At 41.9% G+C, this 230,686-nt stretch carries 209 protein-coding genes (2 of these 209 only partly in view); 119 read left to right on the top strand and 90 right to left on the bottom strand.

Translation table 11 applies throughout. From position 1 onward, the window contains the following. The 6 genes from RIB15_RS14945 to RIB15_RS14920 form a co-directional block, all read left to right on the top strand. Positions 1–891, top strand: the 3' portion of a protein-coding gene (locus tag RIB15_RS14945) for a pectate lyase (protein WP_350202977.1). It extends 855 nt beyond the left edge of the window; the window shows 891 of its 1,746 coding nt (coding positions 856–1,746); the start codon falls outside the window, past its left edge; it ends in the stop codon at positions 889–891. Between the two features lie 100 nt (positions 892–991). Then, on the top strand, positions 992–1,774 hold the full coding sequence (locus tag RIB15_RS14940; RefSeq protein WP_350202976.1) for an SDR family oxidoreductase: 783 nt from the start codon (positions 992–994) through the stop codon (positions 1,772–1,774). Positions 1,775–1,871: 97 nt separating this feature from the next. After that, on the top strand, positions 1,872–3,281 hold the full coding sequence (gene uxaC, locus RIB15_RS14935; RefSeq protein ID WP_350202975.1) for a glucuronate isomerase: 1,410 nt from the start codon (positions 1,872–1,874) through the stop codon (positions 3,279–3,281). Positions 3,282–3,773: 492 nt separating this feature from the next. Continuing rightward, positions 3,774–6,758 carry a TonB-dependent receptor gene (locus RIB15_RS14930; protein ID WP_350202974.1) on the top strand — a complete coding sequence of 995 codons (2,985 nt, stop codon included), beginning with the start codon at positions 3,774–3,776 and terminating at the stop codon, positions 6,756–6,758. Positions 6,759–6,824: 66 nt separating this feature from the next. Next, complete coding sequence (locus RIB15_RS14925; RefSeq protein ID WP_350202973.1) at positions 6,825–8,540, top strand: T9SS type A sorting domain-containing protein; 1,716 nt, start codon at positions 6,825–6,827, stop codon at positions 8,538–8,540. Positions 8,541–8,779: 239 nt separating this feature from the next. Beyond that, the gene (locus RIB15_RS14920) at positions 8,780–9,772 is read left to right on the top strand and encodes a LacI family DNA-binding transcriptional regulator (RefSeq protein WP_350202972.1); all 993 of its coding nucleotides are present in this window, start codon (positions 8,780–8,782) and stop codon (positions 9,770–9,772) included. 20 nt (positions 9,773–9,792) lie between these two features. On the opposite strand, the gene RIB15_RS14915 is transcribed toward RIB15_RS14920, so the two are convergent. Beyond that, positions 9,793–11,784: an ATP-binding protein gene (locus RIB15_RS14915; RefSeq protein WP_350202971.1), complete on the bottom strand. Its 1,992-nt coding sequence runs from the start codon at positions 11,782–11,784 to the stop codon at positions 9,793–9,795. Between the two features lie 447 nt (positions 11,785–12,231). On the opposite strand from RIB15_RS14915, the gene RIB15_RS14910 reads away from it, so the two are divergent. Next, positions 12,232–13,068, top strand: a complete 837-nt coding sequence (locus RIB15_RS14910; protein WP_350202970.1) for an ATP-binding protein — start codon at positions 12,232–12,234, stop codon at positions 13,066–13,068. Between the two features lie 24 nt (positions 13,069–13,092). Here RIB15_RS14910 and RIB15_RS14905 read toward each other — a convergent pair whose 3' ends face one another. Beyond that, complete coding sequence (locus tag RIB15_RS14905; RefSeq protein ID WP_350202969.1) at positions 13,093–13,470, bottom strand: hypothetical protein; 378 nt, start codon at positions 13,468–13,470, stop codon at positions 13,093–13,095. 332 nt (positions 13,471–13,802) lie between these two features. Between RIB15_RS14905 and RIB15_RS14900 the strand changes: the two genes are divergently transcribed. The 19 genes from RIB15_RS14900 to RIB15_RS14810 all read left to right on the top strand — a co-directional run bounded on the left by RIB15_RS14900 (position 13,803) and on the right by RIB15_RS14810 (position 32,339). Continuing rightward, on the top strand, positions 13,803–14,249 hold the full coding sequence (locus RIB15_RS14900) for a response regulator (RefSeq protein ID WP_350202968.1): 447 nt from the start codon (positions 13,803–13,805) through the stop codon (positions 14,247–14,249). Then, positions 14,249–14,758 (top strand): chemotaxis protein CheX, encoded by a 510-nt coding sequence (locus RIB15_RS14895; protein ID WP_350202967.1) that lies wholly within the window; start codon positions 14,249–14,251, stop codon positions 14,756–14,758. The genes RIB15_RS14900 and RIB15_RS14895 overlap by 1 nt, the downstream gene beginning before the upstream one ends. Before the next feature lie 11 nt (positions 14,759–14,769). After that, the gene (locus RIB15_RS14890; RefSeq protein WP_350202966.1) at positions 14,770–17,304 is read left to right on the top strand and encodes a chemotaxis protein CheW; all 2,535 of its coding nucleotides are present in this window, start codon (positions 14,770–14,772) and stop codon (positions 17,302–17,304) included. Between the two features lie 26 nt (positions 17,305–17,330). Next, the gene (locus RIB15_RS14885) at positions 17,331–18,152 is read left to right on the top strand and encodes a CheR family methyltransferase (RefSeq protein ID WP_350202965.1); all 822 of its coding nucleotides are present in this window, start codon (positions 17,331–17,333) and stop codon (positions 18,150–18,152) included. A 12-nt stretch (positions 18,153–18,164) separates the two neighbouring features. Then, positions 18,165–18,698, top strand: a complete 534-nt coding sequence (locus RIB15_RS14880) for a chemotaxis protein CheD (protein ID WP_350202964.1) — start codon at positions 18,165–18,167, stop codon at positions 18,696–18,698. Positions 18,699–18,709: 11 nt separating this feature from the next. After that, entirely contained in the window at positions 18,710–19,132 is a 423-nt protein-coding gene (locus tag RIB15_RS14875; RefSeq protein ID WP_350202963.1) for a response regulator, read from the top strand. 26 nt (positions 19,133–19,158) lie between these two features. Further along, positions 19,159–19,569 carry a response regulator gene (locus tag RIB15_RS14870; protein ID WP_350202962.1) on the top strand — a complete coding sequence of 137 codons (411 nt, stop codon included), beginning with the start codon at positions 19,159–19,161 and terminating at the stop codon, positions 19,567–19,569. Then, positions 19,547–20,023 (top strand): chemotaxis protein CheX, encoded by a 477-nt coding sequence (locus RIB15_RS14865; protein ID WP_350202961.1) that lies wholly within the window; start codon positions 19,547–19,549, stop codon positions 20,021–20,023. Before RIB15_RS14870 ends, RIB15_RS14865 begins: the two co-directional genes overlap by 23 nt. Next, positions 20,020–21,087: a protein-glutamate methylesterase/protein-glutamine glutaminase gene (locus RIB15_RS14860; protein WP_350202960.1), complete on the top strand. Its 1,068-nt coding sequence runs from the start codon at positions 20,020–20,022 to the stop codon at positions 21,085–21,087. Before RIB15_RS14865 ends, RIB15_RS14860 begins: the two co-directional genes overlap by 4 nt. A 21-nt stretch (positions 21,088–21,108) precedes the next feature. Further along, the gene (locus RIB15_RS14855; protein WP_350202959.1) at positions 21,109–22,182 is read left to right on the top strand and encodes a protein-glutamate methylesterase/protein-glutamine glutaminase; all 1,074 of its coding nucleotides are present in this window, start codon (positions 21,109–21,111) and stop codon (positions 22,180–22,182) included. Positions 22,183–22,198: 16 nt separating this feature from the next. Then, complete coding sequence (locus RIB15_RS14850) at positions 22,199–22,579, top strand: response regulator (RefSeq protein WP_350202958.1); 381 nt, start codon at positions 22,199–22,201, stop codon at positions 22,577–22,579. A 299-nt stretch (positions 22,580–22,878) separates the two neighbouring features. Next, positions 22,879–24,603, top strand: coding sequence for a methyl-accepting chemotaxis protein (locus RIB15_RS14845; protein ID WP_350202957.1), 1,725 nt, complete (start codon positions 22,879–22,881; stop codon positions 24,601–24,603). Positions 24,604–24,897: 294 nt separating this feature from the next. Further along, complete coding sequence (locus RIB15_RS14840) at positions 24,898–26,613, top strand: HAMP domain-containing methyl-accepting chemotaxis protein (protein ID WP_350202956.1); 1,716 nt, start codon at positions 24,898–24,900, stop codon at positions 26,611–26,613. Between the two features lie 225 nt (positions 26,614–26,838). Beyond that, complete coding sequence (locus tag RIB15_RS14835) at positions 26,839–27,270, top strand: energy transducer TonB (RefSeq protein WP_350202955.1); 432 nt, start codon at positions 26,839–26,841, stop codon at positions 27,268–27,270. Between the two features lie 303 nt (positions 27,271–27,573). Beyond that, positions 27,574–28,191 carry a chemotaxis protein CheW gene (locus tag RIB15_RS14830; RefSeq protein WP_350202954.1) on the top strand — a complete coding sequence of 206 codons (618 nt, stop codon included), beginning with the start codon at positions 27,574–27,576 and terminating at the stop codon, positions 28,189–28,191. Between the two features lie 30 nt (positions 28,192–28,221). Then, positions 28,222–29,973 carry a methyl-accepting chemotaxis protein gene (locus RIB15_RS14825; RefSeq protein ID WP_350202953.1) on the top strand — a complete coding sequence of 584 codons (1,752 nt, stop codon included), beginning with the start codon at positions 28,222–28,224 and terminating at the stop codon, positions 29,971–29,973. A 92-nt stretch (positions 29,974–30,065) separates the two neighbouring features. Then, a complete protein-coding gene (locus RIB15_RS14820) occupies positions 30,066–30,470 on the top strand; it encodes a hypothetical protein (RefSeq protein ID WP_350202952.1) in 405 nt (134 codons plus the stop codon). A 54-nt stretch (positions 30,471–30,524) separates the two neighbouring features. Beyond that, positions 30,525–30,926 (top strand): response regulator, encoded by a 402-nt coding sequence (locus RIB15_RS14815; RefSeq protein ID WP_350202951.1) that lies wholly within the window; start codon positions 30,525–30,527, stop codon positions 30,924–30,926. Positions 30,927–31,001: 75 nt separating this feature from the next. Continuing rightward, positions 31,002–32,339 carry a sensor histidine kinase gene (locus tag RIB15_RS14810; RefSeq protein WP_350202950.1) on the top strand — a complete coding sequence of 446 codons (1,338 nt, stop codon included), beginning with the start codon at positions 31,002–31,004 and terminating at the stop codon, positions 32,337–32,339. A 95-nt stretch (positions 32,340–32,434) separates the two neighbouring features. On the opposite strand, the gene RIB15_RS14805 is transcribed toward RIB15_RS14810, so the two are convergent. After that, complete coding sequence (locus RIB15_RS14805) at positions 32,435–33,829, bottom strand: PAS domain-containing protein (protein WP_350202949.1); 1,395 nt, start codon at positions 33,827–33,829, stop codon at positions 32,435–32,437. 176 nt (positions 33,830–34,005) lie between these two features. Further along, positions 34,006–35,040, bottom strand: a complete 1,035-nt coding sequence (locus RIB15_RS14800) for a sensor histidine kinase (protein WP_350202948.1) — start codon at positions 35,038–35,040, stop codon at positions 34,006–34,008. A 237-nt stretch (positions 35,041–35,277) separates the two neighbouring features. Here RIB15_RS14800 and flgB point away from each other — a divergent pair, with 237 nt between their 5' ends. The 22 genes from flgB to fliR all read left to right on the top strand — a co-directional run bounded on the left by flgB (position 35,278) and on the right by fliR (position 53,396). Next, complete coding sequence (gene flgB, locus RIB15_RS14795; RefSeq protein WP_350202947.1) at positions 35,278–35,622, top strand: flagellar basal body rod protein FlgB; 345 nt, start codon at positions 35,278–35,280, stop codon at positions 35,620–35,622. 11 nt (positions 35,623–35,633) lie between these two features. Continuing rightward, entirely contained in the window at positions 35,634–36,134 is a 501-nt protein-coding gene (locus RIB15_RS14790; protein ID WP_350202946.1) for a flagellar basal body rod protein FlgC, read from the top strand. A gap of 4 nt (positions 36,135–36,138) precedes the next feature. Continuing rightward, on the top strand, positions 36,139–36,372 hold the full coding sequence (locus RIB15_RS14785) for a hypothetical protein (protein WP_350202945.1): 234 nt from the start codon (positions 36,139–36,141) through the stop codon (positions 36,370–36,372). Between the two features lie 24 nt (positions 36,373–36,396). After that, a complete protein-coding gene (fliE, locus tag RIB15_RS14780) occupies positions 36,397–36,711 on the top strand; it encodes a flagellar hook-basal body complex protein FliE (protein ID WP_350202944.1) in 315 nt (104 codons plus the stop codon). Positions 36,712–36,723: 12 nt separating this feature from the next. Continuing rightward, a complete protein-coding gene (gene fliF, locus RIB15_RS14775) occupies positions 36,724–38,355 on the top strand; it encodes a flagellar basal-body MS-ring/collar protein FliF (protein WP_350202943.1) in 1,632 nt (543 codons plus the stop codon). 10 nt (positions 38,356–38,365) lie between these two features. Further along, positions 38,366–39,412 (top strand): flagellar motor switch protein FliG, encoded by a 1,047-nt coding sequence (fliG, locus tag RIB15_RS14770; protein ID WP_350202942.1) that lies wholly within the window; start codon positions 38,366–38,368, stop codon positions 39,410–39,412. A 5-nt stretch (positions 39,413–39,417) separates the two neighbouring features. Beyond that, entirely contained in the window at positions 39,418–40,104 is a 687-nt protein-coding gene (locus tag RIB15_RS14765) for a FliH/SctL family protein (protein WP_350202941.1), read from the top strand. Continuing rightward, positions 40,095–41,435, top strand: coding sequence for a FliI/YscN family ATPase (locus RIB15_RS14760; RefSeq protein ID WP_350202940.1), 1,341 nt, complete (start codon positions 40,095–40,097; stop codon positions 41,433–41,435). Before RIB15_RS14765 ends, RIB15_RS14760 begins: the two co-directional genes overlap by 10 nt. An 18-nt stretch (positions 41,436–41,453) precedes the next feature. Continuing rightward, the gene (gene fliJ / locus RIB15_RS14755; protein WP_350202939.1) at positions 41,454–41,882 is read left to right on the top strand and encodes a flagellar export protein FliJ; all 429 of its coding nucleotides are present in this window, start codon (positions 41,454–41,456) and stop codon (positions 41,880–41,882) included. 2 nt (positions 41,883–41,884) lie between these two features. Next, entirely contained in the window at positions 41,885–42,463 is a 579-nt protein-coding gene (locus RIB15_RS14750; protein ID WP_350202938.1) for a hypothetical protein, read from the top strand. Further along, positions 42,460–44,238: a putative sodium/potassium/calcium exchanger gene (locus RIB15_RS14745; RefSeq protein WP_350202937.1), complete on the top strand. Its 1,779-nt coding sequence runs from the start codon at positions 42,460–42,462 to the stop codon at positions 44,236–44,238. Before RIB15_RS14750 ends, RIB15_RS14745 begins: the two co-directional genes overlap by 4 nt. Positions 44,239–44,250: 12 nt before the next feature. Further along, on the top strand, positions 44,251–44,931 hold the full coding sequence (locus RIB15_RS14740) for a flagellar hook assembly protein FlgD (RefSeq protein WP_350202936.1): 681 nt from the start codon (positions 44,251–44,253) through the stop codon (positions 44,929–44,931). 90 nt (positions 44,932–45,021) lie between these two features. Next, positions 45,022–46,644: a flagellar hook protein FlgE gene (locus tag RIB15_RS14735; RefSeq protein WP_350202935.1), complete on the top strand. Its 1,623-nt coding sequence runs from the start codon at positions 45,022–45,024 to the stop codon at positions 46,642–46,644. A 217-nt stretch (positions 46,645–46,861) separates the two neighbouring features. Beyond that, on the top strand, positions 46,862–47,740 hold the full coding sequence (locus RIB15_RS14730; protein WP_350202934.1) for a motility protein A: 879 nt from the start codon (positions 46,862–46,864) through the stop codon (positions 47,738–47,740). Next, positions 47,704–48,459, top strand: coding sequence for an OmpA/MotB family protein (locus tag RIB15_RS14725; RefSeq protein WP_350202933.1), 756 nt, complete (start codon positions 47,704–47,706; stop codon positions 48,457–48,459). The genes RIB15_RS14730 and RIB15_RS14725 overlap by 37 nt, the downstream gene beginning before the upstream one ends. 11 nt (positions 48,460–48,470) lie before the next feature. Then, the gene (locus tag RIB15_RS14720; protein WP_350202932.1) at positions 48,471–48,974 is read left to right on the top strand and encodes a flagellar basal body-associated FliL family protein; all 504 of its coding nucleotides are present in this window, start codon (positions 48,471–48,473) and stop codon (positions 48,972–48,974) included. A gap of 25 nt (positions 48,975–48,999) precedes the next feature. Beyond that, a complete protein-coding gene (locus tag RIB15_RS14715) occupies positions 49,000–49,935 on the top strand; it encodes a flagellar motor switch protein FliM (protein WP_350202931.1) in 936 nt (311 codons plus the stop codon). A 2-nt stretch (positions 49,936–49,937) separates the two neighbouring features. Continuing rightward, positions 49,938–50,879 carry a flagellar motor switch protein FliN gene (gene fliN / locus RIB15_RS14710; protein ID WP_350202930.1) on the top strand — a complete coding sequence of 314 codons (942 nt, stop codon included), beginning with the start codon at positions 49,938–49,940 and terminating at the stop codon, positions 50,877–50,879. After that, positions 50,879–51,460 carry a flagellar biosynthetic protein FliO gene (locus RIB15_RS14705; RefSeq protein ID WP_350202929.1) on the top strand — a complete coding sequence of 194 codons (582 nt, stop codon included), beginning with the start codon at positions 50,879–50,881 and terminating at the stop codon, positions 51,458–51,460. Before fliN ends, RIB15_RS14705 begins: the two co-directional genes overlap by 1 nt. 4 nt (positions 51,461–51,464) lie before the next feature. Next, on the top strand, positions 51,465–52,286 hold the full coding sequence (fliP, locus tag RIB15_RS14700; protein WP_502881375.1) for a flagellar type III secretion system pore protein FliP: 822 nt from the start codon (positions 51,465–51,467) through the stop codon (positions 52,284–52,286). Positions 52,287–52,292: 6 nt separating this feature from the next. Next, complete coding sequence (fliQ, locus tag RIB15_RS14695) at positions 52,293–52,562, top strand: flagellar biosynthesis protein FliQ (protein ID WP_350202928.1); 270 nt, start codon at positions 52,293–52,295, stop codon at positions 52,560–52,562. A 45-nt stretch (positions 52,563–52,607) separates the two neighbouring features. After that, positions 52,608–53,396, top strand: a complete 789-nt coding sequence (gene fliR, locus RIB15_RS14690; RefSeq protein ID WP_350202927.1) for a flagellar biosynthetic protein FliR — start codon at positions 52,608–52,610, stop codon at positions 53,394–53,396. A gap of 191 nt (positions 53,397–53,587) precedes the next feature. Here the strand turns inward: fliR and RIB15_RS14685 are convergent, their stop codons facing one another. From RIB15_RS14685 to flhB, 7 genes are all read right to left on the bottom strand, one after another. Next, positions 53,588–53,848: a hypothetical protein gene (locus RIB15_RS14685; protein ID WP_350202926.1), complete on the bottom strand. Its 261-nt coding sequence runs from the start codon at positions 53,846–53,848 to the stop codon at positions 53,588–53,590. A 307-nt stretch (positions 53,849–54,155) separates the two neighbouring features. Beyond that, entirely contained in the window at positions 54,156–54,926 is a 771-nt protein-coding gene (locus RIB15_RS14680; RefSeq protein ID WP_350202925.1) for a sigma-70 family RNA polymerase sigma factor, read from the bottom strand. Positions 54,927–54,928: 2 nt separating this feature from the next. Then, positions 54,929–55,159, bottom strand: a complete 231-nt coding sequence (locus tag RIB15_RS14675; RefSeq protein WP_350202924.1) for a hypothetical protein — start codon at positions 55,157–55,159, stop codon at positions 54,929–54,931. Between the two features lie 15 nt (positions 55,160–55,174). Further along, positions 55,175–55,972, bottom strand: coding sequence for a P-loop NTPase (locus RIB15_RS14670; protein ID WP_350202923.1), 798 nt, complete (start codon positions 55,970–55,972; stop codon positions 55,175–55,177). A 4-nt stretch (positions 55,973–55,976) separates the two neighbouring features. Beyond that, entirely contained in the window at positions 55,977–57,491 is a 1,515-nt protein-coding gene (locus tag RIB15_RS14665) for a hypothetical protein (protein WP_350202922.1), read from the bottom strand. Further along, positions 57,488–59,638, bottom strand: a complete 2,151-nt coding sequence (gene flhA, locus RIB15_RS14660; protein ID WP_350202921.1) for a flagellar biosynthesis protein FlhA — start codon at positions 59,636–59,638, stop codon at positions 57,488–57,490. Before flhA ends, RIB15_RS14665 begins: the two co-directional genes overlap by 4 nt. Before the next feature lie 5 nt (positions 59,639–59,643). After that, entirely contained in the window at positions 59,644–60,720 is a 1,077-nt protein-coding gene (flhB, locus tag RIB15_RS14655) for a flagellar biosynthesis protein FlhB (protein WP_350202920.1), read from the bottom strand. A 412-nt stretch (positions 60,721–61,132) separates the two neighbouring features. Here flhB and RIB15_RS14650 point away from each other — a divergent pair, with 412 nt between their 5' ends. The 12 genes from RIB15_RS14650 (at position 61,133) to RIB15_RS14595 (ending at position 72,646) form a co-directional block, all read left to right on the top strand. After that, positions 61,133–61,873, top strand: coding sequence for a flagellar hook-basal body protein (locus RIB15_RS14650; protein WP_350202919.1), 741 nt, complete (start codon positions 61,133–61,135; stop codon positions 61,871–61,873). Between the two features lie 30 nt (positions 61,874–61,903). Further along, positions 61,904–62,695 (top strand): flagellar basal-body rod protein FlgG, encoded by a 792-nt coding sequence (gene flgG, locus RIB15_RS14645; RefSeq protein WP_350202918.1) that lies wholly within the window; start codon positions 61,904–61,906, stop codon positions 62,693–62,695. Positions 62,696–62,719: 24 nt separating this feature from the next. Then, positions 62,720–63,424 carry a flagellar basal body P-ring formation chaperone FlgA gene (gene flgA, locus RIB15_RS14640; RefSeq protein ID WP_350202917.1) on the top strand — a complete coding sequence of 235 codons (705 nt, stop codon included), beginning with the start codon at positions 62,720–62,722 and terminating at the stop codon, positions 63,422–63,424. Beyond that, positions 63,406–64,038 (top strand): flagellar basal body L-ring protein FlgH, encoded by a 633-nt coding sequence (locus RIB15_RS14635; protein WP_350202916.1) that lies wholly within the window; start codon positions 63,406–63,408, stop codon positions 64,036–64,038. Before flgA ends, RIB15_RS14635 begins: the two co-directional genes overlap by 19 nt. 20 nt (positions 64,039–64,058) lie before the next feature. Then, on the top strand, positions 64,059–65,186 hold the full coding sequence (gene flgI / locus RIB15_RS14630; RefSeq protein ID WP_350202915.1) for a flagellar basal body P-ring protein FlgI: 1,128 nt from the start codon (positions 64,059–64,061) through the stop codon (positions 65,184–65,186). A 21-nt stretch (positions 65,187–65,207) separates the two neighbouring features. After that, positions 65,208–65,516 (top strand): hypothetical protein, encoded by a 309-nt coding sequence (locus RIB15_RS14625; RefSeq protein ID WP_350202914.1) that lies wholly within the window; start codon positions 65,208–65,210, stop codon positions 65,514–65,516. Between the two features lie 24 nt (positions 65,517–65,540). Then, complete coding sequence (gene flgN, locus RIB15_RS14620; RefSeq protein WP_350202913.1) at positions 65,541–66,050, top strand: flagellar export chaperone FlgN; 510 nt, start codon at positions 65,541–65,543, stop codon at positions 66,048–66,050. 2 nt (positions 66,051–66,052) lie between these two features. Then, positions 66,053–67,411 (top strand): flagellar hook-associated protein FlgK, encoded by a 1,359-nt coding sequence (flgK, locus tag RIB15_RS14615; RefSeq protein WP_350202912.1) that lies wholly within the window; start codon positions 66,053–66,055, stop codon positions 67,409–67,411. A 3-nt stretch (positions 67,412–67,414) separates the two neighbouring features. Continuing rightward, positions 67,415–68,308, top strand: a complete 894-nt coding sequence (gene flgL, locus RIB15_RS14610) for a flagellar hook-associated protein FlgL (protein WP_350202911.1) — start codon at positions 67,415–67,417, stop codon at positions 68,306–68,308. A 36-nt stretch (positions 68,309–68,344) separates the two neighbouring features. Further along, positions 68,345–69,667: a tetratricopeptide repeat protein gene (locus RIB15_RS14605; protein ID WP_350202910.1), complete on the top strand. Its 1,323-nt coding sequence runs from the start codon at positions 68,345–68,347 to the stop codon at positions 69,665–69,667. 103 nt (positions 69,668–69,770) lie between these two features. Further along, complete coding sequence (locus RIB15_RS14600; protein WP_350202909.1) at positions 69,771–70,226, top strand: hypothetical protein; 456 nt, start codon at positions 69,771–69,773, stop codon at positions 70,224–70,226. Positions 70,227–70,336: 110 nt separating this feature from the next. Continuing rightward, on the top strand, positions 70,337–72,646 hold the full coding sequence (locus RIB15_RS14595; protein ID WP_350202908.1) for a multicopper oxidase domain-containing protein: 2,310 nt from the start codon (positions 70,337–70,339) through the stop codon (positions 72,644–72,646). Here RIB15_RS14595 and RIB15_RS14590 read toward each other — a convergent pair. The 5 genes from RIB15_RS14590 to RIB15_RS14570 all read right to left on the bottom strand — a co-directional run bounded on the left by RIB15_RS14590 (position 72,643) and on the right by RIB15_RS14570 (position 76,705). Further along, positions 72,643–74,055 carry a sigma-54-dependent transcriptional regulator gene (locus RIB15_RS14590; RefSeq protein WP_350202907.1) on the bottom strand — a complete coding sequence of 471 codons (1,413 nt, stop codon included), beginning with the start codon at positions 74,053–74,055 and terminating at the stop codon, positions 72,643–72,645. The genes RIB15_RS14595 and RIB15_RS14590 overlap by 4 nt on opposite strands. 131 nt (positions 74,056–74,186) lie before the next feature. After that, entirely contained in the window at positions 74,187–74,543 is a 357-nt protein-coding gene (locus tag RIB15_RS14585) for a hypothetical protein (RefSeq protein ID WP_350202906.1), read from the bottom strand. A gap of 26 nt (positions 74,544–74,569) precedes the next feature. Continuing rightward, positions 74,570–74,944 (bottom strand): flagellar protein FliT, encoded by a 375-nt coding sequence (locus RIB15_RS14580; protein WP_350202905.1) that lies wholly within the window; start codon positions 74,942–74,944, stop codon positions 74,570–74,572. Positions 74,945–74,952: 8 nt separating this feature from the next. Continuing rightward, positions 74,953–76,350 (bottom strand): flagellar filament capping protein FliD, encoded by a 1,398-nt coding sequence (fliD, locus tag RIB15_RS14575; protein ID WP_350202904.1) that lies wholly within the window; start codon positions 76,348–76,350, stop codon positions 74,953–74,955. 28 nt (positions 76,351–76,378) lie between these two features. After that, complete coding sequence (locus tag RIB15_RS14570) at positions 76,379–76,705, bottom strand: flagellar export chaperone FliS (protein WP_350202903.1); 327 nt, start codon at positions 76,703–76,705, stop codon at positions 76,379–76,381. Positions 76,706–77,053: 348 nt separating this feature from the next. On the opposite strand from RIB15_RS14570, the gene RIB15_RS14565 reads away from it, so the two are divergent. The 11 genes from RIB15_RS14565 (at position 77,054) to RIB15_RS14515 (ending at position 90,587) form a co-directional block, all read left to right on the top strand. Then, a complete protein-coding gene (locus tag RIB15_RS14565) occupies positions 77,054–79,978 on the top strand; it encodes an FkbM family methyltransferase (protein ID WP_350202902.1) in 2,925 nt (974 codons plus the stop codon). A gap of 4 nt (positions 79,979–79,982) precedes the next feature. Continuing rightward, the gene (locus tag RIB15_RS14560) at positions 79,983–81,674 is read left to right on the top strand and encodes a TDP-N-acetylfucosamine:lipid II N-acetylfucosaminyltransferase family protein (RefSeq protein ID WP_350202901.1); all 1,692 of its coding nucleotides are present in this window, start codon (positions 79,983–79,985) and stop codon (positions 81,672–81,674) included. A 13-nt stretch (positions 81,675–81,687) separates the two neighbouring features. Next, positions 81,688–82,491, top strand: coding sequence for an acyltransferase (locus tag RIB15_RS14555; RefSeq protein WP_350202900.1), 804 nt, complete (start codon positions 81,688–81,690; stop codon positions 82,489–82,491). Next, the gene (rffA, locus tag RIB15_RS14550; RefSeq protein ID WP_350202899.1) at positions 82,484–83,695 is read left to right on the top strand and encodes a dTDP-4-amino-4,6-dideoxygalactose transaminase; all 1,212 of its coding nucleotides are present in this window, start codon (positions 82,484–82,486) and stop codon (positions 83,693–83,695) included. Before RIB15_RS14555 ends, rffA begins: the two co-directional genes overlap by 8 nt. Positions 83,696–83,909: 214 nt before the next feature. Next, positions 83,910–84,869: a flagellin gene (locus tag RIB15_RS14545; protein WP_350202898.1), complete on the top strand. Its 960-nt coding sequence runs from the start codon at positions 83,910–83,912 to the stop codon at positions 84,867–84,869. 604 nt (positions 84,870–85,473) lie between these two features. Next, a complete protein-coding gene (locus RIB15_RS14540; protein WP_350202897.1) occupies positions 85,474–86,436 on the top strand; it encodes a flagellin in 963 nt (320 codons plus the stop codon). A gap of 134 nt (positions 86,437–86,570) precedes the next feature. Further along, positions 86,571–87,023 (top strand): RrF2 family transcriptional regulator, encoded by a 453-nt coding sequence (locus tag RIB15_RS14535; protein WP_350202896.1) that lies wholly within the window; start codon positions 86,571–86,573, stop codon positions 87,021–87,023. Positions 87,024–87,061: 38 nt separating this feature from the next. Further along, a complete protein-coding gene (gene ric / locus RIB15_RS14530) occupies positions 87,062–87,766 on the top strand; it encodes an iron-sulfur cluster repair di-iron protein (RefSeq protein ID WP_350202895.1) in 705 nt (234 codons plus the stop codon). Between the two features lie 130 nt (positions 87,767–87,896). Further along, positions 87,897–89,717, top strand: a complete 1,821-nt coding sequence (locus tag RIB15_RS14525) for a hypothetical protein (protein ID WP_350202894.1) — start codon at positions 87,897–87,899, stop codon at positions 89,715–89,717. 14 nt (positions 89,718–89,731) lie between these two features. Next, a complete protein-coding gene (locus RIB15_RS14520) occupies positions 89,732–90,169 on the top strand; it encodes a hypothetical protein (protein WP_350202893.1) in 438 nt (145 codons plus the stop codon). 1 nt (position 90,170) lies between these two features. Beyond that, the gene (locus RIB15_RS14515) at positions 90,171–90,587 is read left to right on the top strand and encodes a cbb3-type cytochrome c oxidase subunit I (RefSeq protein ID WP_350202892.1); all 417 of its coding nucleotides are present in this window, start codon (positions 90,171–90,173) and stop codon (positions 90,585–90,587) included. Here the strand turns inward: RIB15_RS14515 and RIB15_RS14510 are convergent. The 6 genes from RIB15_RS14510 to RIB15_RS14485 all read right to left on the bottom strand — a co-directional run bounded on the left by RIB15_RS14510 (position 90,584) and on the right by RIB15_RS14485 (position 92,882). After that, positions 90,584–90,970, bottom strand: coding sequence for a DUF302 domain-containing protein (locus RIB15_RS14510; protein WP_350202891.1), 387 nt, complete (start codon positions 90,968–90,970; stop codon positions 90,584–90,586). The genes RIB15_RS14515 and RIB15_RS14510 overlap by 4 nt on opposite strands. Positions 90,971–90,997: 27 nt before the next feature. Continuing rightward, positions 90,998–91,444, bottom strand: coding sequence for an OsmC family protein (locus RIB15_RS14505; protein ID WP_350202890.1), 447 nt, complete (start codon positions 91,442–91,444; stop codon positions 90,998–91,000). Further along, positions 91,444–91,770, bottom strand: coding sequence for a thioredoxin (trxA, locus tag RIB15_RS14500; RefSeq protein ID WP_350202889.1), 327 nt, complete (start codon positions 91,768–91,770; stop codon positions 91,444–91,446). Before trxA ends, RIB15_RS14505 begins: the two co-directional genes overlap by 1 nt. Before the next feature lie 6 nt (positions 91,771–91,776). Next, positions 91,777–92,025 (bottom strand): hypothetical protein, encoded by a 249-nt coding sequence (locus RIB15_RS14495; protein WP_350202888.1) that lies wholly within the window; start codon positions 92,023–92,025, stop codon positions 91,777–91,779. Between the two features lie 141 nt (positions 92,026–92,166). After that, positions 92,167–92,646, bottom strand: coding sequence for a hypothetical protein (locus tag RIB15_RS14490; protein ID WP_350202887.1), 480 nt, complete (start codon positions 92,644–92,646; stop codon positions 92,167–92,169). Between the two features lie 50 nt (positions 92,647–92,696). Then, the gene (locus tag RIB15_RS14485; protein WP_350202886.1) at positions 92,697–92,882 is read right to left on the bottom strand and encodes a DUF3565 domain-containing protein; all 186 of its coding nucleotides are present in this window, start codon (positions 92,880–92,882) and stop codon (positions 92,697–92,699) included. Between the two features lie 161 nt (positions 92,883–93,043). On the opposite strand from RIB15_RS14485, the gene RIB15_RS14480 reads away from it, so the two are divergent. The 4 genes from RIB15_RS14480 to RIB15_RS14465 all read left to right on the top strand — a co-directional run bounded on the left by RIB15_RS14480 (position 93,044) and on the right by RIB15_RS14465 (position 96,180). Then, positions 93,044–94,171, top strand: coding sequence for a multicopper oxidase domain-containing protein (locus RIB15_RS14480; RefSeq protein WP_350202885.1), 1,128 nt, complete (start codon positions 93,044–93,046; stop codon positions 94,169–94,171). Between the two features lie 112 nt (positions 94,172–94,283). Beyond that, positions 94,284–95,099 (top strand): formylglycine-generating enzyme family protein, encoded by an 816-nt coding sequence (locus RIB15_RS14475; protein ID WP_350202884.1) that lies wholly within the window; start codon positions 94,284–94,286, stop codon positions 95,097–95,099. Further along, entirely contained in the window at positions 95,096–95,704 is a 609-nt protein-coding gene (locus RIB15_RS14470; RefSeq protein WP_350202883.1) for an SCO family protein, read from the top strand. The genes RIB15_RS14475 and RIB15_RS14470 overlap by 4 nt, the downstream gene beginning before the upstream one ends. Then, complete coding sequence (locus tag RIB15_RS14465; RefSeq protein WP_350202882.1) at positions 95,701–96,180, top strand: cupredoxin domain-containing protein; 480 nt, start codon at positions 95,701–95,703, stop codon at positions 96,178–96,180. Before RIB15_RS14470 ends, RIB15_RS14465 begins: the two co-directional genes overlap by 4 nt. A gap of 7 nt (positions 96,181–96,187) precedes the next feature. On the opposite strand, the gene RIB15_RS14460 is transcribed toward RIB15_RS14465, so the two are convergent. The 5 genes from RIB15_RS14460 to RIB15_RS14440 form a co-directional block, all read right to left on the bottom strand. Further along, the gene (locus RIB15_RS14460) at positions 96,188–97,558 is read right to left on the bottom strand and encodes a hypothetical protein (protein WP_350202881.1); all 1,371 of its coding nucleotides are present in this window, start codon (positions 97,556–97,558) and stop codon (positions 96,188–96,190) included. A gap of 72 nt (positions 97,559–97,630) precedes the next feature. Next, positions 97,631–98,989: a tRNA (N6-isopentenyl adenosine(37)-C2)-methylthiotransferase MiaB gene (gene miaB, locus RIB15_RS14455; RefSeq protein ID WP_350202880.1), complete on the bottom strand. Its 1,359-nt coding sequence runs from the start codon at positions 98,987–98,989 to the stop codon at positions 97,631–97,633. Positions 98,990–99,023: 34 nt separating this feature from the next. Next, complete coding sequence (gene pyrE, locus RIB15_RS14450) at positions 99,024–99,680, bottom strand: orotate phosphoribosyltransferase (protein ID WP_350202879.1); 657 nt, start codon at positions 99,678–99,680, stop codon at positions 99,024–99,026. Between the two features lie 45 nt (positions 99,681–99,725). After that, positions 99,726–100,211 carry a phosphatidylglycerophosphatase A family protein gene (locus tag RIB15_RS14445; RefSeq protein WP_350202878.1) on the bottom strand — a complete coding sequence of 162 codons (486 nt, stop codon included), beginning with the start codon at positions 100,209–100,211 and terminating at the stop codon, positions 99,726–99,728. Next, entirely contained in the window at positions 100,208–100,801 is a 594-nt protein-coding gene (locus tag RIB15_RS14440; RefSeq protein WP_350202877.1) for a CDP-alcohol phosphatidyltransferase family protein, read from the bottom strand. Before RIB15_RS14440 ends, RIB15_RS14445 begins: the two co-directional genes overlap by 4 nt. A gap of 197 nt (positions 100,802–100,998) precedes the next feature. On the opposite strand from RIB15_RS14440, the gene RIB15_RS14435 reads away from it, so the two are divergent. From RIB15_RS14435 to RIB15_RS14420, 4 genes are read left to right on the top strand one after another with little or no spacing between them, the layout of a single operon-like run. Continuing rightward, entirely contained in the window at positions 100,999–102,285 is a 1,287-nt protein-coding gene (locus tag RIB15_RS14435; RefSeq protein ID WP_350202876.1) for a competence/damage-inducible protein A, read from the top strand. Continuing rightward, positions 102,282–104,255, top strand: a complete 1,974-nt coding sequence (locus tag RIB15_RS14430) for a putative porin (RefSeq protein ID WP_350202875.1) — start codon at positions 102,282–102,284, stop codon at positions 104,253–104,255. Before RIB15_RS14435 ends, RIB15_RS14430 begins: the two co-directional genes overlap by 4 nt. Before the next feature lies 1 nt (position 104,256). Continuing rightward, the gene (locus RIB15_RS14425; RefSeq protein WP_350202874.1) at positions 104,257–105,141 is read left to right on the top strand and encodes a cell division protein FtsX; all 885 of its coding nucleotides are present in this window, start codon (positions 104,257–104,259) and stop codon (positions 105,139–105,141) included. Between the two features lie 28 nt (positions 105,142–105,169). Continuing rightward, positions 105,170–106,555, top strand: coding sequence for a D-alanyl-D-alanine carboxypeptidase/D-alanyl-D-alanine-endopeptidase (locus RIB15_RS14420; RefSeq protein WP_350202873.1), 1,386 nt, complete (start codon positions 105,170–105,172; stop codon positions 106,553–106,555). Positions 106,556–106,564: 9 nt separating this feature from the next. On the opposite strand, the gene RIB15_RS14415 is transcribed toward RIB15_RS14420, so the two are convergent. Continuing rightward, the gene (locus RIB15_RS14415) at positions 106,565–107,071 is read right to left on the bottom strand and encodes a Fur family transcriptional regulator (RefSeq protein WP_350202872.1); all 507 of its coding nucleotides are present in this window, start codon (positions 107,069–107,071) and stop codon (positions 106,565–106,567) included. A gap of 120 nt (positions 107,072–107,191) precedes the next feature. Here RIB15_RS14415 and RIB15_RS14410 point away from each other — a divergent pair, with 120 nt between their 5' ends. Continuing rightward, positions 107,192–109,075 carry an AMP-dependent synthetase/ligase gene (locus RIB15_RS14410; protein ID WP_350202871.1) on the top strand — a complete coding sequence of 628 codons (1,884 nt, stop codon included), beginning with the start codon at positions 107,192–107,194 and terminating at the stop codon, positions 109,073–109,075. 76 nt (positions 109,076–109,151) lie between these two features. Here RIB15_RS14410 and RIB15_RS14405 read toward each other — a convergent pair whose 3' ends face one another. The 7 genes from RIB15_RS14405 to RIB15_RS14375 all read right to left on the bottom strand — a co-directional run bounded on the left by RIB15_RS14405 (position 109,152) and on the right by RIB15_RS14375 (position 117,453). Then, positions 109,152–111,047 carry a S41 family peptidase gene (locus RIB15_RS14405; protein WP_350202870.1) on the bottom strand — a complete coding sequence of 632 codons (1,896 nt, stop codon included), beginning with the start codon at positions 111,045–111,047 and terminating at the stop codon, positions 109,152–109,154. A gap of 172 nt (positions 111,048–111,219) precedes the next feature. Continuing rightward, positions 111,220–112,629 carry an ATP-dependent protease ATPase subunit HslU gene (gene hslU, locus RIB15_RS14400; RefSeq protein WP_350202869.1) on the bottom strand — a complete coding sequence of 470 codons (1,410 nt, stop codon included), beginning with the start codon at positions 112,627–112,629 and terminating at the stop codon, positions 111,220–111,222. Position 112,630: 1 nt separating this feature from the next. Next, positions 112,631–113,179, bottom strand: coding sequence for an ATP-dependent protease subunit HslV (gene hslV, locus RIB15_RS14395; protein WP_350202868.1), 549 nt, complete (start codon positions 113,177–113,179; stop codon positions 112,631–112,633). Positions 113,180–113,234: 55 nt separating this feature from the next. Beyond that, positions 113,235–114,980, bottom strand: a complete 1,746-nt coding sequence (locus RIB15_RS14390) for an Rne/Rng family ribonuclease (RefSeq protein WP_350202867.1) — start codon at positions 114,978–114,980, stop codon at positions 113,235–113,237. 439 nt (positions 114,981–115,419) lie between these two features. Beyond that, on the bottom strand, positions 115,420–116,688 hold the full coding sequence (murA, locus tag RIB15_RS14385) for a UDP-N-acetylglucosamine 1-carboxyvinyltransferase (protein WP_350202866.1): 1,269 nt from the start codon (positions 116,686–116,688) through the stop codon (positions 115,420–115,422). Continuing rightward, the gene (locus tag RIB15_RS14380; RefSeq protein WP_350202865.1) at positions 116,681–117,187 is read right to left on the bottom strand and encodes an acyl-CoA carboxylase biotin carboxyl carrier protein subunit; all 507 of its coding nucleotides are present in this window, start codon (positions 117,185–117,187) and stop codon (positions 116,681–116,683) included. The genes murA and RIB15_RS14380 overlap by 8 nt, the downstream gene beginning before the upstream one ends. Then, positions 117,184–117,453, bottom strand: coding sequence for a hypothetical protein (locus RIB15_RS14375; RefSeq protein ID WP_350202864.1), 270 nt, complete (start codon positions 117,451–117,453; stop codon positions 117,184–117,186). Before RIB15_RS14375 ends, RIB15_RS14380 begins: the two co-directional genes overlap by 4 nt. 139 nt (positions 117,454–117,592) lie before the next feature. On the opposite strand from RIB15_RS14375, the gene RIB15_RS14370 reads away from it, so the two are divergent. Further along, positions 117,593–118,183 (top strand): DUF3109 family protein, encoded by a 591-nt coding sequence (locus RIB15_RS14370; RefSeq protein ID WP_350202863.1) that lies wholly within the window; start codon positions 117,593–117,595, stop codon positions 118,181–118,183. Next, entirely contained in the window at positions 118,173–119,681 is a 1,509-nt protein-coding gene (rpoN, locus tag RIB15_RS14365) for an RNA polymerase factor sigma-54 (RefSeq protein ID WP_350202862.1), read from the top strand. The genes RIB15_RS14370 and rpoN overlap by 11 nt, the downstream gene beginning before the upstream one ends. 7 nt (positions 119,682–119,688) lie before the next feature. On the opposite strand, the gene RIB15_RS14360 is transcribed toward rpoN, so the two are convergent. From RIB15_RS14360 to RIB15_RS14305, 12 genes are all read right to left on the bottom strand, one after another. Beyond that, positions 119,689–123,204, bottom strand: a complete 3,516-nt coding sequence (locus RIB15_RS14360) for an SPOR domain-containing protein (RefSeq protein WP_350202861.1) — start codon at positions 123,202–123,204, stop codon at positions 119,689–119,691. Position 123,205: 1 nt separating this feature from the next. Then, positions 123,206–124,051 (bottom strand): fimbrial biogenesis chaperone, encoded by an 846-nt coding sequence (locus RIB15_RS14355; protein ID WP_350202860.1) that lies wholly within the window; start codon positions 124,049–124,051, stop codon positions 123,206–123,208. 162 nt (positions 124,052–124,213) lie between these two features. Further along, on the bottom strand, positions 124,214–124,717 hold the full coding sequence (locus RIB15_RS14350) for a hypothetical protein (protein ID WP_350202859.1): 504 nt from the start codon (positions 124,715–124,717) through the stop codon (positions 124,214–124,216). Positions 124,718–125,422: 705 nt separating this feature from the next. Beyond that, positions 125,423–125,944: a hypothetical protein gene (locus RIB15_RS14345; RefSeq protein ID WP_350202858.1), complete on the bottom strand. Its 522-nt coding sequence runs from the start codon at positions 125,942–125,944 to the stop codon at positions 125,423–125,425. Then, positions 125,937–126,521: a hypothetical protein gene (locus RIB15_RS14340; protein WP_350202857.1), complete on the bottom strand. Its 585-nt coding sequence runs from the start codon at positions 126,519–126,521 to the stop codon at positions 125,937–125,939. The genes RIB15_RS14345 and RIB15_RS14340 overlap by 8 nt, the downstream gene beginning before the upstream one ends. Before the next feature lie 65 nt (positions 126,522–126,586). Then, positions 126,587–127,051 (bottom strand): hypothetical protein, encoded by a 465-nt coding sequence (locus RIB15_RS14335; RefSeq protein ID WP_350202856.1) that lies wholly within the window; start codon positions 127,049–127,051, stop codon positions 126,587–126,589. Between the two features lie 242 nt (positions 127,052–127,293). Beyond that, the gene (locus tag RIB15_RS14330) at positions 127,294–127,680 is read right to left on the bottom strand and encodes a hypothetical protein (RefSeq protein ID WP_350202855.1); all 387 of its coding nucleotides are present in this window, start codon (positions 127,678–127,680) and stop codon (positions 127,294–127,296) included. Positions 127,681–127,715: 35 nt separating this feature from the next. Continuing rightward, positions 127,716–129,032: a DUF4900 domain-containing protein gene (locus RIB15_RS14325; protein ID WP_350202854.1), complete on the bottom strand. Its 1,317-nt coding sequence runs from the start codon at positions 129,030–129,032 to the stop codon at positions 127,716–127,718. Positions 129,033–129,044: 12 nt separating this feature from the next. Next, positions 129,045–129,665, bottom strand: a complete 621-nt coding sequence (locus RIB15_RS14320) for a hypothetical protein (RefSeq protein WP_350202853.1) — start codon at positions 129,663–129,665, stop codon at positions 129,045–129,047. A 5-nt stretch (positions 129,666–129,670) separates the two neighbouring features. Continuing rightward, entirely contained in the window at positions 129,671–130,123 is a 453-nt protein-coding gene (locus RIB15_RS14315; RefSeq protein WP_350202852.1) for a hypothetical protein, read from the bottom strand. A gap of 287 nt (positions 130,124–130,410) precedes the next feature. Beyond that, positions 130,411–137,985 carry a DUF2341 domain-containing protein gene (locus RIB15_RS14310; RefSeq protein ID WP_350202851.1) on the bottom strand — a complete coding sequence of 2,525 codons (7,575 nt, stop codon included), beginning with the start codon at positions 137,983–137,985 and terminating at the stop codon, positions 130,411–130,413. A gap of 113 nt (positions 137,986–138,098) precedes the next feature. Beyond that, a complete protein-coding gene (locus tag RIB15_RS14305) occupies positions 138,099–141,791 on the bottom strand; it encodes a DUF8693 domain-containing protein (RefSeq protein WP_350202850.1) in 3,693 nt (1,230 codons plus the stop codon). A 159-nt stretch (positions 141,792–141,950) separates the two neighbouring features. Between RIB15_RS14305 and RIB15_RS14300 the strand changes: the two genes are divergently transcribed. The 5 genes from RIB15_RS14300 (at position 141,951) to RIB15_RS14280 (ending at position 145,624) form a co-directional block, all read left to right on the top strand. Further along, positions 141,951–142,652: a sugar phosphate nucleotidyltransferase gene (locus RIB15_RS14300; RefSeq protein ID WP_350202849.1), complete on the top strand. Its 702-nt coding sequence runs from the start codon at positions 141,951–141,953 to the stop codon at positions 142,650–142,652. 2 nt (positions 142,653–142,654) lie between these two features. Continuing rightward, entirely contained in the window at positions 142,655–143,518 is an 864-nt protein-coding gene (gene rfbD / locus RIB15_RS14295) for a dTDP-4-dehydrorhamnose reductase (RefSeq protein WP_350202848.1), read from the top strand. After that, positions 143,515–144,060: a dTDP-4-dehydrorhamnose 3,5-epimerase gene (rfbC, locus tag RIB15_RS14290; protein ID WP_350202847.1), complete on the top strand. Its 546-nt coding sequence runs from the start codon at positions 143,515–143,517 to the stop codon at positions 144,058–144,060. Before rfbD ends, rfbC begins: the two co-directional genes overlap by 4 nt. A 1-nt stretch (position 144,061) precedes the next feature. Beyond that, positions 144,062–145,069, top strand: a complete 1,008-nt coding sequence (gene rfbB / locus RIB15_RS14285) for a dTDP-glucose 4,6-dehydratase (protein ID WP_350202846.1) — start codon at positions 144,062–144,064, stop codon at positions 145,067–145,069. An 81-nt stretch (positions 145,070–145,150) separates the two neighbouring features. After that, positions 145,151–145,624 (top strand): EVE domain-containing protein, encoded by a 474-nt coding sequence (locus RIB15_RS14280; protein WP_350202845.1) that lies wholly within the window; start codon positions 145,151–145,153, stop codon positions 145,622–145,624. A gap of 29 nt (positions 145,625–145,653) precedes the next feature. On the opposite strand, the gene RIB15_RS14275 is transcribed toward RIB15_RS14280, so the two are convergent. Then, positions 145,654–145,806: a hypothetical protein gene (locus RIB15_RS14275; protein ID WP_350202844.1), complete on the bottom strand. Its 153-nt coding sequence runs from the start codon at positions 145,804–145,806 to the stop codon at positions 145,654–145,656. A 353-nt stretch (positions 145,807–146,159) separates the two neighbouring features. Here RIB15_RS14275 and RIB15_RS14270 point away from each other — a divergent pair, with 353 nt between their 5' ends. The 4 genes from RIB15_RS14270 (at position 146,160) to RIB15_RS14255 (ending at position 151,506) form a co-directional block, all read left to right on the top strand. After that, positions 146,160–146,972: an alpha/beta hydrolase gene (locus tag RIB15_RS14270; RefSeq protein WP_350202843.1), complete on the top strand. Its 813-nt coding sequence runs from the start codon at positions 146,160–146,162 to the stop codon at positions 146,970–146,972. A 108-nt stretch (positions 146,973–147,080) separates the two neighbouring features. Continuing rightward, positions 147,081–148,406: a DNA recombination protein RmuC gene (locus RIB15_RS14265; protein ID WP_350202842.1), complete on the top strand. Its 1,326-nt coding sequence runs from the start codon at positions 147,081–147,083 to the stop codon at positions 148,404–148,406. 300 nt (positions 148,407–148,706) lie between these two features. Then, the gene (gene mtgA / locus RIB15_RS14260) at positions 148,707–149,567 is read left to right on the top strand and encodes a monofunctional biosynthetic peptidoglycan transglycosylase (protein ID WP_350202841.1); all 861 of its coding nucleotides are present in this window, start codon (positions 148,707–148,709) and stop codon (positions 149,565–149,567) included. 79 nt (positions 149,568–149,646) lie between these two features. Further along, positions 149,647–151,506: a histidine kinase dimerization/phosphoacceptor domain -containing protein gene (locus RIB15_RS14255; RefSeq protein WP_350202840.1), complete on the top strand. Its 1,860-nt coding sequence runs from the start codon at positions 149,647–149,649 to the stop codon at positions 151,504–151,506. Positions 151,507–151,516: 10 nt separating this feature from the next. On the opposite strand, the gene RIB15_RS14250 is transcribed toward RIB15_RS14255, so the two are convergent. Then, a complete protein-coding gene (locus RIB15_RS14250; protein ID WP_350202839.1) occupies positions 151,517–152,215 on the bottom strand; it encodes an RluA family pseudouridine synthase in 699 nt (232 codons plus the stop codon). A gap of 120 nt (positions 152,216–152,335) precedes the next feature. Here RIB15_RS14250 and uvrC point away from each other — a divergent pair, with 120 nt between their 5' ends. The 9 genes from uvrC to tkt all read left to right on the top strand — a co-directional run bounded on the left by uvrC (position 152,336) and on the right by tkt (position 162,069). Further along, a complete protein-coding gene (gene uvrC, locus RIB15_RS14245) occupies positions 152,336–154,177 on the top strand; it encodes an excinuclease ABC subunit UvrC (protein ID WP_350202838.1) in 1,842 nt (613 codons plus the stop codon). 203 nt (positions 154,178–154,380) lie between these two features. Further along, a complete protein-coding gene (locus RIB15_RS14240; protein WP_350202837.1) occupies positions 154,381–155,022 on the top strand; it encodes an RNA polymerase sigma factor in 642 nt (213 codons plus the stop codon). Then, the gene (locus tag RIB15_RS14235) at positions 155,009–155,557 is read left to right on the top strand and encodes an anti-sigma factor (RefSeq protein WP_350202836.1); all 549 of its coding nucleotides are present in this window, start codon (positions 155,009–155,011) and stop codon (positions 155,555–155,557) included. The genes RIB15_RS14240 and RIB15_RS14235 overlap by 14 nt, the downstream gene beginning before the upstream one ends. A gap of 140 nt (positions 155,558–155,697) precedes the next feature. Next, positions 155,698–156,495: a ParA family protein gene (locus tag RIB15_RS14230; RefSeq protein WP_255131781.1), complete on the top strand. Its 798-nt coding sequence runs from the start codon at positions 155,698–155,700 to the stop codon at positions 156,493–156,495. Between the two features lie 16 nt (positions 156,496–156,511). Continuing rightward, positions 156,512–157,432 (top strand): ParB/RepB/Spo0J family partition protein, encoded by a 921-nt coding sequence (locus RIB15_RS14225; protein ID WP_350202835.1) that lies wholly within the window; start codon positions 156,512–156,514, stop codon positions 157,430–157,432. Further along, entirely contained in the window at positions 157,416–158,039 is a 624-nt protein-coding gene (locus RIB15_RS14220; RefSeq protein ID WP_350202834.1) for a DUF5683 domain-containing protein, read from the top strand. The genes RIB15_RS14225 and RIB15_RS14220 overlap by 17 nt, the downstream gene beginning before the upstream one ends. An 11-nt stretch (positions 158,040–158,050) precedes the next feature. After that, positions 158,051–158,752, top strand: coding sequence for an LOG family protein (locus tag RIB15_RS14215; RefSeq protein WP_350202833.1), 702 nt, complete (start codon positions 158,051–158,053; stop codon positions 158,750–158,752). Positions 158,753–158,882: 130 nt separating this feature from the next. Then, positions 158,883–159,917 carry a tetratricopeptide repeat protein gene (locus RIB15_RS14210; protein ID WP_350202832.1) on the top strand — a complete coding sequence of 345 codons (1,035 nt, stop codon included), beginning with the start codon at positions 158,883–158,885 and terminating at the stop codon, positions 159,915–159,917. A gap of 157 nt (positions 159,918–160,074) precedes the next feature. Then, complete coding sequence (gene tkt, locus RIB15_RS14205; RefSeq protein WP_350202831.1) at positions 160,075–162,069, top strand: transketolase; 1,995 nt, start codon at positions 160,075–160,077, stop codon at positions 162,067–162,069. A gap of 21 nt (positions 162,070–162,090) precedes the next feature. On the opposite strand, the gene RIB15_RS14200 is transcribed toward tkt, so the two are convergent. The 5 genes from RIB15_RS14200 to deoC form a co-directional block, all read right to left on the bottom strand. Further along, the gene (locus RIB15_RS14200) at positions 162,091–163,233 is read right to left on the bottom strand and encodes a PP2C family protein-serine/threonine phosphatase (RefSeq protein ID WP_350202830.1); all 1,143 of its coding nucleotides are present in this window, start codon (positions 163,231–163,233) and stop codon (positions 162,091–162,093) included. A 103-nt stretch (positions 163,234–163,336) separates the two neighbouring features. Then, on the bottom strand, positions 163,337–163,879 hold the full coding sequence (locus tag RIB15_RS14195) for an SPOR domain-containing protein (protein WP_350202829.1): 543 nt from the start codon (positions 163,877–163,879) through the stop codon (positions 163,337–163,339). Between the two features lie 7 nt (positions 163,880–163,886). After that, the gene (locus tag RIB15_RS14190) at positions 163,887–164,756 is read right to left on the bottom strand and encodes an aldehyde dehydrogenase family protein (protein WP_350202828.1); all 870 of its coding nucleotides are present in this window, start codon (positions 164,754–164,756) and stop codon (positions 163,887–163,889) included. 16 nt (positions 164,757–164,772) lie between these two features. Then, the gene (locus RIB15_RS14185) at positions 164,773–166,275 is read right to left on the bottom strand and encodes an aldehyde dehydrogenase family protein (RefSeq protein WP_350202827.1); all 1,503 of its coding nucleotides are present in this window, start codon (positions 166,273–166,275) and stop codon (positions 164,773–164,775) included. A gap of 48 nt (positions 166,276–166,323) precedes the next feature. Further along, a complete protein-coding gene (deoC, locus tag RIB15_RS14180) occupies positions 166,324–167,223 on the bottom strand; it encodes a deoxyribose-phosphate aldolase (protein WP_350202826.1) in 900 nt (299 codons plus the stop codon). Between the two features lie 217 nt (positions 167,224–167,440). On the opposite strand from deoC, the gene RIB15_RS14175 reads away from it, so the two are divergent. After that, positions 167,441–167,854, top strand: coding sequence for a DUF1761 domain-containing protein (locus tag RIB15_RS14175; RefSeq protein WP_350202825.1), 414 nt, complete (start codon positions 167,441–167,443; stop codon positions 167,852–167,854). A 60-nt stretch (positions 167,855–167,914) separates the two neighbouring features. Here RIB15_RS14175 and RIB15_RS14170 read toward each other — a convergent pair whose 3' ends face one another. From RIB15_RS14170 to RIB15_RS14135, 8 genes are all read right to left on the bottom strand, one after another. Next, positions 167,915–169,942 carry a monovalent cation:proton antiporter family protein gene (locus tag RIB15_RS14170; protein ID WP_350202824.1) on the bottom strand — a complete coding sequence of 676 codons (2,028 nt, stop codon included), beginning with the start codon at positions 169,940–169,942 and terminating at the stop codon, positions 167,915–167,917. Between the two features lie 55 nt (positions 169,943–169,997). Continuing rightward, entirely contained in the window at positions 169,998–172,040 is a 2,043-nt protein-coding gene (locus RIB15_RS14165; protein WP_350202823.1) for a S9 family peptidase, read from the bottom strand. A gap of 71 nt (positions 172,041–172,111) precedes the next feature. Next, a complete protein-coding gene (locus tag RIB15_RS14160) occupies positions 172,112–172,666 on the bottom strand; it encodes a DUF427 domain-containing protein (RefSeq protein WP_350202822.1) in 555 nt (184 codons plus the stop codon). 15 nt (positions 172,667–172,681) lie between these two features. Continuing rightward, on the bottom strand, positions 172,682–173,158 hold the full coding sequence (locus tag RIB15_RS14155) for a TspO/MBR family protein (protein WP_350202821.1): 477 nt from the start codon (positions 173,156–173,158) through the stop codon (positions 172,682–172,684). Positions 173,159–173,416: 258 nt separating this feature from the next. After that, positions 173,417–174,460 carry a WG repeat-containing protein gene (locus RIB15_RS14150; RefSeq protein WP_350202820.1) on the bottom strand — a complete coding sequence of 348 codons (1,044 nt, stop codon included), beginning with the start codon at positions 174,458–174,460 and terminating at the stop codon, positions 173,417–173,419. A gap of 12 nt (positions 174,461–174,472) precedes the next feature. Beyond that, complete coding sequence (locus RIB15_RS14145; protein WP_350202819.1) at positions 174,473–175,540, bottom strand: WG repeat-containing protein; 1,068 nt, start codon at positions 175,538–175,540, stop codon at positions 174,473–174,475. Then, on the bottom strand, positions 175,537–177,183 hold the full coding sequence (locus RIB15_RS14140) for a DUF1501 domain-containing protein (protein ID WP_350202818.1): 1,647 nt from the start codon (positions 177,181–177,183) through the stop codon (positions 175,537–175,539). The genes RIB15_RS14145 and RIB15_RS14140 overlap by 4 nt, the downstream gene beginning before the upstream one ends. Positions 177,184–177,203: 20 nt before the next feature. Further along, the gene (locus RIB15_RS14135; protein WP_350202817.1) at positions 177,204–178,835 is read right to left on the bottom strand and encodes a DUF1800 domain-containing protein; all 1,632 of its coding nucleotides are present in this window, start codon (positions 178,833–178,835) and stop codon (positions 177,204–177,206) included. A 285-nt stretch (positions 178,836–179,120) separates the two neighbouring features. Here RIB15_RS14135 and RIB15_RS14130 point away from each other — a divergent pair, with 285 nt between their 5' ends. The 4 genes from RIB15_RS14130 (at position 179,121) to RIB15_RS14115 (ending at position 183,717) form a co-directional block, all read left to right on the top strand. Continuing rightward, positions 179,121–179,588: a single-stranded DNA-binding protein gene (locus tag RIB15_RS14130; RefSeq protein ID WP_350202816.1), complete on the top strand. Its 468-nt coding sequence runs from the start codon at positions 179,121–179,123 to the stop codon at positions 179,586–179,588. Positions 179,589–179,733: 145 nt separating this feature from the next. Then, positions 179,734–181,116: a hemolysin family protein gene (locus RIB15_RS14125; RefSeq protein WP_350202815.1), complete on the top strand. Its 1,383-nt coding sequence runs from the start codon at positions 179,734–179,736 to the stop codon at positions 181,114–181,116. A gap of 6 nt (positions 181,117–181,122) precedes the next feature. Beyond that, on the top strand, positions 181,123–182,151 hold the full coding sequence (murB, locus tag RIB15_RS14120; protein ID WP_350202814.1) for a UDP-N-acetylmuramate dehydrogenase: 1,029 nt from the start codon (positions 181,123–181,125) through the stop codon (positions 182,149–182,151). A 75-nt stretch (positions 182,152–182,226) separates the two neighbouring features. Further along, positions 182,227–183,717, top strand: coding sequence for a M48 family metalloprotease (locus RIB15_RS14115; RefSeq protein WP_350202813.1), 1,491 nt, complete (start codon positions 182,227–182,229; stop codon positions 183,715–183,717). A gap of 36 nt (positions 183,718–183,753) precedes the next feature. Here RIB15_RS14115 and RIB15_RS14110 read toward each other — a convergent pair whose 3' ends face one another. The 3 genes from RIB15_RS14110 to RIB15_RS14100 all read right to left on the bottom strand — a co-directional run bounded on the left by RIB15_RS14110 (position 183,754) and on the right by RIB15_RS14100 (position 187,798). Next, positions 183,754–185,157 (bottom strand): hypothetical protein, encoded by a 1,404-nt coding sequence (locus RIB15_RS14110; RefSeq protein ID WP_350202812.1) that lies wholly within the window; start codon positions 185,155–185,157, stop codon positions 183,754–183,756. Between the two features lie 339 nt (positions 185,158–185,496). After that, positions 185,497–186,174: a TorF family putative porin gene (locus tag RIB15_RS14105; RefSeq protein WP_350202811.1), complete on the bottom strand. Its 678-nt coding sequence runs from the start codon at positions 186,172–186,174 to the stop codon at positions 185,497–185,499. Positions 186,175–186,373: 199 nt separating this feature from the next. Next, positions 186,374–187,798: an ammonium transporter gene (locus tag RIB15_RS14100; RefSeq protein ID WP_350202810.1), complete on the bottom strand. Its 1,425-nt coding sequence runs from the start codon at positions 187,796–187,798 to the stop codon at positions 186,374–186,376. A gap of 296 nt (positions 187,799–188,094) precedes the next feature. Between RIB15_RS14100 and purB the strand changes: the two genes are divergently transcribed. Next, the gene (gene purB, locus RIB15_RS14095; protein WP_350202809.1) at positions 188,095–189,390 is read left to right on the top strand and encodes an adenylosuccinate lyase; all 1,296 of its coding nucleotides are present in this window, start codon (positions 188,095–188,097) and stop codon (positions 189,388–189,390) included. 67 nt (positions 189,391–189,457) lie between these two features. Here the strand turns inward: purB and RIB15_RS14090 are convergent, their stop codons facing one another. From RIB15_RS14090 to RIB15_RS14050, 9 genes are all read right to left on the bottom strand, one after another. Next, positions 189,458–190,306: an HAD-IIA family hydrolase gene (locus tag RIB15_RS14090; RefSeq protein ID WP_350202808.1), complete on the bottom strand. Its 849-nt coding sequence runs from the start codon at positions 190,304–190,306 to the stop codon at positions 189,458–189,460. Between the two features lie 7 nt (positions 190,307–190,313). Further along, positions 190,314–191,357 carry an aminoglycoside phosphotransferase/kinase family protein gene (locus tag RIB15_RS14085; protein ID WP_350202807.1) on the bottom strand — a complete coding sequence of 348 codons (1,044 nt, stop codon included), beginning with the start codon at positions 191,355–191,357 and terminating at the stop codon, positions 190,314–190,316. Positions 191,358–191,369: 12 nt separating this feature from the next. Further along, a complete protein-coding gene (locus RIB15_RS14080) occupies positions 191,370–192,728 on the bottom strand; it encodes a glutamine synthetase family protein (RefSeq protein ID WP_350202806.1) in 1,359 nt (452 codons plus the stop codon). A gap of 343 nt (positions 192,729–193,071) precedes the next feature. Next, positions 193,072–193,593 (bottom strand): VOC family protein, encoded by a 522-nt coding sequence (locus tag RIB15_RS14075; protein WP_350202805.1) that lies wholly within the window; start codon positions 193,591–193,593, stop codon positions 193,072–193,074. 156 nt (positions 193,594–193,749) lie between these two features. Beyond that, positions 193,750–194,787, bottom strand: coding sequence for a hypothetical protein (locus RIB15_RS14070; RefSeq protein ID WP_350202804.1), 1,038 nt, complete (start codon positions 194,785–194,787; stop codon positions 193,750–193,752). Between the two features lie 156 nt (positions 194,788–194,943). Continuing rightward, positions 194,944–195,513, bottom strand: coding sequence for a hypothetical protein (locus tag RIB15_RS14065; RefSeq protein ID WP_350202803.1), 570 nt, complete (start codon positions 195,511–195,513; stop codon positions 194,944–194,946). A 161-nt stretch (positions 195,514–195,674) separates the two neighbouring features. Then, a complete protein-coding gene (locus tag RIB15_RS14060; protein WP_350202802.1) occupies positions 195,675–196,391 on the bottom strand; it encodes a hypothetical protein in 717 nt (238 codons plus the stop codon). A gap of 148 nt (positions 196,392–196,539) precedes the next feature. Beyond that, positions 196,540–197,085 carry a hypothetical protein gene (locus tag RIB15_RS14055; protein ID WP_350202801.1) on the bottom strand — a complete coding sequence of 182 codons (546 nt, stop codon included), beginning with the start codon at positions 197,083–197,085 and terminating at the stop codon, positions 196,540–196,542. A gap of 141 nt (positions 197,086–197,226) precedes the next feature. Next, on the bottom strand, positions 197,227–197,676 hold the full coding sequence (locus RIB15_RS14050) for a hypothetical protein (RefSeq protein WP_350202800.1): 450 nt from the start codon (positions 197,674–197,676) through the stop codon (positions 197,227–197,229). A gap of 287 nt (positions 197,677–197,963) precedes the next feature. On the opposite strand from RIB15_RS14050, the gene RIB15_RS14045 reads away from it, so the two are divergent. Together RIB15_RS14045 and RIB15_RS14040 are read left to right on the top strand one after the other, a co-directional pair. Next, positions 197,964–198,926 (top strand): integron integrase, encoded by a 963-nt coding sequence (locus tag RIB15_RS14045; RefSeq protein WP_350202799.1) that lies wholly within the window; start codon positions 197,964–197,966, stop codon positions 198,924–198,926. 308 nt (positions 198,927–199,234) lie between these two features. Next, positions 199,235–199,543, top strand: a complete 309-nt coding sequence (locus RIB15_RS14040; protein WP_350202798.1) for a GIY-YIG nuclease family protein — start codon at positions 199,235–199,237, stop codon at positions 199,541–199,543. Between the two features lie 426 nt (positions 199,544–199,969). Here RIB15_RS14040 and RIB15_RS14035 read toward each other — a convergent pair whose 3' ends face one another. Genes RIB15_RS14035 through RIB15_RS14025 form a run of 3 tightly spaced genes read right to left on the bottom strand, consistent with a single transcriptional unit; the run spans position 199,970 to position 203,416 of the window. Beyond that, positions 199,970–201,433 carry an AMP-binding protein gene (locus RIB15_RS14035; protein ID WP_350202797.1) on the bottom strand — a complete coding sequence of 488 codons (1,464 nt, stop codon included), beginning with the start codon at positions 201,431–201,433 and terminating at the stop codon, positions 199,970–199,972. 25 nt (positions 201,434–201,458) lie between these two features. Beyond that, positions 201,459–202,529 carry an o-succinylbenzoate synthase gene (gene menC / locus RIB15_RS14030; protein WP_350202796.1) on the bottom strand — a complete coding sequence of 357 codons (1,071 nt, stop codon included), beginning with the start codon at positions 202,527–202,529 and terminating at the stop codon, positions 201,459–201,461. Continuing rightward, the gene (locus tag RIB15_RS14025) at positions 202,529–203,416 is read right to left on the bottom strand and encodes a 1,4-dihydroxy-2-naphthoate polyprenyltransferase (RefSeq protein WP_350202795.1); all 888 of its coding nucleotides are present in this window, start codon (positions 203,414–203,416) and stop codon (positions 202,529–202,531) included. Before RIB15_RS14025 ends, menC begins: the two co-directional genes overlap by 1 nt. Before the next feature lie 280 nt (positions 203,417–203,696). Between RIB15_RS14025 and RIB15_RS14020 the strand changes: the two genes are divergently transcribed. From RIB15_RS14020 to RIB15_RS13995, 6 genes are all read left to right on the top strand, one after another. Further along, entirely contained in the window at positions 203,697–204,707 is a 1,011-nt protein-coding gene (locus tag RIB15_RS14020; protein WP_350202794.1) for a glutamine synthetase beta-grasp domain-containing protein, read from the top strand. Positions 204,708–204,860: 153 nt separating this feature from the next. After that, the gene (locus tag RIB15_RS14015) at positions 204,861–206,120 is read left to right on the top strand and encodes a T9SS type A sorting domain-containing protein (RefSeq protein WP_350202793.1); all 1,260 of its coding nucleotides are present in this window, start codon (positions 204,861–204,863) and stop codon (positions 206,118–206,120) included. Positions 206,121–206,316: 196 nt separating this feature from the next. Continuing rightward, entirely contained in the window at positions 206,317–206,655 is a 339-nt protein-coding gene (locus RIB15_RS14010; protein WP_350203078.1) for a tRNA-binding protein, read from the top strand. 65 nt (positions 206,656–206,720) lie between these two features. Continuing rightward, on the top strand, positions 206,721–207,173 hold the full coding sequence (locus RIB15_RS14005; protein ID WP_350202792.1) for a DUF2141 domain-containing protein: 453 nt from the start codon (positions 206,721–206,723) through the stop codon (positions 207,171–207,173). Between the two features lie 88 nt (positions 207,174–207,261). Continuing rightward, positions 207,262–207,522, top strand: coding sequence for a hypothetical protein (locus tag RIB15_RS14000; RefSeq protein WP_350202791.1), 261 nt, complete (start codon positions 207,262–207,264; stop codon positions 207,520–207,522). 116 nt (positions 207,523–207,638) lie between these two features. Further along, positions 207,639–208,850 (top strand): ABC transporter permease, encoded by a 1,212-nt coding sequence (locus tag RIB15_RS13995; protein ID WP_350202790.1) that lies wholly within the window; start codon positions 207,639–207,641, stop codon positions 208,848–208,850. Positions 208,851–208,858: 8 nt separating this feature from the next. On the opposite strand, the gene RIB15_RS13990 is transcribed toward RIB15_RS13995, so the two are convergent. From RIB15_RS13990 to RIB15_RS13965, 6 genes are all read right to left on the bottom strand, one after another. Beyond that, positions 208,859–209,137 carry a GNAT family N-acetyltransferase gene (locus RIB15_RS13990; RefSeq protein ID WP_350202789.1) on the bottom strand — a complete coding sequence of 93 codons (279 nt, stop codon included), beginning with the start codon at positions 209,135–209,137 and terminating at the stop codon, positions 208,859–208,861. A 30-nt stretch (positions 209,138–209,167) separates the two neighbouring features. Next, positions 209,168–210,004, bottom strand: a complete 837-nt coding sequence (locus RIB15_RS13985; RefSeq protein WP_350202788.1) for a 1,4-dihydroxy-2-naphthoyl-CoA synthase — start codon at positions 210,002–210,004, stop codon at positions 209,168–209,170. Beyond that, positions 210,001–210,822 carry a 2-succinyl-6-hydroxy-2,4-cyclohexadiene-1-carboxylate synthase gene (gene menH / locus RIB15_RS13980; RefSeq protein WP_350202787.1) on the bottom strand — a complete coding sequence of 274 codons (822 nt, stop codon included), beginning with the start codon at positions 210,820–210,822 and terminating at the stop codon, positions 210,001–210,003. The genes RIB15_RS13985 and menH overlap by 4 nt, the downstream gene beginning before the upstream one ends. Further along, positions 210,819–212,534 carry a 2-succinyl-5-enolpyruvyl-6-hydroxy-3-cyclohexene-1-carboxylic-acid synthase gene (menD, locus tag RIB15_RS13975; RefSeq protein ID WP_350202786.1) on the bottom strand — a complete coding sequence of 572 codons (1,716 nt, stop codon included), beginning with the start codon at positions 212,532–212,534 and terminating at the stop codon, positions 210,819–210,821. The genes menH and menD overlap by 4 nt, the downstream gene beginning before the upstream one ends. Continuing rightward, complete coding sequence (locus tag RIB15_RS13970) at positions 212,521–213,984, bottom strand: isochorismate synthase (protein WP_350202785.1); 1,464 nt, start codon at positions 213,982–213,984, stop codon at positions 212,521–212,523. Before RIB15_RS13970 ends, menD begins: the two co-directional genes overlap by 14 nt. Before the next feature lie 155 nt (positions 213,985–214,139). After that, entirely contained in the window at positions 214,140–214,415 is a 276-nt protein-coding gene (locus RIB15_RS13965) for a DUF4290 domain-containing protein (RefSeq protein ID WP_350202784.1), read from the bottom strand. A gap of 181 nt (positions 214,416–214,596) precedes the next feature. On the opposite strand from RIB15_RS13965, the gene RIB15_RS13960 reads away from it, so the two are divergent. After that, positions 214,597–215,589 (top strand): PLP-dependent cysteine synthase family protein, encoded by a 993-nt coding sequence (locus RIB15_RS13960; RefSeq protein WP_350202783.1) that lies wholly within the window; start codon positions 214,597–214,599, stop codon positions 215,587–215,589. 43 nt (positions 215,590–215,632) lie between these two features. After that, the gene (locus RIB15_RS13955; RefSeq protein WP_350202782.1) at positions 215,633–215,950 is read left to right on the top strand and encodes a DUF3467 domain-containing protein; all 318 of its coding nucleotides are present in this window, start codon (positions 215,633–215,635) and stop codon (positions 215,948–215,950) included. Between the two features lie 110 nt (positions 215,951–216,060). Here RIB15_RS13955 and RIB15_RS13950 read toward each other — a convergent pair whose 3' ends face one another. Both RIB15_RS13950 and RIB15_RS13945 read right to left on the bottom strand, forming a co-directional pair. Continuing rightward, the gene (locus RIB15_RS13950; RefSeq protein ID WP_350202781.1) at positions 216,061–217,143 is read right to left on the bottom strand and encodes an LptF/LptG family permease; all 1,083 of its coding nucleotides are present in this window, start codon (positions 217,141–217,143) and stop codon (positions 216,061–216,063) included. Beyond that, positions 217,136–218,563, bottom strand: coding sequence for an LptF/LptG family permease (locus RIB15_RS13945; protein ID WP_350202780.1), 1,428 nt, complete (start codon positions 218,561–218,563; stop codon positions 217,136–217,138). The genes RIB15_RS13950 and RIB15_RS13945 overlap by 8 nt, the downstream gene beginning before the upstream one ends. Positions 218,564–218,838: 275 nt before the next feature. On the opposite strand from RIB15_RS13945, the gene sov reads away from it, so the two are divergent. After that, positions 218,839–226,083: a T9SS outer membrane translocon Sov/SprA gene (gene sov / locus RIB15_RS13940; RefSeq protein ID WP_350202779.1), complete on the top strand. Its 7,245-nt coding sequence runs from the start codon at positions 218,839–218,841 to the stop codon at positions 226,081–226,083. Between the two features lies 1 nt (position 226,084). Here sov and lnt read toward each other — a convergent pair whose 3' ends face one another. Together lnt and rsmI are read right to left on the bottom strand one after the other, a co-directional pair. Then, positions 226,085–227,638 (bottom strand): apolipoprotein N-acyltransferase, encoded by a 1,554-nt coding sequence (lnt, locus tag RIB15_RS13935; RefSeq protein ID WP_350202778.1) that lies wholly within the window; start codon positions 227,636–227,638, stop codon positions 226,085–226,087. Beyond that, positions 227,635–228,318 carry a 16S rRNA (cytidine(1402)-2'-O)-methyltransferase gene (gene rsmI / locus RIB15_RS13930; RefSeq protein WP_350202777.1) on the bottom strand — a complete coding sequence of 228 codons (684 nt, stop codon included), beginning with the start codon at positions 228,316–228,318 and terminating at the stop codon, positions 227,635–227,637. The genes lnt and rsmI overlap by 4 nt, the downstream gene beginning before the upstream one ends. A gap of 158 nt (positions 228,319–228,476) precedes the next feature. Between rsmI and RIB15_RS13925 the strand changes: the two genes are divergently transcribed. Both RIB15_RS13925 and RIB15_RS13920 read left to right on the top strand, forming a co-directional pair. Beyond that, the gene (locus tag RIB15_RS13925; RefSeq protein WP_350202776.1) at positions 228,477–228,863 is read left to right on the top strand and encodes a VOC family protein; all 387 of its coding nucleotides are present in this window, start codon (positions 228,477–228,479) and stop codon (positions 228,861–228,863) included. Continuing rightward, positions 228,847–229,203, top strand: coding sequence for a hypothetical protein (locus RIB15_RS13920; RefSeq protein WP_350202775.1), 357 nt, complete (start codon positions 228,847–228,849; stop codon positions 229,201–229,203). The genes RIB15_RS13925 and RIB15_RS13920 overlap by 17 nt, the downstream gene beginning before the upstream one ends. Before the next feature lie 10 nt (positions 229,204–229,213). Here RIB15_RS13920 and RIB15_RS13915 read toward each other — a convergent pair whose 3' ends face one another. From RIB15_RS13915 to bioB, 3 genes are all read right to left on the bottom strand, one after another. Next, positions 229,214–229,897 carry a DUF2490 domain-containing protein gene (locus tag RIB15_RS13915; RefSeq protein ID WP_350202774.1) on the bottom strand — a complete coding sequence of 228 codons (684 nt, stop codon included), beginning with the start codon at positions 229,895–229,897 and terminating at the stop codon, positions 229,214–229,216. Positions 229,898–229,900: 3 nt separating this feature from the next. Next, entirely contained in the window at positions 229,901–230,497 is a 597-nt protein-coding gene (locus RIB15_RS13910; protein ID WP_350202773.1) for a hypothetical protein, read from the bottom strand. A gap of 75 nt (positions 230,498–230,572) precedes the next feature. Further along, positions 230,573–230,686: the end of a biotin synthase BioB gene (bioB, locus tag RIB15_RS13905; protein ID WP_350202772.1), read on the bottom strand. Its footprint extends 882 nt past the window's final position; only the last 114 of its 996 coding nucleotides appear in the window; the start codon falls outside the window, past its right edge — the gene reads right to left on this strand; its stop codon occupies positions 230,573–230,575.

The following is a 230,686-nucleotide window of genomic DNA, read 5'->3' as shown; positions in this document are numbered from 1 at the left end:
GTCTATCAATACAGCCAACCCAAACGAACCGAAATTCCACCTAAAACCGGACCGCTTGAAGAAGAGCTAACCTTCTCCCGATATGGAGATCGGGCAAAAAATCAATTTGCAGACAAGTATGGCGATATTGCACTTGAAGGGAATGTACTATGGGGAAGTCGAATGCATACGCTATATGGAAAGAGTCCGGTAATGATGCTTCATCTTGCAGAGCAACTGAAGGGTTCTGAGGCTGGTGAGAAACTTTTAAATTGGACGCTAAGCGGACTTAAGGCCTATGTAAAGTATGCATATTCGCCTGAGCAAAATCACTTTAAACCTATGTGGACGAATGGGGTTGATCTGACAGGGCAGGTTATGCCAAGAACAGGTTATTACGGCAAAAAAGGGACTCCATTTAAACCAGTAAAACCTACAGGAGAAATGATGCTTGCATTAGCAAAAGCAGTTAATCTGAGTGAGGGAAGTCCTGAGCTATGGGAAGTGATGCGATCTATGTTTAAGGCTGAAAAGCTAGGAGAGCTTGGCGAAGATTTGAAAACTGATCCAGAATTGAATTATCAGACTCAAATAAGTGATCCGGGGATGTTGGTAGCTGTGCTGGAAATACATAAGGCAACAAAAAATGAAAAATACTTATGTTTGGCTGAAAAAATTGGAAATAATATTCTAAAGGATAAATTCCACGAAGGATATTTCATTGCTTCAGAAAAACACAAATATGTAAGGTTTGACATTCCTGATCCCCTGGCACTTTTAATGCTAGAAGAAGCTCGGTCAGGATTAGATGGACGAGTTCCTCCGTACTTAACAGGTTATGGCTCAACAGATGGTGAGCCTGGAAAAGATGGACGTCCTTCGGACGAAGAAATCTATGATAAGACCTTTTAAGAGGCGTGTTAGAAGCACAATTATTTTTTCAATTACTTGCCTTCTTTTGTACATTAGGCAGCCTTAACCGGTAAATTATTTTAAACGACGAATCATATACATGAGCTATTTAGAAGAATTATTCTCATTGCAAGGAAAAGTTGCCATTGTTATTGGGGGAAGTGGCGTACTCGGGGGTGAAATGTCATACGCTTTATCACAGGCAGGTGCTAAAACAGCTGTTTTTTACAGTGGAAATAAAGAAGGTGCCGAAGAGCAAGCCAAACGAATTGAAGATGGCGGAGGGGATGCCATGATTTGTCAGGCTGATGCCCGAAGTGAAGATTCTTTAAAAAAGGCTATTTCAACTGTTAAAGATAAATGGGGTCGAATAGATATTCTTGTTAATGCTCCGGGTATTAATTCAACGACCCCTGTCATGGATATTACAGAAGAAGAATGGAATAAAATCCTGGATATCAATTTGAAAGGGGTATTTCTGGCAAGCCGTATTATTGGTGAAATTATGATAGAACAGGGAGAAGGTGGCAGTATCATCAATATATCATCGGCTTCGTCTGATATTCCACTTTCCAAGGTGTTTACATACAGTATCTCCAAAGCAGGTATGAATAATATGACCCGCTTTCTGGCCCGTGAATGGGCTCCCCACAATATTAGGGTAAATGCGATTAAACCAGGTTTTTTCCCCGCAGAACAGAATAGGGATATACTTACAGAGGAACGCACGAATTCAATTTTTAACCATACACCTATGAACCGGTTTGGGGAAGCCGATGAATTATCGGGTGCGGTAGTTTGGCTGGCCTCACAGAAGGCATCCTCTTTTGTGACCGGATCTATGGTTACAGTAGATGGCGGTTTTACCGCTACAACAATTTAGGCGAATTGGATTGTTGAGCATTAAAGAGCGATCTGGAGTAAACCATAATTGACATCCAACTTCGAGAAGTTTAAGCAGCTAAAGAACAGACTGACCAATGAAAAAACCATTTATACACCAGGATTTTTTGCTTCAATCGGAAGCAGCTAAGAAGCTTTACCATAATTATTCTGCCGACCAGCCTATTATCGATTATCACTGCCACTTGCCTCCCCAGGAGATCGCAGAGGATAAAAATTTCAAGAATATTACTAAGATCTGGTTAGACGGAGATCACTATAAATGGAGGGCCATGCGTACATGTGGCGTGGACGAGAAGTTTATCACAGGCTCTGCTTCAGATAAAGAAAAGTTTTTAGCCTGGGCTAAAACGGTTCCAAAAACATTGAAAAACCCACTCTATCATTGGACCCATATGGAGTTGAAGAATCCATTCGGAATAACTGAGCAGTTATTGAATGGAGATTCTGCAGAAAAAATTTGGGACAAATGTAATGAGATGTTGCAATCTCCTGAATTTTCAACCCGTGGTTTATTGAAGCAGAACAATGTCAAAGTTGTAGCTACAACCGATGACCCGACTGATAAACTGGAATTTCATACCCAGTTCAATAGTGAAGACGAAGATGCTTTTAAGATGGTACCCACTTTCCGCCCAGACCGTGGCATGGAAATTGAAAATGGTGATGAATGGAGAGGCTGGGTTGAAAAGTTGGCTGGTGTTTCTGGAGTAAATATTTCATCCTTTAGTGATTTTTTGAAGGCACTGAAACAGCGGCATGATTTCTTTGACGAAATGGGGTGCCGGGCTTCAGATCATGGTACTGACCGGCCATACTCGGATGATTTCAAGAATGAAGAAATAGAAAATATATTTCTAAAAGTATTGTCCGGTAAATCTCCATCTAACGAAGAGACTCGGAAATTTAAATCTGCTTTCCTGTATCATTGCGGCATTATGGATGCAGAAAAAGGGTGGGTATATCAGCTTCACGTTGGAGCGATTCGTAATAATAACTCAAGGATGATGAAAGAATTGGGTCGCGACACTGGCTTTGATTCTATTGGTGATTTTGATCTTGCCCAACCTTTAGCTCATCTTCTAAACAGGTTGGATTCTGAAGATCAGCTACCCAAAGTTATTCTGTATAACAGCAACCCAAGAGACAATGAGTTGATGTCGACAATGATTGGGAATTTCCAGGATGGAACGGTTTCAGGAAAACTGCAGCACGGACCACCATGGTGGTTTCTGGATCAGAAGGATGGTATTGAGGCACATATCACTTCACTTTCGAACATGGGAGTTCTGAGCCAATTGATCGGGATGACTACAGATTCACGCAGTTTTCTTTCATTCCCACGCCACGAATACTACCGACGCGTGCTGTGCAATATCTTGGGTGATGATGTCGAGAATGGCCTGATCCCAGATGATCTTGAGTTGGTGGGAAGTATGGTACAGGATATTTCCTATAACAATGCGGCATCATTCTTTGGATTCTAAGCATCAAATTTATGTGGCTAACTTCATGACAAATACCCATGTAGAAGAGAAATAATTAAAAGAATATTCTCTTTATTTAAGCACAAATGTTGTTCTGATTTATAATTTTTCGGGTTTTTAAAGTTCTTTTCTTTAGAATATTAAGCCTCTTTTTTTGGTACAAAATGCTTTATAAAAAAGCATCAGTATTTAACTTCTGAGTTAAGTGAAAAAAGGTGAAAATATGCCTTGAATCATGTTCAGGCTATATTATCTATATTTGGAGAAAATAATGAGAAAATGATCTGCATTTATTTTTCGCGATATATAATCTCTCATTCTCTGAAAAATAAAGCGATTAAAAATTTCTCTTGACTCATAAAGTTATTTTACCCAATATAAGTTATCGGTTAAGTAAAATGGAATCTAAGTTAGAGTAACCGATTAAGTATTAACTTATAATTCTAAATAACACATATAAATATAAGTGTTTATAGCTAATGTGAGTTTTCTATGCAGCCTGTTCTGAAATACCTTCTACTAGTTTGCTTTTCTTTATCAATTCAATTTGCTCAATTACATGCGCAGAGTACCATAAAAGGGGTTATAACCGATCAGGTTGATGGAGAAACTTTGGTGGGTGCCAGCGTAATTATTGTTGGCACTTCACTTGGAACCGCTTCCGGTTTAGACGGAGATTATATTATCAGAAATGTTCCTGCTGGAAATATTCAGGTTCGTATCTCCTATATCGGGTATCAGTTCCAGGTTTTTGATATCACAATGACTGAAGATACCACCATAACTCTGGATGTTAACCTTGTAGCTGCAGCATATGAGGGAGAAGAAATTAGTATTACAGCACAAGCAAGGGGACAAATAGCTGCAATAAATCAACAACGCGCTTCTGATGTGATCATGAATGTGGTTTCTGAAGAAAAAATACAGGAACTACCAGATGCAAATGCAGCTGAGTCTATCGGAAGATTATCAGGGGTTTCTGTTCAGCGATCAGGTGGCGAGGCGAATAAAGTGATGCTTCGAGGATTAAGCGATAAATACCTGACAGTAACTGTTGATGGCGTGCGGTTGCCAACAACTGATGCTTTGGCCCGTGGAATTGACTTAAGTACCATTTCACAAAGCTCTCTGGCAGGAATTGAGCTTTTTAAATCTGTAACACCCGACAAAGATGGAGATGCTATTGCGGGATCCATCAATCTTGTGACCAGGAAAGCTCCTGAGGATAGAATGTTCCGTTTTATGTCAAGAGGCAGTTACAATGAAATCATGAATTCGGCCCAACAATATGATTTTAGTTTAAAGTATGGGGAGCGCTTTTTTAATAATGTGTTGGGAGTTCAGGTCAATGGGAATTTGGAGCGTAAGATCAGGAGCAATGAGCGTAGTTCTGTTTCCTATTCAACGGATACAGGAAATGAAGACTTATACTTTATTAGTGGACTAAATCTTCGTTTTACTGACGAAATCCGAACGCGTGAAGGAGTTGGTGCTATTTTTGATGTAAATACTCCTGATGAAGGAAATATTAAATTATCCTCGTCTTATAGCTTTACAAAAAGAGATTATATCACACACTCGAGGAACTATCCTGGTTCTGAACGGGATGTTTTCTATTCATATCGAAACACTGAACAGGAAATAGATCTATTCACGAATTCAATAACCGGAGAAAATTATTTTCTTGGCTTTGAAACAGCTTGGGGTGCATCGTATTCTTTTTCCAGTTCAGGAACCCCTTTTGATTATGAGCTAACATTCAAAGAGCCGGGGGGGATGGCTAATACTCCACGGATTGAAAGCAATGCCGGGCAGTTGATTGATTATGCATATAACAATTTCCAGGCAGCCTCCATCGATGAAGGTTTCTATTACGAGCAAGAAAACAATCAGGGAGAGTTATCACTTTATGCAGATTTGAGCAGGAAATACAACATCAATAGTAAGATCTCTGGAACGTTGAAAGGAGGTGTTAAATTCAGGTCTCAAGACCGTGAGAACCAAAATTTTAGATCTTATTCTCCTTATTACCTTGGTTATTGGAGAGCCTATGAATTACATGAAGATGGTACGATAGCTGAAAAGAATTTTGAAGGCTCATACTTCGAAGATTTTTATCAAAGCTTTCAGGAAAATTCTGCTTTCAGGCAGATTTCATTTAGTAGCTTTTTGAATCCTAACCCCAGGTCAAAAGTCATTTTGGGTGACTTCAATATGAATCCCTTAGTGAGCAGAGACCGGTTTCGCCAATGGTACAATTTGAATATCAATGGTGTTAACCAAAACGGAACAGGATTTGAATACTACGACGATCCTTCTGCAAGGGCCAATACTTACGATATTAAGGAAACAGTAAGTGCTGCTTATCTGATGAATACCTTTAATTTTGGTCAGAGGGTTACAGCCATTGCCGGTGCTCGTATCGAACAGGAAAATCATGAGTACCAGAATACCTACTCACCGCGACAAATCGGGGGATTCCCGATTCCTGAAGGCACGACCAGAGATACCTCTTCAACATACTCGGAAACAATTTTACTTCCTCATTTACATGTGAATGTAAAAACTACCGATTTTATGAATGTGAGGCTTGCTGCTTACCGGGCACTGGCCCGTCCCGATTATAATATGCGGCTTCTCTCATTTTTTGCATGGAGAGAAGCTTCTACAGGTGGTGACCGTATTTTTGTAATAGGAAATCCAATTCTGAAAACAGCTAAGGCCTGGAATTTTGAAGTAAGTACAGCTTTTCACGGAAATAAGGTCGGGCTCTTCACTATTTCGGCCTTCTACAAGCAGATTGATGATATGTATCATATGCTTAATGGTATTTCGACCAGGGGAGATGTACTGATCGAGGAACTAGGTCTAGAATACAGTTCACCGCACAGCGCAGGTTACAGATTGTTCGTTCCTTATAATTCACCGGATCCGTCTTATGTGCAGGGAATTGAGATTGACCACCAGATTAACTTCAGCTGGCTTCCCGGTCTGTTAAAGAATATGGTGCTTAATTATAACGTCTCTTTCGTGGACTCAAAGACCACATTGAGAGGCCAGCGCACAGATACTACTTATGTTCAGGATCCTATTCTTGGTCCACTACCGAGATACAATGTGGTGCCCATTATGTATAGCCAGGAGATGGAGGATCAGCCGGAATTGTTTGGGAATATTTCTCTGGGCTATGATATAGGTGGCTTTTCAGGAAGAGTCTCGGTTTTCCATCAGGCAGAGTATTACCGGTCGTTTTCTCCGAGAAGGACGAATGACCCCATTTCCGGAGCATATACCAAAGTGGATATAGCGCTGAATTATAAGTTTTCAAATTACCTGACAGTGATGGCCAATCTGAATAATGTCACAAGCATCAGAGAGGATGATTTCCGTCATAACCGTCGGGCAGGATATACAATACCAACTTCTTCAGAGCAATACGGAATGACATTTGACTTAGGTGTCAGAATTGATCTGTAGATATAACTTTTTCCCTTAGAAAAAATCTAAGGTTAACAAAAACAAACAATAAAAGGAGGTATCATTATGATATCCATAAGATACAAAAGGTATGTTAGTATGTTGTTTCTGGCATGCTTTATATTTGCAGGTCAGGCTTATGCTCAGGACAACGTTCTGGTTTTAGAGCCCTATTCTGCAAATCAACAATCTTTGGCAGATCAGGTTTTTGCTGATACATTAGCTGGTGGGTTAATACCGGAAGGAAGAATCTATGAACTTCAATCCGGAGAAATTTACCTTAACGATGCAGAGATACAATTACGCGGAGGATCTGTTCTTCATTTGAGAGCTAGTGACCCTGCCGAGAAAGCAATTCTCTATCAATTTCCAACCGGTGCTGGAGATAATCCTCAGAACCCGCCAGGACACGTGGCCAGAGTATTTGATGGACATCTTATTGTAGAAGGTCTCGCAATAACAGGGTATTACGAACCGGGTTTTGAAGATGATGAAACTGAATATGATCAGCTGTATACCGTTCAGGGTGGTTTATTCAGAAATGATAGCGAAGGAGCCAACCTTACTCTGAAGAATAATATTTTTTCGAATGTAGCAGGACAGGTTCTTCGGGTAAATGCAGACGCAAATGTTTTACATGTTGAAGATAATGTATTTGCCAATCTTGGAGCACTTTCTACTTCTAATTTTGGAGCGGGAAAAGGAATAGATCTTCGTGAATCAGTAATAGACTCACTTATTCTTGTGAATAATACATTTGTTAATTACCAGGATCGGCCTATTCGGCACTATAACTTTGGTAACCCAACCGAGGGTACTGGTGATATCGTTTATGGTGAGATTTCTCACAATACTTTTGTAAATGGAATGGGCTTTCACGGAGTTCTTTCTCTCGGTAATATGGGAGAGAAAATGATTATAACGAATAACCTATTTGTAGATGCTTTCGCTGCAGGTGAAGATTCAACCGACGAAACCCGAAGTGCGGAATGGGGTAATGTTGGTGAGCAATATGCAAACAGTAACAATAAGATGTCCTGGGTGTTTGGGGCTCCGAATGCAAACGTAGAGTATGTGATAAGCAACAACTTTTACTCAGTAACTTCTGCCGGACAAACCTGGTTAGATAAGCATGATGAGATTACAGTAGGGCAGCCTTTATCCAACTTCCTGCGAGAGCAACTAGGGGACAATGCTGATGCAGCCTTCACCATGGTTGATGATCCTTCTATGACTGATGTGCCTGATCTTATGGTAGGTCTGATGGATTATTATGTTGATGTAGCGGGAAAAACGAAAGATACACCAAATGATGTATGGGATCCTGCTGTTCATGACATGGATCGCAGACCAATCACTTATTATGTGAATGATTTTGATGCTTCTTATTCCACTAGTTCGGATGCCTATACAGGTGGTGAAAACGGATTGCCAGCGGGTGATTTGAACTGGTTCCCTGCCAAGAAAGAAGAGTGGCTATCCACTTCTTCAGAAGAAATTGGTGGAGACTTGCCAAGACAAATTTCTCTGAAGCAAAACTACCCTAATCCATTTAACCCAACAACTAATATCCAGTTTGAGTTGGCTATGGGTGCAAGTGTACAGGTAGAAGTATTTGACATACTTGGACAAAAAGTTGCTACATTGGTAAATGGTAATTACCATCAGGCCGGCACGCATAATGTTACTTTTAATGCGGCTAACCTGAGCAGTGGTGTATATTTTTATTCCCTTAAAGCTAATAACGTTACCCAGATTAAGCGTATGACGCTTATCAAGTAACAGCTTGCTTTTTGTGACCAAATCAAAAATTAAGCCTCAGACTAATGTTTGGGGCTTTTTTTGATTTTATCTCAAAACATTGATTCCGTATACTATTGAAACTTTTAGTAAAAGAATATTGCTAAGAAAAATCATGGCAGTCGTTGGCTCAGGTAAATCAGAATATGCCTTTGAATGCTGTAAATTTGTAAATGTATTTTCGTGGTTTTTGATACGAATACTGATAACAAACAAATAAGATGAAGAACATAACGCTCCAGGACATTGCAGATGAATTAGGGTTAACAAAGGTTAGTATCTCCAAAGCCTTGCGAGATCATCCCGATATTTCAACGAATACGAGGAAGAAGGTAAAAAAGCTTGCTAAGGAGCTGGGTTATCGTCCAAATCTTGTTGCTCGTTCCCTGACATCTTCCCAATCCAAAACCATCGGGCTAATCATCCCAAAAATCGCTCACTTCTTTTTTGCTTCTGTAGTAGAAGCAATCTATAAAACAGCTTTTGAAAATGGATATGAAGTAATTATTGGGGTTTCACTGGAAGATGAAGAGCTTGAGAAAACTCACCTGGAAACAATGATGCAGATGAGAGTTGATGGTCTGTTAGTCTCTGTTACGGAAAACACAACAGACATTAAGCGGTTTGAAGAAGTTAAAGCTATGGGGATTGACCTTGTATTTTTTGACCGCGGCTTTAAAGACTCCGGGTTTAGCTACATAAAATCAGAAGAAAGAAATAGTGCCCGAATAGGGGTAACTCATCTTATTGAGCAAGGATATACGGAGATTGCACATCTTGCCGGATATAGTTCTTTGGATATTAGCCGTAATCGAAGGTTGGGGTATGAAGATGCACTTCAGCAGGCAGGGCTCGAAGTGAATCCTGAAATGATCGTTGAGGGTGGCTATAGTGAAGAAGATGGATATAAAAGCTTCGAAAAATTGATTAATAGCTATGGTGTGCCTAAAGCTATTTTTACGGTTAGCTATCCCGTAGGCTTGGGTGCACTCAAATATATGAGAGAGCATGATATGGACCCTACAAAAATTAAGATATTGAGTTTCGGCAAAAGTGATTTCAATGAATACCTCATTTCACCGTTCATTTGTATAGACCAGCCAACAACCTCCTTAGGCAACAGGGCTATAAAGCAGTTATTAGCAGAAATAGAATCTACAGATGGAGATGAACGCCCGGTGTTAACTGAGCTGGCGTGTGAGATTGTTTATTAGAGTGATGAAAGAGAATTAATTTATTTAACTCTTTCCATTACTTTCTCCAGCAATATTTTATAGCTATTGGCATTTTTCTGAACTACGGCAGCTTTTTTAAGCAACTTCTCTTCTTCTGAACGGGTAAGGCTTTTGCCTGAATAAATGATGACGGGGATATCCTTGTATTTCTTAGTTGATTTAAGAACATCCAGTACCTCTTTTCCATCAGCATCAGGTAGGTACATGTCCAAAATAATACAATCGACTGTTTCCCTGTCAAGTATTTCGTAGGCTTCCTGTGCAGATTCTGCTGTATGGCACACTTCTATGCTGAAGCTCAAAAATTCTTTAAGTGCCATATTATGAATGCTGCTATCATCAATAAGTAATACAGAGCCCTTTGGCTTTCCATTACTCAGCTCTGTTTCAACATCTGAGGGCTGATCAGCAGGTAGAGACTCTGTAGTGATTTTGATTTTACCTTTTTCTGCCTGTCGCTGAAGAATATTGCTGCTGTCGGATGGGAGCAAAAGAGTGAAAGAACTTCCAACTCCGGGGGTGCTTTCCAGCGTAATTTTTCCGCCCAGGATTTGTGCTATTTCCCTTGAAATTGCCAATCCTAATCCAGTACCGCCAAACCTTTTCTCGGTTGATGATCCTTCGGCCTGCACATAACTTTTAAATATTCTCTTTTGCTTTTTTTTAGGTATCCCGATCCCTGTGTCTTCCACACGAAAAGCGATCATGTTTGCGTCATCATTAGTTGCCTCAGAAATTTCCAGATGAACATGCCCTTGCTCCGTAAATTTTATAGCATTGGAAATTAGATTGTTCAGAACCTGGTCTAGCCGGAGACGATCAGTCTTTATGCTATCTTTTCCAATTCCATTTGAGGTGTATTCAAAAGAAAGACCTTTCTCTCGGGCAATAGGTTTGAATAGACGTTCAGCACGGTTTCCTATATCACTTATCTCTACACGTTCAAGAGTGATGTCAATCTTTCCGGATTCTATTTTTGAAAGGTCGAGTACTTCATTCAGCAACTCCAGAACACTGTTATTTGATTGATAAATAGTCTGCAAATATTCCAGCTGATCTCCATAAAGATTCTCAGTACGATTCTCTTTGAGAATCTTAGTAAGCAAAAGGGTAGAATTAAGAATGGTTCGCATTTCATGACTTAAATTGGCAAAAAATTGCGACTTGTACTTACTGTTCAGTTCGAGTTCTTTTGTTTTCTTTTTTTGCTTTTCAATGATTTTCGCGTCTTTTACCTGCCGGGTAATATCAAAACTGATACCCATCAGCAGCTGGCGTGTTTCTTCCTGGGTGACTTCAACATGAATTTCGACCGGGTAGGTTGAGCCGTCTTTTCTTTTACGATCGAATTGAAAGGTAGTAGAACTTTCTTCACCGCGATATAGGGGCTTTACCTTGTCAAATACCTTACGAACATCATAATCTGCTATAACACTCTTTGCTGGCAATGCTGCCAATTCATCTTCGGTATAACCCAGGTTGTTTAGAAGAGTTTCATTGGCATATACCATCTTGAGACTCATCGGATCCATAAGGAAAACTTCGTTGGTACTCTTCCTCAGAATTTGGTCAAGAATTTGATTCTTCGTCGCAGTTTGAGTGAGTTTTCTTTGTTTGCGGAGGTTTCTGATTTCCTTAGCAACAACAGGAATAAGGCTGTCCAGTTTATCTTTTGATACAAAATCCTGAACCCCGGAGGTCATGGCCTGATAAAGAAGATCGTTTGGTATATTTGTCCCAACCAATATTAAAGGGGTAATGAAAAATTGTTGATCTATAATATCAAGGATGTGGCTCAGGTTAAGTTCTTCTTTATCATAGTCAATAAAGACAAGATCCCATTTATGTGCTTTTAGTAAAACATCGAGGTCTTTAGTGTCATTCTGAGAAAAGGGGATGACAGAATAATCTGATTGCTCCAATCTTTTTTTGATCTCTTGATTTGAATGCTCAGAATCCTCAATAAATAAAACCGAAATGAAGTCTTTCATATAATATTAACTGCACGAGTTAGATCTTTCCCTAACAAAATAAATGGTGCGATAAATAACAAAGAATCAAAAAAAAAGGTACCGCATTAGACAATACTCATATTGGGAAATGCTTAGAATCTTTCATCTCGCACAAAAATTGTAAGGACTCATAAATAAGTTATCCACACTTTTTCCACATAAAAAAGTGTGTAATCTTAAGTAGTTGAAAAAAAATATTTTACGATTGTGCAATCGATTGGATTTAGCCGGCTATTCACATAACATTAATTTTTTTTAATAAAAGGAATTGATTAAAATTAAAAAGATTAAAAAATCTTAATAAAAACTGATTTTTTACTCAAGCTGTTTAGGGATGATGTTGGCCATGGGGATGGATATTTTATAACAAATCCGGTACAAATAGCTCAGTTAGAATATGTCATTAACCATACAAGTCTTAGTCGTATGAATTTAGCTGAAAGCTTCGAAGATGTAATTCGGAAGGAAAAAAAAGTAAAAACTGAACTGCGAACTTTTGTTACAGAGGTACTGACAAAAGAAGATGAACCTGATAAGAGTCGATTCCATAAACTTCGGGATGTACATCAATTGCAGAAGAGTATTGTAAAGCAAAATATGCACAATGCTATGTCGCCTATTAGTGCTATATCTGGTTACCTGGAGCTGATCAATATTTCCTTATCGAGTAATCCGGATGTTAAACAAATTGAGCATTACCGGAAGCAGATTGAAGCAGGTATAAATCAGGTAAATGTAATTCTTGAACAGCTGATGGAGATTTATAATGATGAGTCAGAAAGTGCGGTTTCCGGGCAAGAAGACTTATTAGATGTAGATCTGAATTGGGTTGTTAGTGAGGTGTGTGAGCAAATGCATTGTGCGGGACCAAATATCGAATTTACCAGAAGCAAAAATCCACTGCACGTGCGTACAGATTTGTTCGTGGCAAAACTCATTATCTTTAACCTGATTAGTTTTGCTATAAAATGTTCTGGTAAAGATGCGGTTACTAAAATGAATACGCTCAAAGCAGATAACAGAGCTATATTTTCATTGGCATTTAATGTTTCTGAGAAAAAGAAAAATGAGCTTATCGAGATTATGTCGGATAGAGAGAATGAGGACAATAATGATGATCTTGCAAAAAACTCATTTAATGAAGGTTTAACTCAAAGCCGGAAGTTAATCTCTCAGATAGATGGGAGCATTAGCCTGGAATCTGAAAATGAGAATATAGCGGTCCTGAACCTTAGTATTCCTCTTTCATATTCCGATAACTAATAGGTCTGACAAAAGCAGGCAGGATTAGAATTTGTAATCCAGGGTTTGACCTTTTGGGGTAAATCTGGAAAGGGCTTGGTAGGCATGTATCCTTTTGCGGTTCAAGGGATCTAGACCAGAAGCCACCAAATGTTGGGATACATCGTGAGGTTTCATATTTATCCAGGTATCAGGCATTTCTTCGAAGCTTGTATTAAATGTGAAGTCTGGTTCTGCTGTAAAAGAAGTTGCATTAGTGTGGGGCTTTTCTTTCTTCTCCTCAATAACTTCATATTCAGAAAAATCATCCGATGTACGCCCCGCCAAATTTTTGTATGTCAGATATGCTTCTACAAGCCGAAATCCTCTGTTGGTTTTGACTTCAGAATGCACAAATGACTGAAATGTGCCGTTTATACCCATTATGTGTAACCTGTAAACCTAAAAATACCCTTTGAACAAACTAAATAATGGTAACTAAGCCTTGGCATTATTGCTTATTAGAATCCATTAATAAAATCGGGGTTTACTGCTGGCTTTTCATCTCTGTATCAAAGGTAAAGGATTAAGGTATTTCTCATCATTCTGCAAAAAATCCTTTTTGATCTCTTAAGGAATTTTCAAAAGACCCGATAACAGGAGGGGCGGAAATTGTTAGTTCAGCGATGCCTGATCACAACCGCTTTAATGCTAGACTTAAATAAGAGGTAAAACGGTAAGCCTAATTCTGCCTTACCAATATACAGGAGTAAGTAATGAGTAAGATAAAAGCACTTGTTGTTGACGATTCTAAAATTATGAGGAGTCAGGTTAAGCGGGCTCTCGACCAACTATTGATTGCTGATTTTGAATTTGAAGAAGCAATGGATGGTGAGGATGCGCTTGAGAAGTTCAACGATGATATTCAGATGTTGTTTGTAGACTGGAACATGCCAAAAATGACTGGCGTTGAACTTGCCCGGGCTATTCGGGATAAAGGCTATGCCGATATTCCCATAATTATGGTTACTGCAGAAAAGTCGATGGGTAAAGTGGATAAGGCCCTGAACGAAGGTGGTGCAAATGAGTATATCACCAAGCCATTTACGGCCGACAAGATGTCTAAAGCAATCAGTCGTTACATCGATGACGAGGGCAATATCATCAAACAAGAAGCCGAGGAAGAGAAGAAGAGCTTTTTCAGCAGCATCTTAAATGCTTAATGGGAAGAATGATGATTGCAGAAAAACTAAGCAAAGTAGACAAAATACCAGGCGAAATAGTTGAGATTGTACAGGAGTCTGTCATAAACACATTTACATCTATTTGTGGTGGCACTCCCGAGTGCGTGCAACAGGAAGATGAAAGCGGCCCGCTTAATGGTATAATTGGAAATATAGCGGTCTTCAACGCCGATCACACTTTTTCGCTTATGATAGCGATTCCTAAAGCAACTGCCTTAAAAATTTCAGATGCATTTTTGGGCATGGAGCTTCCTTTTGAAAGCCATGATATGGGCGACTTAATTGCTGAGATAGCAAATATCCTTGCCGGCGAAGTAGCGGCTAATATCGAAAAGGTTGGTTTCAGGGGGCAGTCTTCTCTTCCAACAGCAACCCGCGGAAGCGACCTAACTCTCTTTATGCCCAATAAACCCCCATCAGCGAAAATGAAATTTTCCAGTGACTGCGGCGATTTTATGCTGAATATGGCACTGAGTGAATCCAGATAAACTAAAAAGCAATGAGTAACAAAGACCAACTTATCAAAGACCTTGAAACCATTATTCGGTTACTTGCTGATGTATGGCCTGCTGACCGTGAAAATGTAGCGGTTGCCGGTGCCAGGTTTGAAGAGGTAACCAACAATGTTGAGAACAACTTTGGACAGTTTCAAAAGCTGATTGACTTATCATGGCAAGGGATTAAGCACCTCTACGAAAAAGATGACTATTTCATGATGGTAAAAGCCGCTACAATGCAGGCTATAAACACCGTTCGAGAGTATGTGATTGAGGAAGGCGATATCAAAGTGGAAGATTTTGAAAAAGCCTATGATGAGTTGGAAAAGTCTTTGAAAGGCGGTTCTGAATCAGCTGATTCAGTCATAGAATTGGATGAGGAAAAGGTAGAAGAGATTAAAAGTAAAGGAGAGTCAAAAAAAGATGATAAGAAAGAGGACTCTCAAAAAGATTACACGCTGAATGATCTTGCTGGTTTCCTGATCTCAATAGATGAAAGCTCAGTTAAAGGTGAAGACCTGCAGAAGCTGGATGAAATTGTATCTTTTATTGTAAAGCACTCTGATGAAACAGTTGCTGCACCATTAAAAGAGGCTATGGCTGAAGTGGAAGCCAGTGGAGGAGCCAAGGGCTGGCTTAAAATTGTTTCTGATAAAACAGAACAGGCTATAGAGATTGAAGCTCAGGAAGAATGGGATAACTCCATAGACGAAGAAGAAGGTACAGTCTCAGAACAGTCAGCAGAAGAAAAGGCTGTTACGGCTGAAGATGCCAAAGAAGCGGCGGAACCATTTGAAGGTGAGGAAGAGCAGGTGGTTTCTTCAGAGACTTTCTATATTCCAGAAGATATCGAAATTGCACTGGTTGGAGAGTTTATTACAGAGTGTTCTGAACTGATTGAAATGGCAGAAAGTGCACTTCTTGACCTGGAAGAGGCTCCGAATAATGAAGAGCTTATCAACACGGTATTCCGGGCTTTTCATACCATTAAAGGTACCTCTGCTTTTATGGGACTCGATCCTATTTCCGAGTTTACCCACTTTGTCGAGACACTGTTAAGTATGGTTCGTGAAGGTGATTTGCCATTTGATCGCGCATGTGCCGATATTAACTTTGAATCGATAGATATTCTGAATCAGATGCTTAGAGTAGTGGAAGAAGCTGAAGGCGGAGATCCACTCCACAAACCAGCTCAGTATGATAGCATGATTAAAGTACTTCATGCTATTTCTGAAGAAGGTAAAGAACCTGCCAAAGCACTCGAAAAAATTCGGGGCAAAAAAGAAGCAGGTCCAAAGACAAATCCTGTCAAAGATATTATTACAAATTCAGGATCTTCGGAAGAAGAGAGTGCTGTGGCCGACAAAATTAGCAGCAAGTCTGATTCAGAATCCTCGGTCAGGGTAAGTGTAAGCAGGCTCGATCGTCTGATTGATATGGTTGGCGAGTTGGTGATTGCCCATTCTGTGGTGGCTCAGGATAAAGCTATTCCGAATGATTCTGATCTTCAAAAGAAAGTGAATCACACGACCAAAATCCTGCGTGAGCTTCAGGATACCAGTTTGACCCTGCGAATGGTTCCGTTGAAAGCGACCTTCCACAAGATGAATCGCCTGGTGCGTGATCTGTCCAGAAAAGCTGGAAAGCAGGTCAAGTTCTCAACTTTTGGTGAGGATACCGAGATCGACCGAAATATGGTTGATGTGATCAATGAGCCGCTTATTCACATGCTTCGAAACTCGTTAGACCATGGCATTGAAGAGCCTGAAGAACGACTAAAGAGCGGCAAAGAGGCTAATGCTGAGATTTCCTTATCTGCTTCGCAGGAAGGAGGCAAGGTAGTTATCGAAATTAAAGATGATGGTCGTGGTATTAACAAGGACAAAATCCTCAAGAAAGCGATTGAAAAAGGATTGGTTGATCCGGAGAAGAAGCTCACGGAGAAAGAAATTTATAACCTGATCTTTTTGCCCGGGTTTTCATCTGCAGAAAAAGTAACCGACCTATCGGGACGTGGCGTAGGAATGGATGTGGTTCGTCGCTCCATCGAACAGCTGCAAGGAAAAGTAGATGTGACTTCCGAATTAGGAGAAGGTACAACCATAACGATTGAGCTTCCATTTACACTGGCGATTACGGATGGAATGTTAGTGAGGGTTGGAACTCAGAGATTCATCGTTCCGACTATCAATATAGACATGACTTTCCGTGCAAAAGAAAAGGATATGTTTACGATGATGGGTAATTCGGAGCAGGTGAATTTCCGTGGGCATTCTGTTCCGGTAATCAGGTTACATGAGCAATTCGAAATCAATGGAGCTAAAGAAAGCCTGCTGGAAGGCACATTGTTGATTATCAAAAATAACAATCGCCGGTATGCACTTTTAGTTGATGAAGTAATTGGCCAACAACAACTGGTGGGTAAGTCTATACATATGCTCACTAAAATGTCGCATATATCAGGTGGTGCTATTCTTGGAGATGGACGTGTTGGTCTGATCCTGGACACAGCCGCCCTAATGGACTCAGCTGCATAAGTAAGGAAATTATAATGAATACCTTCATGAACACAGCGCCTTCGATTTCATCTCCAAAATTAGGGCCGGATGATTTCCAGCGTGTTAAAGACATTCTCTATAGTTACTGTGGAATTTTTCTGCAGGAAGGAAAAGAGGCATTGGTGCAAAGCCGGCTGATGAAAAGGATGCGTAAGCTAGGTATAGGGAGCTTTTCAGAGTACCTGGATTTTATAGAGCAACCAGCGTCAGGTGGAGAATTTCTTTCTTTTGTAGATGTTCTGACTACCAATAAAACGAATTTTTTCAGGGAAGTTCAGCACTTTGAATTTATTAAAAAGCACATCATCCCAACGATGGGTGGACGAAGTGTTAAATGGTGGTCAGCCGGGTGTTCAACGGGCGAAGAGCCCATCACATGCGCCATAACTCTGAAAGAAGCACAGAAAACGACTCCGTGGTCGTCAGTAAAAATTTTAGCGACAGACATATCAAGAGAGGTTTTGAATGTTGCGAAAAACGGTGTTTACCCATCTTCCCGAATGATGGAAGTTCCTGAATCTATACAGCGGAAGTACTTCAATAGGCTTGAAAATGATCAATTTAAAGTATCTGCCGATGTGCAGAATATGATTACCTACGGTAGATTGAATCTGATGGAAAGGTGGCCTTTGAAGGGTAATTTTCATGTAATCATGTGTCGCAATGTGATGATTTATTTCAACAGACAAACCCAACAGGAAGTAGTAAATAAGTTTTATGAGCAGCTTGCACCCGGAGGGTTTCTTTTTCTGGGACATTCCGAAAGTGTTTCATCAAACAATAAAGGATTCAAAAACATGGCTCCTGCTGTATATCAAAAAGTATAACAGAGTGTGCAAATGAGAAAAGTAGTTGGTGTTAGCGATTTAAAAGTATCCGCCAATGTGCAAGAAGAAATCATAACTCATGCACTCGGCAGTTGTCTTGGCATTACCGTTTACGACCCTGTTGCTAAAGTAGGTGGGTTGGTACATGTGATGCTTCCGTTATCAAAAGCTGATCCTGAAAAAGCCAAAACAAAACCAGCGATGTATGTAGATACCGGCTTTGGGGCTCTCCTGAATGAGGTTTATGAACTGGGAGCTCAGAAAAAGAACCTTGAAATAATAGTGGCTGGTGGTGCCAGTATGAAGAAGAATGAAGATGACGATTACTTCAAAATTGGCAAGCGCAATTTCACGGTTCTGAGAAAACTACTTTGGAAGAATGGATTCATGATTTCCAAACAAGATGTAGGAGGAAGCATTTCCAGAACCATGACACTATCGATTGGAGATGGAATTGTAACCATCAATAAACAAGCTATTAATAGTTCAAATCGTCCTTCCGGCATTTCGGCAGGCTCAGTTTATAACCAACAAGTAACAGTTTAAAGGAGGCACTCATGGGATTAAATGTTTTGATAGTGGATGATTGCCAGGTGATGCGGACGGTTATCCGGAGGACTCTTGAACTATGTGGTTTTGAGATAAACGAAATCATAGAAGCTGAAAATGGAAAGGAAGGCCTGGATTGGATTAGAGAAAAAGAGTTCGGGTTTATTATAGCTGACTTAAATATGCCGGTAATGGGTGGGGCAGAAATGTTGGCTCACATTAAGTTAGATCCCAGAGCTTGTAGAATCCCGGTTCTTACGGTTTCTGCAGAAAGCAATGACATAAAAGTAGAAATCGTCACAGAGCTTGGTACCGAATTTCTTCATAAGCCATTTGCACCAGAAGCACTCAGAGATAAAATGCTAAAGTTGTTGAATAAAGATTCGATAACAAGAAAAGAACCCGGTCTTTTGCTTAACGGTGAAATATAAACCGAAACAGTTATGGGAATACAAAGATGAAATCAGGATCAATAAATAACGTACTCATCGTGGATGATGAACCGGCAATTCGGATTCATCAGCAGGTGCTGCTCCGGAAAAGCAGTTTTAATGTCGGCTATATTTATGAAGCAGCCAATGGTATTGATGCCATTGATATGCTCAGCCGAAACAGGATAGACCTCATCTTGACTGACATTAATATGCCTGTAATGAACGGTATGGAATTTCTGAACATCATACATAATCATCATCAGTTCAGAGATATACCAACAGTTGCTGTTACCACTGAAAGGGATGAGCAGCTTTTAAATATGTTGGCTTTTTGGGGACATGGTTATATCCGTAAGCCGCTAGATCTTGAGCTTCTGGAACTACAATTATCAAAATTTTATGGGATTAAAAATGAGTACTACTTACACGGATAAAATCCACGATATCGCTGTAAATACATTTGAAATAACCTGCTACATGTTTCCACTAGAGGAATGGGAAATGGAGGATGCAGATCTGTTGGAAAAACCAGATGGAACTTCACGCTCGGTTGTACATTTTGATGGTGCCGCCAAAGGTGGAATGGTAATCGATGCTTCCGGTAATCTCTTAGATGCCATTGCAGCAAACATGCTGGGAGTGGAATCGGCTACTCAGGAAGAAAAGGAAGGAGCTCTTTGTGAAATCGCCAATATTATTTGTGGAAACACAGTGCCTCTTTTCGCAAAAGATGAAAACATTTGCTACATCCGTCCGCCCAGGATCGCAAAGCCAGATGAAGATCTGGACATTGTATTCAAAGATATGTGTCAGGAAAAACTGCAGGTGCTTCTGGATGAAGGTGTTGCTGATATTTCAATCTATTACAGCTCAGAGGACCCGGCATGATTAAAGTTCTGATTGTAGATGATTCAGCTGTAGTAAGAAAACTGCTTACCGAAGAATTAAATAAGCAGCAGGATATAGAGGTTGTTGGAACAGCTATGGATCCTTACATAGCAAGAGAAAAAATTGTACAGCTCAAACCCGATGTGCTCACATTAGACCTTGAAATGCCTCGCATGGAGGGTCTTTCATTTTTGGCAAAACTGATGAAGCATTTTCCCATGCCAGTTGTCGTGGTTAGTTCGTTAACACCCAAGAACAGTGCTAATGCTCTTAATGCACTTCGTCTTGGAGCAGTAGATGTAATCTGCAAACCCGGCTCAGCTTATTCTACTCAGAACATCTCTCAGGATATTGTAAAGGCCGTCCGAATCGCATCTATTGCTCGTTTCGATAAACATATGGAGATGATTAAATCGGTTCAAGCCAAACAGAAAACGACGGGCTTAAAGCATTCGGAAGGCCTGCTGCATACCACAAATAAACTTATTGCAATTGGTGCTTCTACCGGAGGAACCCGCGCACTGGAAGCCGTACTTACAGAGCTCCCTGAAAATCTGCCCGGTATTGTCATTACTCAGCATATGCCACCTGTATTCACCAAAAGTTTTGCAGAACGGCTGAATACGATTTGCCGGCTTAAAGTTAAAGAAGCTGAAGATGGAGATTTAATTAAATCCGGTCAGGCTTTGATTGCACCGGGAAACTTCCACATGCTTGTTGAAAAAAGCGGAGCCAAATATTACACCCGAATTAAGTCAGGCCCTCCGGTTCATCATCAGCGGCCAAGTGTGGATGTGATGTTTAATTCAGTTGCACAGGCCGCAGGTTTGAATGCCATGGGCGTGATCTTAACCGGGATGGGAGCCGATGGTGCCCAGGGACTGCTAAACATGAAGGAAAAAGGCGCTTATACAATTGCCCAGGATGAGGCTACCTCGGTAGTATATGGAATGCCTAGAGAGGCTGCAAAACTGGGGGCAGCTGAAGAGATTTTACCTTTACAATCCATACCTGATGCCATAATAAAGCAGATGGCTAAGAAAATGGCAGAACCTGTTTCTTAATACCGAAAAAGGAGGTAAGGCATGATTAAAGTCCTTGTAGTTGACGATTCTCTATTCGATAGAAAACTGATTTCTTTTTTATTGAATAAACAGGAAGGTATTGAAGTTGTGGGAACAGCCGAAGACCCCTATGAAGCTCGTCAGCTTATTGCCGAGCTCCAGCCAGATGTCATTACCCTTGATATGTTAATGCCTCGTATGGACGGCCTGACCTTCCTGAAGAAACTAATGAAACACCTTCCCTTGCCTGTGGTTGTAGTAAGCTCCGTTACCCCGGCAAATAGTAAAAGAGCTCTTCGTGCCCTGGCAGCGGGCGCCATTGAAGTCATTTCAAAACCAAAAGCCGATTATGGCGTCGAAGAAATGGAATACGATTTAGTTAGGGCCATACAGACAGCCTCTGTGGCTAATGTTAAATCTCAAAATATCCGGGGTATTTTAAATAGTCCGGTTGGCAGTGCCGCCAGAGGAGAATTGCATGTAAGAGAAGTGATTGGAAATTCAAAAGAAAAGTTGATTGCCATAGGAGTATCTACCGGAGGTCCTCGTACCCTTGAATATCTGTTGCAGCAATTACCAGAGAATATACCGGGTGTAGTTATAGTACAACATATGCCCCCTGTTTTCACTAACCAGTTTGCAAGCCGTTTAAATACTTTGTGCAGGGTTGAAGTTGTTGAGGCCAAAGATGGAGACAAGGTGCATTCCGGGAAAGTGTTTATTGCGCCTGGCGATAGACATATGATCATCGAAGACTCGACAGATGGTTTTGAGATTAAGATCATAGATTCCGGCAGGGTTAATCACCATCGTCCAAGTGTGGATGTGTTGTTTGATTCAGTTGCGAGAGTGGCTGGAAATAAGGCAATAGGTATAATACTTACTGGAATGGGAGCTGATGGAGCAAAAGGACTTCTTCAGATGAAAGCAAAAGGTTGTTATACCATTGCGCAGGATGAGAGTAGTTCCGTGGTATACGGCATGCCAAAGGAAGCTGCGAAAATTGGTGCGGCTTCAGAAGTCTTGCCGCTTGAAGGAATATCTGAAGCAATCCTGAAGCATTTAGAAACAAAGAAATTAGAACTTATAGCGTAACAAACTGGAGATTAAGATGGCTATTAATATTCTTGTTGTTGATGACAGTGCGGTAATGAGAAGCATGATCATTAAAACAATAAAAAATACCGGCGTTGAAGTAGGAGAAATCCACCAGGCAGGAAATGGTGCAGAAGGTCTGGAGATCGTAGAAAATAACTGGCTTGATTTGCTCTTTATTGATGTAAACATGCCCATTATGGATGGAATAGAAATGCTGGAGCAAATTCGTAAAAACCCAATCACGATGGATATGCCGGTGCTCATCGTTTCCACAGAAAGTAACAGCGAGCGAATTAAAATTATCGATGAGCAATATGCCGGGTTTGTTCATAAACCATTTACACCAGAGATTCTGAGGGAGAAAATTCTTTCTGTTTTAGGGGTAATGCACTAAATATAATCAGAGTTGATTCTTTGTGAACTTAATGAGTCGGGGGAGAGCCGTGAAATATTTTCAATAGAGAATCTTAACATTTTACGTGTTTAGCCGATAAGCCGTTGTACCGGATGCAGTTGGTTTCCGGTTGTTCTTATAAAAGTCTTGATCTAAAGATCAATTAGCCAGTCTTAGCTTTAAGGAATAAGTACTCCGGCAGAATAAATTACACAGTAACCTGTGCTCATCATTACCCCCAAAAAAAAGAATCGTGAATATTGATACGGTTCAAAAAATAAACTCAAAGAGCATTAAAAATGAGTGACATTAACAATACCATTCTCAATAATAAAAACTGGACCGTTGGTAAAAAACTAACCACTATCAACGTTGCCTACCTGATTGTGGCAATCATTATATCAGTGCTATCCATTGTAACATACAATGTGCAAAGCGAACTTAAGGAAGTAAACGACAAGCGATACATTTCGAGCCAGCTTGCTGCAGAGCTGACCTTCAGTTCTGACGAGTTGACTCGTTTGGCCAGAACCTATGTGCTAACGCAAAATCCAAAATATGAGGATGAGTACTGGCATATACTTGATGTGAGGAATGGAAATAAACCAAGACCTGATGGACGTACAATAGCCCTGAAAGACTTGATGAAGGAGGCGGGTTTTACAAAAGCTGAGTTTGCCAAGCTTGATGAAGCAGAGAAAAAGTCTAATGGATTGGTCACCACCGAAACAATAGCAATGAATGCAGTAAAAGGGCTGTTTGATGACGGAAGGGGTAGTTATACCAGAAAAGGCGAGCCAAACCTCGAACTCGCCAGCCGAATCATGTTCGATGATAAGTACCATTCTGATAAGGCTACTATTATGAAACCGATTGCCGAGTTTGAAAAAATGCTGGAAAGCCGGACAAAGGAAGAAGTAGAAGCTGTAATTGCCCGAAGAGATTTTCTCTTTATGCTAAGCCTTTTCGCAGTACCCGCCATTGCAGTATTAGCTGTGATTTCATTCTGGGTAGTTCGCTTTAATGTGATGAAACCCATCCAACGAATTATAGAACAGCTGGGTAATAATGCACAAAACTTATCAGGGGCGGCTGAGCAGTTCTCTGATTCTAGCCAGCAACTGGCGCAAAGCACCAGTGAACAGGCAGCCAGTGTTCAGGAAACCACGTCTTCTCTGGAAGAAATGTCCAGCCAAACCAAAATGAATGCTGAAAACTCCGCAGAGGCTGAACGTGCAATGGAAGATTCCAAGCCATTGGTGAATGATGGTGTGGAAGCGATGAAACGCATGACTCAGGCTATGAAAGAAATCAGTGAATCATCCAAAGAAACCTCCAAAATTATCAAAACGATTGATGATATTGCTTTCCAGACCAACCTGCTGGCATTGAATGCAGCCGTAGAGGCAGCCCGGGCTGGTGAAGCAGGCAAAGGATTTGCTGTGGTAGCTGAAGAAGTAAGAACTTTAGCGCAACGAAGTGCAGAAGCAGCTAAGAATACCTCCGAGCTTATACAGCGCTCACAGGCAAGTTCAGATCGTGGAAACAACGTATCGTCTGAAGTATCAGAAAACTTGAAAAAGATTGAAGATAGTATCAATAGTGTGAGTACCCTTGTTGTGGAAATTTCAGCTGCCTCTAAAGAACAATCGGTTGGAATTCAGCAAATACAAACAGCTATGACAGAAATGGATCATGTTGTTCAGGAAAATGCCTCAACATCGGAAGAATCGGCCAGCGCAGCAGAGGAGCTTTCATCCCAGGCCGAGGAATTGAAGTATATTATTCGGGATCTGAAGGTAATGGTGGGAAGTGACGAGAATAACACTACTTCTGTTGAAATTAGAAAAAACCAGCTAAGCGGACTTGCTCCTGTTGCGTATCCAAATAAGAAACCAATAGGAAATACTAATGGGAAAGCTCATGCACTAAAGCAGAATGCAAACCATAAAAAGCATGGGTATAAAAAGGGATCAATCACCAATGGCTTTCACTTTTCTGATAAAGACCTGAATGGATTCTAATACGATACCCTTAAACTCAAAATATGAAGATTTAATGAAGTATAAGTAATTGTTTTTATTAAATTTTAGTGACAAAAGTATTTAATATTTTTTTCTTTCTACCGATAACCTGTTCTGCCCGAGCAGGTTATTTTTTTGGTCTATAATCTAATAAGACTATTAGATTATTCAATATTAGGTTTGCCTGGGATTACATTAAACCAAAATTGTCAGCGATCAAAGATTGAGTGTCGAGCTAACAAAATACAGAACACCAAAAAAATCTACGTCGAGACAACATTAAAATTTAAGATTATGAAAACAGCGAATCATATTCCAAATAATGGAAAAGAAAAATGGACGATAGGGAAGAAGCTAACGGCAGCTTTTACTGGAATAACTCTCATAACCCTGATACTTGGGGGGATAGGTGAATATGGAGCCCTGACCAATAAAAAAGTGATTGAGGTAATTGGAGAAGCAAGACTTCCAAGTATTCAAGCACTACAGGACATGAATCTGGCTATGGCTGAGATCAGAAGCAAGGAAGAAGCCTTACAGAATGTAGCGCTATCTGATAAAAACCGAAGGGAAGCTATTGAAAGTGTAAATGGATATTGGAAACAGCTAAGAGATGCGAAAGATATATATGAATCTTTGCCACAAACACAGCAGGAAGCGATTAATTGGAAAGCATTTAGTACTTCTTATCAAACCTGGGGAAATCATCAGAATAAATTCATGGAAATTTCGAGTGAGTATCTTCAGATTTCAAATGATTCTGAAAAAGCTGCAAATATCTTGTCTCGATTAAGGGATCAGTTTATGAACTATAACATGGAATCTTACCGTGTAGCCAAAGAACAATTACAGGGATTGGTAGATCTCAATAAAGTAATTGCAGACTCCGAGGTTAAAACTGCAATTGCACAAAATAATGTAATAGGTACGGTAACTATAACAGGTTTAATCTTCGGAGTAGCTTTAGCTGGGTTATTGGGCTTCTTTATCACTCGTTCTGTAAACAATGCGCTCAGATCTATTATTGAGCGACTGAGCAGTGGTTCAGAGCAAGTAAATGCTTCTTCGGTACAACTTTCCGGTGCCAGCCAGGAATTGGCAGAAAGTGCAAGTGAGCAGGCAGCAAGTGTTCAGGAAACCACTTCTTCTCTGGAAGAAATGTCTTCACAGATAAAACTAAATGCTGAAAACTCAGCCGAAGTAGAAGTGGCGATGAAAGAGTCAAAGCCACTGGTTGAAAATGGTGTAGAGGCGATGAAACGTATGACTCAGGCCATGAAAGAGATCAGTGATTCTTCAAAAGAGACGTCCAAGATTATCAAAACGATCGATGACATTGCCTTCCAAACTAACTTACTGGCACTGAATGCGGCTGTTGAAGCAGCCCGTGCCGGAGAAGCTGGAAAGGGATTTGCCGTAGTAGCAGAGGAGGTTCGAAAACTGGCCCAGCGCAGTGCTGAAGCAGCTCAAAATACGTCAGAGTTAATCCAGCGTTCTCAGTCTAGTTCTGACCGGGGTAATGGGGTCTCAAAAGAAGTATCTGAAAACCTTCAGAGAATAGAGGAAAGCATCAACAATGTGAGCACGCTGATTGTGGAGATCTCTGCCGCTTCTAAAGAGCAGGCAGTAGGCATCCAGCAGATGAGCTCTGTTATGACCGAAATGGATAATGTGGTTCAGAGCAATGCTTCTTCATCTGAAGAATCAGCCAGTGCAGCGGAAGAACTTTCTTCCCAGGCGTCGGAGCTCAAGTTTATCGTAAGTGAACTGATGGAAATGGTAGGGGGAAGCGGAGGCCAAATAGTACAGACGCAGGAAAGCATCCTTCAACGCTTTACCAGCAACATTCCGTTAGGGCAAAAACCAAAAAGTCCTAAACCTGTTAACGGATATGGACTAAATGGTTCAGATCAACATGGTGAAAAACCAAAACCAGGTTTAGTAAAAAACGGGTATCACAAAGAACCCGTGCTAAATGGTTTCGATCATGATGACTTCAGTGACTTTTAACGATGACTAAATAATTATAAGAGCAGTGGGAAGGATACTCTCACTGCTTTTTTGGTTAAATGATTTTTTGATCCTTGTTTTTATTAGAGATGAAATAGAATAGCCGCTTATTAAAAAAATTAGAAATAGGCTTAAGAAAAAAGTTAGTACGCCGATAAAGGGTTTATAAATGCTAATACCTGAAATCTGTTTCTACAAAAAGACTAAAAAATTGAGGTAATTTTCATGGTTAAAAAATCAATACTACTTTTTTCTTTTATGGCAGCCTTTTTGGCGATAACGACTCTACCTGCTAAAGCATCATCCGGATTATTAGCAGAGGGGGTTTTTGCAATTACTGCTGAAGACTCGACAAAAATTTATGATGTGGTAGACCAGATGCCCAAGATCAAGGGTGGAATTAAAGAGGTTTACAAGAATATTGATTACCCGAGAGCGGCAATTTCCGGTCGTGTTGAAGGACGCGTTTTCGTTAAATTTGTGGTTGATGAAAATGGAGATGTTAAAGATGCGGAGGTTATTAAAGATATTGGAGCCGGATGCGGTGATGCAGCATTAGAAGGTATTAAAAAAGTGAAGTTTACTCCTGGTCAACTTCAGGGGAAAGCTGTAAAGGTTTATTACACTTTGCCGATAAGCTTCAAGATTGAAAGCTAAAGAACTTTTGACTAAGACATAACATCCCCAATAATTGACTAAAAGCATTACCCTGACCAGGGTAATGCTTTTTTTGGACTTGAATTACCTCTTCCCGGATGGAAAACTACCTCTACTCCGATCTATTATTAAATTAGCGTGTGAATAGAAGAACCTCCAAGCGTCTCATAAGACCTTGGAGCGTTCGCAATGTAATAAGGATCGGTTCCCCCTCAACGCTTGAAGGACCTGCGGACGCTGCAAGGTTGCTCCCTTCAAAAATAGTTGGTCCCGGACATTAAAATCATTTAAGAAAATCTCACCGTGTCCGATAAACCCATTAACAAACCACTAATTATGCTTTTTGGTGAGAGGAACTCAGCTAATGAATCCTGCAAAGCCGGAAAGAAGCAAAACACTAACAACATGGAAGAAACACTGGTTAAAGAAAAAGAGGCCGTAGAAAACGGCCACCTGATAGCTGGCGGAAAATTTCTCAGCTTCTTTTTAGGGAAAGAGGAATACGCAATTGAGATCTTGAAAGTACAGGAAATTATTGGCCTGATGCCTATCACCCCTGTTCCCAAAATGCCAAAGTATATTCGCGGAGTATTAAACCTGCGTGGTAAAATTGTGCCGGTTATGAACCTGCGCCTGCGCTTTGAATTGCCTGCGGTTGAAGACACTGATGAGACCTGCGTAATTGTAGTTCAGGAAGATGATTACCTGATGGGTGTACTGGTCGATAAGGTATCTGAGGTGGCCGACATCAAAGACAATCAAATTGAAGAAGTACCATCATTCGGTGTGAAAGGAAACAGCGAATACCTGGCTGGTATTGGTAAAGTTAAAGAGTCTGTAAAAATGATCGTTGATATCCATAAAGTGCTATTTGATGTGCCTGAAGAAGTTTTGGACGCAAACGAGCCTGCAGCTAAATAGATAAATTCAAACAGTAAAAATGAGGTAAAAATGTCATCGATTAATAAATACATAAACAACATTACGCAAGGAGGGAATGCCGGAGAAAGTAGTTGGACGATAGGGAAAAGGATATCCTTTTTAACCGGATCCGCTGCTGTAGTAACCCTGATTCTTGGCGCCATAGCACTGTTTTCTCTGAATAGAATTCAGGACAATACAACATCTCTGTCCGAGATCTCTTTCAATGAATGGGGAACAGCTGCAGCCTTTGAAACAGCTGTTCGGAAAGCAGGCTACGAGCATCTGCAGTTTACAAATACCAATGATGTTTCTTATATGGAAAATGCACTTTCCAGGTTTGAAAAAATCTATGGTGAATATGGAGAATTTGAAGGTTATGTAGAAGCATATGATCTGCCGGTTCTGGAAGAAAAAATGGATGGGCTTAAAGAGGTAATTGAAAATTACGAAAGTAATCTTCAAGCGTACCTTGATGCAACTTTAGCGTTAGAGAATAACACGGATCCTTCTGAGCTTACAAAGGTAAGTAATACCTTATTTGAAGCAGAGAGAAACGCTGCTGTAAATTATCAGGAACTACTGGATCGTTCGGTTGCTATTAATCAGGCTGCAGAAGATGGAGCAAGGTTACTGGCTGATGATACACAAGCTATTGTAAGTAACTACGTATGGATCATAAGCGTAGTTGCCGTGTTATCGGTTTTAGGTGCTTTAGCATTCGGATTCTTTGTTGGGAGATCTATCAATGCCACACTTCAGAGTATTATTGAAAGGCTGAAGAGCGGTTCGGATCAGGTTAGCGCTTCTTCTGAACAGCTTTCAAGTGCAAGTCAGCAATTGGCTGAAAGTGCCAGCGAACAGGCCGCTAGTCTCCAGGAGACTACTTCTTCACTCGAAGAGATGTCTTCCCAGATTAAGCAAACGGATGATAATTCAAGTCAGGCTGAACTGGCGATGAATGAATCGAAGCCACTGGTGGAAAATGGTGTTAAAGCTATGCAGCGAATGATTCAGGCAATGAATGAGATTAAAAACTCTGCTCAGGAAACATCCAAGATTATAAACACCATTGATGATATTGCTTTCCAAACTAACCTGTTGGCTTTAAATGCAGCGGTAGAAGCAGCCCGTGCCGGAGAAGCTGGAAAGGGATTTGCCGTAGTAGCTGAGGAAGTGCGAAACCTGGCTCAGCGTAGTGCTGAAGCAGCGCAAAATACATCAGAACTTATTCAGAAATCACAAGCGAGTTCTGACAGAGGTTCAAGCGTAGCGGAAGAAGTGTCTGAAAACCTGAAGGCTATCGAGCAAAGTATTGCAAGTGTAAGTACGCTTGTTGTAGAAATTTCGGCAGCTTCCAAAGAACAGGCAGTAGGTATTGAACAAATGACTTCCGTTATGTCTGAAATGGATAATGTTGTTCAGGAAAATGCTTCTTCATCTGAAGAATCAGCCAGTGCTGCAGAGGAGCTTTCTTCTCAAGCCAGTGAACTCAATAACATTATCGGAGAGTTGGTCGGTCTTGTTGGAGGTGGTAGTACTGCAAGTATCGGAAATGGAACTTTCATCCAGCGATACGAGCATCAGCCAGCTATTAAAAATGGTTATGTAAATGGAAATGGCCACAACGGACATAGTAACGGGAAAGGCCAACACCACCACAATGGAAACGGTCATAATGGAAGCCATGCAAAAGCACACGCCAATGGTAATGGTGCATCCAAAAGAGTAGAAGCACATGAGCTGATTCCTTTTGAGGATGATGACTTCAGTGATTTCTAACCGAGCTACTAAATAAATGAATACACACTTGTCATAGAGGATCTGTTATAGCAGATCCTCTATTCAAGTATAAATAAACAGAGAGGTTTACAATGGATCATTTACCTACCGACTTAGAGATCATTGAGGATATTTATTATCGATACTATGATGAGTACAAGAAATATGCTAAGGATGAACCGGATCGGATTGCACGAATACGAGTACCGGTAGATATTAAGGAAATTGCTGAGGCTTGTGGTGTAGAAGAGGATATGATTTTTGGTCGTTTATACTATCACTTCAACAAAAAGTATAGCTATAAGGATGAGAATGGTGACACAACCACTTTTTTTATGTCTGAAAAGTTTGAAGGGTTAAGTGTCAATTATCCATTGGTTTCGGCAGTACTGGCCGATCTAAACTCGGAAAAAAAGCGGACTACTATTTTTATAACTACATCAGCAGTTGCGGTAATGCTGTCGGTCGTAGCTGTTGTACTTGCGCTGGTTCTTTGAGCCAGGATTTAAAATTACAGACGGTTATAAATCCAATAATTGGGAGAAGTTGAGATGAAGATAAATATACTGATTGTTGAAGATGACCCTGCAATGAGGGTCTTGTTAAGAAGCACGGTACTTTCAGCAGATTTAGATGTGGAAGTAGCAGAGATTTTTGAAGCCGAAAATGGTAAAGAAGGTCTTGAAGTACTTGCAAAAGAAAAGATAGACATGATGCTGGTAGATATTTATATGCCGGTTATGGATGGACTGGAAATGCTGGATTATGCACGTGATCATCCTGACTTCTCAAATATTCCGGCTATTGTAGTTTCTTCGGAGAATAACGAAGACCGCATTGATGCCATTTTGCGGCAAGGGCTTGGTTTTGTACACAAGCCGCTAACCCATCTTCTTTTGAAGGACAAAATAAGTGAAATGATAAAGGCGAATAAGCAAGAAGAAACCCGGTAATCTTCCAGCTGATGGCACACTTTTAAAAAGTTTTGTTGATGTCGATGACGAACACAAAAAAAAAGGAGATGTATTATGAATAATTCTTCACCCAAGAAGAAGCTCTTAAAAAAGTTGAACTCAGATTCTGAGTTGGGCCTGGAAGAGACTAGTTGTCGGCTTAATTATCTGGATATAAAATCTTCTGAAACAAAGGAAGAAGATTCGAAAGAAATCGATATAAAAGAAAAACATCTCTGGAGAGTAAATAATAAGGTTCAGGAACAGCCGGAAGAAGCACCTTCGTTGCCAAACCAAAACAATATAATTAAGCTCATCCGGGATCATTCTGCTGAAATGTTTCAACCTTCTTTTGGTAACCCCTCAAACCTGGGAGTAGCTAAAAATCCGTATTACAAGTTTAGTAAAGTGGCGGAATTGAGCCCGGCGCTCATCCTCATTGCAGACAGGCAGGGATTTATTGAATATGCAAATCCAAGTTTTTTAAAGCTCTCACAGTACAAAGAAGAAGAAATTTTGGGCAACGGACTTGAAATGTTTAAAGCAAGTTTGGTTTATCAGCATCAATATTCAGAATTAAGAAGGGCTATTCTAAGAGGAGAGGAATGGAAAGGCGAGTTGGTAAATAGTAAAAAGAATGGAGGCACTTTTGTGTTTTCTGCCACACTTACTCCTGTCCGGAATGAATATGATTTTATTACCAATTTTATCGTCGTTGGACAAGATATAACTCCTTTCAGGGAGACTGAGAAGCAGCTGAAAATGGCTGTTGAAGAGAAAACAGTTTTATTATCTGAATTGCATCATCGTGTAAAGAATAACCTGGCCATTATTTCCGGTTTAATGCAGTTGCAGGCTTTTACGGAAGGTGATTTGAGCGTACAGTCAAAGCTCTATTCAAGTGTAGGCCGGGTGCAGGCAATGGCGTCTATGCATGAGCTTTTGTACGAATCAGGGAGCTTTTGTAAGCTTGAATTTGGGCAAAACCTCAGGAAAATAGTCACCTCCATTTCTAAAATGTATTATGAACTCACACAAAAGATTGATGTGAAAATGGATGTGGAATCAGTTCAGCTTAATATCAATCAGGCTCATCCTTGTTCCTTGATTATGAACGAGGTTATTACCAATGCCTATAAGCACGCGTTTACCAAAGCTGAATCCGGTAAAATTCGTATCCAGCTTTACACCAGAGGTAATGAAGTTTTCATGTCTATAGCCGATAACGGTTCCGGACTTCCGGAAGATTTTAATGTTGACAAAGATAAAACTTTGGGAAATACCTTACTCAAAACCCTGGTTAAACAACTCAACGGTTCTTATCAGTATATTTCTGATGAAGGAGGAACTACCTTTACTCTGTTCTTCACTAAAGAAGATATCAAAGGATCAGCCAGCGCAAATTTTAGCTGAAAGAAAAGTTTCTATCTCTGGAGTGCATAAATAAAAAGAGGAACCAAAGGCTCCTCTTTTCTGGGTGTTACCCTAACAGTAATGACCGAAACTGCTTATCTGCGGTCAATGTTTGCAATTAAATTTGTCAAACGCTCTTTATAAACCGTATAAATTAGTCCGCTTTTCTTGTTATCGTTTACAACTTCATTAAGTTCCCGAAGATGTGAATCAGCAGTTTCGATTTCGTGTACAAGATCCTGAAAAGTTGTAGAAAATGATTTTGCATTATCATTCATTCGTGCAATTTCTACCTTTCCTGTGATGTGGATAAATCGCAATACCAACAAGAATCGCTCAATATCTTTTACTCCATTCATGAGATCCCGGAGGTAAGCAGGAACTTTTCCAATTCCACTGGCAATTAGACCTAACCGTGGCATAAAGGCATCATACAAGAGGGTGATAACTTTGTCAGACTCGATTAAGGAAATGTCATCATTAAACTTTTTATGCTCCAGCTCTTTCAGAAACTCGATGGTCATTTCAACCTGAAGCTTGGCCGAGATAATATTAAAATTAAGTTCCGCAATCAGTTCGCTTAAATGATGAATGTTCTCTTTCATGTTAATCAGCCTTTTTTCACCATCAACGGATTGCTCACCCATCTTCTCAGCTACCACAGAAAGAGACATATCTTCCTGGTCAAGCTTTGAAGAACCTATTTGGGCATTTAATGAAAGCAGAAGAATAGAACGTGCCAGCTTAAGGATGTAATCGGAATGTCCAATCAAGGCACCATGAATTTTTTTCAGGTTCTTTAACTCCAAAACCAATTCGCTTAGAATGCTTTCAGCCTTTACCAAAACGGGAGGCACAATATTCTTGTCCGTATTTTTCTTCTCCGCCAAAATGGTTGTGCTGAGGTTATTTTCTCGATGGGCCATTTCTTTTTGAAGGGCATTCCACATAAACTCTTCGTAGTCTGCAAAACCTTCGGCTTTAAGGAGATTCAACAAGTAGGACTGAGATTCCTCAAGTGCTTGTTTTTTGTTATCCAATTGCTGCTCTTTCTGTTTTTCAAATTGGAGCGTTTTAGCATATAACCCTTTGATCGTCTTAAAAAGATCACTTCCTGGTTTTAATCTGATTGACAGATACCCTCCATTGCAAGGAAAAGCCAGAGCCATTACCCAGTAATAAGACCCATCTTTTGCCAGGTTTTTCACATAAGCAGCTACGGGCTTGTCTGAGTTAAGGTAATCCCAAAAAATATTGAAAACGGCTCGTGGCATATCGGGATGCCGAACTAACTTATGAAGCTGGCCAATTACCTCCTCGTGGTCATATTTACTAATACGAACAAATACATCATTTGCATAAGTAATATTGGACTTGGAATCGGTAACAGAAATGAATAGTTCCTCAAACGAAAACGGACTTTCCTGATTTACAGGAACCGGCTTTTTGAGGTCCTTAATCTTTGTGTTTGGTAATTCTTCAGTTAACATAGTGTTAGCTTAATTTGTTTTCAGGGGATTGGACGAGCCCGGCACATACATACTTATTCAAATATTTTATCGGTTGAATACGACAAAACATTAATTTTCAGGGAATAAAGTGAAAACGTATTCTGATTCATCATAGCCAGAGAAATTCATGCTCTGGCTTACAGGATGGCGGGCAACTATTTGGGGAGACAGATACTGAAAGTAACTCCTTCCGCAGCATTATTTTTAGATAAGAAAATTGTTCCACCCAGTTGGTTGATATAAAGCAAAGCAATGGTTAAACCGATTCCAAGCCCATTAGCCTTATCCGTAATAAAAGGACTAAATATATTTTGGGCTATGTGATCAGGAATGGTTTGACCTTTATTGGATATCTGAATTAAATGTTCAGAAGGAACAGAAACAGACAAATCCCCATCCGGGTTATGCTCTAATCCATTTTGGATTAAAATATTCAGAATGTGTTTTAGGTCAGATGGATTTGTATGAAATTTGACGCCGGGCTTAATGGATTTAAGATTTATTTGCTCCCGTATGTCAGCCGGATAATCCAGTAATAAGTTGTGGAATAGTTTGCCAGCCTCTATCGAAGCGGTCTCGTCTTCCAAATATCCGGGCTCAATATTATAAAGTATTTCCAACTCATCCATCATATCGTAGAGATGGTTTATTCCTTTATTAATAAGAGTGAAATACTTGTCCTTATCCGGGTTTTCATCATATTCCGCCAGCATGTCGACGTAGCCTGCAATTCCTGTAAGAGGTGATCGAAACCGGTGAAGCATAACGGCGATCATATTTTTCCATGATGCCAACGTTTCCTCGTCTGGAACTTCTTGCCTGTTACTAAAAATGATAAGGATATAATTTTCCTCATCAGACTGAAAGGGGCGCTCTTCTACACAGAACCATTGTTTATTGAAGTATGCTACCGGTTCTCTGGATATTTCTTCTTCAACCAGTTCAACGGTATCATCAAACCTTTGTCCGATTAGTTTCTCTTCTGAAGAAGCAGGTAGGTTAGTGAAACATATTTCCCGGTTATCATGATGTAAAACCATAATAGGATGAGGATACCCTTTAAAAAGGTCTTTTATGATTTTCATCAATTTGTGCTCCGAAGTTTCGTAATAGTAACCATCAATTTTGTTAAATGCATTAACGTGGGTTACAGCATTTGTTGTGTAAAGTTCTTGCCGCAAAGTAGTCATTATAGTTCTGCTTTGATTCTATTCTATTTGTTTGGCTGGTTATCAGCAATCCCCTTTACATCTTAAAATAAAAGCGGAAAGACGGAAAAATTTGCCATGAAGCGGTCAATTCTACTCCCGTGTTTTCAGATTGTTCCTCAAAAAAAGAATATGAGGTTATTTAGAAGCAGATTTGATGGGCTGGCACAGCAATTGCATTCATCCGTGCGAGTGATTCACAACCAAAGAAAATTTTCAATGAACTTTATCGACAGTAATCATAGTCAAATGTTAGCCCGGGCCATGGATTCCTATTCACTTCGCCAAAAAGTGACGGCTTCAAATATTGCCAATGCCGATACCCCTAACTACAAAAGGCATGAAGTACTCTTTGAAGAAGAACTTCAGCAGGCGCAGCTGGATGAAGGAGTTCGCGGTATGAAAGGCGTATCACCTTCGATAGTACAAACTGAAGAAAGTGTCACACTGGAAGATGAGATGATTGAGATGGCCGATACTCAGATTCGGGTACAAATGGTAACCCGGTCACTTCGGCATCACTTTAGCCTTCTCAGGTCCGGAATTACAGGTATTAACCGATAAACCTAACTCAGATGCTCCCAGATAGATTATCCTCAACATTTCAAACAGCCGCCCAGGGCCTTGCCTTACAACGCGAGCGGATTTCAGTGGCATCGCAAAACATTGCTAATGCTCAAACTTCTGCACCCGCAGGCTCCGAAAATGTTTATCGGCCAAAGCGTGTGCAATCTTTAGCTCCCGATCAGCAAAAATTTCTGCAGGTTCTTTCCGAAAGTGTTTCTTCTCTGACCAGGACTAATCCAAAGCATATGGCTACGGGTGTTGGAAACCTTCCGAATGGAGATAAAGCAACCGGGTTGGGACCCGAGTTTCATGTTAGTGAGCAGAATAAGTTTCGTTACGAGTACGATCCGAATCACCCCGATGCAGATGAAAACGGAATGGTGAAATATCCGGATATCGACATGGTAAGAGAAATGACTGAAATGGTTAGCGCCAACCGCCTTTATGAGGCCAATCTAAGCAGCATCGAAGCTGAAAAAGAAATTATTAAACGATCATTGGAGATCTGATACGATGAACAGCATTAATTCTATTTACACACAACAAGCCGGACAAATAAACAGAAATACTGCTTTAAGAAGCGCTGCCGGTTCACAAGATTTACCGAAACTGACTCAGGATGAATCTTCTCTGATCAATCAGAAGTTTACCGCTGAAAATGAAAAGGCAATGAGTCTTTACTCGGTTGATGGCAAAATGAATCAACATGAGTTATCACGCGGAAGAAACATTGATACCAGAATTTAACAGAAGCTATTAATAGGAATAATCATGCCGAGCCCAGTTGAACTTAACGGATTACAGTTACCACAGGATTTTGAAATCAGTCCCAGGCATTATGATATCGGGGTTGATGAAATCGAAAAAGATTCCTTCGCCGATATGCTTTCGAAAGCCATAGATGGGGTAGATACGACTATGAAGACTTCAGAAATGAAGATGCAGGATTACGTTGCGGGTAATACCGACAATGTTGCCGATGTAATGATTTCGATGCAGCGGGCTCAGCTCAGTTTTCAGATGATGGTCGAGATTCGAAATAAAGCGATCGAGACCTATAACGAAATAAGCAGAATGCAAATATAAGGACATCCTTAAATGAACAATTATTTAGAAAGTTTTCAGGAGTTTTTTGGTCCGCTGAGTAATGCACAGCGCGCCATGTTTGTGGTACTGATGCTGGTTGTGCTCACCATAATTGGAGGTGTATTTTACTGGTCTCAACAAGAAGAGAATGTTCTTTTATTTGGATCTCTTCAGCCAGAAGTAGCCCAGGAAATAGTAACTGAACTTAATAACCGGGGAATTAGCTACGAGCTTCAGGAAAGTGGACGTGCTATATATGTAGCAAGCGATAAAGTTCACGAGTTACGTCTGGAATTAGCTCCAATGGGAGGTAGTTTTTCGGATGTGAAAGGCTATGAGCTTTTTGATACCAATGCATTGGGCATGACAGACTTTATGCAACAGGTTAACAAAAAGCGAGCCCTTGAAGGTGAACTTGCTCGTTCTATTAACAGTCTGGAACAGGTTGAGTTTTCCAGGATACACCTGGTTTTACCTGAGCGTTCTCCTTTTGAAGAAACGTCAATTGAGGCTTCGGCATCAGTGATTTTGAATCTGAAGAAGGGACAATCCCTCAAAAAAGAGCAGATTGAAGGTATTACATCGCTCATTGCTGGTAGTGTTGAAGGGTTGGAATCAGCAAACGTAACCGTGCTCGATCAGTCTGGGAACAGGCTGACTGATGAAATTGACTATGACTCAGATCTTGCTTTCGGTTCAACCCAGATGCAGCTTCGCCAAAAAACGGAAGCATATCTGACGGAACGCGGCCAATCTATGCTGGATAGAGTTTTGGGTGCCGGTAACAGTATTCTAAGGGTTTCGGTGGAGCACGATTTTGATCGGGTTGTCAGGGAATCGGATTTAATCGATCCCGATAGCCGAACCGTTATTTCTGAAGAGAAAAGAGAGCAGACCAATAACGATGAGGTGATGGAGCCGGTTCCAGGAAACATCACTAATAATAATCAGGCGGGCTCAGTTGTGGTTGCCAGTAACAATAACGGTTCAACGGTTCAAACCAGAAATTATGAAGTGAACCGAACCCGTGAAGTATTTGAAAAAACACAAGGTGAATTAAAGATGGTATCGGCCTCTGTACTGCTGAATTATAAACAGCGTTTTGAAGAGGGAACCGAAGGAGAACAAACACTGGTAAGTGAGCCGTATTCTGAACAAGAAGTAGAAGAATTTAAGGAAGTAGTAAAGGTAGCATTGGGAATTCAGGATGATCGGGGTGATCAATTGACAGTAAAACAGGTAGAGTTTTTTGACAAGCACCCGATCGATAATGGTGATTTCTTCACCGGCCAGCCTACGTTTACAAACAACATTTTACGCTGGTCTCTCATAGGGATCACATTTGTTGTCATCATTCTGCTGATTAACAGCATTAAGAAGAAATCAGGTGTTGATGAGCTCAAGTTTGTAAGCAACTTCGAGGCGGGCGATCAGCTGGAGGGAGCAGAGAAGCAAAACTCTTTAACAGGGGAAAGCTCTGGTACGAACCAGCTGGAAGGAGCAGAAGGTGAATCAGGTGAAAGCCAGACCAAGAAGTTGCCTGAGAAGAAATACAACAAAGATGAAATTGTGAATTTTGTTGAGTTGAAACCTGCGGAAGCTGCCCAGGTGATGAGAGCAATGATGGCATCTGAAGAAAATTAATAGAGGAAATATGTCTACAGCAATTAGTACAAAAAAATCAGGCGTTTTTACCGATATATCTGATTTAAGTGGCACTCAAAAGGCGGCAGTACTCATTATGAGTATTGGTACCCGAACTGCTGCAACTATGATGAAAACGCTTAAAGAGCATGAGATTGAGAAGATTACACTTGAGCTTGCCAAGATTAAAGACGTAAAAGCTGAAATCGTGGACGAGGTTCTTCAGGAATTTTATACCCTGATGGAAGTTAAGGAGTATATGCTGAAGGGAGGGGTTGATGCAGCTGAAGACCTGCTTGCACAACTTGGAGACAGCGCTAATTCCGAGAAGATGCTGAAGCGACTAAAAGCACAATCAGGCAGTACTGTATTTGATGAATTTCAGCAGACTAAGATCACACAAATTGCCTCTTTCATTCAAAATGAACACCCACAGGTGGCGGCTCTCATTTTCTCCCAGCTTCAGGTTGAGAAATCAGCCGAAATTCTGGGGTATCTCGATAAGGAATTACAAGCAGATATAGTTTATCGGCTTGCCAGTATGGATAAGATTTCGATGGAAGTAATTGAGGAAATCGAAGAGGTAATTAAAGAGCATATGGGCGGTATGGATACACTCGGTGACCGCGTGAAAAGCGGAACCAACATTGTGGCTCAGATTCTTAACGGTTCTGATATCACGGTTGAACGCCATGTACTGGATTCTATCAAAGATAGAGATGAACAAATGGCCAGCGATATTAAGGAACAGATGTTCTTGTTCGAGGATATCATTCACTTCGACGACCGTACGGTACAGCTTATCATCAACGAGATGGAAAAAGCCGATATGGTTATGGGACTCAAGGGGGTGGAAGAAGCACTTGCAAACAAATTCCTCAAGAACATGTCGAATCGTGCAGCCGATATGCTGCGTGAAGATATGGATGCTCTTGGTCCGGTAGCACTGAAAGATGTAAAAGAAGCACAGCAGCGCATTATCAAGAAGATTAAAGAACTGGAAGAAGACGGCCAGATTTCTACCCGTAAGATGGATGAAGAAGAGATTGTTGAGTAAGTAAGATGAGAAATCAGAAAGTCTTACAAAAGAATCAAATAAGCTGGTTTAATGAAGGTAGCAAACGCCTGAATTACCAGATGATTTTTAATGAAAGTGAGGTTAAAAACGAAGAAGATGAATACACCGAAGAATCGACAGATATTAATCAGTTACTTGATGAAAGAGATGCCAGATGGAAAAGAAAGCTGGAACAGGTTCGCGCTGAAGCTTACACTCAAGGATTTAATGCAGGCCAAACTGAAGGCTTAAATACCGCCCGGTCCGAAATAGATCAGAAGCTAGCCGTCATCCGACAGGCACTTGATAAGGCTCACGAAGAATGGAAAGCCCGACAGGAAATGCTGGAGCCAGGTCTGTTGGATATGGTATTTGAGATCAGTGAGTCTATTCTTGGAATACCGGTGGAAAATCCGGCTATCAGAGAATCCATAGAAGAAAAATTGACCCCGTTGCTTCAGAAAGTAAATGAGCAATCCAAACCAATTCTCTGGGTTGCAGAAGAAGATCTGGAATTTACTAAGTCGCTGAAAGATGACTTTTCAAAAAGTATGGTATTGAATATCCAGACTTCAGAAGAATGTAATCCCGGCGAGTTCAAGCTTGAAACAAATGAAGAAACGGTAGTACACAATTTCAGGGAAATGCTGCAAGAGTTTAAAAAGACATTAATGCTGCCATCATGGAAGTAGCCGAAAAGTCATCAACATCATTGCAAAAGCACTTCAATGCCATTCGTGTTAAAATCAGCGGAGAGCTAAATCAGGTTAAGCGCTATGGAAAAGTTTCTTCCATTATCGGAACTATTATAGAATGTACCGGACTGGAAGCCTCTGTTGGAGAAGTGTATGGTATTCATACCGTCATGGACACGATAGTGCCAGCTGAAGTGGTTGGTTTGAAAGAAGGAAAAACACTCTTGATGCCTTACGATCGGGTAGTTGGAATGAAAGCTGGCTGTAAAGTTGAAAGCATGGGGCAATCGCTGAACGTGCCAGTTGGTTTTGAGCTGTTAGGTCGGGTGGTGGATACCAATGCCGAGCCTATTGATGGTAAAGGACAGATTCGTGTATCAGGACAGATGCCGGTGCACAACGACCCGCCGGCACCGCTCGATCGTGCTCCTATCGATGATATTATGTTTACCGGAATCCGGGCACTCGATGCATTGAATACAGTCGGAACCGGACAGCGAATCGGACTTTTTGCTGGTTCGGGTGTGGGTAAATCCGTTTTAATGGGAATGATTGCTAAGCATTCTTCGGCAGATATCAATGTAATTGCCCTGATTGGTGAGCGTGGCCGGGAAGTGCAGGAATTTATTCATGACACGCTGGGTGAAGAAGGACTTTCCCGCTCGGTTGTAGTAGCTGCAACATCAGATAGCGCGGCCATGAGTCGGGTAAAAGGAGCATTTACAGCAACAGCGATTGCAGAATATTTCCGCGACCAAGGAAAAAATGTCCTCTTGATGATGGATTCTGTGACCCGGGTTGCCATGGCCCAAAGAGAAATTGGTCTCGCTTCAGGTGAGCCGCCAACAACCAAAGGATACACTCCAAGTGTGTTTACGATCCTTCCAAAATTGCTGGAAAGACCGGGTAAAACACACAAAGGAAGCATCACCGGATTGTACACCGTATTGGTTGATAATGACGATATGAATGAACCCATAGCCGATGCAGTACGGTCCATTTTAGATGGCCATATCGTGCTTTCCCGACGTTTGGCGCATAAAAATCATTATCCGGCCATTGATATCCTCGAAAGTATTTCGCGGGTTATGACCAAGATTGTAACACCTGAACAACGACAAATTGCGATGAAAGCAAGGGAGCTTCTGGCGACTTACCGGGAGGCAGAGGATCTCATAAATATTGGAGCCTATGTAAAAGGCTCAAACCCAAAAATTGATGAATCGATAAAAAAACATCCGGGTTTGGAATCATTTTTGATACAGGATTTAAACGAAACAGATTTCAGTGATGATCTCTGGGAAACGCTAAAGAAAATTCTTGAATAAAAATCACGAGCAGCATTTATGAAATTCAAATTCTCTCTTGCACCGGTTCTTAAAGTTCGCAAACACCAGGAAAAGCTTCAAAAGCAAAAGCTGGCGGAGCAGGTTTCCAAAAAGCAGAAAATAAGTGAGGTGCGTGATGATGTACAAGGGAAATTGAAAACATTTCTGGAGCACTCAGAAGACAACACTGTTGAGAATATCCATATGATCAGAAGACGGTCTGCCCATCTTCAACAGGTACATCAAAAAATGGATAAGCTGAGCCGGGAGTTGGATCAGGCTGAAGTTCGGGTTACCAAAGAACGGGAAAAGTTAGCCGCTGCTCATAAGAACCTTCACATCCTTGAGAAGGTGAGGGAATTTGAACAAAGTCTTTTTTCAGAACAAATGGCAAAAGACGAACAAAAATTTATGGATGAAATTGCAACTCAATCATTTAGCCGTTAATCATGAATAAATCAGTAATAATTAAAATTGCAGGTTTAATTACTGTACCTCTGCTGGTGATGATTGTCGCCATGTATTTCCTGTATCCCTATATCAATAAAGAGGACTATCAGGAATTGGTGCAGGCGCAGGAAGAAAAACTGGATGCTGAATTTGAAGCACTGGGCCTGCCTGCTCAGGAAGATTCGGTAATTGCTATCCTGTCTGATACAGCGCAGGTTATGGATTCTGTAGCAGTGGATACTCTGGTTACCGATGAGCTGAAACTTGCACTGGATGAAAATACCCACCTCACAAAAGTAGTTGACTCATTAGTAGCTGAAATAAAGCTTTTGAAAGCTAACCAACCGAAAGAGATTACCAATGAAAATATTCAGGAACTAAGTAAAGAAGAGTTTGCACAACGTGTTAAAAGCTTGCTGAACCTTGAAGAAGATGATCTTGCTCCAATCCTGGAAAGAATGACCAACGAACAGCTGGTGCGCTTGTATAACGGAGGAGGGACCATTCAACGGGAAAAGATTTTACGCTCCCTGAATTCAGATAAAGCCGCTAAACTTATGACGGAGATTATGCTATGATAAAGCAGTTATTATCATCGGCCGGCAATAATAAAGAAGCCGGATTGGCTACCAACGTCACAAAATCTGCAAATGATACGGCTGGGAGTGGAACCCAGGGGTTATTCAGTTCAATCCTGAAAACCGTACAGGGTTTTGGACAACAGGAAGAATCTCAAAATACAGCGAAGGAAGAGAGTAAGCAGACCGATGAAACAGCGACATGTGAAGAGCATTCTGTAAGCAAAACAGCTTCTCTCGATACGGAGAAGGCCAAAACTGAAAAAAGTGAGCAGGTAATAACCGGTGCCGAAAAAGTAGTACAGGCTGCAATCCAGGAACAGAAGAAAACAGAGGCTGAAGGGTTGACTCAGGGTGACTCAGAGTCTGCAGATGTTAATGAAGAAGCAAATGAGACAAACGGAGAAGTGGCGCTAAAAGGCAGGCAAATAGCAGACCAGGCAGATTCCAACGTTCAGGAAGCAACAAAAACATCGAAAGTAACAAATACCGAAAAAGAGGTCGGCGGTACTGCACAGGCTATAGATCAAGAAGGAGAGGTGGCGGAATCAACAGAACAGAAAATATCCTATGAGGCAGACTCCGATGATACCAATACAACCAAGATTGGCCCCTTTATGGAAGAAAGCTCAGAGACTGTTAAATCAGATGCTGAGAGCACTAAAAAGGGAGTTTCTGTTGAACCAGAAAGTCTAAAATCAGAAGAAAAAACTTTGCTTCATGATAACGAAGCAGAAATCGGAAGCAGGTCTTCTGGCGGTGATGGAACAGCATCTTCTGTGAATGCTGATGGTAATAGCAGTATTTCCACAAAAGTATCACAGAAAGTTGTTGATCATGTATCTCAGCAAGCAACGCAATCAAAACAGGTTGCGGAAAATATGGAAGCAAAGGATGCAGAGTCTGAAGCTGAACCTGAAAAAGTAACTACTGAGCATGCAGTTCGGATGGCTACAGAAAAAACGGCTGCAGGTGCTCCGGAAGTAACTCAGGGTATTCAAAGCCAAAAAATAGAGGAAGTACGTGAAAAGAGATACCGGGAGAATTACTCCTTCTCAGGAAGACACGAATTGAACTCAGAACGGTTAGAAATTATAACACAAAGCAGAGATTCTAAAGCTGCTGTTTCATTCTTATCTCAGTTTGAGGCTCCGGTTCAGCTCCTTCAAAATCAAGCAAATACAAACTCTGTTACAACGATGACTACTGAGCAGGAGTTGATGCTGAAGGAACATTTGAAAGAGTCGCTGGAGGTTACTGAAAAGAAGGATGTTTCAAGTTCAATGTTTGCAAGACTGGGTGAAATACCGGTTTCAAATATGTTGATCCGGCGAACCGTCATGCCATCATTGACTCAGGCTGTTCAGAAGACCATATCGGCCGGGAAGGCAACTCCTGAAACCTGGCAAAAGCACAGTTTTGAACTGGAGGATGGAAACAGTATTCAGCTTTCTACCCGACAGGTAGATGGCGTGCTGCAGGTCAAGCTGGCCACCACAAGTGTGGAACTAAGTCGCTTGATGCAACAGTACGAACAGGAAATTAAACAGCACCTGGAGCAGGAATGTCAACTGGATGTAAACCTTCAGTTTGATGGCGGTGAACAGGGGCAGGAAATGCCGAACTTTTTTGGCAACTCTTCATCATCAAAGAACTCATCATCAATGCGAAGTAATGGTGCAGGAGCAGAACAGACCTCATCAACCAGTACAGATAAAAACTTACAACAATCCGTCCGACGGTTTGGCTACAACCAAATGGAATGGACGGCTTAAAGGAACCGAATTATGGATGTAAATAGTATCACTTCACAAGCTTCAGGAGCTTTTGCTCAACAAGGTCAGACTAAGAAAAGTCAGCTGGGGCAACAGGAATTTTTGCACTTGCTGGTAGCACAGATGCGAAACCAGGATCCCATCAACCCGATGGATGGTGCTGAATTTGCCTCGCAGCTTGCTCAGTTTAACTCGGTTGAACAATTGATCAGCGTCAATAATGGCCTGAAGACATTGCAAAGCAGTCAGGATATGATGAGTGCAAGTCTTACAAACTCGATGGCTGCTTCATTGACCGGAAAACAAGTGAAAGCGCTTAGCAATCAGGTTCATCTTGGTGCTGAAGGTAATACTGACATTCAATTTGAATTGAATAACTCAGCCGACTCGGTTGAGATTATCATCCGTGATGCGAGTGGATCAGAAATTCGCCGGGAAATGATGAACGGATTGTCAACAGGAGATCATGACTGGACATGGGATGGCCTGAATAACGCCGGCGATCGCATGGGAGAAGGAGAATATACTATCGAAGTGAAGGCTGCAAACGGAGATAATCCGGTGGGTTCGCTGGTCTTTATTGAGGGTATAGCCGACAGAGTACGTTATACATCGGAAGGGGTATTCCTCTCGGTGAATGATGTAGAAATACCTATTGGTGATGTAGAAGAAGTAGGTACAGGAATTTTTTAAAAAGTAATTAATCAAAAAAACAAAAGGGGCATTGAGTAGCATCGCCCGGCAGTATTAAAGGCTGCAATTTCAAAAGACAGGAGATAACTTATGTCATTAGTCAAATCTTTAAATTCAGGTGTTAGTGGTTTGAGAGCATTTCAAACCAAAATGGATGTTATAGGTAATAACATTGCAAACGTAGAAACGGCGGGCTACAAATCATCATCAGTTACTTTTGCTGAGATGATGAGTGAGCGTTTGGGCCGTGCCGGCGGAGGTGGAGATTCTTCACCACAGCTTAGTAACCAGGTAGGCTTGGGAGTGCGTGTATCTTCCATCAGTCGTGATTTTAGCCAGGGTGCGATGCAAAGCACAGGCCGATCCACCGATTTAGCTATTGAAGGAGAAGGATTCTTTATGGTTTCTGATGGTGGCGAAAACCTGATGACCCGTGCCGGTAACTTTGTATTTAATAAAGATGGAATGCTGGTTGATCAGGCTGGCCGTTCGGTTCAGGGATACATCGCTGACAGTGCCGGAAATATTCTTGGTGGTGGCGCAGCTGAAGATGTTCGCATCGACTTTGAAAACGTATTGCCTCCAAAGAAAACAGACAACGTAACACTGGCGGGTAACCTGAATGCAGGAACCAGTATAAGTAAAGTACTTCAGGCACAAAGTGGTTTCACTACTTCAGCTGGAGACAATGCAACAGCAACAACTCCAATTAATGATTTAAGCCAAACCCTGACTGATCTCAGTGCTGGCGACGTAATCTCATTTGATGTCACATTAAATGATGGAACTGCAACTACGATCTCTCATACATACGCTGCAGGAGATACTATTGGCGATATGATGGATAGCTTCAATACCGGTTTAACAAATACTGAGGGTCAGCTAACACTGATCGATGGCATGCTGAACCTGCGTTCTGCCACCATGGGGGACAGTGCTCTCGATATTTCTAACGTATCGGTAACCGGCGCTGGTGATATCAACTTCCCGGGCTTACAAACTATTCAGGAAGGCCAAACCAACACCCAGACGATGAGTACCACAGTGTATGATGACCTTGGTCAGGCGCACTCACTAATGCTTGAATTTACCCAGGTTGGAACCAACGAATGGCAATACGACGCCCGTTTCCTTGATGGCGAAACCATTACCAGCGGCGCTACCGGAACTGTGAGTTTTGATGAGCTCGGTCAGCTTTCTTCAGGCGACATGCTGAATATGACATTTGAGCCTGGACGTGGAGCAAGCACTTCAAGTTTTGCTGTAAACCTCGGTGATTCACAAACGGGAACCCGATTCACCCAATATGCAGGATCAAACTCCGCTAAAGTGATAAGCCAGGACGGCTATACTCAGGGACAGCTCATTGATGTTGCCATCGACGGTGCCGGACAGGTTCAGGGAATCTATGACAACGGAAACAGCACGGTTTTGGCTCAGCTCGCTCTAGCGCAGGTTCAAAACCAAAATGGACTTGAAATGGTTGGAAGCGGCTTGTTCAGAGCTACTTCAGCAGCTGGTGAAATGTTCGTAAATACTGCTGATAGCTTTGCGGGAACAGCTATTAACTCCGGTTCTCTGGAAGGATCAAATGTTGACCTGGCCAAAGAATTCACAAATATGATTACATCACAGCGAGCCTATCAGTCAAACGCTCGTGTGATTACAACCTCTGACGAAATGTTGACAGAAGCGGTAAATCTGAAAAGATAATTAGCCTAACGTAGCTAATTTTTTATAGTTAAGGTTGAGCTCTGCTCTCTGGAATTGGTCTTTGGATTAATTCAAGGGGTGGAGCTTTTTTATGCTTATGAACTTTTAAAAAATGCCGATACCCATCCAATGTACCTGCAGAAAGTTTCTCTGTACGGTTTTAGAAAAACAGGGGATATCCTCTTAAGATTTTTATCCATACACCGATAAAGGAAATATGTTAGATCGTTCAACAATCATAGGATTAGTTATTGGGTTCACCCTGATCATCGGTTCCATCATGATGGAAGGAAGTATTCTCATATTCCTGAGTTTGTCTTCTCTTTTTATTGTGGTTGGTGGGGCGATGGCATCAACCATGATCAGCTTCAGCGTCGATGACATCAAAACGAGTTTTAAGACCTTTATGGGATTAATGAAAGTAACCTCCATCGACCTCCGAACAGATATGGAGCTGCTCAGTATGTTTGCCCGGCGTGTTAGAACCGGGGGATTGTTGATTCTGGATAATGATATCAAACATTTAAAAGATGACTATCTGAAGAACGGTCTTCAGCTGGCGGTTGACGGTTTCAAAGAAGAAAGTCTGGATAGCATTCTGGCAGATGAAATTAAAGGAGCAGAGCGGGATTTAGAACTTGCTGCCGGTGTTATGAATTCACTGGCTACCTATGGACCTGCCTTCGGAATGATAGGAACCATTGTAGGTTTGGTGTTGATGCTTCAGAATATTTCGGATCCGGAAGCGCTTGGGGCCGGTATGGCGGTAGCTCTTTTGACAACACTATATGGAAGTATGTTCGCCAATATGATCGTAGGTCCGTTGGCAGCTAAATTAGAGTATTTGAGTGAAATTGATTTGAACCGAAAACGGATGTTCCGGGTGGGTATTTTGTCCATTGTAGCCGGTGAAAATCCACGCATCATGGAAAAGAAAATGCTGATTCATATAGATCCGCACAGCCGGGCCGAGTATGTCAAACACCATGAAGAACTAAAGATTATCAAACAACGAGACGAGAAGTTTTACAAACTTTGGATCGAACAACAGGATAAAGAATGGGAAAATCTAAAGGAGATTCTCAAGGCTGGTTAGTGACCTATAGTGACCTTGTGACGTTGATTCTCACGTTCTTTGTGTTGCTATATACCATGACTTCCGGCGTTGAGAAAACATCGTTTAACAGTTTTATACAATACTTCCAGAAGAATGCGGGATTTCTGCCGGAATCTCAGGCAGCCGTAGAGAGTATAGAAAACAAAATAGAACCCGAGCAGCTTGAACAAATGATGGAAGAGCAAATGGAGCGCTGGGAAGCCTTTGCTGATTTCCTTCACAAGCAGGATTTATCCTCAGAGGTGGATATTCAGCTGCTTCAGGATGGGGTGAAAATTACCCTTAGTGATTCTCTGACTTTTGAAAGTGGTTCTTCTGAATTGTTACCGGTTGCTAAAGTTGTTCTAGAGCAGGTAGCAGAAGTTTTGGGCGACCGGGTGTTAGATATTGAGGTTCAGGGCCATACCGATAATGTCCCTATAAGTAATATGATATATCAATCAAACTGGCATCTCGGAGCTGCACGCTCAGTATCAGTGGTTCAGTATTTACAAAGTCAGGCAGATATGGACCCTTCTCATTTTAAGGCAAGTAGTTTTGGGGAATATCGCCCTGTATCCGAAAATGAAACCATAGATGGAAGACGCAAGAACAGGCGTGTGGAGATATATCTGAGAGATTTGGTAGCCAGGGGAGCTCTTGAAGCTGTTCTGCCATTCGATGAGCCCATTCCGGTCAATAATCCAGCAACAATTTAACATTAACCATTATGGCCACAGAGAATAAAAACGACCAAAAAGATAAGAAGGAAGTAAAAGCCAAGAAGCGCAAAGGCGGGCCAAAATTTCTTAAGCTCGGAAAATATTTCCTGCTTTTACTCATATTGGTTGGGCAGGGATTCCTCGCTTATACCATTGTGGATAAATATTATCCTACCGTTTTTGCAAAAATAAACGAGAAAAGTCCGGCTGATTATGGTACGTATCAGATGGAAGAGATGGTAGTGAATCCTGCCAATACCTATGGAAAAAGATACCTGATGGTGGAAATAAGCCTCGAATTAGACGATAAAGACCATGTTTCACTTCTTGACGAAAACATGATGAAGCTAAAACAAGAGATTATTGATGCCCTTTCTTCACGATCTGTAGACCAGCTTACCAAGGTGTCGGGGCGGGAAGAATTACGGAGAGAACTTTCCGGACTAATTAATTCATCCATTGGGGTCCGTTCGGTACGCAATTTGTATTTCACTAAATATGTAATGCAATGATCGTAAACCAAGAACGGAAACTCTTATGGAATCGAAGCTGCCCAGGCGTACATTGGGAAATGTTAAATATGTAGAATCCTACGATTTCAAACATCCTAAGCTATTTAGTAAGGAAATCATGAGGACGCTGCAGGCTATTCATGAAGTTTTTTCCCGAAATCTTAGCCGCATATTCAGCTCTTCACTTCGCTATAAAGTAGATGCGTATCTGCAAAAGGTAGATCAGCTTTCCTCAACGGAGTTTGCCCGGGAAATAAAAAGCCCGAGTACAATATACTTGCTTTCGGTAGATGAGCTGGGCGGTGAAGTAATTGTCGTACTCCCACCTGAGTTCTGTATTCATCTTATTGAAAGACAGAGTGGGGGGGCTGAAAAACAGTTGAGTGAACGGCGAATTCTCACCGTTATTGAAGAGAAAATCATGTCGCGGGTAATGGGAAGCATCAGTAATGAAATTGTATTGGCCTGGGAGCCGTACATGGACTTCAAAGTTGACCGCGTAAAGTATGAAAGCAAGCCAGAAAACCTTCACCTTGCTACTGTTGACCCCAACATTGTAGTGAAGTTTGAGGTTGATCTTGGTGGTCAAAAAATTGAGATCGGTATCTCTTACTCCTACAGCCTGCTCAAAAAGGCAATGAATGATACCATCATGAAAAAAGGGATGAATTCCCGCAAAGAACGACTTTCCGATGAAGAAATGGAATCGTATAAGCGAACACTCAAAAAAGCTAACATACGTATCCAGTCATTGCTGGGAACAACCCGCCTCACACTAGATGAAATCATGAACCTTAAAGAAGGCGACACCATCCCGCTGAGGCAAAAGTCTGATAAGCCGCTGGAAGTACGGGTAAATGGTGTTAAGAAAATGACAGCATATCCCGGTGTTATTCAGGGGCATAGAGCCGTCAAAATTTTTGAACTCCTCGAAGAAATTAACGAACAGGAACTGGTATAACTATGAATTACTATCAAGAACAACTGCAAAACTACCTTCCGGAAATAGAGAAATATTTAACCTCTGTTCTGCTTGAAGAAACAAACATTGAGATCACTTCTTTTGAAGCTGTGTCATCCGAAGCCTTCCTGGAAAAAATGGTCAAGGAAGACATCTTCATCCATACGCGGGATGAAAATACGCAGATGGATCTGATCTGTATTTTGGATAAAGCCTGGTTTGCTATCCTATCAAGCATTATGCTGGGTGTGGATGAGAGCTCATTCAATGAGGTCACCAAAGACCTGCTGAAGAAATTTTCTTCTGAGCTGTCTGTTACTCTTTCCAAAAAACTAAAAGAAGATGGTCTGGAGTTTGATCTTCAGGAATTAGAAGTACTTACTCTTAAGCAATTGGAAGACAAACTGGGCCACACAGAGTATTTCTATGGAAGCATGGAAGTAGAGGGATTGGCGGATGATAAGATCAAAGCTGCGGCTTTATTCGGAAATCCGGAAGCTCAAATCGTGGAAGAGGAGCCGGAAAAGGAAGTTCAGGAAGAAGTGGAAGCTAAAGACGACGACTTCAACCCATCACATTCTGAAGACCTCGAAAAAATGAGGGCTCCCGAAGAAGTGATTTCCGGCCGTTACATAGAATTTGAAGATTTTGAGGAAACTACGCCCGCTATCAAGAACGGAGATGGAAACAGCATGGATCTGCTCAAAGACGTAGAAATGGATGTTTCCGTTGAGTTGGGACGTATTGAGTTACCGCTTGGTAAAGTACTTCAGCTAGCAAAAGGGTCTGTAATTGAACTGGAGAAACTGGCCGGTGAACCGGTTGATATTCTGGTAAACGGACAACGTATTGCTCATGGGGAAGTGGTGGTTATTGACGAGCATTTTGGTGTTCGTATTTCCAACCTGATTACCACCCGTCAACGTTTAGCCAAGCTCTCGTAATGGACTTTACCAAAATCCTTTCGCAGTCTGAGAAAAAGCCGCAGAACGTACTTAAAATAGTATTGGCTTTTGCGGCGGCTTTATTGGTCATCTGGATGTTCCTGGTTTCCCGAATGGAGTTCTCAGCAACGGAAAGAGCTACTTCAAACCCGGAAGTTATTGAACGTACCGAGGGGTTAAAATCGAGCCTTAATAAGGAAAAAACTGAGGTTCAGGAGGTTTCACCGGAAAAGGCAGAAGCCGAAACGGACGACGCTTTCCAAAATGCCTTCACTACTTTCCTGGTAATGATGGGAATGCTTGGCCTGGTGTGGTTTTGGTCCAGAAAGAAATCCGGTTCCCCCCAAACAAAAAAAGATGGCCGAGATCTAGGCGAGCATATTTTGGGGCAGGGTGTTCAGCTCAAATTTGTAGAAATAAACAATGAGGTTTGGGTTATGGGAATGACCGCAGGTTCGCTGAATCTATTACACCGTATCCCTAAATCGGAATGGAATGAAAACGAAGGACTGGAAGAAATAGCTGAGGTCAAAAACGGTTCCGCTGATTTTAAATCACTTTATAAAATGTTCAGAAATTAGGATGATGTCTAAGTTTAAACTCAAGAGTAGAATTCTTATCAGGATTTTCCTGGTGCTGGCTGGTTTGTTTGTCTTAACACCAGCTGATTCTGAGGCAACGCCAATCAATGTTGCTTCTGTGACCAGCCCGATGTTCATTCAGGCTCTCCCACAAATTGATTTGTCGATAGGCAGTAATGGGGCAACAGCTCAGGATGAAGATTTTACACTGCCTATTCAAGCTCTGATACTGATTACGGTGCTTTCATTTGGATCGGCATTCATCACTATGATGACCAGTTTTACACGCATCATCGTGGTGTTTTTCTTTCTGCGAATGGGTTTGGGTACCCAGCAATCTCCACCAAATCAGGTGCTGGTTGGCTTGGCTTTATTTCTTACCATTTTCATCATGAAGCCGACTTTCGATAAAATGAATGAGCAGGCCATTCAACCGTATATCAACGAAGAAATGACACAGATGGAGGCGTTGAGTGCGGCTTCTGTACCTTTAAAAGAATTTATGATTCGACAGACCTCCGATCAGGATCTGCTGTACTTTATGGATATGGCTGAGATCCAAAGCGTAGATAATGTGGAGACGCTTCCACTTTATGTAGCTGTGCCTGCCTACGTGTTAAGTGAGCTTCGTATTGCATTCCAGATCGGTTTTATGATTTACCTGCCTTTTATGGTGATTGATCTGGTGGTAGCTTCCATTCTGTTGGCTATGGGTATTATGTTCCTGCCTCCGGTAATGGTTTCGTTGCCTTTCAAAATCCTTGTTTTTGTACTTACGGATGGATGGTATCTGCTGGTACAATCGCTGGTTCAAAGTTTTAATTAGGGAAAAATGAATATAGATACCGCACTTTATTGGTTACAGGAAATGCTCACAGCCGTTGTTGTATTATGTTCTCCGGCTATGGTGGGGGCACTAGCCGTAGGTTTGGCCGTTGCTATTTTTCAGGCAGCGACTTCGATCCAGGAAATGACATTGAGTTACATTCCAAAGATGGTTGTAGTTGTAGTTGTACTGTTCTTTTCCTTTGGTTTTATGTTGCAGTTTGCGGTCGATTTTATGCACCGCATCTTCGATTTCATTCCACAGATTACGCAATAATCATATCTGATGAAGCTAACACTCATCAAAAAACAGGGATAGGGTATGGAATCACTGACGATAGATATGATTTTATCGGTCTTCCTTGTTTTTACCAGAGTAGCAGCGCTTATTATGACCGGACCTTTTTTCAGTTCGGCAGCTTTTCCAAAGCAAATCAAGCTTTACTTCGCTATGGCTACCACGATTTTGCTTTTTTTCGCTATACCTGCTGAGGGTGCTTTTGTATCTGCCAGTGACGGTACGTTATTTATTTTCCAGGCCATAATACTCGAAGTTCTGGTAGGCATGGCATTGGGACTGGTGGGGCAGCTGGTTTTTGCAGGCCTGGAAATGGCAGGCATGCTCATCAGTTTAAATACCGGACTCAGCTTTGCCAATATGATTGACAGTTCAACTCAACAGCAAAGTGCTGTGCTGAGTAATCTTTTCAGTATGATTGCCGTGTTGGTCTTTCTGTCGATTGATGGAGATAAAATCTATATCAGTGCGTTGGCAAGAAGCTTCGAAGTCATTCCGGTTAATGAAGCCCAGATCCATCTGGCCGGACCCTATATGCTTGAAATAGCAACCTATCTTTTCACCATTGGTGTGCAAATTGCTTCCCCATTTATCATTGTGCTGTTTTTGCTCGACGTGTCTCTGGCTATCTTTGCCCGGATTATGCCGCAGGCCAATATGATGTTTATCGCCCTTCCTATAAAATTTGGGGTCGGTATTGCGCTGCTGATGTTGGCTATTCCATATCTTCCCACTGCCTTTGATATGATGTTTCAGCATCTCTATGACTTCCTGGTAGAAGTAATGGGTGTGATCTCACCACAGCCGTTTTAGGCAGCACAAACGTTTCTTTAGAATCATCCTGGGGATATTCCGAAAGTTCTTTCCAGAAACATTTGGCAGGCAACTTATGACTCAGGTTCTTCGCTCTGCTCAGAATGACTTTGGAGAGAAGCCAGAGAAACTGCTATAATCTGTTATGGGGTGATAAGGAAGGGAAGGGATTCAGCTTTGAGCAAAAAGCATCAAACCTGCAGGTCAATATGTCCGCCGATGTTTTCGTCTTTAGACTTAGGCTTCTGGGGTTCCCTTGATTGAGCTTTTACTTTAAATTCGGATAGGGATTCGCGACTCAATGCTACTTCATCTTCGATTACGAAAGGAGGGCGGTCTTTTTCATCCTGTCGGTCTTGCCGGCCTTTTTTTTGCTTCTCTTCCGCTTCCTGTTTGTGCTTCAGGAGCTCCGGAAGTTTAGTAAAGCGCGTTATTTTTGGTACAAGTGACATTTTGAAATACCGAAAAGTTTATTCGTTATTTCTTTATCGGATCAAAAAGAGGAGAAATTAAATTAGAATTGCAAGTCGACGTCAGGAAAAGAGCACCTAAGGTATGGTATAGGTTTAGTAAGCAATTAGTGGCATAGATAGATTCTTGGCTGACATCGAATTGGAACGCGGATAACACCGATCTTGTGGATAATCACGGATCAATAATTATCTGCAAATCATAAAAAATTCCGCGCTAATTCACCTCATCCCTGTCATCTGCGTTCTATTTTATAATGTTCGGGGGGCTTGGTGAGTTTTTGCTTAACTAACCATCCGCATAAACTACCTGCCCTTTTCCAAGATCATGTTTGAGCTGGATCAACAGTTTACCTACAATCTGTGAAATCCGGGCTTCGGTAAGCTCCAGAAGCAGGGCAATTTCACTCATCGTCATATCTTCGTAATAGTACAGCATCAGGATGAGACGGTCTCTTTCTTTTAGCTGACCGATTTTCTTTTGCAGGGCTTCCGTACGTTCTTTCTTCTCTAAATTAGTATCCGGTGTTTCCGAGTTTGGGTCTTCATGAAAGTCGTAGAAAGATCCGGAGTCCTCATCATAAGCCGGGGTGTCCAGGGAAAGTACATTTCGCTGCTGCACATTGGAAAGTAACTTATAATAGTCATCCATAGGCATTTCCAGCTCATTGGCAATTTCTTCATCGGAGGGCTGTCGTCCTAAAACTTGGCTGAGGCGTTGAGTAACTTCCTGAACCTGTCCATAGTTTTTGCGTTGTTTGCGGGGAAGTTGGTCAATGCTTCTCAGGTAATCAACGATGCTTCCGCGAATGCGGTAATAAGCAAAAGTATTGAACTGAATATTGCGTTCACAATCGTAAGAATCTAAAGCCTGTAGCAGCCCTATAATACCCGCACTTTCCAGATCTTCGCGGTGGGCGAGAGGCTGATCAGGCCGGTTAATCTTTCCGATGATACTTCGAATTAACGGCGTGGATTTACTGATAATGCAGTTTCTGAGACCATCTGCAGGATTTTTGCAATATATTTCAACCAGTTCCTGTAGTGATTTATTTCCCATGATTAGCCTTCTCCGTTAGCTTTTGAAGTATTTCCGCTGTTTGGCATTGATAGACCATCTGAATCCTGATCTTCCCGAAGCACATTCAACAAAAAGATGGAGATATAAACCACGGCAAACAGAATCATAAAAGCCAGCATACTGCGGTAGAGGGCTACTTCAATGTTCACCCCGGAAATCATCAAAAGCATGAAAAGAATCAGCGATATAACAGTAATAAGTCGTATTAACATGGTTTTCTCCTTCCTTTAGTGTACAGTCTTTAAAAGTGTTTTTTCCCTGTTTTTAGCATATGCCAACACGTTTTCTGCAATAAACTCAAATTCCTTAAGTATGGAGTTTGGTCCTTCCATTTGCAGCAGGGGTTTTTGTCTTTGAACCGATTGCCTTACCAGATCACTTGCAGGAATAAATCCGAAATACTGTGTCTGTTTATTCAGGAAATAGTTCAGAATAGTGTTGAACCGCTGATAGGTACTCTGTGCGGTTTCTTCACTTTCCGCATAGTTTACAATACTTGCAAAATGGTATTCCGGGTCTATATTGAATACATACTTACAAAGACGGTAAACATCGGAAATAGCCGTAGGTTCATCTACCAAAACCAGGATACCAACCTGTGAAATATCCAGTGCCCAAAGCGACATTTCTCCAGCTCCGGCCGGGGTATCAATGATGACAAAGTCATGGTCTTGCTTCAAATAAAGAGTTACCTGGTCAAGGGCGTCCATGAACAGGTCTGGTTTAAATTTATTTTCGCCGGGTTCATTTGCCCCGGTTACCAGCGTGATTCCTGAGGTATAATAAAGCAGGTCTTCAATTCCACACTTACCTTCTATCCAGGTACTTACAGTGGCGCTAACGGGTTCATTTAGCAGGGTTGCACAATTGGCCAAACCCAAATCAGCATCCAGCAATGCGACTTTATAACCAAGTTTGCTCAGCATGGTAGCCGTATTGACGCTGGTCATACTTTTTCCAACGCCGCCTTTTCCGCTAATGACCGTAAATACAAATGGTTGTTCTAATTCGATGGACTGTTTCATAGTTCTAATTTTCCTGTAATACCTTTTGAGCAAACCACTGAGGGTTAAACTCATTCAAGTTATTCAACTTGTTGCCGGTACTGATATACCGGGCGCTGCATCCCATTTTTTGGAGGAATGGAATCACCGGACCCCACTGCGAGATTTCATCAAGATGAGTTATTGCCACATAATCGGGCTGAAGTGGGTGGTGTTTAGCTGATGAGTTCTGGAAGTAAAATCGGCTCAAAGCTGCATTTACCACGTAATGGACTTCTAATGGAGCCAAAGGTGAAAGCAGTTGCCGGATTTTCCAAAACTCACGGAACGAGTTATCCTGTTCAGTACTTAAAGACGGCGTATCGATAAATACATGGTCAAATTCGGTTAGCTCTTCTACTAGTTTCGTTACATCAAGTCCGCTTTGAACTTTGAAGTAAGGAATTTCATACTGCGCACAGAACGGCTCCAGGATCGTGTAATAAGGTGCTTCCTGTTCAGTTTGTGGATAGACAGAAATTACCGCCAGCTTCTTATCAATCATGAAATCAGGATGCTGAGTCAGCTTCATAATCAGTTGAGTTTTACCCGCACCCGATGGCCCTGCAAACAGCATAAATTTCTGTGGTTCTTCGTCAGCTGGTTTTCCCAAAGCCGTTCGGATAATTCTCGCCAGCTTCGACATAAATAGCTCGCCCTGATCATAAGGATCGATTCCTTCTTTAATAATTTCGCTGAACCAGCCCGCAATTACACTGGTGTTAATTCCGGTATGAACCAACTGCTGGAAAGCAGGATGGGAAGCATAATCCAGGTTCGCTGAAATAAGCGCTGAATCAAGCAGTGCCTCCAGCTTATCAAATCGTTTGTGCAGGGCTTTGATCTCTCGTTCATTATGCCGTGTAGAAACTACTTCCTGAACTTCAGGTGCTACAGTAGTTTGTGGCTTTGATGGCTTGAAGTGAGTAATAAAGCCATTACTTTTTCCTTTTTCAGCAGGAGCTTCCTTTTTCTCTGTCTCAGGTTTTTCCGACGCTGAATCCGGTTTTTTAAAATTATTTTCTTTTTTCTTTTCCCGGGCTGGTTTTACCGGACGAATGAAGGAACGGCTGTACAACATATCGGAAGTTTTTTCCGGTCCGTCATCATTTGGTTCCTCTAAAGTGGTTGTTCCATTTTGGTGTCCGTTTAGTTCCGCACCCATTTGTTGCTCTGCAAATTTCCGAAGAGAACCCAATGTATCCTTCTTTGTGCGAAAGCTTTCACTTTCGCTGTTCTGAGGTGCAGGAGCATTATCAGATCGCTCAAATTTTACGCCTTCTTGAGGAGCGGATTTAGGCTGAGCCTGGGCAGGTTTTTTATTCTGATGCCCGTTTGTTTGGCCCTCTTTTTTTCCATCCGAGAAGATGGTGATCCGGGCTTTTCCATCAGCTCCTTCGGCCTCAGAGGACTCAATAACCAGGAAATCATCCCCATACATCTGCTGGGCACTTTTCTTAGCCGCCTCTATTGTTTTCCCAAAAATATTCTTCAATATCATGCCAGTACGTGTTCTTCAGGTTGTTGCGCTGGTTGTTCTGTTTTAGCCATTGATTGATTCATTTTTACGTTGTCTTCAATCTTCAATCGGCCGAATGTTTTAAACTGTACGTCTTGACTAATGTCGTTGTACGACAGCACATTTATATCTGGCAAAATTGGTGCCAAAAATTCGAAAAGGGTGAAGCGGAGAACCGGCGAAGTCAGTAAAATTGGTTCAAAACCCTGCCGGATCATGTTGTCAAAAGTTGCCGAAGCGTTCTTATATAATTTTTCAACAGTTTCTGGGGTTAAGCCAAGGGTATTGCTATTCAAAGTTCCCTGTTGTGCTTGTGAAATGAGATGAGATTCGAGATTTGAATCCATCATTACTACTGTTACTTCATTTTCTGCGTTTGCAAACTGACGGGTGATTGTTTCAGACAAAGCCGCCCGGCAATACTCGGTAAGAACATCGGTGTTGTTGGTTTGATGGCAGTAATCAGCCAGTGTTTCCAATATGGTAACGAGATCTTTAACGGGGACGCGTTCACGCAGTAATCTCTTCAATACTTTCTGGATCTCACCAACTTTCATACCGTCCGGAATGAGCTCCTCAACCAGGGCAGAGTGCTGCTCTTTGATGTTATCAATAAGCTTTTTCACCATCTGGCGGTCAACGAGCTTGTGGGCATTTTTCTTCAGCACTTCCATCAGGTGGGTGGTGATCACCGCTCCGGATTCAATTACTGAAAGCCCATATTTTTCCGCCTGTGATTTATTCTTTCCACTCACCCAAATGGCATCCATCCCAAAGGTCGGGTCTTTGGTCTCAATACCCTGGATATCCGGTTTGAAATCTGCGGGAAGCAACGTGAGGTGATAGCCGGGCAGCAGTTCACCATCGCCCTGCATAATGCCTCTCATCTTAATAGTATAGTGATTGGCATCCAGCTGAACGTTATCCCGGATTCGAATTGAAGGGATAATAATTCCTAATTCTGAAGCAAGCTGTTTTCGGAGTGAAGTCATACGATCCAGTAAATCGCCCCCTTGATTGGCTTCTACCATTGGAATCAGGCTGTAGCCAATTTCCAGTTCCAGAGTATCCATCAATAAGTAATTCTCTACCGGATCTTCTGCTTTACCAGATAATGCTTTTGTTTCGGCTGCTTCCTCTTCGATTCGCTCTTCTTCTTCCCGCTGGAAGTTTTTCAGTCCCATAAACAGGAAGAAACCAGCTATACTCCAGAATGGGATAACCGGCAGTCCGGGCAGCATTCCCATGAAAAAGACAAAAACGGCACCTATGATTACCGTTTTAGGGTTCCCCAGCAGTTGGAATTTAAGTTCATTACCCAGGTTTCCTTCTGAAGCAGCACGAGATACCATGATACCTGCGGCCGTTGAGATCAAAAGGCCGGGAATCTGAGAAACCAGACCGTCACCGATGGTCATCAGGGTATATTTTGCAGCTGCGGCTCCAATCGGCATCCCAAGCTGAACGGTTCCGATAATAAGACCGCCTATAATATTTATAAAGGTGATGAGGAGACCGGCAATTACATCTCCACGGACAAACTTACTCGCACCATCCATGGCACCGTAAAAGTCAGCCTCACGGGCAATTTCTTCTCGTTTCTTTTTGGCTTCTTCGTCTGTGAGTAATCCGGCGGCGAGGTCGGCATCAATCGACATCTGCTTACCGGGCATGGCATCGAGGGTAAATCGGGCTGCTACTTCAGCAATACGGGTAGCACCTTTGGTAATTACCACAAAGTTGATAATCACCAAAACTGCAAAAATGATAATCCCGATTACAAAGTTACCCTGAACAATAAATCCTCCAAACGATTCAATAATAGAACCGGCATATCCCTCACTTAAAATCAGTCGGGTGGTTCCCACGTTAAGCGAAAGCCGGAAAAGGGTGAGGATCAAAAGCATGCCGGGGAAAACGGCAAACTGTAAAGGCTTCAAAGCATAGAAGGCCACCAGCATCACGATGAGGGAAAGGGAGATGTTCAACGCCAGGAAGAAATCCATCAACTGTGTGGGGAACGGTATAATCATAATCAACAGGATCATGATGATACTGGAGGAAATTAAGACGTCCGTCTGGAAAAATGTTCCTTTTAACTTTTCGGTTGTGATTCCGCCAAAGGCCATATGAATTATACTTTGTGTTTGTTTTTCAGTTTATAAACATACGCCAGGATCTCTGCTACGGCGCGATATAGGTCTGCAGGAATGAACTCGTCTTCCTCTGCCGTCGCATAAAGAGCACGGGCTACAGGTACATTCTCTACAATTGGTATGCCATACTGTTTGGCCAGCTCTTTAATTCTCAAAGCCCGAAGTCGTTTTCCCTTCACCATTACAATGGGTGCATTACTTTTTTCGGGATCGTATTTAATGGCTACCGCATAGTGGGTTGGGTTGGTGACGACTACATCGGAAGCAAGTACCGCATGATCCATTCTTTTTTGCTGGCGCAGCTTCATTCCGAATTTTCTACGCTGACCTTTCACGTGAGGATCTCCTTCCATCTGTTTGTACTCGTCTTTTACTTCCTGCTTGGTCATGCGAAGGTCTTTTTTATGCTGGAATCGCTGATAAACTGCATCAGCAATGGAAAGAATAAGCAGGGCCGCCATAATCCTGGTTACAAATAAAAGGATGAATGAACCGGACTGACTCATACTGTAATCAAGAGGGGAGATGATGAATGAAACAAAGTGGTTGACGTCGCTTCGCATAGTGAAGTAAGCCACGATAAGGATGATGAACAGCTTTAGCATTCCTTTTACAAGCTCAACTAATCCTTTTGTGGAAAAAATATTCTTGAGTCCTTTGAGCGGATTCATTTTACTGCCTTTGAATTGCAAGGCTTCAAAGGAAAAGACCCCGCCGGTTTGCACCACATTAACCAAGACAGCCATAACAAGAAGTGCAACCATCATCGGCGCGATCATTTCCATGCCTGCCCAAAGTGCATCCTGAAGATAACGGGTTGCTTCTTCCTGGTCGGCGAAACCGGTACCTGCATTTGAAAAGAATGATTCAAACAGTTTGGTAAGCCGATCTCCGATTAAACCGCTCATAGATACAAACGATATAATAGCCGTAACCATCAGTGCAACGGAGGACACCTCCTTGCTGACACTTACATTCCCTTCCTTCCTCGCATCATCGAGGCGTTTCTGGGAGGGTTCCTCCGTTTTTTCCTGATCTGATTTATTATCTGCCATGTCCCATTAATATCAAAAACAGTACCACGGGTGCCAGCTTTATAATTAGGCTGATTTAACAGGATTGAAGGGGCAGGGAAAGGACAAAAAGTCCAGTAAACGGAAAACATTTCCAGAAAAGGGGAGAGCAAAGAGAGGGTGCAACTTTTCCCGTTGCAGGAAAATCTTTCTGTAATGCAGAAAAAGTAGTAAGACTAAGGCCGGGGCTGCCTCAGAAATATTTAATGACCTCTAAAAGTGTATCAGAATAGTCCTAAAGCCATTTTTTAAAGGTATTCGGGTGAACTAAAAATCGATATTAAACCGACTGGCACAGATTTTGTAATCCAGTTCGTGAAGATCGAAGGAAATGTTCTCCTTAGTTCTCGACAGATTTTTTGAAAGCTTAAATCATGATCACAAACAGTTACCAATGATTGACAGACTATATACCCAAATGCAGGCGATGCAGGTTTTGTCCCGGTCTCAGGAAATGACGGCTGACAACCTTTCGAATATAAACACGCCGGGTTTTAAAGGGACTAAAGTGTTCTACCGCATGTTCCAGGAGAATGTGAATGGGAAAAATATTTCAAAGAGTGTACCCATGCAACAGGTGAATCTGGAGCAAGGCGTTTTGGAGCCCACCGGTAATGAGTTTGATATGGGCATTAACGGGAATGGTTTTTTTGTGGTGGAAGATAACGGAGAACAGTTTTTAACCCGTGACGGCCGCTTTCACCTTGACCCTGATGGATATCTGGTGAACAGTTCCGGTGCTAAAGTAATGGGAGATTCTGGCCCGGTTCAGCTTGCAGAATATATGCAGTCGAACGGCGAAAATGGGGGTAATACTATGCTTGAAATATCCAAAGATGGAACCATTCGCTTAAATAACAAAGCGCAGGACAAGCTTCGAATTATGAATGTGGTAGACCCAGCCATGCTGAACCGGAAAGGAAGTGCATACTTCACCGTAATGGATGAAGACTTGCTTTCTGAAGATGGTACCGGCATGGTGATGCAGGGATATTATGAAAAAGGAAATGTACAGCCCCTGACGGAGATGGTGGATATGATGAGAAACATGCAGGCTTTTGAAAGCCAGCAGCGAGCACTTAAAACCACAGATGAGATGCTTTCTCAGGTAACCACCCGACTGGGCAGGTTTTAATTATTAAACAACAGAATAAACAACAGCATTATGTTTAGAGCATTAAGTACAGCCGCACTTGGAATGAGTGCTCAACAGCGATCGGTAGATAACATAGCCAACAACCTGGCTAACGTGGGAACTACCGGTTTCAAGCGAAGCACCATTGCTTTTCAGGATCTATTCTATGAAAACATTGCCTCTTCCAAGCTTGGTAATTCAGGAAATCAGAATTCAGGTGGACCGTCATTACAGATTGGTCATGGTTCACGAGCCGTCGCCACTATCAGAAACTTTATGCAAGGTTCTGTAGCTGAAACGGGAAATGCACTGGATTTAGCCGTCAGCGGAGCTGGCTTCTTTCAGGTTGAACTACCTGACGGTAACATTGGCTATACCCGCGACGGTAACTTTAGTCGTGATGCCACCGGGATGCTTGTAAACAATTCCGGTTTGCCACTGGCCAGCCAAATTGAAATCCCAACCGATGCTGTGGCTATTGAAGTTTCTCAAAACGGAACGGTAACAGCTCTAATGGCAGGCGATAACACCCAGGTTGAACTCGGCCAAATTGAACTGGCCAAATTCTCTAATGCGGGAGGACTCGAAGCTCTGGGTGATAACTTATTTGCTGAGACTGAGTCTTCAGGAATGCCCTTTTTCGGTGAGCCGGGATCAGAAGGATTTGGTGTGGTCCGCCAGGGATACCTTGAGCAGTCCAACGTAGACATTGTAACCGAAATGGTACGATTGATTGAAGCACAGCGTGCGTATGAAACCAATTCTAAAATGGTTCAAACCGCTGAAGACATGATGTCGGTAACCAATTCTATCAAACGATAAGACCCATAAGCAATCTATAGCATTGTGATACCGATACTCCTCATATTTCTTTCGTGTGTCTTTTCTGTAGCGGAACCGGCGTACCCCGTTTTGAATGATGAAACCAAGCAATTCATCATTGAGAGGGCACAGGAATCAATAGAAGAGAAATATGATCCCAAGGAGTATCGGTTCACTCTTTCTGCCCGGTGGATTCCCGGTAGTCTTTTAAAAACCAGTCCCGAAAATGTACGGTCTGTCAGGCTGAGTGGAGTTGTGGAGCAATACACGAATTTTGAAGTGCTTTACATTGAAGGAAATAAGCCAGAGCAGGTTCAAATCCAGCTAAAAGTTGAAACTGAACAAAAATTACCGGTACCCAATCATAGAATGACCAGCGGTGAAACCATAGAAGCCAAAGATTTAAGCTGGCGATGGGTACCTGTAAGAATGGGAAGGGATAACCCGGTTCGCAAATTGGAAGAGCTGAATGGAAAGACTTTAAGACGAACCCTGAATCCTGGACAACCCATTCAACATTCAGAGATTAGCACACCCTATTTGGTAGAAGCAGGTGAAGATGTTGATCTGGTATTCACGGAGTTTGGTATCCAGATTATTCTAACATGTGAGGCTCGACAAAGCGGAGCCATCAACGAAGACATTCAAATTTACTGTAAAGAAACCCGAAATAAATACCTGGGCAAAGTAAAAGGCCCCGGAGAAGCATTATGGCAAAAAACACATTAACAACCCGATTGTTACCAGCTATTCTCTTTTTATCGCTCCTTTTATCTGGGGTGACTAATGCCCAGAGTTCTCTGTATAGAGATGTGAAGGCAAATCAAGTGGGAGACATTATCACGGTAATTCTTAAGGAAAGCACGTCTGGCAGTTCTACCTCTGATTCTAAACTTTCCACCAGTTCTGATGGGTCAGCTAACGGTGCTATCAGTGGAAACTTTCTTCCTTTCGAACCCACTTTTGGTTCCGGCGTGAATGTGAACTACGGTTCCGATCAGAAAAACCTGTCGAGTCAGCGCCAGTTACTCGAAGGCTATATAAGTGTGCAGATTGTTGAAGTGACTGCGCGAGGAGACCTGATTGTAGAAGGAAACCGGATGACGGAAGTAAACGGCGAAGTTCACAAAATGTCGATTACCGGAACCGTTCGGCAAAATGATGTAGACAGCCGTAATCAGGTTCTTTCCTATCGGATTGCCAATGCCAATATCAGTTATCAGAAAATGGGTGGTATCAAAAAGAAAAAACAAGACCGTGGATTCCTCAAGAAAGTGGTGTTTACTGGTGTAACCCTCGGAATGGGAGCAGCCATGATACTCCGAGAACTCCAACGACGATAATGTTTATCAAAAGAATCGAAATGAAAAAGAAATTATACACTCAACTTATTGTTGCCCTTTCGTTTTTAGCCTTTACAGGTTCAGTACAAGCGCAGTCTAAATTGGCCGACCTGGTTGAAATTCAACATGCCGAAAGAACCGAATTGATTGGATATGGGCTGGTGACTGGTCTGGACAGGACAGGAGATCGATCTTCCAGCAGCCGGGGATCGGTATTTACCGTTCAGTCGATTGCGAATATGCTGGAGAACTTCGGAATTACCGTTGATGCTGAACGCCTCCGAACCCGAAATGTAGCCGCTGTGATGGTTACAGCTACCATCACCCCGTACCATGCTCCCGGTAGTGAAATTGATATCACCATTTCCTCTTTGGGAGATGCAAGTAGTTTGCAAGGAGGGGTACTGCTTCAAACTCCGCTTTTTGATCCGGATAACGATGCCGTTTTTGCCAAAGCTCAGGGTCCGCTAATCGTAGGGGGAATAACGGCTGAAATTCCAGGCGCCCGCCTCAGCCAAAACCAAACATTGACGGCAACCATCCCGAGTGGAGGGACTGTAGAGCGAAACGAGGAATTCAATTTAAGTACGGAAGAACCTTTGGGGTTGGTCCTGAGAGAACCAAACTATGCCAATGCCCGGAATATGGTTGAAATCATCAACGAGACATTTGATGAAGAACTGGCTTCGATGCATCACCCGGGTTTGGTGAAAGTGAATTGGCCGGAAGCCTTCAGAGACCGTGGTACCATGAACGTTTTTACCAGCATTATTCTGGAGCAGGAAATTCAGGTTCAGTCTCCGGCTAAAGTAGTTATTAACGAGCGAACCGGAACCATCGTAGCCGGTGGTGAAGTGGTTATTGACGATGTAATGATTTCGCACGGAAATATTCAGGTGCGAACCCAGGTAACACCATATGTGAGTCAACCACCGGCATTCAGCGGGGGAGAAACCCAGGTGTTGAATGTGCCGGAAGCGGGCATTAGTGAACAGGCAGCTCAAACCATTGTGCTGGAACCGGAGACGAATGTACAGCAATTGGCCGGTTCACTGAACGCGCTGGGACTAAGCCCGAGAGATATCATCTCGATTTTTCAGGCACTGGACAGGGCCGGTGTATTACGTGGCAAACTCATTGTGATGTAGAGGAAAGACAAAAGGAAAAACATGAAAGTAGACGACTCTTTTTTAAACATAGCCCGAAATCAGGTTGATAAGAACAGAAGCCAGGATCTTCAAAAAGAGAAGGCGGCTACTGATTTCGAAGAGATTTTTGCAAAGCATTTGGTGAATGAGCTCACTAAAGATTCATTTAAGATGTCCGATAACGGCGGCATGATGGGACAATCGAACAATATGTACAGAAGCTTTATCACCGATGCTCTGGCGAGTGAACTCGCGGCTCAAAGAAAATTAGGAATGGCAGATTTGGTGTCCAGATACTGGGATCAGTCTTCCGCTTCATCCAAAAAGTAATTCATAAATAAAGATTAAAAAGCAATGTATAACATATCCGAAACCACTTCATTAGAACACATAGCAGAATCGGTTGAGCTGCTTCATAATTGCTCCAAACAGATTATAAAGGTAATGGAGGACCAGATTGATGCTGTCATCGCTTCAAATCCGGTAAGAATTGAAGAACTTTCCGAGGTGCACGGTAATCTGTCTAAACGATTTAAAATTCACGAGCAGGAATTCATCAGTGAACTATCCACACTATTAGCCACTTCAGGAAGTACAGCACCGGTGCGGTTGGTGAGCCTTAAAGAGGTGTTTCCGGAGTCTGTAACTGATATAGAAAATTGGCACAAAACGCTCACCGCTGATACCAAAGAACTGCAGCGTAAGCATAACCAGATTTTACAGCTGCTTGAGTTTGCGATGAGCCAGAATGCCCGCATGATGCAGTCTATGTACAGTGCTCATAATTCCAAAAACACACATTATGCACCTACGGGGCAACAAAAGGGAATTACAACAGGTGTAGCACTCAACCAGGAGATCTGATTATGCGCTCTCTATTTGAAATTTCTAAAAGCGGATTACGAAGTGCCGAACGGTCTCTTTCGGTTACCTCAAATAACATTGTGAATGCCGACACGAAGGGATATTCACGCCAGCGGATCGACAAAACTCCGAATGGTATGAAGATGACCGGTTATAACACCGGGCTTGGGGTAAATATTTCGAATGTAACCCGTCTCCGAAACGAGATGAACGATGTGATGCTGAACGAAAAGCGGCAAAACATGTCGTTCATGCAGAGTAAAGCCCGGGTTTTTGAACAGCTTGAGGCCAGTATGGCTTCCGATTCAGGCAGCGATCTGGATCTGAGTATCAGCAATTTGTTGGATACTTTTTCCGAGCTGTCCACCGACCCGCAGGATATCAGCGTTCGAAACAGCCTGATCAGTGATGCCCGGCAACTGACCACTAAATTTAAGGATGTAAGCAGGAATATAGATCGCACCAGCGATCTGATTCTGGAGTCATCCAACAGCACTATTAATGCAATTAACGGCTTGCTGGGAGAGATTCATTCTCTGAATCAGACCATCGCTCAGGCTGACGCAGCCGGAGCTCCCGATAATACAAGTCTGGATCTCAGGGTGCGAAAGCTGGAGGAGTTATCTGAGCTTACCGACTACGAAATAAGCACCAACGATTCCAATGCTGTTGAATTACGTATTGGTGGGGTGAAGGTGCTGGATGCAGAAAAAGCAGATCACCTGAAAGCTGAAATTAACGATGTGGATAAGGCCTACCAAATCCGGCTTGAAAGCGGGAAAACAGTGGAGCCTCAGGGTGGTCAGCTTGGAGCAGAGCTTGAGATGTATCAAACCGAAATACCCGCATTGAAAGACCGGCTGGATGAACTTGCATCAACAATAGTGACCGAGTTTAATGCCATTCACTCCGGCGGTTATGGACTGAATGACAGCGTAAGCCGAAACTTCTTCAACCCAACCAACACTACAGCTGATACCATCAGCCTGAACCAGGTATTGGTGGATGATCCGACAAATATTGCGGCTTCTGATACTGCCGGTGAAGCCGGGAATGGTGAAACGGCACTTCAGATCGCAGAACTTCGCAGCCAGCAACTGATTGGCGGAAGAAAGCTGATTGATTATTCGGTGGATTTGATTACATCGGCCGGGAATAGCCTGAGTAGTCTGAACTCTCAAATAGAAGCCCGGGATTCCGAAATTCAGATGCTGACCACCCAGCAGGAACGGGAATCGGGAGTGAATATTGATGAAGAGCTAAGCCTGATGATTCAATATCAAAATGCTTATCAGGGAGCGGCCAAGGTAATGTCGGCCGCACAGAATATGTACGACACACTCATCGGAATTTTGAGGTAAATCATGAGAATTACGCAGAAAACTATTTTTGGAAACTTCATGCGCGATATCAACAAGAATCGCGGTGAAATGGCTAAGATTCAGTCTGACCTTTCCAGCGGGAGATCCGTCCGGGTTCCATCTCAGGATCCGGTTTCTTTTCAGCGAAGCCGAATACTGACGGAAGGCATCCGCAAGGAAGAGCAGTTTCAAAGTAATATTGAAAGCGGCCTCCGGCAAAGCCGATTGGCCCAGGATGCTCTTGATGAAACCATCGACCGGCTGATTGAGATTAAGGAAAAGGTTGTGCAGGGAGCATCCAGCTCGTTGGGAGAAAGCAACCGGGCCAGTATGGCTGATTCCATCTCGGGCATCAGAGATAGCCTGATCAGTACCCTGAACCTGAGCTACGGCGACCGTTATTTATTTGCAGGCACAAACAGTGGGGAAAAGCCTTTTGAACTGGACGGTACGGCCGTGGGTGGGGTTTCAAATGGAAGTAACAACAAATCGCCTAAAGTACAGGCAGGAGATGGTGTGAATATCGACATCAGTGTAACCGGTTCGGAAATCAGAAATACTCCGGCGGGTGATCTTTTTGAGGTGATTGGAAATATTGAACAGGCTTTGCGTGATAACGACGTAACTGCTTTAAATAACCTGCTGCCTGATGTGGATGAGTCCATTGAGCATGTGACGGATGTGACTTCCCGCCTGGGGAATAACATCAACCGTATGGATTTCATGTTTGAACAATATGAAGCCACCCGAATTACGAAAGAAGCGGATATCAGTCGCCTGGTAGATACGGATTATGCCGAGGCGTTCTCGGATTTACAGCGAATTGAAGTAGCGTATGAGTCGGCAATGGCGGTTCATACCACTATGTTCAAAAATACTCTGCTGGATTATCTCTAAGCCTGAACCTTGAAAATAGAATCGGAATCAATAGCCATGAAAGAAGAAACTAAATACAAAGAGTGGATTGATTTGGTCGTTTACCTGACCGACATCAAATACCTGAATTCAAACAAGATTGCTGAATGGGATTCTATTTTCAACAGCATCAGGGTTGTTTGCCCGGCCGAACGTCCGGATGAATTGGATGAACACATCGGATGGCGAATTTCTGAGAAAAAAGAACAGCGATCCGACATTTGGAATGAGATGCTGGCACAATCTGACAAAGAGTGGACCCTTTTTGTGGAAGATGATGAAGTCATTCAGTTCAATGATTTTCCCAATGAGGTGGAGGTCAATGAAAAGAAATGGGCTCCGGCGCTGATTGTTCATACTCAGAATGAAAAGCTGTATCAGCATTATCAAATTCGCCTGGTTCAGAAAGGAAAAACACAGGTATTTGATGGCAAGAATCTTCCGGATTGTACACGGTTCATTACCCAGAATGAAATTGGGTTGGCTTCCATGCCAATTATGATTGAAAGGAAAACAAATCCGGTACAGGAAGTAAACCCTTCGGATGAATTAACGCTTCAATCCTACTCTCCACAGTTATACCTGGTTCAGGGAGATCAGTATTTCAAAGAGGGAAAATATGTGCATGCCGCTGCACAATACCGGCAATTACTCAAGAAAAACCGGTTGTTACCCTTTGATCGCTTAGGAGCGGTTAATGGATTGGCAAGCTGTATGGCCGAACAGTATAAATGGCCTCAGGCATTGGCACTGACTGAGAAATCGCTGGAGGCAGAGCCCCTGCAAAGTCTTCCTTACCTGATTCAGTTCAAAATCTTTCAGTTGCAAAAGAAATGGAAGCAAGCCTATCAGTCGCTGAATAGTTATTACGAACGACTCGAGCTTTATTCACTCGCCAACTTTGATGTGAAAATCTCTGAAGAAGAGACCTTGATTAACCTGGCTGATCTTGCATTGAAATCCGGTTTAAGGGAAGAAGCCTCCAAACTTCTGAACGAACTGTTTGCCGTTAAAAACGGAGAGGTGGACCGCGCTTTTCTGCGTCAGCTTTTAGTGCTATCGATTGAGCTTACGGACTTCAAAAAGTCGGAATTTTTCTTCAACAAAATGTTTGAAGATGAGGTAGGATCCGGAACCATGGACGATGAAGTCCGGGAAGAGCTCAACGATTACATGACCATGTTTATGCAAAATGAGTGGCATGAGTTTGTGTATGAGTTGTACTGGAAGCTTTATAACTCTAACCCTCAAATCGATGAATATCGGCGTCGTCTGATTGTCGCCTCAGTCAAAACGAACAGGGTAGAGCAGGCGCAGAAATTAGTTGCAAAGGTAGCATAAGGCTTGCTTCTGATCGAAACCGGGCATTTACAGAATTCGATCTAAAGTGTGCATAATTTTGATCAGGCTTTCAGAGTTCTGCGAAAAGAAGTATCATTGTAACGTGAAAATTTCTGCTACATATCGCTTTATCGCATCGCTATTAAGTTTTAGTATTCTGGTTGGGGTTTCTCTCCCCGCAGGGCTTCATGCAAAATCTATTGAAGAGTGCGATGCCATGGAAACCGTGCATGATGGTCAGGCAATGCCTGTGACTGTAATGGCAGGCCATGATGACTGTCCCATGGAGCAACAGCTCAAAAAAGATGAAGCTAATCCTGTTATATCAACTGCAGGGATGCATGATTTCGGTTTTGCCTGCGCATGTAGTATTGAAGAAGCTCCGGTTAGAACCGAGTCGCCTGTTTTCCAAAAAGCGAAAGCAAAAGTTTTGGCTGTTGTCCAGATAATTGCGGAAGATCATACCACTCAAACCGAATCCGACAACCACGCTATTCTTATTTCGGATTCGTATTCACCACCTCCTATCTTTTTAGTCAACGAGACTTTTTTGAAATAGGATTCCATTACTCTGTTGGATTTCCAAAATCACTTCTACATACCTCATTTAGTGGCGCTGTATGTAATGAGGTGAAATTATTTCATCCTGTTTCACTTAAAGTATTATTCATGAAGACTTATTCAATTTTTATTGCTCTTGTAATCGCACTATTGACTCACCCTCTTTTTGCTCAACAGTTGGCACCTGAAGTTAAAGGTGATAGCCTTATTTACCGGCTTACAATCAGTGAAAAAACAATGACTGTTGCCGGAAAATCGGTAAACGCGATGGCTATAAACGAAACGATACCGGGACCAACATTAAAGTTTAAAGAAGGCAAACATGCCGTCATTCATGTTACCAATACCATGAGTGAAGAGACTTCAGTGCATTGGCATGGTTTGTTACTGCCCAATTTCATGGATGGTGTTCCTTATTTGACTACTCCGCCCATCCGTCCCGGCAAAACGTTGACATATGATTTTCCGCTTACTCATGCAGGTACTTATTGGTACCACTCACATACAGGTTTGCAGGAACAGAAAGGTATTTACGGAAGCATTATTATAGAGCCGGAAGAAAAGAATCTGGATTATGATGAAGACTTAGTGCTCGTTCTCTCAGATTGGACCAATGATAATCCTTCCAGGGTCATGAAAAACTTGAAACGCCACAATGAGTGGTATGGAGTGGAGCTGGGTAACGCCCCATCGGTTTGGAAATCCATTCAAAGTAAAACCTTAGGAGCCCAGCTCAAGCTATGGTCTCAAAAAATGCCGGGCATGCATATTTCGGATATACCCTACGATGCTTTTTTGGTTAATGGCAAAGATGAACAGGTGTACAATCAATATGAGCTGGGTACCAAAGTGAGGGTAAGGGTTATCAATGCAGCCGCCTCCAGTTATTTTTGGTTGAACTACGCTGGTGGAAATCTACGGATTGTATCAGCAGACGGACTGAATGTTCAACCCGTTGAAACAGAAAAAGTACTTATTGGACTGGCAGAGACTTATGATTTTATCGTAACGGTGGAGGAAGGGAAGAGCCTTGAATTCCAGGCGACACCTCAGGATGTGACTGGGTCAGCTTCTGCTTTCATCGGAGCGGGGACAAAGTCGTTTGCCCCGGATATCCCATTTCCGGACTACCAACAAATGGCCGTGGAAATGGCAGATATGCATGGAGGTGGTGGTCATGATATGAGTTTGGAAGGAGAGGAAAGAGGAAGGTTCACTACCTATAAAACGACCATGACCGACCATTCCAAGCATCAAATAGATAGTCATGAAGGGCATGATATGCATCAGAATATGCAGGCTCAGGAAGATCATTCTGCTCATAATATGGATGAGAAAAATGGAATGGAAGCAATGAGTCATTCTATGCATGAAATGGACGACCCGACTCAACCAATGACGATGTGGGAAACGGGTTACAGCAATTCAGTTTTGAAATCACCGGAACCCACTGAGTTTCAAAACGGCGATACCGTCAGAAACCTGACCTTTAATTTAACCGGTAATATGTGGCGCTATACCTGGAGCATAAATGGAAAAACGCTTTCGGCCTCTGATAAAATTAAGATCAAAAAAGGGGAAATCGTCAGAGTTACTTTGAATAATGAAACCATGATGCATCATCCTATGCATTTGCACGGACATTTCTTCCGGGTGTTGAATGGAAATGGGAAATATGCTCCGCTCAAGCATACGGTTGATGTACCTCCAATGAGCAGGATTACCATTGAGTTTGCAGCTAATGAAGAAAAAGACTGGTTTTTTCACTGTCATATTTTGTATCACATGAAAGCAGGAATGGCCCGGGTGTTCAGTTATGAAGGAAGTGAACGTGATGAGCGGCTCGCTCCTTATCCGGTGGGAACACTATACAAACACGATAAGGAATTTTTCACGTGGGGAACCGTGACAGGCGCAAGTCACATGGGAAGTTTGGAGCTCGTTAGCTCGAATACGAACAATCAGTTTAACCTGGAAACAAAATATGCCTGGGATCAAAACTACGAGCTGAAGGTGGATTACGAGCGGTTTGTGGGGGATTATTTCAGGATTTATGGTGGAATTAAAGCAGAAAACAAGATCGATAACTCACTAAATGAACATGAAGTTCATGGCCGGATCGGGATGCGCTATTTACTGCTTTATATTCTCGATACCGATTTGAGCATCGACCACAAATTACGTCCCGAACTTGGATTGAACGCTCACATTCCGCTTATGCAAAGATTAATGGTCACCGGACATTTCGAGTACAAACTGGATACAGGTTTTGCCGAAGAGCTTCCAGCCAATAAAAACCTTGATCAGGATATTTCCTATACCGCTGGAATAGAGTATTTATTGAATGAATATTTTTCAGTTCAGGCCAACTATGACAGTCGCTTTGGCTGGGGAGGAGGATTGACTTTTAGGTTCTAGTCCTCATCATCCAACTGCTTGAGCTTATTTCGGATGGTACGGTCAGAAATACCCAATAACTTAGCCGCTTTTTTCTGGTTGCCCTGCGTGTGTTCAAGAGCTTTCTGAATGAGTTGCAGTTCCATGTCTTCAATCGACATAAGGGGAAGGTCAGTTGAAAGAATTTCCTTATTCAGGTTATCATCCACACTGGAAAACATTTCATTGTTGATATGTTCCATCGTGATATTGTCACTATCCTGAGCTAAAATAATACCACGATGGATTTTATTATTTAGCTCTCTCACATTCCCACGCCAATCTTGCTGAACTAAATGTTCAAGGAGCTCTTCAGAAAGTTCTTTTTTTTCCAACTCGTATTTTTTGGAATAATGCTCAACAAAGTAATTGGCTAAAACCGGGATGTCACCTTTTCGATTACGAAGAGGGGGGATTTCTACAGGAAATACATTCAGGCGATAGTATAAATCTTCCCTGAATTGTTTGTCAGCAATGGCTTCGGCAATATTTCGGTTTGATGTTGCCAGAATGCGAACATCGGCTTTAACGGGTTCCTGACTTCCCACCCGGTAAAATTCATTTTCTTGCAGAACGCGAAGAAGCTTGGCCTGAACATTAAGTTCAATTTCTGTGATTTCATCCAAGAGCAAAGTACCGCCTTCGGCAGCGTCAAAAGCGCCTTTACGGTCTGAGGTAGCACCGGTAAAGGAACCTTCCAGATGCCCAAAAAGTGTACTTTCAACCAGCTCGGAAGGAAGGTTGGCACAATTTATCTTGATATAGGGTCCCTGGGCTCTGTTGCTGTTAACATGAATCTGATGAGCAAAAACTTCTTTTCCGGTTCCGCTTTCACCCTGAATTAGAACTGGGGCTGCGTTGCGGGCAATTTGTGGAATAACCCTCAGAAGCTTTTTTATCTGAGGATCGTTGCCAATAAAATTGTTTTCAGTTTCCTCAGAATTATTCAACGGGCTAACCAGATCGCCTTTTTTATCTTCACGGGGAGAGTGGGCTACCGATTTGGGCTTCTTATCACGCTCTTCGGGATCGGCATCGAAATAGCGGTTTACCCGATAGATAATTTCTTTAGCTTTAAATGGCTTGGTGATATAATCAAAAGCACCTTTATGCAGCGCACGCACAGCGTGGTTGATATTTCCAAAACCAGTGATCATAATAACGCCAGTGTCCGGGTACTTCTTTTTTACAGTGGCAAGGACTTCATCTCCGGTCATCTCATTCATTTTAACGTCGGTTATGACCAGATCGACGGTATTTTTCTCGAGATATTGAGTAGCCTTCACAGGAGATTCAAAAGCATGAATCTCAAATCCTTCTTTTGTTAATATCTCCTCCATGAACCCAAGTAGAAGTTCATCATCATCAACAACAAGAATGGAATGTTTCATATAATTTTAACGGATTAGGTTTTTATGCACCAATGTGCCGGCAATAAAGTTACGGTTTCTTGGACAAAAAAAGAGAGCAATTAATGCTCTCTAACTATTAAAATGATGAAACTAAGAAAAATAAGAGTAGGCTATTTGTCAACTATATTCTGTGCTATTTTTGACCATACTTCCGGGTCGTTCAACATTTTCCCTATTTCAGTGTTTTTAGCTGCTTCTGGCGACTCATTCTTAGCCGCTTCATATGCCTGTAACTTGGCTTTGTAATCTTTCAGCTTACCAAAAGAAGATTGGTTTAGTTTTTCCAGTTCTATTTTTGCAAATAGCTGTTCGCTTTTCTTTGCGCTATAATTCTCCAGAGATACCTTATCGGTAAACTCAGCAGGTTTTTCGGTACGTGTAACTTTAGAAGCACCCTTGCTGCTTTCGGAAGCATCCGTGCTTTTAATTTGACCGTTTACGTGATTTGTTAGCTTGTTAATTTCCATAGTATTATCCCTCTTATTCATCAAGATTAAAAGTACGAAATGTCAGGATTCTTTAAAACACTGTAGCTTTTCTCCACTTTCCGCTGTTTTACTGCAGTGCCTAATTTTTCCTTATGACTGTTTAATTTGTTTTGCAGGTTGTTTTGGATATTGTCGTTTAGTTCTACAAAAGTTTCGAATAGAAACCTCAGCGAAATCCGTTCTTCATCGGAAAGTGACTCCCGCGGGTTCGCTTCTGAAAGGATGCCCAGTTTTTTAACCAGATCTTCACGCTGTCCTAACTGGTGTTTTATAGATTCAAATGAAGGCTCATTTTGATCAATTTCACGTAGGATAGCTTCACTGCTGTCATTCAATTGTCCTAATATGTTATGCAAAGGCGTCATCACTTGGGTATCCATATAAATAATTAATAACCAGACATGAAATTATAAACAGCGTCGAACTGAGCTTGTCCTTCTTCAAGTATCAGGTCAAGCTCATTAAAAATCCGGCGCTGTTCAGCCTCGTATTCTTCCAGGTATTTTCGTTCGTTTGCAATACGACGATCCAGTCTGTCAATTTTTTGATCCAGTCCGCTTTCGATAGCAGATAGGATACCATCCGCTTCAGTATAAGATTCAGCACGAGCCTTCATCATAGCAACGGGAGAGCTTTCACTGGTAAAGAAGTTGGCAATCTGCTCCGGGTTTTGGTTTAACAATTGATCCAGTTTATCGGAATCTTCGATGACCATTTTGCCATTATTTTCGAAGGAAATACCCATGTCAGCAAAACTGGCAACTTCACCTTCCGCTACACCTCCCAGAGACAACATCGCGGTTTGGCGTAAGTTTATTGTGAGATTCCTTACAGATCTCATTCCCTGAAGAGGCCCTTTGTTGCCGGTTTCAGGATTAATGAATGTACGTTCCCTGATGGTTTCGTTCATTTCATTATAGGCATTGATGAAGTCCTGCAGGTTAGATTTTGCGGCTTCGGTATCACGCTCAACCGTCATTTGCTCGGCTACACCGGTGGCTTTCTTCATGGTGAAGGAGAGCCCTTCAATAGCATCATCAACCGTGTTTTCGGCACGGTTAAAAGTCACTCCATCAATAATAAACTGAGCATCTAACTCGGCTTGGGGAGTGAGGTGAGTCATGCCCCCGGTAACGCCTGCTAAAACACCAGAGGCACCGCTAAATTGAATGCGGTTGTCGTAGCCGGTTTCAAGGCTTTTGAGGGAGAACTGTATATTTTCGCCATCCAGGTTAAAAACGCTGGCACTGGCTTCATCGCCAAATAAACTTTCAATTTCAGTTTCAAAAGCTTCCAGAATTTCCTGGTTGGTTCTATCTATCGTGCCGCCACTGCCATCATCTTTAGTGGTTACAATATTTATTGTCTCTGTCTTGTCACCAATAGTCAGTGTTACGGAGCCATCTCCCTGTGCGGCGAGTTCATAGCCGGCACCGGTCATTGTTTCCGAGAGGGCGGTGTCGTTTTTAGCGAGCCTTTCTACGGTGATATTGAAAGCGGATTCATTATCCAAACCGGAAGCGGAGTTTACCTGCACAACCGAATCATCACTGGAAGTAGTTTTAAATGGTTCAAATGACCGGTTGCCGGGAGTTTCAAGCTCCTTAATAATATTCTCAAAATCAGAAATAGATTTACTTACAGTACCTACAGCAGACCTTGACTCTTTTTCATCACGAACCTGTACTTCCATCCGAAGCATTTTCTGGCTTTCAAGGTTGACAAGCTGCGTTACGAACGATTCGTAAGAACTTGTCTGGCTCATAAGGCTTGAAATGGATGCCATATAAAGAAGTATTAAACGTTGGTGTTAATTATTGTTGAATTACAGAAGGAGAGGGCTGCTTTTGATTGGCAACTTCTTCCCAGGTTTCTCTTAAGGGCTCCAGAATTTCACGGATTTCTTCAAACCGCTGCTTCCGGGCCAGGTCCTGACAGTATCTGTAAAGCTCAAAAAGCTGTCCGGCTGGCTCATAATCAAAGTTCAATCCCTGAATCAATTCAGATAAAATGGCTTTTACCTTTGTCTGATCTTCCCGATAAGTAGCCTGAATAACCAGGTCATACATCTTCACCACCAGCTTCAGCGGAGAAGCATTCATGACGGATTGTTTTTGATAAACTAATTGTGGATCTCGCATATTTTTGAAATTGATGAAAGTAACTCCCGGTTCTTATCGGCTAAATAGCCAAAAAACTTAAATTAGGAGTTTTTAATGTTTCTCAATCCATCACAAGCTTACGCCTGTTGCGGACAGATTTACTTTGGCAACTACTATGCCAAAGTGCCCAGGCTTTAAGTGGGGCTTTTTGAAGTGTTATTCTTTAAGGATTACACCAGAAATGCGGAAAAATATTCTGAAACGGAAAATTTAGCCCTCCTTCACTTATAGAAACAGGCAAAAAACAGGATGGAATTGGGTGTTTGGGGGATGGCATCATTTTTGGAAATGAGACGGTGTTGAAAACCAGAAAACTCATTTTCGATCATGAAAGTAGAATTAGCGCGTGCCCAAAAGTTATTAGATCAGAGATATCCGGATCCGGATGAAGCGATTAAATTGCTTCATCCTTTGCTTAGGCGAGAGTCTAAACACTGGCTGGTCTATTACTTCCTGGGGATTGCTCAAATGCAGAAGTCCAATTTTGAGAAAGCAATCGGGTACTTCGAGAAATCCATCGGTGAGCATGATCAAAACTCCCAGACCTATTTGTTGGTAGCTCGCTGTTATTATCAACTGGAGGATTTTGAGAATGCAGAGCGATTTGGGAAAGCGGCTGTACAGTTGAACCAGGAGTTGTTAGATGCCTGGATGTTTATGGGGAAGCTCTACTGGGATCAGGCATTATTAAATAAAGCCATTCAATGCTACACCATTGCCAATAAACTGGACCCAAAGAATTACCTGATTGCTTACAATATCGGGCAAATTTATGCCGACCAGGGTGACTATAAGAAAGCCCTGGAATTGTACGACATTACCCTGCAAATGGAGCCAAAGCTGATTGATGCCGGCATCAAGAAGGCGCAGATTTACCAGTCGATTGGTGAACATGAGCGGGCGGAAGAAGCCATCCAGAAAGTGCTGGAGATTGACAGCGAAAACCTGCTGGCGTTGAGCGTACTCTCTCTGTTATATCGAGCCATGGGTAGATATAGCGAGGCCATTGAATTGAATGAGCGTTTGCTGGATCGTTACCCCAATGACGGAAATGTACGGGTAAATTACGCGCTCTGCCTTGTGGAAACAGGTCAATATGATGAAGCGGAGAAGAATTATCGGAGAGCATTAAAGGATGCCCCGGAAACGCAGCAGTCCCTTTCCAACTATTTGATGGGGATCCATTACAATCCCAAGCGAACCAAAGAAGAGATTTTTGAAGCTCATTCACTTTGGGATCAATATTATGCACCGGAAGAACGGCCGGTGCGTCCGGTTCCCGCCAATAAAGATAAAGACAAGAAACTGCGTGTTGGTTTTATTTCGGGTGGGTTTAAAAAACACCCGGTAGGCTGGATGATAACATCCGCCCTTGAGGAACTTCTCGAAGATGAAATTGCAACCTATATATACACTACCGATACCTATCACGATTCACTCACTAAACGCATTCGGGAAGCCAGTGCGAAGTGGACATCCGTAGTGGGATACAGCGATGAGGTGGTTGCGCAGATTATTAAAGATGACGAAATCGATATTCTGGTCGAACTTTCCGGGCATTCCTCCGGAAATCGTCTTAAGACTGTCGCTCTGGAACCAGCTCCAATTACCATAAAATGGGTGGGAGGTTTGTTCAATACTTCAGGGTTACAGTCTATGGATTACCTGCTGACGGATGCTAAAGAATCTCCGGAAGGCGAAGAGCCATTCTACACCGAAAAATTGGTTCGTATGCCGGACGATTATGTCTGTTATACCCTTCCAAACTATGATATTGAGGTAGCAGAAGCTCCTGTTACCCAAAATGGATACATCACTTTTGGGTGTTTCAATAACCCTACCAAGATTAACACTGAGCTTTTGTCTAAGTGGGCAGAAATTCTGAAGCAAGTTCCTGCTAGCCGTCTTTTTCTCAAGAGCAAGCAGTACGATACGGAATTGGTTAGGGAGCGAATTACCCAACACCTGGCGGAGCGCGATATTGAGGAAGACAGGGTGATTTTTGAGGGATATTCACTCCATAATGAACTGCTTGAATGCTACAACAAAATTGATATCGCGCTGGATCCGTGGCCGTATTCCGGTGGATTAACAACCATCGAGGCTTTATGGATGGGCGTGCCGGTAATTACCAATTCAGGACCTACTTTTGCCGGGCGGCACTCCACTTCTCATTTGACGAATGCGGGTTTTCCGGAATGGGTGACTGACAACTGGGAAGACTATATACAAAAAGCAGTTTCTCTTGCCGGTGATGTTGATCAACTATCAAAGTTAAGAGCTGAACTTCGGGGGCGCTTATTAAGCTCTCCGGTATGCGATGCTCAACGCTTTGCCCGCAACCTGGCGGATGCTTTCCGTAAAATGTGGCTTCAGAGAGTGCAAGGATATGAAAAGCATTTATCCGAAGGAGAATGGCAGGATCATATTTGGGTGTCACAGAAAAAAAAAGAATCTGAAACCCATCCTGAATCACTTCAAAACGGAAAACAAAACAAAGCGTTGAAGAAGGGGATTTATGTAAATAAGTCTCTTGTGAAGTTCAAAGATACTCCCTCAGAGGTGGTAGAGGCCATAGTGAATACTCAGGGTTTGAAGTATGAGGAACCATTGACTTTGGCCATTCCGGAATCTGAGCTTTTCAGGTTAAGGAATATATTTGAAGATCATGAGTATGGACTTCCTTCAGTTTTTAAGCTGAATAAGAACAGTGTGGTTGTTGATATAGGGGGGAATGTTGGGTCTTTTTCATTATATGCCCGGCAGTGGAATCCCGATTGCCAGATCTACAGTTTTGAGCCCAATCCACAGGTATTTCCGCTTTTGGCACACAATACGAAAGACCTTGAAAATATTTCCATTAACCAGGTGGCCCTGAGCGATAAGAACGGTGAAATCAATTTGTTTCAGCACCCGAGGAATACTGGGCAGTCTTCAACTACTTTTCACATGAAAGGCGGACATGAGGTTGCTGTTAAGATGCAGAAAAGCGGAGAAGCCCTTGCTGAGAAAGGAATCAACAAGATTGACGTGCTCAAAATTGACACCGAAGGGGCTGAAGTTTCTATTCTTAAAGGCATGAAAGATCTGCTCATCAACACCGGCTTTATTATGCTGGAATATCATTCGGAAGCAGATCGTCGGGAGATCGACGCCATTCTATCCGGATTCAGCGTGTATGCATCAGGAGTATCAGCTCCTTGTGAAGTTGGGACCATCAAGTACATCAACAACAGGATTCTAAACAAATAATATTGTGAAATCAGAATTAGAAAAGGTCCGGCTTTTATTGGATCGGGCACAACCCGATGCTGATGAAGCGATAAAGGTGCTTAACTTCTTGGCAGAACAGGGCAATGAGCATTGGCTGATCGATCACTTTCTGGGAATTGCCCACATGGTTAAAGCCAGCTATGAGAAGGCAGTAGTTTACTTTGAAACTTCTCTTACCAGGCATGCTGAAAATCCCCATGCCTACTTACAAATCGCCAAATGTTTTAACGCTCTTTCAGATTTTGAACAGGCAGAGCGTTATGGAAAAGCGGCCATTCAATTAGATCAGCATTTGCTGGAGGCCTGGATGTTTATGGGTGAAATTTACCGGGGGCAGTCTGATTCAGAAAAAGCCATTCAGTGTTTTACCATCGCTAATAAACTGGACCCAAAGAATCATGTTATTGCCTATAAATTAGCCAGAATTTATTCCGAAAAAGGGGATCTCAAGAAAGCAATGGAGCTGCACGATATCACCCTCCATATGAAGCCTGACTTAGAAGAAGCAAGGGCAGAGAAAGATAAGCTCTATACATCATTTGGAAGAAAGTGCAGGCCCGGAGAGGGAAAATACATTCACCTTTGCTTCAACCATTTGTATGCGAAGTCACAGTCGGATATGCTGGCTTTTGTGAACGAGGAATATGAACAGCAGCATCTTTTATTTGTAGAATCACACTGGGCTATTGAAGACTATAAACCTGATTTAAGCAGTAATGAACACGCTGCCTGGTTTAATCATGAGTACGATTTTCCAGCCATTATTAACCGATGCCTGGATACTGATGTGGACGCATTATTTGTTCATGGACTGTTTTTTAGCTGGCAGAAAAAACTGATCAAAGAAATCGGTTCAAAAAAACATATTGGATGGATTATCTGGGGTGGTGATCTCTACAATCCCATCAAAGTAAATGAGCCGATAGTAGATATTGTTGAACATATCGACAGTATCCACTCATTGGTTGAAGGCGATGTTGAAGTGTTTAAGAAACATTACGGAAACTGCCCGACTTTCCGATTTGGTTATCCTTATCCGGGGCTTTACGGGGATATTATGGAGGAAACCGAAAGTAATGATCGTCCCAGAATTATTGTGGGGAACTCAGGTGACTATTCAAATAATCATATCGAGATTTTGGAGGCACTAAGGACGAAGAAAGATGTGAGAGACTATGATATCCTGCTTCCGGTGTCCTATAACTTAATTCCGGAATATGAGAATGCGATCCTGAAATGGTTGAATGCAGCCGGAATGACTGATTTTGTGAAGCTCATCAAGAATTTTATAGAACCGGATGAGTACCGGACTTTTGTAGGGTCTTCAGATATGTTGATCACTGCTCATAATCGCCAACAGGCCATTGGGAATATGCTTTTGTCGTTATACAGCGGGAATACCACTGTTCTGAAAAAGAAGATTACGGTGGGTGAAAAAGAGCAGATGAACCCAACCTGGGAAATGTTGAGAAAATATGGCTTGGGTGTATCGGGTTTTGAAGAATTTAAAAAAGCTACATCTATACGATCTTTTCTGAGAAAGTCTCAACCTCAGAAAACCCGAAATCAACAAATTATCATTAATGAATTTGGCTTAAAGACCCGGGCAAAAGATCTGGTAACCTCCTGCAGCACAATCAGAGAAAGGATAACTGAACATGCGCTGGTGAATTAGGATGGATTCAATAGTGCAAGCAACTGCAACCTACCCGAATATCGATGCCGTTGAAATCGAAGTTGGAGAAGGCACAGTTATAGAAGAGTCGGCAGTGATTATGGGATTGAACGGACCAGCCACAACCATCAAAATTGGAGATAACTGTTACATTGGGAAGAATGTGCAGATTATCTGTGACCACTTTGAGCTGGGGGATTACTCCAAAATTCATCACAACACCAATGTGCATGGCTACAAACCCTGTGTTATAGGGCATAACGCCTGGGTCGGGCAATACTCTATCATCGACAGTATTGGTGGGACGACCATTGGAAATAACTGCGGGATAGGGGCACACTCTCAGCTGTGGTCGCACATCAAGTATGGAGATACCCTGGAAGGCTGCCGGTTTTTGAGCGAAAACTCATTGACGGTAGGCAACGACGTATGGTTTGTGGGCCACTGTATTGTTTCCCCCATTACAGCAGAAGATAAATCGATGGCGATGGTTGGCTCCGTGGTGACTAAAAACATGGAGTACAACCAAATTTATGCGGGCTCTCCGGCTCGTTCTCTTTCAGAAAAAATCGGCCCACAGTTTGAGAATGTGAGTCTCGATGAAAAGATGGAGAGAATGAACATATACGTGAAAGAGGCAGGAATTTCAGAAGAGAAGGTAAAGGTGGTAAGCAATATTACGGAATTCAATTTCGATGACGAGGTCAGCTACTTCGATGTGGCTTCCAGAACTTATACCAAAAAGCGCTCCACGGAAGAAGTGAAATTCATGAAGTATTTGCTTCCCGAAAAAGGAAAATTTGTGCCCTATGAGTAATTACAAAATTCCTTTCAACAAACCATTTATAACCGGCAACGAGCTCGAGTTCATTCAGGATGCGGTAGATTTTGGGAAGATTTCCGGGAATGGAAAGTACACTCAGAAGATTCATCGGTTTTTTGAGCGACAGTTTGGTTTTGAAAAGTGTTTGCTTACAACATCCTGCACGGATGCTCTCGAAATGGCGGCTATATTGCTGGATGTGGAACCCGGTGATGAGATCATCATGCCGTCCTATACTTTTGTTTCCACAGCTAATGCTTTTGTTTTGCGTGGTGCTGTTATTCGGTTTGTGGATTCGAGAAAAGATCACCCGGGAATGGATGAGGATAAGATTGAAGAGCTTATCAATAAAAAAACGAAGGCAATTGTGGTAGTTCACTATGCCGGTGTAGCTTGTGATATGGATAAGGTGATGGATATCGCAGATCGACATAACTTGTTTGTGGTTGAAGATGCTGCCCAGGCCATTAACAGCTATTATGAGCATGCGGATGGAATTAGCAGTCCGCTGGGCTCGATTGGACATTTGGGAACATTCTCATTCCACGAAACCAAAAATATTATGGCCGGCGAAGGAGGGATGCTGACTATAAATGATGCCCGCTTTGCCGAACGAGCTGAAATTATCTGGGAAAAGGGCACCAACCGAACGGCATTCTTTCGCGGAGAAGTAGATAAGTACGGTTGGGTGGATATCGGTTCTTCATTTCTACCTTCCGAATTAAATGCAGCTTTTCTATATGCACAACTGATGAACCTGATTCGTATTCAACAAAAGAGAATGTGTATCTGGAACCGATATCAAAAAGGATTGGAGGGTGTGTGCAAGAGACTGGGAATTCGTCAGCCGGGTATTCCTGATTATGCCACCAATAACGGACATATGTATTACCTGGTTTGCAGAAATCCCCGGCAGCGGGATGAACTGATCGCTTATTTAAAAGAGCGGAATGTTTTGAGCGTTTTTCACTATCAGTCTCTACATACATCAAAGTTCTTTCAGGATAGACACGACGGACGAACGTTGCCTTACACAGATCTTTATTCCCATAACCTTGTACGGCTTCCTTTTTATTACGAATTAACCGTTGAAGAGCAGGACTATATTATAGATGCTATAAACGACTTCCGTAAAATGGAAATCCGACCGTCTTTGCAAGTCCCCGTTGTCCGGGCTATTGCTGATCAGGCAATGTAGATTCTGACGCGCACAAGAACGGGTATTCAGGAAAATTACATTTCCGATTAATCCAACTTATTCTCTGTTATCTGTCATAAAGGGTCCGTGAGGGCTCTTTTTTTGTTTAAGGAATTTATTTAAGGAATAATTTAAGAAGGCTATTTCACCTACGATAACTTGAGTAACCAAAGCAACTCATAAGAAACTTTAATTAATCAAAAGGTGAAATATCATGGCAAGTTTTGGAGATTTAAACAGAGTAAATACTAACGTTCAGTCGTTAGACTCACAGTTATCACTGAACCGAGTAAACCGTGACCTGGCTGACAGCCGTATGCGTATGTCAACCGGTCTTAAAATCAACAAAGCAGAAGACAATGCTGCCGGGTACTCGATTGCAACCAAATTGAAAAGTAGAACAGCCGGACTGGAGCAAGCCCTTCAGAACGTAGGTGATGCCAAGTCTGTACTCGACATTGCCGAGTCCAGCTTCGATACCATCATGGATAGTCTTGTTGAGATGAAAGGTCTGGCTACCCAGGCTGCCAACGATACGTTAGGCGACACCGAGCGTGGCTACATCGGCGACCAGATCAAAGCTCTTGGCGACGACATCAACGAAATCGCTAACCAGACTGTATTCCAGGACTTCGACCTCCTGAACGGTGCTTCTGACGACATGTCCGGATCACTTGACCTTACCTTCCAGGTAGGTGAGCGTGCTTCTGATACCATCAGCACATCCATCGACGCTGTAAACGTGGGTGAGCTGTTTGCTGCTTCCGGAGATGCTTCTCTGGGTGCTACAACAACCGCCGGTGGTGGTGTTGCTGCAGGTGCTGCGATTTCAGCTACTGCGGCTACAACCAGTGGACAAGGTGCTCTTTCTTTCAACGCATCTGCTACAGCTACTGACTTCCGTACCTTCCTGAGCTCTGTTGACAGTGCAATTGACGAAATGTCGAACCGAGTGAGCGACATTGGTATTACTCAGTCTTCTCTTTCTGTACGTGAAGAGACTCTTTCTGAGTCGATCAGCGCGAACGAATCTGCCAAGTCACGTATCATGGATACTGACTTCGCGAAAGAACAAAGTAAGTCTGTAAAACTTCAGATCTTACAACAAACTGCGACTTCATCCCTGGCGCAAGCTAACATGGGACCACAGTCCGTACTTGGATTCCTTGGTTAATAATCAATAATCCAGCGAATCTATTGATTCCAGCCCACTCTGGCTTAGTTGCCGGGGTGGGTTTTTTGTTTTTGTCAATTTCCTGAATCAGGGCATCCCGGCAGGACCCTATCTCTGTCTCTTTCCCTCCGGCGAGCCCATACTGTATTTATCCCTTAGCAAAGCTGCAGGGAAAGAGGACTCGTTGGTAAGAGCTGGACCAGTGAAAAGAGTTTGATCTATGTGAACAACCTTTGATTAGATGCTCCCTCCATATAAGCGCAGCGTAATAGGGAGGGCTGGGGTGGGTCGGTTTGCGAGGGGTTAGTATAACTTACAACCCGAAATCACACGATTCTCAAGAGCCAACGGTGAATGCTTTCACACTCCCTGATCATTCACAAATTCCTGACTTGTAGTACCAAAATTTTGTGTTGGATGAAATAAAATTGAAATAATTTCCCATCAAAAAACATCGTTTATGATTGATTAAAGCTGTTTTTTGAGATTAATTCAAAAAATTTCAAAAAAATTTAAACTCAAATTTAAGAACGCTATTTCGGCTACGATAACTGCAGTAACCAAAACAACGGAATCAATAACTAAACTAAAAAGGTGAAATATCATGGCAAGTTTTGGAGATTTAAACAGAGTAAATACTAACGTTCAGTCGTTAGACTCACAGTTATCACTGAACCGAGTAAACCGTGACCTGGCCGACAGCCGTATGCGTATGTCAACCGGTCTTAAAATCAACAAAGCAGAAGACAATGCTGCCGGGTACTCGATTGCAACCAAATTAAAAAGTAGAACAGCCGGTCTGGAGCAAGCCCTTCAGAACGTAGGTGATGCCAAGTCTGTACTCGACATTGCCGAGTCCAGCTTCGACACCATCATGGATAGTCTTGTTGAGATGAAAGGTCTGGCTACCCAGGCTGCCAACGACACGTTAGGCGACACCGAGCGTGGCTACATCGGCGACCAGATCAAAGCTCTTGGCGACGACATCAACGAAATTGCTAACCAGACTGTATTCCAGGACTTCGACCTCCTGAACGGTGACGCTGCTGGCGATATGTCCGGATCACTTGATCTTACCTTCCAGGTAGGTGAGCGTGCTTCTGACACCATCAGCACTTCTATCGACGCTGTAAACGTGGGTGAGCTGTTTGCTGCTTCCGGAGATGCTTCTCTGGGTGCTACAACAACCGCCGGTGGTGGAGCTGCTGCAGGTGGAGCTATCTCAGCTACTGCGGCTACAACCAGTGGACAAGGTGCATTGACTTTTGCTGCTACAGCAACTTCATCTGACTTCCGTAGCTTCCTAAGCTCAGTTGACAGTGCAATTGACGAAATGTCGAACCGAGTGAACGACATTGGTATTACTCAGTCTTCTCTTTCTGTACGTGAAGAAACCCTTTCTGAGTCAATCAGTGCGAACGAATCTGCCAAGTCACGTATCATGGATACCGACTTCGCGAAAGAACAAAGTAAGTCTGTTAAGCTTCAGATTCTGCAGCAGACTGCAACATCATCGCTGGCGCAAGCTAACATGGGACCACAGTCTGTACTTGGATTCCTCGGATAATATTCAGAAATCCAGCGAACAACATAGTAAATCCATATCGCTTGAAAGGGCGGTATGGATTTTTTTATTGATATAAGATGGAAGGCTCAGTTTTTTTACCTATATTTAAGACAATTAACTCTTAAATAGATTTTATGTTGTTATCCAAGTCTTGCGTGTATGGGTTGAGAGCCAGTTTGTACCTTGCTTCCAGAAGGGAGGGGGACTATACTTCTATCCGCGAGATGAGTGATGAACTGGAAATTTCCTTCCATTTTCTTACCAAGATACTACAACAGCTTACCGCAGATTCTTTAATGGAATCCTATAAAGGGCCTAATGGTGGAATACGTCTATCGGAAAAAGGAAAGAAGGCAACGCTGTTAGATGTAGTTATAGCGATTGACGGACCGGGGCTTTTCACACAATGCGCACTTGGCTTGCCGGGATGCGGATCATCGGCTCCCTGTCCATTGCACGATAGCTGGTTGACTGTTCGCGAATCGATTAAGGAAATGTTGGAACGCACAGACTTGAAGCATTTAGCCCGTGAAGGGAGAGCGAATAAGTTTCGCATCACTGCTGATGGATCATTTGCCTGGCAGTAAAAAAATTTAAACTAATAAAAGATAAAATACTCTTAAATATGGTTAATTCAGAAACACTATCACAGAAAACAGTAGGGCAGATTGTTGCCGAAGATTACAGAGCTGCACAGGTATTCAGATCTTATGGTCTTGATTTTTGCTGTGGCGGAAAAGTATCACTAGAGAAAGCCTGTACTAAAAAGGGCTTGGATTTAAATAAAATTGAAACCGATCTGAATGCACTTGATTTAGATACCGGTGAGAATCATAATTACAATGACTGGTCGCTGGACTTTCTGGTGGATTATATTGTTAACAACCACCATAGTTTTGTGCGGAAAATGTTGCCGGAAATTGATTTTTATGCAGAAAAAGTAGCACGGGTTCATGGCCAAAGAGATCCTGAATTGCTTGATATTCTTCAGAATGTACGGTTGCTGAGGAGTGAGATGCTCGGACACCTTCAAAAAGAAGAGGAGGAACTGTTTCCCCAGATTAAAGAGCTGGTTCAGGAACAGAAAAAGGGATCGGTAAAAGAGGCTATCGTTGAAGCCCTGGAAGACGAGCATGATAAGGCCGGTGATTTAATGGCCAAGATCGAAGAACTAACCCAAGGCTTTAACCCGCCGGAAAATGCTTGCGCTTCATACCGCGTACTGTTCCAGAACTTGGCAGGCTTCCAGCAGGATTTACACAAGCATGTACATCTGGAAAATAACATTCTGTTTCCAAAAGCTTTGGAACTTGAGCAACGGTTAAATTGATAGCTAAGGGTGGTTGGTTTATAAACCACCCTTTTTTATTTCGCTTCATTCGCTCTTCACAAATGTAGTGTATTGTAGATTGAGGTTGATCGTTTTACCCCCTCCGCTAACAAGCAATAAACTAATTCCTATGCAAAATTCTCTACACACTTTTTCTATTCCTGTAATGGGGACGGGCCATTCAATCGATTCACCTATCAGAGTTGCTCCGTATGGCATCAATTCTGTTATTTCAATAGTGGATGATCTGCTGATTGAACGTATCCGAAAGCATTATGCTACTCTTTTTGAGCTTCCCTATGAGAATATTCCTCGGAATGCCGAAGATGGCAGGGCTCGCCGTATTACCGCATACCTCGATCTGGTTCATGAGATTATGAATCAAAAATTTGAGGATATAAAAAAGCAGCCTTTTTTCTGGAAGAATGAAAAGTCCAGGTATTTCGAAATGCTCCCCGATTCTTCTGATCTCAAGAAAAAGTATCAGAAATTGGTAGAAATGGCTTCAGGATCTATACGCGATTCTTTCGCATCAGAGCTTACCAATGAGATGAGGCCGGGCTCAATAGATGTAAATATTATGTCGAAAGTGGATGGCTTTAGTTTCCCAAAAAGCGGCCAGCCGATGACAGCAGAATACAGCGATGGCAGTGCTGCACTTCGGGGATATGCAAACAGCCAACTTTCCTCCAGTCTTATTCTCTCAGCCGGTTTCAATCCCCGTCTATATAACTACCTGGCGGAGTTCGAAGACTTCTATCGGGACGTAAAAGGACAGATCAAAAAGAAAATTATTCTGAAGGTGAGTGATTTTCGGTCCGCATTGATACAGGGAAAATACCTGGCAAAAAAGGGGTTGGAAATATTTGAATATCGTATTGAGTCTGGCTTAAACTGTGGGGGACACGCATTCGCCTCCGATGGGTATTTATTGCCGTCCTTACTCAAAGAATTCCGTGAGAAGAAAGAGATGTTGAGTTCTTCCATTCAGCCATTGATTGAAAAATTTTATGAAGAAGAACGAGGCCGGGGGTTTAACAGTGAATGGGCCGATAATCACCCCAGAATTACCGTACAGGGTGGAATTGGTACCAGCGGTGAAGCAAGGCGTTTACTGGAAGATTTTGAAATGGATGCCACCGGATGGGGGAGTCCGTTTCTGATGGTTCCTGAAGCTACAACGGTTGACGAGCCAACTATGCAACTTCTGCAAGAGGCCAAAGAAGAGGACCTGTATCTGTCGGGAGTTTCACCTCTGGGTGTTCCTTTCAACAATGTGAAAAATACGGGTTCGGCAAAATGGCATCAAAAGCGAATAGAAAAAGGCAAACCCGGCTCGCAGTGCCCAAAAGGCTTTTTGGAGTCCAATACGGAATTTACTGAGAACCCGATTTGTACAGCCTCAACGCAATACCAATTGCTGAAGATTGACCAGATTAATCAAAGTGAAGTATCTGACGATTTAAAAGCAGAGCAACGGGAGAAAGTGCTTGATAAAGCTTGCCTTTGTGACCACCTGGGAAATGGAGCTTTAATTACGTTGGGAATTTTGAAGCCGGGTCGGGCACCACAAGCAATTTGTCCCGGCCCGAACATTGCATGGTTTAATCGGCAATACAGCCTTCAGGAGATGGTTGCTCATATCTATGGCAAAATTGACTCGTTGGTGCCGGCAGAACGCCCTCATATGTTTGCTAAAGAATTGGTGATGTATGTGGATTATTTTGAGGAGTTGATCAACCAGAGCGAAAGTCCCGCCGACGATCTTAGAAAACTGACTCGCTTTAAGAAAAACCTGGAAGATGGAATGGCATACTGCCTTGAGATTTCAAAGGGGCAGGCTTATGAGTATGAGAATCTTGAATCGATTACCAGGACAGTGGAAGAACAGAGTAAGCGGTTAGCAGAACTCTTTGAGTCTTTTCAGTCTTCTGCGTTAGTTTTTGCTTAAAGAAACATCCCCCTATGCCTTTAATAACTCGTTTGTTTCTAAAAACCGGGATGGTTTACTTTTTAGGAGCGTTATTGGTTGGGGTAATCCTTCAGGTTGATTCCCTGGGGATTCCCAACCTGGTTCCCACGTTCTGGCACATGTTAATGGTGGGGTGGATAACCCAAATTATTATGGGCGTTTCGTTGTGGATGTTTCCGGGCCGGATCAAAGAAGAGAGCTTTCAAAATCAAAAATGGGCGTGGCTTACTTATGCATTTCTAAACCTGGGATTGATTTTGAGGTTCATCTCTGAACCGATGATTATTCTCTCTGAAGGATATCATTGGAAGATTCTGCTCGTTATTTCAGCTATTCTTCAGTTTGGGGCTGTACTTTGCTACGTAACTGAAATCTGGCCCCGGGTACTTTCAAAAGCACAACGTCGCAAAAAGAAGAAAAGCTCAAGGTGATATGACATTCCCATCGCGCTTGCTGATTAAGAGTTCACTCATTTGTCTGCTATTTGGTGCATTTCTTGGTGCGCTGATGTTAATCAATAAAGCGTTGAATATTGATCCTGAAATTTGGGCACTTCTTCCGGCTCACATCGAGCTGATGATATTCGGCTGGATCATCCAGTTTACTCTGGGAGTGGCTTACTGGATTTTGCCCCGATATCTTAAGGGGGAAGCGAGGGGTAATCGCTTTGTTGCTTACCTTATGGTAGCGGCTTTAAACCTTGGAATCTGGTTAATGGTTTTTGCAGAATTAACCACAGCCGGTGATTATATACACATTGTTGCACGAGGGCTTGAGTTTTTAGCTGTAGTATTGTTTATCAGCCTGCACTGGAAAAGAATTGTAAGCTTTAACAAAAATAGGCATTAAAGCTTATCGATAACCTGCTTCAGCATATTCTGTACATCCTTAGCAACATCACCTAAGTCTGCGTTTTCAATAGCCTGCATGGAGGCAATAGGGTCAACGGCAGAAACTTCTACCTCTCCGTTTTCGTGTTCCTGAACGATGACATTACAGGGGAGCATTAATCCAATATGACCTTCAGCTTGCAAAGCTTTATAAGCATTTGGAGGATTACATGCGCCGAGGATTTTGTATTTCCGAAAATCTACATCGAGCTTCTTTTTAAGTGTTTCCTTAATGTCGATTTCAGTGAGAACACCAAAGCCTTCTTCTTTTAAAACGGCCGTAGTTTTCTCAATTGCATCGTCAAAAGAAAGATTGAGTTTCTTGCTGAAATGATAAGACATTGTATCTAAGATTTGAGTTTGGATTTATTAATTCAACACGACTATTGTCACCTTTGGTTCCAGTATAATTTCTGTTTTTACAGACCGGGATATAAGACATGCTTCTTCAGCCTTTTCCAGAATTCGATAAGCCTTATCTCTGGCTTTTTCATCCGTAATAACCAGGTTTGGCTTCAAGTAAACCTCTTTCATCACATACCTGCCATCTACTTTTGCCATAACGCCTGTTGATTTAACATCCAGAGAATCGTAATCGAGTTTGGAATATTCCGCTATAGCTGCAAAAGTAGTCATAAAACAACTGCTTATAGAGGAAATAAAAAGATGTTCAGGAGACCAGATTCCTTCAACCCCTCCCGGGAACTCGGGTGGTGTGGCTACTTCAATTTGGTCATCTAGTTTGTCAGAACTCAATACTCCAATACGACCGTGTTCCCATTTCAGATCCACGTCATATAAATGCTTATCGGCCATCATGATTGCTCCAGTTTTTGTTCAATAATTTGTTTCAGCTGCGGCATTTGTACCACACCCGCTTGTTGCCAGAGTATTTGTCCTTTATGAAAAAGGATAAGGTTTGGTATGCCCCGAACCTGGTATCGAATAGCCACATCCGGATTTCGCTCAGTATCAATTTTGATGATTTTGATAGCGTCACCCATTTCTGATTTCAGTTGTTTTAGAATAGGAGGCATCATCTTACAGGGAGCACACCAGTCGGCATAGAAGTCAACCAATACGGGTGTATCTTCTTTAATCAGTTCAGAAAATGGTTTCTTTTGTGTGTTGTTGCTTTCCATAACGTTCTATTTAATCTCGGTGAAACCCGGTTCTTCGGTTTTTTCCAATGATGGGTTTTCATCAAAGGGTATTGCACAGGATTGGGAAACCATACAGCCTTTATTGGTTAATGCTTGAAAGAGAAAAAAAGCCGATAACATCCCGGTTATAATTTCCTGATCAATAATGGCAAGGGTGATAAAAAACAAACCAATACCAAGAGCCACCCAGCGCATAGTATGCCAGTTCGTGAATAATGTAATTTTGCTGTTCATAGTTATATATAGTCTTTTTTTATGAAGACTATGTTAACCTGAATCCGGAAAGAAGAGGAAGTTGTTATAACAAGTAGGCGAGTGTATCCTGCTAAGATCCACACACATTATTTAACTAAAAAATATGTTGAAAGAAGAGGGTTATTCTTTTATACCCTTTACGCCAGCTACCTTCAGGCAGAGAGTTAGTGTTATTCCGTAGGCAAGGTGCATAAATAGTCCGGCCATAATCATCAATCCGGGGAACCAGGTGTTTGTATAAAAAACTCCGAAATTTTCTCCGGCGGCCATGGAAACAAAAGGTGAAATTACAACACCAGCAACTACAGAAATAAGAACACCATAAATTAAGCCCTGAACAATCCATTTTCCCGGAATTCGCTGCTGGAGAAAAGACACCCAGATTAGAGCCAGTAAAATTCCCCCAACATTGTATGCCAGGTTTCCAAAAATGATATGATAAGGATCACCCGGCAAGGAATGGTTAAAACTCTCTGTTAAGATGAATCCAATGTCTATAGCCGGAAAACCAATACCTCCTAAAAGAAAAGCAATCATAGCCATCACAAAAGTGGCAATAAACCCGGAAATTACGGTGCGAAAAAAGATGGAAGAGCTCATAATAATTCAGATTATTTATTTTTGAACCAACGTCGGATTATACTAAAGTTTTATCTCTCACACTTCTTACAATTTAGTTCGGTGCCTAGCCTGGATTTTCGTCCTTGTTTTGTTATTACCCAGGGCCTTAGCTGCCAGGGCGGGTTGTGGCGTACATGCTGATTATGACCGCATTTTAATTCTGCCACCCAGTCATTATTCTCATCTTTATGAAATCCTGTAATTGGCTGCTTCATCAGTAGGTTAGTGAACTTTAGATGGGTTACAAGTATAAAAAAACTATTTAAGACATCTTCATCTTAAATTCACAATACTCGGTTATCATAAGTGAAAAGGTTTTTTACGAATAAATAAAAGACAAAATAGTCTTAAAACTTTAATTCAAATATACAATACTATGAAAGTCTCAAAATTAATGCTGTCCACATTGTTTGGTTTATTATTTACCGGTTTGGCATTAGCTCAAACAGCCGAGTATACACTGGATGGAATGACATTCGGTATGCCAGAAGCAGAAGTATTCACGGAAGATTACGACGGTCCTCCAGTAGTTGGAGAATACGTAACCATGTTACCCAACTTAAAGCCTCTTGACTATGAAGGTAACAAGCATCACGAGGTACGAATCGATATCATAGTTCAGGAAATTGAAGTGGCTGAAGGAGTCCGCTACAGAGCCTGGACTTTTGGAGGAACGGTTCCCGGGCCCGTATTACATGTGAAAGAAGGGGATCGCATCACTTTCTACATGAAAAACCGCTCCGATGAGGAAGTGACAATCACTGAGCCTTCAAAAGGTGGATCACCGTTCATGCAGCAGGTGGCAGAGAATAACTACCAGAAGAACAAGCCGGGCATTATGCCTATGCCACATTCCATGGATTTCCATGCTGGTACCGTAGCTAAAGATGACAAATGGAGAACCATAGGGCCGGGCGAAACCATCAAGTTTGACTGGATTGCTAACTATGCGGGTTCTTATATCTACCATTGTGGTACTCCTAGTGTTCTCATGCACACAGCGATGGGGCAACATGGTGTGGTAGTCGTTTCACCTAAAGACGGATACCCAACTGATTATGAAGTTGACCGTGAGTATGTAGTGGTTCAATCCGAGTACTACCTGGAAAAAGGTCCCGGCGAATTGTATCAGTATGACTTTGAAGGTGCTTCAAATCGACAGCCTTCCCACGTTGTATTTAATGGACACCAAACCATTATGCACGACCAGCCACTGAAAGCCAATGCCGGCGAACGAGTACGTTTCCACTTCTCCAATAACGGACCAAGCGGAACCTCCAGCTTCCACGTAATTGGTGGCATCTTTGACCGGGTTTGGATTGAAGGACATCCATTCAACGAAATGCGTGGAATGCAGACTGTACTAGTAGGAGCTTCCGGCTCAGCAACTTTGGACATGATTGTACCTGAAGAAGGCAAGTACATCCTGATTGACCACGAGTTTGCCGATGCAGAATTAGGCGCAACCGGAACATTGAAAGCAGGCCCTAAACAGGAAAAGTAAAACGGAGAAACCGGTGTAGCTGAAAAGCTCACTGATTTGAAAATCTGAATAGTAGATACTGTAAGGGCGAATTCAGTTCGTCCTTACAATTTTTCAAAAAAGAAAGAAAACGATGAGATCCCAAAAGAACATACACCGCTTAAAAAATTGGGCCCTGACCGGTATAGTTGGCTTATTGGTTAGTTTGTTGAATCCGGTGATGGCACAACAAGAGCGGGTATTGATTCCGGCGGGATCTTTTCATTCTATCCTACCCGAAGTTAAGGGTGAGCCCATTTCAGTCGATTCTTTTTATATAGACAAAACAGCCGTTACAAACGAAGATTTTTTGGCCTTTATTCAAGAAAATGAGAATTGGCAAAGGGAGAAAGTACCAGCTGTATTTACAGCTCAAAACTACCTTCAGCACTGGCAGGAAAGTCTCAATCCCGGTTTTGATAAAATCGGTGAAAATCGTCCGGTTACTCATGTATCCTGGTTTGCGGCTAATGCTTATTGCTCTGACAAAGGAGGAAGATTACCTACCCTTAACGAGTGGGAATACTCGGCTCAGCTCATGGATTTTGAATCGATACAGGAGATGAATCGGTTCAGTACAGAACTAATTGGCTGGTATTCCAGTGTAGATGCGAAGAATACCAAGGCGGTTGGTTCAACACAGATCCAAAACAGACACGGCGTGCAGGATCAGTTTGGGCTGATCATGGAGTGGGTTGAAGATTACAAGCCCATTATTGCTGATGAACTTTCCCTGGATTGCGGGACCGTTGGCAGATTACAGCAACTAGGCAATATATATAGTTATGCAGCTTCTATTCGATATATCACCCGAATGAGTTTTAACCCCAAAACAACAACCGGTATGGTAGGTTTTAGATGTGCGTACAATATCGATCATCCCGAATCCTCTTCAAATACACAGCTATGAAAACGTTATTAATTTTATCTGCTTTATTATTGAGCTCGTTGAACCTGGTTGCTCAGCATCATCACGGAAAAGATGCCACGCTGAAGGCTGAAAAAGTTTCTGAGCATTCACTTTATCATTTAGATGCAGAATGGGTTACGCACCGGAATGAGTCTATTTCACTGAGTCAGTTTAAGGGTGAGCCGGTTGTAATCGTCATGTTTTATGGCAACTGCACCCAGGTTTGTCCCATCTTGATCAGAGATACCTGGCGTTTGTACAGTGCGTTAGATAAATCAATGAGGACTTCAGTTAATGTATTAGCCGTTTCATTTGATACAGAAAACGATACGCCGGAAGTACTAAAAAAATATGCTGAGTACGAACAGCTTGATATCGAAGGCTGGCATTTTGTAACAACTAAAGATGTGGATATACGAAGTCTGGCTATGATGTTAGGCGTTCAATACGTTAAAAAGAGTGATGGTGAATTCGCACATTCCAATCTGGTAACGGTCCTTGATCCGGAAGGGAAAGTGGCGGTCAGAGTGGAAGGGTTGAATCAGCCAATGGCATCTGCAGCGCAGAGCATAGAAGAAATGATCAAGAGTATTTCAATACAATGAAGACTCTGATTTTCATAGTGATTCCGCTTATTCTCTATAGTGGTGAAACTTTACATGCACTTCAAATTACCCCTTCCGATACGTTGGTAGTGGAAGTAACGGGAACCGGCACAGATGCGAAGTTTGTGCCGGCTCTTATTCAGGTTAATGCCGGTGATGTAATTCGGTTTGAAGTACTTGAAGGAATGCACACAGTTACAGCTTATCACCCGGATAACCGCCGACCATTGCGTATTCCTGATGCTGCATCTTCTTTTGATTCGGGAATGCTCAATAAAGGTGATGTTTGGCTTCTCAAAATAGATGAGAAAGGAGTTTATGATTACTTTTGTATGCCTCATGAGCGACTGGGACATGTGGGGAGAATCCTTGTCGGAACTAAAGAAGCCTCAGCTGAATATGACAATTCATTGATACCCAAAGAAGCTGCGCGGATATTCAGTATGTATTGGAAAAAAAAGCAGCAGAAGAAATAGAATTGGGTTAAAGATTAATTGCCAATTCTAGGATTTGTACCAAAGGTTGATTAACGAAAAATAGAATCAGCAGACCAACAGATAGTATAGTGTGCAATCCAATAGTAAGGAGAAGGTAAATTGCAGTGCCTTGCCCCATGCCCCGGGAAATATCAAAAGCTGAAATGTTGAAAGCTCCAAACCAAATCAGCACAAATAAAGCACCAAAAGTCAGGATATAGGTAAGCCCAAATCCTGTAACAAAAAGCGTAACCAAAATTGTTGCAGTAAGGAAATCGAGAAAGAAAGTTCCTGCATAAAGATTCACAGCCTGGCTAAAGTGTTCGAGGTTTTTAGCTGGCAGGTAAAGCCAAAGCAGGGCAATTGACTGAACTACCAGAGTCAATAATACCCCAAAAACAAAGAATGAAGCATAATTAGCGCCCACGATTGCAAGTGATGGCATGTGGTGGTAAAAAGCATCAAGCCCTGCATCACTTATTGATGAGTTGGCCAGAATGTAGAATACTATTCCAGAAAAAACAGCATGCATCGCCATTAGAGAAATTCCTCCTGTTATCGCTCTCTCTCTGTAATGAAGGATGTCATCCACAAAAAACCGATGTGCAAGAAAGTACCGTAAAAGCATAGGCCTTAGGTAGGGCAGGGTTTTAAACAAGATAGCTAAAGTAACCCAAAGTAGTACTAACAGTAGAATCATCCAACTCTGTGACTCGCCGGATTCATCGGATTCAGGCAATGGTACTTGCCACTGATTGTTCTCACTATACAATAAAAGGCTTTCTGAGAATTCAGGATAAGAAACCAAAGCTTCATCCAGCCACTTTGAGTTTACAAAGAAGACAAGCCCGGAATTTTGGTTTACTTCTTTACTAAAAATGGTGTTAAAAGAAACAATGTCACTAAAATGGAAAGCAGAGTCTGAATACAGTGTAGCAAAAGGCTTTGTCGGGGCGTTTAAATAGTACCAGTTTTCATTGGCGTAAAAATAAAACTCTTTATTGGACCTGATTGAAAGTGAGTCGAGAATGGGAGAAAAAGAATCCGCAAAATCAGGATGGAAAGTTTGGCTGTTTTTAAGTAGCCCAATTGCTGCTACATTAAGGTATGACCGGTAATAATCGGCAGTTTCGCCAAATTGCTGAAGCAGATTTGTTTGTTTTTGCTGGATCTCGCTTATCGTAAGAAAAGGCTTGTCCAGTTGAACCAGGATTGTAAAAGGCGTATCCCTGAGTAAAGATAAAGTTTCAGTATTAACCGGATGATTCAGCTGTATATAATCGATACCATGAGCCGCATAGATATCCAGTTTGGCTTTTGCTTCTGATGTATCAACTGGATTATCCCATAAAATGCCAAGAGAGGGCTGCTGTGCCACACTTTTCACTGAAATCCCCACAAAGAGGAATATGAAGCTTAACAGAAAAAGATATGTGGCCTTTGCGTTCACTCAGGCTGCAACTTCAGCTCCGTAATACTCAGTCAGCGTAGTTTTCTGGATAGGACGTGCAATTAATGTGGCTGAAGTAGCATCCATGACTTCTACTTCTACATAATCACCTGGTTCAAAATCCTTACGATCGAAAACACACATTTTATTGGTGTCGGTACGTCCGCTCATCTGATCATCAGATCGCTTGCTGGTTCCTTCTACTAATACAACATGCCGGCGTCCGATTTCATCCTGGTTTCTTCTTTCCTGAATGTTCATTTGCTGATTTATAATTTCCGTCAGACGACGCTTTTTGACCTTTTCCGGTACGTTATCTTCATATTTTCGGTAGGCCAGGGTCCGCTCGCGTTCCGAGTAAGCGAACATGTAAGCGAGGTCGTATTCAACTTCAGCCATCAGGGATAGTGTTTGCTGATGTTCCTCCTCAGTTTCATCACAGAAACCTGCAATGATATCCGTGGAAAGTGAAACACCTGGTATGATGGACTTCATGTTGCTGATAAGCTCCAAATACCCCTCTCTCGTATAAGGTCTGCGCATACGCTCCAGCATGCTGTCACTGCCAGCCTGAGCTGGAATATGAATGTAGTTGCATAGATTCGGTCGTTCTGCAATTAAATGCAGCAGATCGTCCGGGAAGTCTTTCGGATGGGGAGAAGAGAAGCGGAACCGCATTTCCGAATCTACTTTACTTGCTTTGTCCATCAATTTTGTGAACGTGTTTTCTCCATCCAGGTAGGAGTTCACATTCTGCCCTAACAGAGTTACTTCTTTATATCCTTCGTCGCTAAGCTGTTTAATTTCTTTAAGGATGGATTCCATCGGACGACTGCGTTCACGTCCACGGGTAAACGGTACCACACAGAATGAACACATGTTGTCACAACCACGCATGATAGAAACAAAGGCATTCACTCCATTACCAGTGGTTCTGACAGGAGCAATGTCGGCATAGGTCTCTTCCAGTGAGAGCAACACATTTACGGCCTTACGTCCGTCTTCTACTTCCTGCAGGAGGCGGGGGATATCACGGTAGGCATCAGGACCAACAACAATATCTACCAGATGCTCCTGCTCGATGATTCTGTCCTTGATGCGCTCGGCCATACATCCCAACACGCCCACTGTGAGCTCACCATTCTCTTTTTTTATGGATCGGAGTTCTTTGAGTCGGTTCCAGACTTTGGTTTCTGCATTTTCACGGATAGAGCAGGTATTTACCAGAACTACGTCTGCACTTTCTGCTTCATGAACAGGCTGCATGCCTTCTTCAAGTAAAATGGAATTCACGATCTCAGAATCCGCAAAATTCATCTGACAACCGTAAGTCTCTATATAAAATTTCTTGTCTTTCACTGCGCTAGAATTTTATGAATTCAAAATATACAAATTATTCATCCGAAGGACTATCAGGCCAAACTTCCGGGTGATCTCTCCAGCTTGAAAGCAGATCCAGATCATCTCCATCAATAACACCCTTTTCAACGGCTACGTTAACCAGTGTTTTGTAGTCGGTGAGAGTATAGACCGGAACGTTGACATCACTGAATTTTTTAGAAGCTTTATCGAAGTCATATGTAAAAATCGAAAGTACAGCATCCACTTTTGCCCCCACAAACTTCAGAGCTTCAACTACTGAAATTGCCGATCCGCCAGTTGAAATCAAATCTTCAATTACTACGGTAGACTCTCCTTTTTTAACGCCACCTTCAATTTGGTTACCCATGCCATGTGCTTTCGCCTTGGCCCGTACATACGCCATCGGTTTATTGAGGTTTGAGGCCACCCAGGCTGCATGTGGAATCCCGGCTGTTGCTGTACCGGTAATAACGTCTACATCAGAAAATTTTTCCTGGATGATTGATGTGAATTCATTTTCAATTTCATTTCGTATTTCCGGATATCGCAAGGTAAGCCGGTTATCGCAGTAGATAGGAGAGTTCCATCCTGATGTCCACGTGAATGGATCATTGGGGCGAAGAACTACGGCGTTAATTTCAAGCAAATGAGCTGCCAGCTCACGTGCAAATGAGTTATTGAGTATCATAAGTCTTTTAAATTCTGTTATTGGTACCGCTGCGATGAGTGAATTTTATACCATCCCAAATATATTTGGCCAGACAAAAATAAGGGTTTTTAAGCACAGAAGCGCATACAATCCTGCTAATAAATCATCAACAAAAATTCCCCACCCTCCGGGCATATCCTGCATCTTTTTTACTCCTAATGGCTTTAAAAGGTCAAAAAAGCGAAAGAGCACAAAACCCGTTAACAGAATGATAATATGATCTTCCGGATTACCCGTTAATCCTATAGTTAGAAACGTGAGCGATTGACCGGCCCATTCATCCATCACCAGCAAGCCCGGGTCTTTGTCATATTTTTCTTCAAAGTAGCCAGCTACCCATATGCAGATCAGGCAACTCACCGTTACGATAAGTAAAATCAGCCAGGTTGAGTTAAGCTGAAGAATAAAATAAAGGGGAAATAGCATCACAAAACTACCTGCTGTTCCGGGTGTTTTAGGGAATAAACCCGAATAGCATCCGGTTCCAAGAAAAAACTTTAAGGCATTCACGAGTGTTGGTCTTGTGCTTTAAATAATTGGCTGTTGCTCCAAATGTATTCAACACCAGAGTAAACTGTTAGTGCCGTTACGAACATCATGGCATAGAAAAGTACGCCGGAATTAAAGAATTGAGCGGCTAAATCAGCAAACTCAATGTCTGCTTGCTTGAATACTCCCAATAACAAAACGGTGTATAGAAACAGCATTTGCACCATTGTTTTAGCTTTAGCTGTAAACCGGGTTTTCATGGTAATTTTCTTACGTCCTGCATATAACCTGAGTGCAGTTACAAACACATCCCTCACCACAATTACAATAACGGCCCACCAGGGGAATTGGGATACATCCAGAAAAGGAAGGCAAAAGAAGCCTGCAAAAGTGAGAAATTTATCAGCCAGAGGATCGATAAAAACCCCAAAATCACTTTCCAATTCATAATAACGGGCAATTTTGCCGTCAAAATAATCGGTTACAGCTGCGGTGGCAAAAACAGCAACACTGAGCGAGCGCCAGATTAGTTCGTCTTGTATATACATGAACAGGAAAATAGGAGCCAGTACCATCCGGATGGTACTTAATATGTTGGGGATGTTTTTCATCTGCGATAATTCAGTCTTTCAGTGACCGCCAAACTTACTAAGTAATTCAGACGATAACATCATAGATTTTTGAGAGCTGGGCTTAGTTACAAGGTGTTAGATTTAGTATGTATTCTATTCACTAAATCTAACACCTAAAACCTTGTCCCTTTAAATAACTGTGGAAATTGGGTTGGCTAATACGGAATTTACGCCCCATGAAAGCACAGATCATCTCCATCGGCAACGAGCTTCTTATTGGCGATACGGTAAACACCAACGCATCCTGGCTGGGTGAATTTTTGACCGGACTTGGATTTGAAGTTGCTCAGGTTCTGACGATATCTGACGACCTCGATCTTATCAAAAAGTCTATAAAAACATCTATGCAGGAATCAGAGGTTGTTATATGTACAGGAGGGTTAGGGCCTACACATGACGATATGACCAAAAAGGCTGTTGCAGAGTTATTTGAAGTAGGTTATAAGCTTGATCAGAAAACACTGGACTATATTAAATCCATTTTTAAAAAAAGAAATATTCCATTTTCAAAGTCGAATTATAGTCAGGCGGAAGTGCCTGAAAATGCTGAAGTCCTTTTCAATAAGGCGGGCACGGCTCCGGGCATGTGGTTTGAAGCGGGAAGTTATCTCGCTGTTCTTCCCGGTGTACCTTATGAGATGGAGCACCTGATGAAAAAGTGTGTAGCTCCTAAACTAAGAGAGGTTTTTGGGAATATTGGCTTTCTATACTCTCATTATATTAAAACAGCAGGTGTTGGTGAAAGTACACTAAGTGATCAGGTTCTGGGCGATTTATCAGGATATTTTGAGAATGGTGTGAGCCTGGCCTTTTTACCTTCTCCAGGAGGTGTTACACTTAGACTGAACGGGAGCGGTTCAACCAAAGAAGAGGCACAGGAAAACCTTAAAAAACTTACAGAAGTTATTTACCAAAAAGCGGGTAAGTATATTTACGGTGAAGGAAAAGACTTCTCAATCAGTGAAGCCGTTGGGAAATTATTGAAAGAAAGAGGATTAAAAATAGCTGTAGCTGAAAGTTGTACTGGTGGACTTATTGCAAACACATTTACGGATGTGGCCGGAAGCAGTGATTATTTCGATGGTGGTATAGTCTCATATGCAAATCATGTGAAGGTAAAGCAAGTGGGTGTTTCTCAGCAGAGTTTGGACTCTGTAGGTGCGGTAAGTAAAGAAGTTGCACTGCAAATGGCCAAAGGTGTTGCCAAAACTTTAGGTACAGAAATTGGGATTTCAACTACAGGAATTGCCGGCCCCGGCGGAGGGACAGAGGAAAAACCAGTGGGTACCGTTTGGATGGGTTTCTATCAAAACGAAGGTGAACATTTTGCGATAAAAGCTATGTTTACCAAAGATCGACTCATTAACAAAGAAAGAACTAAAATGGTACTTCTGGAAATTACCCGCAGAGTGCTCAAAGGCATTGAAACCATGCCGTATGATCTAAAAAAGCAATTTTCTTGAAGAAACTGACAGGCCTCCATATTATTTTTCTGATGCTTTGGTTTCCTGTGCTGGGACAAGTTTCTGATTCTACGGCCGTAGATTCATCTCAAGTTCAGGTTAGTAACCCAGATTCGCTGAGAACTACCCCCCGGGATACAACCCTGCAGAAAAAGGAAAAGAAACCAGAGCCAGGTCAGATAACCCCGTGGATAGAACATAACACACTTGGTTCCACTCAGATTACCAACGACAGCCTTATGCGCTGGCAAATATGGCCAAATTGGGGAGATTATCAGGCGTATAGGCGCGATGTGATTTCATACAGGCAAGGTACTAATGGTCGTGTTGATGCTTTTCATATAAATGGATATCAGCCTTATGAGCAGCGGCTTGAGATGGAAGGCCTCTCGCTGAATAACCCAATTACCGGACTGCCAAATTACAACCTGATACCCCATCGTAAAATTGGAGTTGCTACAGAGTCATTTGAAGGAAATTACTATTCTGATATTCGGCTACGGGATTATTACATCATTAAACCCATTAGCTATCTGAACTATGATGAAGCGAGTGGTGCTTACCGAAACCTGGAATTTTTGGTAGCCCAGAATTTTTCTGAACAAACCAATTTGGAGCTTTCATATTGGGATCGCAGGGGAGGAGGATATTATCCAAACAGTAATATAGAAGGGAGTCAGGTAGTAGGGCGTGTTTATCATCACCTGAATGACCGCTTTCTGATTAGAGGGATGTACCTGCGAAATCAACTTAATAATGACGAACCATTCGGATATAACGTAGGGAACCCATCAACTTTTCCTTTTGATGAATTTACTTCTGCCCCGAATAGCTTTAATGGTAATTCAGAGTATACAAGATGGGATTTGATTGGAGGAATTTATCACCGAAAAGACACGGCTTCTGCTGAGGATGGCGGATTTGAACTTTCTATAACCAACAACAAAAAAGATCTTCGTTTTACAGGAGATACTCTTGGATGGGAGCTAAGAGCTGTAGGAGGTAATATTTTTAAAGAATTTATCTTTAATGACCTGACAATACGTGGAGAAATAGAGGCGCAAAATTATTCTATAGAAAATAACTCTGCACTCTCAGAAAACTCCTGGAATGAAGTAAATGGAGAAGCTTCCATTGGATATCAAGTTATTACTAACCTCGAGTTATACAGTAAAGCTAGATTCAAAAAACGTAGTGATGGGTATTCAGGTCATGATCTCAGTATAGGAGTGAATTCACTAATTTCGAATAAGCTTAGGGTTAATGTTAGTGCTGCAAGTTATAGCCAAATACCTACCATGCAGGCTTTATACTGGCAATCAAAAAGCTATACAGGAAACGTAGATCTTGAAAATGAGAGCGGGATTTCTACAGCTGGAAGTGTTGACTTTAATCTTATTCCAGGCCTTACATTTGGTGTTTCAGGCAGATTTAAATCTTCCGATAAAGCTACTTTTTTAAATCCTGATAGTTCATTCTCAAATAGTGATAAGATTGAACAGTTGAGCGGAATGGTGTTTGGCCGTTTTGAGAATCATCGGTTTGAAATTGAGAGCTCAGCTGCATTACAGCAGTTTAGATATGAGAATCCTGAAAGTAATCTGGCCGGGCTTAATCATCAAAGTCAGGTTTTATGGCTTAGGAACTCAGCATTTGTGAAAGGATATGTATTTGATCGGGCCGCCTATCTTAAAATTGGCATAAAAACCTTATTATCACCTCTGTTTTATTCAGCCCGAACATACAATACCGAATTAAGCTATTGGCAGGGAAATAGTACCTATCAGGAGCTCCCACCGTTCTTTCGACTGGATGGGGAACTTTCGGCCAGGGTTAGAGGAATAATGGTTGTACTAAGGTGGGAAAATGCGCTTGACGGATTAGGTCAGTCGGGCTACTTTGAAGCAGCCGGATTTCCGATGCCGCCACGACGTTTAATTGTAGGAATAAGAGCACAATTCAGAAATTAATATGAGTCTAAAATACATTGTTAAAGAAGGATTTACAGGAATAAAAAGAGCCAAGCTTGCGGCTACAACATCTATACTTTCCCTGTTTATCGCGGTGCTTTTATTGGGTGTTCTAACAAGGATTGGATTTAATATCTATAGTCAGGCTATGTCTATCAAAGATATGATAGAAGTGGAAGTCTTTTTATTTGATGTAGACGAACGAACTACCAACCAAATCAGGCAGGAGTTAGAAAGTGAGGAATTGGTTAGGGAAGTTATGTATATCTCAAAAGACAGTGCATCAGCTATAATGCGAAGAGAATTTGGAACGGGTGTGGAAGAACTTGCTGAGCTCAATTTTCTTCCGGCTTCATTTCGTCTGAGTGTGGATACAGATGTCGGGGCAGATAAGATAGAAACGATGGTATCTCAGTTAAGAAATTTACGTGGGGTTGATGAAATTGAATACAACGCAGCTTTGCTCAGAGTGATGGAATCTAATCTGAATACATTCACTTTAATTGGCGGAGGTATTGGATTCCTGATTCTTTTGGCAGCCTTGATTCTCGTTTATAATACCATCCGGCTCACCATATATGCTAAACGTGATTTGATACGAGCCATGAAATTGGTTGGGGCCACAAACAAGTTTATCCGAAGTCCATTTATTGTAGAAGGTATTTTGCAAGGGTTGATTGCGGGTACAATGGCAGTTGTCTGTGTATTTTTTATCTTCGAATTTGCCATTCCATTTTATCTCGCTGACTTAGGAACACTTAGCTGGCCATTTGGAAGATGGTACTTTTTAGTAAGTGCTATGGTCGTACTTTCGTTACTAATGGGCTGGTGGGGTAGTCGTTGGGCGGCACGCCGGTTTATACAAGAGACTTATATCTCAGGCTGATCAGATTTAATTTATATAAAACTCATTTATGCAATTTTTAGAACACAAGCCCCTTTTCCTTGTCTTTACTTTCTTATTTATAATCAGTTGTAAGACAACGGAGCCTGTAAGTGAAGTTACTCCCTCTAGCAAGGAAAGCACGTCTCCTTTGGCAGCTGCATTCGATTCCTCAGCAGTCTTTAAAAGTAACTTTACCGGATTTGTTTTATATGACCCGGAAGAGGATACCACGCTTTTTCACAGGAATTCTGATAAGTATTTCACCCCGGCATCCAACACAAAACTGTATACTTTTTTTGCTTCTCTTAAACAATTGCCCGACTCGTTACCAGCTCTTGATTATATCATAAGCGGAGACTCTCTCATTTTTTGGGGAACCGGTGACCCAACTTTTCTTCACCCGGATTTTAATGATTCTACGGCATTTAATTTTCTAAAAGAGAGCCTATATGATCTGTACTACTCGGATAATCACTATGAAGATGAATTACTTGGTCCCGGTTGGGCATGGGGCGACTATCAGTACTATTATTCTACAGAGAAGAGTCCCTTTCCAATGTATGGTAATGTGGCGGAGATTGAAGTTCAGGAAATAAATCAAATAAAGATCGCTGAGAATGAAGATGGATATGTAATAAAGCCTGCATTTTTCAAGTCCCGGATAGAACTTGCTCAGCAAAGACCGGGGAAAGAAACGCCATTTCTGTTCAGAGACTTTAACAGTAATACATTTGAGTATAGCCGAAAGTCGGATACAGTACAGTACACCAGTTACCGGCCATTTCATTATACTCCTGAACTAATCACAAATCTGCTTTCAGATACTTTAAATAAGGATGTGACTTATGTTGACCGTGTCAAGCCAGGTTACACAAACCGGCTGTATGGAATCAATAAAGACACGGTTTTAACAAGAATGCTACAGCCCAGTGATAACTTTTTGGCTGAACAGTTACTGCTAAGTATTGCGGCAGAAAAAAACCTGCCAATGAATTCCAGCAGGGTAATAGCTAAAGTCTCGGAAGAGTATTTCAGTAACTTTTCAAAAGACCCGGTTTGGAGGGATGGGTCCGGGCTTTCCCGTTATAATTTGTTTACGCCTCAGAATATGGTTGAGCTTTTATCTCTGATAGATGCTGAGTTTGCTGATGACTCATTAATGTTCAGGCATTTTCCAGCGGGGGGAGAATCAGGTACAATAAGAAATTGGTATGCACACAGAGAAGGAGGAGAGCCATACATTTTCGCAAAAACGGGTACGCTGAGTAATAATCACTGCCTGAGTGGTTACCTCGTTACAAAAAGCGGAAAGAAGTTGATCTTCTCATTCATGAATAACCATTACGTCAGCTCTTCAAGTGTTGTTAAGGTAGAAATGGAAAAGATACTCTGGTTTATTCACCAAAACTATTAAGCAGTCTGCTTAAGACTCTTTTAGATCAGCTAGTTTGTTGCCGGATTTCTGGCGCTTTTGGCACGCCTCTTTATCGCTGCAGGTTCCAAAGAAGTGTAAGGAATGGCCATCAATGTCCATATCGTGAATTTCGGACAGCATGCGTTGGATTTCACCTACCCGGGGATCACAGAACTCCAGGACATGGCCACATTCCCGGCATATAATGTGATCATGCTGCTGATAAGCATATGCACGCTCGTAATAATACTGACTTTTCCCAAATTGCTGGCGCTGAACCAATCCACACTCAACTAACAAATCGAGAGTATTGTAGACGGTTGCCCGGGATACACGGGTGCCGGCTTCCTTCATACGAAAGAAGATATCATCTGCGTCAAAGTGACCATCGGCAGTATATATCTCTTCCAAAACCATGAAACGTTCAGGTGTTTGACGTTGATTTCGTTCTTTAAGGTAAGAGCGAAATATCTCCTTTACTAAATTTACAGTATCTTCGTGCGCTGGATGTGCCATATTATCAATTAAGTTTCTGCTCTAATATACGATTTGTAAACTTGCTTTTGAAACCCGTGCTTTTGATTTCAAGAGTATTATATTTCGGGTGGAGTTACATACGGAATAAATTAAAACAATATGCCTACAATAGTCCCTTTTGAAACACTGACTGAATTGTTCTTAAATCTTTCCCGGAAGTATGACGGGGCCGATAAAGCCCAGTTTTATTATAAGCCGGATCCCGACTCTGAATATCAACCTATTTACTGGGAACAGGTTACCGATGATGTTTATTCAATTGCAGCCTATCTGGTAGAGAAAGGCATTGAGAAAGGAGATAGAGTAGGAATTTTAAGTGAAAACAGGTACGAGTGGGCCGCTGTTGACCTGGCTATTCAGCTTGTTGGAGGGATTAATGTTTCGTTGTACACAACACTTCCTCCGGGGCAGTGTGAATATATTTTGCAGGATTCCGGAGCAAAAATATTTTTTGTTTCTACAGGACTTCAACTCAAAAAGGCAGTAGAGATTTTCGATAATTGTGACGATTTGGATGAAGTTATTGCCTTCGATGTTCCCAAACTTGAGCACTTGATGGAAGAAAATTATGTCAAAATGTTCGAGGATATGTTAATCGAGGGCGGCAAAAATCTGGAAGAACATAAAGAAGTTATAAAGAAAAGAACGATGGAGGTGGAGCCGGAAGACGTGGCTACGCTTATTTACACTTCCGGAACAACCGGTAAGCCAAAGGGTGCAATGTTGACCCATCATAATATCGTAAGCAATGTTAAGGCTGCTACCCAACATATTTACTGGGACGATAAAGACCGGCTGCTTTCCTTTTTGCCACTTTGCCATTCCTTTGAACGAACAGCGGGCTATTATGCAATGATCTCGTCTGGTGTTGAAGTTTATTATGCTGAAAGTGTGGACACTGTTTCCAAGAATATGCCCGAAGCCAAACCTACAATCATGATAAGCGTGCCGCGTCTTTTCGAGAAGATGTATAATCTGATTGTAAAAAGTGTGGAAGAGGGGAGTGAAACCAAAAAGAAAATATTTAACTGGGCAGTTGAAACAGGCCGCAAATATTCTGAAGGAAAGCGGGGGTTGGTCACTCTGCAAAAGAAAATTGCCGACAAACTCGTTTTTGATAAACTGAAAGAGCGAACAGGCGGACATGTTCGGTTATTTGTTTCAGGTGGAGCGGCACTTCCGCCAGAGATCGATACTTTTTTCCAGTGTGCGGGTATGAATATTCTACAGGGGTATGGGCTTACGGAGACATCTCCTGTAATGGCCGCCAACAAACCGGGCCAGGAGAAGGTTGGTGCTGTAGGAACAATTATTCCCGGGGTAACGGTAGGTATTCAAAGTCTTCAGGATGGACGGATGCTTGCACAAATTAGCGGAGAAGACTATCCAAGTGAAACCAGTTCCGAGGCTGGAGAAATTCTTTGTAAAGGTCCTAATGTAATGAAGGGATACTGGAATAATGAAGAAGCGACCAGGGAAATGATTGACGACGATGGCTGGCTGCATACGGGTGACGTTGGTAAGTTCGATGAAGGTTTCCTCAAGATAACAGATCGCATTAAGCATATGATTGTAAATGCCGGAGGTAAGAATATCTATCCGGGACCTATTGAGGATCTTTTTAAAACCAGTAAGTGGATAGATCAGATTGTAGTTGTGGGAGAAGCACAAAATTATATGGCAGCTATCATTGTGCCCGATTTTGAGGTATTGGGAAAGTTTGCCAGGGAGCAGGGACTTTCATTTTCAAACAATGAAGAGCTTATTGAGCTGGACGAAGTGAAGGATATCTACAAGAAAGAAATCCGGTCTTTTTCCAAAGAGCTTGCTTCTCATGAAAAAATCAGAGACTTCCGGTTAGTTCCTAATGAGTTCACGGTAGAGACTGGAGAAATTACACCAACCCTCAAAGTTAAACGCCGGGTTATTTCAGATAAATATGGTCATTTGATAGACGATATTTTCAAAGATGACAATGATTAATTGAATTTGTCTAACCAAAAAAGGCCTCCAGTTGGAGGCCTTTTTTGTGTATGAGAAAATCTGAAAGAAACAGAAATCAATTCTGATTTTGGAGATTCCCAATGCTGGCATCTGCTTTACCACTGGCAAGTGCTTCAAGCCGGGCAACAGCATCCCAAAGCGTCATAGCTTCTTTGAGTGTTTTATCAAAAATGTCATTGACGATAGGGTAGAAGTACTGCATACCCCAAATTTGTCGGGCTAGTTCAGCTTTCATTCTACCCTCAACTAAATAAGAAACTTCTTCGAAATGACCATTAGGAATAAATAGTGAGTCGTTCTGAAATTTCGGTGAATTTACGGTGTCAGTAATAACCATGCCTCTTTCCTCAAGTAATGATTTTACACCTTCAATATGGTTCTGATTCCACTCAAAGGTGTTCCTGAAACCCTCAAAGTCATTTTTCCATTTTTCTCGAAATGAATCTCCCTGCTCATCAAGGAAAGAACGCACATAGTCAAAAGAAGCTCTCTCACGAATAGAAAAGTTGAACACATAAGCAGAAGTAGTAGTGTCTGAGGGGACAATATAATCTGGCACGATACCACCGCCGCCATATACGGTACGGCCTGCATCGGTTGAGTATTTCAGCGAATCAGGTACGTGGTTAATAAACTCAGAAGCATCATTCATAGCTTCATCACGACGATAAATTTCATATGCATACTGTTCGCCACCTTCTACAAAAGGCTTTTGAATCAAACGCCCTGAAGGTGTGTAGTACCGGGAAATGGTAACTCTGACACTACTTTTATCAACCAGTTCATACTGTTGCTGTACCAAGCCTTTACCGAATGTTCTTTTGCCGACAATCAACCCGCGATCATGATCTTGAACGGCACCGCTTACAATTTCACTTGCTGATGCTGCACCTTCGTCAACTAAAATTATGACTGGCTGCTCTTTAAGCTCACCATCTTTCCTGGAGAAATATTCTCCATTAAAGCGGCTGTTCTTGCTCTTGGTAGAAACCAGTTCGGTTCCCTGGGGAAAGAACTCTTCAGCAATAGCAATAGCCTGGCTCAGGTATCCACCCGGGTTTCCACGAAGGTCTAACACAATTCTTTCCATACCTTCTTTTTCGAGGTCTTTTACGGCTTGCATAAACTCATCATGAGTGGTAGCAGCAAAACGATTTATTTTGATATATCCTGTTTTTTCATCCAGCATGTACGAAGTATCAACAGTATAAAGGGGAATATCATCACGGGTGATAATAAAATTGATGGGTTGATCTGCGTTAGGTCTCTTAATAGTAACCTTAACTTTAGAACCCTTTTCACCCCTTAGCCTATTCACAACCATTTCATTGGTAAATCCAACAGCGGATGAATCTTCAATGGCTATGATCCGGTCTCCGGAGCGAATTCCTAGCTGGTCGCTTGGTCCGCCAGAAATTGCTGTAATAACGGTTATAGTATCTTCAATAACCTGAAACTGTACGCCTATACCTTGAAACTTGCCCGCAAACTCAGTTTGGATCTGCTCATTATCTTCTGGCTCAATGTAAATGGAGTGAGGATCTAGTGTGGAAAACATACCTTTTATGGCTGCTTCGGTGAGCTTAGTCATGTTTTCATCAGGACTGTTATTTGAGATGTATAAGTAAGCTTTTTCGAAATTAGAAAAAGAATCTCTGATACTGTTTATTTGAATTCCCTGGAAAGTAGTATCAATTGGAGTACCATCAATAAGAAGGGTAGAGTCTTTGATAGCCTCAACCATTCGCTTGATACTTGTTTTATACATCTTACTTAAGTCCGGCTCCCGAAAATAATTGGCAATAATACTACGCTGAGCCTGATGATATTTTGTCAAATTCTTGGTGTCGTCAGTTCCAGACTGAAGAACAGGGTCGACTCCGGTAAAGCGGAGAGCCGCAAGAATAAATAATATGAGAAGATTGGGGTAAAGTATTTTCTTTAAGTGCATAAATATCATCTTACATCCATGTGTGGTAATAGAAAACCAAAGTTTTGGTAAAAAGTTTCAATTCCAACGATTGTACTAAATAATGTAGTATTCTACAATTACAAAGAAGGCGTTAAAACAAGTTAACGCCTTCATAAGCTTAATACGAAATTAAAGACGGCTTTGGATTTCCTTATAGTATATAATGGCTTAAATCCTTGTCCTTCACAATGCCTGCCAGCTGTTTATCAACATAGGCGCGATCAATCGTAATTTTGCCTGAATTGATATCATCCGGAACAGCGAATAAAAGCTCATCAAACAGAGAAGACATAATAGTATGTAATCTTCTGGCGCCAATATTCTCAACAGATGCATTCACCTCGGCTGCGATACGAGCTATTTCCCGAATAGCTTCATCTCTAAATTCAATTTCTACACCCTCAGTATTAAGCATTGCTATATACTGCTTGGTTAGTGCATTTTTAGGTTTTGAAAGAATATCGACGAAATCATCTTCTGTGAGAGAATTAAGCTCAACCCGGATCGGGAATCGCCCCTGTAGTTCGGGGATTAAATCCGAGGGTTTGGAAACGTGAAAAGCTCCTGAGCCGATAAATAAAATATGGTCTGTTTTTACGATGCCGTGTTTGGTGTTTACGGCGCTGCCTTCAACGATAGGAAGGAGATCACGCTGCACACCCTGTCGGCTTACATCCGGCCCGCCTTTGCCACCGCTTCCGGTTGAGGATTCAGCGATTTTATCAATCTCATCTATAAATACGATGCCTTGTTTTTGAACACGCTCAAGTGCTTCCTGTACAGCAGATTCATGGTCGATCAGTTTTTCGGCTTCTTCCTCTGTAAGAATCTCACGTGCTTCTTTAATGGGAAGCTTACGCTTGGTCTTTTTATTTCCTTTGCCGAGGTTGCCGAGCATATCCTGCAGATTAATGCCCATTTCTTCCATCCCCTGAGGACCAAATACTTTCATCATTGGGTTTTTGGAAGAATTCACCTCTATTTCAATCTCACGATCTTCGAGTTCTCCGTTTCTGAGTTTCTCCCGGAAGCGTTCACGTGTACGTTCGTTCAGCTCTGAATCGCTGGCATTCTGAGGGTCAAAATCCTCACTGCTTGAACTACTGTTAAACCCAACACCGGATTTTTTAACAGGAGGTATAAGGATATCAAGGATACGTTCCTCTGCTTTGTGCTCCGCTTTCTCTTTTACACGATCCTGCATTTCCTGCTTCACCATGCTAATGGCAACATCGGTCAGGTCGCGAATCATGGATTCTACATCACGCCCAACATAACCTACTTCCGTAAATTTGGAGGCCTCCACTTTCATAAAAGGAGCATGTGCTAATTTAGCAAGTCGGCGCGCAATCTCTGTTTTACCCACACCGGTGGGGCCAATCAGTAGAATATTATTAGGAATAATTTCATCCCGGATTTCTTCTTCAGAATTCAATCGTCTCCATCGGTTTCGGAGTGCGATAGAAACAGATCTTTTGGCTGACTTTTGCCCTACAATGTACTTGTCTAACTCAGCTACAATTTGCTGAGGCGTTAAATTCTTTTCCTGAATAGTTAGCATATCAATCTTCTATTTCTAAAATCGTAATGTTGTGATTGGTGTAAATATCGATGTCGGCTGCAATATGCAGTGACTCTTTAACGATTTCGGCGGCCGATAATTCTGAAGCGTGTTTTTTCATCGCTCTGGCCGCTGAAAGGGCATATGATCCGCCGCTTCCAATGGCAGCTACCTCATCATCGGGTTCAATTACATCACCCTGACCGGATATCAATAATCCTTTCTCGTTGTTCATTACCACCAACAAAGCCTGTAGCTTTTGCAGGAACTTGTCTTTTCGCCATTCTTTGGCAAGCTCAACGGCGGCTCGTTCCATGTTGCCGTTATACTCGTTCAGCTTTTCCTCATATTTCTCAAAAAGGGTGAAAGCATCGGCGGTAGAACCGGCAAATCCGGCCAGTATTTTGCCTTCGTGCAGCTTGCGTACTTTCTTGACGGTGCTTTTCATCACGGTTTTATCCATGGTAGCCTGTCCGTCACTCCCGATAGCGGCTTTCCCATTATGGATAACACCGACTACCGTAGTTGCGTGTAGTTCAGATAAACTCATGTATTCAATTTTTTAATGATAGTTGAACCGATAAAAACAAAAACCAAGCCAAGCCTTAGTTAGAAGACTTATAGTACTTAGAATTGTCTCTTCCGTTCGAATTGTCATTACGGCCTGACGATCTGCTTGAGTTGCTTCTCTCTTTTTTAGAGATATCCAGGTTCTCTTTATCTCCTTTACCGCTCTCAAGCTCAATGAGTTCGCCTTCACGATCAAGCACTTCCTCAATCGATTCATCTCTCATTACGATATCAGTAATATCAATGTCTGAGCCTACGAGGGTGGCACGGAATTCATTCATAGAAACCGTTTCATCACCAATCAAAGAAATCTTGATGCGGTATTTGGCCATCCATTTCCAGTGTGTACTCATCAGACCTTTTGTCAGAACCGACTTCAGGAATGGATTTACATACAGATCAACAGCACGATAGCTGGTGTTGTGCTTGAACTTACTCAACCAGGTTTCGAGGTCGGTGAGAATGGTATCTTGTGTTACTACATTTCCGGAGCCGCCACAAACCGGGCAGACTTTTGATACCGAGTTTACAACGCTTGGGCGAATTCTTTGCCGTGTAATCTGAACCAGACCAAAATCACTCATCCCAATTACATTGGTTTTGGCAGGATCTTTAACGAATTCCTTCTTTAGCTCATCATAGATTTTCTTACGGTTTTTGTCATCCCGCAGGTCAATGAAGTCAACAACGATAATACCACCGATATCTCTAAGCCTGAGCTGCTTAGCAACCTCTCTGGCAGCTTCAAGATTGGTTTTAAGGGAATTGTCCTCTTGTTTCTTTTTAGCAGCGTATGGGCCGGAATTCACATCCACCACATACATGGCCTCGGTCTGCTCAAAGATCAGGTAACCGCCCGATTTCATTCTCACACGCGGGCTGAAAATGGAATTCACATCGTGGGCAATCTTCATGAAGTCGAAGATGTGCTCTTTGCCTTTATACAATTCCACATTGGGAACCATTTGAGGAGCAATCTGACCTACGTAGGATTTAATCTGACGATACATTTCAGGATCATCAATCAAAACCCGGTCGTAGTTTTTGGCGAACAGATCACGGATCAGGCTCTCCGTCATATTCAGGTCACGATAGAGCAGGGAAGGGGGCTTGGCATCTTCAAGCTTGTCAACAATCTGCTCCCACTTCTTCAACACATTTCGAAGGTCATCTTCAAGAGCTTCTTTATCCTGACCCTGGGCAACGGTTCGTACAATCACGCCAAAACCATCGGGAACCATGTTGTTGAGAATGCCTTTCAGGCGTCGTCGTTCTTTGTAATGGCCGATTTTTTTCGATACCGCGATGTAATCACCCATTGGAATAAGTACGAGGAAACGACCGGCAATGGTAATATCGGTAGAAATTCGGGGTCCTTTAGAGCCAATCGGTTCCTTAACAATCTGTACCAAAAGCTTTTGTCCGGTTCGGAGCATTTTACCGGCTAAAATTTGTTTTTCGACATTCGAGAGATTGTCTTTATTCTCAATGTCTTTCTTGGCGTGGCCGGGAATTGCATTTTGGCCATTAAGCTTGGTGATATATTCATCGAGATGATCGCCTGCATCCGAAAAGTGCAAAAAAGCATCTTTAGGGGTGCCCATATCTATAAAGGCGGCACGGATACCACTCAGCACTTTGTGGACGCGTGCTACATAAATATTACCAACCGTACGCTGGTTTTCTTCCGTTTCGATGAATAGCTGCGCTAACTCGCTGTTTTCTAAAAGCGCAATACGGGTCTGATTGCCCGAAGAGTGTATAATAATTTGATTCTTCATTAGTAAAATTCTTCCTTTCCCGGAAGCCGCTGAAACCCCTGCAAACGAACCATCGCATTAATTTACGGTGCAAATTGATTACGGTCTCATTAAAGAGATTGGGGTTGGAAGCAAACGGTCGAGCGGCTGCTTCGGGAGTAAATTCTGTTAAAATTGTTTTATTTGGGGATTCCTTGTCGGAATCAGAAAAGAGAGTCTGCGTTAAGGCTGTAAATAGTAATCCGCAGAAAAAGAAAAAATCGATAGAGGCATCCTTCAAAGTGTGAGACAGTGATGCCACCAAAGTTTGTTTTTGGTATGTATTTTGTGCGTTATGCAATCGAAAATAAGTTTAAAAAAGCTTGTTCAGGTCGATTTTTCCTACGATTAATATAACTCTGAAAGCGCACTAATGTAAATGGTTTTTTAAGGAGTGATCACTTTAATTTCAGAGCCCGGATCAATTCTCATCAACCCGTTTAATACTTGCTCCAACTGCACTCAGCTTATCTTCCAGTGACTCATACCCACGATCGAGATGGTAGATACGGAGCACTTCGGTGTGGTTCTCGGCAACCATCGCTGCAAGAACAAGGCTCACACTAGCGCGCAGATCCGTACTCATAACGGAAGCGCCCTTGAGAAGGGTTTTCCCGGATATATGAACCGTATTTTTTTCTACGTCCATCTCAGCACCTAAGCGGGTGAGTTCTGGTACATAGCTGAAACGGTCAAAGTAAACGGTGTCGGTGACTTTAGAGTCGCCCTCTGCCTGGGTCATCATGGTTGCCCACTGCGCCTGAAGGTCGGTAGGGAAGCCGGGGTAAATTTCAGTTTTTATGGAAACGGGCTTCAGTTTATCAGGGGCTTTAACGTGAATAGTTGTGCCATCCACTTCTACAGAGGTACCGGTTTTCCGGAGTTTGTCGGTGAATCCTCCAAGCTGATCCGGGTTGCAGCCTGTAAGGGTAAGTTCTGAACCGGGGAACATAGCTCCGGCTATCATAAAGGTCCCGAGTTCGATGCGATCCGGGTCGTTGGAAACTTCTATTCCTTCTAAAGAATCAACGGCTTTTATGGTAAGTGTATCGGATCCAATTCCCTCAATATCAGCACCCATCTTAACCAGGAAATTACAAAGCTGAACAACATCAGGTTCTTTGGCTGCATTGTGAATGGTGAATTTTCTTGCCTTCAACACAGAAGCGAGTAGTAAATTAACGGTGGCTCCAACCGAACTTGGCTCAAGACGAAAGGAACCTCCTTCGATTTTATTATCGGCTTTGGCAATTACATATCCCTTATCCAGTTCAATCTTGATTCCCATAGCTTCCATCCCTTTCAGGTGTAAATCTACGGGTCGGGGCCCCCAGGCACATCCTCCCGGCATAGATACTTTTGCATATCCATGTTTACCAACCAAAGCCCCAAGCATATAGAATGATGCCCGCATTTTGCGAACCAGGTCATAAGGTGCTTCCAAATGGTTTATATTGGATGGATCGATGATAAGCGTATTTTCTTCTTCCTTAAAATCTACCTGAGCACCTACAACACGAATCACATTATTGAAAGTATAAATATCTTTCAGGCGGGGGATATTGTGAATAGTCGATGTTGAGTTTCCAAGCAATGAGGCGGCCATGAGTGGTAATGCGGCATTTTTTGATCCGCTGATGGGAATGGTTCCTTTTAATGGGGTACCGCCTTCAATAATAAATTTATCCAATGGTTTCGATCTCCAGTATAGGTGAATTTTTTTCTAGTGATTGTCCGACTTCTGCCGAAATACTCGCGATGGTTCCGCTGATGGGAGCTTTGAGCTCGTTCTCCATTTTCATGGCTTCCAGGATCACAAGAGGCTGATCTTTTTCAACTTCATCGCCTTCAGATACCATTATTTCGAGAATTTTACCCGGCATTGGGGCATTCAGGATTCCTTCACCTGCAGCAGCTGCCGTTTTAAAGCCGAGCCGGTCGAGTAACAATTCTTGTTCATCTTTAACTTCTACCGAATGCCAGATACCATTCATAGAAAACTCAATAGCTGAACCTTCATAACTTACATTATCAATGTTGTAGGTTTTTGTTCCCGTGCGCAGAATGTGGCGCCCGTTCACAAACTCAAAAGTGTAATTACCTTCGCTATTGCCCGATTTAAAAGATCCATCTTTAGGAGAAAGTTCTACATCGTGGCTGTTTTCGCCTATGGTTGCCTGGAATTTCATTTCTGACTCTTTTTTATGTGATTAATGCCTGATTTTGTGATCCGGAACGTTGAGTCCTGAACATTATCTGAATCGAAATAATAGGTTCCGTTTTGTTCAGGTTGGTCTGGATTTACAACTTGAATAAGCCTTGAATTCATAAGGTTGATCAGATCGTCACGAAGTTCGCCATATTGCAGTTTTGTTTCTTCCTGTAGAACATCAAATGGTTCAGGAAAAATAAGACGATCTAAAATTTTGTGTTCTGATGGGGTCAGTTTTCTCATATGTAGAGAAGATAGAACCGATGCAAAATTATCACAAATAATTAAAAGCAGAATTTAATGAATTATGAGAGAATGAACTGAATTTAAAAAACAGGAAGTTGAACATCGAAAAGTGTCGAACTGATTCTTATCTTGAATTATGTTCAAAGTAAAAAATACTATTCTTTCAGACGATATAGCTACAGCACAATTTGCATGTGATTTACCTCGATGCAAAGGGGCGTGCTGTGTTGTAGGTGATGCCGGAGCGCCCGTAGCCAAGGAGGAAATCCCTGCCTTACATAAGGCTTATGATAAACTAAAAGGCGAGCTGAGAAAAGAAGCTGTAGAAGTTGCTGAAAGGGATGGGGTCGTCATAGGCACACAAAAAACCGGCTATGAGATATCAACTATTGAAAGTGAAGATTGCATTTTTGTGAAGTATGATGAGAACGAAGTGGCTTATTGTGCTATTCAACAAGCTTATTTTGAGGGCAGATTGGGTTGGGAAAAGCCCATCAGTTGTCATCTGTTTCCGGTTCGCCTCAAAAAAATAGCTGGTTTTGATTATGCTAATTACGAGTATGTGCCGAAACTATGCTCAGCTGCATGCGAAAGAGGTAAAGATGAGAATATATATTTGGCAGAATTTCTTGAAAAACCTTTAGTTCGACGATATGGAGAAAAGTGGTTTTCGAGTTTTATAGAAGCTTGTAAAGAGATTCGCCAAAAGGAAAAGCATGCTACGTAATCAACAAAATTTAAGTCAAAAGCAGCAGCAAAGCTTACAGCAAAAGCTTTCTCCACAACAGTTGCAGTATATCAAACTGTTGCAGCTACCTACCATTGCCCTGGAGCAACGGATAAAGGAAGAGATGGAAGCCAATCCAGTGCTCGAAGAGATAAACCCGGGAGAAGCTGAAACGGTAAGCTTATCAGAGCCAGAAGAAGCTCCGAAGGAAGAAAAAGAAGAAGCCCTGGAAAGCCTGGAAGAACACGAGGTAGATTGGGACGAGTATGATTCTAATACTGAATATGACGGAGAAAACTACAGTACTTCCTATAATCCGGATATTGAAGAATGGAAGGAACTGCCCAATCCATATCACGCTTCCTTTTTAGAACAGCTGGAAGAGCAGGTTGTTTTTCTCAATCTATCAGAGGAAGAAGAATTGATCGCCGATCAGATTTTAGGCTCGCTTGATGAAGACGGATATTTCCGGCGTGAGCTGGAAGCGGTGGTCGATAATATTGCTTTTAATCAGGGAGTATTGGTTGATGAAGATATGGTGGAAAGCGTTCGCAAAAAGATACAGCAACTTGATCCTATTGGTATTGCATCCAGAGATTTACAGGATTGTTTATTAGTACAATTAAAAGACTCAGAAAAAGATTTACCCGGACTTAATCTGGCTATAAAAATTGTAGAAAAAGCCTGGAAATCTTTTGAAAAAAAGCATTTCTCCAAACTGTTGCAGAAGTTCAATATAGGCCGTGAAGAATTACAGGAAGCCTTTGAGGCGATTCGACAAATGGATCCCCGCCCGGGTTCAGTTGCAAGTGACATGGAAGAAACCCAGAATTATATTGAGCCGGATTTTGAGGTGTATTGGAAGGGGATTGAAGACGGCGAGAATGATCGCGGAGAATTCGTGATTAACCTGAATCAAAGAAATGCACCGTCTCTGCGAATATCTCCTGAGTACAAGCAAATGTGGGAGGAGATCAAAGCTAAAAAGAAAAAGAATACCGATGCTGAAGCTCACTCTTTCATGAAGAGTAAGATTGATTCGGCGCAGTGGTTTATAGAGTCTATTCGTCAGCGACAGAATACGCTGATGAACATTATGAAGACGATTGTGGCTTTGCAGGAAGACTTCTTCAAGTTTGGCGAAGGTTTAAAGCCTATGATCTTAAAAGATGTGGCAGAGCGAATTGGAATGGATATTTCGACGGTTTCCAGAGTTGTTAATGGAAAGTATGTACAAACATATTTCGGGGTTTATGAGCTCAAGTATTTCTTTAATGAAGGCTTGGAGACGGAGAGTGGGGAAGAGGTGTCAAACCGTGAAGTAAAAAATATCCTGGAGAAACTTATTGATAATGAGGACAAGCAAAAGCCATACAGCGATCAGGAGTTGACAAATATGTTAAATGACAAAGGGTATAAAGTAGCCCGGAGAACGGTAAGCAAATATCGGGAACAGCTGAATCAACCTGTTGCCCGGATGCGCAAGCAGGTGATCTAAATCTTGATTACCAGCTAAAGGTAACCTGATTGTCATTTTTTTGTTCCAGGAGATGTATAATCGGAGTTTTAAAAGTACTGTTGTTCATAATTTCTTTTCGAACGGATAGTACTTCCTCCCAATCGGTATAAATATCTTCTACAACCAATACAATTTTTTCACGCTCATCCACCAGTATCTTCGAATTAAGTTCAAATTCTTCTTCAACTCGGATGGCATATAAAACAGCTTTGCGGTCCGTTTCAAATTCACCCAACTGAAGGATAAATTCGAAATCAACATTGATCATAGAAGCAGGTAACTCCTGCTTTGAGATATAGACATCTGAAATGGAAGAGGAATTAAGAATTTTTCGCCGTTCCTGCTCGGCTAATCGAAGTGATGAAAAGGGGCCAAGCCGAACTTTATATAACAATGATTCAGGGTCCCGGTATCTATGCGGATCTAGTTGATATTTTGATTTCAAATCAGCTAAATAAGAATCTGCACGGTAAGGGTTTGTGAAAGCAGCAAATTGAAGATCATATCTAATACCACCCGGCTCGTAGTTGGTGGCAACTGTTTCATAGCATTGATTTAGTACGGCTGCGTCGGGGTAATTAGAAGTCAGGTTCTGCGTAAATTGAGAAGCTCTGCCAAGGTCCTGAAAAAGCCCTGTTCGAACCGCATATAGCTTTCGTGGCTCATTATAGACAACATATGAGTTTGAATCTCTGCTATAGTTTTTCACAATTTTTCGTGCCGCTTCAAAGGTTGAAAAAGCACCCAGCTGAACTCCATACCGACATTTATTCAAGCTAAGGCTATCTACTGCAATGTTGTATTCCAGTGAAATACCCCCGCCATTATTAGCAGTTTGGGCTATATTTGATCCTGCTGTGATGGAAGTTTCATTTGCCTGATAGTCTTTCGGAACCAACAGAATTTCCAGTCCTTCTACGAAGTCACCTTCCGGAATGGCTTGAACTTCAAATTCAATTTTTTCGGGGATTGATTTTGAACCAAGCAGGTCTAACTGTGAAGGATCAATTTCAAGTACATATTCACCCGGGGGAACCTCATAATCATAAAAACTGCCATCAGAGAATGTTCTAAGTTCTTTACTAAAATCTCCGTTTTCTTGAGTTAGAAGTACTTTTAAACCTGCAACTCCCATTTTCTGACCATTCAATGACTGCCTTCGAACTATTCCTTCAATAACTCCAGACATGTAAAAAGGGACCTCTACTTTTTTGAAACGGTTGGGATCAGTAATCAAACCAAACTTTTCAAATTCTGGGATTAGCATTGGGTTCTGTATAGCTCCCTTATTCATCTCCATGTTATAATAAAAATAGGGCTGCATTTGGGTGTAGTAGAGAACACCGTTTTTTGATTGACTGATGGCTCCTGAGCGCTGAACCCGAACGGCATTACCACGAATGGGGTCATCCCCGTCATCGAAAGATCCATTGTTATTATTGTCCACAAATAGCTGTATTGCAGTTCCAGATCTCCCTACCTGATCACGACTGGTAAAAATAAAATTGTTATAGTTCGTATCGTAACCCACAGAGCCGCGAATATTCTGAGTGAAATTATTGTTGCCCCTGATGTTGCTGAATGTGGTACTTGATCGGGCTTTATCGAGATCTACAACAAGACTAAAGCGGAGGGTGTTATACTCTCCGGCAAAGTTACGTCCCAAAGAAAGTTGCAGACGCCCTTGATCGAATACGTTTTGAGATATAAGGAATTCTGCTGAATCAAATTTGTCAAGTGTTGGCTGATAGCGCATTTGAGCTCTCAGAAATACCCCTCTCAAATATGAGGGAAGGTTTCTATTTCGGGAGATATTATAGGTGGCTGAAGTTTCTAAGTAAGCGGTATTTGTAGGATTGAACAGGTCTATATCGCCAACAAAGCGGTCGCTATAACCAACCCTTAAATTTAACTTTCCAATTCTGGAATTGGCATCAAATCGAATTGTAGTATTATTAGTGGTGGGACGAATTCGGGAAAAAGTGGATGCTCTGACGTTGAATGGCAAACCCCAAAAATTAAATGGGTAGAATACACTGGCAACTAATCTTTTATCGTCATTGGAAGGATTATAAATACTAAAGCCGTTGGTAAAATCAGTATAATCTATATTCAGACTCGCTGAATTTGGATAAATAACATTTATGTAACCTCTGTAATAAGCATCAGTTGCCGCTTCAACTGTCAGGATATAATTAGAAGCAATTCGTGAAGATAAACTTGAGGTGAAAGTAGGGAGTGCATCATGATAACCCTGATAGTATTCCACACCCGTTTTTGCTGTCAGCCAATCCGTGATACCATAGGCTCCATTTCCCTGAGCTGTGAAATCCTGGGAAGTCTCACCAAAAATGGGGTTGTCCAGCCGACCAGCATTAATTGAATAATTAAAAACTCCTTCAGGCTGGAATGTAAAGGGAATCTGGATGCGGTCCGATCGTTCTATAATCTGTCCGGTTGGTCCATATATCTTCAAGTCAAGCTGAGAGGACCCGTAGGTAATAGGAGTGAGGAAGCGATAATTTCCTAACTCGTCAGACTGTTGAAAGTCAATAAGTGCATTGTTCATATACAGTTCAACTTCCGATTGTGGTATGGTATTCCCCTGAACAACAAATTCATCAAAAAGGCGTCGGGGTTCAATCGGTTCATTGGTAATTCTGACTCCTGTATAAGCATTTCTGGCAAACCCGTCCGTAGTAGTTTGCCCGATGGTTAGTTTGGTAAGCCAGGGCTTATCACGAAACATATACCGCCATCTCAAGTTATCCGTAGCAACATTGGTAAAGTTTTCTGAATAGCTGCCAAAAACTGAACCCTGAAGATCTCCGCCGTAAAGCTGTACACCCAGGTTTGTATTTAGGTTATAAACGTTAACCCCGGAATTTACATTGGCAGACAAATTATAATCGATAAATCCGCCATCAAGAAAAGGACGTTGTCGGTCGTATCTGAGCTCATACCGCTGTTCCTGATAGCGATTCTCATTCGCCAGCTGTCTTCTTTGTGAACGAATTGCCTGCTGAACAGCAGGGAGTTCTCGTTGAGTTTCCAGATTTAGAACTAGATTGTTGAAGTCAATAGTGAAATTTAGTGCAAATGCCTCATAAAAAATGTCTGCTCTTAAATAGAAATCAATTTCTTTAACGAGATAGTCATCTGCAGTAAGTTCAGTGACGTGTTCCCCAAACTTGATTTGATTATTATTAAGGTTAATACGATAAGGAATTTGAGATTGGCCAAATTTGCCATCTACTATTAACCCATTTATAGAATGGTCGATATCAAAGAGTGAAAATAGCTCAGAGATTGGAAGGTAAAATTCATCATTTTTGTAGTAGGAGATAACAACTGAATTAATTATACCCCGGTGTCTAAAATCCAGGTAAACCTCGAAATCTTCAGCATTATTGTTTTGCCCCTTAAGGTTTGTTGAAGATAACCCAAGGTAAAAAACAATAATTAATATAGTTGATATTGAGAATCTCCAATGCTTAAGCACCTTAAGGAATTCTTATTGTCGAGGTTTTTTGTACTGGTTCAATTTGGATTAAATCACTACTTGATATGTCACTACGTTCTGATTTGACAGTAACCTCTATTCGATAATTGCCAGGTGCAAGATCTGATATATCGAAGGAGTCTTTAAGTTTCAAATCAAAATAAATGGAAGTAAAGTTTATGTTCTCTCTTACAACCCGGTTGTTTGAGTCATACATTTTTACGCCAATACTGCCTATGAAGGGTGAGTTTCCTGTTCTTTCTAAGCCATAAAAAACATCAATCTGGCCATTATTTTGTTCAGTAGTAATATCTTTTATGTTTATGTCAGTAGAAACCGTCCCATTTTTATAAAAAATACCTGTTATTTGCTGAATTCTTAATCCAATATTTGCAGATATACCCTGATTACTTTGATCTTCTATAGCTGTTGATCGCGGTGTAGCAGTTGTTCTTATTCTAGCCCAGTACGTACCATTTTCAATATCGCTGGGTGGATTAATTCTTAGCCTTACAGTTTGCCTTTGGTTAGGAGCTAAAGTGAGATTTTGGGGAAACGCACGTATCCACTCTACAATAGAATACTTTTCAGCTGTAACAGAATCGTCATAAACAAGATATCTGTTCCCATTTTCATCTGCTTCACTGTAACCAAATAAGAAATCTATAGATATTTCATAAGGTTCACTGGAATTATTTATGATTAAATAGCTACCAAACTTATTCCTTGAATCGATAAACAGATTTGTAGGGGCAATAGTTATTTGGGCCATCAATTCGGCAGATATAACAATTGACAGCACTAAAAAAACAGAGGTAGTGGCTATGTGCTTGAATAAGTTTTTCATAAACTTTTTTTTACTTAGTGGCTTTCTCAATTTAGCATTTAATAGATAAAATAATTAAATCTTTTACACTAAGTTTTTTTCAGGTTATTTCTACGTCGTGGACCGTTATAAAAAAAGCCATGAAGAAAACTTCATGGCTTGAAAAGTTTGATTATCTAAGTCTTAAAGATACTCTACAGTTAGTGTAATTTGAGCATCAGTATATGTTCCAGCACTTGCACCAGTTGCATCTACAGAACCACCGATATAAATATAAAGGTTATCTGTCTCAGTATTTGTTGCGATGTTACCACCAGTTGCATCAGATCCAAGTGTAGGATTAGAATTATTTGGAGCAGCACTTGCACTGAAACTATACTTAACGGTAGAAGATTCTGTAAAAGAAGGTGCAGATCCTCCAGTAAAGTCAGTGTAAGAAAGACCGGCTACAATAGTATTACTTTGAGCGTAGCTGGTAATTTCGAAATAACCTGCAGATGAAGAGTCGGCACTAATTGTTTTAGTATCGCCAGATGCTAAAGTACCAAAAGCAAGATCCTGGTGAGTACCAAAAGCAATAGCATCAACTACAGTAGCAGTAGCATTAATGTTTTGCTGAGCATAAGTGCCTGTTGAAAAAACAGCCGCTATCGCGAATACTGATAAAAGAGTTTTTAAAGTTTTCATAATCGTGAGATTGAGTTTTGTGTTTGTTTAATTTCTGAAAGAAAATTATTGATCTTCTGAAAGCCTTCCTAGTTAGATACTCTTAATTAAAACGTCCTAACTTTTTGAGCTGAAACCATGTAATCATTGTCCTAGATGATAATTTTACGGTACAAAAATAAGTAAGCACACTCAGATTTATATTTAGATTTCTTTAATGTTCAGATCTGAATAACTATACGAAAAGATTAGGAATGCAGATTTAATCGTAATCTACACTTGCATTGCTGTTTAATACCGGTAGAAACGTGAACATTCTCTATGAATCGGATTGAGATTCTAATCAATACTCATTTTCTAGCTTTTCCCATCAATAATGGAATAGTGACCTTTTTTGTGGTTAATGCTTGTAAGGGGCAGGAGAAAATCTGGGTTTCGAACCATGATTTAATTGATTAGTGGATAGTAAGGATGGATTTGGGGTAATCAAGGAAATCCGGTAATCCTATCCATTAAGGTTCAAATGGGATGGTGAATTCGCTGCTAATCTTTGTGCAGCAGCGCCCTTTGTAACTTTAGCATGATTTGTCAGCCAATGATGGGATGTATTAAAGTAAACAGGCGAGTCGTGAACGGCATCGTATTGTTGGTGTATAGGAGAAAGGCAGGTTGCTTCAAGCTGATAAGGTAGTACTATACATTAAGTCCGAGGTATCTCGCAATAAATTAATCGTAATCTACACTTAAGACTACTTCACCGGTATAAACACCATTGGGAATATTTCCTACTTCAATCGCTCCATATACATAGATGTACATTTGTTTCCAGATGTCGTTGCGGTTTTCCAGCTGGGTGTTATCGTGGATCGAGATAAATCCGCTATTTGCAGTAAGTGGGGCAGAATTAATAGCATTATTATTTCCGGTGTTATTATAAGACATGTTTAGTTGAAGAGGGATTTCGTCACTAATTGCCGGGTTTTCATTTCTGAGTACCTCAGGATACTGCAAATTGAGGTATACATTTTGAGTATGAAAAGCCCGAATGCTAAATACCCCCATATTTACATCACCCAACTGAATCTCAGTTCTTCCGGAATTGGTTACTAAGGTTCCAAAATCTAAATCCTGCTCAACAGTTGCACTTAATTCAGGTTCAATCTTAAGTTGAAGATTAATAAACTGGGCTTTTGTGATAGGGGATAGGCTAATAACTAGCAGCAGTATGTAAACAAATCGTTTAGTCATAAGAAATGGTAATTGTAATATTACCTGAATAGCTGCCGGCGTCTATATTTCCAACATTCAGAGAACCATATACATAGATATATGCGGTTTCATTATACAGAGCTGGATTATAGCCTTCATAAACCGGAGTAGGGGGCGGGCCGGGTGGGCGATTACCCCGTGCTTCAATTGGAAACTGGGCACTTGCTACATTTGAAGCAACCTGCATAAGAACTGCTTGATTAGTATCATTATTACCACGATTCGCATAGGCTGCCTGAATAGTAAAAGGGATACAATTTGAGTTGGTACCATTGCAAGCAATATCATCATCAAGATATAAATAGTTATCTGCTGTTATGTCAACGATCACATCCAGGTATTTTACCCCTTCAATAATTAAAACTTTTGAGTCAATCAGGTCGATACTTTTTAGCCCTTCATTTTGTACGACCATCCCAAAGCTCAAATCTTCCGCTGGATTTAATTCAGACAGCGAAACGGCGTATTTGCTACTGAAATCTCCAAAATTAATTTCCTGAGCAGAAAGGGTTATCCAATTGGTTAAACAAAGGATGCCAAATATCACCATGTACATAGAACGCCTAAAACCCTTCTTTTTGAAAGGCTTGAAATCCAATGTTTTTCTATGTGATCTAGGGATCATATGTAGTCTATTTCAATAGTAAAGTCACCTTCATAATTACCGGGTGCAGCATTTTCAAGATTCACTCTACCACCTACCCAGATGTAATATCGGCCTTCACTATTAAATTGTATGTTTCTGTTGTCAAGTTCTAGCAGTTCCGAGGTGGACTGGTTCTCCTCGGGATTACCTGAGATTTCATAAGTGAAAGTAAGAGTAGCATTGCCATCAATTTGAGTTAGTTCTCTTTCAGGTAAATAATTGAGACGGAACTCGGCATCCGGAGTCCCAACAGCAATCATAAACCCGGCATTAAGACTGTTGATCGGATTTACATAAATTTCTCGTTGGCCAGGGTTTGCATTTCCAAAGCGCATAGAGTTTACCGTAATCAGCTCAATGGACTGTATGATTTCTGCACTTACATTTACCTGTGCGGATATACCATTATTATCCTGAGCTGCTATGAAAGGAGATGACACCAATAGAAAGATTGCTAAAAGAAAATATCTCATCGAATGTTTAATTGACTAACCTTAAAGTACAAGGGTAAATTTCTCGGTTAAGTCAGAGTAAAGCCAGTTAATATATTTTAATTAGAGCATCATAACTGGCAGGCTAAACTCTGATCTGATAACAAAGAGCAGACCACTCAATGAAAATACGAAAAGAATGATAAACCGGATTTTAGATCAAAGCTGAAAACCGGAAGGTAAAAAACTAACTACCAGGCAAAAGCATCAAAATAGAGAGGCTGTAATTCAATCTCTCTGCTTCTGAGTGAAACTTTGCGAGGAAGTCTTTCTTTCTTCTTGCTATCAGGGGATACAATCTCAAAATTATATTGTAGTTCTTGATTTGAGTATCGTGAAGAAAAGCGCACTTCCGCTGTGTAAATGCTATCCACTGGATTAGTATCATAAAGACGTACAGGTCTTGTGCTTATAGGACTGAAGCTACCGGTAACCTGAACATAATCCTGACCGGGGATGAAAGTACTATCCTCGAGCATGGGCTTGAGATTGATTTGGAAAGTAACCTTGTGCTGTGCGTACACTGCGATAGTGGAGGTTAATATCAGGGTAGCGGTTACAAATAGTAATTTCTTCATTTTATGAACTTCGTATATAATGTGTTAAATGTTACTTATGAGTCAATTTTGATAACAGGCTTATCTCTCCAGTATACCAATGAGAAGATACTTTCTCTTGGAAAAGAAGGAGGGATTGTTTGCTGAAGTCGGGTGTCATATATATAATTTTTGGTATAGCCCGTTGCAACATTGTTGCCACTAAAAGTACCTACCGGGCCCCTGTTTTTCTGGATAATTCCACCAAGAAGATTTAGGGTTCCTCGTGGGCTTCCACCTCCCCAATTTTCAACTTCAAAAGAAGTTCCGAGTGCCATAATGGAAGCATGGATAGTTAAATGGTAGCTTCCTTCATCATCATGAGCATCTTCGTCAATCATTACGTCTCCTTCACTTACCAACCCTAATAAATCGGTTGAAGTAGAATCAACCAATGGGTTTGTGTCGTATCGGATATCACCCATGATATTTATTTTAGTGGATGAATGCAGGGTAACTCTTCCTTTCACATCTCCCTTTACATTTGCTCTTCCATCAATACTTATAACTACTCCGCCATCAGGGTTTTCATAGTTTGAAAGTTTATAGTGGTCATAGCATAAAAGAATATCATTACAATCTTCATCTTTTACTTTTACATAGCCATCACCTAACAAATCCTCATAGAATTCAACATCACTATGTTCGTCAAAGGTAAGGGTAGCCTCACTTTTCAGAAGGTTAATTTGTTCCGTTCCTGGTAATTCTTTGTCTTTGGTAAGATTGAAATTGGTTCCGCCATTAAAATTAGGTGAATCACTACCATGACGTTCATCCGGGTCACTACTATCTTCATCTCCGGTATATCCAATCCAGTCATTAGGGCTGGAAACAAAACCATTAAAAGTAGGAGAGCCAGACATACTAAATGTTCCATTTGTGTGAACCGGTCCGGTAACCTGGTCATTATTCCACCACCAAATTTTCACATTATCATTTGGTGGAGAGAAAGTTTCTGAGTCTGTGAAGTACGAATATCTTGAAAAAGAATCTCTTTGCATTAAAACTTCTATCTCTGACCGATAACCTCCATATGTTCCAAAACTGGTAAGCAGCACCCGGAACTCATCATCAGGATCAGGTTGACTCATATATAAAGTGCCAGTTGCGCCACTTTCGGTAGACATTGAGATTTCATCAGACCATTCCATATCTACCAGTAAATTCTGGATTGCATTGTCAATAAGACTTGAAGCTACGTTTTTGGCTTGCTGTTCATTAAAGTGAATGGCGGTGCGCTGAGGCAGAACTTCAGTACGATTGGTGTTAGCCATTTGGATAATGCCCGAAATGATAACTAAACCACTAACAAGAAATAGCATTGCTCTTCCCATAATACTCTCCTTTTAATTCCAGGGGTGATTCATAATGTTGGGGATAAATTCTCTGGTCCATGCGGTTCGGTGATATATATATACCCCTTGTGGACTAATACGAATAGGTTCTTCTGATTCGATCATGATCTCAACTCTTATCTTTATTTCTCTTTGAGATAAAAGTGAAGCTGGATTGGCAACCTCATCCCAATCTCCGCTAACAATATTTTTTCGAAAGTAAACCAGTTCAAAATGAGTAACCAGGAAACGGGAGGTTCCATTTTTGTCTTCGCGGTACAAATAAAAGTCATTCGGGTTCGTGGTGGATGTTGCCAGATTAGAAGAGTTGGCGTAAAGTGTTACTAATTCACCAGAAGTATCATTACCTCCGTCAACACAAGCAGGGGAGGTTCTGAATTCAATTTCATCATCCTCGCTTACTTGTATAGGGTCATTATTAAAAACATCATCTGAATAACCTAAGCCATTGAAGTCACAGGAAAGCAACTGTACCAAGTTGTCTCTTTTTTCCTGATTGATAGTAGATATGGTGGTCTCCTGGCTGGTTGTATTTAAGCTGATATTAAATGCAAGAATCGAAATCAGCATAAAACCTCCAATAACATAACTTGTAACAATACCTATATTCATGGCCGTTAGCTGTTAAATGTTAAGGTTCTGATGAGTTTTTGAGTTACTGTAATCGGAGGGTCCAGAGAATTATTCTGAACGGTAATAGTAATTTCATAACAACGCTGCGTGGTAGAATCCAATAAGTCACAATCATCGCTTTCTTCAGCTTTCCTGTAAATGGTGAATGTTTCTGAATACTCCTCGTCTACACCATATTTAAAGGTACGCTGTATAGGATTGTCATCATATAAATATTGACTGTTGGATGATTTGAAAGGATCCTGACTTTTATATCTGGCCTGTACCCAGCGGATAGCGTCAATTTCTTCCTGAGCAGCCGAAATGGCTCTATATTCCAATTCAGACCTTACCATGGTATCTATGGTTACCTGAAAACTTCGGGATGTGTTCATTGTAAGCAATGAAAAAACTACCATTGCAGCACCGAGGTAAATAATATCTGAATAGTCAGTCATAGCTTTTGAAGTTTAGAGTTGTTACACAGTAATGATTTATCTTAACATGATTTGTTACAAAATTTCCTCTATAACCTTGAGTAAAGTAAATCAACATATAATTTCGACCTTATTCGATTAGATATTTTAAATAATATCTCTAATCATTAAATGACCATCATTCGCACCTTCTAATTCGACACACAAATTAATATTAAAAAATTCTAATATTAATATACTGTTTTAAAAGATCAAATCATCGTCTTATTGATACTACGGAAAAGAAGCACCCGTAGATGTTAGCTTATTTATTTAATCAGCACCATTTTATTAGTCAGAACTTTTTGGTTCGTTAGGATACGATATAAATAAACCCCGCTCGCTAGTCTGCCCGCCTGGAAAGGGATGTTATAGTTTCCTGCCGGAAGTGTCTCAGAAACCAGGGTTTGAACTTTTCTTCCCAGAATGTCAAAAACTTCAAGTGTCACATCCGACTCTTCAGTTAGTCCAAATGGAATAGTGGTAGTTGGATTAAACGGGTTCGGATAGTTTTGATATAAGTAAACTTCTTCAGGGATATTAGCCTCAATTTCCTCAGTGGTAATTCTCAAGAGGAATCTTGCGGAAGATTTGTTTTTCTTCAGGGAAGGAGCCCCGTTTGTAGGCTGAGCCTGCTTTAGTTTTTTCTTTGAATTGTAGCTGAAAACATAATTTTCCTGCTCTCTGAGATTAATTTCCTGTCCGGTCTCATGGTCAAACAAGATTAATAACCATTCCTCAGGTACATTTCTAAGTCCGGGCCAGCTAAGGGTGTAACTACCAGCTGCAACTTGTCCATTAATGTAAGACTCGAAATGCAGGGGAACATTTTGGCGGTGGCTGAAATTGGCTGGTCGGTTATTGATCACAAGCTCTGTACCATTACTCAGCGTTGAATAAAATTCAATGTGTGAATCTGAGAAGGGTAGAAGCCGCAATGCATCCTGATCGTCTTTACCTTCTGTACCATTCTGGCTTAGCATAACATGGGTTACTTTTGCCAACCCATTCCCAGTTGCTTTGAGCTCCAAAACAGGAGGTGAACTTTCAAACTCTTGCAGCTGTGCCGGAACTTCTTTGCGGAGGAAGTTACCCCCCGTGGTTTTGGCTGCATTTTTAACTTTCAGTTCGGGACTTGAGGCATTGGCTTTTACCCAAAATCCCTGGAAGGCCGGGATGATACCACTACCCAGAGAGCCTGTTGACCCATTCCAGGTAAGGAATTCTCCATTTCCACTATTGGCAGCCGGATCCCAAATATAAATGGTTGATTCAATATTTGTCTTCGTCCAGTTTGCGGCATTATTCCAGTTAATAGATGCTCCAAACGGATTCCCTACAAAGTTCCATCCAGAATCGGCTTCAGGGGTATAAGTAACACCAAAATCTACTTCAGTTGCACCAGACCCAAATTCCTGTCCGGCTACATCCAGGGTATCCGGAAGCGGATCATTATACAGAGGGTCAGCTGGAATGCTTCCGAAAAAGTAAACCCAGTAACCTCTTCCGGCCACCAGAGAGTTTGTACTATTTGAAGGGGCTCTTAATCGGTCGTTATCAGTGGCTGGTAAGCCTTCTTCATTAATATCATAATCTTCAAGATACCACATTACGTTAGGCTGAAGAGTATCACCGGGATCTGAGCCTGTACTGTACGTTGCACCCGTATAACCCTGGGTAAGGGTGCCGTCAAGGAAGTCACCGACGGTTGAGTTTACCGGCGATGCCAGCATTCTCCAGCCTCTGACTCCTGAAATTTTTCTCTGGAACCGCAGAACACCTGTTCCATATGCTTGTGTATTGGCGATCAGGTTTAGGCCGCTTGGTACGAGTAATTCGCCATCGGTCATAGTGAGAATACCAGTTACAGTGAAATTGTTTGTGATTTCTACTGTTCCGGGATTGTCAACCTCAACGTTTACAAAAGAATGTGGACTTTGAATAGTTTGGTCGCTGCTTCCATTAAATATGATATTACCTAGGGTGAAATTCGGAATATTCAGATCACCACCAATGGTAAGAGAGTCATTATTACTTCCCAGTAGTTCCCCGTTTCCGGTAACATCACCTGAGACGATAAAGTTAACACCACCTGATATGTTGAGTTCAGCGCTAGCCTCGATGGAAAGGGCAGCAATTTCTGTATCGGTTACATTAACAACAGGAAACTCATTACCAACAGCAGGACTCGCAGGAATCAGTACAACTGAGGCTGCATTCGGTACAGAACCAACGTTCCAGTTGTCAGGATCAAAATAATTGGAGGCATCAGCAACAGAACCGAGCTGACTTTCCCAGATATGACTGAAGGAGGCAAACTCTACCAGGGCATTATCACTGATACTATTTCCATTCAAAGTACCGGTTATCGTTGCAACAACTGTTCCCGTGGAGGATGTAAGCGTGGCCGAATAGGTGCCATTCGAATTATCAGTAACACTGCCAATTGAACCCTCATCAGTGTTTAATACTACGGTAGCACCTCCGCTTGTAACGTTATTTCCAAAAGCATCTTTGGCTTGAACCGTAATCGTAGAAGTGCTGGCTCCATCATTTAGAATTACAGTGGGAGAAGCAGAGATAGTGGTTTCGGACTCATCAGCTGCGCCCGCTGATACAGCAAATGAATTACTTACCCCGGTTTCGGAGCCTGAGGAATTGGTTGCCGTAATTGTACAATTACCGACACTGGTAATGTTAACAGTAAGGGAGGACAGAACTCCTAAACTGAAACTGGATGTAGTACCTTGTCCTAACCCCATATCACAAGAAGAAGTTACAACCGTGGTTCCCGAAAAAGTAGTTACAGTTGTCCCAGAACCATCAATGGCAGTAATTTTTATGTTGAAATTTTGTCCGGCTATTTTTGGGCTGATATTTCCGGAAGGCACGCGTTCAACTTTAAATCCTGTAAGTACGCCGGCATTTACAATACTGAAGTTTGAACTTACGGCATTATCAAGGCCAGAACTTGTAGCTGTGAGTTGTTTTGTGCCTACATCATCAATTTCGAGATCTGAAAAATCAGCTATTCCCAAAGAGTTTGTCAAACGACTGGTGGTCCCCGATAATGATCCCGTTCCGGAAGTTAAAGCCATGTTAACCGATACTCCTGCTTGCTTCACACTATTCCCGAACTGGTCGGTAAGTTGTACACGAACGGCTGGTGTGATAGCCGTATTTACATTTGTAGATGATGGCTGCTGAGTAATTACAAGGCTGTCCAAAGCACCTGCAACCATAGATAGCGAACCATAATTAGTTCCTCCACCAAGTCCTGTAGTACCCGTATTGGTGATGTTGCCTGTATTGGGTAATGCTCCGGTGGTAGGGCGAATTTGAAGTCCGCTAATATCAATCTCACCCGGATTTGAAGTTGAAGCAGTATTAACCGTAAAAGTAACTTGAGAAGAAGTAATACTCGTATATGAAACAGCAAGAGTTGTTGTACCTCCGTAAACCGCTGAAGTAGATACGGATGGAGTTGCTCCTGTATTCCATTCAAAACCAGTTGGTGCATTGAGTACAAAAGTTCCGCTTGCGGATAGTTCTCCGGCAAAACCTTCTTTGATAATAGGCCCCGTGAGGGAGGTGTAGGAGGTATTTGCGTCATCAGCAGAAATATTTTCACCGTTTTCTGCCGCCGTAATTTTTCGGATTGAAAGCGTGTATTTCTCTGAGAGGTAATCTTCTACATTTTCCCGCTCGGATGGTGTGAGAAGCCGGCCATAATAAATAAACTCTGCGATCTCACCATCCCAGCTTTGGTTGTTGGTATCGGGATCATCTTTCCCCCCTTTACCTAAAATTGCTGTGGTAGCATTGCTAATAGTACCTGTTGGAGGCGGGCCAATCGAACTGGGGTTATTCAGAATACCATCTATAAAAATATCATAGGTATTGCCACTTTGCCACTGATAGCTGATAATCTGCCCATTAGTTGTCTGGATATCAGTAAAACTCTCAATTTGGTTGTCGGGATCATCTCCCAGTATCCCTGCCTTTACTACATTGGTAAAGGCACCGCCGGTATTAGCTCCGGCTGCATCATAACGAATGGTTAATGTCTTATCTTGAGAAACGGGTGTTTCTGCAATAAACAATCCACGGTCAGTATTGGTCTGATCTGATTTCAAAACCAAAAAGATGGTAAACTCGGTTGATCCATTGATATAATTCTCTCCATCAGTATCAGCAAAGTGATCCCCGTTACCGGCAAAGTTAATAGAGGGCTGATTATTAAGCAGGCTTGAACTGCTTACAAATGTAGGCCGGGTTCCGGCATCTGCGGTTCCGGTATAATCATTTCCATTTCCACTTTGATCCTGCCAGGTCACAACTTCACTGCCGCTGGTTACAATTCCGGCATCTGCGCGCAGCCAAACTTCCAATCCGTTAATAGCTTCTACCGCATTCACTTCAATTGTGCGTTTCACTGTGTCACTGGCTAGTGCTCCGTCGTGAGCTACAAAACTGATTTCTCGTTCGGGTCCGGTAGGTATGGTGGCAAAGTTTTTGTATTCAACGGTTCTCAGGGCTGTCTGATAATCACTTAAAGAAGTAGTTCCTTCCAGTTTTAATCGTCCTGTTTGATCATCGAAATCCCCGGTAATTCCAAAAATCTCCGAATATAAAAGGGAATCTTCGGCGGGTTTGAAATTTTGAGTAATCAACACGAAGGCACTGTCGAGTTGAGTGTCATCCGGGTCAGATACTTGTAGGGTAGACGTTATTTGAATAGCTGCATTATCATAATTCAGAGCCGAGGATTCGATACCGGAAAGCACCGGCGCTGAGTTAGCAGCTACCACATCTAAATCTCTGGATTCGGTATTGCTGTTACTCGCTCCATCATTAACGGTAAATGAAATAGTCCGGGTAATCTCAACCGGATCAGCACTCAGGTTTTCGTAAGTTACAGCCTCAAGTGCCGTCTGATAATCAGCCAGGGATGCAGAACCAGTCAGGGTCAAAATGCCCGTTGTAGAGTTCCAGCTTCCGGTAATTCCAAGCTGATTCGGAAAGCCAAGTTCGTCTTCCCCAAGCGTATAATTATTTGTGATGGCAATGGTGGCACTTTCCATATTGGTGTCATCTGCATCTGAAATAGCCACCGTAAATGCGGCACTACCATTTACAGCCCCGCTTCCTTCATTGTATGTTAAAGCAGGTCCTGAAATACCGGAAAGAGAAGGAGTACTATTTACAGCAATTACATTTATATCACGGGAGGCCGTGTTGCTTACATCATCCCAATCTTCCACTTCAAAATCGATGGTTCTTAATGCTGTGGATGGATTGACGGTGTTCGTATTTTCGTAAGTAACCGAACGAAGAACAGTTTGATAGTTAGCTGGTGAATCAGTTCCTGAAAGTGTTAGTTCACCCGTTGTTGAATTATAGCTTCCGCCAATATTTCCGACAGGAGTGAAATCCAGAACGTCTTCGGAGGTCTCAAAATTTGAAGAAATGGTTACGGTGGCTCCCTCAAGAATAGTATTATCACTATCTGAAACAGTTAGTGAGGAGGAGACAGAAGTTGGTGAATCACCTTCTGTATAATCAAGGTCTGTCATTTCAATTGAAGCCAGGACAGGAGGTTCATTACACCATTTATCGCAGAGGTAGTCGTACACACTGGCCATCTGTCCGCCATTAAGGGCTGTATTCCAGGATAAAAACTCGCCGATGTATCCGTTAAAATTGTTATTGCCTGCTGGGTTGTTTGCTGTTGTCACCGGGTCGCGGGTTCCGTTTTCTTCACCAATGATGGCACCGCCACTATGAGCTTGCTGAACATCAGTATTGGACAAAGTAATGGCAGTACCACCGTTTATGCTTGCTGACCAGGTACGATTGACTAGCGCACCGGCTGTCGCATCATGGCTCGCAATCAATATATAACTCTCATTGGGTTGGACTACTCCTAAATCAATTGATTTGTATTGATTCCCGACGCCCCATTCGTTGTTATTCCATACGAAAGCGTACGCATTACCATCTTTAATACTAATCTGGTACCCCCGGGTACCACCACCTTGTTCGTAAATTACCTGTAACCCTGTAACTGATGCCCCGGTTCTGAAAACAACGGCAAAAGATTTTTCTGTATAACTAGCTGTATTTAAAATAGCGTTGTTTGGCGGATCAAGGTTATCATCGGTTCCATCCCAAAGAATTCCACCCCGTTCACCAAAATAGTTTGAATTGAATAGTGGACGTTGGGCAGCAGTTCCATTTATTGCTGAAAGATCAGTTCCGGAACCCACAGCATTATCTGAACGGTCTCCCCAGGAAGCGACAGAGGTACCATCTCCAGGCTGATTCCCCAGATTTAAATCACCATTTACATCCTGTGCATCAAAATGAAAAACGGGATTGGCTAAATCAGTCGATAGGTCAGTCAGGGTAGTGATTATATTGAGATCTCTTGTGAGGGTGTTGCTGTCGTTTGACCCATCATTGACGGTTACTGATATTGTTCTGGTGCTTTGGTCAGGGGTAGAACCGTTGGTATTCTCATAGGTAACATCCCTTAAAGCAGCTTGGTATTGTGCTAAGGTAGCCGTCCCGGAAAGTGATAGAATACCTGTTCCCGAATTCCAGCTGCCTGTTATTCCATTCTGGTCAGTGAAGTCGAGTACATCCTCAGAAGCATTATAATTTCCGGTGATTTCGATTTCAGCACTTGAGAGATTAGAAGTAAATGGATGGTCAACAGTAATAGCTGAAGTAATAAAAACCTCAGAACCCCCGGCAAAAAAGTTCTGTGGAGAAGATTCAATATCGGCAAGAACAGGCGGATCAGGTATCTCAGAGATAAAACTTCCCGGCGCATTTTGGTTGCTGTATTCCGTAGCAATCCAGTCGGCCGAGCGTGCAACATTCGAAATCCGAACTTCATCCATCATCCCGTCAAACTGAAAATCTCCGCTTGAAAGGGTGAGGTTGTCTCCATTTGGGGTGAAGTTGAACGCGGTTCCGTTAGTTACATCCTGCGCTCCATCAATATAAATAGTACGGCCATTGGTACTGCTGTTTGTGAAAGTGACATAATAATCTTGTCCGTCATTCAAGGCGCTACCATCAAAGGCAGTTCCGTCATCGTTAACGGTGATATTATTAAAGTAATAAACGGCATAAGAACTGTTGTAAGCACCTTTGGTTACCAAGTCGGGGCCTACAGAATTAAGATTGGAACCATTCATCCAGAATGAAATAGTAATATCTCCGGTAATCTCAATGGAAGGGTCATCTGGAATGGTAATTATGTCATTTCCGCTCCCGGCATTGAAATCACGCCCGTCACCAATTATTCCTGGAATTACAGAAGTTCCACTCGTAGAACCATTATTTCCATTAGAAGTTGCGTCACTCAGGTCACTATCCAGGTGCAGAACCATTTGATAACCGGAATTCCAGGTGGTATTTACAGATTGATCGGTAGTTTGGCTGGAATTTCCATAGTAAACGAAGAATTCGGTATCAGACGTGGCATTAAGGGTAGGGAAGCGAACCCAAAATAAGATTTCACCGGTTGAGGCATTGTATGATTCCAGCTCATGATCAAGAACGGTAGAACCATCTGCAGAAGTGAATACAATATCATATCCATTGGGGCTTTCAACACCCCCACCATTACCCGTGGTTCTGAAATCATTTTCTGTGAGTGAGATAAGTACAGGAAAATCAGTCAAATTTGTAGAGCCTGAAACCTGGGCATTATCAACAGCAAATTTTTTACGGAAGGTATACCCCGGAACTTGCGCGGAAATAGTTTCCACACTTATGAGTGCAATCAGCAGGGTCAATAGTCCGATATGTGTGCTTTGGGTGATTTTCACACTTCTGGGTTAGACTGAGTTTATTGGCAAATATAATTATTGGTTTTCTAAACTTGGGAATGATTAGCTATTTCTAACCCGCATGAAAATAATCTATAAGAAGAAAGGAAGCGCTATTTAATCAAGGTCATTTTTTTGGTAAAAACACCATTGTTTGTGACTAATCGATATAAATAAATACCACTTGAAAAGTTAGAGGCGTCCCAGGTAAACGTGTGTATTCCTGCCTGAAGTTCAGAATCAACAATGGTTGTTACTTTTCTACCGAGAATATCAAAAATCGAGAGTTCTGCAACGCCTTGTAGCGGTAGTTCAAATTGAATTTTTGTGGAAGGATTAAAGGGATTAGGATAATTTTGTTTCAGGGTAAAATCGGAAGGGAGGTCGCTGGCATCTGCTCCCGGTTCTATCCGTATTACAAAACGAGCATTTTTGGGATCTGCCTTACTCTGAATTTTTGGTTTCAAAGAGCTACTTTGATTTGCCGCTTGTTTCCCCATAGTACCTTTGTGTGTAAATATATACGAGGGTTGATTTTTGAGGCTGACTTCTGTTGATGTTTTTTTATCAATCAATGTGATCGTCCAACCATCCGGTATATTCGAAAATTTCTGAAGCTTCATGTACATACTTTTAGAAATCGAAAACCCATTTTCATAAGCTTCTACCTGAAGTGGGATTTCGATAGGTGTTCCAAAATTACGAGGCAGGTTATTGATAGAATATTTATCTCCGCTGGAAGAAACAGAGGATAATTCAATGTAATCAGTAATGCCGGAGTACGGATTTAAACGGTATCCATCTAAGGGATCTTTACCAATTTTAGCCGACTCAGTAAACATAAAATGAGCTGAAACTTCCCTGTTCTGATCATCAACCAGCGTCAGAGAAAACATTGGGTGGTTAGCTTTGTTGTTAGCTGAATTTAGTTTGCCAACATAGGTACCGCCCGTTGTTTTAGCATCTTCCTCAACAACAAGAGAAGGAGTGATTGCATTAGCTTTAATCCAAAACCCCTGGAAAGGAGCAATTAATCCACTTCCTAAATCTCCTGTAGATCCATTCCAGGTTAAAAATTGGTTGCTGCTATAATCCCATATGTAGATGGTTTGATCGATATTTGTTTTGGTCCAGGAAGAGGCGTTATCCCAATCGATAGTGGCAGCATAGGGATTGCCTGCTAAATTCCAGCCTGAGTCAGCAGAGGTGGTATAGGTGACACCAAAATCAACAGGTCCTTCATTTTCTTGTCCCTGAACATCCAGTGTTAATGGCAGTGGGAAAACGTCATTATAATTTGGGTCAGCATCGATATCCCCGAAGATATAGGTGAACAACCCAAGTCCTTCTGGAATAGAATTTGAAGCATTGGATGGGGCTCTCCACCGTTGATTATCCGTACCGGGATAGGTTTCATCGTAATAAAGCACATTAGGTTGTAATGTGTCTCCAGGATTTGACCCAGTACTATAATAGGCGCCTGTAAAGCCCTGAGTTACGGTTTTGTCAAGCAGATCATCAAAATCAGTATCTAATGGAGAAGAAAGTAATCGCCAGCCATTGGAACCGGTTATGGTTCGCTCAATTTTGAGATCTCCGCTGCCAATGGATTTTGTGTTTGCGATTAAATTTTTTCCGGACCCAATGTTGAACGTCCCACTGGTTAAAAAGAGGGTACCACTAACCTGAATGTTATTGGTTGATAAAGTTACTCCGGAGCTATTCGAGATCGTTAAATTCTGTACCGTTCCGGGTAAACCATTGCCTGTATTTTGTACTCCGCTTCCATTGTACGTGTAACTGCCTGAAGTACCGAATGTACGGGTTGTGGTTTGAATATTTCCGGTTGACCCGGAAGACGAAATACCTGAAAGTGAACCTATTCTGAGGGTTCCTGTTGTAACTTCAAAAGTACCCGCTCCGGTTATCGTCTTTAATCCGGTGGTTAAGACCCCACCTGAACCTACACGAAGTACCGATCCTGATTTCACCTGAACCGCAGTTTGATTTTCAATGCTTGTGGAACTTGAAATAGTGACTACATCACCATCACCAACAATTACGGTTGCATTATTTGTATTTCCGGGATGGTCAGAAGCAGAAGGAGTACCAGAATGACTGGTTTTGGACCAGGTGCCTGCAGTAGCCCAGTTGCCGGAAGTAACGCTATAAAAAGTAATGGGGCCTACCTTGGTAAACCTCTTGATGTGATTGTCAGATAATTCCCCGTTGTCAGTGCTTTCAAGGTTGTTCATGATGATTCGGTATTCCACATCTTCAAGAATGGTGGATATAGACAATGTAACCTGTTTACTATTGCCTCCCGTATTTAGAGTAGCACTGTTTACGGTTACCGAGTTGGAGTTGCTGACCCTTTCTATGGTATAATTGGAAACATTCTCTGCCAAGGATTCGACCATGGCCTTGTTAAAAGTAACAATGACGGTGTTTACATCGGTTGCTACCGCAGAAACGGCAAATGGGGCCGGGCTCTGTACGTTATCTGAACCATCACCATTTACTTCACCCTGAATATCGAGTTGGTCATCGTCCTGTACATTGACAGAACCACCTTCATTAACGGTAAGGTTACCTTCAACCGTAACTACATTCTCAGAACCCCCGTCAGTTTGGAAAGTAGCTCCGGAATCGACGACGACATTATTGAAAGTGATATTGCTACCATTGGTGGTGATGGTTTGAGTGTTGTCTCCACTAAAGGTTACGGTACTGGAATCGGCATTAAAATTACTGCCACCGGTGACTTCAAAATCTCCGGAAAGCTCCAAATTACCACTCCCAAGCGACATCGAACCCCCACTTGTAACGGAGGCGTCGCCAGCAACATTAATAGTTCCAGTATCAACATATAGATTACCGTTGCTCGAAAAGTCAGCATTACCATTGATGTTCACGGTAGCATCCTGCACATAAAAATATCCGGAGCTTTGAACTTGTACATCGTTGTTAATTTCTACGGTACCCGATCCTAAATAAGCATAGGCATTACCTTGCACATCTAGTGTGGAATTAAATACGAGTGTACCGGAATCGTTTTCTAATGTGCCTCCACTTTGAACATTTGCTGGTCCTTCAAAAGTTGCCATTCCATCTTCACCGTCAAATGTACCGTTAATGGTTGTTGTTCCATCAACAGTCAAAGTTGCTGTGCCTAATTCAAATAATGCACTATTCTGAATGTTCAGGTTACCTTCTACATTTACAACACCAGAACCGGCATCAAACCATTTGCCGCTACCCGAACTGCTGACGGTAAGATTTCCATTAAAAGTAGCTGTTCCGCTGCCAACCGAGAAGCCAGGTTGTGTTGTTTTATTTCCACCATTAATCGAAAAATTTGCATTGGTGGTAAAACTACCGCTGGTCATTTCTACATAACGATTATCATTGGAACCCCAGTCGAGTGAGGTTCCGGTATGATTTACCGTTCCCCCGTCAATGTGTAGAGAGCCTCCATTGCCATTGAATTCAATTTCATTGGTGATCGTTAAATTTCCACCTGATATCACCGTAAGAAAGGTAACTCCCGGACCCGGGTAGTAACTCCCGAGCTGAAGGGTATTTACCGTTGCTGAAGTATTAAGGATTGGCTTATTGGAGTAATTCGTGATAACTGCTCTATATCCCGGGCCGGGAACGCCGTTACTCCAGTTCGAAGCATTATTCCAGTCGCTGTTAACAGAGCCATTCCAATTTGTGGTTTGGGCAGATACATCAATTCCACCCATACAAAAAAGAAATATGGTGATGAACAGAATTTTTATGTGAATCTTGGATTTAATCACTGCCTAAAGCCTGAAGGTCTCTCAAAATTTATCGTATAAAAATATGCTTTTGTAAAGTTCTTAATGAGTTAATTCTCGTTAATTAACAGACTCTAATAATGATTTAGCAGATGTAAATTAACTTTTCTTATTTTGAGCCAAATTGAATCAAAGTTTTTTATGAAAGGAATTATTCTTGCAGGCGGAACCGGATCACGGTTATTTCCTCTAACTAAAGTTACGAACAAACATTTGCTTCCGATTGGTGACAAACCCATGATTTATCATCCCATCGAAAAGCTAACAGAAGTGGGTATTCAGGAGATACTGATCGTGACCGGAACAGAGCACATGGGAGCGGTTGTTAATTTGTTGGGTTCAGGGAAGGATTTTGGTTGTAGGTTCACCTATAAGGTACAGGATGAGGCGGGAGGAATTGCACAAGCTTTGGGACTGGCAGAAAATTTTGCAGGAGATGAACCTGTGGTTGTAATACTGGGTGATAATATTTTTCAGAGTTCACTAAAAAAGGCTGTTGACAACTATGACGGAACCGGCGCTCAGATTCTGATCAAGGAAGTACCCGACCCCAAACGATATGGGGTGGCTGAGCTGGATGGAGAGGAAGTACTTTCGATCGAAGAAAAACCGGAGAAGCCTAAATCAAATTATGCCGTGACCGGCGTTTACTTTTATGACTCAAAAGTCTTTGATTGCATTCAAAACTTAAAGCCATCTGGCCGGGGAGAGTTAGAAATAACAGATGTCAATAACTTCTACATTCAAAAAGGAGAAATGAAAAGCTCGGTAATGGAAGGTTGGTGGACCGATGCCGGAACACCTGAATCATACCGGATCGCCAATGAATTGGTAAGGGGATAATTATGCGGATTTTAATTACGGGTGGCAGTGGTCAGCTTGGAAGGGAATGGGTGAGCTTCCTGAACCGTAAAGAAGTGGAGTTTATATCCTTGCCTTCCGCTGATCTGGATGTAACCGACCATGCGGATACCAATCGTGTGCTGAGCAATCTCCGACCGGATCTTATTATTAATTGTGCAGCCTACACAAAAGTAGATCAGGCCGAAGATGAACCCGAAAAAGCTTTCCAGGTAAATGAAAAGGCGGTTGGAAACCTGGCCAAATATTGTGCCCAAAAAAAAATTAAGATATTGCATTTTTCAACCGATTATGTTTTTCCCGGGACAAAAGAGGATATGGAGAAATTTCCGGAAGGGTACACTGAAGATCATCCCACTAAACCGATTAATGTGTATGGGAGTTCTAAACTTGCCGGAGAAAAAGCTATTCAGGACAGTGGATGCAACTATTTGCTTATCCGGGTTTCATGGCTGTGTGGTAAGTATGGCAGCAACTTTGTGAAAACGATGCTCAAACTGGCTGAAGACCGTGATACACTAAAGGTTGTGAATGATCAATTTGGCTGTCCCACTTTTGCAAAAAATGTGGTTGAAAACTGCTGGCAGCTTATTGAAGGCAATGAAGAGGGAGTTTTCCATCTGACCTCAAAAGGAAAGATAACCTGGTACGATTTTGCATCAGAAATTTTTAAACAAGCTGGAGTAGATATTAATCTTGAGCCGGTAGATAGCTCCGCATTCCCTACCAAAGCCAAACGTCCGGCTTTTTCCCTGTTAAGTACTGAAAAAATTGCTAACATCTCAGGCGTTTCCCTTATTGAATGGGAAGAAGGATTAAAATCAATGTTGGCCGAACTTAAAGTATGAAGATTACAGAAACACGCATTCCTGCTGTAAAAATTATAGAACCCCGGGTTTTTGAAGACGACCGGGGATATTTTTTTGAGGCTTATCGGAAATCGGAGCTCAAAAAATCGGGTATTGATGTAGATTTTGTGCAAGATAACGTCTCAAAATCCTATAAAAACACGGTTCGTGGATTGCATTATCAAATAGAAAATCCCCAGGATAAACTGGTACAGTGCCTGAAGGGATCAATACTGGATGTGGCTGTAGATCTTCGGCAGAATTCTCCTTCTTTTGGAAATTATGTGGCCTTTAAGCTCACGGATGTAAGCAAACGAATGCTTTTCATCCCTAAAGGATTTGCCCATGGCTTTTCGGTGCTTTCTGATGAGGCGGTTGTGGCCTACAAGTGCTCAGATTATTACAATGCCGAAGGGGAGCGGGGGGTGCGCTGGGATGATCCTCTGATTCGAATTCACTGGGATGTGGCCCGTCCAATTCTTTCTGAAAAAGACCGGAAACTGCCTTTATTTTCATCACTCAAAGAAGAAGACTTATTCTGATATGCGAATTATTGTAACGGGAGGAGCCGGTTTCATTGGTTCGAACCTGATTTTAAGACTTACCGAAGACCACCCGGATTGGGAAATATACAACCTGGATAAACTTACATATGCCTCCGATCAATCCTATCTGAAATCACTCAAAGATTCGGGCAGATACTACTTTAAGAAAGTGGATTTGGTTAATAGAAACGAGGTGCACGATATAGTGCAGACGTTCAAGCCGCAGGGGGTTTTTCATCTTGCTGCAGAGTCTCATGTTGATAATTCAATACAGGGGCCCGAACCCTTTATACAGTCTAACATTGTAGGCACATTCAATATTCTGGAAGAGTGTCGGTTGCTTTGGAAGGATGATGAAGAGGAATGGGAAAACAATCGTTTTTTGCATGTTTCTACAGATGAAGTGTATGGCGAGCTACAAGACGAGGATGGCTTTTTTACTGAGGAAACTCCCTATGCTCCTAATTCTCCTTATTCAGCTTCCAAAGCCGGCAGCGATATGATTGTGCGAGCCTATTATCATACCTACGGCATGAATGTGGTCACCACCAATTGTTCCAACAATTACGGGCCACACCAACATGATGAGAAACTAATTCCCGTCGTCATTCGAAGTGCCATCAACCATGAGAAAATACCTGTATATGGGAAAGGGGAGAATGTCCGCGACTGGCTTTTTGTGCATAACCATTGCGATGCTTTGGATGTAGCTTTTGGCAAGGGTAAGGCTGGTGAAACGTATACAATTGGCGGCAATAACGAATGGAAAAACATTGACCTGGTACGGAAAATCTGTGATATCCTGAACGAAGAAGTAGGAAAAGGACCAGAGGGTGACTATAAAAACCTGATCACTTTTGTAACCGACCGGCTGGGACATGATTTCCGGTATGCTATCGATGCCTCAAAAATTAAGAATGAATTGGGCTGGGAACCTTCTCAGGATTTCGACGGAATGCTCCGCCAAACAATTTTGTGGTATGTGGAGAAGTATAATTCAAAATGAATAATTAAAAATTTAAAATTGGCACAAATCAATCCAATTTTAAATTTTTAATTTCTAATTCTTAATTCTAAAGCGAATACAATGAGCGATAGAAACTATTGGTTAATGAAATCAGAACCGGATGACTACAGCATTGACGATTTAAAGAAAGACGGCGAAACTGAGTGGACGGGCGTCAGAAATTATGCTGCACGAAATTATATGCGCGATGACATGAAAAAGGGGGATGGCGTATTATTCTATCATTCCAATATTTCCACCCCGGTAATAGTTGGGACGATGGAAGTCTCCAAAGAATCACATCCCGATCCGCTTCAGTTTGATCCGAATTCTAAATACTTCGATGAAAAGAGTACCGAAAGCGAACCTCGCTGGCAATTGGTGGACGTTAAATTTGTCCAAAAGTTTGAGAATGAGGTAACCCGCGATCAGCTTAAGGAAGACCCGATTCTGCAGGATATGGAATTATTTCGCTTAGCCCGTCACTCAATCACACCGGTAAGAGAGAAAGAGTGGAAAAGACTGCACGAACTAGCTAAAGCTGAGATAAAGTAATCTTCAACCATCCTTTTAAAATGCTGGGATCATTTTTTGATCTCAGCATTACTTTCTTCGGGGAATGAATTGGTTTTACGCTCGTCTTCAAGTTCCCTGAATTCTTTGATTGTCAGGCCATATCCAATCAGAAATAGAACGGTTGCAAAAATTCCGCAAAATAATATAACTGTATTACTCATTGGGACTCCTGTAAATATTTTTGATATAGATTCCGAAGCCTAAAAGAGAAGGGACCCAAAGTCCTACAAAAATTCCTGCTTCAGGATTGGTTGTGTACCATAAGTAGATGGATAACAGCATTGAGAGGAACGCTGAACCCAGGATGAAAACATCTGATAGTTTCATATAAGCGGTTTATTTAACATTCAATTAATAAAGGACTTGCAAGTGAATAACATTCCAGCAAAATTATTCAGAGTATCTATGTGGGTGATTGATGGTATAATTCAGAGACACAAAAGGCTTATCACTTGCTGAGAATCTTGTTATATTTATTAACCTCATTAAGAGACCGCTTTTCAGAAATCATTATATGAACCGGATAAAAAAACTATTCATCACTTTTGGTGCAACGCTGCTGTTCGCCTACATTGGCGTTTGCGGATATTTTTACCTGATCCAAAATTCCATCATTTTCAGGCCTTCCCAACTGAATGAAAATGAACCCTACCGGTATGAATTTTCATTTGAAGAACGCTGGTTTGAGCCAGAAGATGGCGTTCGAATTCATGCCATTCATGCTTTCACTGACTCCGCAAAAGGACTGGCGATCTATTTTCATGGAAACCGGGGTTCAAATCGGACCAATCCCGCAAAAATCGAACTTTTCCTGAATAATGGCTACGATGTGCTTTACCCTGATTACAGGGAGTATGGAAAAAGTACGGGCCAGCTTTGGAATGAAGAGGATTTAGTGGGGGACATGAAGTTCGTTTTTAATGAGATGAAGAAGGAATATGAGGAGGGAAATATTGTTCTGATGGGGTATTCACTTGGAACAGGAGTGGCCGCACAAGTGGCGGCAGCTAATGATCCCGGAATGTTGATCATGTGGACACCCTACTACAGTATGGTGGATATGAAAGATGCACAGTTTGCTTTCCTGCCAGATTTCCTGGTTCGATTTCCCCTGCGAACAGACCTGGCCCTGCAGAAAATTGAGGAACCCGTCTACATTTTTTACGCGGGGGAAGATCAGGTCCTACCCATAGAAAGGTCGTTAAGGCTCACAGAATTTCTGAAAGAAGGTGACGAATATTTTGTGTTGGAAAATCAGGGACACGGCTGGATTTATGGGAATCAGGAGCTGATCAGGGAAATGAATGAAATCTTATCTGTAAATTAATGTTGGGATTGGTGACAAGGGTTGTCACTCAACCTTATTATATTTGCGTGAGATCTTACTTCGGACTTGAACCGGAAATCTTGAACACTCAAAAGATTAAATAGGTACATGGATTATATCTTAGCCATAGCAGGAATTATCATCGGGGGAATGGCAGGGTTTGCTATTGCGCATTTCAGATCAAAGTCAGAGAGTTCGCGGTTGGAGGAACGCAATCAAAACCTGAAAGAGCAGTTGGAAGAGACCGAATCCGAACTGAATCAGCTTCAGCAGCAAAAAGAAGAAGAACTTTCAAAAGAACGAATTCGGGCTAATGAACTTGATAAACAGCTGGCCGAACGGAATGCCGATTACAGGAATTTGCAGGAACGACTCAACGAACAGAAGAAAGAGCTTTCCGAAATGCAGGAACAGCTTACTACACAGTTCGAAAACCTGGCGAATAAAATCCTGGAAGAGAAATCCGAGAAATTCACCAAGCAAAACAAGGAACAGATCGATCAGCTGCTGAACCCGCTGGGAGAGAAATTGGAGGCTTTCAAGAAGAAGGTAGAGGAAACTCACAAAGACGAGGTGGAGGCCCGTGGTTCTCTCAAGCAGGAGCTTAAGCACCTGATGGAGCTGAATCAAAAAATGAGCGACGATGCTAAAAATCTAACCAAAGCTTTAAAGGGAGATTCAAAATCTCAGGGGAATTGGGGCGAAGTAATTCTGGAACGTATTTTGGAAAAATCAGGCCTCACCAAAGGGCGGGAGTATCAGACGCAGTATTCGGTTACGACCGATGAGGGTAAGCGCCTGCAGCCAGATGTGGTTGTGCATCTTCCTGATGAGAAATTCCTGATTATAGATTCTAAAGTATCTTTGACTGCCTATGAAAAATATAGTTCGGCAGATGATCAGGACGAACAAGAACGGTTTATAAAGGAACACGTCAATTCAATCCGAACACACGTGAAAGGATTGAGTGCCAAGGATTACCAACAAATTCATGGGGAGAAAAGCCCTGATTTCGTTCTGTTGTTCATTCCCATTGAACCAGCTTTTGGTGCCGCTTTGCAGTTTGATTCCAACTTGTATTATGAAGCCTTCGACCAAAATATCGTGATTGTAAGTCCTTCTACCTTATTGGCGACTCTGGCTACTATCGACAGCGTGTGGAAGCAGGAATATCAGAATAAGAATGCTATGGAAATTGCTAAGAGAGGCGGAGCACTGTATGATAAATTTGTGCTGTTCGTGGAAAGCATGAATGATATTGGTCAGCGGATTCGTCAAACTCAGGATAGCTATGATGAGGCCATGGGCCGACTTTCAACCGGCGCAGGCAATTTAGTCCGCCAGGCCGAGATGATCCGTAAACTGGGAGCCAAATCATCCAAGCAGCTTCCTGATAACATGACGGTGGAAGACGACGAATTACTTGATGAGTGATATCATTAACTTTTCACTATTGTCATCCTGAGTGCGTAGTAAAAAATATGGATTGGGGTATAAATCACGAAGGATCTCAAAGGTTAAACTATCCCTTACTACAGAATTTGAGATCCTTCGCGGTCTTTAATGTCATTCAATAAGGCTTTTCAGGCGCTCAGGATGACAAGTTCAGGGTGGTTATTAGTTGGCTAGTCGTTTGGACTGTCAGGTCACCAGTATTTTTGGGCTCAGCATCATAAAAAGGAAACAAAATCCTGCCATTGCTGTATCTGTTGTTAAAATTGATACCTTTGGTTTATGGAAGAACAATCATCAAATTCATTTAAAAACTGGCAACGGCACAGCAAGATAATCGGCGGTGTTTTGCTGGGCTGGTCGTTCTGGTTTTGTATGCTGATTTTTATACTGCGTTGGGTAAATCCTCCTTTCACGGCCTTTACTTTACAGGAAAACTGGGAAGACTTTGGCAAAGAGCGATATAACCTTCGACAAAGCTGGGTTCCCGATGAGCAACTACCGGATCACCTGAAATTAGCCGTTATCGCTTCCGAAGATCAGCGATTCAGGGAGCACTGGGGATTGGATCTTGCTGCTATTGACAAAGCTTTGGAAGAAAAAGAACAGAGTGGAAGAGTCCGTGGTGCCAGTACCATTACCCAGCAGGTGGCGAAAAACCTGTTTTTATCTCCGGCTCAAACCTATTTCAGGAAAGGAATAGAAGCCGGTATTGCGGTTCTGATTGAATTCTTCTGGACAAAAGACCGTATTCTGGAAGTGTATCTGAATACAGCGGAGTTTGGGCCGGGCATGTATGGAGTCAACAAGGCTTCTGAATTTTACTATAACAAGCCCGCCTCAGATCTCACTCCAAAGCAATCGGCCCGCATGGCAACCGTGCTTCCAAGTCCCAAGCGTATAGAACCGGAGCCAGCTTCAGAGTATGTTGCACAGCGAAGCCAATGGATACTGAGAAATATGCAGCAGCTCAGCGGCATCAGGTATTTGCCAAAACCAGAACCAAAGCCTGATACGGTTGATACTCTTCAAAGAGAAGACGTTCTGTTAGACTCGGTAGATTTAGCCGCCATTCAGGATTCCATCGGGCTTTATCTTGATTCTATTCTGATGGAGATTAAGCTGGATTCGGTAAATAATTGAAAAACAGTATTAATAAAAAAGTTCTTTTGCCGATAAAATGACCCTACTTGAGCAGTAACATTATCCGGATTATATCATTATGTCGAAGTTTTCTTCTGAAGCAAAAAGGCTGGAAGTTCTCCATTCATACGAAATTTTAGATACAGAGGAGAGTCAGGAATATGACAACCTGGTAAAACTGGCTGCCCAAATTTGCGAGGTTCCCATTGCTAAGATCAACTTTATTGATGAAAAGAGGGCCTGGTCTAAGGCTAACTATGGTAATGACATCAAGGAATCGCCAAGAGAGTTAAATTTCTGTCATACCACCATCACCAAAGATGAATATATGGTGGTGGAAGACGCTTCCGAAGACGATCGTTTCCGCCATTTTGAATTCGTTACAGGCGATCCCAAACTGAGATTCTATGCCGGTGTGAACATCAAAAGAAATCAGCAAAACCTTGGGTCAATTTGTGTATTGGGGCAAGAACCCAAGAAGCTTTCGGATGCCCAGCTTGATGCATTGCGTACCATTGCAAGCGAAATTGAAGCACGGCTCGAACTCAGTAAAAAGAATAAAGAGCTCGAAACCAAAGCGGCTTTTCTGGAAGCTTCCGTAGATTTGATGCTGGTTCTGAATCCCGATACGCTGGAAATTGAGACGTTGAGCAGGAATGGAGGTGATCTTCTGTGCAGATCAGATGAAGAAGCTTGCCCGAAATCTTTAAATGAATTATGCCCTGATCAGGCTTTGATCAATGATTTAAAAAAATGGACTCAGTCTGGAGATCATGCTTTTGAATCTGAGGCCAAATTGGAACTACATAATAAAGAGGTTTTTCTTGAACTGAATGGAGTGTTTAAAGATGAAAAGCTACTGATAACAGCAAAAGATATTACTCAGCGAAAGCAAGCCGAGAAAGAATTGAATAAAGAAAAATTGTTTAGCGAAACGATTATTAAGTCGTTGCCGCTGAATTTCTTCATGTTTGATGAAAACGGAAATCTGATTAAGTGGAGTCGGAACCACGACGACCATGGATATACTGAAGAAGAATATGCAGAGCTTTCTCCGCTGGATTTCTTTGAAGGAGAAGATAAAAGTCTCATTCAGCAATATATTGATCAGTCATTTTCCAGCTCTGAGCCTCTCGGAAGCATTGAGGCAGACCTGATACAGAAAAATGGAAGCAAAAAACCATTTTTATTTAATGCAGTTTCGTTTGAGAAAGACGGCAAGAAATACCTGATCGGAACTAGTCAAAGTATTGAAGCCCAGCGTAGCTATCAGGAGAAGCTGGAGGCACTGCTTGCTGAGAAAGAAGTGCTGTTAGCTGAAGTACATCACCGGGTTAAGAATAACCTTGCTGTTATTTCCGGCTTTCTGCAAATGCAGGAATTTGTCAGTGAAAATGACCAGGTAAAAGCAGCGCTTCTAACTAACCTCATGCGGGTTAAGTCGATGGCTCTGATTCACGAAGATCTGTATAAGGCTAAAGATTTTAACGGAATCCGCTTCGATCACTACCTGATTCAATTGCTTCAGTTTATTGAAATGAAAAGAAGTCCTGAAGACAAACTTATTGAACTGAAATCGTCTGTAGGCAGAATTGAAATGAATGTGAATCAGGCCGTTCCTCTGGCATTAATTGTGAATGAATTAGTTTCTAATGCCTACGAGTTTGCCTTTGAAGGAAAAGAAAAGGGAGTCATAACGGTTGAAATAAAAGCCAACCAGGATGAAGTTATCTTGTCTGTAAAAGACGATGGAATAGGTCTCCCGGAAGGATTTGAATTGGAAAATAGTCCTACGTTGGGCACCACATTAGTGCTTTCGTATTCTGAACAAATTAAGTCTGAGATCGATATTAAAACGGGAGAAAATGGGACTGAGTATCAGCTTAAATTCAACCATTTAAGGAACCATAAAGGCTCAACAGCAAACGTATTGGTTTAAAATCAGGAACCTAGTATTCAAACTTATTCCAGGGTTGTCCTGTGGGTTTTGGAGCTTTGAAGGTCATGATTTCTTTTAGGGTTGGATGCTCCAGCTCCAGCTTTACAGCACGAAGCGCGATATCTTTACCCTGACTTTCCTCAGGATTTCCATATTTATGATCACCCCAAAGCGGGGTGCCTTCTTTCGCAAACTGTACCCTGATCTGATGAGGCCGGCCAGTGATCAAATCTACTTCCACCACGCTGAAATTAGCATTTTGTTTGATGGTGATGAATTTCAGGCGCGACTCTTTTGCCTTTCCTTTTGGCTTTGAATAGGCTTTGACGGTGTTAGTTCGGTTATCTTTGTCTAAAAAGTGCACATGTTCCCCGTAAACCGGAGCCATCCCATGAACCAGTGCCCAATAAGTTTTCTTCATGGTCCGCTTTCTGATTTGATAAGAGAGGCGGGAAGCCGCTTTGGATGTTTTGGCAAGAACCATCACCCCACTTACAGGGCGGTCAAGCCTATGTACCAAACCCAGGTATACATTTCCAGGCTTGTTGTACTCTTTCTTGATGTACTCCTTACAAAGATTCAATACATCAGGATCACCGGTATGGTCTTCCTGGGAAAGAACACCGGCCGGTTTATCAATCACCAGCAGGTGATTGTCTTCAAAAATGATTGGGATGTTGGGCTTTGTCTTGGTGAATTTAGTATTCAAGAAGAAGAAAATTGAATTAAAATAAGATTGATGTAAAGGTACATTGAAATAAATCCTCTTAAAAATATTTGAAAAGCCATGGCTCTATAAATCTGTGTTTAAATCTATTATCTTTGTTCCATGAGCAACGAAGGACAAGTACAACTCTCTGAAAAAGTCGCCAATCTACCCACCTCACCTGGGGTTTATATCTACCGGGATTCTTCCGGAACTGAACTATATGTAGGTAAGGCCAAGAAACTTCGAAACCGGGTTCGGTCTTACTTTCAGGATTCCCGTCCACAAGATGGCCGTATCAAAACGATGGTATCAAAAATTGATGACATCGAGGTTGTAGTTACTGATTCTGAAGCAGAGGCGCTGATTCTCGAAAATAACCTGATCAAACAATACCAGCCCCGGTACAATATTATGTATCGGGATGACAAGTCCTATCCCTACATCTGTATCACTAACCAAGCCAAACCGCGGGTTTATCCAACCCGGACCGTGGTAAAGGATGGAAGTAAATATTACGGTCCCTATGACAGTGTTGGGGCTATGAAGCGAATGCTGGAGACCATCCGGAAAGCATTTGGCCTTTGTACCTGTGCAGTTTCTCAAAAAAATATCGACAAGACCAAAGGCGTACCAAAGTGGCACTCCTGTTTCGATGATTATCTGCAAAACTGTTCAGGCGATTGGGACGATGAAGTTTACCAGGCCACCATTCAAAAAGTAGACCGAATGCTGAACGGACAAACCGATCAGCTGATCAGGGAACTGAAAGATGAAATGCAGATCGCTTCGGATGCTCTGGAGTTTGAGCAAGCCGCCCAGCTCCGTGATAGTCTTGAAGCTGTAAAACGCTACAGTCAGAAGATGAAAATGGTGGTCTCCAAAAAAGTGGACCGCGATGTTTTTGCTATTGGAAAGAATGAAGAAATCGGAGAAGCCTGCGGAGTTTTGTTTAAGATCCGTGAAGGGAAAATGATTGGGAAGTTTCACCGGTTCCTGAAAAATATCGAGGGGTTAAATAAAGGAGAAATGCTGCAATCCTTTGTGGAAGATTATTATACCGGGCAATACACCGCAGCCATTCCGGATGAGGTTTACCTGAGCCATGACATGGAAGATGTGGAACCACTTGAACAGTATCTGCATCAGGAGAGAGGAAAGATTGTTCCTGTACATGTGCCTCAGATCGGAGAGAAAAAACAGTTGATTAAAATGGCACTTGCAAATGCCAAGCTTCACCTGAATGAGCGGGCATTGGAAAAAGAGAAAGCGGAGCGTAACCGGATTCCCCACGCTGTGAAAGAGCTGAAAGAACATTTGAAATTAGACCGGTTGCCCCGCAGAATTGAGTGTTTTGACAACTCAAACCTGCAGGGTACAGATCCGGTTGCCTCCATGGTATGTTTTGTAGATGCGAAACCTCGCAAGAGCGAATACAAGCGGTTCAATATAAAAACAGTGGAAGGCCCGGACGATTTCGCATCCATGAAAGAGATTCTGATCCGGCGCTATTCCCGGGTTCAAAAAGAAGGGCAGCAGATACCTGATCTGATTATTGTGGATGGAGGAAAGGGGCAGCTTAGTTCGGCGGTAGAAGCTCTAAAGGAAATTGATTTCTTCGGAGAATGTGAAATTATAGGTCTGGCAAAGAGATTGGAAGAAGTATTTCTGCCCGGCATGTCTGACCCAATTATGATTCCAAAAAAATCATCCGCGCTGAAATTATTACAGCAAGCCAGAGATGAAGCCCACCGATTTGCAATTACTTTTCACCGCAAAAAAAGAAGCAAACGAACGGTTAAAACAGAACTTTTAGACATAGATGGTGTAGGAGAGAAGACGGCACAAAAACTACTTATAGAGTTTGGTTCAGTAAAAAAAATCAGAAAGGCCAAAAAAGAAGAATTACAGTTTAACCTTGGTAAGGTGTTAGGAGAAAAAGTGTACAACTATTTCCACGAGTGATTCGTCTCACACCTGTAATGTGAGCTTTGAGTAACATCAACATGTTATATGAATACCGTGCTTGGCATATTAAAATAGGCACAGAATCAAAGAATTAGTCTTTGGTACGAAACGCTCTTTTGCATCAGATGGTTATTGAAACAAAAGGTCAGAGTTTCAGTTTATCTGCTGAGGGCATAACCCAAAAAACAGGGTGACTTATTATGAAATTAATTAACAGACACGTTGAGAAAACTAACTACAAAAGTTTAAAGGACAGAGAGCTCGTAAAGAAATTTCGAAACAGCGCAGATGAGTCGGCTTTTAATGAACTGATGAACCGGCATCAGCAGAAGATTTATTCCTATATCTACAGCATGGTGATGAATCCCGAAATCGCTAATGATCTGTTTCAAACTACCTTCACCAAAGTCATCACCAAAATGGATGACACCTACAATGAACAAGGTAAATGGATTGCCTGGGTGATGCGTATTGCACATAATGCAACGATTGATTATCTAAGAAAACAAAAGCGTTATATCGACGTTAGTGGATGGAGCGACGAGGACTCTAACACCGATTATTTTGATCGGATGGAAGATGAAAGTGTTGTGGACGCAGATGAGCAATTGGTTGAAACTGAGACCCGGGCAAGTCTGATGAGACACATTGCTAAACTTCCTGAAGAGCAACGTTCGGTAGTTCTTTTACGGCACTATTATGAAATGCCATTTAAGGAAATTGCAGAACTTACCGATGTATCCATAAATACGGCATTAGGTCGTATGCGATACGCGCTCATAAACCTTCGAAAATATTTTGAAGAAGAACGAGAAGAAGAGCAAAAACATGCACACGGATGAAAATAAAGCTATTCGTTATCTGATGAAGGAAATGGATCCTTCAGAGGAAATGGAGTTTGAAAAATTAATGCGGGAAGATGAAGATCTGTTAATCGAAGTCGAAAGTCTGAGAGCCACTAGACGAAGGCTCTCGGGCCTTCCTAAAAAAACACCTCCCGAACAACTAACTCAAAAAATAACGAATGACGCAAAACAGCTACAATCTGATACCCTAAAAAAATCTAAAAACATTACTTTCTTCGTCAAAAGAGGAATTGCTGCGGCTATCTTATTGGCCGCATTCACCGGCGGTGGATATTATTTTTATACGGATGGTTCTGAAATCACACCTTCAGTGTCTTCCAACTCAAAAACCATTGAACCGTGGGTAGATCGGAATGAAATCCTTCGTTTTTCCGGTGATCAGCCCATTAATCAGTCAGCAGCTCTAAAAAGTGATTTAGATAAAAGCTATGAAAAGCTGGAGTTGGTTAACGATCCGAATGCAAATTCTACTGGTGGCAACGGAATTTTGCTGACCGGTTCATCCAATTAAGTATAAGGCAGCCAACAGGTTGCCTTTTTAATGTGGAAAACTTTCCCTTAATATGTGAATAAGTATTTTTGTATAGCAGTGCACCTCGCTTTATATTAGTTTTTGTCAATAAAGTATATCAAGCATAAAGCAGGTTTTTAATGGGAAAAGTCATTTCAATTGCCAATCAGAAAGGTGGAGTAGGAAAAACAACCACGGCAATTAATTTAGCTGCGAGTTTGGCTGCTGTTGAGCATCCAACGCTGGTTATCGATATTGATCCGCAGAGTAATACCACCAGTGGTCTTGGCATAGATACCAAGACAGTGACCAATTCGGTGTATGAAATAATGATTGGCAGCACTGATATAGAAGATACGATTCGCCAGACAGAATTGGACTTCCTGGATTTAGTGCCCTCTCATATAAATTTGGTCGGCGCTGAAATTGAAATGATTGATCGTGAAGAGCGTGAGAGAATTCTCAAGAAAGCTATTGAAAGTGTGAGGGATAAATATGATTTCGTCATTATTGATTGTCCCCCTTCATTAGGGCTTTTAACAATCAATGCTCTAACCGCATCAAATTCTATCGTAATTCCCGTTCAGTGTGAATATTTTGCCTTAGAAGGATTAGGACAGCTTTTAAATACCATTAAAATTGTACGCCAGCATTTAAATCCTGATTTGGATATTGAGGGTGTACTGCTCACGATGTATGACACCCGTACAAGGCTATCGAATCAGGTCGCAGATGAGGTGAAACGTTATTTTGACGATCGGGTTTTCAAAGCCGTAATCGCCAGAAATATTCGTTTGGCTGAGGCTCCAAGTTTTGGCAAGCCAGCTCTTCTCTATGATTCTACCAGTGTTGGTGCAAAAAATTATCTGGCGTTGGCCCGGGAAATCATCAAGAGAAATAAAAAACTATTTAAGAACAGCCCGGTTCTTACTGATTAAGACAGAAATTTAGATTATGGCTACTAAAAAAGTACTAGGCCGTGGATTAGGCGCTTTTTTTCCTGAATATCAGGAAGAGGGCAAAGAAGCGGAGAAGAAAGAAGGTGTTGAAAAAAGTATCGTAAATCCGGAAGACCGCGTTAATATCGTGTTGTTTGTTCCGGTTGATCATATCCGGAAAAACCCGCATCAGCCCCGAAAAGAGTTTGATGAAGAGAAATTGGATGAACTTGGCGCTTCCATCAAAAAGCATGGTTTAATTCAGCCAATTACGGTTCGGTATATTGGTGAAAAGCGGTTTGAGCTTATTAGTGGGGAGCGGCGCTTAAGAGCTGCAAAATTAGCCGGGCTGAAGGAAATACCCGCTTTCATTCGTGAAGCTGACGACGAGCAAAGTATGGCTTTCGCATTGATCGAAAACATCCAGCGGGAAGAACTAAATCCGTTGGAAGTGGCTTTGGGTTATAAACGACTGCTTGAAGAATTTGATTATACCCAGGCTGAAGTAGCTGAGCGGGTAGGTAAAAACAGGACAACTGTAACCAATATGCTACGTCTCCTGAACCTGCCTGATTTCATTCAATCTGCTTTAAAGTCGAATCAGATTTCGATGGGACATGCGCGTGCCTTAATTACTATCGAAGATGAAGATGTTCAGCAGAAGATCCTCAAGAAAGTTATCGATAAAGGATTATCGGTTCGCCAGATTGAAGAAGCAGTTCGTGACGTCATGAGCTCTTCGAAGGCAAAAAAGAAATCTGCATCAAAGAAAGAGGCGTCAAATCCTTTTTATGATGAAATTTCCGCCCGTTTGCGTCGTACATTTAGTACAAAAGTAAATGTACAACCCAAGAAGGAAGGAGGAGAAATCAGGATTGAATATTATTCCGATGACGACCTTGAACGAATATTGGGAATTTTTGACTCGATCGATTAGTCTTATTCTTTTTTTGGGATTGATTCTTTGCGAACAGGGATTTTCTCAAAACTTTAGTTCCTATCAAAAATTTGTTCCTCAAAACTATTCCCTGAAACAGGCTTTAGCAGATTCAGCTTCTGAAAAGAAAGTTTATCCTGAACCTAAAATGGTTCTAAGGAGATCACTAATCATACCGGGTTGGGGACAAGTGACGAACAAGCAGGCATGGAAAGTACCCATTGTGTATGGATTGTTAGGAGGTCTGACTTATTACAGCATTTATTTGCATAAAAATTATCATGATTACCGGGCCGCTTTCTATAACTTGAATCCTGATACGCCGGATGACAACAGGTTTGGGCCAACACCTGGGTATATACCTGAAAATGCGAATCTTAATTCGCTCAGGGAAACCCGAAACTTTTATCGAAATCGGCGTGATTTGGTATATGTATTTATTGGATTGTCGTATGCACTTAACGCAATAGATGCATATGTTTTTGCACACCTTCGGCCATTTGATGTGTCTGATGATTTGTCGATGAATGCAAAAGTTAGACCCGGGGTTTTGGCTATTGGGAATGCTGAACCGGTTCCTTCTATTTCATTGTCCCTTAATTTTTAGTTGATTTATTTATGAGTGAAGAACAAAGAGAATTTCGAAACAGAAGCCAGTCTAATGGTTATGACCGTGACATTTGGAGTGTATTTAAAATTATGGGAGAGCTTGTTGAAGGATATGATAAGCTTTTTCAGATTGGGCCTTGCATTTCCATTTTTGGTTCAGCCCGAACCAAACCGGAAGACGAATATTACAAATTAGCCGTTGAAACAGCTGATAAAATTACCAGAAAAGGATTTGGTGTTATTACCGGCGGAGGCCCGGGAATCATGGAGGCTGCCAATAAAGGAGCTGAGGTTGGAAAGGGTAAGTCGGTAGGGCTGGGAATTAGTTTACCCTTTGAGCAAGGAATTAATCAACATGTTGACCCGGCCTTTAGCATAAATTTTAATTACTTTTTTGTACGAAAGGTGATGTTCGTGAAATATGCCCAGGGTTTTATTGTATTCCCTGGTGGTTTTGGCACACTCGATGAATTATTTGAAAGTCTTACACTTATTCAAACTCGTAAAATTGATCAAATACCTATTGTTCTTTTTGGGAGTGAATACTGGTCGGGCTTGATAGATTGGATGGAAAATACGATGAAAGAGTGGGGCACTATTTCTGATAATGACACAGATCTTTTTCATGTAACAGATTCAACAGATGAAGCTGTTGAAATAATCTGTGATTTTTACAGCCAAAAAGAGCCTATGCCAAACTTTTACTTTTAATTGGGAACATGAAAGCGCTTTGTTGAGTTTTATTAATACTATTTCATTAGAAAGGCAGTTATAATTTTAATTTCAGCGTCATTTTTTATTAAATTCGGCGCTGCAACTAACGATCACAAACAAAATAGATATGAAGGTTTTTAAAAGAAGTTCAATAGCGATTGTTTTAGTTTTGATGGCAACTACAGTTTTTGCTCAAACTAAAACAGATGCTGTTAAGGCTTATAATGCAGGATATGAAGAAGCCAAATCTGGTAATTTCGAAGCTGCTATTGCATCCTACACACAGGCACTAACTATTGCAAGACAACTTGGTCCGGAAGGTGAAGACATTGTGGGCAGAGTAGAACAGCAGATTCCTGCTGCCTATTTCAATAAGGCTAGAGCTCAATATCAGGCGTACCAAAAGAGCAAAAGCTTAGAAGATCTGGATGCGACGATTAGCGCTTTCCGGGAAGTTGTGCAGGTGGGCGAAGAGTATAATGATACCCGTGTGACACCAATCGCAGAGCGTAATATTCCTGTTCTTTTATATCAAAAATCTGTAACACTCTATTCTAATAATGAATTAGAAAAATCTGCACAGGCAATAGATAAAGCACTGAATGAGAATTCTAATTATGCTGTAGCATACTATCACAAGGCGAAAATCATCAAGAAACAAAATGATACCGATGATGATGGTATTATTGATCAAAATGTTGATGAATTACTGAAATGGTACGATCAGGCTATCACAACTGCTGAAGCCACAGATAATACTGACATTGCTGAAAAAGCTAGAGAAGCTGCTCATGATGAACTGTTGGCCGTTGGAACACGACAATCGGAATCAGGTGATATTCAAACAGCTGTGGAAACACTGAATACAGCTCTTAAATATGATGATGAGTCTGCGGATGTTTACTACCGGCTTGCTGAAGCAAGTAACAAAGCCGGCAATTATGAGAAAGCTGTTGAATTTGCCACAACTGCTTTAGACCATGAAAGTGGTGGTAAAACCGATAAAGCAAAAATCTACTTTGAGTTAGGTTATGCTCACCAGACATTAGGCAATAAGTCGGTTGCTTGTGATGCATTCAGTAATGCGCTATTTGGGTCATTCAAGTCTCCAGCTCAACACAAAATGGAGTATGAGCTAAAGTGTGATTCTACTGCACGATAAAAAGTTATCTGATAAGTAATATTTTAAACCACGCTGTCTTCGGGCAGGGTGGTTTTTTTATGAGCAAATAATATCGCTTTTTCTTTTTTACATACATGCCTTTTCCTATCTTCGTATCGATTTTAAAATCCTAATTTTCATTCCACCAAACCAATAAATGCCTGCATCAAAACTTGACCAGCTTTGTGTAAATACAATTAGAACCTTATCTATGGATGCCGTTGAAAAAGCAAATTCCGGGCATCCAGGCATGCCAATGGGGATGGCAGATGTAGCCTATATACTTTGGACAAAATTTTTAAAGCATAACCCAAAAAATCCAAACTGGTTCGACAGAGATCGGTTTATTCTTTCAGCAGGTCATGGCTCTATGTTGCTATATAGCTTGCTTCACCTTACCGGTTATGAATTGAGTCTGGAGGAAATAAAGAACTTCAGACAGATGGGAAGTATTACTCCCGGGCACCCTGAATATGGAATGACACCTGGAGTAGAAACAACGACCGGACCATTAGGGCAGGGGTTTGGAACGGGTATTGGAATGGCAATGGCAGAACACTTTTTAGCTGCTAAATTCAATAAAAAAGGACACGAAATTGTTGATCACTATACCTACGCAATTGTAAGTGATGGTGATTTGATGGAAGGAATTTCTCATGAGTCAGCCTCTATGGCCGGACATATGGGTTTGGGGAAATTGATCTACTTGTATGATTCCAACAGTATTTCAATTGAAGGGTCTACCGATCTAGCATTTACTGAGGATGTTTCAAAACGATTTGAAGCTTACAACTGGCATGTTGTTGAAATTGATGGGCACGATCATGACGCAATTACCTCTGCAATAGAAGAAGCTCAATCAGTAAAAGATAAGCCGTCGCTTGTTGTTTGTACAACTCACATTGGATACGGTAGTCCTAATAAGCAGGATAGTGAATCATCTCATGGTTCTCCTTTGGGTGAAGATGAAATCAGGCTTACGAAAGAAGGATATGGCTGGGATCCAGACAAGAAGTTTTATATCCCAGAGGATGCTCTCAAAGTATTCAGAGAAGAACTGGACAAAGGAAAGCGGGCAGAAAAAGAATGGAATGATAAAATAGCTGCATATGAAAAAGCTTTTTCTGAAGAAGGGGAGGCATTCAATGCATGGATTAACCGCGAATTATCACCTGTACTAGAATCAATCTTACCTAAGTTTGACGAAGATACTAAAGGGATAGCAAGTCGTGCGGCTTCTGGCAAAGTAATTAATGCCATCAAAGATGAGGTTCCGAATTTATTTGGTGGTTCTGCGGATCTAGGCGGAAGTACCAAAACCGATATTGATGGTTATGGCTCTTACCAGGGAGATAATCCTACAGGAAGAACCATTCATTATGGAGTCCGTGAACACGCTATGGGAGCAGCTGTTAATGGTATGGCACTTCATGGCGGACTGATACCCTATGGAGCAACTTTCTTTGTATTTACAGATTATATGCGACCAGCTATCCGTTTGGCTGGTTTGATGAAAGTACCTTCTATTTTTGTACTGACTCACGATAGTATCGGCCTTGGGGAAGATGGACCCACTCACCAGCCCGTGGAACACCTTGCCAGCCTCAGGGCGATGCCAAATATCACTATCTTAAGACCTGGCGACGCTAATGAGACATCTTACGCATGGAAATCTGCACTTGAAAATACATCCGGTCCAACGCTATTGGTTTTAACCCGGCAGAATTTACCTACTTTGTCACGTAGTGATAAAAACCACGCGTCTTTAGTTCAAAAAGGTGCTTACATATATGCTGATTCAGAAAAAGAAACTCCGGATGCAATTCTGATTGGGACAGGATCTGAGCTGCAGTTCGCAGTAGAAGCTAAAACTAAGCTTGCTGACAAAGGCATAGACGCGCGAGTAGTAAGCATGCCTAGCTGGGAGTTGTTTGAGAAGCAGGACGCTTCATATAAAGAATCTGTGCTGCCCAAAGAAGTTACAAACAGAGTTTCGATTGAAGCCGGTTCAACATTTGGATGGGAGCGCTATATTGGAACTGAAGGCACAGCTATAGGCCTGAACAGCTTTGGTGAATCTGCACCTTATGAAGAACTCTATGAGCATTTTGGGATTACATCAGATGCAGTAGTTAAAGCGACTTCCAAATAAAGAAAAGAACTGAACCTGCTCTTACTTTTCAGGGCGATGTACACAGGTAAAAGTGACATCATCCAGTGGACTTACGGAGCCAATAAATGCTTCCAGTGATGACTGTACTTTACCAATGATGGTTTTAGCATGAAGTGAACCGTAGATCTCCATCAGAGATTCTATCCGTTCTTCCCCGTATTCTTCACCCCGCTCATTTCGTGATTCATTGAGTCCATCGGTATAGAATAGAACAGAATCCCCAGGTTTGAAATGGAATTTTTTCACTTCCAGATTCTTGTCCAGAAGTTTGGTAGAAGCCATACCCAGAGCAAATCCATTTGCCTTTAGATTAAAAGTCGTATCGCGCTCTTTGTTGTAGTAAATGGGGATGTTATGCCCCGCGCGGATATATTCAAAATGGTCCTCATCATTCGGAAAGAAAGCAGCACACCCGGTAACAAACGTCTTATCCTTACTGTTACTTTTTATATAGTTATTAAGCTGAAGAAAAAGCTCTTTTGGGGATGGATGGTCTTTTTCGATGATCAAATTCACCAATGCCTGAAGGCGAACCATGTACAGGGCAGCACTCAATCCTTTTCCGGATACATCAGCTATGACAACATATGTTCCTTTTTCTGTTTCAATGACGTCCAAATAGTCGCCACCTACTTCTTTAGCCGTGTGAGCGAAAGAATAGACTTCAAGATTGTCTTTACTTAATGAAGTACCGGGTAAAAGACTGAGCTGGATTTCCCGTGCGAGATCAATTTCTTTCTGCACGTCCGATTTTTCCAAAAGTTCTATCAACAGCAGCATAAACATGCTTAGAAAACTGAAAGGGAGGAGCAGGTCTCCAATGAGGAAGTATTGAATGATGTCGAGAAAGTTTAGAAGGTAATAAGCCACAAAACTTACTGAACCTAAGCCAAAAATAAGTCGTCGGGTGGGATTCAGACGTTGAGCAAGATCAGAAAACAAACGCAGCATCTTGATATGTCCGGGGAGCTGTTGTCCCTGCTGTCTCTCTATATCTTCAACAGCTTCTTTGTACACAAGCTTAAGACGTTCAGTATCTGCAGTGAGCTCTTTAGAGAATCTTTCCCGGCTCATTCCAGAGACATATTCCTGATAAAACTTTTTAGTACCGTAGCCGGATTGTGCTTCGTTTTTTAAACCCAAGGCAATAAATGATCTGAATTTATATTTAGCGCTTGTTCGTAATAATAACTAAAAAGTTTAGCATTTGAACAGCATTTATTCTCAGGCTGTAATTTAAGAGAAATTACTGGGTTTCTATGACGGTTGTATCAGCCGGAACGCGAGCCGGATTTACCCGGTCGTATACTACCCAAGCGTCTTTAAAGTATCGTTTTACGATATTAGAAAACTGAATAGCACGATCCCGCTCATGAAAATCACCCACATGTACGCGGTAGAAAGGAGTCCTGAAAAAGGTATATGTATCTGGTTGGTAACCCACGATGGTTGTATCTGCCCAGGCACGGAAGTTGCCGGCCATGGTGTCTGCTTCAACTACACTTTGACCTGAATAGATCTGGATGCGATACCCTTCATACAAATCTTTTTCTTCTTCCTGTTCAACCCGAATCTGGTTGAAAGCATCAGGAATCTTATTCTCACGGTAGGCATACGCATCGGAGAGCTGAGTTCTGTAATCCTCTAAATTCAGGTTAGATACAATCTCTTCATTCTGAGATTGTAGATTTTCTCTGGCTTCTTCAATGGTATTATTTACGGCTTGTTCGGTTGTTGAACACGCAACTGCTGCAAAAAGAAGCAGAACAAATAAGCTTAAGTATCTCATAATAGGTTTAAAATCCAACAGGATGCCATGTGGTTTTAGTTTCCTGGAAATTCGTCAGGAAATAGGGAGATTGAGCTTCTTCTGAATACCAGTCTTCAATGGGCTTTTTAATAATGCGTTTCACATTAAGTGAGGCGTTTTCATCGATGCTCTTCTTCATTTCCTGAGGTAATGTATCAGTGTATATCATGGCATTTACATCCATATGCGTACTAAAATGTTCCGATAATTCTTTACGGAATCCTGTAAGGATGTTTACCACTCCTCCAGGTACATCCGAAGAATTCAAAACTTCAGCAAAACTTATAGCTGGTAAAGGGTGATCTTCAGAAGCAAGGATTACACAGGTGTTTCCTCCTACAATGATAGGTACGATGATGGAAACCAATCCCAAAAGAGGGCTCTTTTCAGGAGCGAAAGCAGCAACCACACCGGTAGGTTCCAGTAAACTAAAGTTGAAATGTGAGCTGGCCACGGGGTTTATAGACCCAAATACCTGTTGATACTTATCTGCCCAGCCTGCGTAGTAAATAAGACGGTCGATAGACGCATTGATATCAGCTTCAGCTTCTGAGGTTTTAAAACCGATTGGCCCTAATTCTTTCATAAACTGATCGCGACGGTCTTCCAGCATCTCGGCGATACGATACAGGATTTGACCGCGATTGTAAGCACTTCTGGAACTCCACCCGTCGAAAGCTCCGCGGGCTATTTTAACAGCATCACGGAAATCCTTACGGGAACCCTGACAGGCATTAGCTAAAAGGTTTTTTTCACTGTCATAAACTTTATAAGTGCGGCCAGATTCTGAGCGAGGAAAATCTCCTCCCATATACATCTTATATGTTTTCTTTACATCGATTCTTTTGTCAGACATATCTAATACTTAGAAATTAAATTTTTGTGTAGGCTGCCAATCCGTGAAGTCCGCCTTCGCGCCCAACTCCACTTTCTTTGTAGCCACCAAAAGGTGAGGTTGGGTCAAATTTGTTATAGGTGTTTGCCCATATCACACCAGATCTCATTTTACTTCCCATTTGAAAGATTTTGGAACCTTTATCAGTCCAAACACCACTAGCCAATCCATAAGGGGTGTTATTGGCTTTTTCGATTCCTTCATCTGCAGTACGGAATGTTTGAACTGTTAATACAGGTCCAAATATTTCTTCCTGTACCACCCGGTTCGACTGTGACACATTAGTAAAAAGGGTAGGGCGGATGAAGTATCCGTTTTCGGGGATATCACATTTACTTTGGTAGATATCAGCCCCTTCTTCAACCCCGAGTTCCAGGTATTTATTGATGGTCTCAAACTGTTCTTTGGAGTTGATGGCTCCTATATCAGTGTTCTTGTCTAAAGGATCTCCAACTACTAAAGTCTCAAGGCGATCTTTTAGTTTTTGGATTACTTTATCGGCAACACCTTCCTGAACCAGTAAACGGGAACCGGCGCAGCAAACATGCCCCTGATTGAAATAAATGGCATTGATGATACCTTCTACAGCCTGATCAATAGGAGCATCTTCAAAAATTACAAGAGCACCTTTACCACCTAGTTCCAGAGTGTACTTTTTGTCGGTTCCGGCCAGCGACTTCTGAATGATTTTCCCTACCTGCGTTGAGCCGGTAAATGCAATTTTGTCAATATCTTTGTGGTTAACGATCTCGGCACCGGTTTGCCCGGCTCCTGTTACGATGTTAACCACACCTTCCGGCAGTCCGCAATCCTGAACCAATTCAGCAAATTTAAGAGCTGTTAAAGAAGTTGTTTCAGCAGGTTTAAGCACTACCGTATTTCCGCAAGCAAGAGCCGGTGCGATTTTCCAGGCTAGCATCAAGAGCGGAAAATTCCATGGAATAATTTGTCCGCAAACGCCTAAGGGTTTTGGCTTTTTGCCAGGGAAGGCATATTCAAGTTTATCAGCCCATCCTGCATAATAGAAGAAGTAAGCAGCAACTAATGGAATATCAACATCGCGGGATTCCCGGATAGGCTTTCCGCCATCCATTGATTCCAGAACGGCAAATTCACGGGCACGTTCCTGGAGCATCCGGGCTATGCGGTAAATATATTTTCCTCTTTCTTTTGCAGAAATCTTCGACCATTCTCCTTCAAAAGCCTTTCGGGCAGCTTTAACGGCTTTATCCACATCCTTTTGTGTGGCCTCAGCAAATTCTGTGACTTCCTCTGCTGTGGCAGGATTGGTGCTCTTGAAATAGCGACCTTTTGATGGCTTCACAAACTTTCCACCAATAAATAAATCATAACGGTCTTTAACCTCCACAAAGTCAGAGGTTTGAGGAGCCGGAGCGTATTCCCAAACGGATTCAAAATCCAGTTTAGAGTTTGGGGAAGTTGGTTTGTAAGGAACTTCTTTAGTTTCAGTGTCAGACATGTTAGTTGGTACTTAATTCAAAGTTCTTTTATGGAAATTCAATGCGGATTAATCGTTACTGAAATAATCCAGAGATTGATAGTGACCCGTTTGCTGTTTTACAATTTGCATCAACAAGTCGTTAGTAAGTGAACTGGCTCCGAAGCGGAAATAATCTTTGTTTAACCAGCCGGCTCCAAGTGTTTCTTTTACTATAACTAAATATTGAATGGCTTGTTTCGCCGTTCTTATTCCACCAGCTGGTTTCATACCAATCATCTTTCCGGTATCATAGTAAAAATCACGGATAGCTTCGAGCATAACCAGGGTAACGGGCTGGGTTGCTGCAGGGCTGATTTTACCGGTTGAGGTTTTGATGAAATCTGCTCCGGCATGCATAGCGATGTCACTGGCTTTTCTCACATTTTCGTAGGTATGAAGCTCGCCAGTCTCCAGGATTACTTTCAGGTGTGCATCTCCACAGGCTTCTTTTACGGCCGCGATCTCATCAAAAACCAATTGATATTCACCGTTCAAAAAAGCTCCCCGGCTTATGACCATATCAATTTCGTCGGCTCCCTCAGCTACGGCAAATTTAGTGTCTTCCAGCCGCATGGAAAGGGGAGATTGGCCACTTGGGAAGGCTGTTGCAACGCTCGCTACATTAATGTCAGTGCCTTTTAATGCATTTTTGGCCACTGATACCATATTTGGGTAGACGCAGATTGCAGCTACGGTTGGCAGATCCGGAACGGCTGGGTGGGGTTGTTTTGCTTTTTGGCAAAGTTGAATCACTTTTCCGGGTGAATCTTTCCCTTCCAGGGTTGTCAGATCAATCATACTCAGCGCCATTTTAAGCGCTTGGATTTTCGAATCTTTTTTGATGCTGCGCTTATTCAACCTTGAAACACGTTCCTCCACACCTACATGGTCGATAGGAACGGTTTGGTTGAAATCAGGATACTTCATGCTATGAATTTTAATCATTGATAACTGTGAGGCAGAAGGTAAGAAAACTTCGGCAAAAGCTTGATCCCATTAAAGTGAATATTCGGTATTTCATTTTAGTGAAATTGTGCTAAAACCATAAATTTCGTTAATTGCCTGTGATTCATGAGGTAATAAAGAATCTGGGATAGGTGAAACTTTCAAAAAACACTAATTAAATGAGGATAAATTCATGGAAATGTCTGCAATAAATTGGCTGGCTGTAGTAGCAGCTTCGCTTGTTGGATTCGCGATCGGGTTTGTATGGTATGGCCCATTATTTGGCAAAAAGTGGATGGCATCGGTAGGGATGACTGAAGAAGACGCTCAAAATGGGAATATGGGTAAAATTTTCGGTTTTACTCTGATATTTCAGTTCATCATGGCCTTTTGCCTTGCTATGTTCTTTTATGGAGATCCGGCTTCAGCCGAAATGATAAATGGCAGTAATGGTGCATTTTATGGTTTTCTGACCGGCTTTGGGTGGGTTGCCACGGCTATAGGTGTGAATGCATTATATGAACAAAAATCATGGACCTATATTTTCATTAACGGCAGCTTCTGGATTGTAGTTTTTACCCTAATGGGCTTAATTCTGGGTGCCTGGAAGTAGGTTTTGGTTCGCTTTTTTAGCTTTCAGTATTGATGGATATAACTACTGAAAGCTGATTTTTTATTCTTCGAACTCTAATGGGTTTTCTTTCTCTCGGAATATTTCTGCGGCGTCAGCGAATCGTGTAGCAAGTCCAACCATAACCAAACGGTCGCCCGGTTCTAGCCTGAAGTCACCGGATGGATTTCCAATGTTTTTTTCTCCCCGATTTACAGTCAGTACTGTAATCTCGAACTCATTTCTAAGTTTCAATTCAGCGAGTGTGCGTCCTGCTGCGTAAGATCCTTCCCGAACCACCACCGCTCGTGTGTGAAGCCCTTCTTCATCAAGTCCTTGTAACACCATTAAATGTGCTTCCTGAATACTCCCACGCATGATCTCGTAATCTTCTGCCCGAAGCTCTCTGATGTGCTGTTCTATTTCCTCATCAGGTATCATGTACGCTTTGAGCACATTAGAGAAGAGGCGAACAGTTGTTTCCATTTCCTCAGGAACTACGATGTCTGCACCTGCTTTTTCGAGGAAGTCGGCTTCAGCCAAGTATCGGGTTCGGACTATGACCTGAATAGTTGGATTTAAGTAATTAGCCAGCTTAATAATTCTTGGGCTGATGGATGGATCGTTTATGGCAATTACACAGAGCTTTGCCTTAATAACCTGCGCATGTTCGAGAATATGTGTTCGGGAGGCATCACCATATATAGCAGGGATGTTATTCTCGTGCATCTCATTCACAGATTGAGGATTCATCTCAATCACAATAAAGGGGATGCCTGATTCCTTTAAAACCCGGGCGAGGTTTCGGCCTGCAGGTCCATATCCTATAATAATTACATGATCTTCGAGGTCAGCATGAGAATCATCCGTAGTAGTTTCTCTTCTTTTTTGTCCGATATGCTTAAGCGGTGTTTTTGCCAGGAGGTTGCCAATGTTGGGACTGATATGAAGAAAAAGAGGAGTGAGGAGCATCAGTAATACCGAAACGGCGATAAAGGTTTGGGAGCCTACTTCTCCAAATCCAGCGGGAGTCAGTCCTGTTACTCGTCCGGCTCGCTCCAGAACAAAAGAAAATTCACCAATCTGAGCTAATACAATACCGGAAGCGGCTGCTACCCTAACAGGATACCCAAGAGTAAGCAAGCTGACGGAGCTTAAAATAAATTTCAGCAATAAGACACCGGCCGCCACTCCAAGTAACAGTAATGGGTTCTCGATGACAAATTGTAAATCCAGCAACATCCCTACAGAAACGAAGAAAACGGCATTGAATATGGTTTTGAGCGGTAGGATCTCGCTGATAGCATGATCACTGTAATGGCTTTCACTTACAACAAGTCCGGCTAAAAAGGCTCCAAGTGCAAGACTGACTTCGGCAAGGTTGGTAAGAGCAGCTGTGCCAAAACAAATGGCGATTACAGTGAGTAAGAAGAGTTCTTGCCTCCGGGTTTGAGCTACTTTCTCCAGTATCCAAGGGACTACTTTTCGGGCTAGTAAAACTACAACAGCGATGAGCAACACCGCTTTTCCTAAAACAAAAAACAGATCGGTAACAGAATCACTTTGTCCGGATAGAATGGGCACCAACAATACCATAGCAATAATAGCCAAATCCTGAAAGATCAGGACAGCCAGAGATAGCCTGCCAACGGGGGTGTCGGTTTTACCCTGTTCACTGAATAATCCGAGAATGATAGCTGTAGAACTCAAAGCTACCAGGCAACCTGTATAAATACCCACTTTCCAATCAACACCGAAGAAAAATAAGATACCGACGACAGCTGCAACCGTTAATAAAACCTGTAATCCCCCACCCACAAAAATGGCGTTCCGGATTCGCGAAAGTTTTTCCAGGCTAAACTCTATACCAATGGTAAATAGAAGCAGGATAATACCGATTTCTGCCAGCATATCTACCAACTCCTGATCCTGAACCAAACCAAGCGCATTGGGACCAATAATAACACCGGCAATCAAAAAACCGGCGATAGGTACCAGCTTAATGCGATAACAGATGTAGGCAATCAAAACGCTTACCAGAAAAAGGGCAACGATTTCATTTAAAAAAGGAAGACTAACTGCGAAGAGCATCTTTAAGTAAACTTAATGCGTATGTTTTTAATTAATGAAAGCTGACGGCTGAATACTATTTTTTATACTTATCGAACCAGCCAATGATATATGCTACTTTTCGGAATAGATTGCTTGGTTTGGCTGCAATACCGTGCCCAGAGCCTTGTATGCGAACCATAGCAGCATCCACACCTTGTAATTTGAGTGCTGCATAATACTGTTCAGTTTCACTCATAGGGGTCCGGTAATCCTGCTCTCCGGTCAGAAGCATGGTAGGAGTTGTAACATTACCAACTAACGAAATAGGAGATCGTTCCAGGTATTGTTCCGGATCTTCCCAGGGCTTCTTGGTGAACCAATATTTGCTGTAGAAAGGAGAGCCATCAGCAGTTAAGACAAAGCTGTACCAGTTGATGACTGGTTTGGCTACTACTGCTGCTTTAAAGCGATCAGTTTTTCCAATGGCCCATGAACTTAATACTCCGCCACCGCTTCCTCCGGTAATGAATAAATTATCTTCATCGATGTAACCCTGATCAACAACATAATCCACGGCATCCATTAGGTCATTGTGATCTTCACTTGGATAGTTGTGATTGATATAAGAGGCAAATTCTGCACCATAACTTGTACTGCCACGAGGGTTCGTGTAAACGACTACATATCCGCGGCTGGCCATAAACTGAAGTTCTGGTGTGAACCGGGAGCCATAGTTGGTATAGGGTCCGCCATGAATTTCTAATATCAGCGGGTATTTTTTATTTGGGTCAAAATCGGGAGGAGTAATGATCCAGCCCTGAACCCGGAAATCGTCCACGGAAGATTCCACCCAAAATTCTTCTACATTACCCACTTTGGTAGACTTGAAAAATTCACCATTGAGATTAGTGAGAGTTTTGTTTGCCATTTTAGTCGGAAAATGTCCCGCTGCCAACTCTGTAGGGTGTGAAGTCGAAACCTCTGAAAAGGCAAACCGTCCATTTTTAGCCACAGAATAGCTACCCCCACCATAAGGCCTTCCTGAAGATGGGCTTCCCAGGTTTTGGGCTATCGAAGTAACATCTCCATTAAGTTTGATATTTCCCACTTTGCTGTTTCCTTCTTCATCATACCGGAAGAACAAAGACTTACTGTCGTTAGCCCAGGTAATAGATGAGATATCCTGATCAAAGTCTTCTGAGATATTTCTCAGGTTTGAGCCATTCATATTCATGATATATAATTCACTCTGCTGGTATCCCAGAAATTGATCTTCATAACCTGTATAGGCAATTAATTTACCATCCGGTGATATTTTAGGATTATTGTGTGGGCCTCTTTTATCTGTGATTTGTGTTTCCTCACCGGTCTCTATATTCAATAAATAGATTTGCTCATTATTGGGATCCATATCGGCATCTTCACTCTTATCGGCTGTGTAGATGATGTGTTTGCCATCAGGGGCCCAACTTGGACTGCCATGATCATAATCACCGGATGTTAGTTTTCTTGGAGCACCACCTTCCGAAGGGATCACATAAAGGTGAGTATAGCCTTCATCTACATAGCCTCCACCATCACGACGATAGACAGCTTTGTCTATCACTTTTGCAGATTGCTCCCACTTAGCACCTGCAGGAGGAGAGGGTAGATCTGCTATTCGGGGGGATGATGAACCCGGAACAAATTTCGAGAAAAGAATCTTGCTGCCATCGGGAGACCAACTCAGGTTTCCCGGGCTTTCAGTTAGGTTCGTGATGGAGGCGGTTTCACCTGAGCTCATCCAGCGTACAAAAATCTGGTTCGAGCCTTCGTTACTGGAAGTATAGGTAATTCGATCTCCGCTGGGCGACCAGCTTACATTTCCATAATAATCGGTACCAGATGTTAGCGGGCGGTGGTTATTCCCCGAAAAGGAGATACTCCACAGGTTTACAAAACGCCGGTCGGTCATTACGTTAAATTGGTGGCGTTCATAAATGATGGTATTTCCATCAGGAGAGATTTCAGGACTGCTGACCATTTGAAGGTCAAATAAATCCATATAGTCGAAATAGGATTCATCTACCTGGGCAGAAACTGAGATACTCAGCAATGAAAGAAACAGAATAGCTAGAATTGGAGATCGTTTAATCATGGTAGTAATTGATTTAATGGATGGCAGAAAATACTCGGTTCAGACCAGTTCTGAAAACATTTGAAAAGACTTTACAAATAGGTCTCTTCTGATTCGCCTTTTACAGGTCCTACAATTTCTTTAGTTATCCAGCCGCCGTAGAAACCACCCGGCTGGGGCTTCACATGTTCACCGTTTACATAGCAATGAACTTTAGAGGGGTAGAAAGCTATGTGACTTTTAATTTTGTAGTAATCACTAAAAGGTTTTGGGTAAGACCAGGCAGCCCGGGGTGCTTTTTTATCCTCGACAATGACATCCCAATAAATAGCCTCACCTTTCCATTCGCACTTAGATTCCCCTTTAGCTTTGCTCAGATACTTTGAGTTTATATCGGTCGGGGGGATGTAAAAAGTAGGGGGACTTGCTGTTTCCAATATCCTGAACGCCTTCGTGCTTCTGGCAATAATCTTATCAGCGAAAATAACCAGCACTTCTCTTGAATCCGTGACAATTTTTGGGGGGCGGGGGTAATCCCATACCGATTCCTGTCCTTCTTTGGGTTTATGGGCGAATTTAGGACGCTTTTGCCCATAATACTCCCACTGTGATTGCCCCGATTTAGCCCAGCTTGGAAGATCTGTCATTGAATTATAATAGAGTTAGTTAAGTGCAACAATAGCCAGATTGAGAATTGCAGCAAATGAAACCCAAAGAATATAAGGTGCCAGTAGCCAACCCGTCCATGTTTTAATTTCTCTGAATTTTTTAAAGGTAACAATGATCAGGACAAGTAATAGGTTTATCTCGATGAAAGCAATAAGCGGAGATTTTAAACCAAAAAAAAGAAAAGACCACAATCCATTCAGAAACAGCTGCAGTCCAAAGAAAGTAAGGGCAGGTTTTATTTTTGGATTTGAAAACCCAACTTGCCAGATTCCCGCCATGGCAATACCCATAAGGATATAAAGAACCGTCCAAACAGGTCCAAATAGCCAGTTTGGAGGATTGAAGAAAGGCTTATTTAAGTCTGTATACCAAGAGCTTATAGCTGGCAGGGTAACGGTGCTTGCAGCTAGTCCAACAGCATTACAAATCAGGATGCCAAATATAATTTTGGCCCAGAAGGGAATTTTCATTTTGAAGTTTCTTATTTGATGTGCTCAACACCAGATAGGAAAACCTAATTCCCAAAACCAAAAAATTGATTTAGAAAGAGAAGAATATCAACGCAGCGACCGAGATAAATAGCAGTGCTATTTTAGCCCGCATTATTTTTTCGGAATAATAACTTTCCTGTTCAGAGTAGTCAGATATAATTTGTTCAGAAATCATAGCTATCTTGTTTTTATTACAGGAGTTCACAAAGCCTGAATTGTTACAAAATAGAGTGAAGTTTATCGGGTTGGAAACCAGACATAATCACCTGATTTATTGATATAACCGTAATTTTCTTCGATTTCATCTTCTACAGGAACGTAGATGGTAACTCTTGCCAATCCATTATAAAAGGGTTCTACTTCATCAAACTTTGGAGTGGTAATTTGGTTACCTGATTTATCGATGAATGTCCATTTATTATTTACCATAACCGGAGCACGTTCTTCGGCAAAAGTACCAGCCTCTTGAAATTGTTCGCTGATCACAAACTCTCCGGATTTATTGATATACCCAAATGCGTTGGAGCTTGAACGGGCAGGAGCAAGTCCATTTCCAAAATCACCCACACTAATAAATTGAGGAGAAATGGACACGTTACCATTATTACCGATAAACCCCCAACGGTTGCTTATTCTCACTGCGGCCAACTGATTGGAAAAAGGGCGGGCTTCGGCATACTTAAACTCCACAATAGTATTACCAGATTTGTCAATATATCCGTATAAATCATCATCACGAACCATAGCCCGGCCATCACGAAATTCGTTTTGTTCCACATAATCCATGTTATCCGGAAGGTCTACCGATTCAATTCGATTTCCGCTTTCATCGATATAGAAGTAGTTTGAGTAGTCTATGCTTCGTACAAAAGCCCGGCCATCAGAAAAACGGGAAGCATTTCTGAATTTTGGGTTAATTACAAAATTGCCGGATTGATTGATGTATCCCCACCGGCCATCGAATTGAACAGCAGCTTTTCCTCCTGAAAATCTGCGTATGTTATTGAAGTTGCCTTCGATTTTAATTTCCCCTTTGGAATTTATGTATTTCCATCCCCATGATTCGCGTACAGCAGCTAGGCCATCATGGAAATCATCCGCGTTTTGAAACTGAGGTTCAAGGATGATTTCTCCCTGCTGGTTGATATATCCCCAGTCACCATCAACTAAAATGGGATATAATTTCACTGCATTATCTTCATCATTTCCAGATAGGGAATTTACCAGATCGCAGGATGCAAAAAGAAGTACAAAAGTGAACAGTAGTAATAAACGTTTCATAATTTTCTTGATTTATCGGGTTGGGTACCAAATGAATTCGCCTTTTTTGTCGATATAACCATACCGGATATTGTCATCGTCACCAAGCTGAACACGGGCAATACCGTTGTTGAAGCTTTCTGCATTATCAAAGGGTTCAGTGATGGATATCAGCTTGCTATTTTTGCTCAGGTAAAACCAGTCGTTACTAAGGCGTATAGCTGCCATGTTTTCAGAAAATGGCTTTACTTCTGCAAACTGTGGTTCTACAACAATTTCTTCATTTTTATTGATGAAGCCGATATAGTCTCCATCTCTGAACCAGGCAAGTCCTTGAGAAAAGCGCCCGGCTTCTTCAAATTTAGGAGTGATTTCAGGACTTCCTGATTTATTGATGAATCCCCATCCTTCCGTAGTTTCGATAGGGGCAAGGCCATCAACGAATTCCCCGGCTGTGGAAATTTGGAAAGTTGGATTGATGCTTTCATTGCCTTTGTCATCAATGTAAATCCATCCATCAAAGGTTTCGACGGCAGCGAGTCCGTCAGAGAAAGGTCGTGCATCACTATATCGAGGTTCAACAAGAGTACTGCCATCAGAGTTGATATATCCCCAAAGTCCATCTATACGAACAGCCGCTTTACCTTCTGAAATAGGTTGAGCAAAGTCGAATTGAGCCTCAATTACAAAATTGCCGGTTTCATCAATAAAACCATAAGCCTGCCCCGGAAGCTGAACAGGAGCAAGACCGTCTTCAAAATCCCCGGCACTGGTAAATTGGGTTTCGATAACAAGTCGGGCCGGATTGGATTGCACATATCCCCATAGAGTGCCTTCACGTACGGCAGCAAGACCGTCAGACATGTCTCTGGCTAAATCAAACTGCGGCTCCATTACTATATTGCCGGAATTGGAAATAAATCCCCAATTCGAATTAAGCAAGACGGGATAAATAGTTTTGGCGTCATTATTTTTTTTGTCATCATTTCCTGCTACTGAATTCACCAAGTCACAACCGGTCATCAGCACAATGCCAAAAAGGGCGATAAGCAGCAGCGAAAGTATTTTGGGCTTGAGTTGTTGTTTTGCTGAGTATGTCATTTGATTAAAGTCATTTTTTTGGTTTGAGTACCGGTAGGAGTTTCGAGTTTGTACAGGTAGGTGCCACTTGGCAGGTTGGACGCATTAAACTGAATGCTGTATTCACCAGCCGATTTTCGTTCGTTTATTATCGTTCGAATCAGGCTTCCCTTAATATCATAAACACGAAGTTTTACATTAGCAGAGCTTGCCAGTGAAAACGATATGGTAGTTGTTGGATTGAAGGGGTTCGGGTAATTCTGATCCAGTTTGAACGAAGAAGGGCCGTTACCCTTAGTGTTGCTGGTAGGGGTAGTGACCGTTGAATCCACAAAATCCAATTTACCAAAGCTCCCATCAATCACGGAGTCGGTTTCTTCGTCACCTAATTCAAACCAGTCATCTAATATGGATGTATAAACAGATCGATAATCAGTGCTAAACACCGGATCGCCAGAATTATCGAGGTTTGTTAAGTCTGAGTGGTTGCCGTAAAGTCCACCATTAACCGGGCCAAAGACCATTACAGGGGCTGAAGAACCATGATCAGTTCCGTTTGAGGAATTCTCATCGAGCGTACGGCCGAATTCGGAGAATGTCATCGTCAGAGCTTTGTTATGAAGGTTATCACTGCTCAGGTCTGCATAAAAAGCATTTACAGAATTGGCAATGTCGGCCAATAAGTTGGCATGTCCGCCTTCGGTCCCTCCCTGATTATTATGAGTGTCAAACCCGCCTTTGGAAACGAGGAACAGCTTGGTATTTAAACCACCTCTTATTAATCGGGCAACTACTGCCAGGCTTTGTGCAAGTGATGAATTTGGATATTCACCTATATTCGTGGCGTTATCGGCGGCTTCCTGAATGGATTCAAGATATTTGAATGATGAATTGGCAATTTTCCGGGCAAAAGACAGGGAATCACCAAAGTCATTTTGTGGCACATTGTTTTCATCATAGAAACCACCCTGCTCCAGGAATTGAGTGAACTGACTGGCTCCTCCAAAAGTGACTCCTAAATTCCCAAATTCACTTTGAAAAAGAGTAGCAGAACCGCCAATACGAACTCCAAGAGGAAACTCAGGTGGGTTCAATATGAAGTCAGGGTTGTCTTCAACAAGGAAGCGTCCGGCCCAGCCAGTATTTTCGACATCATTGCTGCCGCTGCCGGTTGTCCAGATATCAGTAGCCCGGGCGTGAGAACGGTTAGTATTAGAATACCCAACATTATTAATCACCGCCATATTGCCTTCACCCCAAAATGATTCGAGGTTATTCATGGCCGGGTGCATCCCAATTTCATTACTCAGTAAAATAGAGTCTTGCTTTCGGATACCGATAGTTGGTCGTTTTTGGTAATAAATATCGTTTTCAACAGGGATGATGGTGTTGAGTCCGTCATTACCTCCACTGAGCTGAATCAGTACCAGTACACGGTCGTTATTGGCACGTGAAAGCCGGTTGAAAAATTTTGATCGTGCAAAGGTACTGACTGGCATTCCCCCTAAAATCATGGAAGAACCAATAGCTCCAAAACCAAGCGTACTCAAAAAACTACGGCGGCTCCAGTTCTCATGATCGTGTTTGTGGGCTTCCTTGTCTTCAAGGCTTGCCCCTTTGCGGTCGTGGGATAACTTTGGATTATGATGATCGTTTTTACACATGCTTCTTGACGCTTTTTTGATTAAATGAGCTGGTAAGCCGGTAGTTGTTGCAAATAGGAGATATACTGCCGGATTGCTTCGGAGAAGGTCTCTTGATAGAAAAGATTACCATCCTGGTCACTGTTAGCCGTAAACTCATACCAGGGTATTGTTCCCAGTAAGATTTTGGCAAGGTTTATCTTGTATTCAGGGAATGAATTAAACCCGGCTACGTTGGTGCTGGGGTGGAGAGCAGGATTACCTGCAAAGTCTTCGTCAATTTTCCGGACGCCAACCGTGTTGAGTGGCGGAGCCAAAAGATGCTCAGCCAGATCTTCAGCAAGAGCAAATGGATTTGAAGGATCCGATATTTTTTCTGCTAAACGAATGGGCTCATATCGGTTTCCCGAATTATCATAGCCATAAATAATATCAGTCAGGTTATCCCACCTTGAAGGCATCAGGTTGGTATTGAGCCATGAGTAATGCCCAGGGGTACCATCAGAATAAGGGGGATTATAACCAGCCCATCCAAATACCGTTTCGGGGCGTAGTAACTCTTCATTCAGTCCTTGCATTCGCAGTCGGATATATTCCTTCAGCTGAGTGGTTGGAGTAATTTCCAGCTCTCTTAAATAGCTGATAAAAATCTCGGTTGGACTTTTAATCCGGCAGCCATAAAAATTCTCTTCGTAGAAATGAGCGCTGCTCAAAAGTTTCTTGAGTACTTCACCAATTTCAAAATTCTGATCGATGCAATAATCAGCTAGTTCAGAAATAACTGCCTCGTTGGGCTTGGCTGATACAAAGAACACATACAACTTCCTGGATATGAAGTAAGCTACTTCCTGCTCCTTCATCGAAAAGATCAGGTCTATCACACTATCCAGATCATAATTACTGGCTACTCCAAAAATAGTTTTGCTTGAACTGTCAAAGCGGCTTTCATCAAAATACCCACTGAGGGTGGCATCGTTTACCCGCCAGCCTGTTACGGCTCGTGCTACCTCAGCTACATCATTTTCTGAATAATTATCGTTACCGTTTTTGTCCTTTGGTCCTAGAGTAAAAAGCTCCATCAGTTCGCGGGCGAAATCTTCGTTAGGCTGACCTTCCCGGTTATTGTAATTATTCAGATAATAAACCATTGCTGAGTTTTTGCTCATTTGCGATACAAACTCTTTGAAATTGCCAAAGCTGTATTCGTGAAGCAGCTTCCAATACTTGTACATATGGCTGGCATAGCTGTTGCTGGCTTTTTCAGGCAGGGCATTCATATTGCTGTAAGAAACGGCAAAGTGATTGCTCCAAAATAGCTTCATGCGTTCACGAAGCCCGCCATTATACATGGCATCCATCCAGCGAAACTGAATATCGTATACATCCTGAACATCACCAGAATTACTGTTGCTAAACCACTGAGGGTCATCGGGCAAGGGAGTTGCGATCGCGTTATCAACTAAAGCATTGACGGCGTCAGTGGCATTGTTAAAACTGCGTGCATAGTTAAGGTTATTGATTTTTAAGCCAAGATGAGTTCGCCTTACCAAATGTGCAGCCTGTGTTTTTGTCCAGGCTCCACTATATGTTTCCAACCCAGCTAATTGCTGATTGCTATTTTTTGCCTTACCAGGGAACTCTCTCAAGTCCTCTTTGACTTCTTCACTAATCATATGCTCCGAATTTTTTCGCCTCTTTTGTACCTATAAGAGAAAAGGGAAGTGTTAAGTGTTACAAAATCGTCGACACTTTTTTTATAGATGTAAAATTGCAGAAGGTTCCCGGTTTCTGCATTTCATTGTATAACAGTGATATCGGGATATTTTGAAGCTCAAATAATTTTTTATCATTAAGTAAAGACTTAATGATTAACCATAGATATAATTTTTTTTGTAAGGAATTCTTCTGAACTAACTCTTACATTGCAAACAAAACAGCAAAAAAGAACAGGATACGTTATGAGTTCACTCAATAAAGCAATGTTAATCGGAAATCTTGGTCAAGACCCTGAAGTACGGTACACACAGTCGAATACAGCCGTGGCTACGTTAAGTATAGCTACCAGCGAACGCTTCAAAGACAGCAATGGAGAATACCAGGAACGCACAGAATGGCACCGCGTGGTTGCATGGGGAAGAACAGCTGAAATCTGCCAACAGTATTTAAGCAAAGGCTCAAAAGTATATATAGAAGGCCCGATTCAAACCCGGCAGTGGGAAGACAAAGACGGACAGAAACGATATACCACTGAGATTAAGGCACTGCAAATGGTCATGCTCGACAGCCGCGGTAATGGTGGCGGAGGAAACCAGGCAAGTGGAAATCAGCCGCAGCAAGCGCAAAATCAAGGTGGTGGAAAGCCAATGAGCAGTAATGTGGAATTGGACAGCAACTTTGATGATATGGATGATGATCTTCCATTCTAGGTCTGAAGCATAAAATTTATATTTAAAACGGCATGAGGAATTCTCGTGTCGTTTTTTTATTTATCAATCAGGTTAGTCCAAAATCTTGTATTTTTGAAGATAGTGAAAGCGTCCTTACATTTAATCAATCATCAATAATCAGTAATTGGATACTATCGAAGATCCTTTCAGTTTGGCTCAAGACTCTCTTCTCACTTTTACCGAAAGTGCAGCTGCACATGGTTTAGATCCTGTTGTACTTGGGATTCAGCTACTCTTCTTGTTTCTGGGATTAGCCTTCTCAGCTGTTTTCTCAGGTTCTGAGGTTGCCCTTTTCTCCTTATCTAATCGGATGCAAGATCTTAAGCAAGACGAGACGCTAGGATCAGCCGACGACCGGATCATAAAAATGCTTGAGAAGCCCCGCCGTTTGTTGGCTACGATTTTAATCGGAAATACATTTGCCAATATTATAGCTTCTGTACTGGCAGCGGTAATTACAGGCGATATTGTTGAAGCATATGGGCTCTCAGAAGTGATCGTATTCTCTATAGAGGTGATCGTATTAACCTTTATGATTTTGATTTTGAGTGAAATCACGCCAAAAATTATTGCTATCAATAACCCCATGAAAGTTTCCCGGGGAAACAGCGCATTCATTTATAGTTTATTTATACTTCTGAAACCGTTTGCGAAACTTATTGCAGACAGCACGATCAGTCTGGAGCGATATCTTCCCAAGCCAGCCAGTAAAATGACGTCAGAAGATATCCGGACTATGGCCGAGGTTAGCGAACAGGAAGGCTCTATCAAAGAAGATGAGCGTGAGATCATTGAAAATGTGATTGGTTTTGGAAATATCACCGTGCGCGAGATTATGACCTCAAGGGTGAATATAATCGCCGTTGCTCTGGATGAATCGTTGCAAGATGTGCTTACAAAAATTCGGGGAAATGGCCTTTCCAGAATGCCTCTGTTTGAGAATGACCTAGATAATATTGTGGGGGTCCTTTATGCTAAAGATGTACTGCCTTATCTGAATGCTGATAAAAAAGAGCCTTCTCTTAATTGGAAAACCGTTTCGCGTAAAGCTCTTTTTATTCCAGCTACTAAAAAACTGGATGATCTGCTGCGCGATTTTCAGCAGGAGAAAACTCATATAGCAATTGTGGTGGATGAGTATGGCGGAACCGAAGGTATTGTGACCATGGATGATATTTTGGAGGAAATCGTTGGAGATATAACCGACGATTCCGGCGAAGAAGAAACGCTATATACCCGATTTAAGAGTGGAATCTACATCTTTGATGCGAAGATTGATCTGGATGATATGGAAAAAATCCTGGAGTCTGAAGTAACCGCGGAAGATGATGATTTTGAAACACTGGGAGGTTTGATTTACCATCTCACGGAAAGCCTGCCGGTTGTAGGAGAGCGAATCACCTACAAAAACCTTGAACTCACGGTTCACTCCGTAAAAAATAACCGGATCAAAAAGGTAAGAGTGAAAGTAGATAGCCCTAAAGAAGTTCAACATCCTACTGAATAATATTTTATGAGCCAGTCATTTTCCATTCAGGAAAATTTTAATCTCTCCGATTATAACACAATGGGTATTGCCGCAAAGGCCCGTTATTTTGTTTCTGTAAAATCGGTTGAAGAACTGAAAAACCTGCTTGCTGACACCCGGTTTTATAACACTCCGAAATTTATAATCAGCGGGGGAAGTAATGTGTTATTTGTCAGCGATTATGATGGACTTGTTATCCATGTTGATATAAAAGGGATATCGATTGAACATGAAGATGAAATACAAGTAAAGCTGAATGCAGGAGCTGGAGAAAACTGGCATCAACTGGTTTTGTATTGTGTTGAGAAAGGATGGGGCGGAATTGAAAATCTTTCGCTGATTCCGGGGTCGGTAGGCGCGGCTCCCATTCAAAATATCGGAGCTTATGGAGTAGAGCTGGAAGAAGTGTTTGATTCCCTCGAAGCGGTTGAGCTGGAAACCGGAGAGGTAAAATCTTTCAGCAAAGACGAATGCCGTTTTGGTTACAGGGACAGTGTTTTCAAAAATGAGTTAAAAGGCCGGTTTGTGATTGTTAATGTGAGGCTGAAGCTGCAGAAATCACCGACGCTAAATACATCATACCGTGCGCTTTCAGAAAAGCTGGAAGAAGAGGGTATCGGCGACCCATCGATTAAAGATATAAGTCAGGCGGTGATTGAGATTCGCCAAAGTAAGCTTCCCGATCCTACAGAAATTGGAAATACCGGAAGCTTTTTCAAGAATCCTGTGATCACAAAAAATCAGTTTCAGGACCTGAAGTCAGCGTATCCGGAAATTCCATCTTACCCGGATGGAGAAAAAGTAAAAGTACCGGCTGCATGGCTTATTGATCAGTGCGGGTGGAAAGGAAAAAGGTTTGGCGATGCCGGGGTTCACAAAATGCAGGCTTTGGTAATTGTGAACTACGGGAAAGCTACCGGAAAGGAGATATGGAATCTGGCACAGAAAATTCAGGTTTCAGTTAAAGACAGGTTTGGTGTTCTGCTTACTCCAGAAGTAAATATTGTTTCTTAGGTTGGAATCTGGAAACATTATTCGTTCAAATTCACTTAGATCAATTGAAATCTAGAGTTAATCATTATGAAATTTATGAAGTCGAGATCGTTTTTTGTCACCCTTCTTTTGGCATTTGCTGTTATTGCAAGTGGATGTGTAACCCTGGAGAAAAACCCTGTTTCCGGTAACAAACGTGCTTTTGGATATAGCTGGGAAGAAGAGGAGCAGATTGGGGCCAATGCTGATAAGGAGATTATTGCTCAGTATGGGGTTTATGAGAATGAACAGCTATCGAATTACGTATCTGAATTGGGGCAATCCCTGCTCGAGGTGAGTCACTTGAGAAGAGATGATACCCCTCAAAAATTTAAGGATACTGAATTTACCTTCCGGGTTTTGGATAGCCCTGTTGTGAATGCGTTTGCCCTGCCCGGTGGATATATATATGTGACACGTGGATTACTGGCCCATTTAAATAATGAAGCTCAGCTTGCTGTTGTTTTAGGCCATGAAATTGGTCACGTGGCAGCAAGGCATGCTTCCCAAAGAGCTGTTGAACAGCAAATCGGACAAATAGCTGTTCTTGGCGGAGCCGTGCTGGGACAATCTCTGGGTTTTGACGGTGGTAATATCCTTCAGCTCAGCAGCCAAACGGCTCAGCTTATGTTTCTGAAGTATGGAAGGGATGATGAGCGTGAATCAGATGCATTAGGTGTGGAGTATTCAGCTATGAAAAACTATCAGGCGGCAGAGGGAGCAGAGTTTTTTAATTCCCTTGAACGAATCTCAGAAAGTTCTGGCGGAGGAGTACCTACTTTGCTGTCAAGCCACCCCGATCCGGGCGAGCGGGAAAAAACAATTCCCGAACTGGCAAAAAAATGGGAAGAACAAGGTTATGAGCAGACGATATTAGATGATGAAGAGTTTTTGAATATGATCGAAAACATCGTTTTTGGAAATAATCCACGCCAGGGTTTTGAGAGAGACGGTACCTTTTATCATCCTGATCTTAAATTTCAGTTCCCAGTACCGGCCAGACTTCAGGTATATAATCAGCCTTCATCCGTTATATTGGTCAATGAAGAACAAACAGCGATCACGCAGTTTACTATTGATTCTAAAAATAACTCTGCCCGAAACTCCGTACAGTCTTTTCTGAATCAGGAGGGAATTACAATATTGGATCAGTATTCGTACACCGAAAATGGGTTAGACGGGTATCAGGCATTTGCGTCAGCTATAGCTCAGGATAGCACGGAATTACAGATTCAGATTACCGCCATTGAGTTTCAGGGTAATATCTACAATTTCCTGAGCTACACTTCTGCATCTCAGTTTCCGGTGTATGAGGGAGAATTTGCATCTATACCGGCTGGTTTCACCGAGTTGAACGACGCTTCTATTCTGGGTATTGATCCTGTTAGAATTAATCTCAGGCCCGCATCCCGAACCGCACCGTTTGCAGAGTTTTTACCCGCAGATTTACCAATGGATATAGAGCCGCTAGATGTAGCGATAATTAATCAGGTTAAGCTTGATGAGACGGTTGAAAAGGGGAGAATCCTTAAAATTCCGGTTCAGTAAAAAATTTATTGAGTGTTGCGATGAGAAGGATGACGATTACCCGTTCTTTTTAAAGTAGGATTCAATGAATTTACCGCCATTTTGCAGATAGGCAATCCTCTTCTCTAAATACTCTGCCGTAGTGATATCGTTGCGTTGTCTAAATATCGTCACTAAGGCAGAGAGAACAATTTCGTCGTTGGGGTTCACTTTCTCAGCCCGGACTAAATAGGGGTAACCGTACCCCAAATGCTCGTTTATCAAGCCCGTCAACCGGTCCCATTCTTTTTGTGCGGTTGTATCGGTTTCAACTTGGTTGAGTTGTTGTAGCTGCTGGCCAAAATGATAAGCCATTTGATAATATAAAATTCCCATATTCGCATTTGCATCAAATTCGTCCGGATTTTCTTTCAGTGTTCTACTAAAGTAGCTGATCGCCGATTCCTTATGTGAACCGGCCTTTTGAGGATTATTGATTGCGAAATATTTTGAAACTAGTTCGGTATGATACCGCCCCAGGGTATTAAGATATATGGTTGGAACATTCTCGGTCAACACTCTAGGTTCAAACATTTGAAGACCAGCTTCATATTGTTGAGTTCGGGTAAAATAATTCAATATGGCCCCCATGATCATATGATTATCAGGAAACCTAGTATATGCTACCTGAACAATTGAGTCGGCGTAGGTAGTACTTCTGCGAATGTAGAACTCATAGGCCTCTGGTACCGGATTTCTCTCGAGAAACGATTCTGCCCGCAGCTCCGTGATACGCTCAGCATTTTTAATATTCAGTGCAATAAATCCCATTAATATGGTTCTTTCTTCCAGGTATTTTTTGTTCACCAAGTAATTCGGATGATTTTCCGGAATTATCTTCATCATTTTCTCGGCATGATCCAAAAGTTGACGATTTACATAAAAGGCAGGAACATAATCCTGATTTTCCACATACAGGTTAGATAATTCAGATAATAAAAGAACAGCAGCATCTAAGTCCCGGGTAATTTGATCCTGTTGGGTTGCCGTTTTGGACTTTTCATATGCATTATAGTAGACATGCAGGAAAGATGAGGTCACTTGTTCTTTATTGGCCGCATTACGATTGTATCCACCCGGAGTGATAAGATCTTTTTTCATAAATTCCCGGGCCACAGCTCGCTGTATGGCACCGTGTAAAAGGTAGCTTTTAACATCATTATCTCCTCCAATGTATGAATATCCAATAGCGGACCAATAGCCGTTGCTAATATATTTCTGAGCTTCATTAAGTTTAGATCGGTTTCTGTCCGGGTTTTTTAAATATTCTGTATATGCTGTTTTTGCCTTTTTAACGTTTTCTCTTGCTTCAGCAGCATTTCCTCTTATTTCGTCAACGGCAGAAGAATTATTCTGTGCAAGTACAGGATTTGATATAATAAGGAGGGTGAGTATGATGCTGAGCCTACGTAGAAGTTTCATGTTAATATGAATATGATTGTTCAATTATTACAGGTTAACAACCGGTATAATTAATATTATCGCTTTCTAAAATGAATTCATATATCCTGAAAAAAAATTTGTTGAAGCATCTTTTTTGAAGTCAGACGCGAAAGCAGCGCTATGCCTGGTCATGAGTACAATTTCAATATCTGTTTATGGATGTAGCTATTATCAGTAAGGTGCAACCTGATGAGACAGTTGAAAAGGGGAGAATCCTTAAAATTCCAGTTCAGTGAAAAAGAAAGCCGGGCATCGATCCTGATTACCCGGCCTTAGTTAGCTAAGTTGTTAAGTAGAAAAGTAGCTTTTTCGTTTATCTTAGAATGATAGGCCAGCTAAAATATAGAGCTGTTCTGTATCCGGGTTAAAGATCACCGCACCACTTAATGGAATGGTAAATGTATCGGTAATTACGATATCCTTGCTGGTGCTAACGCCCACGTTGACCAATGCGAATTCGGTATCTGAGCTATGCCACCCATCTCCGGCACCAAGGAATATGCTGGCTTCATTAAATGAGTAGCTGGCTTCAAAATAAATGTCATTTCCTACAGAGCCTTCACCTGCAAAAATATAATTTCCTGACAGGGAAAAATCTTCAACGCTATATCCAAGGTTGAGTTCATAGGCATGACTGTCACCATCTAACCACGGACCAGAACCTGCAGCTCCAGGGTACCAGTAATCGGTAACACCAAGGCTTAACCCAAAGTCGAAGCTGTAACCTGCATAAAGATCCATTTCCTGAAAGCCATCATAGCCTTGTGAGCCCCAGGCACCAATGGCAAAACCACCGCTGCTAAATTCTACGGCCGGCTGTAAAGATGGACCTGAGTAGGAAACACCACGCCATACATAAGTGCTATACAAATCTACACCGGTACTGAATTCCTGAGCTTTTACCGTGTTCAGATCTGTAAGTCCGAATAGCATTATGATGACAAAACCAAGGGAAAGTGCTTTAAGAATTGTTGATATTTTGTTTGAAGTTTTCATGTTAATAGTCCTCTTCTAATAAGTTTTGTGAGTGAGTGTATTTGCTGTGATTTATGGACACAGCAATGGTTGGGACATATCAAGTGAATAGAGATATGTTAGTGAGAGTTAATTGAGTGAAATTAGATTCTGTCTTACCCGGCCTGATTAACCGAACCGGGTAAGGAGAATCAAATGAAATTTAGGTCAAGCCTGCGCCTTAGTCGGCAAAAGCTCCCAATTCTGAAGTCTTAACAGGTGAGAAATCTGGATAAGCATGATTTTTATGCTCCGAAATATCGAGTCCGTCGGATTCAACTTCTTTAGAAACCCGGACACCAATGGTAGCTTTTATAGCTCCGAATACGATCAAAGAAAATATGAAGGTAAATGCAGCAATAGATAATGTTCCAAGCAACTGGATTCCAAAGCTGTAGTCAGCAGAGAAAATTCCTACAGCAAGAGTTCCCCAAATACCACAAACACCGTGTACGGAGATGGCACCAACAGGGTCATCAATTCTTAACTTGTCAAACATCAGGATGGCGAGTACTACCAGTACACCGGCAATGGCACCGATTAAAACAGCATCAGTAAGCGAGACAACATCCGCGCCTGCGGTAATTCCCACCAATCCTGCCAAAATACCATTCAGGGCCATAGGGGCATCCAGCGACTTCATGGTGATTTGTGTGGTGATCATAGAAGCCAATGCACCGGCACAGGCTGCCAAAGCAGTGGTTACGAATACATAGGAAACAGTTTCGGGATCTGCACTGAGTACAGAACCACCATTAAATCCAAACCAGCCAAGGAAAAGCAGAAATACACCAATAGTTGCTAAAGGAATATTGTGAGCCGGGATACCATGAATCTTTCCACCTTCATATTTACCTGTACGGGGTCCTAAAAGAAGTACACAAGCGAGTCCTGCAAAACCACCTACGGCATGAACAAGGGTAGAACCGGCAAAGTCATAGAATCCAAGTTCGGACAACCAGCCGCCACCCCAGTGCCAGCTTCCCGTTACCGGATAGCAGAATGCGAGCAGCAGTACCCCAAAAAGCATAAAAGAGGGAAGCTTAATCCTGCCGGTAACGCAACCTGAAACAATAGTAGCTGCAGTTGCTGCAAACATAGCCTGGAAGATGAAATCCGTCCAGATAGTCATATCCAGTCCATAAGCCGGAGTAAGCATACCAACAGGATCTGATGGATCAAACCCAATGCCGAACCCACCAAAACCGAAGAAACCATTAAAGTCGCCGGGGTACATTATTTGAAATCCAATGAACGCATAAAGAATGATCCCTACCGTGAGGATGAACACATTCTTATAGATTACATTAACGGCATTCTTGGCCTGAGTAAGTCCGCTTTCTACTGTAGCAAAACCCAGGTGCATCATCAATACCATAAATGCTGCAATCAAAATCCAAAGATTATCGATAATGAATTTGATGTAATCCGTTGATGCCTTGAATTCATCGATGGTTGAGTATTCATTTCCGTAAGCCTGAAAAGTATCATTATTGGCTACTTCTACTTCATCATTGGCTACGTTTGCACCTTCCGAAACTGCCAGAGCGGGATCCGCAAAAAGCAGCATGAGTGTGGTTAAGATTATTCCATATCGTAACTTCATGTTATAAGTCTTTTAATTAAGGTTGAGTGAGTGAAAGCTAAAATGATTAATTAAATCGTTAGTTAAAATAGTTAGGCAAAATTAATAATCAAACATATTTTTTTAATAATAATACATCATAAACATTATTTAAAAACATGCAGTGCAAGTAATTACGTATTTAGTTATGGAAGCGATTTTAATGGTTTGTATCGGTGAGAAAAGCCCTTTCACTTTTTTAGTTGAATCCTTTTTTAATCCTGAAAAAGAAAAGCATTATCTTTAGCAGGTAATTTTTAATTCAAAAAAAATATCGCATGATCGCTCGCTATTCCCGCAAGGAAATGTCTGACCTTTGGACAGATGAACAACAATTTCAAGCCTGGCTGGAGGTAGAATTAGCGGCTTGCTGGGCATGGGCCAAGCTCGGTAAAATACCGATGGAGGATGTCGATAAACTCTACGAAAACGCCTCTTTTGATGTAGACCGTATTAAAGAGATTGAAGCCGAAACCCGACATGACGTGGTTGCCTTTACCCGTGCGGTATCCGAAACGCTCGGCGATGAAAAGAAATGGGTGCATTATGGATTAACCTCAACTGATGTGGTTGATACCGCCTGGGGGGTTCGTCTGAAGAAGGCCAATGCTATCTTGCTGGAAGGCCTGGAGCGAATCGTTGATGTACTAGCCGAAAAAGCAAAAAAGCATAAGTACACCGTAATGATGGGGCGCACGCACGGTATCCACGCTGAGCCAACAACTTTCGGTCTGAAATGTGCACTTTGGTATGCAGAGATGGAAAGAAATCTCGAACGGTTTAAAAAGGCGGCTGCCGATGTTGAGTTCGGTAAATTATCCGGGTCGGTTGGAACTTTTGCCAACATACCACCTGAAGTTGAAAAATATACCTGCGAGAAACTGGGGTTGGAACCGGCGCCAATTTCAACCCAAACCTTACAGCGTGACCGACACGCCTATTATTTGTCAACGCTGGCACTGATTGGTTCTACTATGGAAAAGATGGCCGTGGAAGTTCGCCACCTGCAGCGCAGTGAGCTTCGGGAAGCGGAAGAAGCATTCCGCAAAGGACAGAAGGGCTCATCTTCTATGCCGCATAAACGAAACCCTATCAGTTCTGAAAATATCTCAGGCTGTGCCCGTGTGTTGAGAGGATATATGGTTACCGCTTATGAAAACATCCCGCTTTGGCACGAACGGGATATTTCTCACTCATCGGCCGAACGGATTATCCTGCCAGATGCTACCACCTTACTGGATTATATGCTGAATCGTTTTGCCGGAGTGATTGAGAACCTGGTGGTATTTGAGGATAATATGGAATCCAACATCTGGAAAACACAAGGATTGGTATTTTCTCAGCGCCTACTCCACAAGCTGATCGATAAAGGAATGCCAAGGGAAAAAGCTTACGACACCGTTCAGCCTCTGGCAATGAAATCATGGGAAGAGCAGACTCTGTTCAAACCCATTGTTGAAGCTGATGAGAACGTTACGGAAGCTTTAAGTCAGGATGAGATTAATGAAGCTTTCGACCTGAATCATCATACCCGCAATGTGGATGTGATTTTTGAACGGGTTGGTCTGAAATAAATCAAAATTTACCACCAGCTGGCTATTAAACAGGCTATCTGGAGTATTTTCAGGTTTAAACCAGAAATTATCCCAGGATAGAATCGCAGATATAATCCGGAATGATGCCGGAAGAATTGATCCAGAGATCCGCATTTTCAGCGCGGGTGTTACCAGACAGAACCAGCATGGTTTTCAGCCCAAACTTATTGCCACCTAAGATGTCGGTACTTAGTGTATCGCCAACCATCAGGATTTCTTCTTTGTCGAATATTTGTCCGTTTTGGTTGATGTGCTCAAAAGCGTAGTTGAACATCTGGGTATCGGGTTTGCCGAAATGGATAAATTTCTTGTTCAGCATACTCTCGCACAGTTTGGCAATGCCGCCGGTGGCTACAGAAACGTCATTTTTTGAGACCGGATAGTATTTATCCGAGTTGGCAACGATTACGGGCACGGTTTTGCGGCGCAGGAAATTCACGGTGGTGTCAATATCGGTATTCCAGTCAAATCCCTCATCATCCAGAAACACAAAAGCGGAAATATCATCCAGGTTATTAAGGTCGATATTTCGAACGGCAATGTGCTCCAACCCGGATTGTAGAATATACTCGGCAGAATTCTCTGTTCCCAGGTAGGCGATTTTCCCTTCTTTGATTTTATGCTGAAGGAACTGCTTGGCCAGCATGCCGGAAGTGATGATTTCTTCCTCGTCAAGATCCTTTAGTCCCAGCTGATCAAATACTACCGCCTGTTGGTGTTGACTTCGGGAGGCATCATTGGTTAACACCCGAAAGGTGATGCCTTCTTCCCGCAAAAAAGCGATGGTTTCAGGCACGCCTTCAATCAAGCCCTTATGGTTCTTAAGCACGCCATAGGAATCCAGAAATATAACTTTAAAGTTTTTTGCGATCTCGCGAAAGGAGGGGGTTCTCATGTTCATGTTATAAGTGCAATGCGTTTAGAAGAGGTTCGGGATCAAATTTCTTGTCGAGCAGGGGAAGATATCGCTCATATGCTTCCTGCTGTAGCTTGGTGGCAAAAATCTCGTGGAAGAAATACTTGCCATATTTAACAACATAATTCAGAATAAAAAAGCGGTAGGCTTCTTTCAGAAAACGGATTTCAGTTTCGGTAAGCGGATATTCTTTGTGATAAGCTTTCAGGAAGACAATAAAACGATCTTCCATAAGTGGATCTACATCGTAACTGAATACGGTTCGGTCGCCTACATCCGAAGAAATCCGGGCAAAAAAGTAGAAATCGATCATACGGGAACTCATTCGGAACCAGTCATAATCCCAGCGGGAAAACAGCTTGAATTGCGGGTTGACTGAGAAGTTGCCAATGTTCCAGTCCACGAAAACAGGGATGGTATCCAGGTTATTGGCATCCAGCTTATCTACGTTTTCCAGAAAAAGGTTGCAGTGCTTTTCAATTTGTTCGTGATGCATCCTGAATTCGTGCTGACCAGAATCCGTTCGCATGATTTCCAGCAAATGTTCCACATCCACCTTAAGTGTTTTAGAAGAGGGAGGCAGGGTATTCCGAATGGTGTGACACGCCTTATGAAAACGGGCAAACTCCTTCGCCAGCTTTTGGATTTGATCTTCATTCAGTCGTTTTGGGAGCTTACGCTTGATTTTAATCGGCCGGTAAAAGACCACCCAGGCATCAATTACATCATCCGTATGGCGATGTACAAACAGAGAATTCTCTTTGATGAGGGAACGGGCCAGGAAATTTTCAAACGGATCGGGCAGGTTGTTGGAAAGCGAATTGATAATCGAGTGATCTTCCACAAAGTGCTCGTACTTCCCGAAATAGGACAGCTTGGCAATGATGATATTCCCATCCTTAAAGGTAACCCGGTATACGTGATTGGTAGAAACCTTGGCACTGATATCGGTAATGGTAATAATAGTGCGGGTTGGATCGTACGCTCGCCAGGCTTCCTTTACAATCTCATTAAAATCAATAAATGACATAAAAAACGTAGGTTAAATAATTTCAAAATAGCGTTTTAATTCCCAGTCGGTCACTTTGCTGTTGAACTGTTGCCATTCCCATTCGCGAGTTTTAATAAAGTGATTCACAAATGACTCTCCAAACAATTCTGTAGCAATATCCGAAGATTTCATCTGTTCCGTTGCTTCTGTAAGTGTCTTCGGAAGGGAGAGGGTAGCCTCATTGTCATATTCATTTCCTTGGGTAGGCTCAATGTTCAGAGGCAGTTTGTTTTTGATGCCATACAAGCCCGAAGCCAGGCTCGCTGCCATAGACAGATACGGATTTGCATCGGCACCGGGAACGCGGGTTTCCAGCCGCATGGAATCTTCGCCATGATTGATTACACGCATTGCTGTCGTCCGGTTTTCAATGCCCCAGCTTACCGAAGTGGCTGCCCAGGAACCTTCCACCAGGCGTTTATAGCTGTTAACGGTAGGCGCATACATCGGCAGGATGTGTGGCAGACAATGCAGTTGTCCGGCCAGATAATGCTTCAGCGTATCGCTCATTTTGTTTGAATCCTTGCCATCAAAGAAAAGGTTATTCTTTTCTTTCTCATCCCACAGGCTTTGGTGAATATGCCCGCTGCAACCCGGAAGATTCGTATTCCACTTGGCCATAAAGCTGGCAATAATCTCATGGCGATAGGCAATTTCCTTCACCCCGGTTTTAAAGAGCACCGCACGGTCCGCTGCCTCCAGTACATCGGTATATTCTATGCAGGCTTCGTATACTCCATCTCCGGTTTCAGTGTGAATGCCTTCGATGGGAATGCCGAATTTTGTCAGCAAATCAAAAAGCTCATTAAAATATTCAGAGTTCTGGGAAGACCTTAGGATTGAATATCCAAACATACCCGGAGTAAGGGGAGTGGGTTTGATGCCGTCTTTATCCTTCAGGGATTGAGGTGTTTCCTTGAAGTTAAACCATTCAAACTCATTGGAGAATTTGGGAATAAAACCCATTTCCCCGGATTGAGCAGCTATTTTTTTAAGCAGTGATCTCGGACAAACATCTTCTATATCCTCCGACTGGTGGAAATCGCCCAGAAAGAAAGGAGTATTATTGTCCCAGGGAATCTTACGGAAAGTGATAAGGTCGATACTGGCCATAGAATCCGGGAAGCCGGTATGCCAGCCGGTGACTTCCGAGTTGTCATAAACGGCATCGTTTGCATCCCAGCCAAACACTACGTTACAAAAGCCCAGCTTGTCGTTAACGGTTTTAAAGAATTTATCTTTTGAGATTAGTTTCCCCCGCAGAATCCCGTCAATGTCGGTAATGGCAAGCTTCACTTTTTGGATATCGGAAGCTTTCAGAGATTCAAGGATTTCGCTGGTATTTTTCATATCTGAAGATGGTCATTTTGATAGAGATCAAATCTAACCAAACCCAGTGACTTTTTTGAGGGGAAATTTGAATGATGGAAGAGATGCTGCTTTATTCAGTATCCGATTTAAAACGCATTGTTATGTCAACGGTTATTTTCTTGACTCCCAATAACCCGGTTTTCGTTTCATATGCTTGACAGCAGTTATTGTGATAAGCTCGTCTTCCACAGAGTAGATGATTCCTTTCAAAGAATTCTTTTCTGGCTTCTGAATGAAATTTAATAGTCACTTTTGAATACTCTTTCTCGCTTCTTTTAAACATCAGTAGCAGAATGAAGAGAGGCTTCTCCTTAGAATCCGACTACTCGGCGGGGCCAAAAACCTGGACCCAATTTCCATCTGGGTCGAGTAAGATAAAAAAGCGCCCGCCCGTTCGATTGCTGTTACGTATCGAGGACTGAACCTTTGCTTCAGCTTTTACAGCTGAGGCGTACAAAGAGTCTATAACGTCACTATAGAAGGCAAACTTAACAAGCCCGCGCCGGGTAGCCGGGTTCTCAGGATTTGGTGCCGAAAAAGAAGGGGTGTCAGCAATTTCGATCAGTTCCAGCTCAAAACCATTTCTCTCCATAAAGGAAAGTCGCATTTGATCATCAGGGAAATCATAATTTTCAATCTTGGTAAAGCCAAGTACATCAGCATACCATTTAACTGAGGCATCTAAGTTTTTTACTGATATAGCTAGTAATTGTGGATGAAAATTCTGGGAAGAATCATTACTCTGTTCAAAACTCTTTGATTTCTCAACATTAGGCCCGGTCTGAGCGAGGGATAGATGAGAGGTAAAAAGAGCGAAAACAAAGAGAAAAAGAAGGCGAATCATAATGTTAAATTCATTAGTTGGTATAACGACCCGGCGTTTAAACGGCGCGGGGATTATGAGTTAGTTGAAGTAGCGGAATTAATTCCTGGCAATCAAGTTCCCATAGAACCCCGTCCGCGTCCGATTTAAAACGCATTGTTATAGGGCGCTTTGAATTTATGACTGATGATTTTTAATTATGTCATCAATAGACATTAAATTATTTTTCTGTGCCCATTCTTTGAGATCATTCTTCATTTCATCATCTATTCTGTGATCATATACGTGAGAGTATTGGCTCCAATTATCAAACCCGCTGTTACCAATGTTTTTCTTTTGTTCTTTAAAAACCAAAGTTCTTATTTCTTTTTCACTCAAATCAGGTAATTCAGAAATATATTTTTTTATGTTTTGAACCTCTTCATTTTCATTAGACAATTCTTCAATTAATTGTTTCTCTTTCTTGGATAGAAAGGAAAAAACATACTTTTTTTCATCACCAAGCCCGCCTCCAAATTGAGGGATCTTATCAAGCGTACCAAACTTGGAGAGGAGGAATTCGGTTGAATAATCCAGACACATGGTTGGGTATTTTAATAAATGTAGTATTTCAAGTATTCTTATAACTTTTTTAAAGTTACCGAACCAAATTTTAAAATCTTTAAATTCATCTTGACCTTTTATTTTTCTCTTGACATCAGAAAAATTTGAATACCACAAACCCTTTGTGTGTACGAAGTCTGATAGTGCACCTAAACTTTCTATTTCTTCTTTTAGATCAAACTTCTCATTAAATTTTGAAATACTATCATTTGAGTTTAAAGTCTGCCAAAAATTTTTGTCTTTTCTTGGCGTATCAGATTTTGATGAATACCATTCTTTAAATCTATTACTTTCAATTCCGATTATTGACCAAAATATTGATAATAGGCCAATATCTAATGCTATTCTAAGACTAACCATAGATTGTTTATAAAAACCATATTTAGCCAAATGATAAGAAGCTTCCAATTCTTCAAAACTTTCAAGAACCGAAAAATTTTCACCTGAAAAGAAGTCGTAAACATCTCTGAGAGGAATCTTATTTGAGATTAGGAAAATTGAACTTAAACCAGACTCAATTTCACTTTTTAGGTCAACATCATTCTCATATTCTGAAATTCTTTCGAAGTTCTCAATTGTTGAAGAGTGTTGCCTTTTTATTACTCTATTCATATCAAGTAGAATGGAATTTGAAAAAGCCCTATAACGACCCAGCGCATAACGGGCGCGGAGATTATGAGTTAATTAACGGCTAAAAAGTTAAAACAAGCAACTCCGGAATCCGAAGCTATGTCCGCGTCCCCAGTTAATGCGCTTGTTAGGTGTACTTTATTTAAGTTCTGTACTATCAAGCAAAATGTAACTCCCAGATGTTAACTTACATTGTATATTTTTAGGCGATATTTCAATGAATTTATTCTCCCTAAAACTAGCCTTCCATGCCTTCTCAATATCTGTTACAACCTTCTGCCCATTATCTTTATATACTGCAATAATTGCCCCGTCTGGATAATAACTTTGACCATTTAGTGTACAACCCATATATGAAATGAGGTAATCAGGATTATCTGCACTGATTATCATTTGATCGAGGACAAAAGAGGGGCTATCCATTTTCTCGTGACTCCGATCATCTACCCTCATGAGCATAAAGATATTTTTACTGTCAAAGGTTGCATGGGCGAAAGAATGTGTCATGATTGGTCTTGGTGAAGGTTCTACCCAACCGATAATCGTACCACCTGAGTAACTTACTCCAAGTTTTTTATACGCTTCACTTCGCTCCATACCAATTATACTATTATAGGAAGTGCTATCAACACTAACATCGCTTTGGGAGTAGCAAGTGGAGGAGATTATTAAAACACCTATAAGCACAAAAATACTTTTAAAATACATTCAACTATAATTTAATAGAGAGAGAGGTACACCTAACGACCCAGCGCATAACGGGCGCGGAGATTATGAGTTAATAAACGGCTAATAATTTTAAACAAGCAACTCTAGAAACCAAAGCTACGTCCGCGTCCCAGTTAATGCGCTTGTTAGTTGGCCGAGGTTTAATATATGCCAACGGATATTCCAATTTTAGGGTAAAAAGCCTCCATAGTAATGTCATAATTGAAAGATCCAGTTCCGTGCAAAAATAATTTTGATGACCCATATTCAGAAATTGGCGATAAAGTAAATACCGAACGTATTCCGAACGACTGAGAATAAAAATCTTGAGAACTTCCAAATACAGATTCTGTAGTGATACTTACATATCTATAATTTTTCCTCCAAACAGCTCCAAGGGAAAGTCCAAAGGGGTTTCCGTCCATTAATCTTCGCTGAAAGATAAACTGGTGTTGAAAATCCCTAAAGTCTCGTCCCATCCCACCGGCAGCTGTCAGGTAATATTTTCCAAAAACATTATATGTAAGATCAACACCTGTTCCTGCAATTAGGGGAGCCAGTGCAATAGAAAAACCTAAGTTTTGATGGTTTTCATTTAAGAAGATTAAATTGGTAGTTAAAGCAAAGGGATTGCCATACTGTTTTTTCCTTTCACTTTGAGAATTATAGCCGATATAATCTAACACCGCAGATTCCAAAAAATGGTCAGAACTGAAGCTGCCGATACTATGACTGTATTTGGAAAAAAAAGTTGAGTCGGAGAGAGCTTTCTTCTGTTGAAACATAACCATTTCACTCATCGGCTGGTGAATGGCACAGGAAGTCAAAAAAGAGCTTAAAAGTAACCCAAGAAAGATTTTTAAAAATGCTTTACTCATAGATTGGTTTAGGCCAACTAACGACCCAGCGTTTAAACGGCGCGGGGATTATAATTTAGTTGAAGTAGCGAAATTAATTCCTGGCAGTCAAGTTCCATCGCACCCCGTCCGCGTCCGATTTAAAACGCCTTGTTATACCGCGCTTTGTTTAATCGGATAATCCAATTTCTTTTAAGATATCTTTTCTTTCTCCAATTATAATTTTTGAAATTTGTTGAAAGGGATGGCCATAGAAATCAAATATGACTTTCCAATTCTCATCTATTGATGAAATTACCTGATACTGATTGACTCTAATCTGTTCATCACCCCTTGAATTAATTAATTCTATGGTAAAGCTTTCAATTAATTCGGAAAAGGAAGTTTCACTGGAATAATTCGGAATTAGGTCTGACTTATAATTATCAATCTTTTTAAATGTTCGGCTAATCAAAGTATCAGGATCACCATCGTAAAATGCAGATTTTTGTTCTGCGGAAAGACTTTCATCGTAGTATTCAATATTCCACATCTGCTCAGGATTAAATATTTCATGAGCCTGACTTACAGTTACTGGTGTTTCTTGCAAAAGAAGTTGATAAAAATGTAGAATCACTTCCTTCTGTTGCGATTGAATTTCTTCTGCATTTTGAGCAAGTGCAGAATTTGCCCAAATGAAAATCAAAACTATAATTGGTATAAAAGATTTTACCATATGGATTAAGCGGTATAACGACCCAGCGTTTAAACGGCGCGGGGATTATAATTTAGTTGAAGTAGCAAAATTAATTCCTGGCAATCAAGTTTCCATCGCACCCTGTCCGCGTCCGATTTAAAACGCCTTGTTATAGCGCGATTAGTACTTGCTCCAAGCACCTGATTCACAATTTTGGATCAAGTCTGAGATTAAGTGTAATTCTGATTTACCTACTTCTTCAACAACTTCTTTAGTTGTCGAACAGATTTTGCTGATTTCTGGACCACTTAACATTGGGTCGAGATTTTCAACAAACCACATTGCTTCATCTCCTTCAATAAATATGGATAAAATTAGATGGGCTTTTAGTAATTCCAAGTTTCCATTTCTTACACTTTTCTCAACTAGTAGATCTCGGTTTCGAAATCCTTGTAAATAAATTTTTTCCGAAGTTGAGTCATTTTCAACTATCTGATGAAGCAATTTGTGCTCATCGGCTGTTTTAGGGTAGGACGTAATTAGCAAAGAATCTGTAACAACTTTTTCTGCTGCACTCAATTTCAATACTTCCTTAACTACCGACTCGTAATTTGGACGTATTTGTGCCATTGAATACACTGGCAAAAGCAGAATAATAAAAAGAAGTATAAATGAAGTAGGAAATCGCATTCTTAATGATTAGCGCTATAACATATTAATATGCGACATGGGCTATCTTATGAGACGTCGTATAACATCCGAAAATCATCCATAATAGCACCCAAACGCATCTTTTGGGTTTTTATGCGAAGGGGATGTCGCATAACCTCGTCGGATAATATCCAACTTTTTTGTAAGGATTTGCTTTCCCATCGCTCTAACAATATAACAACAATGAAAACTTTTGCAATGGCGTTATGGGCAAATCGAAGTTATTACAAAGTGTTAGAGAAGAAATACGAAGAAGGAATTATAGCTACCGGACCGAGCAGGCTTATACCAACTGGATTATAAGGTATATACGGTTTCATGGAACGGTTCACCCCAAAAAGTTAGGGGACAGGCAAATTGAACAATTTCTCAATGATCTGGCTAATGAACAAAATGTGGCTGCTGGCACCCAAAATCAGGCGCTCTCTGCCTTGCTGTTTCTCTATAAGCATGTTCTGGGAAGAGAAAGCCTAAAGCTCGATAATTTAAAAAGAGCAAAGAAACCCCGTAAACTGCCGGTGGTTCTGTCTCACAAAGAAGCGATGATGATTCTGGAACAACTACGCGGGCGAACCCTGATGATCTGTGAGTTGCTTTATGGCAGCGGGATAAGAATTTCAGAATGCCTTCGGCTGCGAGTGCAGGATGTTGACTTTGAAAATGAACAATTGTGGGTTCGTTCAGGAAAAGGAGACAAAGACCGGGTGAGCTTATTGCCCCAGAAAAGTATTCCCAAGCTTCGGTGGCAAATACAAAAAGTGGAGGTGATCCACAAAAAAGACCTGGTAGATGGATTTGGAAAAGCTCTTCTGCCAAAAGCACTCGCTCGCAAATATCCTGATGAGCAATCGAGATTGGGGTGGCAATACCTGTTTCCGGCTTCAAGAATTTCAAAAGATCCACGAACTGGGGCAGAACACCGCTATCATATTTCAAGCCGTCAGGTCCAGCGAAAACTAAAGAAAGCAGTAACAAAAACAGGTATACGGAAAAAAGTAACCTGTCATACCTTCCGGCACTCTTTTGCCACGCATCTGCTCCAAAATGGCTACGACATCCGCACCGTACAGGAGCTCCTCGGCCATAAAAACCTGAAGACAACTATGATTTACACACACGTGATTAACAAAGGCGGCAACTACATCAAAAGCCCCGTGGATGCGTTGTAAATCGGCCATCCGAAATAGGAGGAGGAATGATAGGATAGGGTTAGGAAATAAGAAATTACTCCGGTCATCCCGCAGCGTAGGCCGGGATCTTGTAGTATGAAAGGGCAGATGAGCTGGAAAACAGCAACCAGATTCCTGCCTGCACAGGAATGACGGGATAGGGTTAAGAAATAAGAAATGGCTTCGAGTCATCCCGCGGCGAATGCCGGGATCTTGTGGTGATAAAGGGAAGGTGAGCTGGAGAACAGCAACCAGATTCCTGCCTCCGCAGGAATGACGGCGTAAGATCACAGTACAAAACAAAGAAAATGAAAGAGGGATACGTTTACATACTAACAAACAGAAAGCGAACCGTACTATACACCGGCGTAACAAGTGACTTAGTCAACCGTGTTCTTAAGCACAAAAAAGGAGAAGGATCAGAATTTACTAAGAAGTATGAAGTAAAGAACCTGGTTTATTACGAATCACACCAGAATATGTACGAAGCAATTCGGAGAGAGAAACAGATAAAGAAATGGAAAAGAGAATGGAAGCTTAATTTGATAAGAGCTAATAACCCGGATATGAAAGACCTCTGGAAGGAGATCACTTCTGGGGGAAGGTTCCACTTCTAAGAGTTATAGTCATCCGGCGGGGCAGGAATGAGGAAGTAAGGGTAGGAAGTAAGAAATTACTCCGGTCATCCCGCAGCGTAGGCCGGGATCTTGTGGTGAGAAAGGGCAGGTGAGCTGGAGAACAGCAACCAGATTCCTGCCTCCACAGGAATGACAGGATAGGGTTAAGAAATAAGAAATAGCTTCGAGTCATCCCGCGGCGAATGCCGGGATCTTGTAGTAAGTAAGGGAAAAGAGCGTAGAAAACAGCAACCAGATTCCTGCCTGCGTGGAATGACGGGATAGGGTTAGGAAATAAGAAATAGCTTCGAGTCATCCCGCAGCGTAGGCCGGGATCTTGTAGTATGAAAGGGCAGATGAGCTGGAAAACAGCAACTAGATTCCTGCCTGCACAGGAATGACGGGATAGGAGCAGGAATGACCCACTCACTTAAACTGCTTCACCAGCTCCCAGCGCTTTACCTTGCCGGTGCTGGTTTTAGGGAAGTCTTTAACAATCTTAAGCTCTTTAGGAATCTTGAAGTCAGTAAGATGAGATTTTAATTCTTCCCGTATTTCTTCAAGCCCGGGTGTTTTACCATTTTTAAGCGTTACTACGGCGGTTACTTTTTGCCCCCATTCTTCATCAGGCAGGCCAATTACCACGGCCTCTTCAATAGTGGCGAGCTTGCGCATGGCTTCTTCTACTTCGGTGGGATTCACGTTCTCGCCACCGGTAATAATGAGATCACTTCGGCGGGATTCAATAAACAAATGCCCGAAACCATTCATGTGACCGTAATCGCCGGTGTTAAACCAGCCGTCTTTGTCGAACCGGTTTTCATTTTCTTCGCTGTCATAATAACCATCAAACACCTGTGGACCTTTCAGCCACAGCGCACCTGACTGGTTTTTACCCAGCACCTTTCCGTTATCATCACGGATCTGCATTTCATTTGGAGGAAAAGGTTTGCCTACACTTTTCAGTGGGGTATACATACCTGAAGGAGCGAGCAGAGGATTGGCAATAATTTGGGCACAGGTTTCCGTCATGCCATAACTGGACACGATGGGAATGCCGCGCTCAGCCGATTTTTTCAGCAGTGTTTCAGAAATAGGTCCGCCGCCCAGTAAAATAGATTTAAACTCACGGTGTGTTTTGAAAAGCGGATCATCCAGCAAGCGCTTCAGCATGGTTGGAACGAGGGATGCGGCCTGGAAGCGTTTGTTTTCACCCAAAAACTCTTTCACCATTTCTTCGTGGAATTCTCCCAGGCGGTAAATAGCCGTATCATAAATAACCGAGCGGAGAATAATGGAAATGCCTCCAATGTGATTCAGCGGGAGACAGAGCAGCCAGAAATGGTTGGGATCGGGTTTGAAGTTTTGAGCAGAAGCTTCGGCAGCACTTAAAATCTGACGCCGTTTTAGAGGAACAATCTTGGGTTTGCTGGTGGTACCTGAAGTAAAGAAATATCCAAAGATCTGGGAATCTTTAATCGAATCCGGATCGGGAAGTTCAACATTCCGGACATCATGAGTAAAAGAATTAAGGAAAAAATTCTCGTCCATCTTGATGACGTTTTCATCACCAAGCCGGCTTCGGTTTTTGGTGTCTGAAAAAATGAGAACAGGCTTTAGCGCGTCAATATATTCTTTGAGTTCTTCATTTTTCACCTTTGGATTGATGGGAACGAAGGGGATACCCAATTTCCAGCAGGCGGCAATGCCAAAAATCAGCATATCGCTCGATTCGGAAAGAAAAGCTACCGGCCATTTGAGCGAGTCTGCTTTTTCTTCAACCAGATCCTTAAAAAAAGCAGTGAAGCGTTCTAAATCACTATACGTGTACATACCGTGCTGAGAAGACAGAAACACATGAGGTGTTTCCTTTTTCTTAAACTCAAACATATGTAGCCGTGATTTGAACATATACTTAAAATAACTTTTTTAATCCTTCCTTATCCACTGTAATTCCCAAGCCTGCTTTTTCGGGAAATGTGATCACCGGCTGGTTCAGCCATTCATCCGTACTGGTGTCATTTTGTAACAAGCTTCCGGTAGCCAAACCATGTGCCCGTTTTTGATTTCCCAAACCCGCTGCAAGAATGGATGTCATTGCTCTTCCAATCGCTGATTCCAACACAGTGGTAACCACCACTTCTATATTATGAGTATCAGCCGTGCTTTTTGTTACGAAAATATTATCAAATGTACCCAAAAGCATAGGCTTTATAATAAATAGGTTGGTCGCTTCCAGTTCTGATAGTTCAGTTGCATCCTGTTTGTTCCGCAAAGATTCATCGGCGGCTATGGGAATGTTAACCGCTTCTTTGACGGCAGCTAAATCAGTAATTTTTTCTTTGGGAACCGGTTGTTCGCAATACTCTATTTCCAACGAATCCAAAGCCTTTAGATTCTGTATGGCTTCACTTTTTGCCCAGCTTTGATTGGCGTCTATACGTATAGTAATGTTCGGAAACTGGTTTCGAAGATCCTGCAACAGCTTCAGTTCAGAATTAAAGTTCTCCCCAACTTTTACTTTTAAGGTTTTAAAACCCTGCTGAACCAATGCTTTTGCCTTGGTTATAACGGTGGCTGGTTCCTGTAGAGATAAAGTACCATTGGCAATTACAGAATCCGGGAAGTCAGGGAACAGAAAATCCCCCAGAGATTTACCGGCCTTTTTAGCTTCCAGGTCATGCACTAAAGTATCCAGACCAAAGCTGAGGGAAGGGAACTGATGAATTTGTTCCAGGACATGAAGCATTTGCTTCCCGTCAACGGATTGAAGGGCCTGCTGAAGGTGTGCGTGATTTACCTTCAGGACTTCCTTAATCTGCGTCAGACTTTCATCAGAGAATCCGGGAAGCGGGGCGATCTCTCCATAAGCTTCGATGTCACCTTCCGTGTAAACCAGGATAATGCCTTCACGGTGTGAGAATGTATTCACAGCACTGCGAAAGGGCTGCTTGAAGGGAAGGCGATATGTGTAATAGTCCAGCATTAGTTCATCAGAATTCCAATGGAGAAGAGAATACCAAACACTACCATGTACTGAGCGGTTCGTTCAAGCATCGGGTTTAATTGTGATTTATCCTTTTCCGTCCAGATTCTGTACGTGTAGAATCCAGCCAGGGGCAGACTGATGTAAGGAAGCATAATCCAGATATTATATCCAAGCTGTACATAGAAATGGGGAGGGATGGCAAAAGCCAGAGCTACCATCAACAGATATTCGAGCTTCAGTGTGGTTTCTCCAAAAAGTACGCCAATGGTTCGTTTGCCTGATTTTTTGTCCTGCTCCACATCCCTCAGGTTGTTAACCACCAGAATATTCACACATAATCCGCCTACGGCCAGAGAGGCCCAGAAGGAAGCTTCCGACCATTCAAGGGTATTTACGTAATAAGTGGTCATGACGGCTACAATCCCGAAGAAGATGAACACAAAAATATCACCCAGTCCATTGTAACCCAGGGGAAAAGGTCCGCCGGTATAGAGCACGCCAAAAATCAGGGACAAAACTCCAATTGCCAAAACTACCCAACCTGCGGCCCATACCAAGTAAAGTCCTAAAAAGAAGGCAAGTCCCATGGTCAGGATAGTCGCTTTTTTCATGGCACCGGCTGAGATGAGTCCGGCAGCGGTTGCCCGGCGAAATCCTATGCGCTCATCAGTGTCTGAACCTTTCACAAAGTCAAAGTAGTCATTGGCGAAATTCGTACCTATTTGAATCAGGAATGCACAGACCAGTGCTACCAAAGAATTGATCCAGTTTAGCGATTCTGCCTGCCATGCAAGAGAGGCTCCCACCAATACGGGAACAAGCGCAGCGGCAAGGGTTTTGGGACGGGCAGCTTCAACCCAAAGTGCAAATTTTGATTCTTTCAACGTGAAATTTTTGGTGAATGGTTGTGGATAACTTTGTGAGCGAAGATACAACTTTTGGAAAGGGCTTAAAAAGTGAAGTCATTTCAATTCACAGAAAAAATAAATTAAGTAAGCAGCTCGGTGGAAGCGGTTGCAGGTAAAATAATTAAGGTGTGAATTTATAAAAGCTATATTATTTAATAGTTAATAAAATTTTGATTAAATAATTTGAGCTTTTTCTTAAAAGTGCTTTATATTCTCACTGTTTAATTTCGAAACACCAAAATAACTTTTTATTCATATGGCGTATTCCAAACTTGAGTATATATGGCTTGATGGTTTCAAACCAACCCAGCTATTGAGAAGTAAAACCAAAGTGGTGCACGATTTCAGTGGAAAGCTGGAAGACTGCCCGATATGGAACTTTGATGGTAGTTCAACCAATCAGGCTACCGGCGATTCTTCCGATTGCTTGCTTAAACCTGTAGCTATTTTCCCTGATCCTGACCGTGAAAACGGATTCCTGGTAATGACAGAGGTACTGAATGCTGACGGTACACCTCATGAAACCAATGGACGTGCTGCAATTGATGACGATAGTGACGATTTTTGGTTCGGTTTTGAACAAGAGTATTTTTTACATGATCCTGAAACCGGATTGCCACTTGGATTTCCAGTTGGTGGATACCCGGCACCTCAGGGACCCTATTATTGTGGAGTAGGCGGTACCAGAGCTTTTGGGCGCGACATTATTGACGAGCACTTAGATCTTTGCCTTGAAGCAGGTCTTAATGTTGAAGGGATTAACGCTGAGGTTGCAGCTGGTCAGTGGGAGTTCCAGATTTTTGCTAAAGGTGCACACAGTGCCGGAGATCAAATCTGGGTGGCCCGCTACCTGATTGAAAGAACAGCTGAGAAATATGGTTTGGCTATCGACTGGCATCCAAAACCACTGGGCGATACCGACTGGAATGGTTCTGGAATGCATGCCAACTTCTCAAATGGTAAAATGAGAGATGAAGGCGGTGAGAAGTATATGAAGCAAGTTTGTGATGCTTTTGGAAATTACATTAAGGAGCACATTGATGTATATGGCGCTGACAACGATCAGCGACTAACCGGTAAGCACGAAACACAATCCATAGATAAATTTAGTTATGGTGTTTCTGATCGCGGTGCTTCCATTCGTATTCCGGTAACAACCGTTGAAGACGGATGGGTAGGCCGCCTTGAAGATCGCCGACCAGCTTCCAATGCAGATCCTTATAAAGTAGCAGGCCGTATTATTAAGACGGTAAATTCAGTTTCATAAGCTGGCTAAAACTTATTGAAAAGATAAAAGCCCTGTTTCCGAAAGGAGGCAGGGCTTTTTTTCTAATTTTTAAAAATCAGATTTTAAAGCATATTTGTTTGTTCGGCATACGGTTACCGGATCAAACAAAAAAACAAAATTAGAGAGGGGTATATGTATAAGAAAACTATAAATAGTATTGTAGCTGGTATGGTTATGCTTTCCTTAATAACCAGTGCAGACATTATGGCTCAATCATCATTTGATAATGAGCGAAAAACAAAAAAGTCAGCATTGCTAGTCAAGAGTACTGAAAAACCATTGCTGCCATTTCAGGTTCTCAACTCCAGGTATAAAACCGATAATGACATCGGGCGAAGTACCTTGCAGTGGACTTCGGAAGAAGGTTGGATGAATGCCTATCGGATTAACTATTCATACAGTGCCGATCGTCTTACGATTACCCAAAACTGGCAATTTTATAGCGAAGAAGGATGGGAAGGGGATGGTTCTTACACATTCGTATTTACTGAAGACGGGCTTCCTGTAAGTTACTCCTATGGGTTATTGGGAGATGTGTTTACTCAAACATTCCATTACTCGGAGTCAGGTCGGCTTGATTCGGCTACTTTTTCGGAAACCTATGAAGGAGAATCATATTCTGAGAAAATTGAGCTCGAATACATTACACCTGATTCGATACTCATTTACAACACTCTGACTGGAGAAGATGAGGAACCGGAATTGACCGGCTATTTCGTTAACAGGGAAAATGCATTCGTTGAAGCCTATTATGAATCATCTTACATAGACAGGTACACCTATGCAGGCTTGTCTTTTGATGAATATTTGAAAAATGTTTTCAATGAGTTCTTTTTTGTAGAGGTATACAATGACGAATATTATACTGACGATGAAGTTTGGGTGCCTTATTCAAGAACTATACTGAATTATGACGGTGATATGGTCACTGAAATGGTAGAAGAGTACTATTATGAAAGTGAAGCCAGTTGGGTTTCGGAGTACAGAAATAGCTATACCTACGAAAATGGTAAAATTTCTGAAGACCTGGCAACCTATTCATTTGATGGAACGATATGGGACGACGAAAGCCGGACGCTCTATGAGTACGGTATGGTGACATCAGTTCCGGAGTACGACGATAAGGTTGCTACCTTCAAACTCTCTCAGAACTACCCGAATCCATTTAACCCAACTACACAAATTGCTTATGAGATCTCGGCTCCGGGCAAAGTACTTTTGGAAGTTTATAATGTATTGGGCGAACGCGTGGCTACTTTAGTAAATACCAATCAAAATGCAGGAAATCATGTAGTGGGCTTTAATGCCTCTTCGCTTTCGAGCGGGATTTATTATTACAAGTTGGTGTCTGGTCAGAATCAGCTGGTTCGATCTATGACATTGATTAAATAGACCACTCTGTTAAGCAAATATTCCATCCATAAAAGCCCTGCTTTCAAAAAAGAGAGAAGGGCTTTTATGATTTTGGAAGATGTTTATTGCAAATTGTGGCTAGACAAGTCTATAGGCCAGGTGTAGATTTTTTAAAAACTATCACTAGCTTTGTCCAAAGGTTTCACAGTTGAAAATCAAAATGCTGATAAAAAATATGAATGAAATTAGCTGGAAAGAGTTTGAGCAAGTTGAAATAAGAACAGGCACCATACTTAAAGCGGAAGAATTTTCTGAAGCTATAAAGCCTGCTTATAAGCTTACCATAGATTTTGGTGAACAGCTTGGTATTCGGAAGTCATCGGCTCAAATTACCGAACACTATGAACCCAAAGAATTAGAGGGCAAACAGGTGATAGCGGTTGTAAACTTTCCGCCTAAACAAATTGGGCCGTTTATGTCTGAATGTTTGGTAACCGGTTTTCCCGACAAGAATGGGAATGTTGTACTTGCCACTACCGACAAAAAAGTACCAAATGGAATGAAACTATTTTAAGTGATTTTAGTTTCATAAGTTTATTGATATAAATAATTTTCATCTACAAATTAGTTTGAGTCCCGATGAAGCACATTTTGTTTCTATGCGCACTTTTCTGTGTTTCCCTTACGCTTTGTGCCCAGGAAATATCCTATCCCGAAAACCACCAAAGAATGTCGAACTTTGAACTAAAGATAGAAGGTATTGATAAAGTAGAAGGAGAGATCAGAATTGCTTTATTCAACTCCGAAAAAGAGTACAACGAAAAAGAGAACCCACTCTATGCGGTTGTACTTCCTGTTGATAATTCAACAGTAGTTTGGTCTCAGGACAGTCTTATTTTTGGTGAATATGCTATCGCAGTATATCACGATAAGAATGTGAATGGTGAGCTGGATTCGAATTTACTGGGTATCCCGAAAGAGGCTTATGGCTTTTCAAATAATGCAAGAGGTCGATTTGGCCCTGCTTCCTGGAAAGACGCTCATTTCATAATTGAATCCGATACTTCCTCGATGACGATAGAGGTCAGATAAGAAAGGCTATTCGTTGGTGCGCATCTACTTGTAAGAAACATCCGTTTTGTACATATTTCCGGTATACTTTTAACTAACGGAGACTACTATGGAAAATATCCAAGGGGAAACAGCACCGGTAATGAGTCTTAAAGACTGGGTTATTTCGGTTTTAATTTCATTCATACCGGTTATCGGGTTTATTATGCTGTTAGTTTGGGCATTTAGTGACAGCACCAATCCAAATAAAAAGAATTGGGCTAAAGCTACGCTGATTATTTTTGCAGTTGGATTTGTACTCTATCTGGTATTTGCCTTCATTTTCTTTGGGGCAATGATGTCGGGTGCCGGTGGGTTTGAGTCGATGTAGTACATAAGACTCTGCTTTAATATGAGCCTCGCTCCAAAGGAGTGGGGCTTTTTTTTGATGCTGAAACAATGAAAGTGAGTTGGCGTAAATCTTCACATCTAACCAAAAAAACAGATATGCAGCAGATCATTAAATCGGTGTCCATTGCCCTTCAGAATATTAAGGCCAATCCGCTTCACACCTTTCTCTCCACACTTGGAATTATTATTGGCGTGGCATCTTTGGTAGCTATTCTAGCTCTTGGAGATGGACTGGAGCAAACCGGCCGCGAACAAATTGAAACCACTACTTCTGTTCAAATGATGACCATAACTCCCAAGACGGTTGACATCGTCAATGATGTGCGGGTTCCCAGGGATACGGTTTACCAGTTCGGAATCGCTGAGGCCCGGGCTTTGGAAGAAAGAACTTCACAGTGGGGCTACACGGAGTTGCTAGCAAATAGTTCACGTCTGGCAACCTTAAATGACTCTTCGCTGGCAATCTATATTCAGGCTACCCTGGAAAATGTACCACACTTTGCCGAAGCTGAAATTGAAGGAAGCTATTTCAGTAAATCGGATGTGGAAAATGCTGCAAAGAAAACCGTTCTGACAAAACCCCTGGCTGAGAAATGGTCTTCCAATGTAAAAGAGCTGATTGGCCAAAGCATCACTTTTGAAAACGAGTCATATGAAATAATTGGAATTTTAAATGACGAATCCAGGGGCGCTCAGGCCATGATACCCATGAGATCATATCAGGAATATGTGAAGGGCAGTAACTCTCCAAATATCGTTTTTAAAAGCAGAAGAGTAGAAGATTTACCGGAAATGCGCTCTGCGGTCGAAAACTGGCTGGATCAGAATTATGAAGAGGGTAAAGAAGCGTTCAGTGTTTTTACTTATGAAGGAAGGGTGCAGCAACTGAGTCAGGGAATCCTTGTTTTTAAGCTGGTGATGGGAGCAATAACGGGTATTTCTGTGCTGGTGGGAGGCATCGGAATTATGAATGTATTACTGATTTCAGTAACGGAGCGGACGAAAGAAATTGGAATTCGTAAGGCAACCGGAGCCCGAAAGAAAGATATCGTGATGCAGTTTATTTCAGAGTCTGTGACCATCTCCATCGTTGGCTGCATCATCGGATGGATAGTGGGGGTAGCCGGAGTTTTTGGACTGGTCGAAATCATAAACCGTTTTACCGATCTTGGATTTCAGGCAGCACTTAGTGTAGATACCGTTGGTGTGGTATTGATTGTAGCTATTATCGTAGGTATGGTTTTTGGGACCTATCCCGCCTGGAAAGCAGCTAATTTAACTCCAGTCGATGCCATTCGGCATGAATAAGACACTATCTAAGTCACATCTCTGATTTCAGAATTTTTGCTAAACACCGAACGGGCAAAAGGGCATAGTGGTAAAATCTTCAAATTGTTTTTCCGGGCATATTCTACAGCCTCATAAACTAATTTCTTCCCTAAACCCTCACCGCGGGTTTCATCAGAAACTTCTGTATGATCTATGATAATGCGTTCCGGGCCGGCTTTGGAATAGGTCATTTCAGCCACACGCTTACCTTCCTGCTCTATGTAGAAGGAGCCTTTAGTTTCGGTAGTGTCGTGTTTAATATTCATATTTAGTGCTTTGGAGTTTTCGTGGCGGTTTTAAGAAGGTGAACGGTCAAATTTGTCCCAGTTGGGCTTACGTTTTTCCAGGAAGGCATTGCGACCTTCTTCGGCTTCGTCGGTCATATAAGCTAACCGGGTAGCTTCTCCGGCAAATACCTGCTGACCAACCATGCCGTCGTCAATGGCGTTAAAGGCAAACTTGATCATTTTGATGGCTGTCGGACTTTTAGCCAATATTTCCTGTGCCCATTCATAAGCCGTTTCCTCGAGTTCTTCATGCGGAACAACCTGGTTCACCATTCCCATTTCAAAAGCTTCCTGGGCGGAATAGTTGGCTCCGAGGAAGAAAATTTCCCGGGCGCGTTTTTGTCCTACCTGTCGGGCGAGCAGGGCAGAACCGAATCCGCCGTCAAAGCTGGCAACATCCGCATCGGTTTGTTTGAAAATGGCGTTCTCTTTACTGGCTAAGGTGAGGTCACAAACTACATGTAGACTGTGTCCGCCACCCACGGCCCAGCCGGGAACCACGGCAATTACCACTTTAGGCATGAACCGGATGAGTCGCTGTACTTCCAGGATATTCAGCCGGGCAATACCATCATCCGCTTTATAACCGGTTTTGGAACGCACATTTTGGTCACCGCCGGAGCAGAATGCCCACTTCCCATCTTTGGGAGAAGGACCTTCTCCACTTAAAAGAACCACTCCGATATCATTATCCTCTTTGGCATCACTTAAAGCCTCATACAACTCAAACACGGTCTTGGGGCGAAACGCATTCCGGATTTCAGGACGGTTAAAAGCAATACGTGCCACTCCGTTCGATTTTTTATAGGTGATGTCTTCGTATTCTTTGACAGTTTGCCAGTTCATGATAAAGGTCTTTTTTGAATAAAGTTTTTAAGTTGAGCCATCAGTTGTTCCGGTTGATCCAAATGTACGCGGTGGCCGACGTCTTTCACAACCGCTAATTCCGGTTCACGGAGCTCTTTTTCCATTTGCCGGTTAATGTGCAGAAATTTCGAATCCTTTTCCCCAACCAGTAGTTGTACGGGAATAGGAATTTCACCCAGAAAATCCCGAACGCACGGCATGGTTCCGGTGCCAAAACCCTGCAAGCTGTTGGCCAGCCAGAAAGGTTCTTGGTCTTGCTGAATTTCTGCCATTTTCGCAACCAGTTCAGGCGCTGGATTTCCGGAATTGAAAAGAGGCATTTCTGTCCACTCCTCCAAAAAGCCTTTAAAATTTCCGGTGATGGCATCTGATCGGCGGGCATCCAGGGCTTGCCGGGCCTGTCGTTCTGTTTCTCCTTCAATGCCAAAGGTGCTGCTTTCAAGAATCAGACCTTTGTATAGATCGGGGCGGTGCAAGGCAAGCTGAAGGGCTAATCGTCCTCCCATGCTATATCCATATAGGAAAAGAGGAATTTGCAGCTGTTCACTGATCAGCTTGGTTACGTCTGCGACTTGTTCTTTGGTTGAAAAACGATAGTGCAGTTCTGCTCCTTCGGTTTGTCCGTGCCCCAAAAGATCAATGGTGATGGGATTGCAGAATTTCTTGAGCTCAGGAATCAGATGATCAAATTGCCTTCCGCTGCCCATGAAACCATGAAGAAGTACAAGTGAAGGCAGTGTTTCATTTTCCTGGTGAATATCAAAGTGATAAGAGATTCCTCTTACGCGGATATTCATGAGCTTTCAGTCACCTTAAAATTCCAAAGGGCGTGGCGTTGTTCCATCGATTCATCAGCACCGGTCATACATTCCATAACATGAACTCCATTTTTTTGAATGAGTTTGTCAAAGGTAGCAATAATTTGCTCCGGTCTCGAAACGAGGGTATGATCAATATTGTGTGCCCTGCAAAGTGCGGCAATCTTTACTTTTTGTGGGGTTTCAAAGTAGGTAGTGTATTTGTCCTTGATTTGATGAACCGGAAGCATTCGGAATATGGTTCCGCCTCCGTTATTCAGAATAACGATGACGAGTGGTTGTGAAACTTCCCTGGCCATCAGTAAGGCATTAGTGTCATGGAGGAAGGCAATATCACCCACAAAAAGTACTCCCGGTTTCTCAGCAGCAATACTTAATCCCAAAGCCGTTGATGTAATTCCATCGATACCGGCCGCTCCACGATTCACAAAGATTTCCTTTCCATCAAATTCCCCAAAAAGCGACATATCCCGAACCGGAAAAGAATTCGAAAGCATGGTAAATGCTTTTTTAGGGATGGTTTCCATGATCTTGGAAAATACATAGCCATCGGTAATAGGGGCGGAGGGGTGAAGATGCTCTTCACGAAAAGCTTTAAAATCTTTTTCAGCTTTTTTCCATCTTTTGAGCCAGTCTTTTCCGGCCGATCCAGTCACTTCGGGAATCAGAAGTGCCCCTTTAAGCATAATCTGTTTTTGAGAAGAAAGACTTCCATCAATCCATTGATTGGGATTCATAAAGCTAATCTGCATGGTGTCAGAGTGCTTATCAAGATATTGATTTACTGCTTTACTAACAGGCTGTGAGCCAAAGCGAAGAATTAAGTCGGCATTCAATTCTTCCCAGTTTTCATTATTTCTCAAAAAACCATCGAAACCCTGTATAGTATGTCGCGATGTGGGTACCTGGGAACCCGGCTCGGCTAACACGGGTGCATCCAGAGTGCGGGCGAGCTGTGTAATAAAATCAAGTTTATCGGATTTTGAAGTAGGTCCGACAACGATCAGAGGCCGTTCAGCTGAGATCAGATCAGACCAAAAAGTTTCTCCCAGCTCCATTTTCCCGGTTTCATAGGTGTATTTGGGAGAAGGGCGGCGGGATTGCTTTTCATTTTCAAACTCAACCTGCTTAAGGTATTTCCTGTCTGGCTCAAAAGGTTTTGAAAACGGGAAGTTCAAATGAGATACGCCACTTTTTTCGATAGAGATTTGAACGGCCTGAGATGCAGCCAGTTTGAGGCGATTTTTACTTTTTTCATGAGAGTCGGGTTCGCCCACTTCATGAAAAAACACCGTATAACTCCCGAATAACTTTAACTGATCAATCGTTTGGGAGGCTCCAAGTCCACGATAATGTGGAGGGCGATCCGCACTTACCACAATCATCGGGATGCCAGACTGTGAAGCTTCAATCACAGCAGGGAAATAATTGGCAGCAGCTGTTCCTGAAGTGCAAATAAGCACGGCTGGTTTACCTGTATATTTTCCTATTCCAAGTGCTGTGAAGGCTGCTGAGCGCTCATCAATGCCGATATGTTTTTTAAATCCTGAATGGGCTGAAAAAGCCAGAGTCAGGGCCGTAGAGCGTGAGCCCGGTGAAATTACAACGTGTTCAATACCTTCTTCAAACAGGGAGCGGACAAAAGTAGTACTCCAGTTAAAAGCGGCATTCTGAGGTTCATTTTCTTGCATGTTCCAACGCAGTTAGCATGGGGATGAACTTAAGATTTGTTTCATCCCATTCTTTTTGAGGGTTTGAGTCCTCAACAATACCACATCCTGCGAAAAATCTCACCTCATTAGATTTAATTAATCCGCTGCGGATTGCCACTACGAACTCTCCTTCGCCATTCGCATTAATCCAGCCGATAGGAGCAGCGTACCAGCCGCGGTCAAAATGTTCGAGTTTGCTGATATACGGCATAGCAGCTTCTCGGGGATATCCGCCAACGGCCGGTGTAGGATGGAGGCGGGAAAGTACCTCAGTGCGCGAAACGCCTTTTTTGATTCGGGCATGAACCGGGGTGTAAAGATGCTGTACATTGGAAAGCTTTTTTACACCGGGAGAAACAGGATGTTCAAATACATCAGAATAGCGCTGCAGGTTTTCCTCGATAGCGTCTAACACAAAAGCATGTTCACTCAGGTCTTTCTGGCTATGAAGAAGTTCATATTCAAGTACGGCGTCTTCAGAGGCTGTCTTACCTCTGGAAATACTGCCAGCCAACCCTTCGGTCAGAACTTCCCGGTCGTGAAAAGAGGCCAGCCGTTCAGGCGTGCTTCCAATAAAGCTGGATTTCCCATCCTGACTAACTAAAAAAGAATAACAATCGGGATATTGATTTCGGAGGTAATTTAAAAGACGGGTATCCGATACAGGTTCTCTTAATTTTACTGTAAGCTCGCGAGCAAGTACGATTTTCTTGAATTCTTCTGATTTTATCAGATCGGTGGCATTTTCTACAGAATCAACCCACTTTTTGTAGTCTTCAGATTCTATACCCGGGGTCTCTATTTTGGATGTAAAGGATTTCTTGGACTCAATGTTATAGGTGCCGGCATCACAGATTCGATCAAGCTTGTCGAATGTGTGTACAAATGAATGATAGATTTCAGACTCTGAATCGGACGAATCAATCTTTTTTGTAACCGTTAATACGGTAAATTTTCCTTCTCTCACCAAAACCCATTCAGGTAAGTTAAATGACCCAGCCCCAAATTCTCTCCATTGTTTGCCAACATTGTGATCGAAGAATGAAAATCCGCCTAACAAGTGAACGGATGCCAGATGGTGTTTCAGGTTGGAAATGTGATGTACCTTACTGAGCAGTTCTTTTCCCTGATCAGAGGCACTACGAAAGCGTTGCTGACCTGTGGTCTGAATACGGGCAAGCGAACCCGCTGCCGCAATGGAAAATTCAGCAGATGGCTTTTCCCAGTAGTATTGGAAGGTGTTCTTATCCGGATATTGTTCTAATACAGCAAGCGCATCAACTGCAGGAATCTGAATAGAAAAGGAGAGATATTGAAACTGTTTTTGGTTTTCAGAGATAAGATCAATGGCCTCAGACAGGTCAAGTCTCGAAACCTGTTCCCTGAAGCAATCTTTCACATCATTTAAAGCCGGATTCTGTGAACCCATAAATCTGCTGTTTTTAGTTTTCAATCTAAATTGAAAGTACGGATTATTACAGCAATGTTAAACTAATTTTAGTTCCTAATTTTTGAATGGATAAGAGATCCTCTGCAGAAGTCAGAAACAGTGCAGAATACTTAAGGAAATGGTGCGACTAACTATTACTGAGCGTCGTCGTCTTCACCAGTAGCGTAGGGATTATAGATTCCATGCTCAGTAGGTTCGTACTCGGCAAGCTTAAAGAAATGATTCCATGCAGCTTCACTTTTACCATTATCATCAACCCAGGTAGGGTGGCTCTGTTTGATGAGACCCACTACGCGCTTGGCATAAGATACGCGCTCTTCGGTGTCTTCGATTCGGGGAAGAGCCGCAATCATTAAGTCTAAATTGTAGCCGCAGTCAAAGTCTTTGGGTTTTTGCTGATGTATAAACATGAATTGAGATGAGTTTAATTAATTCTGCAAGAAAATAAGCGTTAATGAGGTTAGATTAAAATTGAATATTTGGAGTATTCCTTTAAGTGCGGATAAACTTTCTTTCAATATATCTCAGCCTCTCGGTGAATTATTTCTTAGTTTTGGGAATTAGATAAGAAACATCAATACGAAAGAATTTATGTATCACAATTCCATTCTGGAAGCGGTAGGAAATACACCGCTCATCAAACTGAATCATGTAAATGGTAATTCCGAAGGCACACTTTTAGCTAAAGTAGAATATTTTAATCCCGGCCACAGTATTAAAGACCGTATTGCAATTAAAATGATTGACGATGCCGAGAAAAAGGGGTTGTTAAAACCTGGTGGTACCATCATTGAAGGTACATCCGGAAATACCGGAATGGGTCTGGCACTTGTAGCTGTAACCCGTGGCTACAAATGTATTTTCACAACAACAGATAAGCAGAGTAAATCGAAAGTAGATTTACTGAGGGCATTAGGGGCAGAGGTGATCGTGTGTCCAACAAATGTAGAAGCTGATCATCCCGATAGTTATTATTCGGTCGCTAAAAGATTAAGCGAGGAAATTGAGAATTCATATTATCCCAATCAGTACGATAACAAGAGCAACTTTGCCGCTCATTACGAAACCACTGGCCCTGAAATTTGGGAGCAAACTGAAGGAAAGGTTACGCATTATGTAGCTGGTATGGGTACCGGTGGTACTATTTCCGGGGCTGGAAAATATCTGAAAGAACAGAATCCTGATATTAAAGTCATTGGAATTGACAGCGTTGGGTCGGTGTATAAAAAATACTTCGAAACCGGTGAATTCGATAAGGATGAGATCAAGCCCTATATGACGGAAGGAATTGGCGAAGATATCATTCCAGGAACCATAGACTTCGATTATATTGATGAAGTGATTCAGGTTAATGACAAGGATTCGGCACTGGTTACGAGAAGACTTGCTCAGGAAGAAGGACTGTTGATTGGCTGGTCGTGTGGCGCAGCCGTAAAAGGAGCATTGGACTACATTGAAGAGAATCCTTTAGGAAAGGATGACATAATGGTTATTATAATGCCAGACAGTGGTACCCGCTACATCGGTAAGGTGTATAATGACGAATGGATGAAAGAGCAGGGTTTCCTCAAGGACGAAGAATAATTATTTGTATCTAAGTTTAATCAATACTTAAGAAAACGATTTTATGGCTAAGAAAGATCAGACGATGAATCCCGGAAAAATGGAGATTGAACTAAAAGAAGAGGAGGCAACGGGTACCTATTCAAATCTTGTGATGATCACGCATTCTCCATCTGAATTTATTCTGGATTTTATTGCGGTGATGCCAGGAGTTCCTAAAGCAAAAGTGGTTAAAAGAATGATTCTGACACCGGATCATGCAAAAAGGTTAGCCAATGCCCTGAATGACAATGTAGCCCGCTACGAGAAAGAACATGGTGCTATCAGTTCAAACGAAAAAGTGGATATGCACATGTATAGAGGTCCGCAACCGGAAGCTTAAGAACTTCGAACCTGCCCCTGCCGTCAGTCAGGTAAGGAACACTCAACATTCAATGTTGAAGTATTCTATTTAACTCGCTCTGACGCTCCGACTCGGAGCGAAACGGGCTTTTATTTTTTAGCCTCAATCAATAAGCCTATCCCTACAAGAAAGAAGAAAATGTGGGGCAGGGTAGCAGCTAATTCCGGAGAAAGGGTGCCGTAATACCCAAATGGCTCAATGATCTTCATGAAGGCCAGATATAGAAAACTAATGGTTAATCCTGCCGCCAGGTAAACTCCTTTGCCACCTCTTCGGCGGACACTGGCGAAAGCGAATCCCACTATAATGACTACAATAATAGAAAATGGATAAGCCAATCTTCCATAGAACTGCACTTGCGGTATTTCAATCCCTCCGGCTCCACTTCTCTCAATGGAAGCAATGTAATCGCGGGCTTCTGCATATGTAAGCTGATAGATGTCAGAAGTGGTACGGGCCAAATCGCGGGGAAACACATTCAGCAAGGTGTCTTTTGTAAGGTAATCTTGTTCCTCGTATCCATTGTCTGTAAATATCCTTTCAGTTACATTTTCAAGTCTCCAGTTTTGTGTGGAATCCACCCATTCCATTCGGTTTGCTGTAGTACTTTTGAGTATCTGTTGATCCTGGAACTGAATAAGCCGGATCCGATAAGCGATTTGCTGGTTTTTGTCAAAATAATTCACCTGTAATTTAGTGTCAGCAGAGGGCTGCCTGTAAATGTCGCTTCGGTCAATATTTTCTGATTTGCTTTGCAGGTATTGTTCCTCGAATGCAATTCTCTGGGCGTTTGATTTGGGTATGATATAAGCATCCAGAAGACTGATACCTGCTGAACAAAATGCAGCGAAAACAATGTAGGGGACAATGAGTCGATATAGGCTTACACCTGCAGCTTTGAGTGCCGTAATTTCCAGGCGATCTGAAAGTTGACCTGTAAGAAATAAACAAGCCACGAAAACAGCGACAGGCAGAACCAATCGGGTCATTTCAGGAACATAATTCAAATAATAATTCCTGAATATCTCGGCCATCTGTGCTCCCTGATCAGCGAAATCATCACTATTCTCGGAGAAATCAATCATGATAAAAATGAAGATCAACATCAGGAGAACAAAAGCTGTGATGGTTACCAGGCGCAGAAAAATGTACTTATCAAAATGTTTAATCACGGTTTTTGAAAAGTTTGGTAATTCGAATATCAGTTGTCAGATGTATAATCAGATAAATGCCAGCAAGAGAAAGCAAGACGTTAAAGGTCCACATACCAATAAGTGGCGTTATAAAAAGTCGGTCAGCTAATTTTTCGCCCTGAATAAGCGAAACCCAATAAAACGTTAAAACAGCCGTGCTTATAAGCGCAGCAAAACCAAAATTTCCTCTTTTTGTCATGATGCCGATCGGGGCTCCAAAAAGAATGAATACTACACAGGCAAAGGGGATGGAAAGTTTTTTATGGATTTCGACAAGGTAGCGTGCTATTCGCTTTTGCCTCCATTCAATATTAGCCTGGACTGATTCAAGTTTGGTGCGGTATTCTTTCATTTGCCGGATTGATTCCCAAACAAATGAACGCTGTATCTCCGCCTTTTCGAATGTATTTGTGACCAGATAAGGGCTTTCAATCCAGCTAATATTTTCCAGGGTATCGGGTAAAACTTTTCTGGGATTGAAAAAAGATTCTCCACCATTGTATTCATCAGCGGGATAAATCATGGTATTTTTGCTCATAAAATCTCGCTGGTCTTGTATTTCAGCAAACAGGGAATCAACAACGGCAATCATGGCTCTGGAGCCCATAGTGCGATCACTTCTGTTTCGGTTTTCAGGGTCAGAACGCATAAAAGACATGTCAGAGAGGTCTAATGTCATGATGTGTTTTTTGAAATTATTTCTCTCGATCATGGTTTTATTTCTTCGGTCTCCAGCAAGAAATTTTAAGCTGGTACCATTAATCAGGTGAAGGGTAAGAGCTTGCTCCCCTTTACTAACCAGCAGGCCTTTATCTGCTACGATGTAAGCGCGATCACGGTTGTTTTCAGGCTTCTGAAAAAGAGTGATTTCGTAAAGACTGTCTGTTTCACTGTCAATGCGTTCAACCAAAAAGGTATAGCCCTCAATCCCATCATAAAAGGTATTGGGTTTGAGATCGAATCCGGGCTTTTTGAGGCGGATATCTATAAAAAGCGATCGTGCCTTTTGATTGGCTTCCGGTAATATGTTATTTGAAAACCATGCTAAACCAACAAAAAGAACGATAGAAGCAATCAATACCGGACGAATAATTTTCAGTGGGTTAATTCCGGATGCCCGCAGTGCTGTAAGTTCATTTAGTTCCGAGAATTTGCCAAAAGCCATCAGCGTAGCCACAAGAACAGCCATTGGAGCTGCTAAAACCACCATATAGGCTAAATTGGTAACTATAAGTTCGATAATAATAAGTACCGGTATGTCTTTGCCGATCAGCTTATCGATGTGGAGAATTAAAAACTGCATCAATAGCAAAAACATCAGCGTAAAAAAACAGAACAAAAAAGGACTTAAGTGCCTTTTAAGCAGGTCTATCTGAAGTTTGTTGATAAATTTATTCAAAGCTTGCTGTTGCTCAAGTACTTTTTAATTTTTACAGACGTAAATAATAGACATTTTCAGCTTATAAATTAAAGGATAGATTGTTGTATTATACTTTCAACATATTCAAATATATAGTATTATCGACCGCACCCATTCATCTACAAACTAATTTAGAATAAAAACAGATCAGCCTATCGCCCAACGCTACAGATTATAAGTAATAACCGAGTCAGTAAATAAAGCCGGTGCATTCTTTTTTTAAGTTAGTTTATTACCTGCCATTCGTGTGTTTAATGAATGGATTGCTGTTGGTTGGTGTATCTGCACAAGATACCAGCGATACTACAAAAACAGTTAGCGAGGCTGATAGTACCCTTGAAGGGGTGAAGTTTATCTACAAACCACCCAAAGGTCCTGTGAGCAACAGGAGAGTAGTTAATCCCGGAAAACTATACTACATCAAATTACCCAAAGAACAGTATCAAACTACCTGGGATTCTGTAGATACCTATCGAACGGTTCATAGAATAGATGGAATGGATGTTTCTATTCCTCAGATTTCTAATTTTGAGCAGTATGCGGCAGATAAGAGAAAGCAACAGGAGCAGCAGATAAGGTTTGATCTGATAGAAGAGGGTAAGAAGGAAAGTCAGCAGCAACAGGGGTTACTTGATTTCAGTCTCCAAATACCGGGCGGTCAATCTTCGGTATTTACTACTATCTTTGGAAAGCCGGAGGTGAACCTCCGCGTTAATGGTTCGGCAAATATGAATGTTGGGGTTTCCATACAGAATATTGAAAACCCGACTATTGAGCCTGATTTACAGCGGAGGGTAGATCCCACCTTTAACCAGAATCTGCAGTTAAATATTCAGGGAACGATTGGAGATAAACTGACCATTGCCACCGACTGGGATACAGAGCGTGCTTTCGACTTTCAAAACCGGCTTAGTATTGTCTATGAGGGCTATGAGGATGAGATTATTAAGCGTATTGAGATGGGTAACGTGTCGATGGAGACGGGAAACTCTCTTATTCGTGGCGGCGCGTCACTTTTTGGTATAAAATCGATAGCTGAGTTAGGGTCTTTACGTCTTACTTCTGTAGTATCTCAGCAAAAAGGAGAGAGTGATACCCAAACCATTACGGGTGGTTCGCAGGAGACAAATTTTTCTATCCGGCCTGTTGAATATCAGAACAACAGGCACTTTTTTATAGATTTCTATAATCGTCAAGAGTTCGAATCCAACGTATCAAATCCACAGCAAAAGGTGCAGGCTTATCAAATTTCTGATATAAGGGTGTGGATTTCTGAACCTCAAATTAACACCACGGCTGATGAAGCTATTCGGGCTGCTGCATTTGTAGATTTGGGCGTGAACGACCAGGGTGATGGTACGTACGGATTGCCTTCTGAGGAAGCGGATATTATTGATGAAAGCGCTCTTTCCCAAAACCGGAGTAACCTGAGTGCATCAGCTGAAGATTTTGGGGTAGCTGGTAATGATTTTTACAATGGATATTTCCGGCCTTTAACGGAAGGTGCTGATTATACCATTGACAAAGCATTAGGTTTTATCAGCCTTAACCGAGCACTTAGTTCAGGATCATATGTAGCTGTTTCTTTTATAAGGCAACCGGTTGCAGGTGAGAGTGCACCATCTTCAATTGGGGATATTTCTTCAAGAAATGCTAATGAGCTAACTTATTTGAAGCTCTTGCGAACGGATAACCCAACTCCGGATCTGAAGTCATGGCCACTGACCATGCGAAACTTCTATTCTTTGGGGGTATCAAATTTAACTCCAGACGGTTTAGAACTTGAGGTTAAATTTACACAGGGTAATGTTGATGACACCAACCTTCCGAACCTTAATAATCCGCTACTTCAGGTTTTGGGTTTAGACAGGGTGAATACTCAGGGCGCTGCACAACCTGACAACCTTATTGACTTTTCCGGGTATGTTCTGGATCCCCGAAGTGGAAGTATTATGTTTCCATATCTGGAGCCTTTCGGCAATAGAGTCAAAGAACTATTGGAATCCACTTCTGCATCCGATTCTTTGATAAATGCACTTTCATACACCGAACTGTATAATGAAAAACAGACCACAGCTGATGAAAGCCCAAAGAATTCCTATTATCGTATTGAGGGAACTTCTAAAGGTGGTGTTTCCGGAAACTTTACTCTTGGCTTTAGTCTTGTGGAGGGTTCCGTTAAAGTCTTTGCTAATGGGGCTCAGCTTACGGAAGGAGTAGACTATGAAGTTGATTATTCATTTGGAAGTATTACGATTTTGAGTGAGCAGTATCTTGCATCAGGGCAGGATATTCGTATTGAATATGAAAACAATCAGCTGAATGTAATTGGACAGAAGAATTTCACAGGACTTAGGGCAGAGTATCAGGTTAATGAAGACATTAGCATCGGCGGAACTTACTTCAAATTAAAAGAGCAGCCACTTTCTGATAAAATCAGGATTGGCAATGAGTCTATTAATAACACCATACTTGGGGTGGACGCGGACGCTGAATTTGAAACCCCCTGGCTCACCCGCTTTATTGACAAAATTCCCCTTCTTCAAACCAAAGCAGAATCTAACATAAGCTTAAGCGGTGAATTTGCTCAGCTCCGTCCTGATGTGGCACAAACAAATGCGGTTAGAGATGCTGTTGAAAATGGAGAGTTATTTAAGGATGAGGAAAATGGACTTTCATTCATAGATGATTTTGAAGGCTCCGAAATCAGTATTTCATTCACAAGTCCAACCCGATGGAATTTAGCTGCTGCACCTGCTGCTATTCCCGGTTATGCTCCGGATCAAACATTTTTTGATAATCCGGAAACTCCATTGAACAACTCATTAGAGTCAAAGATTGCTCGTTCAGATTTACGGAGTCAGTTTTCCTGGTATACCATCCCAAGAAATATAACCAGCATTTTGGGTAATGCTCGTAGTACCCCGGAATCTGAGACTACGCCAACAGAAGAAGTTTTTCCTGGAAGGGAAACCAACAATGCGCAAGATGAAGTTATTAATACACTGGATATATACTATAATCCAGCACAGAGGGGACCTTATAACTACAACAGGGACCTGAGAAATAAGCTCGAAAATGAGCCGGAAAATCAATGGGGTGGGATGACTGCGGCTCTTCCGTCAGGGCAGGAAGATCTCACACAGAATAATATTGAATTTATTGAATTCTGGGTACAGCCTATTTTACCGGATGGCAGAGAACCAACCGCTGAGGATATCCAAAGTTATGATGGCAAAATCTATATCGAAATCGGTACTATTTCGGAAGATGTTGTTCCCAACTTTGATTTAAATACCGAGGATGGGCTGGCCAATAATCTTGAAAACCTTGAGCTGGATACTTTCCAGGAAAACCCACGTTCCTACGTGCCTGCTAACCCAACAGCTCCGCAAGGTCAGTTTTCGAATGATAACAGAGAGCTTGAGGATGTCGGTTTTGACGGAGTTCCGAGCAGGAATGGGTTTGATGACCAAAAAGTGGAAACAGCATTATTTAGCCCATTTATAGATTCCATGAGGATTGCCTATGGAGAGGAAAGCGATGTATTTCAGTCCATTCTGGCCGATCCATCCAATGATGACTACATTTTTTACGGAGAATCCCAGGTTCAGGACTTGCCACTTCAGGAACGCTTTTACAGAGTAATGGGATATCATGAGGGTAATACCCCGGCAGCTGGTGGCGACAAACGAGCCATTACACCACGTCCCGATACCGAGGGGCTTGTAAGCCGGGCTAACATTGAGACCAACAACAATTATTATCAATATGAAGTCAATTTAAATCCGGCGACAGAATTAACAATAGATACAGATGGCAGCGACGGTACATATATAGTTGATAAGGTAAATGCCTCCCGGCAAGCTGATCGTTGGCATCTGGTTCGTATTCCACTCTCTGATTTCAAACGTAAAGTCGGCGATATCGAAGGTTTTCAGAATATAAGTCACATTCGAATGTGGATGTCAGGATATGAAAAGCCTTTTACCATGCGGTTTGCTACGTTCGAATTTATTGGAAGTCAGTGGCGCAAAGTTGAAAATATTGATGAAGGGCAAAATTTCACCGGCGATTTCAGAGTAGCTACCATCAATATAGAAGAAAATGCAAGCCGGCAGCCCGTTCCTTACCGACAGCCTGATGGCTCTATACGAGCTATAAACAGGGGTGTACAGGTTCAGTCTCTTGCGAATGAACAGTCTATTGTATTGGGTGTCGATAATTTGGGTTCAGGACAAATCCAGATGGTTAAGCGGATATATCCGGGAGGATTGAATCTTCTTAATTACTCTAACATGAGAATGTTTGTTCATGGTGAAGGTTATGGAGATGGACCAGAAGAGAGAGGGCGAGCTGAATTGGTTATCAGGATGGGTACCGACCTGAATGCTAACTATTATGAATACAGACAACCAGTAACACCTTCTGATCCTGATTATCCTTACTCACCGTATAGTGCTGATGGTGGTGGTGAATTAGAAATGGATGCCGAACAAGTTTGGCTGTACGAAGAAAACAGCATGAATATTGTGCTGGCTGCTTTTAATGAACTAAAGCAGTTGAGGGATCAACAAGGAGTTTCGGATCCAACTCAGAAGTTTGAACGAGAACTCTCTCCTGAAGAAGATGATGCTGTAGAAGGGGCAGTAGTAGCTATAAAAGGAAATCCTTCGCTGGGTCGTATATCTGAAATAGGGATGGGTATCAGAAATCCTTTTGACCCTGATGATGTAAACTCGCCGGGCTCGGATATACTAAATGCTGAGTTTTGGCTTAATGAACTTCGTGTATCTGGTTTTGATAATGAGAAAGGATGGAAGGCTAATGCAAATGCAAGCTTTAAATTTGCGGACTTTGCAACCTTCAATACTAATTTTACCAGAACCACAACTGGTTTTGGCGGACTTGAGTCCCGTTTGGGTAACCGAAGCGTAGCTGATGAAATTGGGTACGATCTCAGCTCAACGGTTAACCTGCATAAGCTGATTCCGGATCGTTATGGGTGGAACTTCCCGGTCACAGTTTCAAGCCGAAAGAATATTTCCACACCTAAGTATTTGCCTAATCAGGGTGATATTCGTTTAGATGATTTTATCAATGCTACCAATAGCAATGAGCAGCTTACTGAGTCTGAAAAGGAAACGATTATCAATGAACGTATTAATGAAGTAGAAACCGTTCGGGATAATTTCTCCGTAAACGTATCAAACATCTCCAAACAGAATTCCAAGAGTAAACTAGCTCAGTACACCATCGATAAAACCCGATTGAATTATGTTTACAACGAGGGAAGTGCTAAGAACCCGGAAATTCAATTTCAGGATGATTGGAATTATAATGCTGGCATTCAGTATAGTCTTTCCTTTAATAATGTGAAGCTGTGGCAGCCTTTCGGCTTTACCGAAGATGTACCTGTGGTGGGAGCACTTTCCAGAATCAGATTAGGTTATATGCCATCATCGATAAATGCATCAGCCAACCTGAATCGATCATATACGGAAAAGAGAAGAAGACCGGAATTTGATGATGAAGGAGTGGAAGAGATTCAGCCCTTGCAGCAAAGCCATACTTTCAATGAACGATCTGGTTTCGGCTTTAACTACAATTTCACACCAAGTATCCCGATTTCTTTCCGTACTACTACAAATTATGACTTGTCTAGTGCCGGGCGTGAGAATGTTAATAAAACCGGGCTTGCCGCCGATAGTAATTCCTATCAGCTGACACCCACATTTGAGGTACTCAATAATCTGCTTACGGATTCACTTTCAGCCAGAAGATCAAATTATGACGAGACCTATACGGCAAGCTGGCGTCCAAAATTAAACAATATTGAAGCTCTTAAATGGCTTACCTATTCAGCCTCTTATGCTGGAGGGTTTGGATGGACGAATAGCCCAAGCGGTTCAGGTTTGGGAGCGGGAGTTTCCAATCGATTTCGTCTGGATCATACTTTTAAGTTTGGAGTGGGTAGTCTCATTGACAAAATAGGGTTTTTCAATCGGCTTGAAGAGGCAGACGAAAAAGAAACTTCGGATAGAAAAAAGGCGAAGAATAGTAATTCTGAAAATGCTGAACCGGCTTCACCTGATCTCTTAAAAGACCTGCAGTACCTGGGGCGAAAAGCCATACTTGCCATTTTTAGCTTGGAAAGCATTGATATTACCTACAACCAGAATAAAACGTCAAATCAGGCAGGTTATAGCGGAGATTCACAAATATTCCACGCTCTTGCCAGTGAGGCAGATGGCAACTTTTCTCCACCTTTCGGATACAGGCTTGGAATAGATGAAGAGTTGCCCAGGTCGCAGCTCATCCAGCAAAGTCCGTCTGGTAATTCTATAAACCTTCCAAAGAATAATACCTATTCCGATAAAATTACGATGGGTACCAAGCTCAACCTGTTTAAAAATTTTACGGTCGATTTAAACTGGTCAACAAATTGGGATGAGCGTCAAACAAATACAATCACGCTAACACCAGCCGGTGATTTCTCTTCAACCATCTCGTCGAGCGGAAACATCAGTTCTTCTGTTTGGGCATTTGGTGGCGGATACCGGGATTTATACGAACGTCAGCTTAAGACGGCTTTTGCTGATGCCAACCGCGAAGATGGTATTATTTCTGATGATGTTGAAAATGGCGGTAACGGAGATGGACGTATTGTATTAAACCGAAACACCCTTGAGGAAGATTTCCGAAAGGCGTATCTGGGAGGAGGTACCGGAGCCGTAGGTGAAAAAGGGTATACCCCGATTCCCAAACCAAACTGGCGGGTAACGTGGTCAGGCGTTCAAAGTTTTATACCTATTATCGGGGATAATATGAGAGCGGCCACGCTGACTCACGGATATACCGGCACCTATCGTCTGGGATGGAGTTTGAACACACTTACAGGTATCCAAGACCCTCAGGGACTAGGAGACTTCAGTGTAATTGACAGGAAAGAGTTGTACGAACCTAACTCAATAAACGTTGAGCAGCGTTTCTCTCCGCTTATTCAGTTAAACGTTACGTGGCAGTCAGACTTACGTACACAAATCAGCTTCGACAGAAGTAAGACAAGTAGTCTGGCACTTTCCAGTAGATCTGTGACAGAGCGCACTTCACAGGGATTAAGCACCTCCATCAACTATACCTTTAAGAATGTAACCATTCCCTTATTCCCTAAAATAAAGAATAACATTACTCTTACCATCAATGGTGGGTACGCCGACGATACAGAAAGTAAATACACCCTGAGTTCTGATATTGATGAAGTATTAAGTGATGTGGACTTTGTACCCGATGTAAGCCAGTATGACTATACCGATCCATTTGTGACCGGGCAGAATCGAATAAACGGATCTGTGGTTATTGGATACCGGTTCTCACAAACGGTGACTTCCAACTTCGAGTATACCTACACGAAAGTGAATCCTAAGTCGTCGGCCTACTTCCCGAGAACAAATCATGAAATCCGGTTCAACTTTAAGATTTCCATTCAGTCCAGATAATTTAATCTGAATTTCTGTTACTGAATCTATAGAAGCCCCAACCAGAAAAGGTAAACATCAGGCACAGAAGAGAGAGCCAGTTTCCAAACCGGGTGTAGATTGTTTGGGTTTCTAAGTTTTGAACTGTTCCTATAAATCCGGTTCGTACCCAATAATCAGTTTTTTGAACGATAGAACCATTGGGGGCAATGATTCCTGAAATTCCATTATTGGCACTGCGGGCAATCCACCGGTCAAACTCGATAGCCCGAAGACGTGCATAGGCAAAATGCTGATGATGTCCGCTGGTATCGCCCCACCAGCCATCATTGGTTATAATGGTAAGAAAAGAAGCATCTTTCTGAACAAACTTACGAATCCAGGACGGGTAGACCGAATCATAACAAACTAATCCTGGTGTACTAAAGGTATCGGTTTCAATCATATCTGGCCGGGAGCCTTTACCAAACCCAGCGATGTTTCCCCAGTCAACCCAGTCAAAAACATCCATTGTGTTAAGGGTTTCGACAAAAGGAATACGCTCCACAATGGGCACTAAGTTGGCCTTTTCATAATCGGAGATTTCGCCATTGGCATCCACAAAAAGAGCGGCATTAAAGACATTATAGGGTTTGCCTGAATTTAGAGTGCCTCTGTAAAGAATATCTGTGTCTTTGGAATAGGTTTTATAAAGACCGGTTCCAACCACAAAGTTTTTATTCCATGCTTTTGCTGAATCTGCAATTCTTAAGGCTGTTCTGGAGTTAGTAAAAATAAATCCATCAATGGCATTCTCAGGCCATATAATGAGCTCAGTTTGCGGTGTTATGGTTCTGCTGGTAAGCGTAAAAAGGCTGTCAATCACTTCTTTGAGGTCACTCATTCCTCCATATTCCTGGTAAGAATCATGGTTCGGCTGGATGATAGCTACGTGAGTTAGATCGGAGTTGCCAGTCTCGGTTTCACTTTCAAAGAGTAGAAATGACCATATTGGGAAAATCAGGAAAACGCCTAAAGTTACGTAGGCAAGATTCCGTTCTTTGCTTTTGATAACCTGGTAGGTGAGTGCAGAGCTCAGAACCACCCAGAAAGTAATGCCAAGATGGCCGGTAAAGGAAATATACTGGATCACCCCAATGAAATTGGACCAGGCATTGCCAATCGAAAGCCAGGTCCAGGATAAATCCCACTGGTGATGTAAGAACTCGTAGCTGACCCAAGCAGCAGTTTGAAGTAAAGCTACCAGAATCGGAGAGTTACTTTTTTGGGAAAAGAATTTTGCCAGACATAACGGGATGGTCATAAGAACACTGTTGGCAAGAATAGCCGCTATTCCGGCGCCAAGGCTGGCCATCATAAGCCAATAGGTACCAATCAGGTTCCAAACCACGAAGCCTGCATAACTGTAATAAGCTACTTGTTTGTAAGAGTCACACTTGTCTGACAAATAGAACAACAGAATAAATGCCGGAAAACTCAGGAATGAGAGGTTCACAGGAGGGAAGCTGAGTCCCAACAAAATTCCCGCAAGTACCGAAATTACCCATTTATTATTCAGCAGTTCTTTCACGTTCATTCCGAATATCCTTTTCCTGATACGATTACTACTATTTCACCTTTGATCGAATCACGGCTTTCAAACTCTTTCTTGAGCTCACTTATTGTGCCGCGGTTCACCTCCTCAAATTTCTTGGTGAGTTCGCGAGCCACCGCTGCCAGACGGTCAGGTTCAAAATGTTCTTCCAGTTCTCCCAGTAACTTCAGCAGCCGGTTTGGACTTTCATAAATGATAATAGTGAGTTCTTCTTCTGATAATTGTCCCAGTCTTTTTTGACGACCTTTTTTGTGAGGAAGAAACCCTTCAAATATGTATCGATCGCAGGGAAGTCCGCTGGCTACAACCGCGGTTGTGGCTGCGTCTGGACCGGGAATAACACTCACGGTATGATTTCCATTTTGAGCCGCTCTTACGGCCAGGAAACCAGGATCGGAAATCCCTGGCATGCCGGCATCACTGATTAAAGCTACATTCTGGTTGGCATCGAGGATATTCATGAGGTGACCAACTTTGCGATGCTCATTATGCTGATGAAACGAGAACGTTGGTTTGTCGATTTGGAACCGTTGCAGCAGATGACCAGACGTGCGGGTGTCTTCGCAAGCGATATAATCCACAGATTTGAGCACCTCAACGGCTCTTGGTGAAAAATCCTGTAAGTTCCCGATTGGCGTAGCTACTATGTAGAGTGTGGACACTTTTTACCTCATTGATTAAAGTGCACAAATATCAAACTACAGCCTTCAAAAAACAAACCGGAATACAAGAACGGCCATTTTTAGAATTTGGAATTTAAAAAGAGGGTTGTATGTTAAATGCGATGAAAAAATCAATTTAAACATCTATAGATATCAATATGGACTTTCAACCATCCGGATTAAATCACATCACCATCAGAGTAAATCGTATAGACGCTTCCAAAGAATTTTATGGTGATATCCTGGGCCTTGAACTTGTTAAAACGATGGGGCAGAGTATGGCCGTGTATAGAATTGGCAAAGAAGATACGCTTGTAATTGTGGAAGCCGAAACCAGCTACGACCCAACTTCAAGAGATTTTCGGGTCGATCACTTCGGTTTTTATGTGGACGATCCCAAAAAAGTGGATGAGCTAGCCAAGTATTTCCGTGAAAAGGAAGTAACCATTATGAGTGGCCCTGCGAATCGTAAGAAAGGCCGTTTTCTATTTGTGGCCGATCCTGATGGGAACATGATCGAATACTTTTATGAAGAGAAAGAATGAAATAGAGCAGGAGCTGGATCAAAAAGAGTTTGAGAACGATATAGGCAGGGATTTAGCTCAGGAATATCGAAAGATCGATATTGAAGAAAAGCTACGGCAGGATGCCAACAAGTATGTCGTCGGCTTGATGTACTTTATAACTACTCTGGTATTTTTTGAAGGACTATGGTGGTTAATATCCACTTCTATGGCTAAAATGACAGTAGGATTTCTGGGAGCATTCTTTTCTGCCATGACTCCCTTCATGCATATTTCCTTTTTGATAATGGCAATCTATTCAGCCTTTACCTGGAAGTCACCCATCATTTATGTGCTAAAATTAACGCCTAATGGCTGGTAAGTCTGATTTCCTATCTATTCAGATAGTAAGAAGTACTGATCAGGAACAGATGACTAATGCCACCGTCACTGAAAATATCTTGCGTACGATATTGAAGTCCCAATTCAAATTTCTGCTTTGAATTGAAATACCAGCCTAATCCAACCGAAGCCCGGTTCTCTGCATCCGCTTCATTTTTGTTGAAGGCAGTCATCATCTCATCTTTCAGAATCAGATACTTTTCTCCGGCGTCCAGCTTTTCGCCTTCTAAGGGAAAGTCGTAACTCAATCTATAGCGCAATCTGTTTTGGTAGGAACTGGACCGTACCCTCTGTTCAAGCCGAAGCCGGTGTGCCAACCGACGGTCTCCTAAATAAGAAACAAACCCAATTTGTTGCAAAAACCGGTGCTCATATTGATAGCCATCAATAAGAGGAGTGGAAAGCCGGTAGTAATATCCACCGCCTATTTTAGTGCCTGCAGAGAGCCCGTAGGAAAAAGAAAACTGGGGTTCTATATATTGAATGGCAGCACTATTATCGAAATCACGAATAGAGTTAAATACCGAAAGCTTGGTATTGAATCCTAAACGGTCGGATGATTTCCACGAATAGGAAAGCTCCGGATTCCATATAAGCTCCGCCTGCTGCGAAAATGCACAAACCGGAAGCAGCATGGCTGCCACCAAAAGTGCACGGACTTTTAAAAAGTTCATGTATTACCAAATATTATCCAGCGAACGTCTCACAATTTTACGTTTCTGAATGAAATTACCGTTTACGTCAAACAGCATCTCAAATGAACCGAGCTCATCTTTGTTTTGTCCGTCAATTTCAATTTCGTAACGAATCAAAAGGTCTTCGAAATCTTCTTCAAGGATATTTTCCAAAACCTCTTCGTCATCGTTTCCTGAAGCAGAAAATTGACGCTGAACTCTGGTAAATTTGAATTTTGAGTACTGTTTGTCTATTTCTTCTGTGATGGTGTTCCGTAAAGCCTCGGGAAGTTCTTCGATTTCAATAATCTGCTCAACATCAATGAGCGAACCTGTTGAATCAAATTCGATACTGTACTGGTGATCTTCCCAATTCAGCTTCACTTCATAGCTGATCATTTCACCGTCTGATTGGCGGTAAAAATCTGCTTTTTTCTCCTCTTTCCAAAATTGATTTATCAAAGACAGGGCAGAGGCAGGCATTTCGTTCCGGTCTATCGATTTTTCAACTTCATCTTTTATTTCTTGAGCAGAGCAAAAGAGGGTTGAAGAGATGATTATTGCAGGTATAAGAAATAGAAATTGGTAATACGTTTTCATACTTCCAATATGAAATACACGTATTACCTAATCTTTAATAGAGGGTTAAATTAGCAATAACTCCGGTACTGAGAATTAAGCAATTGCTTCGGGCACATGTTCTGGTTTGGCATTCTTATAAGCCGGACGGGGTTTCAGCCCAAAAAGCTCGAACATATGCATGTCTTCTTCCAGCTCGTTGTTGTCGGT

Origin of the sequence: Gracilimonas sp. (assembly GCF_040218225.1) — a bacterium.
Lineage (GTDB): Bacteria > Bacteroidota > Rhodothermia > Balneolales > Balneolaceae > Gracilimonas.
The sequence above is the reverse complement of the archived record's forward strand: the minus strand, read 5'-3'. Positions and strand labels throughout refer to the sequence as shown.

What these genes read in the sequence shown, in the direction of transcription:
- RIB15_RS14730 (WP_350202934.1), top strand. Translation starts at nt 46,862, where the DNA reads ATGTTAGATCGTTCAACAATCATAGGATTAGTTATTGGGTTCACCCTG.
- flhA (WP_350202921.1), bottom strand. Translation starts at nt 59,638, where the DNA reads ATGGCCTTTGGCGGAATCACAACCGAAAAGTTAAAAGGAACATTTTTC.
- RIB15_RS14175 (WP_350202825.1), top strand. Translation starts at nt 167,441, where the DNA reads ATGTCTGCAATAAATTGGCTGGCTGTAGTAGCAGCTTCGCTTGTTGGA.
- RIB15_RS14010 (WP_350203078.1), top strand. Translation starts at nt 206,317, where the DNA reads ATGAATGAAATTAGCTGGAAAGAGTTTGAGCAAGTTGAAATAAGAACA.
- RIB15_RS14845 (WP_350202957.1), top strand. Translation starts at nt 22,879, where the DNA reads ATGAGTGACATTAACAATACCATTCTCAATAATAAAAACTGGACCGTT.
- RIB15_RS14055 (WP_350202801.1), bottom strand. Translation starts at nt 197,085, where the DNA reads ATGGTAAAATCTTTTATACCAATTATAGTTTTGATTTTCATTTGGGCA.
- RIB15_RS14825 (WP_350202953.1), top strand. Translation starts at nt 28,222, where the DNA reads ATGTCATCGATTAATAAATACATAAACAACATTACGCAAGGAGGGAAT.
- RIB15_RS14005 (WP_350202792.1), top strand. Translation starts at nt 206,721, where the DNA reads ATGAAGCACATTTTGTTTCTATGCGCACTTTTCTGTGTTTCCCTTACG.
- RIB15_RS14510 (WP_350202891.1), bottom strand. Translation starts at nt 90,970, where the DNA reads ATGTCTTATCATTTCAGCAAGAAACTCAATCTTTCTTTTGACGATGCA.
- RIB15_RS14035 (WP_350202797.1), bottom strand. Translation starts at nt 201,433, where the DNA reads ATGTTTGAGTTTAAGAAAAAGGAAACACCTCATGTGTTTCTGTCTTCT.
- RIB15_RS14110 (WP_350202812.1), bottom strand. Translation starts at nt 185,157, where the DNA reads ATGAAACTTCTACGTAGGCTCAGCATCATACTCACCCTCCTTATTATA.
- RIB15_RS14900 (WP_350202968.1), top strand. Translation starts at nt 13,803, where the DNA reads ATGAGTAAGATAAAAGCACTTGTTGTTGACGATTCTAAAATTATGAGG.
- rffA (WP_350202899.1), top strand. Translation starts at nt 82,484, where the DNA reads ATGAGTAATTACAAAATTCCTTTCAACAAACCATTTATAACCGGCAAC.
- RIB15_RS14070 (WP_350202804.1), bottom strand. Translation starts at nt 194,787, where the DNA reads ATGAATAGAGTAATAAAAAGGCAACACTCTTCAACAATTGAGAACTTC.
- RIB15_RS14000 (WP_350202791.1), top strand. Translation starts at nt 207,262, where the DNA reads ATGGAAAATATCCAAGGGGAAACAGCACCGGTAATGAGTCTTAAAGAC.
- RIB15_RS14760 (WP_350202940.1), top strand. Translation starts at nt 40,095, where the DNA reads ATGGAAGTAGCCGAAAAGTCATCAACATCATTGCAAAAGCACTTCAAT.
- RIB15_RS14165 (WP_350202823.1), bottom strand. Translation starts at nt 172,040, where the DNA reads ATGATTAAACGATCTCCAATTCTAGCTATTCTGTTTCTTTCATTGCTG.
- RIB15_RS14835 (WP_350202955.1), top strand. Translation starts at nt 26,839, where the DNA reads ATGGTTAAAAAATCAATACTACTTTTTTCTTTTATGGCAGCCTTTTTG.
- mtgA (WP_350202841.1), top strand. Translation starts at nt 148,707, where the DNA reads ATGGAAGAACAATCATCAAATTCATTTAAAAACTGGCAACGGCACAGC.
- RIB15_RS14840 (WP_350202956.1), top strand. Translation starts at nt 24,898, where the DNA reads ATGAAAACAGCGAATCATATTCCAAATAATGGAAAAGAAAAATGGACG.
- RIB15_RS14420 (WP_350202873.1), top strand. Translation starts at nt 105,170, where the DNA reads ATGCAATTTTTAGAACACAAGCCCCTTTTCCTTGTCTTTACTTTCTTA.
- RIB15_RS14805 (WP_350202949.1), bottom strand. Translation starts at nt 33,829, where the DNA reads ATGTTAACTGAAGAATTACCAAACACAAAGATTAAGGACCTCAAAAAG.
- RIB15_RS14050 (WP_350202800.1), bottom strand. Translation starts at nt 197,676, where the DNA reads ATGGCACAAATACGTCCAAATTACGAGTCGGTAGTTAAGGAAGTATTG.
- RIB15_RS14390 (WP_350202867.1), bottom strand. Translation starts at nt 114,980, where the DNA reads ATGAAGAATCAAATTATTATACACTCTTCGGGCAATCAGACCCGTATT.
- menC (WP_350202796.1), bottom strand. Translation starts at nt 202,529, where the DNA reads ATGCTGGACTATTACACATATCGCCTTCCCTTCAAGCAGCCCTTTCGC.
- RIB15_RS13915 (WP_350202774.1), bottom strand. Translation starts at nt 229,897, where the DNA reads ATGAACTTTTTAAAAGTCCGTGCACTTTTGGTGGCAGCCATGCTGCTT.
- RIB15_RS14685 (WP_350202926.1), bottom strand. Translation starts at nt 53,848, where the DNA reads ATGTCACTTGTACCAAAAATAACGCGCTTTACTAAACTTCCGGAGCTC.
- RIB15_RS14265 (WP_350202842.1), top strand. Translation starts at nt 147,081, where the DNA reads ATGGATTATATCTTAGCCATAGCAGGAATTATCATCGGGGGAATGGCA.
- RIB15_RS14720 (WP_350202932.1), top strand. Translation starts at nt 48,471, where the DNA reads ATGGCCACAGAGAATAAAAACGACCAAAAAGATAAGAAGGAAGTAAAA.
- RIB15_RS14320 (WP_350202853.1), bottom strand. Translation starts at nt 129,665, where the DNA reads ATGAATATAGGTATTGTTACAAGTTATGTTATTGGAGGTTTTATGCTG.
- rfbD (WP_350202848.1), top strand. Translation starts at nt 142,655, where the DNA reads ATGCGGATTTTAATTACGGGTGGCAGTGGTCAGCTTGGAAGGGAATGG.
- RIB15_RS14715 (WP_350202931.1), top strand. Translation starts at nt 49,000, where the DNA reads ATGGAATCGAAGCTGCCCAGGCGTACATTGGGAAATGTTAAATATGTA.
- RIB15_RS14565 (WP_350202902.1), top strand. Translation starts at nt 77,054, where the DNA reads ATGAAAGTAGAATTAGCGCGTGCCCAAAAGTTATTAGATCAGAGATAT.
- RIB15_RS13955 (WP_350202782.1), top strand. Translation starts at nt 215,633, where the DNA reads ATGGCTAAGAAAGATCAGACGATGAATCCCGGAAAAATGGAGATTGAA.
- RIB15_RS14925 (WP_350202973.1), top strand. Translation starts at nt 6,825, where the DNA reads ATGATATCCATAAGATACAAAAGGTATGTTAGTATGTTGTTTCTGGCA.
- RIB15_RS14105 (WP_350202811.1), bottom strand. Translation starts at nt 186,174, where the DNA reads ATGAAAACTTCAAACAAAATATCAACAATTCTTAAAGCACTTTCCCTT.
- RIB15_RS14085 (WP_350202807.1), bottom strand. Translation starts at nt 191,357, where the DNA reads ATGTCATTTATTGATTTTAATGAGATTGTAAAGGAAGCCTGGCGAGCG.
- RIB15_RS14340 (WP_350202857.1), bottom strand. Translation starts at nt 126,521, where the DNA reads ATGTACATGGTGATATTTGGCATCCTTTGTTTAACCAATTGGATAACC.
- rfbB (WP_350202846.1), top strand. Translation starts at nt 144,062, where the DNA reads ATGCGAATTATTGTAACGGGAGGAGCCGGTTTCATTGGTTCGAACCTG.
- RIB15_RS14255 (WP_350202840.1), top strand. Translation starts at nt 149,647, where the DNA reads ATGTCGAAGTTTTCTTCTGAAGCAAAAAGGCTGGAAGTTCTCCATTCA.
- RIB15_RS13985 (WP_350202788.1), bottom strand. Translation starts at nt 210,004, where the DNA reads ATGAACTGGCAAACTGTCAAAGAATACGAAGACATCACCTATAAAAAA.
- RIB15_RS14735 (WP_350202935.1), top strand. Translation starts at nt 45,022, where the DNA reads ATGTCATTAGTCAAATCTTTAAATTCAGGTGTTAGTGGTTTGAGAGCA.
- RIB15_RS14090 (WP_350202808.1), bottom strand. Translation starts at nt 190,306, where the DNA reads ATGAGAACCCCCTCCTTTCGCGAGATCGCAAAAAACTTTAAAGTTATA.
- RIB15_RS14150 (WP_350202820.1), bottom strand. Translation starts at nt 174,460, where the DNA reads ATGAAACGTTTATTACTACTGTTCACTTTTGTACTTCTTTTTGCATCC.
- RIB15_RS14940 (WP_350202976.1), top strand. Translation starts at nt 992, where the DNA reads ATGAGCTATTTAGAAGAATTATTCTCATTGCAAGGAAAAGTTGCCATT.
- pyrE (WP_350202879.1), bottom strand. Translation starts at nt 99,680, where the DNA reads ATGATACTCAATAACTCATTTGCACGTGAGCTGGCAGCTCATTTGCTT.
- RIB15_RS14915 (WP_350202971.1), bottom strand. Translation starts at nt 11,784, where the DNA reads ATGAAAGACTTCATTTCGGTTTTATTTATTGAGGATTCTGAGCATTCA.
- RIB15_RS14080 (WP_350202806.1), bottom strand. Translation starts at nt 192,728, where the DNA reads ATGAAAAATACCAGCGAAATCCTTGAATCTCTGAAAGCTTCCGATATC.
- RIB15_RS14140 (WP_350202818.1), bottom strand. Translation starts at nt 177,183, where the DNA reads ATGTGTAAAAACGATCATCATAATCCAAAGTTATCCCACGACCGCAAA.
- RIB15_RS14495 (WP_350202888.1), bottom strand. Translation starts at nt 92,025, where the DNA reads ATGAACAGCAAAATTACATTATTCACGAACTGGCATACTATGCGCTGG.
- RIB15_RS14535 (WP_350202896.1), top strand. Translation starts at nt 86,571, where the DNA reads ATGTTGTTATCCAAGTCTTGCGTGTATGGGTTGAGAGCCAGTTTGTAC.
- RIB15_RS14865 (WP_350202961.1), top strand. Translation starts at nt 19,547, where the DNA reads ATGAGTACTACTTACACGGATAAAATCCACGATATCGCTGTAAATACA.
- RIB15_RS14895 (WP_350202967.1), top strand. Translation starts at nt 14,249, where the DNA reads ATGGGAAGAATGATGATTGCAGAAAAACTAAGCAAAGTAGACAAAATA.
- RIB15_RS13965 (WP_350202784.1), bottom strand. Translation starts at nt 214,415, where the DNA reads ATGTTTATACATCAGCAAAAACCCAAAGACTTTGACTGCGGCTACAAT.
- RIB15_RS14820 (WP_350202952.1), top strand. Translation starts at nt 30,066, where the DNA reads ATGGATCATTTACCTACCGACTTAGAGATCATTGAGGATATTTATTAT.
- RIB15_RS14330 (WP_350202855.1), bottom strand. Translation starts at nt 127,680, where the DNA reads ATGAAGAAATTACTATTTGTAACCGCTACCCTGATATTAACCTCCACT.
- RIB15_RS14890 (WP_350202966.1), top strand. Translation starts at nt 14,770, where the DNA reads ATGAGTAACAAAGACCAACTTATCAAAGACCTTGAAACCATTATTCGG.
- tkt (WP_350202831.1), top strand. Translation starts at nt 160,075, where the DNA reads ATGCCTGCATCAAAACTTGACCAGCTTTGTGTAAATACAATTAGAACC.
- RIB15_RS14855 (WP_350202959.1), top strand. Translation starts at nt 21,109, where the DNA reads ATGATTAAAGTCCTTGTAGTTGACGATTCTCTATTCGATAGAAAACTG.
- RIB15_RS14490 (WP_350202887.1), bottom strand. Translation starts at nt 92,646, where the DNA reads ATGAGCTCTTCCATCTTTTTTCGCACCGTAATTTCCGGGTTTATTGCC.
- lnt (WP_350202778.1), bottom strand. Translation starts at nt 227,638, where the DNA reads ATGAACGTGAAAGAACTGCTGAATAATAAATGGGTAATTTCGGTACTT.
- RIB15_RS14465 (WP_350202882.1), top strand. Translation starts at nt 95,701, where the DNA reads ATGAAGACTCTGATTTTCATAGTGATTCCGCTTATTCTCTATAGTGGT.
- fliE (WP_350202944.1), top strand. Translation starts at nt 36,397, where the DNA reads ATGCCGAGCCCAGTTGAACTTAACGGATTACAGTTACCACAGGATTTT.
- RIB15_RS14585 (WP_350202906.1), bottom strand. Translation starts at nt 74,543, where the DNA reads ATGGAAATTAACAAGCTAACAAATCACGTAAACGGTCAAATTAAAAGC.
- RIB15_RS14800 (WP_350202948.1), bottom strand. Translation starts at nt 35,040, where the DNA reads ATGACTACTTTGCGGCAAGAACTTTACACAACAAATGCTGTAACCCAC.
- RIB15_RS14355 (WP_350202860.1), bottom strand. Translation starts at nt 124,051, where the DNA reads ATGAAAAACTTATTCAAGCACATAGCCACTACCTCTGTTTTTTTAGTG.
- RIB15_RS14635 (WP_350202916.1), top strand. Translation starts at nt 63,406, where the DNA reads ATGGCAAAAAACACATTAACAACCCGATTGTTACCAGCTATTCTCTTT.
- RIB15_RS14850 (WP_350202958.1), top strand. Translation starts at nt 22,199, where the DNA reads ATGGCTATTAATATTCTTGTTGTTGATGACAGTGCGGTAATGAGAAGC.
- RIB15_RS14605 (WP_350202910.1), top strand. Translation starts at nt 68,345, where the DNA reads ATGAAAGAAGAAACTAAATACAAAGAGTGGATTGATTTGGTCGTTTAC.
- RIB15_RS14015 (WP_350202793.1), top strand. Translation starts at nt 204,861, where the DNA reads ATGTATAAGAAAACTATAAATAGTATTGTAGCTGGTATGGTTATGCTT.
- flgI (WP_350202915.1), top strand. Translation starts at nt 64,059, where the DNA reads ATGAAAAAGAAATTATACACTCAACTTATTGTTGCCCTTTCGTTTTTA.
- purB (WP_350202809.1), top strand. Translation starts at nt 188,095, where the DNA reads ATGATCGCTCGCTATTCCCGCAAGGAAATGTCTGACCTTTGGACAGAT.
- menD (WP_350202786.1), bottom strand. Translation starts at nt 212,534, where the DNA reads ATGCAAGAAAATGAACCTCAGAATGCCGCTTTTAACTGGAGTACTACT.
- RIB15_RS14670 (WP_350202923.1), bottom strand. Translation starts at nt 55,972, where the DNA reads ATGAAACAGTCCATCGAATTAGAACAACCATTTGTATTTACGGTCATT.
- RIB15_RS14860 (WP_350202960.1), top strand. Translation starts at nt 20,020, where the DNA reads ATGATTAAAGTTCTGATTGTAGATGATTCAGCTGTAGTAAGAAAACTG.
- RIB15_RS14130 (WP_350202816.1), top strand. Translation starts at nt 179,121, where the DNA reads ATGAGTTCACTCAATAAAGCAATGTTAATCGGAAATCTTGGTCAAGAC.
- hslU (WP_350202869.1), bottom strand. Translation starts at nt 112,629, where the DNA reads ATGCTAACTATTCAGGAAAAGAATTTAACGCCTCAGCAAATTGTAGCT.
- RIB15_RS14475 (WP_350202884.1), top strand. Translation starts at nt 94,284, where the DNA reads ATGAGATCCCAAAAGAACATACACCGCTTAAAAAATTGGGCCCTGACC.
- RIB15_RS14145 (WP_350202819.1), bottom strand. Translation starts at nt 175,540, where the DNA reads ATGACATACTCAGCAAAACAACAACTCAAGCCCAAAATACTTTCGCTG.
- RIB15_RS13970 (WP_350202785.1), bottom strand. Translation starts at nt 213,984, where the DNA reads ATGGGTTCACAGAATCCGGCTTTAAATGATGTGAAAGATTGCTTCAGG.
- RIB15_RS14040 (WP_350202798.1), top strand. Translation starts at nt 199,235, where the DNA reads ATGAAAGAGGGATACGTTTACATACTAACAAACAGAAAGCGAACCGTA.
- RIB15_RS14235 (WP_350202836.1), top strand. Translation starts at nt 155,009, where the DNA reads ATGCACACGGATGAAAATAAAGCTATTCGTTATCTGATGAAGGAAATG.
- RIB15_RS14425 (WP_350202874.1), top strand. Translation starts at nt 104,257, where the DNA reads ATGAGTCTAAAATACATTGTTAAAGAAGGATTTACAGGAATAAAAAGA.
- RIB15_RS14345 (WP_350202858.1), bottom strand. Translation starts at nt 125,944, where the DNA reads ATGACTAAACGATTTGTTTACATACTGCTGCTAGTTATTAGCCTATCC.
- RIB15_RS14155 (WP_350202821.1), bottom strand. Translation starts at nt 173,158, where the DNA reads ATGAAAATTCCCTTCTGGGCCAAAATTATATTTGGCATCCTGATTTGT.
- fliR (WP_350202927.1), top strand. Translation starts at nt 52,608, where the DNA reads ATGGAATCACTGACGATAGATATGATTTTATCGGTCTTCCTTGTTTTT.
- RIB15_RS14020 (WP_350202794.1), top strand. Translation starts at nt 203,697, where the DNA reads ATGGCGTATTCCAAACTTGAGTATATATGGCTTGATGGTTTCAAACCA.
- RIB15_RS14880 (WP_350202964.1), top strand. Translation starts at nt 18,165, where the DNA reads ATGAGAAAAGTAGTTGGTGTTAGCGATTTAAAAGTATCCGCCAATGTG.
- RIB15_RS14480 (WP_350202885.1), top strand. Translation starts at nt 93,044, where the DNA reads ATGAAAGTCTCAAAATTAATGCTGTCCACATTGTTTGGTTTATTATTT.
- RIB15_RS14570 (WP_350202903.1), bottom strand. Translation starts at nt 76,705, where the DNA reads ATGCGAGATCCACAATTAGTTTATCAAAAACAATCCGTCATGAATGCT.
- RIB15_RS14665 (WP_350202922.1), bottom strand. Translation starts at nt 57,491, where the DNA reads ATGATATTGAAGAATATTTTTGGGAAAACAATAGAGGCGGCTAAGAAA.
- RIB15_RS13990 (WP_350202789.1), bottom strand. Translation starts at nt 209,137, where the DNA reads ATGAATATTAAACACGACACTACCGAAACTAAAGGCTCCTTCTACATA.
- RIB15_RS14270 (WP_350202843.1), top strand. Translation starts at nt 146,160, where the DNA reads ATGAACCGGATAAAAAAACTATTCATCACTTTTGGTGCAACGCTGCTG.
- RIB15_RS14325 (WP_350202854.1), bottom strand. Translation starts at nt 129,032, where the DNA reads ATGGGAAGAGCAATGCTATTTCTTGTTAGTGGTTTAGTTATCATTTCG.
- RIB15_RS14910 (WP_350202970.1), top strand. Translation starts at nt 12,232, where the DNA reads ATGAATTTAGCTGAAAGCTTCGAAGATGTAATTCGGAAGGAAAAAAAA.
- flgG (WP_350202918.1), top strand. Translation starts at nt 61,904, where the DNA reads ATGTTTAGAGCATTAAGTACAGCCGCACTTGGAATGAGTGCTCAACAG.
- RIB15_RS14540 (WP_350202897.1), top strand. Translation starts at nt 85,474, where the DNA reads ATGGCAAGTTTTGGAGATTTAAACAGAGTAAATACTAACGTTCAGTCG.
- RIB15_RS14380 (WP_350202865.1), bottom strand. Translation starts at nt 117,187, where the DNA reads ATGAAATTCCAGGCAACCATAGGCGAAAACAGCCACGATGTAGAACTT.
- RIB15_RS14745 (WP_350202937.1), top strand. Translation starts at nt 42,460, where the DNA reads ATGATAAAGCAGTTATTATCATCGGCCGGCAATAATAAAGAAGCCGGA.
- uxaC (WP_350202975.1), top strand. Translation starts at nt 1,872, where the DNA reads ATGAAAAAACCATTTATACACCAGGATTTTTTGCTTCAATCGGAAGCA.
- fliG (WP_350202942.1), top strand. Translation starts at nt 38,366, where the DNA reads ATGTCTACAGCAATTAGTACAAAAAAATCAGGCGTTTTTACCGATATA.
- RIB15_RS14215 (WP_350202833.1), top strand. Translation starts at nt 158,051, where the DNA reads ATGAGTGAAGAACAAAGAGAATTTCGAAACAGAAGCCAGTCTAATGGT.
- RIB15_RS14410 (WP_350202871.1), top strand. Translation starts at nt 107,192, where the DNA reads ATGCCTACAATAGTCCCTTTTGAAACACTGACTGAATTGTTCTTAAAT.
- RIB15_RS14815 (WP_350202951.1), top strand. Translation starts at nt 30,525, where the DNA reads ATGAAGATAAATATACTGATTGTTGAAGATGACCCTGCAATGAGGGTC.
- RIB15_RS14740 (WP_350202936.1), top strand. Translation starts at nt 44,251, where the DNA reads ATGGATGTAAATAGTATCACTTCACAAGCTTCAGGAGCTTTTGCTCAA.
- RIB15_RS14875 (WP_350202963.1), top strand. Translation starts at nt 18,710, where the DNA reads ATGGGATTAAATGTTTTGATAGTGGATGATTGCCAGGTGATGCGGACG.
- RIB15_RS14520 (WP_350202893.1), top strand. Translation starts at nt 89,732, where the DNA reads ATGCCTTTAATAACTCGTTTGTTTCTAAAAACCGGGATGGTTTACTTT.
- RIB15_RS14650 (WP_350202919.1), top strand. Translation starts at nt 61,133, where the DNA reads ATGATTGACAGACTATATACCCAAATGCAGGCGATGCAGGTTTTGTCC.
- RIB15_RS14210 (WP_350202832.1), top strand. Translation starts at nt 158,883, where the DNA reads ATGAAGGTTTTTAAAAGAAGTTCAATAGCGATTGTTTTAGTTTTGATG.
- RIB15_RS14515 (WP_350202892.1), top strand. Translation starts at nt 90,171, where the DNA reads ATGACATTCCCATCGCGCTTGCTGATTAAGAGTTCACTCATTTGTCTG.
- RIB15_RS13995 (WP_350202790.1), top strand. Translation starts at nt 207,639, where the DNA reads ATGCAGCAGATCATTAAATCGGTGTCCATTGCCCTTCAGAATATTAAG.
- RIB15_RS13960 (WP_350202783.1), top strand. Translation starts at nt 214,597, where the DNA reads ATGTATCACAATTCCATTCTGGAAGCGGTAGGAAATACACCGCTCATC.
- RIB15_RS14505 (WP_350202890.1), bottom strand. Translation starts at nt 91,444, where the DNA reads ATGGCCGATAAGCATTTATATGACGTGGATCTGAAATGGGAACACGGT.
- RIB15_RS14375 (WP_350202864.1), bottom strand. Translation starts at nt 117,453, where the DNA reads ATGAGAAAACTGACCCCATCAGAACACAAAATTTTAGATCGTCTTATT.
- RIB15_RS14100 (WP_350202810.1), bottom strand. Translation starts at nt 187,798, where the DNA reads ATGAAGTTACGATATGGAATAATCTTAACCACACTCATGCTGCTTTTT.
- RIB15_RS14580 (WP_350202905.1), bottom strand. Translation starts at nt 74,944, where the DNA reads ATGGATACCCAAGTGATGACGCCTTTGCATAACATATTAGGACAATTG.
- RIB15_RS14405 (WP_350202870.1), bottom strand. Translation starts at nt 111,047, where the DNA reads ATGCACTTAAAGAAAATACTTTACCCCAATCTTCTCATATTATTTATT.
- RIB15_RS14350 (WP_350202859.1), bottom strand. Translation starts at nt 124,717, where the DNA reads ATGAAAACTTTAAAAACTCTTTTATCAGTATTCGCGATAGCGGCTGTT.
- hslV (WP_350202868.1), bottom strand. Translation starts at nt 113,179, where the DNA reads ATGAGTTTATCTGAACTACACGCAACTACGGTAGTCGGTGTTATCCAT.
- RIB15_RS14065 (WP_350202803.1), bottom strand. Translation starts at nt 195,513, where the DNA reads ATGTATTTTAAAAGTATTTTTGTGCTTATAGGTGTTTTAATAATCTCC.
- RIB15_RS14485 (WP_350202886.1), bottom strand. Translation starts at nt 92,882, where the DNA reads ATGAAGCAGCCAATTACAGGATTTCATAAAGATGAGAATAATGACTGG.
- RIB15_RS14415 (WP_350202872.1), bottom strand. Translation starts at nt 107,071, where the DNA reads ATGGCACATCCAGCGCACGAAGATACTGTAAATTTAGTAAAGGAGATA.
- RIB15_RS14195 (WP_350202829.1), bottom strand. Translation starts at nt 163,879, where the DNA reads ATGAGATACTTAAGCTTATTTGTTCTGCTTCTTTTTGCAGCAGTTGCG.
- RIB15_RS14870 (WP_350202962.1), top strand. Translation starts at nt 19,159, where the DNA reads ATGAAATCAGGATCAATAAATAACGTACTCATCGTGGATGATGAACCG.
- RIB15_RS14170 (WP_350202824.1), bottom strand. Translation starts at nt 169,942, where the DNA reads ATGCTCTTCGCAGTTAGTCTTCCTTTTTTAAATGAAATCGTTGCCCTT.
- RIB15_RS14885 (WP_350202965.1), top strand. Translation starts at nt 17,331, where the DNA reads ATGAACACAGCGCCTTCGATTTCATCTCCAAAATTAGGGCCGGATGAT.
- RIB15_RS14920 (WP_350202972.1), top strand. Translation starts at nt 8,780, where the DNA reads ATGAAGAACATAACGCTCCAGGACATTGCAGATGAATTAGGGTTAACA.
- flhB (WP_350202920.1), bottom strand. Translation starts at nt 60,720, where the DNA reads ATGGCAGATAATAAATCAGATCAGGAAAAAACGGAGGAACCCTCCCAG.
- fliD (WP_350202904.1), bottom strand. Translation starts at nt 76,350, where the DNA reads ATGGCATCCATTTCAAGCCTTATGAGCCAGACAAGTTCTTACGAATCG.
- flgB (WP_350202947.1), top strand. Translation starts at nt 35,278, where the DNA reads ATGAACTTTATCGACAGTAATCATAGTCAAATGTTAGCCCGGGCCATG.
- RIB15_RS14240 (WP_350202837.1), top strand. Translation starts at nt 154,381, where the DNA reads ATGAAATTAATTAACAGACACGTTGAGAAAACTAACTACAAAAGTTTA.
- RIB15_RS14280 (WP_350202845.1), top strand. Translation starts at nt 145,151, where the DNA reads ATGAGCGATAGAAACTATTGGTTAATGAAATCAGAACCGGATGACTAC.
- RIB15_RS14905 (WP_350202969.1), bottom strand. Translation starts at nt 13,470, where the DNA reads ATGGGTATAAACGGCACATTTCAGTCATTTGTGCATTCTGAAGTCAAA.
- murB (WP_350202814.1), top strand. Translation starts at nt 181,123, where the DNA reads ATGAGCCAGTCATTTTCCATTCAGGAAAATTTTAATCTCTCCGATTAT.
- RIB15_RS14750 (WP_350202938.1), top strand. Translation starts at nt 41,885, where the DNA reads ATGAATAAATCAGTAATAATTAAAATTGCAGGTTTAATTACTGTACCT.
- RIB15_RS14790 (WP_350202946.1), top strand. Translation starts at nt 35,634, where the DNA reads ATGCTCCCAGATAGATTATCCTCAACATTTCAAACAGCCGCCCAGGGC.
- RIB15_RS14705 (WP_350202929.1), top strand. Translation starts at nt 50,879, where the DNA reads ATGGACTTTACCAAAATCCTTTCGCAGTCTGAGAAAAAGCCGCAGAAC.
- RIB15_RS14225 (WP_350202835.1), top strand. Translation starts at nt 156,512, where the DNA reads ATGGCTACTAAAAAAGTACTAGGCCGTGGATTAGGCGCTTTTTTTCCT.
- RIB15_RS14675 (WP_350202924.1), bottom strand. Translation starts at nt 55,159, where the DNA reads ATGTTAATACGACTTATTACTGTTATATCGCTGATTCTTTTCATGCTT.
- RIB15_RS14810 (WP_350202950.1), top strand. Translation starts at nt 31,002, where the DNA reads ATGAATAATTCTTCACCCAAGAAGAAGCTCTTAAAAAAGTTGAACTCA.
- RIB15_RS14060 (WP_350202802.1), bottom strand. Translation starts at nt 196,391, where the DNA reads ATGAGTAAAGCATTTTTAAAAATCTTTCTTGGGTTACTTTTAAGCTCT.
- flgL (WP_350202911.1), top strand. Translation starts at nt 67,415, where the DNA reads ATGAGAATTACGCAGAAAACTATTTTTGGAAACTTCATGCGCGATATC.
- RIB15_RS14075 (WP_350202805.1), bottom strand. Translation starts at nt 193,593, where the DNA reads ATGATTCGCCTTCTTTTTCTCTTTGTTTTCGCTCTTTTTACCTCTCAT.
- RIB15_RS14930 (WP_350202974.1), top strand. Translation starts at nt 3,774, where the DNA reads ATGCAGCCTGTTCTGAAATACCTTCTACTAGTTTGCTTTTCTTTATCA.
- RIB15_RS14115 (WP_350202813.1), top strand. Translation starts at nt 182,227, where the DNA reads ATGAAGTCGAGATCGTTTTTTGTCACCCTTCTTTTGGCATTTGCTGTT.
- RIB15_RS13920 (WP_350202775.1), top strand. Translation starts at nt 228,847, where the DNA reads ATGAAGAGAAAGAATGAAATAGAGCAGGAGCTGGATCAAAAAGAGTTT.
- RIB15_RS14135 (WP_350202817.1), bottom strand. Translation starts at nt 178,835, where the DNA reads ATGATTAGTGAAGAAGTCAAAGAGGACTTGAGAGAGTTCCCTGGTAAG.
- RIB15_RS14300 (WP_350202849.1), top strand. Translation starts at nt 141,951, where the DNA reads ATGAAAGGAATTATTCTTGCAGGCGGAACCGGATCACGGTTATTTCCT.
- RIB15_RS14190 (WP_350202828.1), bottom strand. Translation starts at nt 164,756, where the DNA reads ATGTCTGACAAAAGAATCGATGTAAAGAAAACATATAAGATGTATATG.
- RIB15_RS14435 (WP_350202876.1), top strand. Translation starts at nt 100,999, where the DNA reads ATGAAAGCACAGATCATCTCCATCGGCAACGAGCTTCTTATTGGCGAT.
- RIB15_RS14590 (WP_350202907.1), bottom strand. Translation starts at nt 74,055, where the DNA reads ATGAAACATTCCATTCTTGTTGTTGATGATGATGAACTTCTACTTGGG.
- RIB15_RS14185 (WP_350202827.1), bottom strand. Translation starts at nt 166,275, where the DNA reads ATGTCTGACACTGAAACTAAAGAAGTTCCTTACAAACCAACTTCCCCA.
- RIB15_RS14370 (WP_350202863.1), top strand. Translation starts at nt 117,593, where the DNA reads ATGTTCAAAGTAAAAAATACTATTCTTTCAGACGATATAGCTACAGCA.
- rpoN (WP_350202862.1), top strand. Translation starts at nt 118,173, where the DNA reads ATGCTACGTAATCAACAAAATTTAAGTCAAAAGCAGCAGCAAAGCTTA.
- RIB15_RS14595 (WP_350202908.1), top strand. Translation starts at nt 70,337, where the DNA reads ATGAAGACTTATTCAATTTTTATTGCTCTTGTAATCGCACTATTGACT.
- menH (WP_350202787.1), bottom strand. Translation starts at nt 210,822, where the DNA reads ATGAATATCCGCGTAAGAGGAATCTCTTATCACTTTGATATTCACCAG.
- flgK (WP_350202912.1), top strand. Translation starts at nt 66,053, where the DNA reads ATGCGCTCTCTATTTGAAATTTCTAAAAGCGGATTACGAAGTGCCGAA.
- sov (WP_350202779.1), top strand. Translation starts at nt 218,839, where the DNA reads ATGAATGGATTGCTGTTGGTTGGTGTATCTGCACAAGATACCAGCGAT.
- RIB15_RS14785 (WP_350202945.1), top strand. Translation starts at nt 36,139, where the DNA reads ATGAACAGCATTAATTCTATTTACACACAACAAGCCGGACAAATAAAC.
- RIB15_RS14525 (WP_350202894.1), top strand. Translation starts at nt 87,897, where the DNA reads ATGCAAAATTCTCTACACACTTTTTCTATTCCTGTAATGGGGACGGGC.
- uvrC (WP_350202838.1), top strand. Translation starts at nt 152,336, where the DNA reads ATGAGCAACGAAGGACAAGTACAACTCTCTGAAAAAGTCGCCAATCTA.
- RIB15_RS14545 (WP_350202898.1), top strand. Translation starts at nt 83,910, where the DNA reads ATGGCAAGTTTTGGAGATTTAAACAGAGTAAATACTAACGTTCAGTCG.
- fliQ (WP_350202928.1), top strand. Translation starts at nt 52,293, where the DNA reads ATGAATATAGATACCGCACTTTATTGGTTACAGGAAATGCTCACAGCC.
- RIB15_RS14275 (WP_350202844.1), bottom strand. Translation starts at nt 145,806, where the DNA reads ATGAGTAATACAGTTATATTATTTTGCGGAATTTTTGCAACCGTTCTA.
- flgN (WP_350202913.1), top strand. Translation starts at nt 65,541, where the DNA reads ATGTATAACATATCCGAAACCACTTCATTAGAACACATAGCAGAATCG.
- RIB15_RS14470 (WP_350202883.1), top strand. Translation starts at nt 95,096, where the DNA reads ATGAAAACGTTATTAATTTTATCTGCTTTATTATTGAGCTCGTTGAAC.
- RIB15_RS14440 (WP_350202877.1), bottom strand. Translation starts at nt 100,801, where the DNA reads ATGAAAAACATCCCCAACATATTAAGTACCATCCGGATGGTACTGGCT.
- RIB15_RS14680 (WP_350202925.1), bottom strand. Translation starts at nt 54,926, where the DNA reads ATGGGAAATAAATCACTACAGGAACTGGTTGAAATATATTGCAAAAAT.
- RIB15_RS13925 (WP_350202776.1), top strand. Translation starts at nt 228,477, where the DNA reads ATGGACTTTCAACCATCCGGATTAAATCACATCACCATCAGAGTAAAT.
- fliP (WP_502881375.1), top strand. Translation starts at nt 51,465, where the DNA reads ATGTCTAAGTTTAAACTCAAGAGTAGAATTCTTATCAGGATTTTCCTG.
- RIB15_RS14160 (WP_350202822.1), bottom strand. Translation starts at nt 172,666, where the DNA reads ATGACAGATCTTCCAAGCTGGGCTAAATCGGGGCAATCACAGTGGGAG.
- RIB15_RS14230 (WP_255131781.1), top strand. Translation starts at nt 155,698, where the DNA reads ATGGGAAAAGTCATTTCAATTGCCAATCAGAAAGGTGGAGTAGGAAAA.
- fliJ (WP_350202939.1), top strand. Translation starts at nt 41,454, where the DNA reads ATGAAATTCAAATTCTCTCTTGCACCGGTTCTTAAAGTTCGCAAACAC.
- RIB15_RS14765 (WP_350202941.1), top strand. Translation starts at nt 39,418, where the DNA reads ATGAGAAATCAGAAAGTCTTACAAAAGAATCAAATAAGCTGGTTTAAT.
- trxA (WP_350202889.1), bottom strand. Translation starts at nt 91,770, where the DNA reads ATGGAAAGCAACAACACACAAAAGAAACCATTTTCTGAACTGATTAAA.
- RIB15_RS14725 (WP_350202933.1), top strand. Translation starts at nt 47,704, where the DNA reads ATGGGAAAATCTAAAGGAGATTCTCAAGGCTGGTTAGTGACCTATAGT.
- ric (WP_350202895.1), top strand. Translation starts at nt 87,062, where the DNA reads ATGGTTAATTCAGAAACACTATCACAGAAAACAGTAGGGCAGATTGTT.
- fliN (WP_350202930.1), top strand. Translation starts at nt 49,938, where the DNA reads ATGAATTACTATCAAGAACAACTGCAAAACTACCTTCCGGAAATAGAG.
- deoC (WP_350202826.1), bottom strand. Translation starts at nt 167,223, where the DNA reads ATGAAGTATCCTGATTTCAACCAAACCGTTCCTATCGACCATGTAGGT.
- RIB15_RS13910 (WP_350202773.1), bottom strand. Translation starts at nt 230,497, where the DNA reads ATGAAAACGTATTACCAATTTCTATTTCTTATACCTGCAATAATCATC.
- RIB15_RS14045 (WP_350202799.1), top strand. Translation starts at nt 197,964, where the DNA reads ATGGGCAAATCGAAGTTATTACAAAGTGTTAGAGAAGAAATACGAAGA.
- rfbC (WP_350202847.1), top strand. Translation starts at nt 143,515, where the DNA reads ATGAAGATTACAGAAACACGCATTCCTGCTGTAAAAATTATAGAACCC.
- fliF (WP_350202943.1), top strand. Translation starts at nt 36,724, where the DNA reads ATGAACAATTATTTAGAAAGTTTTCAGGAGTTTTTTGGTCCGCTGAGT.
- RIB15_RS14315 (WP_350202852.1), bottom strand. Translation starts at nt 130,123, where the DNA reads ATGACTGACTATTCAGATATTATTTACCTCGGTGCTGCAATGGTAGTT.
- RIB15_RS14625 (WP_350202914.1), top strand. Translation starts at nt 65,208, where the DNA reads ATGAAAGTAGACGACTCTTTTTTAAACATAGCCCGAAATCAGGTTGAT.